The sequence below is a fragment of the Rhizobium sp. L1K21 genome, assembly GCF_024055895.1.
In the GTDB taxonomy this organism is placed as follows: domain Bacteria; phylum Pseudomonadota; class Alphaproteobacteria; order Rhizobiales; family Rhizobiaceae; genus Ensifer_A.
This window is the reverse complement of record NZ_JAMXLE010000001.1, coordinates 57,672-288,357: the sequence shown is the minus strand read 5'-3', so window position 1 is coordinate 288,357 and position 230,686 is coordinate 57,672. Positions and strand designations below refer to the sequence as shown.

Annotated in this window: 202 protein-coding genes, 2 tRNA genes and 1 pseudogene (2 of these 205 only partly in view); 108 read left to right on the top strand and 97 right to left on the bottom strand. The window is 57.0% G+C overall.

Annotated elements, in window-relative coordinates:
* The 8 genes and pseudogenes from NHF56_RS01285 to NHF56_RS01250 form a co-directional block, all read right to left on the bottom strand.
* A protein-coding gene (locus NHF56_RS01285) for a bifunctional diguanylate cyclase/phosphodiesterase (RefSeq protein ID WP_252800857.1) crosses the window boundary here: on the bottom strand, nucleotides 1–445 show its start. Its footprint begins 1,619 nt before the window's first position; 445 of the gene's 2,064 nt are visible here — the first part of the coding sequence; its start codon is at nucleotides 443–445; its stop codon lies off the left edge, out of view.
* A gap of 149 nt (nucleotides 446–594) precedes the next feature.
* On the bottom strand, nucleotides 595–1,944 hold the full coding sequence (locus NHF56_RS01280; protein ID WP_252800855.1) for a pyridoxal phosphate-dependent aminotransferase family protein: 1,350 nt from the start codon (nucleotides 1,942–1,944) through the stop codon (nucleotides 595–597).
* 192 nt (nucleotides 1,945–2,136) lie between these two features.
* Nucleotides 2,137–2,283 (bottom strand): annotated as a pseudogene (locus tag NHF56_RS01275) (site-specific integrase); the annotation flags it as partial.
* A gap of 75 nt (nucleotides 2,284–2,358) precedes the next feature.
* Nucleotides 2,359–2,802 (bottom strand): hypothetical protein, encoded by a 444-nt coding sequence (locus NHF56_RS01270; RefSeq protein WP_252800853.1) that lies wholly within the window; start codon nucleotides 2,800–2,802, stop codon nucleotides 2,359–2,361.
* Between the two features lie 5 nt (nucleotides 2,803–2,807).
* Nucleotides 2,808–3,503 (bottom strand): TetR/AcrR family transcriptional regulator, encoded by a 696-nt coding sequence (locus tag NHF56_RS01265; RefSeq protein ID WP_252800851.1) that lies wholly within the window; start codon nucleotides 3,501–3,503, stop codon nucleotides 2,808–2,810.
* Nucleotides 3,487–3,891: an ATP-binding cassette domain-containing protein gene (locus NHF56_RS01260; RefSeq protein WP_252800849.1), complete on the bottom strand. Its 405-nt coding sequence runs from the start codon at nucleotides 3,889–3,891 to the stop codon at nucleotides 3,487–3,489. Before NHF56_RS01260 ends, NHF56_RS01265 begins: the two co-directional genes overlap by 17 nt.
* Nucleotides 3,839–5,326, bottom strand: coding sequence for an ABC transporter ATP-binding protein (locus NHF56_RS01255; protein ID WP_252800847.1), 1,488 nt, complete (start codon nucleotides 5,324–5,326; stop codon nucleotides 3,839–3,841). Before NHF56_RS01255 ends, NHF56_RS01260 begins: the two co-directional genes overlap by 53 nt.
* A gap of 2 nt (nucleotides 5,327–5,328) precedes the next feature.
* Complete coding sequence (locus tag NHF56_RS01250) at nucleotides 5,329–7,167, bottom strand: ABC transporter ATP-binding protein (protein ID WP_252800845.1); 1,839 nt, start codon at nucleotides 7,165–7,167, stop codon at nucleotides 5,329–5,331.
* Nucleotides 7,168–7,494: 327 nt separating this feature from the next.
* Here NHF56_RS01250 and NHF56_RS01245 point away from each other — a divergent pair, with 327 nt between their 5' ends.
* The 4 genes from NHF56_RS01245 (at nucleotide 7,495) to NHF56_RS01230 (ending at nucleotide 14,178) form a co-directional block, all read left to right on the top strand.
* Nucleotides 7,495–9,063, top strand: a complete 1,569-nt coding sequence (locus NHF56_RS01245; RefSeq protein ID WP_252800843.1) for a class I SAM-dependent DNA methyltransferase — start codon at nucleotides 7,495–7,497, stop codon at nucleotides 9,061–9,063.
* Nucleotides 9,060–10,259: a restriction endonuclease subunit S gene (locus tag NHF56_RS20985; RefSeq protein ID WP_252800842.1), complete on the top strand. Its 1,200-nt coding sequence runs from the start codon at nucleotides 9,060–9,062 to the stop codon at nucleotides 10,257–10,259. Before NHF56_RS01245 ends, NHF56_RS20985 begins: the two co-directional genes overlap by 4 nt.
* Nucleotides 10,260–10,268: 9 nt before the next feature.
* Nucleotides 10,269–13,688: a DEAD/DEAH box helicase family protein gene (locus NHF56_RS01235; protein ID WP_252800839.1), complete on the top strand. Its 3,420-nt coding sequence runs from the start codon at nucleotides 10,269–10,271 to the stop codon at nucleotides 13,686–13,688.
* Between the two features lie 148 nt (nucleotides 13,689–13,836).
* A complete protein-coding gene (locus NHF56_RS01230) occupies nucleotides 13,837–14,178 on the top strand; it encodes a hypothetical protein (RefSeq protein WP_252800838.1) in 342 nt (113 codons plus the stop codon).
* Nucleotides 14,179–14,526: 348 nt separating this feature from the next.
* Here NHF56_RS01230 and NHF56_RS01225 read toward each other — a convergent pair.
* Nucleotides 14,527–14,616: transfer RNA gene (locus tag NHF56_RS01225), tRNA-Ser, on the bottom strand.
* 388 nt (nucleotides 14,617–15,004) lie between these two features.
* Between NHF56_RS01225 and rplU the strand changes: the two genes are divergently transcribed.
* The 4 genes from rplU to NHF56_RS01205 all read left to right on the top strand — a co-directional run bounded on the left by rplU (nucleotide 15,005) and on the right by NHF56_RS01205 (nucleotide 16,990).
* On the top strand, nucleotides 15,005–15,310 hold the full coding sequence (gene rplU, locus NHF56_RS01220) for a 50S ribosomal protein L21 (RefSeq protein ID WP_252800836.1): 306 nt from the start codon (nucleotides 15,005–15,007) through the stop codon (nucleotides 15,308–15,310).
* A 31-nt stretch (nucleotides 15,311–15,341) separates the two neighbouring features.
* Nucleotides 15,342–15,614, top strand: a complete 273-nt coding sequence (gene rpmA / locus NHF56_RS01215; protein ID WP_252800834.1) for a 50S ribosomal protein L27 — start codon at nucleotides 15,342–15,344, stop codon at nucleotides 15,612–15,614.
* Between the two features lie 132 nt (nucleotides 15,615–15,746).
* Nucleotides 15,747–16,382, top strand: coding sequence for a GNAT family N-acetyltransferase (locus NHF56_RS01210; protein WP_252800832.1), 636 nt, complete (start codon nucleotides 15,747–15,749; stop codon nucleotides 16,380–16,382).
* Nucleotides 16,379–16,990 carry a GNAT family N-acetyltransferase gene (locus NHF56_RS01205; RefSeq protein WP_252800831.1) on the top strand — a complete coding sequence of 204 codons (612 nt, stop codon included), beginning with the start codon at nucleotides 16,379–16,381 and terminating at the stop codon, nucleotides 16,988–16,990. The genes NHF56_RS01210 and NHF56_RS01205 overlap by 4 nt, the downstream gene beginning before the upstream one ends.
* Before the next feature lie 45 nt (nucleotides 16,991–17,035).
* On the opposite strand, the gene NHF56_RS01200 is transcribed toward NHF56_RS01205, so the two are convergent.
* Nucleotides 17,036–17,791, bottom strand: a complete 756-nt coding sequence (locus NHF56_RS01200) for a YafY family protein (protein ID WP_252800829.1) — start codon at nucleotides 17,789–17,791, stop codon at nucleotides 17,036–17,038.
* Nucleotides 17,792–17,864: 73 nt separating this feature from the next.
* Here NHF56_RS01200 and NHF56_RS01195 point away from each other — a divergent pair, with 73 nt between their 5' ends.
* The 4 genes from NHF56_RS01195 (at nucleotide 17,865) to NHF56_RS01180 (ending at nucleotide 21,294) form a co-directional block, all read left to right on the top strand.
* Complete coding sequence (locus tag NHF56_RS01195) at nucleotides 17,865–18,185, top strand: antibiotic biosynthesis monooxygenase (RefSeq protein ID WP_252800827.1); 321 nt, start codon at nucleotides 17,865–17,867, stop codon at nucleotides 18,183–18,185.
* A 48-nt stretch (nucleotides 18,186–18,233) separates the two neighbouring features.
* Entirely contained in the window at nucleotides 18,234–18,452 is a 219-nt protein-coding gene (locus tag NHF56_RS01190; protein WP_252800825.1) for a DUF6500 family protein, read from the top strand.
* Between the two features lie 7 nt (nucleotides 18,453–18,459).
* Nucleotides 18,460–19,596 carry a DNA alkylation repair protein gene (locus tag NHF56_RS01185; RefSeq protein WP_252800823.1) on the top strand — a complete coding sequence of 379 codons (1,137 nt, stop codon included), beginning with the start codon at nucleotides 18,460–18,462 and terminating at the stop codon, nucleotides 19,594–19,596.
* Nucleotides 19,597–19,728: 132 nt separating this feature from the next.
* Nucleotides 19,729–21,294, top strand: a complete 1,566-nt coding sequence (locus NHF56_RS01180; protein ID WP_252800821.1) for an alkaline phosphatase — start codon at nucleotides 19,729–19,731, stop codon at nucleotides 21,292–21,294.
* Between the two features lie 92 nt (nucleotides 21,295–21,386).
* Here the strand turns inward: NHF56_RS01180 and NHF56_RS01175 are convergent, their stop codons facing one another.
* Nucleotides 21,387–21,698, bottom strand: a complete 312-nt coding sequence (locus NHF56_RS01175) for a hypothetical protein (RefSeq protein ID WP_252800818.1) — start codon at nucleotides 21,696–21,698, stop codon at nucleotides 21,387–21,389.
* An 81-nt stretch (nucleotides 21,699–21,779) separates the two neighbouring features.
* Entirely contained in the window at nucleotides 21,780–22,211 is a 432-nt protein-coding gene (locus tag NHF56_RS01170; protein WP_252800816.1) for a metallopeptidase family protein, read from the bottom strand.
* A gap of 175 nt (nucleotides 22,212–22,386) precedes the next feature.
* Between NHF56_RS01170 and NHF56_RS01165 the strand changes: the two genes are divergently transcribed.
* The 9 genes from NHF56_RS01165 to bfr all read left to right on the top strand — a co-directional run bounded on the left by NHF56_RS01165 (nucleotide 22,387) and on the right by bfr (nucleotide 32,831).
* On the top strand, nucleotides 22,387–23,199 hold the full coding sequence (locus NHF56_RS01165; RefSeq protein WP_252800814.1) for a HipA family kinase: 813 nt from the start codon (nucleotides 22,387–22,389) through the stop codon (nucleotides 23,197–23,199).
* Nucleotides 23,199–24,023: a DUF3037 domain-containing protein gene (locus tag NHF56_RS01160; RefSeq protein ID WP_252800812.1), complete on the top strand. Its 825-nt coding sequence runs from the start codon at nucleotides 23,199–23,201 to the stop codon at nucleotides 24,021–24,023. Before NHF56_RS01165 ends, NHF56_RS01160 begins: the two co-directional genes overlap by 1 nt.
* Nucleotides 24,024–24,132: 109 nt before the next feature.
* Entirely contained in the window at nucleotides 24,133–25,026 is an 894-nt protein-coding gene (locus NHF56_RS01155) for an ImuA family protein (RefSeq protein WP_252800810.1), read from the top strand.
* Nucleotides 24,962–26,467 carry a DNA polymerase Y family protein gene (locus NHF56_RS01150; RefSeq protein WP_256995398.1) on the top strand — a complete coding sequence of 502 codons (1,506 nt, stop codon included), beginning with the start codon at nucleotides 24,962–24,964 and terminating at the stop codon, nucleotides 26,465–26,467. Before NHF56_RS01155 ends, NHF56_RS01150 begins: the two co-directional genes overlap by 65 nt.
* Nucleotides 26,467–29,724 (top strand): error-prone DNA polymerase, encoded by a 3,258-nt coding sequence (locus NHF56_RS01145; protein ID WP_252800808.1) that lies wholly within the window; start codon nucleotides 26,467–26,469, stop codon nucleotides 29,722–29,724. Before NHF56_RS01150 ends, NHF56_RS01145 begins: the two co-directional genes overlap by 1 nt.
* Before the next feature lie 76 nt (nucleotides 29,725–29,800).
* Entirely contained in the window at nucleotides 29,801–30,403 is a 603-nt protein-coding gene (pncA, locus tag NHF56_RS01140; protein WP_252800805.1) for a bifunctional nicotinamidase/pyrazinamidase, read from the top strand.
* A 78-nt stretch (nucleotides 30,404–30,481) separates the two neighbouring features.
* A complete protein-coding gene (pncB, locus tag NHF56_RS01135) occupies nucleotides 30,482–31,786 on the top strand; it encodes a nicotinate phosphoribosyltransferase (RefSeq protein WP_252800803.1) in 1,305 nt (434 codons plus the stop codon).
* Between the two features lie 124 nt (nucleotides 31,787–31,910).
* Nucleotides 31,911–32,231, top strand: coding sequence for a (2Fe-2S)-binding protein (locus tag NHF56_RS01130; RefSeq protein ID WP_252800801.1), 321 nt, complete (start codon nucleotides 31,911–31,913; stop codon nucleotides 32,229–32,231).
* Nucleotides 32,232–32,345: 114 nt separating this feature from the next.
* Nucleotides 32,346–32,831 (top strand): bacterioferritin, encoded by a 486-nt coding sequence (gene bfr, locus NHF56_RS01125; protein ID WP_252800799.1) that lies wholly within the window; start codon nucleotides 32,346–32,348, stop codon nucleotides 32,829–32,831.
* 196 nt (nucleotides 32,832–33,027) lie between these two features.
* Here the strand turns inward: bfr and NHF56_RS01120 are convergent, their stop codons facing one another.
* From NHF56_RS01120 to obgE, 10 genes are all read right to left on the bottom strand, one after another.
* On the bottom strand, nucleotides 33,028–33,570 hold the full coding sequence (locus NHF56_RS01120) for an RNA pyrophosphohydrolase (protein WP_252800797.1): 543 nt from the start codon (nucleotides 33,568–33,570) through the stop codon (nucleotides 33,028–33,030).
* A 1-nt stretch (nucleotide 33,571) separates the two neighbouring features.
* The gene (locus NHF56_RS01115; protein WP_252800795.1) at nucleotides 33,572–34,750 is read right to left on the bottom strand and encodes a divergent polysaccharide deacetylase family protein; all 1,179 of its coding nucleotides are present in this window, start codon (nucleotides 34,748–34,750) and stop codon (nucleotides 33,572–33,574) included.
* Nucleotides 34,751–34,851: 101 nt separating this feature from the next.
* The gene (locus tag NHF56_RS01110; RefSeq protein WP_252800793.1) at nucleotides 34,852–36,174 is read right to left on the bottom strand and encodes a S41 family peptidase; all 1,323 of its coding nucleotides are present in this window, start codon (nucleotides 36,172–36,174) and stop codon (nucleotides 34,852–34,854) included.
* Nucleotides 36,164–37,513 carry a murein hydrolase activator EnvC gene (locus NHF56_RS01105; protein WP_252800791.1) on the bottom strand — a complete coding sequence of 450 codons (1,350 nt, stop codon included), beginning with the start codon at nucleotides 37,511–37,513 and terminating at the stop codon, nucleotides 36,164–36,166. Before NHF56_RS01105 ends, NHF56_RS01110 begins: the two co-directional genes overlap by 11 nt.
* Before the next feature lie 63 nt (nucleotides 37,514–37,576).
* On the bottom strand, nucleotides 37,577–38,059 hold the full coding sequence (gene rlmH / locus NHF56_RS01100; protein WP_252800788.1) for a 23S rRNA (pseudouridine(1915)-N(3))-methyltransferase RlmH: 483 nt from the start codon (nucleotides 38,057–38,059) through the stop codon (nucleotides 37,577–37,579).
* 203 nt (nucleotides 38,060–38,262) lie between these two features.
* Complete coding sequence (rsfS, locus tag NHF56_RS01095; protein ID WP_252800785.1) at nucleotides 38,263–38,691, bottom strand: ribosome silencing factor; 429 nt, start codon at nucleotides 38,689–38,691, stop codon at nucleotides 38,263–38,265.
* Nucleotides 38,692–38,802: 111 nt separating this feature from the next.
* Nucleotides 38,803–39,393: a nicotinate-nucleotide adenylyltransferase gene (locus tag NHF56_RS01090; RefSeq protein ID WP_254007622.1), complete on the bottom strand. Its 591-nt coding sequence runs from the start codon at nucleotides 39,391–39,393 to the stop codon at nucleotides 38,803–38,805.
* A 44-nt stretch (nucleotides 39,394–39,437) separates the two neighbouring features.
* Nucleotides 39,438–40,724, bottom strand: a complete 1,287-nt coding sequence (locus NHF56_RS01085) for a glutamate-5-semialdehyde dehydrogenase (protein WP_252800783.1) — start codon at nucleotides 40,722–40,724, stop codon at nucleotides 39,438–39,440.
* A complete protein-coding gene (gene proB, locus NHF56_RS01080) occupies nucleotides 40,717–41,877 on the bottom strand; it encodes a glutamate 5-kinase (RefSeq protein WP_252800781.1) in 1,161 nt (386 codons plus the stop codon). Before proB ends, NHF56_RS01085 begins: the two co-directional genes overlap by 8 nt.
* Complete coding sequence (gene obgE, locus NHF56_RS01075) at nucleotides 41,874–42,974, bottom strand: GTPase ObgE (protein WP_252800780.1); 1,101 nt, start codon at nucleotides 42,972–42,974, stop codon at nucleotides 41,874–41,876. Before obgE ends, proB begins: the two co-directional genes overlap by 4 nt.
* A gap of 280 nt (nucleotides 42,975–43,254) precedes the next feature.
* Here obgE and NHF56_RS01070 point away from each other — a divergent pair, with 280 nt between their 5' ends.
* Together NHF56_RS01070 and NHF56_RS01065 are read left to right on the top strand one after the other, a co-directional pair.
* Complete coding sequence (locus NHF56_RS01070) at nucleotides 43,255–43,653, top strand: TIGR02300 family protein (protein ID WP_252800778.1); 399 nt, start codon at nucleotides 43,255–43,257, stop codon at nucleotides 43,651–43,653.
* Nucleotides 43,654–43,783: 130 nt separating this feature from the next.
* Nucleotides 43,784–43,859 (top strand) — tRNA-Ala (locus NHF56_RS01065).
* Nucleotides 43,860–44,001: 142 nt separating this feature from the next.
* Here the strand turns inward: NHF56_RS01065 and NHF56_RS01060 are convergent.
* Nucleotides 44,002–45,726: a restriction endonuclease gene (locus tag NHF56_RS01060; RefSeq protein ID WP_252800776.1), complete on the bottom strand. Its 1,725-nt coding sequence runs from the start codon at nucleotides 45,724–45,726 to the stop codon at nucleotides 44,002–44,004.
* 396 nt (nucleotides 45,727–46,122) lie between these two features.
* On the opposite strand from NHF56_RS01060, the gene NHF56_RS01055 reads away from it, so the two are divergent.
* The 3 genes from NHF56_RS01055 to NHF56_RS01045 are packed head-to-tail and all read left to right on the top strand — an operon-like array spanning nucleotide 46,123 to nucleotide 49,429.
* Nucleotides 46,123–47,703, top strand: a complete 1,581-nt coding sequence (locus NHF56_RS01055; RefSeq protein WP_252800774.1) for an amino acid adenylation domain-containing protein — start codon at nucleotides 46,123–46,125, stop codon at nucleotides 47,701–47,703.
* A complete protein-coding gene (locus tag NHF56_RS01050) occupies nucleotides 47,700–49,196 on the top strand; it encodes a hypothetical protein (RefSeq protein ID WP_252800772.1) in 1,497 nt (498 codons plus the stop codon). The genes NHF56_RS01055 and NHF56_RS01050 overlap by 4 nt, the downstream gene beginning before the upstream one ends.
* On the top strand, nucleotides 49,193–49,429 hold the full coding sequence (locus NHF56_RS01045; protein WP_252800770.1) for a phosphopantetheine-binding protein: 237 nt from the start codon (nucleotides 49,193–49,195) through the stop codon (nucleotides 49,427–49,429). The genes NHF56_RS01050 and NHF56_RS01045 overlap by 4 nt, the downstream gene beginning before the upstream one ends.
* Nucleotides 49,430–49,600: 171 nt before the next feature.
* On the opposite strand, the gene NHF56_RS01040 is transcribed toward NHF56_RS01045, so the two are convergent.
* The 3 genes from NHF56_RS01040 to irrA all read right to left on the bottom strand — a co-directional run bounded on the left by NHF56_RS01040 (nucleotide 49,601) and on the right by irrA (nucleotide 51,846).
* Nucleotides 49,601–50,668: an acyltransferase gene (locus NHF56_RS01040; protein WP_252800768.1), complete on the bottom strand. Its 1,068-nt coding sequence runs from the start codon at nucleotides 50,666–50,668 to the stop codon at nucleotides 49,601–49,603.
* A 210-nt stretch (nucleotides 50,669–50,878) separates the two neighbouring features.
* Nucleotides 50,879–51,379 carry a hypothetical protein gene (locus NHF56_RS01035; protein WP_252800766.1) on the bottom strand — a complete coding sequence of 167 codons (501 nt, stop codon included), beginning with the start codon at nucleotides 51,377–51,379 and terminating at the stop codon, nucleotides 50,879–50,881.
* Between the two features lie 47 nt (nucleotides 51,380–51,426).
* Nucleotides 51,427–51,846, bottom strand: a complete 420-nt coding sequence (gene irrA, locus NHF56_RS01030) for an iron response transcriptional regulator IrrA (protein ID WP_252800764.1) — start codon at nucleotides 51,844–51,846, stop codon at nucleotides 51,427–51,429.
* Nucleotides 51,847–52,161: 315 nt separating this feature from the next.
* Between irrA and fabA the strand changes: the two genes are divergently transcribed.
* Together fabA and fabB are read left to right on the top strand one after the other, a co-directional pair.
* A complete protein-coding gene (gene fabA / locus NHF56_RS01025; protein ID WP_252800762.1) occupies nucleotides 52,162–52,677 on the top strand; it encodes a 3-hydroxyacyl-[acyl-carrier-protein] dehydratase FabA in 516 nt (171 codons plus the stop codon).
* 65 nt (nucleotides 52,678–52,742) lie between these two features.
* Complete coding sequence (fabB, locus tag NHF56_RS01020) at nucleotides 52,743–53,966, top strand: beta-ketoacyl-ACP synthase I (protein WP_252804784.1); 1,224 nt, start codon at nucleotides 52,743–52,745, stop codon at nucleotides 53,964–53,966.
* Between the two features lie 137 nt (nucleotides 53,967–54,103).
* On the opposite strand, the gene NHF56_RS01015 is transcribed toward fabB, so the two are convergent.
* The 6 genes from NHF56_RS01015 to arsK all read right to left on the bottom strand — a co-directional run bounded on the left by NHF56_RS01015 (nucleotide 54,104) and on the right by arsK (nucleotide 60,941).
* The gene (locus tag NHF56_RS01015) at nucleotides 54,104–54,349 is read right to left on the bottom strand and encodes a LuxR C-terminal-related transcriptional regulator (RefSeq protein WP_252800761.1); all 246 of its coding nucleotides are present in this window, start codon (nucleotides 54,347–54,349) and stop codon (nucleotides 54,104–54,106) included.
* Between the two features lie 278 nt (nucleotides 54,350–54,627).
* Complete coding sequence (locus NHF56_RS01010) at nucleotides 54,628–55,635, bottom strand: AraC family transcriptional regulator (RefSeq protein ID WP_252800759.1); 1,008 nt, start codon at nucleotides 55,633–55,635, stop codon at nucleotides 54,628–54,630.
* Nucleotides 55,636–55,734: 99 nt separating this feature from the next.
* A complete protein-coding gene (locus NHF56_RS01005; RefSeq protein WP_252800758.1) occupies nucleotides 55,735–56,760 on the bottom strand; it encodes a class I SAM-dependent methyltransferase in 1,026 nt (341 codons plus the stop codon).
* Between the two features lie 91 nt (nucleotides 56,761–56,851).
* The gene (pnp, locus tag NHF56_RS01000; protein ID WP_252800757.1) at nucleotides 56,852–58,996 is read right to left on the bottom strand and encodes a polyribonucleotide nucleotidyltransferase; all 2,145 of its coding nucleotides are present in this window, start codon (nucleotides 58,994–58,996) and stop codon (nucleotides 56,852–56,854) included.
* A gap of 268 nt (nucleotides 58,997–59,264) precedes the next feature.
* Nucleotides 59,265–59,534, bottom strand: coding sequence for a 30S ribosomal protein S15 (gene rpsO, locus NHF56_RS00995; RefSeq protein WP_252800756.1), 270 nt, complete (start codon nucleotides 59,532–59,534; stop codon nucleotides 59,265–59,267).
* A gap of 159 nt (nucleotides 59,535–59,693) precedes the next feature.
* Nucleotides 59,694–60,941 carry an arsenite efflux MFS transporter ArsK gene (arsK, locus tag NHF56_RS00990; protein ID WP_252800755.1) on the bottom strand — a complete coding sequence of 416 codons (1,248 nt, stop codon included), beginning with the start codon at nucleotides 60,939–60,941 and terminating at the stop codon, nucleotides 59,694–59,696.
* A 137-nt stretch (nucleotides 60,942–61,078) separates the two neighbouring features.
* On the opposite strand from arsK, the gene NHF56_RS00985 reads away from it, so the two are divergent.
* On the top strand, nucleotides 61,079–61,513 hold the full coding sequence (locus NHF56_RS00985) for a cytochrome c (protein WP_252800753.1): 435 nt from the start codon (nucleotides 61,079–61,081) through the stop codon (nucleotides 61,511–61,513).
* A gap of 10 nt (nucleotides 61,514–61,523) precedes the next feature.
* Here NHF56_RS00985 and NHF56_RS00980 read toward each other — a convergent pair whose 3' ends face one another.
* Complete coding sequence (locus NHF56_RS00980; RefSeq protein ID WP_252800751.1) at nucleotides 61,524–62,009, bottom strand: GNAT family N-acetyltransferase; 486 nt, start codon at nucleotides 62,007–62,009, stop codon at nucleotides 61,524–61,526.
* Nucleotides 62,010–62,079: 70 nt separating this feature from the next.
* Here NHF56_RS00980 and recR point away from each other — a divergent pair, with 70 nt between their 5' ends.
* The 3 genes from recR (at nucleotide 62,080) to NHF56_RS00965 (ending at nucleotide 65,186) form a co-directional block, all read left to right on the top strand.
* Nucleotides 62,080–62,685 carry a recombination mediator RecR gene (gene recR / locus NHF56_RS00975; protein WP_252800749.1) on the top strand — a complete coding sequence of 202 codons (606 nt, stop codon included), beginning with the start codon at nucleotides 62,080–62,082 and terminating at the stop codon, nucleotides 62,683–62,685.
* Nucleotides 62,686–62,702: 17 nt separating this feature from the next.
* A complete protein-coding gene (locus NHF56_RS00970; RefSeq protein ID WP_252800748.1) occupies nucleotides 62,703–63,944 on the top strand; it encodes a lytic murein transglycosylase in 1,242 nt (413 codons plus the stop codon).
* 162 nt (nucleotides 63,945–64,106) lie between these two features.
* Entirely contained in the window at nucleotides 64,107–65,186 is a 1,080-nt protein-coding gene (locus tag NHF56_RS00965; protein ID WP_252800747.1) for a PAS domain-containing protein, read from the top strand.
* A 20-nt stretch (nucleotides 65,187–65,206) separates the two neighbouring features.
* Here the strand turns inward: NHF56_RS00965 and NHF56_RS00960 are convergent, their stop codons facing one another.
* Nucleotides 65,207–66,850 carry an MFS transporter gene (locus NHF56_RS00960; RefSeq protein ID WP_252800745.1) on the bottom strand — a complete coding sequence of 548 codons (1,644 nt, stop codon included), beginning with the start codon at nucleotides 66,848–66,850 and terminating at the stop codon, nucleotides 65,207–65,209.
* A gap of 187 nt (nucleotides 66,851–67,037) precedes the next feature.
* Between NHF56_RS00960 and rimP the strand changes: the two genes are divergently transcribed.
* From rimP to truB, 9 genes are all read left to right on the top strand, one after another.
* Nucleotides 67,038–67,658: a ribosome maturation factor RimP gene (gene rimP, locus NHF56_RS00955; RefSeq protein ID WP_252800743.1), complete on the top strand. Its 621-nt coding sequence runs from the start codon at nucleotides 67,038–67,040 to the stop codon at nucleotides 67,656–67,658.
* 35 nt (nucleotides 67,659–67,693) lie between these two features.
* Nucleotides 67,694–69,307: a transcription termination factor NusA gene (nusA, locus tag NHF56_RS00950; RefSeq protein ID WP_252800741.1), complete on the top strand. Its 1,614-nt coding sequence runs from the start codon at nucleotides 67,694–67,696 to the stop codon at nucleotides 69,305–69,307.
* A 216-nt stretch (nucleotides 69,308–69,523) separates the two neighbouring features.
* Nucleotides 69,524–70,135 carry an RNA-binding protein gene (locus NHF56_RS00945; protein ID WP_252800739.1) on the top strand — a complete coding sequence of 204 codons (612 nt, stop codon included), beginning with the start codon at nucleotides 69,524–69,526 and terminating at the stop codon, nucleotides 70,133–70,135.
* 142 nt (nucleotides 70,136–70,277) lie between these two features.
* Nucleotides 70,278–72,890 carry a translation initiation factor IF-2 gene (gene infB, locus NHF56_RS00940; RefSeq protein ID WP_252800737.1) on the top strand — a complete coding sequence of 871 codons (2,613 nt, stop codon included), beginning with the start codon at nucleotides 70,278–70,280 and terminating at the stop codon, nucleotides 72,888–72,890.
* Between the two features lie 101 nt (nucleotides 72,891–72,991).
* Nucleotides 72,992–73,378 (top strand): hypothetical protein, encoded by a 387-nt coding sequence (locus NHF56_RS00935; protein WP_252800736.1) that lies wholly within the window; start codon nucleotides 72,992–72,994, stop codon nucleotides 73,376–73,378.
* Complete coding sequence (locus NHF56_RS00930; RefSeq protein WP_252800735.1) at nucleotides 73,378–74,007, top strand: YcxB family protein; 630 nt, start codon at nucleotides 73,378–73,380, stop codon at nucleotides 74,005–74,007. The genes NHF56_RS00935 and NHF56_RS00930 overlap by 1 nt, the downstream gene beginning before the upstream one ends.
* Before the next feature lie 29 nt (nucleotides 74,008–74,036).
* Nucleotides 74,037–74,621, top strand: a complete 585-nt coding sequence (locus NHF56_RS00925) for a YcxB family protein (RefSeq protein WP_252800734.1) — start codon at nucleotides 74,037–74,039, stop codon at nucleotides 74,619–74,621.
* A gap of 118 nt (nucleotides 74,622–74,739) precedes the next feature.
* Entirely contained in the window at nucleotides 74,740–75,144 is a 405-nt protein-coding gene (rbfA, locus tag NHF56_RS00920) for a 30S ribosome-binding factor RbfA (protein WP_252800733.1), read from the top strand.
* 13 nt (nucleotides 75,145–75,157) lie between these two features.
* Entirely contained in the window at nucleotides 75,158–76,087 is a 930-nt protein-coding gene (gene truB / locus NHF56_RS00915) for a tRNA pseudouridine(55) synthase TruB (RefSeq protein ID WP_252800732.1), read from the top strand.
* A gap of 1,839 nt (nucleotides 76,088–77,926) precedes the next feature.
* Here truB and NHF56_RS00910 read toward each other — a convergent pair.
* Nucleotides 77,927–79,099: an AGE family epimerase/isomerase gene (locus NHF56_RS00910; protein WP_252804782.1), complete on the bottom strand. Its 1,173-nt coding sequence runs from the start codon at nucleotides 79,097–79,099 to the stop codon at nucleotides 77,927–77,929.
* A 147-nt stretch (nucleotides 79,100–79,246) separates the two neighbouring features.
* Nucleotides 79,247–80,341, bottom strand: a complete 1,095-nt coding sequence (locus NHF56_RS00905) for a citrate synthase/methylcitrate synthase (protein WP_252800731.1) — start codon at nucleotides 80,339–80,341, stop codon at nucleotides 79,247–79,249.
* Between the two features lie 82 nt (nucleotides 80,342–80,423).
* On the opposite strand from NHF56_RS00905, the gene NHF56_RS00900 reads away from it, so the two are divergent.
* Nucleotides 80,424–81,641 carry a citrate synthase family protein gene (locus NHF56_RS00900; protein ID WP_252800729.1) on the top strand — a complete coding sequence of 406 codons (1,218 nt, stop codon included), beginning with the start codon at nucleotides 80,424–80,426 and terminating at the stop codon, nucleotides 81,639–81,641.
* A gap of 8 nt (nucleotides 81,642–81,649) precedes the next feature.
* Here NHF56_RS00900 and polA read toward each other — a convergent pair whose 3' ends face one another.
* On the bottom strand, nucleotides 81,650–84,622 hold the full coding sequence (gene polA, locus NHF56_RS00895) for a DNA polymerase I (RefSeq protein WP_252800727.1): 2,973 nt from the start codon (nucleotides 84,620–84,622) through the stop codon (nucleotides 81,650–81,652).
* 755 nt (nucleotides 84,623–85,377) lie between these two features.
* On the opposite strand from polA, the gene NHF56_RS00890 reads away from it, so the two are divergent.
* Nucleotides 85,378–85,851, top strand: coding sequence for a MarR family winged helix-turn-helix transcriptional regulator (locus NHF56_RS00890; protein ID WP_252804779.1), 474 nt, complete (start codon nucleotides 85,378–85,380; stop codon nucleotides 85,849–85,851).
* Nucleotides 85,852–85,931: 80 nt separating this feature from the next.
* Nucleotides 85,932–87,320 carry a M20/M25/M40 family metallo-hydrolase gene (locus NHF56_RS00885; RefSeq protein ID WP_252800726.1) on the top strand — a complete coding sequence of 463 codons (1,389 nt, stop codon included), beginning with the start codon at nucleotides 85,932–85,934 and terminating at the stop codon, nucleotides 87,318–87,320.
* Between the two features lie 53 nt (nucleotides 87,321–87,373).
* Here NHF56_RS00885 and NHF56_RS00880 read toward each other — a convergent pair whose 3' ends face one another.
* Complete coding sequence (locus NHF56_RS00880; protein ID WP_252800724.1) at nucleotides 87,374–89,899, bottom strand: methyl-accepting chemotaxis protein; 2,526 nt, start codon at nucleotides 89,897–89,899, stop codon at nucleotides 87,374–87,376.
* A gap of 215 nt (nucleotides 89,900–90,114) precedes the next feature.
* Between NHF56_RS00880 and NHF56_RS00875 the strand changes: the two genes are divergently transcribed.
* The 7 genes from NHF56_RS00875 to NHF56_RS00845 all read left to right on the top strand — a co-directional run bounded on the left by NHF56_RS00875 (nucleotide 90,115) and on the right by NHF56_RS00845 (nucleotide 100,865).
* Nucleotides 90,115–92,316 carry a transglycosylase domain-containing protein gene (locus NHF56_RS00875; RefSeq protein ID WP_252800722.1) on the top strand — a complete coding sequence of 734 codons (2,202 nt, stop codon included), beginning with the start codon at nucleotides 90,115–90,117 and terminating at the stop codon, nucleotides 92,314–92,316.
* 268 nt (nucleotides 92,317–92,584) lie between these two features.
* Nucleotides 92,585–94,507, top strand: a complete 1,923-nt coding sequence (dnaK, locus tag NHF56_RS00870) for a molecular chaperone DnaK (RefSeq protein ID WP_252800720.1) — start codon at nucleotides 92,585–92,587, stop codon at nucleotides 94,505–94,507.
* A 69-nt stretch (nucleotides 94,508–94,576) separates the two neighbouring features.
* A complete protein-coding gene (gene dnaJ / locus NHF56_RS00865; RefSeq protein ID WP_252800718.1) occupies nucleotides 94,577–95,728 on the top strand; it encodes a molecular chaperone DnaJ in 1,152 nt (383 codons plus the stop codon).
* Nucleotides 95,729–95,995: 267 nt separating this feature from the next.
* The gene (locus tag NHF56_RS00860) at nucleotides 95,996–97,654 is read left to right on the top strand and encodes a glucan biosynthesis protein (RefSeq protein WP_252800716.1); all 1,659 of its coding nucleotides are present in this window, start codon (nucleotides 95,996–95,998) and stop codon (nucleotides 97,652–97,654) included.
* Nucleotides 97,655–97,700: 46 nt separating this feature from the next.
* Nucleotides 97,701–97,865, top strand: coding sequence for a hypothetical protein (locus tag NHF56_RS00855; RefSeq protein WP_252800714.1), 165 nt, complete (start codon nucleotides 97,701–97,703; stop codon nucleotides 97,863–97,865).
* Between the two features lie 5 nt (nucleotides 97,866–97,870).
* Nucleotides 97,871–99,634 (top strand): glucans biosynthesis glucosyltransferase MdoH, encoded by a 1,764-nt coding sequence (gene mdoH, locus NHF56_RS00850; protein WP_252800712.1) that lies wholly within the window; start codon nucleotides 97,871–97,873, stop codon nucleotides 99,632–99,634.
* Nucleotides 99,627–100,865 (top strand): OpgC family protein, encoded by a 1,239-nt coding sequence (locus NHF56_RS00845; protein WP_252800710.1) that lies wholly within the window; start codon nucleotides 99,627–99,629, stop codon nucleotides 100,863–100,865. The genes mdoH and NHF56_RS00845 overlap by 8 nt, the downstream gene beginning before the upstream one ends.
* 17 nt (nucleotides 100,866–100,882) lie before the next feature.
* On the opposite strand, the gene NHF56_RS00840 is transcribed toward NHF56_RS00845, so the two are convergent.
* The 7 genes from NHF56_RS00840 to NHF56_RS00810 form a co-directional block, all read right to left on the bottom strand.
* A complete protein-coding gene (locus NHF56_RS00840; protein ID WP_252800708.1) occupies nucleotides 100,883–102,295 on the bottom strand; it encodes a hypothetical protein in 1,413 nt (470 codons plus the stop codon).
* A 71-nt stretch (nucleotides 102,296–102,366) separates the two neighbouring features.
* The gene (locus NHF56_RS00835; protein WP_252800706.1) at nucleotides 102,367–103,011 is read right to left on the bottom strand and encodes an ATP-binding cassette domain-containing protein; all 645 of its coding nucleotides are present in this window, start codon (nucleotides 103,009–103,011) and stop codon (nucleotides 102,367–102,369) included.
* On the bottom strand, nucleotides 103,008–104,696 hold the full coding sequence (locus NHF56_RS00830; RefSeq protein ID WP_252800703.1) for an ABC transporter permease subunit: 1,689 nt from the start codon (nucleotides 104,694–104,696) through the stop codon (nucleotides 103,008–103,010). The genes NHF56_RS00835 and NHF56_RS00830 overlap by 4 nt, the downstream gene beginning before the upstream one ends.
* Before the next feature lie 17 nt (nucleotides 104,697–104,713).
* Nucleotides 104,714–105,925 (bottom strand): ABC transporter substrate-binding protein, encoded by a 1,212-nt coding sequence (locus NHF56_RS00825; RefSeq protein ID WP_252800701.1) that lies wholly within the window; start codon nucleotides 105,923–105,925, stop codon nucleotides 104,714–104,716.
* Nucleotides 105,922–106,578 (bottom strand): CDP-alcohol phosphatidyltransferase family protein, encoded by a 657-nt coding sequence (locus NHF56_RS00820; RefSeq protein WP_252800699.1) that lies wholly within the window; start codon nucleotides 106,576–106,578, stop codon nucleotides 105,922–105,924. The genes NHF56_RS00825 and NHF56_RS00820 overlap by 4 nt, the downstream gene beginning before the upstream one ends.
* Nucleotides 106,578–108,734 (bottom strand): FAD-dependent oxidoreductase, encoded by a 2,157-nt coding sequence (locus NHF56_RS00815; protein WP_252800694.1) that lies wholly within the window; start codon nucleotides 108,732–108,734, stop codon nucleotides 106,578–106,580. The genes NHF56_RS00820 and NHF56_RS00815 overlap by 1 nt, the downstream gene beginning before the upstream one ends.
* Before the next feature lie 140 nt (nucleotides 108,735–108,874).
* Nucleotides 108,875–109,984 (bottom strand): FAD-dependent oxidoreductase, encoded by a 1,110-nt coding sequence (locus NHF56_RS00810; protein WP_252800692.1) that lies wholly within the window; start codon nucleotides 109,982–109,984, stop codon nucleotides 108,875–108,877.
* Between the two features lie 382 nt (nucleotides 109,985–110,366).
* Here NHF56_RS00810 and NHF56_RS00805 point away from each other — a divergent pair, with 382 nt between their 5' ends.
* A complete protein-coding gene (locus NHF56_RS00805) occupies nucleotides 110,367–110,768 on the top strand; it encodes a DUF2794 domain-containing protein (RefSeq protein WP_252800690.1) in 402 nt (133 codons plus the stop codon).
* 20 nt (nucleotides 110,769–110,788) lie between these two features.
* Here NHF56_RS00805 and NHF56_RS00800 read toward each other — a convergent pair whose 3' ends face one another.
* A complete protein-coding gene (locus tag NHF56_RS00800; protein ID WP_252800688.1) occupies nucleotides 110,789–111,340 on the bottom strand; it encodes a GNAT family N-acetyltransferase in 552 nt (183 codons plus the stop codon).
* 368 nt (nucleotides 111,341–111,708) lie between these two features.
* Here NHF56_RS00800 and NHF56_RS00795 point away from each other — a divergent pair, with 368 nt between their 5' ends.
* Nucleotides 111,709–113,994, top strand: coding sequence for a methyl-accepting chemotaxis protein (locus NHF56_RS00795; protein WP_252800686.1), 2,286 nt, complete (start codon nucleotides 111,709–111,711; stop codon nucleotides 113,992–113,994).
* A gap of 81 nt (nucleotides 113,995–114,075) precedes the next feature.
* Here the strand turns inward: NHF56_RS00795 and NHF56_RS00790 are convergent, their stop codons facing one another.
* The 3 genes from NHF56_RS00790 to NHF56_RS00780 form a co-directional block, all read right to left on the bottom strand.
* A complete protein-coding gene (locus NHF56_RS00790) occupies nucleotides 114,076–114,822 on the bottom strand; it encodes a Bax inhibitor-1/YccA family protein (protein WP_252800684.1) in 747 nt (248 codons plus the stop codon).
* Nucleotides 114,823–114,973: 151 nt separating this feature from the next.
* Nucleotides 114,974–117,517, bottom strand: a complete 2,544-nt coding sequence (locus NHF56_RS00785) for an ABC transporter permease (RefSeq protein WP_252800682.1) — start codon at nucleotides 117,515–117,517, stop codon at nucleotides 114,974–114,976.
* Nucleotide 117,518: 1 nt separating this feature from the next.
* The gene (locus tag NHF56_RS00780; protein ID WP_252800681.1) at nucleotides 117,519–118,220 is read right to left on the bottom strand and encodes an ATP-binding cassette domain-containing protein; all 702 of its coding nucleotides are present in this window, start codon (nucleotides 118,218–118,220) and stop codon (nucleotides 117,519–117,521) included.
* 82 nt (nucleotides 118,221–118,302) lie between these two features.
* Here NHF56_RS00780 and NHF56_RS00775 point away from each other — a divergent pair, with 82 nt between their 5' ends.
* Together NHF56_RS00775 and thpR are read left to right on the top strand one after the other, a co-directional pair.
* Nucleotides 118,303–118,941, top strand: a complete 639-nt coding sequence (locus NHF56_RS00775) for an arylesterase (protein ID WP_252800679.1) — start codon at nucleotides 118,303–118,305, stop codon at nucleotides 118,939–118,941.
* Between the two features lie 95 nt (nucleotides 118,942–119,036).
* A complete protein-coding gene (gene thpR / locus NHF56_RS00770; RefSeq protein ID WP_252800677.1) occupies nucleotides 119,037–119,630 on the top strand; it encodes an RNA 2',3'-cyclic phosphodiesterase in 594 nt (197 codons plus the stop codon).
* On the opposite strand, the gene NHF56_RS00765 is transcribed toward thpR, so the two are convergent.
* Complete coding sequence (locus tag NHF56_RS00765; protein ID WP_252800676.1) at nucleotides 119,582–120,037, bottom strand: low molecular weight protein-tyrosine-phosphatase; 456 nt, start codon at nucleotides 120,035–120,037, stop codon at nucleotides 119,582–119,584. The genes thpR and NHF56_RS00765 overlap by 49 nt on opposite strands.
* 59 nt (nucleotides 120,038–120,096) lie before the next feature.
* Between NHF56_RS00765 and NHF56_RS00760 the strand changes: the two genes are divergently transcribed.
* Together NHF56_RS00760 and NHF56_RS00755 are read left to right on the top strand one after the other, a co-directional pair.
* Nucleotides 120,097–120,396, top strand: coding sequence for a 4a-hydroxytetrahydrobiopterin dehydratase (locus NHF56_RS00760; RefSeq protein WP_252800674.1), 300 nt, complete (start codon nucleotides 120,097–120,099; stop codon nucleotides 120,394–120,396).
* Nucleotides 120,397–120,450: 54 nt separating this feature from the next.
* Nucleotides 120,451–120,822, top strand: coding sequence for a YkvA family protein (locus NHF56_RS00755; RefSeq protein WP_252800672.1), 372 nt, complete (start codon nucleotides 120,451–120,453; stop codon nucleotides 120,820–120,822).
* 178 nt (nucleotides 120,823–121,000) lie between these two features.
* On the opposite strand, the gene NHF56_RS00750 is transcribed toward NHF56_RS00755, so the two are convergent.
* The 10 genes from NHF56_RS00750 to NHF56_RS00705 all read right to left on the bottom strand — a co-directional run bounded on the left by NHF56_RS00750 (nucleotide 121,001) and on the right by NHF56_RS00705 (nucleotide 132,440).
* The gene (locus NHF56_RS00750) at nucleotides 121,001–122,620 is read right to left on the bottom strand and encodes a TRAP transporter large permease (protein WP_252800670.1); all 1,620 of its coding nucleotides are present in this window, start codon (nucleotides 122,618–122,620) and stop codon (nucleotides 121,001–121,003) included.
* 5 nt (nucleotides 122,621–122,625) lie between these two features.
* Nucleotides 122,626–123,312 carry a TRAP transporter small permease gene (locus tag NHF56_RS00745; RefSeq protein ID WP_252800668.1) on the bottom strand — a complete coding sequence of 229 codons (687 nt, stop codon included), beginning with the start codon at nucleotides 123,310–123,312 and terminating at the stop codon, nucleotides 122,626–122,628.
* A 72-nt stretch (nucleotides 123,313–123,384) separates the two neighbouring features.
* Nucleotides 123,385–124,386 (bottom strand): DctP family TRAP transporter solute-binding subunit, encoded by a 1,002-nt coding sequence (locus NHF56_RS00740; protein WP_254007582.1) that lies wholly within the window; start codon nucleotides 124,384–124,386, stop codon nucleotides 123,385–123,387.
* A gap of 316 nt (nucleotides 124,387–124,702) precedes the next feature.
* Entirely contained in the window at nucleotides 124,703–126,091 is a 1,389-nt protein-coding gene (locus NHF56_RS00735) for a sigma-54 dependent transcriptional regulator (protein ID WP_252800666.1), read from the bottom strand.
* A 10-nt stretch (nucleotides 126,092–126,101) separates the two neighbouring features.
* Nucleotides 126,102–127,841: an ATP-binding protein gene (locus tag NHF56_RS00730; RefSeq protein ID WP_252800664.1), complete on the bottom strand. Its 1,740-nt coding sequence runs from the start codon at nucleotides 127,839–127,841 to the stop codon at nucleotides 126,102–126,104.
* Nucleotides 127,842–127,907: 66 nt separating this feature from the next.
* Nucleotides 127,908–128,852 (bottom strand): Gfo/Idh/MocA family oxidoreductase, encoded by a 945-nt coding sequence (locus tag NHF56_RS00725; protein WP_252800662.1) that lies wholly within the window; start codon nucleotides 128,850–128,852, stop codon nucleotides 127,908–127,910.
* Nucleotides 128,853–128,909: 57 nt separating this feature from the next.
* Nucleotides 128,910–129,764, bottom strand: coding sequence for a class III extradiol dioxygenase subunit beta (locus NHF56_RS00720; RefSeq protein ID WP_252800659.1), 855 nt, complete (start codon nucleotides 129,762–129,764; stop codon nucleotides 128,910–128,912).
* Nucleotides 129,764–130,159: a protocatechuate 4,5-dioxygenase subunit alpha gene (ligA, locus tag NHF56_RS00715; RefSeq protein ID WP_252800657.1), complete on the bottom strand. Its 396-nt coding sequence runs from the start codon at nucleotides 130,157–130,159 to the stop codon at nucleotides 129,764–129,766. The genes NHF56_RS00720 and ligA overlap by 1 nt, the downstream gene beginning before the upstream one ends.
* Before the next feature lie 26 nt (nucleotides 130,160–130,185).
* Nucleotides 130,186–131,115, bottom strand: coding sequence for a DUF1932 domain-containing protein (locus tag NHF56_RS00710; protein WP_252800655.1), 930 nt, complete (start codon nucleotides 131,113–131,115; stop codon nucleotides 130,186–130,188).
* Nucleotides 131,116–131,189: 74 nt separating this feature from the next.
* Nucleotides 131,190–132,440, bottom strand: coding sequence for a LysR family transcriptional regulator (locus NHF56_RS00705; protein ID WP_252800653.1), 1,251 nt, complete (start codon nucleotides 132,438–132,440; stop codon nucleotides 131,190–131,192).
* 163 nt (nucleotides 132,441–132,603) lie between these two features.
* Between NHF56_RS00705 and NHF56_RS00700 the strand changes: the two genes are divergently transcribed.
* The 6 genes from NHF56_RS00700 to NHF56_RS00675 all read left to right on the top strand — a co-directional run bounded on the left by NHF56_RS00700 (nucleotide 132,604) and on the right by NHF56_RS00675 (nucleotide 137,477).
* A complete protein-coding gene (locus NHF56_RS00700; RefSeq protein ID WP_252800651.1) occupies nucleotides 132,604–133,335 on the top strand; it encodes a PIG-L deacetylase family protein in 732 nt (243 codons plus the stop codon).
* 45 nt (nucleotides 133,336–133,380) lie between these two features.
* Nucleotides 133,381–134,052 (top strand): 4-carboxy-4-hydroxy-2-oxoadipate aldolase/oxaloacetate decarboxylase, encoded by a 672-nt coding sequence (gene ligK, locus NHF56_RS00695; RefSeq protein WP_252800649.1) that lies wholly within the window; start codon nucleotides 133,381–133,383, stop codon nucleotides 134,050–134,052.
* Nucleotides 134,045–135,115 (top strand): 4-oxalomesaconate tautomerase, encoded by a 1,071-nt coding sequence (locus tag NHF56_RS00690; RefSeq protein ID WP_252800647.1) that lies wholly within the window; start codon nucleotides 134,045–134,047, stop codon nucleotides 135,113–135,115. Before ligK ends, NHF56_RS00690 begins: the two co-directional genes overlap by 8 nt.
* A 4-nt stretch (nucleotides 135,116–135,119) precedes the next feature.
* Nucleotides 135,120–135,989 carry an amidohydrolase family protein gene (locus NHF56_RS00685; protein ID WP_252800645.1) on the top strand — a complete coding sequence of 290 codons (870 nt, stop codon included), beginning with the start codon at nucleotides 135,120–135,122 and terminating at the stop codon, nucleotides 135,987–135,989.
* A 268-nt stretch (nucleotides 135,990–136,257) separates the two neighbouring features.
* Nucleotides 136,258–136,614 carry a protocatechuate 4,5-dioxygenase subunit alpha gene (locus NHF56_RS00680; RefSeq protein WP_252800643.1) on the top strand — a complete coding sequence of 119 codons (357 nt, stop codon included), beginning with the start codon at nucleotides 136,258–136,260 and terminating at the stop codon, nucleotides 136,612–136,614.
* A 14-nt stretch (nucleotides 136,615–136,628) separates the two neighbouring features.
* Nucleotides 136,629–137,477 (top strand): class III extradiol dioxygenase family protein, encoded by an 849-nt coding sequence (locus NHF56_RS00675; RefSeq protein WP_252800641.1) that lies wholly within the window; start codon nucleotides 136,629–136,631, stop codon nucleotides 137,475–137,477.
* A 115-nt stretch (nucleotides 137,478–137,592) separates the two neighbouring features.
* On the opposite strand, the gene NHF56_RS00670 is transcribed toward NHF56_RS00675, so the two are convergent.
* On the bottom strand, nucleotides 137,593–139,653 hold the full coding sequence (locus NHF56_RS00670; RefSeq protein WP_252800639.1) for a M3 family metallopeptidase: 2,061 nt from the start codon (nucleotides 139,651–139,653) through the stop codon (nucleotides 137,593–137,595).
* 152 nt (nucleotides 139,654–139,805) lie between these two features.
* Between NHF56_RS00670 and NHF56_RS00665 the strand changes: the two genes are divergently transcribed.
* The 3 genes from NHF56_RS00665 to NHF56_RS00655 are packed head-to-tail and all read left to right on the top strand — an operon-like array spanning nucleotide 139,806 to nucleotide 142,525.
* Complete coding sequence (locus NHF56_RS00665; protein WP_252800637.1) at nucleotides 139,806–140,273, top strand: MarR family winged helix-turn-helix transcriptional regulator; 468 nt, start codon at nucleotides 139,806–139,808, stop codon at nucleotides 140,271–140,273.
* Nucleotides 140,274–140,276: 3 nt separating this feature from the next.
* Entirely contained in the window at nucleotides 140,277–141,494 is a 1,218-nt protein-coding gene (locus tag NHF56_RS00660) for a multidrug effflux MFS transporter (RefSeq protein WP_252800635.1), read from the top strand.
* Between the two features lie 53 nt (nucleotides 141,495–141,547).
* Nucleotides 141,548–142,525 carry a zinc-binding dehydrogenase gene (locus NHF56_RS00655; RefSeq protein ID WP_252800633.1) on the top strand — a complete coding sequence of 326 codons (978 nt, stop codon included), beginning with the start codon at nucleotides 141,548–141,550 and terminating at the stop codon, nucleotides 142,523–142,525.
* A gap of 58 nt (nucleotides 142,526–142,583) precedes the next feature.
* Here NHF56_RS00655 and NHF56_RS00650 read toward each other — a convergent pair whose 3' ends face one another.
* Entirely contained in the window at nucleotides 142,584–143,804 is a 1,221-nt protein-coding gene (locus NHF56_RS00650; RefSeq protein ID WP_252800631.1) for an argininosuccinate synthase, read from the bottom strand.
* Nucleotides 143,805–143,997: 193 nt separating this feature from the next.
* Here NHF56_RS00650 and NHF56_RS00645 point away from each other — a divergent pair, with 193 nt between their 5' ends.
* From NHF56_RS00645 to NHF56_RS00630, 4 genes are all read left to right on the top strand, one after another.
* Nucleotides 143,998–144,645 carry a LysE family translocator gene (locus tag NHF56_RS00645; protein WP_252804775.1) on the top strand — a complete coding sequence of 216 codons (648 nt, stop codon included), beginning with the start codon at nucleotides 143,998–144,000 and terminating at the stop codon, nucleotides 144,643–144,645.
* A gap of 186 nt (nucleotides 144,646–144,831) precedes the next feature.
* Nucleotides 144,832–145,032, top strand: a complete 201-nt coding sequence (locus tag NHF56_RS00640; protein ID WP_252800629.1) for a DUF2892 domain-containing protein — start codon at nucleotides 144,832–144,834, stop codon at nucleotides 145,030–145,032.
* Between the two features lie 23 nt (nucleotides 145,033–145,055).
* Nucleotides 145,056–146,042, top strand: a complete 987-nt coding sequence (locus NHF56_RS00635; RefSeq protein WP_252800627.1) for an efflux RND transporter periplasmic adaptor subunit — start codon at nucleotides 145,056–145,058, stop codon at nucleotides 146,040–146,042.
* Nucleotides 146,039–149,233 (top strand): efflux RND transporter permease subunit, encoded by a 3,195-nt coding sequence (locus NHF56_RS00630; RefSeq protein WP_252800625.1) that lies wholly within the window; start codon nucleotides 146,039–146,041, stop codon nucleotides 149,231–149,233. Before NHF56_RS00635 ends, NHF56_RS00630 begins: the two co-directional genes overlap by 4 nt.
* A 13-nt stretch (nucleotides 149,234–149,246) precedes the next feature.
* On the opposite strand, the gene NHF56_RS00625 is transcribed toward NHF56_RS00630, so the two are convergent.
* The 8 genes from NHF56_RS00625 to cysD all read right to left on the bottom strand — a co-directional run bounded on the left by NHF56_RS00625 (nucleotide 149,247) and on the right by cysD (nucleotide 157,132).
* A complete protein-coding gene (locus tag NHF56_RS00625) occupies nucleotides 149,247–150,524 on the bottom strand; it encodes an RNA polymerase sigma factor (RefSeq protein WP_252800624.1) in 1,278 nt (425 codons plus the stop codon).
* A complete protein-coding gene (locus tag NHF56_RS00620; protein ID WP_252800623.1) occupies nucleotides 150,521–150,877 on the bottom strand; it encodes a YciI family protein in 357 nt (118 codons plus the stop codon). The genes NHF56_RS00625 and NHF56_RS00620 overlap by 4 nt, the downstream gene beginning before the upstream one ends.
* Before the next feature lie 104 nt (nucleotides 150,878–150,981).
* Entirely contained in the window at nucleotides 150,982–151,371 is a 390-nt protein-coding gene (locus NHF56_RS00615) for an MAPEG family protein (protein WP_252800622.1), read from the bottom strand.
* A 103-nt stretch (nucleotides 151,372–151,474) separates the two neighbouring features.
* A complete protein-coding gene (gene rlmN / locus NHF56_RS00610) occupies nucleotides 151,475–152,686 on the bottom strand; it encodes a 23S rRNA (adenine(2503)-C(2))-methyltransferase RlmN (protein WP_252800621.1) in 1,212 nt (403 codons plus the stop codon).
* Nucleotides 152,687–152,782: 96 nt separating this feature from the next.
* Nucleotides 152,783–153,286: an invasion associated locus B family protein gene (locus NHF56_RS00605; protein ID WP_252800620.1), complete on the bottom strand. Its 504-nt coding sequence runs from the start codon at nucleotides 153,284–153,286 to the stop codon at nucleotides 152,783–152,785.
* A gap of 267 nt (nucleotides 153,287–153,553) precedes the next feature.
* The gene (cysQ, locus tag NHF56_RS00600) at nucleotides 153,554–154,327 is read right to left on the bottom strand and encodes a 3'(2'),5'-bisphosphate nucleotidase CysQ (RefSeq protein WP_252804773.1); all 774 of its coding nucleotides are present in this window, start codon (nucleotides 154,325–154,327) and stop codon (nucleotides 153,554–153,556) included.
* A 13-nt stretch (nucleotides 154,328–154,340) separates the two neighbouring features.
* Nucleotides 154,341–156,233: a sulfate adenylyltransferase subunit CysN gene (gene cysN / locus NHF56_RS00595; RefSeq protein WP_252800619.1), complete on the bottom strand. Its 1,893-nt coding sequence runs from the start codon at nucleotides 156,231–156,233 to the stop codon at nucleotides 154,341–154,343.
* Entirely contained in the window at nucleotides 156,233–157,132 is a 900-nt protein-coding gene (gene cysD, locus NHF56_RS00590; protein ID WP_252800618.1) for a sulfate adenylyltransferase subunit CysD, read from the bottom strand. The genes cysN and cysD overlap by 1 nt, the downstream gene beginning before the upstream one ends.
* Nucleotides 157,133–157,957: 825 nt before the next feature.
* On the opposite strand from cysD, the gene NHF56_RS00585 reads away from it, so the two are divergent.
* The gene (locus NHF56_RS00585; RefSeq protein ID WP_252800617.1) at nucleotides 157,958–158,905 is read left to right on the top strand and encodes a porin; all 948 of its coding nucleotides are present in this window, start codon (nucleotides 157,958–157,960) and stop codon (nucleotides 158,903–158,905) included.
* Between the two features lie 173 nt (nucleotides 158,906–159,078).
* On the opposite strand, the gene NHF56_RS00580 is transcribed toward NHF56_RS00585, so the two are convergent.
* A complete protein-coding gene (locus NHF56_RS00580; protein ID WP_252800615.1) occupies nucleotides 159,079–159,720 on the bottom strand; it encodes a nucleoside/nucleotide kinase family protein in 642 nt (213 codons plus the stop codon).
* Nucleotides 159,721–159,807: 87 nt separating this feature from the next.
* Nucleotides 159,808–161,286, bottom strand: coding sequence for an NAD-dependent succinate-semialdehyde dehydrogenase (locus NHF56_RS00575; protein ID WP_252800613.1), 1,479 nt, complete (start codon nucleotides 161,284–161,286; stop codon nucleotides 159,808–159,810).
* A gap of 316 nt (nucleotides 161,287–161,602) precedes the next feature.
* Here NHF56_RS00575 and NHF56_RS00570 point away from each other — a divergent pair, with 316 nt between their 5' ends.
* Together NHF56_RS00570 and NHF56_RS00565 are read left to right on the top strand one after the other, a co-directional pair.
* A complete protein-coding gene (locus NHF56_RS00570) occupies nucleotides 161,603–163,177 on the top strand; it encodes a Re/Si-specific NAD(P)(+) transhydrogenase subunit alpha (RefSeq protein ID WP_252800611.1) in 1,575 nt (524 codons plus the stop codon).
* Nucleotides 163,178–163,193: 16 nt separating this feature from the next.
* Nucleotides 163,194–164,627, top strand: a complete 1,434-nt coding sequence (locus NHF56_RS00565) for an NAD(P)(+) transhydrogenase (Re/Si-specific) subunit beta (RefSeq protein WP_252800609.1) — start codon at nucleotides 163,194–163,196, stop codon at nucleotides 164,625–164,627.
* Between the two features lie 58 nt (nucleotides 164,628–164,685).
* Here NHF56_RS00565 and NHF56_RS00560 read toward each other — a convergent pair whose 3' ends face one another.
* Both NHF56_RS00560 and NHF56_RS00555 read right to left on the bottom strand, forming a co-directional pair.
* On the bottom strand, nucleotides 164,686–165,372 hold the full coding sequence (locus NHF56_RS00560) for a type 1 glutamine amidotransferase (protein ID WP_252800607.1): 687 nt from the start codon (nucleotides 165,370–165,372) through the stop codon (nucleotides 164,686–164,688).
* Nucleotides 165,373–165,440: 68 nt separating this feature from the next.
* On the bottom strand, nucleotides 165,441–166,469 hold the full coding sequence (locus tag NHF56_RS00555) for a GlxA family transcriptional regulator (protein ID WP_252800605.1): 1,029 nt from the start codon (nucleotides 166,467–166,469) through the stop codon (nucleotides 165,441–165,443).
* 108 nt (nucleotides 166,470–166,577) lie between these two features.
* Here NHF56_RS00555 and NHF56_RS00550 point away from each other — a divergent pair, with 108 nt between their 5' ends.
* From NHF56_RS00550 to NHF56_RS00525, 6 genes are all read left to right on the top strand, one after another.
* Nucleotides 166,578–167,492, top strand: a complete 915-nt coding sequence (locus tag NHF56_RS00550) for a 3-keto-5-aminohexanoate cleavage protein (RefSeq protein ID WP_252800603.1) — start codon at nucleotides 166,578–166,580, stop codon at nucleotides 167,490–167,492.
* Nucleotides 167,492–168,997 carry a carnitine 3-dehydrogenase gene (locus tag NHF56_RS00545; protein ID WP_252800602.1) on the top strand — a complete coding sequence of 502 codons (1,506 nt, stop codon included), beginning with the start codon at nucleotides 167,492–167,494 and terminating at the stop codon, nucleotides 168,995–168,997. The genes NHF56_RS00550 and NHF56_RS00545 overlap by 1 nt, the downstream gene beginning before the upstream one ends.
* A gap of 353 nt (nucleotides 168,998–169,350) precedes the next feature.
* On the top strand, nucleotides 169,351–170,940 hold the full coding sequence (locus tag NHF56_RS00540) for an ABC transporter substrate-binding protein (protein ID WP_252800601.1): 1,590 nt from the start codon (nucleotides 169,351–169,353) through the stop codon (nucleotides 170,938–170,940).
* 92 nt (nucleotides 170,941–171,032) lie between these two features.
* Nucleotides 171,033–172,040 carry an ABC transporter permease gene (locus NHF56_RS00535; protein WP_252800600.1) on the top strand — a complete coding sequence of 336 codons (1,008 nt, stop codon included), beginning with the start codon at nucleotides 171,033–171,035 and terminating at the stop codon, nucleotides 172,038–172,040.
* A complete protein-coding gene (locus tag NHF56_RS00530; protein WP_252800599.1) occupies nucleotides 172,037–172,864 on the top strand; it encodes an ABC transporter permease in 828 nt (275 codons plus the stop codon). Before NHF56_RS00535 ends, NHF56_RS00530 begins: the two co-directional genes overlap by 4 nt.
* Nucleotides 172,857–174,497 carry an ABC transporter ATP-binding protein gene (locus NHF56_RS00525; protein WP_252800598.1) on the top strand — a complete coding sequence of 547 codons (1,641 nt, stop codon included), beginning with the start codon at nucleotides 172,857–172,859 and terminating at the stop codon, nucleotides 174,495–174,497. Before NHF56_RS00530 ends, NHF56_RS00525 begins: the two co-directional genes overlap by 8 nt.
* Nucleotides 174,498–174,538: 41 nt before the next feature.
* On the opposite strand, the gene NHF56_RS00520 is transcribed toward NHF56_RS00525, so the two are convergent.
* Nucleotides 174,539–175,324 carry a helix-turn-helix transcriptional regulator gene (locus tag NHF56_RS00520; RefSeq protein ID WP_252800596.1) on the bottom strand — a complete coding sequence of 262 codons (786 nt, stop codon included), beginning with the start codon at nucleotides 175,322–175,324 and terminating at the stop codon, nucleotides 174,539–174,541.
* 137 nt (nucleotides 175,325–175,461) lie between these two features.
* On the opposite strand from NHF56_RS00520, the gene NHF56_RS00515 reads away from it, so the two are divergent.
* A complete protein-coding gene (locus NHF56_RS00515) occupies nucleotides 175,462–177,045 on the top strand; it encodes an ABC transporter substrate-binding protein (RefSeq protein WP_252800594.1) in 1,584 nt (527 codons plus the stop codon).
* 26 nt (nucleotides 177,046–177,071) lie between these two features.
* Nucleotides 177,072–179,075: a CocE/NonD family hydrolase gene (locus tag NHF56_RS00510; RefSeq protein ID WP_252800592.1), complete on the top strand. Its 2,004-nt coding sequence runs from the start codon at nucleotides 177,072–177,074 to the stop codon at nucleotides 179,073–179,075.
* 45 nt (nucleotides 179,076–179,120) lie between these two features.
* On the opposite strand, the gene NHF56_RS00505 is transcribed toward NHF56_RS00510, so the two are convergent.
* Nucleotides 179,121–180,017 carry an alpha/beta hydrolase gene (locus tag NHF56_RS00505; protein ID WP_252800591.1) on the bottom strand — a complete coding sequence of 299 codons (897 nt, stop codon included), beginning with the start codon at nucleotides 180,015–180,017 and terminating at the stop codon, nucleotides 179,121–179,123.
* Between the two features lie 672 nt (nucleotides 180,018–180,689).
* Between NHF56_RS00505 and NHF56_RS00500 the strand changes: the two genes are divergently transcribed.
* The 5 genes from NHF56_RS00500 (at nucleotide 180,690) to NHF56_RS00480 (ending at nucleotide 186,014) form a co-directional block, all read left to right on the top strand.
* Nucleotides 180,690–181,607, top strand: coding sequence for an ABC transporter substrate-binding protein (locus NHF56_RS00500; protein ID WP_252800589.1), 918 nt, complete (start codon nucleotides 180,690–180,692; stop codon nucleotides 181,605–181,607).
* A 106-nt stretch (nucleotides 181,608–181,713) separates the two neighbouring features.
* On the top strand, nucleotides 181,714–183,231 hold the full coding sequence (locus tag NHF56_RS00495; protein ID WP_252800587.1) for a sugar ABC transporter ATP-binding protein: 1,518 nt from the start codon (nucleotides 181,714–181,716) through the stop codon (nucleotides 183,229–183,231).
* Nucleotides 183,221–184,255 carry an ABC transporter permease gene (locus NHF56_RS00490; RefSeq protein WP_252800585.1) on the top strand — a complete coding sequence of 345 codons (1,035 nt, stop codon included), beginning with the start codon at nucleotides 183,221–183,223 and terminating at the stop codon, nucleotides 184,253–184,255. The genes NHF56_RS00495 and NHF56_RS00490 overlap by 11 nt, the downstream gene beginning before the upstream one ends.
* A complete protein-coding gene (yjfF, locus tag NHF56_RS00485; protein WP_252800583.1) occupies nucleotides 184,252–185,211 on the top strand; it encodes a galactofuranose ABC transporter, permease protein YjfF in 960 nt (319 codons plus the stop codon). Before NHF56_RS00490 ends, yjfF begins: the two co-directional genes overlap by 4 nt.
* A gap of 74 nt (nucleotides 185,212–185,285) precedes the next feature.
* Entirely contained in the window at nucleotides 185,286–186,014 is a 729-nt protein-coding gene (locus NHF56_RS00480; RefSeq protein WP_252800581.1) for a FadR/GntR family transcriptional regulator, read from the top strand.
* A gap of 44 nt (nucleotides 186,015–186,058) precedes the next feature.
* On the opposite strand, the gene NHF56_RS00475 is transcribed toward NHF56_RS00480, so the two are convergent.
* The gene (locus NHF56_RS00475; protein ID WP_252800579.1) at nucleotides 186,059–188,596 is read right to left on the bottom strand and encodes a membrane-bound PQQ-dependent dehydrogenase, glucose/quinate/shikimate family; all 2,538 of its coding nucleotides are present in this window, start codon (nucleotides 188,594–188,596) and stop codon (nucleotides 186,059–186,061) included.
* Nucleotides 188,597–188,839: 243 nt separating this feature from the next.
* On the opposite strand from NHF56_RS00475, the gene NHF56_RS00470 reads away from it, so the two are divergent.
* A complete protein-coding gene (locus tag NHF56_RS00470) occupies nucleotides 188,840–191,095 on the top strand; it encodes a cation:proton antiporter (RefSeq protein WP_252800577.1) in 2,256 nt (751 codons plus the stop codon).
* 27 nt (nucleotides 191,096–191,122) lie between these two features.
* Here NHF56_RS00470 and NHF56_RS00465 read toward each other — a convergent pair whose 3' ends face one another.
* The 3 genes from NHF56_RS00465 to NHF56_RS00455 all read right to left on the bottom strand — a co-directional run bounded on the left by NHF56_RS00465 (nucleotide 191,123) and on the right by NHF56_RS00455 (nucleotide 193,436).
* Nucleotides 191,123–191,566, bottom strand: a complete 444-nt coding sequence (locus tag NHF56_RS00465; protein WP_252804771.1) for a response regulator — start codon at nucleotides 191,564–191,566, stop codon at nucleotides 191,123–191,125.
* An 11-nt stretch (nucleotides 191,567–191,577) separates the two neighbouring features.
* Entirely contained in the window at nucleotides 191,578–193,062 is a 1,485-nt protein-coding gene (locus NHF56_RS00460; protein WP_252800575.1) for a CHASE3 domain-containing protein, read from the bottom strand.
* A 176-nt stretch (nucleotides 193,063–193,238) separates the two neighbouring features.
* The gene (locus NHF56_RS00455; protein ID WP_252800573.1) at nucleotides 193,239–193,436 is read right to left on the bottom strand and encodes a CsbD family protein; all 198 of its coding nucleotides are present in this window, start codon (nucleotides 193,434–193,436) and stop codon (nucleotides 193,239–193,241) included.
* Nucleotides 193,437–193,674: 238 nt separating this feature from the next.
* Between NHF56_RS00455 and NHF56_RS00450 the strand changes: the two genes are divergently transcribed.
* From NHF56_RS00450 to NHF56_RS00405, 10 genes are all read left to right on the top strand, one after another.
* Nucleotides 193,675–194,010, top strand: coding sequence for a YqjD family protein (locus NHF56_RS00450; protein WP_252800571.1), 336 nt, complete (start codon nucleotides 193,675–193,677; stop codon nucleotides 194,008–194,010).
* 13 nt (nucleotides 194,011–194,023) lie between these two features.
* Nucleotides 194,024–194,464: a hypothetical protein gene (locus NHF56_RS00445; RefSeq protein ID WP_252800569.1), complete on the top strand. Its 441-nt coding sequence runs from the start codon at nucleotides 194,024–194,026 to the stop codon at nucleotides 194,462–194,464.
* Nucleotides 194,465–194,511: 47 nt separating this feature from the next.
* Nucleotides 194,512–195,024, top strand: a complete 513-nt coding sequence (locus NHF56_RS00440; protein ID WP_252800567.1) for a Dps family protein — start codon at nucleotides 194,512–194,514, stop codon at nucleotides 195,022–195,024.
* A 62-nt stretch (nucleotides 195,025–195,086) separates the two neighbouring features.
* The gene (locus tag NHF56_RS00435; protein ID WP_252800565.1) at nucleotides 195,087–195,341 is read left to right on the top strand and encodes a hypothetical protein; all 255 of its coding nucleotides are present in this window, start codon (nucleotides 195,087–195,089) and stop codon (nucleotides 195,339–195,341) included.
* 330 nt (nucleotides 195,342–195,671) lie between these two features.
* Nucleotides 195,672–196,466, top strand: coding sequence for a response regulator (locus NHF56_RS00430; RefSeq protein WP_252800563.1), 795 nt, complete (start codon nucleotides 195,672–195,674; stop codon nucleotides 196,464–196,466).
* A 35-nt stretch (nucleotides 196,467–196,501) separates the two neighbouring features.
* On the top strand, nucleotides 196,502–197,491 hold the full coding sequence (locus tag NHF56_RS20795; protein ID WP_252800561.1) for a sensor histidine kinase: 990 nt from the start codon (nucleotides 196,502–196,504) through the stop codon (nucleotides 197,489–197,491).
* Between the two features lie 65 nt (nucleotides 197,492–197,556).
* Entirely contained in the window at nucleotides 197,557–198,639 is a 1,083-nt protein-coding gene (locus NHF56_RS00420; protein ID WP_252800559.1) for an AI-2E family transporter, read from the top strand.
* Nucleotides 198,640–198,643: 4 nt separating this feature from the next.
* Nucleotides 198,644–199,657, top strand: a complete 1,014-nt coding sequence (locus tag NHF56_RS00415) for a putative zinc-binding metallopeptidase (RefSeq protein WP_252800557.1) — start codon at nucleotides 198,644–198,646, stop codon at nucleotides 199,655–199,657.
* Nucleotides 199,658–199,696: 39 nt separating this feature from the next.
* A complete protein-coding gene (locus NHF56_RS00410) occupies nucleotides 199,697–199,996 on the top strand; it encodes a hypothetical protein (RefSeq protein WP_252800553.1) in 300 nt (99 codons plus the stop codon).
* A 33-nt stretch (nucleotides 199,997–200,029) separates the two neighbouring features.
* Nucleotides 200,030–200,203, top strand: coding sequence for a hypothetical protein (locus NHF56_RS00405; RefSeq protein WP_252800551.1), 174 nt, complete (start codon nucleotides 200,030–200,032; stop codon nucleotides 200,201–200,203).
* Nucleotides 200,204–200,352: 149 nt separating this feature from the next.
* Here NHF56_RS00405 and NHF56_RS00400 read toward each other — a convergent pair whose 3' ends face one another.
* Nucleotides 200,353–200,523, bottom strand: a complete 171-nt coding sequence (locus NHF56_RS00400; protein ID WP_252800549.1) for a DUF1328 domain-containing protein — start codon at nucleotides 200,521–200,523, stop codon at nucleotides 200,353–200,355.
* 183 nt (nucleotides 200,524–200,706) lie between these two features.
* Here NHF56_RS00400 and NHF56_RS20980 point away from each other — a divergent pair, with 183 nt between their 5' ends.
* The gene (locus NHF56_RS20980) at nucleotides 200,707–200,919 is read left to right on the top strand and encodes a NepR family anti-sigma factor (RefSeq protein WP_373456278.1); all 213 of its coding nucleotides are present in this window, start codon (nucleotides 200,707–200,709) and stop codon (nucleotides 200,917–200,919) included.
* Between the two features lies 1 nt (nucleotide 200,920).
* Entirely contained in the window at nucleotides 200,921–201,484 is a 564-nt protein-coding gene (locus NHF56_RS00395) for a sigma-70 family RNA polymerase sigma factor (protein WP_252800547.1), read from the top strand.
* 15 nt (nucleotides 201,485–201,499) lie between these two features.
* On the opposite strand, the gene NHF56_RS00390 is transcribed toward NHF56_RS00395, so the two are convergent.
* Nucleotides 201,500–201,862 (bottom strand): hypothetical protein, encoded by a 363-nt coding sequence (locus NHF56_RS00390; protein WP_252800545.1) that lies wholly within the window; start codon nucleotides 201,860–201,862, stop codon nucleotides 201,500–201,502.
* Nucleotides 201,863–202,056: 194 nt separating this feature from the next.
* On the opposite strand from NHF56_RS00390, the gene NHF56_RS00385 reads away from it, so the two are divergent.
* Nucleotides 202,057–202,812 (top strand): Crp/Fnr family transcriptional regulator, encoded by a 756-nt coding sequence (locus NHF56_RS00385; protein WP_252800543.1) that lies wholly within the window; start codon nucleotides 202,057–202,059, stop codon nucleotides 202,810–202,812.
* Nucleotides 202,813–202,821: 9 nt separating this feature from the next.
* Here the strand turns inward: NHF56_RS00385 and NHF56_RS00380 are convergent, their stop codons facing one another.
* The 7 genes from NHF56_RS00380 to hmgA all read right to left on the bottom strand — a co-directional run bounded on the left by NHF56_RS00380 (nucleotide 202,822) and on the right by hmgA (nucleotide 210,447).
* The gene (locus NHF56_RS00380; protein WP_252800541.1) at nucleotides 202,822–203,910 is read right to left on the bottom strand and encodes a histidine kinase dimerization/phosphoacceptor domain -containing protein; all 1,089 of its coding nucleotides are present in this window, start codon (nucleotides 203,908–203,910) and stop codon (nucleotides 202,822–202,824) included.
* 110 nt (nucleotides 203,911–204,020) lie between these two features.
* Nucleotides 204,021–204,935 carry a diacylglycerol kinase family protein gene (locus tag NHF56_RS00375; protein ID WP_256995373.1) on the bottom strand — a complete coding sequence of 305 codons (915 nt, stop codon included), beginning with the start codon at nucleotides 204,933–204,935 and terminating at the stop codon, nucleotides 204,021–204,023.
* A gap of 275 nt (nucleotides 204,936–205,210) precedes the next feature.
* The gene (locus tag NHF56_RS00370) at nucleotides 205,211–205,411 is read right to left on the bottom strand and encodes a DUF2783 domain-containing protein (RefSeq protein WP_252800537.1); all 201 of its coding nucleotides are present in this window, start codon (nucleotides 205,409–205,411) and stop codon (nucleotides 205,211–205,213) included.
* A 3-nt stretch (nucleotides 205,412–205,414) separates the two neighbouring features.
* Nucleotides 205,415–207,022: an FAD-dependent oxidoreductase gene (locus NHF56_RS00365; RefSeq protein ID WP_252800533.1), complete on the bottom strand. Its 1,608-nt coding sequence runs from the start codon at nucleotides 207,020–207,022 to the stop codon at nucleotides 205,415–205,417.
* A 20-nt stretch (nucleotides 207,023–207,042) separates the two neighbouring features.
* On the bottom strand, nucleotides 207,043–207,993 hold the full coding sequence (locus NHF56_RS00360) for an MBL fold metallo-hydrolase (protein ID WP_252800532.1): 951 nt from the start codon (nucleotides 207,991–207,993) through the stop codon (nucleotides 207,043–207,045).
* 64 nt (nucleotides 207,994–208,057) lie between these two features.
* Entirely contained in the window at nucleotides 208,058–209,077 is a 1,020-nt protein-coding gene (locus tag NHF56_RS00355) for a fumarylacetoacetate hydrolase family protein (protein WP_252800530.1), read from the bottom strand.
* Nucleotides 209,078–209,112: 35 nt separating this feature from the next.
* Nucleotides 209,113–210,447 carry a homogentisate 1,2-dioxygenase gene (gene hmgA / locus NHF56_RS00350; protein WP_252804770.1) on the bottom strand — a complete coding sequence of 445 codons (1,335 nt, stop codon included), beginning with the start codon at nucleotides 210,445–210,447 and terminating at the stop codon, nucleotides 209,113–209,115.
* Nucleotides 210,448–210,625: 178 nt separating this feature from the next.
* Between hmgA and NHF56_RS00345 the strand changes: the two genes are divergently transcribed.
* Nucleotides 210,626–211,078 carry a MarR family winged helix-turn-helix transcriptional regulator gene (locus NHF56_RS00345; protein ID WP_252800529.1) on the top strand — a complete coding sequence of 151 codons (453 nt, stop codon included), beginning with the start codon at nucleotides 210,626–210,628 and terminating at the stop codon, nucleotides 211,076–211,078.
* Nucleotides 211,075–211,689: a maleylacetoacetate isomerase gene (maiA, locus tag NHF56_RS00340; RefSeq protein ID WP_252800526.1), complete on the top strand. Its 615-nt coding sequence runs from the start codon at nucleotides 211,075–211,077 to the stop codon at nucleotides 211,687–211,689. The genes NHF56_RS00345 and maiA overlap by 4 nt, the downstream gene beginning before the upstream one ends.
* A 12-nt stretch (nucleotides 211,690–211,701) precedes the next feature.
* Here maiA and NHF56_RS00335 read toward each other — a convergent pair whose 3' ends face one another.
* Nucleotides 211,702–212,943: a caspase family protein gene (locus NHF56_RS00335; protein WP_252800525.1), complete on the bottom strand. Its 1,242-nt coding sequence runs from the start codon at nucleotides 212,941–212,943 to the stop codon at nucleotides 211,702–211,704.
* Between the two features lie 179 nt (nucleotides 212,944–213,122).
* Between NHF56_RS00335 and NHF56_RS00330 the strand changes: the two genes are divergently transcribed.
* Entirely contained in the window at nucleotides 213,123–213,797 is a 675-nt protein-coding gene (locus NHF56_RS00330; RefSeq protein WP_252800524.1) for an OmpA family protein, read from the top strand.
* A 15-nt stretch (nucleotides 213,798–213,812) separates the two neighbouring features.
* On the opposite strand, the gene NHF56_RS00325 is transcribed toward NHF56_RS00330, so the two are convergent.
* The 4 genes from NHF56_RS00325 to NHF56_RS00310 all read right to left on the bottom strand — a co-directional run bounded on the left by NHF56_RS00325 (nucleotide 213,813) and on the right by NHF56_RS00310 (nucleotide 223,998).
* Complete coding sequence (locus NHF56_RS00325) at nucleotides 213,813–215,261, bottom strand: SH3 domain-containing protein (protein ID WP_252800523.1); 1,449 nt, start codon at nucleotides 215,259–215,261, stop codon at nucleotides 213,813–213,815.
* 58 nt (nucleotides 215,262–215,319) lie between these two features.
* Entirely contained in the window at nucleotides 215,320–219,345 is a 4,026-nt protein-coding gene (locus NHF56_RS00320; protein ID WP_252800522.1) for a CHAT domain-containing protein, read from the bottom strand.
* Between the two features lie 158 nt (nucleotides 219,346–219,503).
* Nucleotides 219,504–222,701, bottom strand: coding sequence for a c-type cytochrome (locus NHF56_RS20975; RefSeq protein ID WP_252800521.1), 3,198 nt, complete (start codon nucleotides 222,699–222,701; stop codon nucleotides 219,504–219,506).
* Between the two features lie 37 nt (nucleotides 222,702–222,738).
* Nucleotides 222,739–223,998 (bottom strand): ferric reductase-like transmembrane domain-containing protein, encoded by a 1,260-nt coding sequence (locus NHF56_RS00310; protein ID WP_252800520.1) that lies wholly within the window; start codon nucleotides 223,996–223,998, stop codon nucleotides 222,739–222,741.
* A gap of 151 nt (nucleotides 223,999–224,149) precedes the next feature.
* Here NHF56_RS00310 and NHF56_RS00305 point away from each other — a divergent pair, with 151 nt between their 5' ends.
* Complete coding sequence (locus tag NHF56_RS00305) at nucleotides 224,150–224,866, top strand: OmpA family protein (RefSeq protein WP_252800518.1); 717 nt, start codon at nucleotides 224,150–224,152, stop codon at nucleotides 224,864–224,866.
* Here NHF56_RS00305 and NHF56_RS00300 read toward each other — a convergent pair.
* The 3 genes from NHF56_RS00300 to phnF form a co-directional block, all read right to left on the bottom strand.
* Entirely contained in the window at nucleotides 224,863–225,552 is a 690-nt protein-coding gene (locus NHF56_RS00300) for a M15 family metallopeptidase (protein ID WP_252800516.1), read from the bottom strand. The two genes, NHF56_RS00305 and NHF56_RS00300, sit on opposite strands and share 4 nt — an antisense overlap.
* Nucleotides 225,552–226,994, bottom strand: coding sequence for a caspase family protein (locus NHF56_RS00295; protein ID WP_252800514.1), 1,443 nt, complete (start codon nucleotides 226,992–226,994; stop codon nucleotides 225,552–225,554). Before NHF56_RS00295 ends, NHF56_RS00300 begins: the two co-directional genes overlap by 1 nt.
* Nucleotides 226,995–227,106: 112 nt before the next feature.
* Nucleotides 227,107–227,862: a phosphonate metabolism transcriptional regulator PhnF gene (phnF, locus tag NHF56_RS00290; protein WP_252800512.1), complete on the bottom strand. Its 756-nt coding sequence runs from the start codon at nucleotides 227,860–227,862 to the stop codon at nucleotides 227,107–227,109.
* 92 nt (nucleotides 227,863–227,954) lie between these two features.
* Between phnF and phnG the strand changes: the two genes are divergently transcribed.
* The 4 genes in view from phnG to NHF56_RS00270 are tightly spaced (at most 3 nt apart) and all read left to right on the top strand, a layout consistent with a single transcriptional unit that may run on beyond the window.
* The gene (gene phnG, locus NHF56_RS00285) at nucleotides 227,955–228,422 is read left to right on the top strand and encodes a phosphonate C-P lyase system protein PhnG (RefSeq protein WP_252800510.1); all 468 of its coding nucleotides are present in this window, start codon (nucleotides 227,955–227,957) and stop codon (nucleotides 228,420–228,422) included.
* On the top strand, nucleotides 228,422–229,030 hold the full coding sequence (gene phnH / locus NHF56_RS00280) for a phosphonate C-P lyase system protein PhnH (RefSeq protein WP_252800508.1): 609 nt from the start codon (nucleotides 228,422–228,424) through the stop codon (nucleotides 229,028–229,030). Before phnG ends, phnH begins: the two co-directional genes overlap by 1 nt.
* Nucleotides 229,031–229,033: 3 nt before the next feature.
* On the top strand, nucleotides 229,034–230,146 hold the full coding sequence (locus tag NHF56_RS00275; RefSeq protein ID WP_252800507.1) for a carbon-phosphorus lyase complex subunit PhnI: 1,113 nt from the start codon (nucleotides 229,034–229,036) through the stop codon (nucleotides 230,144–230,146).
* A protein-coding gene (locus NHF56_RS00270; RefSeq protein WP_252800506.1) for an alpha-D-ribose 1-methylphosphonate 5-phosphate C-P-lyase PhnJ crosses the window boundary here: on the top strand, nucleotides 230,143–230,686 show its 5' portion. Its footprint extends 347 nt past the window's final position; the window shows 544 of its 891 coding nt (coding positions 1–544); its start codon is at nucleotides 230,143–230,145; its stop codon lies off the right edge, out of view. The genes NHF56_RS00275 and NHF56_RS00270 overlap by 4 nt, the downstream gene beginning before the upstream one ends.

Sequence of the window (230,686 nt, the reverse complement as noted above, 5' to 3'; positions counted from 1 at the left end):
GCAGCTGCGCCTTCGGGCCACCGCCCAAATAGAAAAATGCCAGAAGCGGAATCAGAATGTACCAGAGCAGGAAGGGTGAGCTCACGGCTCCGTAATTATAGGCGCCCCAAAGAACCACAAAGTTCAGGTTGAGGATCGAGACGATACACAGTGTCACATAGCGCTTCGGCCAGCGACGCAGAAGAAACGGAAACAGCCAGAACGCCAGGATCGACGCTGCCAGCATGTGAACGTGCGGAAACGGATTTGGGTCCGCATACATCAGCAAAAAGGGGATGGGCAGGCTCAAGACCGGACCAAAGATGTGGCTGAGAACAAAAATGCGGACGCGCTTTCGCTCGTCAAGCTCGGTCCATTGCGCCGGCGCGGCAAAAAAGTCGATGAATCGGTCGACCATCTTCAGCGCCATGACAATGTAACCCGTTCTTCGCATGTCTTGCTTCATCCCACATCCTTCTGCGGCTTGACCCAAGCGCTTCTAGAGCATTTCCTGCCGAGGCGCGCATGCTTCGGCGTTGGACAATGCGGCAAACACAAATAGATAGAGCGATTTCGGTGATTCTGCTTTCACCGGAAGCGCTTCTTGCGCCGCTTTTAGGCGGCGCTTGAGCGGCGGTTTTCCACTTTCATACGGGATGCTGCTTGCTTCAGGTCCCCGGGCGTGTAGGTCATATCCATGCAGGTGCGGAAGGCGGTGACAATCGTCTCGATATCGCGATCGGTATGTTGCGCCATGACCTGCAGGCGGAAGCGGGTCTGGCCGAGCGGTACAGCCGGATATTCAACCAGATTGGCGATCGCGCCGATGGCTGACATCTCTTTCGAAATAATACGGCCTCTCGCTTCGTCGCCCACATGAACGGGCACGATGGGGGATGCAACACCGAGCACTTCATAACCGGCACGCGACAGGTCGGTGCGCAGCTTGAGAATGTTCGACAAGAGCGCACGGCGCAGGGTCTTGCCCTCTTGCGAGCGAATGATCTCCACAGCTGTCAATACAGCGGCTGCTTGTGCCGGCGACATCGCGTTGGAGAAGGTTGTGGTGGCGCTGTAGTAGCGCAGATATTCCGCTGCTGCTCGGGTTTTGACCGACACGAAACCGCCGTTCGAGGCAAAGGATTTCGAGAAACTGCCGATAATGATGTCAGCACCGTCAAGCATGTCCTGCGTTTCAAGTTGGCCCAGTCCGTTTTCACCCATGCAGCCGAGATCGTGGGCGCAATCGACCAGAAGCATGGCTGAATAGCGGTCGCACAACTCTCTCAGGCCCTTCAGGTCAGGCGTGTTCGAATGCATGGAAAACAGCGATTCCGTCACGACAAGGATGGCGTTCTTGCTGTCCTGCTGCCGGATGCGCTGGAGCTTGCTCTTGACCGATCGCAGATCAAGGTGCCGGTTGAATTGAATATTGCCCGTTGCGGCCTTTGCCCCTTCCTGCAAGCAGGAATGCGACAGGATATCCATGACGATGTGATCCTTCGGCCTGACCAGACCCTGGATTGCACCATAGCCTGCAGCCCAGCCGGTGGGATAAAGAACAATTTCGCGGCCGCCCACAAATTCGCTGAGGCTCTGCTCAAGTTCACGCGACAGCGCTGTGTTGCCAAGAAGTGCAGCAGAACCTGCGCTGTGGACGCCAAACTTGCCGATTGCATCCACGGCAGCCTGCTTGACCTTGGGGTGTGATGCAAGCGACATATAGTCTTGAGAACCGAAATTGACGCCCGACAGTCGCTCGTTTGCATCCGAGAGCGCTTCGCAATTCGCCGCCGGCGGGCTGGAAATCGTGCGCGCATAGGGCCAGACCGTTTGCTGGCGACGCTCCTGCTGCCAGTCATAGAAAGCATCGGTCCGGGCGATGAGGTCAATACCGTTTGGCACCCTGTAGTCTTTCAGGCTGCCAGTAAGTGCTTCTTTGCTGATAAATGTGTTTTTACGCATAAAAAAATCTCCTTACAACTCAAACACGCTGCAAGAGATCTCTAAACATAACCGTAATACGGGTGGTTTAATTATCCATATCAAAGATGGTTAAAACTTAATTAACAAGGTTTGAAGGGTCAAATTTATCATTAACAAAAAATTACAATTTTCACATGTTTGGAAAGTTACTGTAGAAATGTAGTGATCTGCGAGGCGACGGCTGCGCTCGTTTCTGATGACGGGACAACGCATGAGTTTCACCACCTTGCGCGTCAACGGGGATCCCCAATCACGGATCGCGACTTCGATCACATGACTGAGGATCGCAAGCTCACGGACGATAGTAGCAGGCGCGACCTGCGTTCCATGTTGGCCTATCAGGACGCCTTTGTTTGAATACTACCAAGAAGGCACCATTGCGAGATTGTCGCGTCAATTTCCCTTCATGAGGCTGAGGACATCCGCATGAATCATATCCCACTTGGCGACTGAGAATTCCTCAGGCATTACCGAGCTGATCCAAGCGATTGCTCCTTCGACGGTGTCGAAGCACTTCGCCGGCACCCCAAACAGTTTTTCCGCATCCATTCGGCTCACCTTGTCAAGTTGATCGGCCGGGACGACCGTCGCCATACCCTTTACGAGTGTCTTTATCCGCGCGCTGTTGGACTGGAGCCAGGCTTTTGCTTCCCGACCTCCACCATCGGGGCGCCGCAGAGATTCGGAATCGGTGAAAACGCGGAGTGTCACGAACGGGTCGCCACGGTCTAACCATGCTGCCCAGTCGGCGAGGAAGGCGGCATTTTCCTCGCTCGTCATGGCCCCCTTCGCGACATTCACAACAAGAGGCCAATGGTTCAGATCAGTCTTCATCATTTGCTTCATTTCTCCTTTTGGCTGGTATTCGAGCCGGAAGAGCGAGTCTCGAGCAGCGTCGCCGCACCTCCGATCAACAGCAGAAGTTTCTTTCGCCACCAGTCCTTTGGGTTACCCTCGATCACGGCACCCATTACGCGGACATGCGCCGCGGTTTGATCATCTGCACCGCTCTGCCACGAGGCCTTAAGGCGTTCGGCAATTGTGCCATCGGCATCCTCACGACGCAGACGCTCCCACATCGACGCACTGTCGCTGGTCATGTCCATGACGCTGTCCATGATCAGTGCGGCGTCTTCAGTATCAAACCCCTCGGCCTCGAGATAACGACAGGCTCGCGAGAAGGCGCGAATACCTGCCGGCGGCGTTTTGTCCATGTTGCGCATGGCCGCGGCCAGGCCGGGATTGCAGTTGTAAAGCTCCCATACCGCCTCCGCGGCGGCATGAATGTAATCACGCCAATCGTCCGTTTCTCGCTCCCAGTCGAGCGTCGCGATTGCGCGGTCTGCCGCTGCGAAGACGATATCATCTCGGCCTTTGACGTGACGGTAGAGTGAGGAATGATCGACGCCGAGGCGCCCGGCGATGGTCTTCACCGTCGCCGCGTGCAATCCAATTTCCAGCGCAGCATCAGCGATATCCTCGCGCGAAATTCGAGCTGGCCGCCCAACCGACCGGGATCGTTCACGCCCCATCGTCATCGCATTCGTTCTTTTTCGGTTTTTGCCCGATCCGCCAGTTTTCGGCTGCGGTCCAATGCCGCCACAATCCAGCATACAGGCCGTCCGTGTTGACCAGATCGTCGTGAACACCCCGCTCAACAACCTTGCCGCCATCGAGCACCAGAATTTCATCGGCGGCTCGAACCGTTGAGAGCTTGTGGGCGACGACGATCAGGGTCTTTTCTGCGACAAGGGCGGCAAGCGCTGCCTGCAAAGCTCTCTCATTGGTCGGATCGATAGCAGCCGTTGCCTCGTCCAAGAGGACGATGGGCGCGTCCTTCAGGATGGCCCGCGCGATGGAAATGCGCTGGCGTTCACCCCCCGATAGCGATGCCCCCCCCTTCGCCGACACGGGTCTGATACGCATGCGGCAAGTCCATGATGAAGTCATGGGCCTGGGCCGCACGCGTCGCCGCTTCGACCGCATCGGCGGAAGCCCCAGGACGACCAAACGCGATATTATCGAAGATCGTGCCCGAGAAGAGATAGACGTCCTGGAAAACGACGGTGATGAGACTTGCCAGTCGCTCTGCCGACATCTGCCTGATATCGACACCGCCGATCGTGATTGCACCGCCGGCAATATCCCAGAAACGTGGGATGAGGTTCAATGCCGTGCTCTTGCCGGCCCCCGATGGCCCGACAATCGCCGTCATCGTGCGCTCGGGTGCAGTGAATGACAGCGATTCGATGACGATCTCATCGCCATATCCGAAGCGAACATCGTTGAACGCGATATCGAAGCCCTGCGGCTCTTTGGGCGTCGAAGGTTCGGGCAGTGGCTGTGCCGTCAAAATCCGGTCCATACGCGTCAGTGATGCGTCGGCCATGCGGGTGTTTTCCATCACCGCGATCAGGCCGAGGAGCGGGCTGTAAGTGGCGTAGATCAGCATGCAGGCGGTGATCGCGGTCGCCGTGTCGATCTCGCCGCCCAGCCACCGCCAGCCGGCGGCAAAAAGGATCAACGGGACGCCAAGCATCAGAAACAGACCAAAACCTACGAGAGGGAAGGTCAACTGCAGCACCATCCGGATCGACAGGTCGCGGAATGTTTCAAGCGCGCTCCTGAAATCCTCCGCCCCCTTGGCCATCCGGTTGAAGGCGCGGATAACAGCGATCCCCTGAACGAATTCGATCATGCGGGCTGCGGCGGCCGCCTGCATGTCCTGACGCCGAATGCCAAGCTTGGCCAGATGCCGGCTGGCCTTGAGATAAACGGGGATCGCAACGATGATCGAGGCGAGAGCAGCCAATGCGATCACCCAATCCTGAAGGGCGAGGAAGATCAGGATCGCGGCAGGCAGCCCCGCCGCTTCGGCGATGCGCGGCAAACCATCCGACATGAAGCTCTCGACCACCTGCATATCGGAGGTCAGCATCGTGACGGTATCGCCGCGATTGCGAGACAAGTGAAATCCCAGTGGCAATTGCCGCAACCGGTCGAGCATGGACAGCCGCAACTGGCCGCCTAGATCGAAGGCGGAAAACCATGTGGATTTCGAGGCCAGATAGCTGAACAGAACTTGCCCGGCGAGAGAGAGTGCGGCCAGCGCCGTGATTTCAAGCGCCCAGCCCATGTCCGGGATGAAGTCGTCGCGCAAACAATCGGTGACGAGCTTGATCGCCGTGCCGAACCCAAGGCCGAGGCAGAAGGATTGGACAAATCGATAAGCAACACCTCTGACGATGTTGCTGCGAACGGGGCCGGCGAGAACCCACAGCCGTTTCAGACTTTGCAGATCGGACCGGATCTCGTTCCCATCCGCCGTTATACCGGTCATTGTGCTTTCAATGTCAGTCATGCTCACCCCTCCGCCTGCGTGACTGGACCACTGCGAAGATCAGATTGGCGTGCTGCAATGAAATCACTCCAAAGCCGGGCATACAGACCGTTGGCGGCCACCAAATCACTGTGCCGCCCCGTCTCCAGAACCCTGCCACCGTCCACGGTTACGATCAGATCAGCATCGCGGATTGTATGGAGGCGGTGCGCCACCACAATCAGCGTTCGGCCTGCTGCAAGCGACTCGATGGCGTCCTGAATGGCCGCCTCGTTGTCCGGGTCGGCGAAGGCCGTCGCTTCGTCGAGCACGATCACAGGTGCGTTTTTCAGGATCGCTCGGGCAATGGCGATACGCTGGCGCTCGCCGCCGGATAGGTTGCGGCCAAGGTCACCAAGCCGCGTGCGATATCCCTCCGGCAACTCGGTGATGAACTCATGGGCGCGCGCCGCCTTTGCCGCGGCTTCGATTTCCGCATCCGTCGCATCGGGCTTTCCAAAGCGGATATTGTTGGCGATCGTATCGGTGAAGAGAACCGTGTCCTGGAAAACGAAAGCAACGGTGTCCATGAGTTGGTCGAGACCCATATTGCACACGTCGACGCCACCGATGGAAATCCTGCCCGAACGAACATCGAAAAAACGGGGGACGAGGCTGGCGATGGTGCTCTTGCCAGCACCAGACGGCCCCACGAGGGCCGTCACCGCACCTTCACGCGCGGTAAAGGAGATATTGTGCAGCACATCGCGCGCGTCATAACCGAAATAAACCGCATCGAACGTCACTGCATGCCCGTCGAGGGCAACGACCTTGCCGCTGTCGTTTTGCGGCGGCATCGCCAGCACGTCAGCAACCAGCATCGACCCCATGCTGATATGAGCCAGTTCATGGAACAGGTTGAAGAGTTTCATCAGCGGGCGGCTGTAGTTGGCACCGAGAATGATGAAGAAAACCACCGTCGCGATCTCGACCTTGCCAAACGCGATAAGGAAAGCACCGACCGGGACAATGAAAAGGATATTGGCGAGTACAAGACTGAACACTGTGCCACCAAGTGGCAGATAGGCGCGCGCCCACTGCTTTTCGACTGCTGCATAGGCGCGCACAGCATCGCTGGCTTCGCGAAAACTTTCACCGGAACGATTGAAGATTTTCACCACCGGCATGCCGGCGATGTACTCAACGATCACCGCATTCATACGTTGACCGGCCGTTTGATAGGCACCTGCAAAGCGCCCGCCGGACTTCATCGCGAACACGAGCAGGAAAAAGGATATCGGGGCGACAAACACAGCCGCGACCGCCATGCGCCAATCGACGGCGAACAGCCAAATGGACACAGAGATCCAGGTGGCCGTCGCGCTGATGCCCTCCGGTATCCCGTGCGCGATGACCAATTCCAGCTTCTCGGGATCGTCGATTATCAGCTTCTTCGCGTCGCCGCTCTTTCGATTTGCGAAATAGCCGAGTGGCAGCCTTGCAAGATGGCGGGAGAGGGCAAGCCTCAGGCGATAGATCGCATCAAAGGCAACCAAATGCGACACCATCGTAGCAGCGCCCATTAACAGATAGCCGAGCACGACCGCTCCAAGAGCAGTCACTACGTAAGTCAGAATTCCCGCCGAAGTCAGATCCCCAGCGATCAATCCACCGATGGAGATTGCAATGACGTATACCGGAACAAGTTCGAGGGCGACGGCGAGAGTGGCGAGCAAAACCGCCAGGAACAACCTAAACCGTTGCACGGTCAGATAAGGCCAAATTAGCTTCAGACTCGCCAGGTAGTCAGGTGCCGCCGACCCACTGTCGTCGGGAGTGGCGGTCTCGGGTTCGGTCTCAATCGCAAAATCCGCTGTGGTCATGATGCAACCTCCAGTCCCTTGCTGCCATGGCGCCTTTTGTTGAGTCTTTTAGTCTACTTATAGGAGTTGCCGGCCATTTGCAACATTATGTTTCTAATTCTTTGTGCGTGACGGGCCAACGGGCTGGCTGGTCCTGTCATGCCAATTTATTGCAATCCGTTGACGGCGAGAAAAACCTCACCCTCCGAGCCGCGATCCAGCTTGATACGGCGCATCGTCAACAAGCCAAACACGCTATCGCAGCTATTCAACTTGACGATGCATCTTCTGTCGCGCGGCCTAATGCCATAGTGTCAAACGCGATTCGAATGCTGACAAGGACGACACATGCTCACAGGTGAAATTCGCGCGAAGGTCGATCAGGTGTGGAATGCCTTTTGGGCGGGCGGGATTGCCAATCCGCTGGAGGTGATCGAGCAGATCACCTATCTGCTTTTCATGCGCGGGCTGGATGAGGCGCAGACGCTGGCGGAAGAAAAGGCAAATATGCTGAACCGCCCCCTGGAGCGGGTGATTTTCCCGGAAGGCGTTTACCGCATCATCCGTGATGAAGAGACCGGCGAAGTCAAAGAAGAAATCACCTATGACATGCTGCGCTGGTCGCGGCTGAAGAATGATGATCCGGCCCGCATGTATTTCATCGTTTCGGAAAATGTCTTCCCCTTCATTCGCGATATGGCCGAAAAAGGCACCGCGCATTCGGAGCATATGAAGGGCGCGCGCTTTACGATCCCAACGCCTGGCCTGCTGGCCCGCGTGGTGGATATGCTGGCGGCCATCCCGCTGCAGGATCGCGACACCAAGGGCGATCTTTATGAATATATGCTCTCCAAGATCGCCTCTGCCGGGCAAAACGGCCAGTTCCGCACGCCGCGCCACATCATCAAGCTGATGGTGGAACTGATGGCACCGCAGCCAAAGGATGTGATCTGCGATCCGGCCAGCGGCACCTGCGGCTTTCTGGTGGCGGCGAGCGAATATGTGCGCCATCATCATCCAGGCATTTTCCGCGATGATGAGAGCCGCAAACATTTCCACGAAACCATGTTCCACGGCTATGATTTCGACAGCACCATGCTGCGCATCGGCTCCATGAACATGCAGCTTCATGGCGTGGAAGGGGCCGATATCCGCTACCGGGATTCGCTTGCCACCGGCCATGCAGACGATGCGGACAAATATTCGCTGATCCTTGCCAACCCGCCCTTTGCCGGCTCGCTGGATTACGAAACGACAGCCGCCGACCTGCAGGCGATCGTGAAGACGAAGAAGACCGAGCTTCTGTTCATGGCGCTGTTTCTGAAGCTCTTGAAGCCTGGCGGGCGCGCCGCCGTCATCGTGCCGGATGGCGTGCTGTTCGGCTCCTCCAAGGCGCACAAGACCATCCGCAAGATGCTGGTGGACGATCACAAGCTGGATGCCATCATCAAACTGCCGTCCGGCGTGTTCAAGCCCTATGCCGGTGTGTCCACCGCTATCGTCATCTTCACCAAAACCAATTCCGGCGGCACCGATCACGTGTGGTTTTACGATGTTGCCGCCGATGGCCTGAGCCTGGATGACAAACGCCAAAACCTGCTGGCAGACGAAAAGCTCGGCCCCACGCCAGAGATGGCTTTGAGCGATGAGGACCACGCCAAAAACAACCTGCCCGACATCGTTGCCCGCTGGCGCATGCGCACCGGCAGCGAACGCGAAAACCCGCGCACCGCCCAAAGCTTCACCGTGCCCCGCGCCGATATCGCAGCGGCCGACTACGACCTCTCGCTCAACCGCTACAAGGAAGTGGTGCACGAAGCCACCGACCACCGCCCGCCCAAGGAGATTATCGCCGAACTGCTGGCGCTGGAGGATGAGATTGCGGCGGGGCTTAGGGAGTTGGAGGGGATGTTGTGAGTGTGCGCCTAGGCGATGTAGCCGAATTCATCAGAGGCGTCACATATAAACCAGCTGATATTCTGGCCGAAAATGCCGTAAATAGTATCGCTTGCCTGCGAACAAAGAACATTCAAGAAACTTTAGAGGATGACGACCTAGTTTTCATTCCTCAGGAGTCTATCAAGGATTCTAAGCTTTTGTGCGAAGGTGACATATTGGTATCTAGTGCGAACAGTTGGAACCTAGTGGGCAAATGCTGTTGGATACCAAATTTGGGCTATCAGGCTACCTTTGGCGGTTTCACCTCAGTTCTAAGAGGTGACAAATCAAGGATCGAAAAACGCTACCTCTATCATTGGTTTTCGTCCCCAAGGATACAGCAGTTGGCAAGGAGCTTTGGGAATCAGACGACCAATATTTCAAACCTAAATCAGAATCGTTGTTTGGAACTTGAAATCCCCCTACCACCGCTCGATGAGCAGAAGCGGATTGCGGCTATACTGGACAAGGCCGATCAGCTTCGCCAAAAGCGCCGCCAAGCCATCGCGCTCCTCGACAGCCTCACCCAGTCGGTCTTTCTGGAGATGTTTGGGGATCCGGTGAGTAATCCGAAGGGATGGAAGGAAGGCGAGTTACTTTCTGATGTAGCTGAAATCCGCTCAGGCATTACAAAAGGACGCGCTACTCGCGGAGAAGACTTACGAACTGTCCCATACTTGGCAGTGGCCAATGTCCAGGACAAATCCCTCAATCTAGATACAGTAAAAGAAATAGATGCCACTGAAGATGAAATCAAAAGATACAAACTCGAAAAGGACGACCTTTTGGTCACCGAGGGTGGCGATCCTGATAAGCTAGGACGTGGAACACTGTGGAACAATGAATTGCCTGAAGCTATTCATCAAAACCATATATTCAAAATACGTTTCAAGGATAAGCGTATACTCCCTCTATTCGCCAATTGGCTCATCGGCAGCAAAAGAGGAAAGTCGTATTTTCTGCGATCCGCGAAGCAGACCACCGGAATAGCCTCAATAAACAAGACCCAGTTATCAGACTTCCCTATGTTAATTCCTCCCATATCAATACAACTTGAGTTTGCGGAGAAAGCCGCTAACGTAAATTCTATGTTAGACAAGTTGAATTCGCTGCGCATCGAACAAGACAACCTATTCGCCTCCCTCCAGCATCGCGCTTTCAGCGGTCAGCTCTGAGATTGCCGCATGTCCAACTTCGCCTTCCTCTCCGCTGAATTCCCTGAGATTTTTGACAGCGCGAAGCGGGCGGAAGGCTATGTGGCGAGTGACCCGCGCTCTGCGGCCTTTAATGCCCGGTTCACGGTGGAGCAGGCGGTAAAATGGATCTACAAGCACGATAGCGGGCTGAAATTTCCCTATGACCGGAATATCTCCGCGCTGATCCACGAACCGACTTTTATGCAGCGTGCGGGGCAAGCGATTTTTGCCAAGGCCAAGCTGATTATCCGCATCGGCAATCTTGCCGCGCACGAAACCAAAACGACTACGGAGAAGGATGCGGCCAATGCCGCGCGCGAACTTTTTCACCTCACATTCTGGCTTGCCCGCACCTATGCCAAGGTGCCGCCGCCCGACAGTTTGACCTTTGATCCCGCACAACTGACCCGCAGCAATGCATTGGTGAAACGCGCCTATTCCGAACTCACGCGTTTGAATGCTGAAAAGGAAGCATCAGACAAGGCCTTTGAGGAGCTGGCGCGCAAAAACGCGGAGTTGGACGCGGAGCTGAAAGCCGCCCGTGCCGAGCGCGACAAAATCCGCCGTGAAAACGAAAGCCGGCCCGACCACCACGATTATGGTGAGGCTCAAACCCGTGAAATCTGGATCGACACCTATTTGAAAGAGGCCGGCTGGCCGCTCGATCAGACCCGCGACCGGGAATATCCCGTCACCGGCATGCCCAACAAGGAGGGCAATGGCTTTGTCGATTACGTTCTGTGGGGTGATGACGGCAAGCCGCTGGCGCTGATTGAGGCCAAGCGCACCAAGCGCGACCCCCGTGCTGGCCAGCAGCAGGCCAAGCTTTATGCCGATTGCCTGGAAGCGCAATTTGGCCAGCGCCCGGTGATCTTCTATTCCAATGGCTACAGCCACTGGATTTGGGACGATGCGGCCTATGCCCCGCGCGAGGTGTCCGGTTTTTACACAAAAGACGAGCTGCAGCTTCTGATCCAGCGGCGAAGCTCTGCCAAGCCGATGGGCACGGTTGCGCTCAACCGCAAAATCGCCGACCGCTACTATCAGGAGCGCGCCATTGCCAAGGTGAAGGAGTCTTTCGAGACCAAACGCCAGCGCAAGGCGCTCCTGGTGATGGCCACAGGCTCCGGCAAGACCCGCACGGTGATCGCACTGGTGGATGTGCTGATGCGCGCAGGCTGGGTGAAGCGCGTTCTCTTCCTCGCCGACCGTGTGGCGCTGGTCAATCAGGCAGTGCGCGCCTTCAAGGCGCATCTGCCGGAATCCTCACCCGTTAATCTGGTGACAGAGAAGAATGGGGAAGGCCGCGTTTACCTCTCCACCTATCCCACCATGATGAACCTGATTGACGAGCGCAAGGGTGGTGCGGCCCGCTTTGGCCCCGGCCATTTCGACCTTGTGATTATCGATGAGGCGCACCGCTCGGTCTATCAGCGCTATGGCGCGATCTTCAAATATTTCGACAGTCTTCTGGTCGGTCTCACCGCCACACCAAAGGATGAGATCGACCACAATACCTACGGCCTGTTTGACCTGGAAGACGGCGTGCCGACGGACGCCTATTCGCTCGACAAGGCGGTGGAGGATGAATATCTCGTGCCGCCGGTCTCGGTCTCCGTGCCGCTCAAATTCATCCGGCAAGGCATTTCCTATGATGAGCTTTCCGATGCGGAAAAAGAACAATGGGACATGCTGGAATGGGATGAGGAAGACGGCGACCCGCCCGACCGCGTGGATGCCGAGGCCGTCAACAAATGGCTTTTCAACGCCGACACGGTGGACAAGGTTCTGGCCCATGTGATGACCGAAGGCCTGAAGGTGGCAGGCGGCGACCGGATCGGCAAAACGATCATATTCGCCAAAAACCAGGATCATGCCGAGTTCATCGAAAAGCGCTTCAACGCTGCCTATCCGCACTTGCGAGCCGGCCACTTCGCCCGCGTCATCACCTTCAAGACAGACTATGCCCAAAGCCTGATCGATGATTTTTCAAAGAAGGACAGCGCACCACATATCGCGATTTCCGTGGATATGCTCGACACCGGCATTGATGTGCCGGAGGTCGTCAATCTCGTGCTCTTCAAGCTGATCCGCTCGAAAACCAAATTCTGGCAGATCATCGGGCGCGGCACCCGCCTCTGTCCCGACCTTTTCGGTCCTGGCGAAGACAAGGAGTTTTTCCGCGTTTTCGACTATTGCCAGAACCTCGAATTCTTCAGCCAGAACCCCAAGCTGGATGACGGCAAGAATGCAAAATCACTGAGCGAGCGCCTTTTCGCAGCCCGCTTCGACCTCGTGCGGGCGCTTGACGAGAAAAATGAGCCGTTGCGTCGTGATGCCTTGCAGGAAGTCGGCGAGGGCTACGATGCAGGACCGGAAGCCGCCCCAAGCGAAGAGCAGGTGCGCAACACCGCCCTCGCCTTTCTCAAGGACTATGTGCGCTCGATGAACCTCGACAACTTCATCGTTCGTGGCGAGCGCAAGCTGGTGGAGAAATACCAGAAGCCGGAAATCTGGCAGCGCCTGACCGACGACATGCGTGACGAGCTTCTCGATCACGTCGCGCCGCTGCCGAACGAAATGAAGAGCGAGCAAGAAGAGGCCAAACGTTTTGACCTCCTCATGTTCAATCTCGAGATCGCGCTCCTGAAGGGCTCCAAACGTTTCGAGACACTGAAAAAGCAGCTCATCGACATTGCTTCGGCTTTGGAGGAGGTCAACATCCCGACCGTCACCGCCCAGCAGGGGCTGATACTGGATATCCTCTCCGATCCCTGGTGGGAGGGTATCACCGTGCCGCTGCTGGAGCTTGTCCGCCTGCGCCTGCGCAGCCTCGTGCACCATATTGAAAAGCGCAAGAAAGCCATCGTCTATTCCAATTTCGTGGATGAGCTTGGGGAAGGCACCGAACTCGATCTGCCGGAAGTCGGCGAAGTGGACTTTGCCCGCTTCAAGCGCAAGGCACGCCACTTTCTGCGCGAACACGAAGACCACATAGCCATCGCCAAACTGCGCCATGGCAAGCCGCTGACGCAAACCGACATCGAGAGCCTGCAGAAAATGCTGATTTCGGAAGGCATCGGGGACGCCGGGCATTTCGAAAAAGCAAGCGAACTGGCGCATGGCTTCAGCGCATTCATCCGCTCCCTCGTCGGCCTCGACCGCCACGCGGTTGCGGAAGCCTTTGGCGAGTTTCTGGGCGACAGCGCGGCAACCGCCGAACAGATCGAGTTCATCGAAATGATCATCGAGCACCTGACCGAAAAGGGAACAATGGACCCCGGCCTGCTTTACGAAAGCCCGTTTATCGATGTCGCACCAGAAGGCCCGCAGCAGGTTTTCGATTTCGACCGCACCAGGAAACTGATTGAAGTCATCAACAGGTTGAACGACAGCGCCGCCAGTTGATGGCCTAAGCGCTCTCTTTGACTCAGAGAAGTGTCAGAGAGCGGTAACCGGTGTTCCGCTCACTGCCAAGTCAACGGACATAAGCCGGCCGAATTTGGCAAGCTACTGCCTCGGAATTGACCGGCTGAGTGAGATGCGGGAGGGAACCTTGGAAAGCAAAGTTGTGATCTCTGTTGATCCACGCTTTACCCCGAGAGGGAATGATCAGAATTCCGATTTTTGGGTAGTGGCGTCAGACGCCAACATCCAAACGGCGATGGAGCTACGGAGCACCAATCGAGTAAACTCCATCACGACGTTCAACGATATGGGTAACGACGTGGAAAACGTAGCCTCAATTTTACCGACCATAATCGAGCATCACCCAACAGCGACCACCATCGTTGTGCAAGGGATTGAGGCAAACGCGCACATCGATGTTATTCGCGCGGCTCCCGCGTCGTGGGTGGGCAGATCAAATGATGGCGATGTGACTATAGAGCGGGCCTAACGCACAAGATAACCTTCCGTCAGCCCAGCAAAGCGACCGCTTTATAACGGCAGACGGAATGTCCCGCTCATGTGAAGGTGCCAACGGCACACCGGCACTTATCGCAACGCTTCAGTCATGAACTGCAAATAAACCTGAATAAAACGGTGGAGGGTGAAAAACGAAATTCAAACCCAGAGCCATGCAAGCAGGGTTGGCGTGGCGGCCACGTGCAAACAAAAATGGCGGAGTGTCGGGGAGAAACTTCGAACCTGCAAAGGTTCGCAAGCTCGACTGAGCGTCGGCCACATCTGGCCGCCCTGTCTGGAGGTCAGCCCAAAGGGCGAAACGACCGTGAAGACATAAAAATGGCGGAGAGGAAGGGATTCGAACCCCCGATACGGTTGCCCGTATGCCGCATTTCGAGTGCGGTGCTTTCAACCACTCAGCCACCTCTCCGGCCCTGTCGCATACCCTTTCAAACCGTAAGGTTTGAAAACAGGATGACGCGACACTTATAAAGTGCTACGGCATGCCATCCCATAGCGTGGTTGACGCCTTGTTCGGCGCGGGCCATCACATAGCGATAGTTTAGCGGCGACGCAAGAGCGAAATGCCGGTAAAATAAGGCAGCGCGCTTGACAGGTTGGCTTTCCTGACGTATCTCCCGCCCCAACGATGGCGCGGAATCTGTCCGCGCTTTCATTTTGCTTCACGGCAAAATCTCACCGGCATCACCATCTGCTTCTGCAAGACGCTGATTTTGTTGCTAAAACCGACTGACAAAAAGACGGCCTGCGGCTGAATTTCATTCGCAAGAGCTGGAAACGAACAGAAAGGCAAAGAAATGTTCGCAGTCATCAAGACCGGCGGTAAGCAGTACCGCGTAGCGGCCGACGACGTCGTAACAGTTGAAAAACTGGAAGGCGACGCTGGCGCAAAGATTGAATTCGCCGAAGTTCTCATGGTCGGCACCAAGATCGGCGCTCCTTTCATCGAAGGCGCGAAGGTCACCGCTGAGATCGTTGAGCATGGCCGGGCCAAGAAGGTTATCGCCTTCAAGAAGCGCCGCCGCCAGAACTCCAAGCGCTCGCGCGGCCACCGCCAGCATCAGACGACTGTCCGCATTCTGGACATCGCAGCTGGTCAGTAAGACGAGAACAAAGGTTTAAAGGAGAACACCCATGGCACACAAAAAAGCTGGCGGTTCATCGCGTAACGGTCGCGATTCTGAGTCCAAGCGTCTTGGCGTGAAGAAATTCGGCGGCGAAAGCGTTCGCGCCGGCAATATTCTCGTGCGTCAGCGCGGCACCAAGTGGCATCCGGGCGCCAATGTTGGCCTCGGTAAGGACCACACGATTTTTGCCCTTACGGAAGGCAACGTGAGCTTTGCCACGAAAGCCAACGGCCGCGTCTACGTGTCCGTGATGCCGAAAACGGCAGAAGCAGCGGAATAAGCCGGTAGCGCTCAAAAACAGCCGGCGTCTCATCGACCCGGCTGACGCTTCAAGGTTCAGGCCAAAAGATCAAAAGGGGAGATGGGGCAATACCCAACTCCCCTTTTTGCTTGTCTTTCAAGGAGCTGAACAATGCAGAGCGAAATGTTAAGAGAGGGATCATCCCGGTCCCCGGAAGAACGGCTGCAGAGCCAGAGGGTGTCAACCCAAAGTCCTGTCATGTTATCGGAGCGGCTGGTTTTGAGAGCCCCGCACATTGAAGACATCGACGCCCTTGCCCATCTCGCCAACAACGCCAAAATCGCCACAATGGTTTCGCGCATGCCGCATCCTTATACGGTTGCTGATGCCGCTGCCTTTGTACGACGCGCCAATAATGGCGTGATTGGCAAGGCCGTCTTTGCCATTACCAAAGCAGACACGGGCGAATTCATGGGTTGCTGCGGATTGGAGGTCGATCCGGCGGAACAAAGCCGTGGGGAAATCGGTTATTGGCTCGGCGAACCACACTGGAGACAGGGGTACGCCACAGAAGCCGCTCAGGTTCTCGTCGACATGGCCTTCCGTGATGACATGATTGAGATGCTGGATGCCCGCTGCCGCGTGGTCAACACAGCCTCTCGCCGCGTGATCCAGAAATGCGGGTTCCAATATCAGGGAACCGGCATGGCACCGTCGCTTGCGCTGGGCGGCACGACTGCAGTTGAATGGTACCGGCTCGACCGGGCGACCTGGTTGTCGCTCAGAAGCTGGGGAGGATCGAGATGAGCGCTCTGGCAATAACCCCGAACAGAAACCTGCGGGCAGGACCCCGGCAAAACACGCTGAGTTTTGCCACCCAGCCCACCATCCGCACCAACAGGCTGACCCTGCGCGCGCTCAAGCCGGAGGATCAATATCGCCTGGCAACCGGCATGCAGACCCCGGAGGTTGTCCGCATGCTGCTGCCGGTTCCAGTCCCCTATAACCATGAAGACGGGCTGGATTTCGTTCGCGCCTGGCAGGGTGGCGAGATTGATGGCTGGGCCTATGCCATCACGCTGGATGGCGGCGCGCTGGAGGGCGTGATTTCCATCGAGCATCGCGAAACCGGCAAGCGTCCCGGCTGGCACATCGGCTATTGGCTTCTACCAACCCACTGGGGCAAGGGCTACATGAGTGAGGCTGCAAGCGCGCTGATTGAGCGTTTCTTCTCCATCATGATGGGCGAAACACTCTATGCCGGCGTCATCACCGATAACCCGGCCTCGCTGAAGGTTCAGGAAAAGCTCGGCTTTTCGGTCACCGGCACCACATGGGCCTTCTGCAACCCGCGCGGCACCATGGTGGATGTTGTTGAAACGGAACTGACCTTCGGTTCCTTCATGCCGGCTTGATAGTTCGGCCCCCTCGCCAGTCTGGCTGAGGGGGCCGGTTCATTTTCAAATTGAGAATCCGGTTCCATCTGAAATGATCTCCACACCCTCCAGCGCTGCGGCAAAATCTGTCACCGGTCGCGGCTGAAACGTGGCGTCGAGCATGGTCAACGACTGCATCCGGTCACACCGAAACGTGCGTGGTGCACCGCGCAGATGGTCAAAGGCAAGCGTATACCAGGCCGGATAATTCAGCAGCAGGAAATGCGGCTCAATCACCCGCTCCGTCACCTCGCCTTTTTCACTGAGATAGGAAATCTCGATTGCGCGGTTCAGCAGAAATGCCTCGTGCAACCCGCCCACCACATCGTCCGGCGGCACGGAATAGTTGGAAAGCACGAACGGCGACACCGTCTGCCCGACAATGATGCGCGATTGCAATGCGCGAATGCGGCTCTGGTCGGCACGTGAGAAGGACGCCACCAGCTTGCGCCGCACAGATGAAAGATTGGACATCAGCAAGGGCGACTTCATCTGCCGGATCACCGCCAGGCTCACCAGCAAACCCACCGCCTCGCGATAGTTCAGCGATATCCGGCCCACGCCCCAATTGGCGCTCAGCCGCACCCCGCCGCCGCGCCCACGCTCCGCCTCAATCGGCAATCCGCGTTCGCGCAGGATTTCAATATCGCGGCTGATAGTGCGCAGACTGATGGCAAATTCTGCCGCCAGGTCTTTCAGCACAAGCGGCTCAGCAGATTTCAGCCTGGCCTCCAGCACGTCCAGTCGTTCCAGCCTGTCAGATGTCGTTGCGCGTTTCATGAAAGAAATATGCCATAAAATGGCATATATTTCGATAGCTCTTCTTTCAGACCCTAAACGAAAGGAAAACCCAATGAAAAACAGGATCATAGAAATCGCAACTGTCACCCTGGCTGCGGGCAAAACGGAAGAGGATCTCGTGGCCGCATCCGATCAATTTCAAACATTCCTTTCCACCCAGCCCGGCTTCATCGCCCGCACCCTGGTGCGCAAGGACGATGGGCTGTTTGCCGATGTGGTGGAGTGGGAAGACCAGGCTTCGGCCGATACGATGATGCAGGCCGCTGCCGGTTCGCCCGAATGCGGGGCCTATTTCAGTGTCATGAACCTCGCCGATAACAACCCCGCAACAGGGGTCGCCCACTGCACGGTTCTGGCCCAATATCAGGCATGAGCGCTTGGGACACGCAAACGGAAACAAACCGCCACCAGGACGGATTTCATGCGTGACAGTCTGCGCCAAAAGGCAATCGATGTTTGCAACCGCAAGATTGCGCAAAAGGGAGAGGCTGTCGGCCTCTCCTTCTATGCTTTCTTCGCCAACAGGAATGACGATCCCGAATGCCTGATGGAAGCCGCCGAATGGTGGATCAGAACGCACCAGCTCGATCATTTCGAAAAAGCGGTAAAAATTCGCGATATGATTCGAAAGGGAATGTGAGATTGCCATGGAACCCTTGAAAAACCTGTTCTCCCCGAAGCTCACCCAAAACATGGCGCGTAACATCGCCAGACACGCCCAGGGTTTTGATCAGACCGGCTTCGAAGCTGACGTGATGGAAAAGCTTGAGGCACTGGAACTCAAGCCCCGCGCCCAATGGATTACCGATTGCCTGCATCAATATCTGCCGCCGGACTGGACAACCCGCGAGCGCATTTTGCGCGCAAGCCTGCACCCGCTTTCAAACAGCAGTCCGGAACAGCCAACCGACGGTGATGGCATCCGTGGCTGGGCCATCATGCCGCTCACCATGCTCATTGGTCAGCACCATATCGCCCATTTCGATGAGGCCATGGCGCTTCTTTATGAGATGACCCGCCGCTTCACATCCGAATTTGCCGTGCGCTATTTCCTGCTGGAAGATCAGGCCCGCGCACTCGCAATCATGGAAAGCTGGCTTGATGATGAGGACGAGCATATCCGCCGTCTGATTTCGGAAGGGACGCGCCCGCGCCTGCCCTGGGCCATGCAGCTGCCCGCGCTGATGGCCGATCCCACCCCGGCCATTCCACTTCTGAAACATCTCCGCGACGATCCTTCAGAATATGTCCGCCGCTCGGTGGCCAACCATTTGAACGACATCGCCAAAGACCATCCGGATCTGGTGGCCGACATTGCCGCAGACTGGCTGAAGGAAGCCCCACCGGAGCGGCAGAAACTGCTGCGCCACGCCTGCCGCACGCTGATCAAGCAAGGCCATGGACCAACACTGAAAGCCTTCAACTTCGAACCACCGGCCATCGGCGCGGTAGAGATCAATATCGAAACGCCAACGGTAAATTTTGGCGAAGCGCTGAATTTTACAGCAGCCATCGCCTCAAAATCGAATAGCCCGCAAGCCGTTATCATCGATTACGCCATTCATTTCGTGAAAGCGGATGGCAAGCGAAAACCCAAGGTCTTCAAATGGACCAAAGCCACTTTGGAGCCGGGCAAACCGCTTCATTTGAAGCGCCGCCATCCCATTCGCGAAATTACCACCCGGCAATATTATACAGGCAAACAGGCCGTGTCGCTGCGCATCAACGGTGAGGATTTCGGCAGCGAGGAGTTTGAACTGATCATGCCCGATACCCTGCCATAATTGCCCCGGCAAAATGCTTCGGGACTTGGTCATAAAACCTTCGCGAGCTTGTCACCCAAACATTAAAACAGTGACACGAACCTCTCCCATTTTCCTCGCGGTTTCCCGCCACATTTTGATCAGGAGAGGATCATGTCACATTCCTTCAAACTACCCCGCCGTGCGTTTCTGCAGTCTGCGGGCGCAACCGGCATTGTTGCCGCTGCCGGCCTTGCCATGCCGTCCATTGTTCGCGCTGCATCACGCCCGGTCTTCACCCACGGTGTTCAGTCCGGCGATGTCGATATGTCATCCGGCATGATCTGGACACGCGTTGACCGTCCCTCCCGCGTCATGATGGAATATGCGACCACCGAGAGCTTTTCCAACGCCGTAAAGCTGCCGGCCCTGAACGCACTTCCCGACACGGATATGGCCGTCAAGCGCCTCATTGAAAACCTGCCCTCTGACCAGGATATCTTCTACCGCTTTACCGCCGCCGACCTGCAGGACATCAACAACACGTCCGAAACCATCACCGGCCAGTTCCGCACTGCGCCCGCTTCGCGCCGCAACGTGCGTTTTGCATGGTCTGGCGACACTGCAGGTCAAGGCTGGGGTATCGATGAAACCGGCATGAAAACCTACGCCACCATGGCCAAGCATCAGCCCGATTTCTTCCTCCATTCCGGCGACACCATCTATGCCGATGGCGCCATGACCGATGAAGTTGACCTGAAAGACGGCACCAAATGGGTCAACAAGGTTCTCACCGACGAGAAGCGCAAGGTTGCCGAAACGCTGGACGAATATCGCGGCCAATGGAAATACAACATGATGGACGAGCATGTGCGCGCGCTGAACGCCATCTGTCCGACCTTCTTCCAGTGGGACGACCATGAAGTGGTCAACAACTGGTCGGCTTCCAAGGATTTGTCCGGCGACGACCGCTACACCGAAAAGTCCGTCCAGCTTCTGTCGGCCCGCGCCGGCAAGGCCTTCCACGAAATGACACCGATCCGCTATACACCGGCCGAGCCCGGCCGCGTTTACCGCACGATCAATTACGGCCCAATGCTGGATGTCTTCTTCCTCGACATGCGCTCCTACCGTGGCGCCAACAGCGAAAACATGCAGGACGCACCAAGCGATGCCACGGCCTTCCTCGGCCAGCAGCAGATTGCCTGGCTGAAGCGGGAACTGGCCAATTCCAAGGCCACCTGGAAAATCATTGCAGCCGACATGCCCATCGGCCTCGTCGTGCGCGATGGCGACACCAAGTTCGAAGCCATTGCCAATGCCGATAACGGCCCGGCCAAGGGCCGCGAATTCGAAATCGCCGACCTGCTGCGCTACATCAAGAATGCCGGTATCACCAACACCGTTTGGCTCACCGCCGACGTTCACTACACGGCTGCTCACTACTACGACCCCAACAAGGCGCAGTTCCAGGACTTCGCCCCCTTCTGGGAATTCGTTTCCGGCCCGCTGCATGCCGGCACCTTCGGCCCGAACGATCTCGACATGACCTTCGGTCCGGAAGTGAAATATGTGAAAGCCCCACCGGAAGGCCAGGTCAATCTGCCGCCATCTGCCGGTCTGCAGTTCTTCGGCCTCGTTGATATCGATGGCCAGACCGAGCAGCTCACCGTCCGCCTCATGGATCGTGAAGACCAGGAACTCTGGAAAATCACGCTCGATCCGGCCCGCAGCGCGTAATCGGCAACACGCTCGTGGCCTCCCCTCTCCCCAACCCGCGGGGAGAGGGGAATTCCAACTGAGACCACCTCAAAAATATGAGCTATTCCGCGTTAGAAATCGGTCCATACCCGCAAATAAGAAACGATTGCTTCAGCCGTACGTAGGGATGCCTGATGGGAAGCCGCGTTCACCGGGCCCAACCCCATATTTTCAGATCCGATCTGATCAAGATATTGAGCAACACCTTCAGGTGTTTCACCTCGCATGAGCAAATGAGCTGCGCGAAGAAGATAAGTGTCATACTCATCGGCAGCATTGGTACGCCAATCGATGTCGTTGAGCTGGCGTATTCCAATGGGATCCCAATAGTCCCACCCTATTTGGCGTAGCGCACGGATGTCGACTTCTCTGTCTTCGCTCATAGTCATTTTCCAGAAGCCTGTCGTTTCACGGTGCTTGAATCTGCACGCCTAAAAACTAAGCGAAAAATTGAACGAAAGTCTTTATGAAGCCGCTTCCGCACTATCCTCGATGGCCTGCATGGCATCGTCGGAAAGGCCGAAATGATGGCCGATCTCGTGGATCAGCACATGGGTCACGATATCGCCCAGCGTCTCGTTATTCTCCGCCCAATAGTCAAGAATCGGTCGGCGATAGAGCATGATCCTGTTCGGCATCTCGCCGGTTTCCATGGAAAACCGCTCACCCAGCCCGCGCCCTTCGAAAAGCCCTAAAAGATCAAACGGCGTTTCCAGCGCCATATCCTCAAAGATCTCGTCGTCGGGAAATTCCGCAATCTCGATCACCAGATCCGACGCCAGACGTCGAAATTCCTCCGGCAAGTGGCTGTAAGCCTCAATCGCCAGAGATTCCAGAACACCAATCGAGGGCGAAAACTGATCCCGCCACTCACCCGTTTCGTCAACGCGATCCATAAAAACTCCTTGTGCAGGGTCATATAGTCGGTATGGACAGAGATTGCGAGAGGCGATTGGGATTAGGGTGAATGGCGGGAGTTTGCTGCTAATATGGTGAAGCTTTATCAGCAAGACTCGCATTCCGGTTCAGCTAATAGTATTAGTCTTCTATAGCCATTTTCTAGGAAGACCAATGCTTGCCTGCGGGGCAATCTGCCAACCGTCCAAAGTTCTTCGAGAGATTCAACTTTTCGAGTCTAGCACGAGGCCGGCAAGAGTCGAGACTGATGCAGGCGATGGTTTCATTAAAAGCATTGGCAATCCTCAAGGAAATGCGGCGCTTGTGTCCGAGCTTATCGCTGCTGAACTGGGAACTTGGTTAGGCCTTTCGATTCCACCGTTTGCGGTCATTCGGAAGTGCGATATTGAAATCCCAATGCTGAACCACCACAGCAATATGCTACCACCACTATTCTTTTCGAAGGCGGTGAACGGTATTCCTCGTGATGGCAACGATACCCTGTTAAAGATGCTCACGAATAAATCCGACGTTGCAAAATTGGTGGTTTTTGACACATGGATCCGAAATACGGACAGATACACGAACGAGCATCCTAATTCAGACAATTTATTATACGAGGCTGTCGCCAAAGGGAGAAAATATTCCTTGACACCGATTGATCATTCCCATTGTTTCGTGGATATTGACTTTGATATAGATTTACCATCTGACGACTTGGTTTTCGATCCAAGTGTTTATGGATTCTACCCCGAATTTGAGAAATTCATAACCCCACGTAGTGTTGGGGTAGCTGTTGAGAAGCTGCGCACCCTCGAAAGAGAGTTTGTGCAGGAATGCGTTAACTCAGTTCCTGCAGAATGGGGATTGCATGCAGTGGCAAGAAATCACTTGGTAGATTTTGTTTGTAGACGAGCCACATACGTGGTTGATACAATTTCGATGAAGCTCGTGGCAGCCCCTGAGTTGCCAGGGATGAGACCATAATGGATGAGAAACAAGGATATTTCTCGTTAATTCAGTACTCGGAATACCCCGAGCGTAACGAGTTTCTTAACGTTGGAATAGTATTATTTTCCAATGCGATACCTCATGTCATCGTCAAATTAGGAGAAAGCCGCTCAAGAATACGTAAGGTTTTTGGCGTGTATCCTGGAAAGCATTTTGAAATTTTGATGCACTCTATGAAAGATCGCATCATGTCAGAATTTAATTCAAACTGGGATAGACAGAGTGTCGAAAAATTCATTGGCCTTCGTTCCGGTAACATAAGGTTATCGTCACCGAAGTCCGTGTTAGTGGATGCTGACCCTAACATCGTTGCTAATGAGCTATTCGAACGTTTAGTCGAGCCTTTTGAGATCAGAGAACCGATCCAAAGGGTGCAAAAAAAATTGAAAAAACAACTGGTTATGAGTGGTGTCGAAAGCCTCCTCGAAAAGCCTAAACCTGTCTCACTTCCCCAAGGCGTAGTAGTAAAAGCACAATACGCCTATCAGAATGGCTCGTACAATCTAATTAATGCAATATCTTTGCGCGATGATCCAAACATAGCTTTGGCTGCAGCAGGCAAACAAGCAATTGAAGGGCTTTGGTTGTCAGAATTTGACAAGGGTCAAAAGCGCCTCATCGTAGTTGGCGATGTTGAAAATCAGAATAGTAATTTCGTTAATGCTGTAAAAGATTTGATGAGAATGAACAAAACAGAGTTTTATTCATTGTCCGATATTTCACCTCTTGCGCGAGAAATACGTGAGCATGTTACTGCCAACGATCTCTCTCAAAGCACATCTAGTAGTTTTCTCAATTAAACCTTCCGACACACAGTGTGGGAATAAATTCTCATCCATCCCGCTTGACTCTTCCCCCACCCTCTGGAATCTATAAGAACATAACAGGAACATTTATGAGGGCAACGTCATGGCACAGCCTGCCTTGGCGAAGGGGACGCTTTGCGCTCTTCGCCAGACCATAGCCCGCATCGAAGCGGGTCAGAGCCACACGGAGACTTTGGAAGCGAGGGGTGAAAACCCGCGCCTGCCGCTGGGCGTCGAGGCTTTCGATGAGGCACTGTCCGGCGGCCTGATGCTCTCCGGGCTGAACGAGCTGCGCGCACCCTTTACCACCGATTGTGGTGCCGCATCCGGTTTTGCGCTTGCCCTTTCCACATTGGCACTGGAAAGGCGCGACATGCCCGGTCTGGTCCTCTGGATCGGCGAGGCCATCACCGGCCGCGAAGCGGGTTATCCGCACGCAGCCGGACTATTGAACCTTGGTTTTGAGCCGGCAAACCTGATCTATGCCACCCCGCGCAAGATGGAAGATGCGCTCTGGATTTGCGAAACCGCACTCGAAGTCTCCGCCTTTGCCGCCGTCATTCTGGAAATCCGCGGCAATCCGGCCCGCTTCGGACTGGCCGAAAGCAGGCGGCTGCATTTGCGCGCCCGCGCAAGCCGCATGCCGCTTTTCCTGTTGCGCCAGGCGGGCGAAGAAGAGGCCTCCAGCGCTCACACCCGCCTGCGTATTGAACCAGCCGCCGCTGCCGAACGTCTGCGCCCCGATGGGGTGCCGATGAGCGGCACCATCGGCCGTCCGCGCTTTGCCGTCACCATTGAAAAAAGTCGCAATCCCGCCCCCCTCACCGTCTTACTGGAGTGGAACGCCCATGAACGCCAGTTTTCCCTCGCCCGCACAGCCCGGCCTTCTCGCGCGCTCGAACCAGCGCTTTCTCGCACTCCTCTTTCCGCATCTGCCGAGCGACCGGATCGCGCGCAAACGGTGGGGTCCATCGTGGCGTTTGAGCGGGCGTCCTGACCATCCGCCGGTGGTCTTTTCCGCCCGCGTGCAAAACGCCATGCGGCTTTGCGCCATGGATGAGGCCGCCGAAGCCGCAGGTCTGAAACTCGGACAAGGCGTGACCGAGGCGCGCGCCTGTATCCCCGAAACGGAGGTCATCGAAGCGACCCCCAATGCCGACCGCGCTTTTTTGAACGGCCTTGCCGACTGGTGCGGCCGCTACACGCCGCTGGTTGCGACCCACGGCAATGACAGCCTGTTTCTCGACATCACCGGCTGCACGCATCTTTTCGGCGGCGAGCACGCCATGCTGCGCGATATCCTGAGCCGCCTTTTTCATATGGGGCTCGACACCCGCGCCTCCATTTCATCAAGCCCCGGCCTCTCCTTCGCGCTCGCCCATAGCGGCCAGCAGAAAATCGTTGAAACCGGCCATGAGGCCGAAGCGCTTACACCCCTTCCCCTGTCCGCATTGCGGCTGGAAGAGGAAACGCTCGCCGCCCTCTCCCGCTCCGGCCTCAAAATCGCAGGCCATCTGATCGGCGCGCCACGCGCGCCACTTGCCCGCCGCTTCGGCAGCCATGTCCTCAGGCGTCTCGATCAGGCTTTGGGCATCGAAGAGGAAACTATTTCACCGCGCCTGCCCGTTGCCCGTTTTTCTGCCGAGCGTCAGATCCCCGAGCCCATCACCGGCGAAGACGATATTCTCGCGCTGGCGGGACAGCTGGCCGCCACGCTCGAAAAAAGCTTCGACGCCCATGGCCTCGGCGGGCAGATGTTTGAACTGGCACTCTTTCGTGTCGACGGCCATGTTGCCCGCCTCAATGTCAAAAGTGCCGACCCGCTGAAGGAGCCCGCCCGCATTGCCCGCCTCTTCCGCGAGCGCCTCGCCGGTCTTCACGATGATCTTGAGGCCGGATTCGGCTTTGAAATGATCCGCCTTTCGGCAGGCCTGACAGCCCCCTTCAATGCCCGCCAGCGCGATTTCATGCAGCACGGCAAGCCGGATCTGCCGATTGCCGATTTCGCCGCCCGGGTGGAAGCCCGCCTGGGCGAAGCGCTGATCCATGTTCCCGCCATGCATGAAAGCCATATTCCCGAGCGCGCCTCCCGCCTTGCCCCGTTTTCCGGTGCGACGCCCCCCGCAGCAGCCACCCTGCCCGCCCTCATCCGCCCGGTGCGGCTTTTTCAATATCCCGAACCCGTGGAGGCCATGGCCGAAGTGCCGGAAGGCCCGCCAATCACCTTCCGCTGGCGCCGGGCGCAACATCGTGTGCGCCGCGCCGAAGGGCCGGAGCGTATCGAGGCCGAATGGTGGATCGACGGCACCGACACCCCGCCGCGCGACTATTTCCGCATCGAGGATGAAAAAGGTCATCGCTTCTGGCTCTATCGTGAAGGGCTTTATGGCCGCACGCCGCTGCCGCCGCGCTGGTTCATGCATGGGGTTTTCGCCTGATGTCCGCCTTTGCCGAAATCGGCGCGCGCAGCAATTTCTCTTTCCTGCAGGGTGCCTCCGATCCAGAAGACATGGTTGAGACCGCCAGCAAGCTCGGCCTTGCAGCCATCGGTCTTGCCGACCGCAATACGGTCGCCGGTGTCGTGCGCGCCCATCAGGCCGCCAAGGTGGCAGGCTTGAAATTCCACCCCGGCAGCCGCCTCGTCTTTTCTGACGAGACACCCGACATGCTGGCTTATCCCGTCAACCGCAAGGGCTGGGCGCATCTCTGCCGCCTTTTGAGCCAGGGCAATCTGCGGGCCGAAAAGGGAACCTGCGAACTCTATGAAGCAGATCTCATGGAATGGGCAAACGATATGCTCTTCACCATTCTGCCGCCAGCCGATCAGGACAATCAGGCACTGGAGGCACTTTTATCCCGCCTCAAAGCCCGCGCGCCGGGCCGCGTCTATCTCGGCCTTTCACCGCGCTATGATGGCAATGACCGGCTGAATTTCGGCTGGCTTTCCGTCGTCGGCGCCAATATGGGCATCCCCCTCATCGCCACCAATGAGCCGCTCTATCACGATGTCAGCCGCCGCCCGCTCAGCGACATCGTGGCCGCCATCCGCCATCACGTCACCGTTGCCAATGCAGGCCTCCTGCTTGCCGCCAATGCCGAGCGCCACCTGAAAGGTCGGCAGGATATCGCCCATATTTTCCGCGACCATCCGCAGGCAATCGAGACAGTTTCCACCTTCATCAGCCAACTGAAATTTTCGCTTGATGAACTGCAGTATCAATATCCCGACGAAAGCAAGGATGGCGAAACACCCACCCAGACACTCAAGCGCCTGACCTATGAGGGGGCGGCATGGCGTTATCCGAATGGCGTCCCCGAAAAAGTATCAAACCAGATTGTCCACGAACTCGCGCTCATCGAACGGCTGCATTACGAACCCTATTTCCTCACCGTCCGCCACATCATGGAATTTGCCCGCTCTAAAGGCATTCTCTGCCAGGGCCGTGGTTCGGCAGCCAATTCAACCGTCTGCTTCTGCCTGCGCATTACCGAGGTCGACCCGGCTTTGTCCGAATTGCTTTTCGAACGCTTTGTTTCCCCTGAGCGCGACGAGCCGCCCGACATTGATGTCGATTTCGAGCATGAACGCCGCGAGGAGGTCATTCAATATATCTACGACCATTACGGCCATGCCCGGGCGGGGTTGGCAGCTGCGGTCACCACCTATCGCGCCCGTTCGGCAGGGCGTGAAACCGCCAAGGCCATGGGCCTGTCGGAGGATGTGCAGGCCGCCATGTCCGCCTCCATCTGGGGCTGGTCGTCTTCCGCACTCACTGAAAAGGAGGCCAGGGCCGCCGGGCTCGATACGAGCGATCCGACGACCCGCATGGTGCTCGACAATGCCTCCACCCTCATGGGGTTTCCTCGCCATCTCACCCAGCATTCCGGCGGCTTCGTCATCACCCATGACAGGCTCGATGAAATCGTCCCCATCATGCCCACCGCCATGGAAGGCCGCACCATGGTGGAATGGGACAAGGATGATCTCGACGCGCTGAAAATCCTCAAGATCGACGTTCTGGCACTCGGCATGCTCACCGCAATCGCCAAATCCTTCCAGCTTCTGGCCGATCATTACGATCTGCCGATGACCATCCCAGACGTCCCCAAGGAGCAGAAATATGTCTATGACATGATCACACGCGCCGACACGATCGGCACGTTCCAGGTGGAAAGCCGCGCCCAGATGAGCATGCTGCCGCGCCTGAAACCGAAAGAATTTTATGATCTCGTCATCGAAGTCGCCATTGTCCGTCCCGGCCCCATTCAGGGCGGCATGGTCCACCCTTACCTCAAGCGCCGCCAGGGGCTTGAAAAGGTCGATTATCCGAGCAAGGCGCTGGAATCCGTTCTTTCCCGCACCCTGGGCGTGCCGCTCTTTCAGGAACAGGCCATGCAGATCGCCATTGTCGCTGCCGGCTTTTCGCCCGCCAAGGCCGACAAGCTGCGCCGCGCCATGGCCACCTTCCGCCGCACCGGCACGATCGGCAATTTCCGCACCGATTTCATCGCAGGCATGGTCCGGAACGGCTACACGGAAGACTTCGCCGAGCGCTGTTTCAAACAGATCGAAGGTTTCGGTGATTATGGCTTTCCCGAAAGCCACGCCGCCTCTTTTGCGCTGCTGGTCTATATCTCCGCATGGCTGAAGGCCACCTACCCCGATGTCTTTTGTACAGCCCTTTTGAATTCCCAGCCCATGGGCTTTTATGCCCCGGCCCAGCTTGTGCGCGATGCCCGCGAACATGGTGTCGAGGTGCGTGCACCCGATATCAATCTTTCCTTTTGGGGTTCCACATTGGAGAAAAATGCCTTCAACCCAGCCCGCATGGAGCCGCGTCATCGCGAAATGGCCAAAACCATCGCCACCCGTCATGCCGTGCGTCTCGGCTTTCACCAGATCAAAGGCCTGAAAGAGGACGACATGAACCGCCTCACGGCAGCCCGTAGCGGAGGCTATAAATCCGTGCGCGAACTCTGGCTGCGCTCAGGCCTCACCCGCGCCGTCATCGAGCGCCTTGCCGATGCCGATTGTTTCCGCTCCATCGGCCTCGACCGGCGTCAGGCGCTTTGGGAGGCTCGTGCGCTCGATAAAAAGTCGGCGGCTGAATCCATGCCCCTTTTTGAAGCCACGCAGAAATCGTTGACCGAAATACCCGATTTCCAACCCGAACCCACCATTCAACTGCCCGTCATGCCCGTTGGCGAACATGTTTTGCAGGATTATCGCTATCTCTCACTGTCCTTGAAGGCCCACCCGGTTTCCTTTCTGCGCTCTGATTTTACAGCACGCGGCATTGTCGCCTCGCGGGCGCTGCAAAACCTGCGCAATGGCCAGCGCCTCACGGTTGCCGGCCTCGTGCTGGTGCGCCAGCGGCCGGGCACGGCAAAGGGCGTTATCTTCATGACGCTGGAAGATGAAACCGGCGTCGTCAATGTCATCGTCTGGAAAGACATCTTTGAAAAATACCGAACGGAGGTCATGAGCGCCCGACTGGTGCGCATTCGCGGCAAGCTGCAAAGTGCGCAAGGCGTCACGCATGTTGTGGCCGAACATATTGAAAACATATCCGGCACGCTTGCCCGGCTGGAAGAGAAAGCCAGTGCAATGGCCCCACCCGCCATCGCCGCCGGCAAAAACCGCAATGAAGGCGTTCCCGCAAACCTCATGCCCAAGGGGCGGAATTTTCACTGAGCCAGCCTTGTACTTGGCGAAACTTTGTGATTGACCTTTAAGTAAACCAAACGATTGGAAAATGCGGGAGACCCCCATGGCAGGCGAACGCGCCCTCATCGTTATCGATGTCCAGAATGATTTCTGCCCCGGCGGTGCCCTTGCAGTGTCGGGCGGCGATGAGATTCTACCGGCCGTCAACGCGCTCATGGAAGACTTCGCCCATGTCGTGCTGACACAGGATTGGCATCCCGCCTGCCATTCCAGCTTTGCCTCTTCGCATGCTGGCAAAAGCCCGTTTGACGTGATTGACATGCCCTATGGCGCGCAAACGCTGTGGCCGGATCACTGCATTCAGGGAACCAAGGGGGCAGAATTTCACCCCGCACTGAACCTGACAAAACCGGAGCTCATCATCCGCAAGGGCTTCCGCACCGCCATCGACAGCTATTCCGCCTTCTTCGAAAACGACCACAAGACTCCAACCGGGCTCGGCGGTTATCTGAAGGAACGCAGTATTTCCGATGTGACACTATGCGGCCTTGCAACAGACTATTGCGTTGCCTATTCCGCACTTGATGCCGCCAAACTCGGCCTCGCAGTCACCGTAAAACTTGAAGCCAGCCGTGGTATCGATCTCGGCGGCTCTGTCGCCACCATGATTGCCGGCATGAAAGAGGCCGGCATCACCATCGCCTGAGCAGGGTTCCGAACCTTTGCACGGCACACGCCTTGAAGTGCCAGGAACCATTTTCATGAGCTGTCCCAGGAGGAAAGTGTGGCTCAAACCGATATAGCACGACGCGTTTACAACCACGCCTGGAAGCTCGACCCGATTGTCCGCAGCCTCCTGGACACGGATTTCTACAAGCTTCTGATGCTGCAGATGATCTGGCATCAATATAGCGATGTGCGGGCTGAATTTTCGCTCATCAACCGCACCAAGAGTGTCCGCCTGTCCGATGCGATTGATGAAGGCGAACTGCGCGCGCAGCTTGACCACGCCCGCACCCTGCGGCTGACCAAAAAGGAAATGATCTGGCTCGCAGGCAACACATTTTATGGCCGCCGGCAGATTTTCATGCCGGAATTTCTCGAATGGCTGTCCAATTTTCAGCTTCCCGAATATGAGCTGGAAAAGCGCGACGGCCAATATGAACTGCGGTTTCATGGTTTATGGCGGGAAACCACCATGTGGGAAATTCCAGCCCTTGCAATCATCAACGAGCTGCGTTCGCGATCAGCCATGAAAGGCATGGGCCGGTTTGAGCTTGACGTTCTCTATGCCCGCGCAAAAGCCAAGATGTGGGACAAGGTCGAGGCGCTGAAGCAATATCCGGGCCTTCGGATCTCCGATTTCGGCACCCGCCGCCGCCACTCCTTTCTCTGGCAGCGCTGGTGCGTGGAAGCCTTGAAGGAAGGCATCGGCCCGGCCTTTTCCGGCACATCCAACGTGCTGCTGGCCATGGATACGGACCTCGAAGCGCTCGGCACCAATGCCCATGAACTTCCAATGGTCGCTGCCGCTCTCTCCAACACCGATGAAGAGCTGGCGGCCGCACCCTATCGCGTGCTCCAGGATTGGCATCAGCTCTACGACGGCAATCTGCTGATCGTGCTGCCCGACGCCTATGGCACATCCGCATTCCTGCGCAATGCGCCGGACTGGGTGGCCAACTGGACCGGCTTTCGCCCCGACAGCGCTCCGCCCATTGAAGGCGGCGAGCGCATCATCGCCTGGTGGAAGGAAAAAGGCCGCGATCCGCGCGAAAAACTATTGATCTTCTCCGATGGCCTTGATGTGGAAACCATCATCAAGACCTACCGCCACTTCGAAGGCCGCGTGCGCATGAGCTTCGGCTGGGGCACCAACCTGACCAACGACTTTGACGGCTGTGCACCGCGCGAAATTCCGGGCCTCTTGCCGATTTCCATCGTCTGCAAGGTTTCAACCGTCAACGACAGGCCTGCCGTCAAACTCTCCGACAATCCGCGCAAGGCGACCGGCGAACCCGCGGAAGTGGAACGTTACAAGCGCTTTTTCGGAACGCAGGATTTTGTCGAGCAAATGCTGAAGGTTTAGGCACCCTGGCTGCGTCATCTGAACACATCACTTCTAGCGAAAACCAATGAGACGAACACGAAAACTATCTTGACACTGGAAGTCCGGTTTAGCATAAATCGGATGAGAAATATCAAGTTTTCGGATGCCCGTCATGCTCGTCTGCAGCTGCAACTTCATCACTGACCGCGAAATTCGCGATGTCATCATTGATATGCTCAATGAAGACTGTTGGCAGTTGATCGTTCCAGGCAAGGTTTACCGTGCGATGGAAAAGCGCGGTCGTTGCTGCGGCTGTTTCCCCAACGTTGTCGATATCATCATCCAGACCACCGAAGACTACCACCGCAACGCTTCGCGAGAAGACGAACGCGTTTGCGATTTCATGCAGCGCCTGCGCAATTTCCATGACGAGCAGAAAAACAAGATGGCCGCCATCCGCACTGCTCGGCCAAAAGTTGCTTGAATATCCAATAACCTAGTTGCGACTTGCTGACTCTTCTTTAGAGTGAGAACACGTGAATGTGCGGGCGATTGCCTGCCGCTCTTATATTATAGGGAAATTTGGAAAGGAAACACCGTGAAGGGTAGCGCAAAGGTTATAGAACGTCTGAACGAGGCGCTGTTTCTCGAACTTGGCGCAGTAAACCAGTATTGGCTGCATTACCGGCTGCTGGAAGATTGGGGATATGCCAAGCTGGCCAAGAAAGAGCGTGCCGAATCCATCGAAGAGATGCAGCATGCCGACAAATTGGTCGAGCGCATCATCTTTCTCGAAGGTCATCCCAACCTGCAGACCGTGGCACCGCTGCGCATCGGGCAAAACGTGAAGGAAGTGCTGGAAGCCGATCTTGCCGGCGAATACGACGCCCGCACGTCCTACAAAAAATCGCGCGAAATCTGTTATGAAGAAGGTGATTACGTCACCATGCAGCTCTTTGAAGCCCTGCTGTCGGATGAGGAAGGCCATATCGACTTTCTCGAAACCCAGCTCGAACTTCTCTCCAAGATCGGCGAAGAGCGTTACGGCCTTCTCAATGCCGCCTCTGCCGACGAAGCCGAATAAGGCACGAAACAGATTAAAGCGAAACGGGGCCGAATAGAGCGGTTCAGCTTTTAACTGAAGCGCTCAGGGCCACAAGCGTGGCCCGGCGCTAATGCGCCGCCCCCGTGGAGCATTGCGCAAAGCGCAATTGGCGTGAGCGAAAAAAATGTAGACTGTTTCGGTCAAAAACTGAAACAGTCTAGGCCCCGTTTTTTATTTACCCAAGATGCCGGAAGGCATTGACCACCTGCTCATAGACAGGCCGTTTAAACGGCACGATCAGGTCCGGCAGTTCTTGCATCGGCAGCCAGTCCCACTGGTCAAACTCAGCCGTGTGGCCACCGGGTGGAGGATTGATCTGGATCTCGCTTTCATCGCCCTCAAAACGGAAGGCAAACCAGCGTTGCGTCTGGCCTCGATATTTTCCCTTCAAGCCGATACCGATCAGATGTTGTGGAAGGTCGTAATTGAACCATTCCGGCGCTTCTTCCAGCAGGGAAACGCTCTTCATGCCGGTTTCTTCGTAAAGCTCGCGATAGGCGGCCTCCCGCGGGTCTTCGCCCTTGTCGATACCGCCTTGCGGCATCTGCCACAATTGCGGCGAGCCGTCATATTCCGAATTGCCGATGGCGATGCGCCGGCCCGCCCACACAAGGCCTTGCGCGTTCAGCACCATAACACCAACACAAGGGCGATACGGCAAGTCCTGCGGTCTCGGTGCGATTTTATCTTTCGCGTCCTTCTTGTCCTTCTTTCCCATCTCACCTTCCCGCATTATCCGCCAGCGCGGAGACACCAACAATTTCAATCCCGTGGCCGCCGGCCTCTTGCGCCCATTCGGCGATTGCTGACAGGCTCTCATCAAAGCCCGAAGCAACGCCGATTGCCGTCCCCTTCCGGTAGGCGATCCGTTCCAGTTCATCAAGCTTTTTCAAAATGGCTTCGGTATCCACCTGTTCGTCCAGCACCAGATCGGCAAAGGCGTGCGGCATGTCATAGGCCTTGGCATAATCGCCGCTCAGCGATTGCACGCTCGTTCCATCATCGAAAAACATCAGGCCGCGCTCGCCGATATCCTGCATCACCGGCTGAAGTGCATCGCCGGCAGCGAGAAAACGCCCACCGAGATAGTTCATGATACCCGTGTAGCCCGTCATTCGGCCCATGGCGGCATGCAGATTGGCGATATTGGTGGCAGCCGATTTGCTGCTCACCAGCGTTCCGCGCCCGGGATCGTTCTGCGGATAGTTGAAGGGCTCCATCGGCACCTGCAGCAGAATTTCGTGGCCGTTGCGCCGCGCTTCGGGTGCCCAGCGCGACAGCGAATTTCCATTGGCCGCAAAGGCAAGCGTGATCTGTTCGGGCAATTCTTCAATGGCCCGCATCGTTCCCGTCTGGCTGATACCGAGCCCGGCCACCACGATGGCGATACGGGTTCCCCGCGCACCGGACCAGGGCCGGGCGTAATAGTCGAACGGGCGCAACCCGTCGGGCCCCACAATCGGCAACTTGCCTTCCGGTGTCTCTTCAATCAGGTCGTCATTGGGCAGACCGGCCAGACGCGGGTCCTGCGTGGTTTGGGCTTGAATGATCAGCGGCCCGCTGCTCTCGCGCCCGCGCGGACTGAACTTTGTGACAACGGAACCATCGTCCATCACCTGCCGCTCAACATTTGCCCCATCCTGGCGTCCGCTGGTGGCAATACCTGGCAGTTTCGTTTTTTCAGCTTGCGAAGAAGCATCATCAGATGCGGCAGTCGCATCTGACAACACTGCGGGGGGCAGTTTGTCAGGCTGGATGTAGGGATAGATTGAAAGACCGATCACCAGAGCGGCAAACACACCCGTCACGCCGCCGCTGAAATAGCGACCCGAAGAAGAACCGACCTTTACCTTGCGCTTGCGGTCCTTGCCAAGCGGCGCATTCAAATCCGTAGACACGTTCCGCGGTTTCCCGTCCCCGTCAAGTTCTCTCTTCCGCCCCAGCCCCTGGAAGGCAAACGCCCGCCCTGGTCAAGAGGGCGGGCGTTCAGATCATGCGATCAATTGTCGTGAGCAATCTTGGTCGGATCCGGCGGGAAGCTCGGATCGGTCTTGTTGCCGCGCAGCAGGTCCAGAGCGTAGTTCAGCTGAACGTCGTCCTTCGGATCCGGCGGCACGTAAGCGGCAGAACCGGAACCGGCATCGGTTTCGTCCTGGCCCTTGATGTGGCCGGCAAGCCCGGCTTCACCACCGGTTTCCACCTTGCCCTTCAGCTCATCGGGAACCGGCTCTTCAACGCGGATATCCGGGGTAATGCCCGTACCCTGAATGGAGGTGCCGGACGGCGTGTAATAAAGCGCCGTTGTCAGGCGCAGTGCACCGTTTTCACCAAGCGGAATGATCGTCTGGACCGAGCCCTTGCCGAACGAGCGTGTGCCGAGAACCGTCGCACGCTTCAGGTCCTGCAGAGCGCCTGCAACGATTTCCGAAGCCGAAGCCGAACCGCCATTGACCAGCACGATCACCGGCTTGCCGTTGACCAGGTCACCCGGCGTCGCATCGAAACGGCGCGTATCGCCCTTTTCACGGCCACGGGTCGAAACGATTTCGCCCTGCTGCAGGAATGCGTCGGAGACGTTGATCGCCTGATCAAGAAGTCCGCCGGGGTTCAGGCGCAGGTCAAGCACAAAGCCCTTCAGCTTGTCGTCGGGAACCTCAGCCTGGATCTTTTCAATGCCCTTCTGCAGATCTGCAAAGGTCTTTTCGGTGAACTGGATAATGCGCAGATAACCGACATCGCCTTCAACACGGTACTTAACCGCCTGAACCGCAATAATATCGCGAACGATCTTCAGGTCGATAGGTTTATCGGCACCTTCACGAATGAGTTCCAACTCGATCGGCTCGCCAACCTTGCCGCGCATCATGTCCACGGCTGCACTCAGCGTCATGCCGCGCACATCCTTGCCGTCAATCTTGGCGATGTAATCGCCCGCCAGAACCCCGGCCTTGGCAGCCGGCGTATCTTCAATCGGCGTGATAACCTTCACCAGGTCGTTTTCCATGGTGACTTCGATACCCAGACCGCCGAATTCGCCACGCGTCTGCGTGCGCATTTCTTCAGCTTCCTTGGGGTTCATGTAGCTCGAATGGGGATCAAGCGAGGTCAACATGCCGCTGATCGCGCTTTCAATGAGCTTCGTATCGTCAGGCGGCGTCACATATTGCGCCCGCACCCGCTCGAAAACGTCGCCGAAAACCGAAAGGTCACGATAAGTCGAACCATTGGCCGCGGACGCCGCATCGCTTATCGAATAAAGCCCGCTAACAGCTGCCGCACCCATCACGGCACCTATCGCCATAAGTGAAACCCTACGTATCATTACTTGCCTTTCCAGAATTTTGAGCGGACCACCACGCCCGGGAATCAGTCGGTTTGTTGTTTTGCCAAAGCTCAATGTAAAGGCTTGGCCTGTCAGTTTCCAGCGACAATGAAGCCGCACTTGCAATTCGTGTCTCGCCCATTTCGCCGATTGGCTCGCCGGCCACGACAAATTGCCCCGGCCGCACATTCACATTGCCCATGCCCGTCATCACAAGACGGTATTTTTCGCCAACATCGAGGATAATCGTCTCACCATAGCTTCTGAATGCACCGGCATAGATGATCCAACCATCCGCAGGCGCTGTCACCAGCGCACCGGCATCGGCAATCACCGTCACGCCCTGTGCATCGCCAAGTGGCCCTGGCTCAGCCTCGCCATCAGCAACCAGCTCGCCGCGAACCGGCAGTGCAAGTCGTCCCTTCAAGCTTGAAAACGCAAATGCAGGAGCAATGCGGTTTTTATCGGGCAATGTGCCTTGATCTGTTGCATCATTTTTTGGACCGGCCTCGGCTTCGCGGCTTTGCTGTGCCGCCTCGCGCACCGAACCGATCTCCGCCTCCAGCGACGCCATCAGCTCCTGCATGCTGCTGGCTTTGGCGGCCAGCGCCTCGGCCCGTTTCTGCTCTTCGGCCAGCGTCTTTGCGGAAAGCGCCGATTGCTGACGGTTTTCCTCCAGCAGCAGGCTCATCCGCTTTTCTTCTTCCAGCCGCGCCACCATCAACTGCTTCAGCGATTCGCGCTCGCTGGAAATCGCTGCAAGCGTCTTTGAAAGCTGCTGAAGATCAGCATAAAGCGTTTCCGTCTCTTCACGAATGCCCGGCACCACGGCCCCCAGCAGGATGGCGCTTCTGACCGAGCCGAGCGCATCGGAAGGCTTGACCAGGATGGCCGGCGGCGGGTTGCGGCCCATCCGCTCCAGCGCGCCTAAGACCTCGGCCAGCAGACCGCGCCGCTCATAAAGAGAAGCGCGGATATCGCTTTCCTGTTCGCGCAGCGCAGTGAGCTTTTTCTCGCCCTGACTGATCTTCGTCTCCAGCGCATTGCGTGTCTCGGCAGACGAAACAAGCGCCTGCCGGATATCAGCCGCCCGATTGTTCAGCTCGGCGATTTCGCTTTGCAAATCGCCAATCTTGGAATCGGAAAGACCGATACTTTCGCTAAGCGCCTTCAGCTCCTCTTCGGTGGCTTTACGGCGTGCTTCCAGATCGGCTGCGGGATCGTTTGGCTTTGGCTTTTCGACAACCGTTTCTTCAGCATGCAGGCGCGCAAGACCGGAGGGCGCGAGGGTCGCACCCAACATCATCAGCACAAATGGCAAACGCCTGCCGGTTTTCATTCAAGCCCGCTCTGTCGCATCCAATTGTAGAGTCTAACCTGATTTGCCCCAAAGAGCCAAGTTTCACGCGCGGTGATAGGGATGACCTGACAGAATTGTGACTGCGCGGTAAAGCTGTTCGGCAATCAGAATGCGCACCAACTGGTGCGGCCATGTCATCTTGCCGAAACAGACCGTCGCATCTGCCCGCTCCCGCAGGCTCTGATCAAGCCCGTCTGCACCGCCAATCGCAATCATCAACTCGCGTCGGCCCTGATCGCGGAATTGCCCGAGTAGATTGGCAAAATCCTCCGAGCCCATCGCCTTGCCACGTTCGTCCAGAAGCAGCAGAACTGCACCATCCGGCAGCGCCTTTTCCAGCATCTGCCCTTCTTCGCGCTTGCGTGTATCCGAAGAAGAGGCGCGGCTTTCATTGACTTCGGTAACGCGCGAAAATTCCAGCCCGATGGGTGGCCCGGCCTTGGAAAAGCGATCAAAATAGCGTGCTGCCAGTTCTTTTTCAGGCCCGGACTTTAACCGCCCGACCGCAAAAACCCCTATCCGCATAGCCTTCCCTTTAACCGGTCAAATCCACCCGCCGCGAGAATGTCAGCATTCGCGGAAATCAGTATCTGTCTCTAAACCGGCAGGCTGCCCGACACGGCACAAAAATAGACAGCGTGTTCAATTGGCGCCAATTGAACAATAAGGTTACGCATCAACCACGGAGCTGAAGCCCTGGCTTTGCAGCTCCATGAAGTCCGTGCGTCTTAGTGCAGTCTTCCTTCTTCAAGATCGGGGGCAGCCCACATCTTTTCGATGTTGTAAAACTCCCGAACTTCAGGGCGGAACACATGCACGATAACATCGCCTGCGTCGATCAGCACCCAATCGCCTGCCTCAAGACCTTCCACGCGCGGTGCATCATAGCCCTCCGCCTTCAGGTCGGTGATCAGGTGATCGGCAATCGCGCTGACATGACGGTTCGATCGCCCGGAGACAACAACCATGTAATCTCCCAACGCCGATTTTTTCGCGATGTCGATGGTGACAATATCTTCGCCCTTGGAATCATCAAGACTTCCAAGGATCGTTTGGAGCGCGCGGGCAGCGGCATCAGCGCCACGTTCCTGGCTCTTGGGAATACTGTGAAGCACAGTTCCCTTGGATTGTACTGTTGTCAGAGGTCTACCTTTCATCAAGAGTAACAGCACGTCAAAAAGCGACTCTCGCCGCGCCCTTAAAGATACGCTTCATGGATGACGGTTTCAAGAAGTGAGTTTTTGCGGAAAATAGTCTGGAGGTTCCGCTCAACCTTTTGTCCGCGCAAGCCGGATGGCTGACGAGCTGAGACTGGATCGCGGACCATGGATAAAGGTCCAGGCCGGCGCTTTCATGAAGGGCAACGCCTGCGCCCGGTCTTCATCCACCCGCGCATAGTCGAAGACCTTGGCCATCTTGGACGAGAGATAGGCAAGCGTCGAACCCGGCCTGTCGATCACCGCGATCGGAAAGGTCGTGGCAATCTCGCACCAATGTTGCCAATGATGAAAAGTCGCCAGATTGTCCGCCCCCATGATCCAGACGAAACGGCAGTCATGGTTATGCTGACGAATATAGGAAAGTGTCTGGGCAGTGTAGCTCTGGCCCAGTGTCTTCTCAAACGCCGTCACCTTCACGCGCGGATCGCGCATCATCGCTTCGCTGGCGGCAATGCGCTCAGACAGCGGCGCCAGTTCGCGTCGGCTTTTCAAGGGATTGCCCGGCGTCACCATCCACCAGAGCTGCTGCAGCCCGAGCCGCTTCAGCGCAATTTCGGCCACCAGCGCATGCCCCTCATGCGGCGGATTGAACGAACCGCCAAACAGCCCGATCGCCATGCCGCTCGCCGTGGGCGGCATGGTCAGGTATTTGCGGCCGATGTCCCCCTCGTCCGCCAGCAATGTCAGGTCGGCCGGATTTGACCGGTGCCGCGCACCAGATATTTGAAAGAGGTCAGCTGTTCCACACCCACCGGCCCGCGCGCATGCATCTTGCCGGTCGCGATACCGATTTCTGCACCCATGCCGAACTCGCCGCCATCGGCAAACTGGGTCGAGGCATTGTGCAGAAGGATGGCAGAATCGATCTCGTTGAAGAAGCGCGCAACGACATCCGGGTTCTCGGCAATCACCGCTTCGGTGTGATGTGAGGAATAGTGCTCGATATGTTTGATCGCGCCATCGATACCATCGACGAGACCGACGGTAATGATCGCATCGAGATATTCGGTCGACCAGTCTTCCTCCGTCGCGGGTTTCAGATCGGCGACATATTTCATGACCTCATCGGAGGCGCGGATTTCGCAACCCGCCGTTTTCAAAGCATCCAGTATGGGCTTCAGATGCGTTTCTGCCACCGCACGATCCACCAGCAGCGTTTCTGCCGACCCGCAGATACCGGTCCGGCGCATCTTGGCGTTGACGACAATCGTCTTTGCCATTTCAAGCTCCGCCGATGCATCCACATAAACGTGGCAAATGCCTTCCAGATGCGCAAACACCGGCACCCGCGCTTCCGACTGAACACGGCCCACAAGGCTCTTGCCGCCACGCGGCACAATCACATCAATCGCGCCATTCAGCCCGGTCAGCATGGCGCCCACAGCTGCACGATCCGTGGTCGGCACCATCTGAATGGCATGTTCAGGCAACCCGGCCGCTTTCAAGCCTTCCACCAGGCAGGCATGAATGGCCGACGATGAATTGAGCGAATCCGAACCGCCGCGCAGGATCACCGCATTGCCAGCCTTCAGGCACAGCGCACCGGCATCCGCCGTCACATTCGGGCGGCTTTCATAAATCACGCCGATCACGCCAAGCGGCGTCCGCACCCGGCTGATCTGCAGGCCGTTGGGGCGCTCCCATTCAGCAATCACATCGCCGACGGGATCTTTGAGCGCTGCAATTTCGCGAATCCCTTCAGCCATGGATGCAATGCGGTCTTTGGTCAGCGTCAGGCGGTCGACAAATGAGGCGGCCATGCCAGCCTCGCGCGCATTTTCAAGATCAATGGCATTGGCAGCCAAAATCGTATCCGTTGCGGCCAGAATATTCTCCGCCATGGCGAGAAGTGCCGTATTCTTGCGCTCGGTGGAAGCAATCGCCAATGGACCGGCAGCCGCCCGCGCATTGCGGCCAAGCTGGAGCATCATCGCATCGACGCTGCCCTGATCCTTCGTTCCATCAAGCATTTTCCCGGTCCTTCGTCTCGTCACCCTTGTGACCCGTCATGGCCATATCATCGCGGTGAACCATCGCCGAACGGCCTGCATAGCCCAAAATCTCGGCGATTTCACCTGTCTTCTTGCCGGCAATCAGCCGTGCATCCTCGGCGTCATAGGCAGAAAGCCCCCGCGCGATCTCCCGGCCCGCCAGATCAACGATAGCAACCGTGTCGCCGCGCGCAAAGTCGCCCGACACGTCCTTTACACCTGCAGGCAGAAGGCTTTTGCCGGAATGAAGCGCCTTTTCGGCCCCCGCATCCACCCGAATTCTGCCGACCGGCTGCAACTGACCGGCAATCCATGTCTTGCGCGCCGTCACCGGCACCGTGGCGGCTGCAAACCACGAATGACGACCGCCATTTTCCAGGGCCGAAATCGGCGCGTCCATCTTGCCGGATGCAATGATCATCGCGCAACCGGATGTCGTGGCAATCTTGCCCGCATCGATTTTGGTCTTCATGCCGCCACGCGACAATTCTGACCCCGCTCCGCCAGCCATGGCCTCGATTTCAGGCGTGATCGCGGCAATTTCCTCAATCAGCATGGCGTTGGGATCAAGATGTGGCGGCGCTGTATAAAGACCATCAATATCAGACAGCAGAACGAGAAGATCGGCGCCTGCCATGGTGGCGACGCGCGCGGCCAGCCGGTCATTGTCGCCATAACGGATTTCGCTGGTGGCAACCGTGTCGTTTTCATTGATGATCGGCACAGCACCCATCTTCAGAAGCTGGTTGATGGTGGCCCGGCCATTGAGATATTGGCGGCGCTGCTCGGTATCGCCCAACGTCAAAAGGATCTGCCCGGCAACAATCCCATGCTGCGACAGGCTTTCCGACCAGGCGCGCGCCAGCGCAATCTGGCCCACGGCAGCGGCCCCCTGGCTTTCTTCCAGCTTCAGCCCCGTGGCCGGCAACTTCAGCACCGTGCGACCGAGCGCAATGGCACCTGACGACACGACCATAACCTCCGCACCCTTTGCGCGAAGTGCTGCAATATCGCGGGTCATGGCGTCCAGCCAGGCCTTTTTCAGGCCGGCCTTGCGGTCGACCAGCAAAGCGGAACCGATTTTGATGACAATGCGCCGGCAGTCGCTCGGCAGCTTGCGCGTCCCGCTCATTCCTCGTCGTCCCAGCCGTCTTCGTCATCCCACATCGGCTCATCCTTGGGCTTGCGCCCGGAATGACCGCGCGCCGCCGTTGCCGCCTGAATATCAGGGTCCTGCGCCTTTGCCTCGTCGATCACCTTGCGCAATGCGCGCAGAACCTCGGTCATGCCAATGCCGGCCACCGACGAAATCACCATCGGCTCCACACCCGAAACGTCGCGCAAGGCGTCAAGCTTTTCCTGCTTCGTTTCATCGTCCAGAATATCAGCCTGCGAGAGCGCCAGGATCGTCGGCTTGCCGATCAGCCCGCCGCCATACGCCTCCAGCTCACCCACAATTGTCTTGTAGGCACCGGCGACATCCTCTTCCATGGCAGAGACCAGATGAAGAAGAACGCGCGTGCGCTCCACATGGCCCAGAAACCGGTCGCCAAGCCCCACACCGTCATGCGCGCCTTCAATCAGCCCCGGAATATCGGCAATGATGAACTCACGCCCGTCAACGATGGCAACACCAAGATTGGGGTGCAGCGTGGTGAAGGGATAATTGGCAATTTTTGGCCGCGCACGCGTGACAGAAGCGAGAAATGTCGATTTGCCCGCATTCGGCAGACCCACCAGCCCGGCATCGGCAATCAGCTTCAGCCGGAGCCAGATCGTCTTTTCCTCGCCCTCAAGCCCCGGATTGGCCCAATTGGGCGCCTGGTTGGTGGAGGATTTGAAATAGGCATTGCCAAAACCGCCATTACCGCCAGCCGCCAGACGAAAGCGCTGGCCTTCTTCCACCATATCGACAATCAGCGTCTCGCCGTCTTCCTCAAAAATCTGCGTGCCGACGGGAACCTTCAGCGTCACGTCAGCACCCTTGGAGCCGGTGCGGTTGCGCCCCATGCCGTGCATGCCGGTCTTGGCCTTGAAATGCTGCTGAAAGCGGAAATCGATCAACGTGTTCAAACCGTTGACGGCTTCCACCCACACATCGCCGCCACGTCCGCCGTCACCACCATCCGGCCCGCCGAATTCGATATATTTCTCGCGCCGGAACGAGACTGACCCCGCACCACCATCGCCTGAACGGATATAGACCTTGGCTTCGTCAAGAAACTTCATAAAATTCGCCTGCCATTATTGGGTTGCACATGTGCGCGCCTTTGCGCCCTGCATTATAGGGGCTGAGGCCGCACGTCAAAGGTAATTGCACGCAAGAAGGCCCGGCAGGCTTGGGGAAAAGCCCTTTACAAGCGGCAAATCCCATGGAACACACACTTCATTGCACTTAGCCTTTGACAGGCGGGGGCAAGATGAGTATGGGGACCGAAATCCATAATCCTTGAGACAAACGCCGTAACCGCGGCCCATGCCGAAAAGCGGCGATGAATGAGGTTTGACAGTGGCAAAACCTGAACTTGGAACAAAGCGCATCTGCCCGGAAACGGGTCGTAAATTCTACGACCTCAACCGTGATCCGATCGTTTCGCCCTACACCCAGAAGAGCTACCCGCTCTCCTTCTTCGAGGAAACCTCAGCAGCTGTCGAGGACGAAGAAGAGCAGGACGATATTGTTGAAGTCGATGCAGACGCAGCCGAAATCCCGATGACGGCGATGAACGACAGTGAAGACGATGATTCCGATGACGATACCGGCGGTGAAGACATCCCCGATATCGGCGACGATGATGTCGACCTCGGCGATGACGACGACGATACGTTCCTGGAAGAAGACGACGATGAAGATGGCGACGACATGAGCGACATCATCTCCGTTGCCAGCGACGACGACGAAACCTGATTTTCATCAGCGCTTGCCGGAAGCGAAAAATTCTTTTCCGGCAAGCACGATTAAGGCTTGATCTCTTCCAAAAGCAGAAGTAAGAAGCCGCCACCAAACGGGCCCCAACCCGTTTGAGTTACCTTGGAATGGGGCTATAGCTCAGCTGGGAGAGCGCTTGCATGGCATGCAAGAGGTCAGCGGTTCGATCCCGCTTAGCTCCACCAAGCCCACTACATATTACCCTTGAACTCACGTGAACGTTCGCTTTTGGTTGTCTCCAAGGGATGGTGCGCGCCCAACTAGCTCCCCCAGCTTTGGAACTTATATAGGCGTGGGATGAACGGTGGGATCTCAATTGGTATTTACCTAGCCAAGGTCCCTCAGGTTCAGTTCTTTCCGCGCCTCCCTGAGATCGATCTTTGCGCGATAGCCGTGCTTTTCCAGCAGGTGCAGAAGGTTGGAGCCTGTGAACAGCGTGATGGGTTTTCCTGAAGCAAAGCTGTAGGCATCAGGTCCGTAGTCAGCAGTGGTGATGAGAATTCCCCGAGATGCTCCCTCGTGTTGCATCGTTCCGTATAAGTCCCGAACGGCCGTTACACCTACCGTTCGCGTATAGCGCTTGGCTTGTATTACGATCTTGCCGCCCGTTATCGGGTCGGGATCGAAGGCGACTGCATCCACACCACCGTCACTGCTAGCTTGCGTCACCCGCACTTCGCCCCCGCGCGATGCAAACTCTTTTTCAAACAGCTCACGAACAAGGTGTTCGAAGTCTTCCCAATCCATCGCAGCAAGGTTTGTCTCCGCGGTCAAGCTAGCCGCATTGTCCTTGCTGTCCACAAAACGGCGGTCTTCCTTGTTCAACTCCATCACAGGCGGTATTGCAGCGAGTGCCGAGAGTGTTGAGGCTGACACACCCTTGAGTGCCCTGAAACAGGCCTTGGGGTCCACACGGCTGAGATCGATCTCTTCGAACTTCTCCCGGTCAACGAGAACAGACATGATGCAGGATCGTACATCACGTCCCGTGGACCGATCTACGTATTTTGCAAAGCCGTTGAATAGGACCTTTTGAAGGTTGCGGTGATCGTCAGCTTCAAAGACCTCGTGAATGGTACGCAAGCAAATCTGATAGCAGGTGGCATCGAAGTTGGCCTTCTGCTCCCTTTCTGAGATATAGGTCTCTTTGATTTCCCCTGTAGAGGGTATGAACCTAGCAGACTTGAGAATAGGCATCTGATCAGGTGAGGGAAGTGTGTACTCGATGAGCAGTGTTTTCTCATCCGACACGTAGTCCACCTCGAATGACTTCTCGAACAGATCACCATAGTCCGACTTCTCAAGCACTAGAGTTGCATGTTCAACGACAGACTGCATCTCCCCGAGTGCCACCCCGAGAGCAAGCGCATCGACCTTTCCGTTCTGCTCCGCCTGCCTACTAAGGAACTCTGTTTTTCGGCGCTCAAAGTCGGCTTCAAACTCCAGCTTTTGGGCGTTCCAGGCGGCAAGCTTCCCATTGAACGCTGCCTCCCCGATCTTCTCCTCGGCCCTCCAATCCTGCAAAACCAACTCATAGCTCGCTAGAGCCTCTTTCAACTTACGCTGTTTCCGCCCAAACAGTTTATCCCAAAATGTAATCTGTGGTGGAGTGTGGTTCGGCTGTGGACGGCTGGCACGTAAAGGTTTCGGCACCCGGAAGGTCGGATCATCCCGGTAACCGCTTTTGTCCTTGAGACTTTCCCAATCAACGCGGTCGTCAACCCCCAGCGTATGGGCAAGAATTGTGGACAGCGCGTCAATACGTGCGGCAGCCTCAATCGTCATTTGGTCGGCTTGGTCTTTCCCAGCTACCACGGCGGTCTTGCGTCGATGATCTGCTAGTTTTTTGTCCCACGCGGCCATCAAGGCATCGACCTTGCCCTGAAGCAGATAGATTTCGGGAGCGCTTAGGTCCTTGTGGAGATCAAGCTCGTTGTGCCAGAAGTCAACATAGTATCGGAGTATCCTTGTACCATCAGCACTGAACTTCGCCTGAAGTTGACCGACAGTTATTGACCGAAGGTTTTCCGAACGAACCACTACTTCTTCCATGTTAGCCCCCTCTAGCAAGCCTATATCTTGCATTGCTGCCGTGGGTTGTTCAACTTGAAATACTCATCAAGGTCGCATGGAATAAGATAATAAATCCACTTTGAACCGCGCCTCGGATGCAGCCTTTCGCATTGTGGGGTTACGTCGATGCAGTCGGAAATTCCGTTTCAGACGCTCCGAACGCCTTCACCAGCAATTTTAGCCGATTAACTCAACTCCACCAAATTTTAACCAATCCCAAAATTCAACGTTTTGAAGTTGTACTTTTTGCGCCTGCATTAACGCAATTCTTGCAACCCTTGTGACAGTCTATCGGTGACGGCTGGGGTGGGTGCGGCGTGGGAAGCTGCGAAAAATTTGCAACGCACCGCTCCGGCCAAGGTTTGGAGTGTGATCTTGACGTTTAATATTGCCAGCGGATTTGCGCGCAGCAGCGAACTTTATCCTCAAAACATCGCCGTTGCTGTGGCGGGGCAAAACTATACCTATGGCCGCCTTGCCGCAGAGGTGCGCCTGCTTGCCGGCAGGCTGGCAAAACAACGTCGCAGCGGCCGCATCGGCATTCTGGCCTCGCGCAGCCACACGGCCTGCCTTGGCATTCTGGCGGCGGCCTGGAGCGGCGCCACCTATATTCCGCTGAATTTGAAGATGCCCGAAGACCGCCTTGCGGCCCTGCTCACACGTCTCGACCTCGACGCGCTGATTGTGGATGAACGCGGCGCTGCCCTGATGGGTGAGACGGCCATGGCGGCGGCACCGCAGCTGATTGTCTCTGCAGACACCGCAAAAATTCCCGCGCCGACCGCGAAGACAATTCTGCGACTGGGCGATCTCGACGGAGAACGCATGGAACAGCCCGCCGAGGTCGGCCCCGATCACGTCGCCTATATCATTTTCACATCCGGCACCACCGGCGTGCCGAAAGGCGTCATGGTGCCGGCCAGCGCGGTCAAAGCCTTCACCACCGTTTCACAGGATCTGTTTGCGATAACCCCTGAGGATCGCATCGCCGAAACGACTGAAACGGCATTCGATGTTTCCGTGCAAAACATGTTTCTGGCGTGGAACGCGGGTGCCGGGCTTTATGTGCTCACCGGGCTGCAGATGGTATCACCTGCCCGTTTCATCCGCGACCATGCGATCACGATTTGGGCCTCCGTCCCTTCCATCGTCAATCTTATGCGCAGATCGAATACGCTGAGCGCGGGTTCGCTGCCAAGCCTGAGACTGTCCTTCTTCGGTGGTGAAGGCCTGCCGCCCGGCGTCGTGCGGGCGTGGGCGCAAGCCGCACCCAATAGCCGTATCGACAATCAATACGGTCCGTCGGAGGCAACGGTCACCACGCTGCACCAGCGCTTGAATGACGCGGCAGTCGTCACTCCGACCCGGGAGATCATGGCCATCGGCAAACCCTATCCGGGCGTCAAGGTCGCGATCATGGATGAGAACCTCAACACCTTGCCAGATGGCACGCCCGGCGAAATTGCGCTGGCCGGCGCACAATTGGCGACCGGCTATTTCGAACAGGATGACCTGACGGAACAGCGTTTCCGCATCGTTAACGGTGAGCGCTGGTATCTGACCGGCGACCTCGGCGTGAAGGACGAAAACGGCATCTTTCATCATCTTGGCCGCATCGACAATCAGGTCAAGGTCATGGGCAACCGCGTCGAGCTGGAAGAGGTTGAAACCTATCTGCGGGAGGCCTCGGGTTCAGACGCGGTCGCCGCTGTCGCCTGGCCTGTTGCCAATGGAGCCGCCGAGGGCATTGTCGCCTTTGTCGCTGATCCGGCGTGTTCCGTGGAAGAGCTTCAGCAACGTCTCAAGGCAAGCCTTGCGCAATACATGCTGCCTCGCCAGATCCATATCCTGAATGACCTTCCACTCAACACAAACGGCAAGGTGGACCGCAAGGCACTGGCAACAATGCTTGATGAAGGCCGCCTGCAACCACAACCGGAAAGCGTCGCGGTATGACCGATATTGGCATCGAAACAAGGCCCGCGGGCGGTTCACCGGTCAGCCATATACTGGCCTGGCGGCGTGCTTGGCTGCACATGGACAGCAATGACGCGGTCGTGCGTTTTGCCACTTCGCTGCCCGGCAAGGCGCTGCTTTATGTCACCTTCGTCGCATTCCTCTTTGCCTATCAGTTGCAAATGGGCGGCCTGCTGGTCATTGCAGGATCGCTCGCACTCCTGACCGTATTTCCAACGCGGCGTCTGGAAGTGCTGCTGCTCGGCGCTCTGGCCTATCTTTACCTCAGCCCCTTTGGCACAACCGCCCTGCGCGCGCTGCCGCAAGCCCTCACCGAACGCTATGGGCCAATCGGCATAGACTTGAAACTGTTCGGCCTTTTCACCGGGCTTGTTTTCTTTGTTTTCGCGGCCCTTGTGCTGGCCGCGCAGGCCCGCTTCGCAGACAAGGCTGTCGTCAAACGGCCGCTCATGTGCCTCATGGCCCTGTTCTGGTTTCTCGTCGCAGTCGCCATGACAGACCTGCTTCCCGCCAGGGGACAGATCATCCTGTGGAGTTTCATCGGGGTGTTTGCGACCTATTTCTGGTATCTCGCCTATGCGATGGCCGACCAGAAGGTCAAAAACCCGACGCCAAACTGGAAACGTCTCGGCCTCTTCCGGCCCATGTGGGGTGCACCATGGACCCCCTTTGGCAAGGGCGCTGCCTATCTGGCAAAGTTCGAAGCGGCGGATGAAACCGACCTGGCCAAGGTACGCCTGCGCGCGATCAAGCTGATCTGCTGGGGTGCAATCCTCTATTGGCTTGAGCACGCCCTCACTTATATCGGCTATTCCGTGGTCCATATCTCAACGCTGGACGAAGCTGTAATCGCACAGGCCCAATCCGGGCTGGCAGCGTTCGCGGGCGATTGGGCGGCGGTGATCTACAGTTATTTCCTGCACATTCTCACCATGTGCGCCTTCGGCCATTTCGTCGTCTCGGTCATCCGCATGACCGGATACGGTATTCCGCGCAACTCCGTTCGCCCTCTCGCTGCGCGCAGCCTGGCAGACTTCTGGAACCGCTATTATTTCTACTTCAAGGAACTGCTGGTCGACTTCTTTTTCTACCCGGCCTTCCTCCGCTATTTCAAACGGAACACCAAGATGCGGCTGGCCTTCGCCACCTTCTGCGCCGCCGGTGCCGGCAACTTCCTGTTCCATGCCATGCAGAACATCGATCTCGCCTTCACAGGCGGCGCTGTTGCCTTTCTTCAGCAGTTTGAAGGATACCTGATCTACTGCCTTGCCTTGTCTGCCGGCCTGATTGCATCGCAGCTGTATGGTCGCAAACCGCAGCCCACAGACGGCTTTCTGCGCTACGAGGTGCTTCCGAGGTTGAATGTCGGACTGTTCTTCTGCCTGATCGCCGTCTTCGGCGATCCCACATCCACCTTGCCGGTGTCCGAGCGCATTGGCTTCGTCCTGAACCTTTTTGGAGTAACGCTATGAGCAATTCCGCTGAACGCATCACGGCAGCCGTCACCGAAATGCTGGCCGCAAAAAACGATCATGCTCCGATCAATCCGCAGGAATCGCTTTTCGAAACGGGCCGCCTCGATTCCCTTGCGGCGACCGAATTGATCGTGCTTCTGGAATCGGAATTTGGCGTCGACGTCTCAAGCCCGGATTTCGACATTTCCCAGCTCGACAATCTCTCGAGCCTGCAAAGGTTGGTCGCATAAAGCGTTGCAACGCAGTGGCTGATCAAATTTGGCTTATCCGCAGGACGGTAAAATGACTGCAATCTGCAACGTCAATGGTTTCAACCGGGCCACAAGGCCCGCTTTTCAACCATTTCCTCGCATATTTTTGTCATTTTACCGCCAAAACAGCCTCATTTATGGGTCCGCGACCTAACGCGCGGCTGCCAGTTGGGAGCGCGCTTTGCCTGTTGTTGAACGGACTTTGCGCGACAGGGCGATGCAGGGTTTTTCAACGCTGTTGTAGAAAATCTCTGCGACAGCAAAGCACATGGGCACCCCAAAGACGACCGGAACATAGGCCGGGACTGCATCCTTCAGCAGAACCCCGAACAGTGTCAGCAAAAGCAGATGGGTCAGGTAGAGGCTGTAGGAAACACGGCCCAGCCACTGCAGCACGGGATGCGCAAGAAGGATCTTGAACGGCGCCCAGGTCAGCGCAAGCGCGATCAGCATGATCGACCCGACCATGCTGAGCTGATCGAGAAGCAGGCTCATGGTGATAAAGGCTACACCGGCGGCGACAAAGGGATGGTGCGAAACCGTGACGAAAACCAGCTTTTCGTTTTTCCAATCATAGGCCAGAAGTGCGCCGACTATGAAACTGATGGCGAAATGCGCAGTCGTAATCAGCGCTTCGAGCACTGTTTCGCCCCCATAAGCATATTGCCCGATGCCGGTAACAATCAGCGCAATTTCCTCCGCCACAAAGAGCACCACGGCAAGCGCGATGGCGACCTTGAGGTTGCGCACAATCACAAGACAAATCATGGGCATGAGAAAGGAAAGGCGAAGCTCATAGACCAGAGACCAGCTGGGATTGTTGAGCGCCCGCCCGCTCTCCGTTCCGGTGACCGCAGCATATTGCAAAAGCGCATCCAAGCCCACATGCCCCGAGAGCGCCGCGATAAGAAATCCTGCAATGCCGGCAAAGAGATACGGCGGATAAAGACGCGCAGTACGGCTCAACACGTAAGTGAGATAGGAACTGCGCTGAGGCGCATTCCATAGAGAAGTCGCAAGCACGAAACCGCTAAGCACAAAGAAGAAAATCACAAAGCTGCGGCCATTGGCCAGCATGCGAAACGGCGTGTGGTTCAAAACACCGTCAGCCAGTAGAAGCTGCAGGCTGTGCGTGGCAAGCACGCCAACGGCTGCAACGCCGCGCAGCGCGTCCAACGCATCATACCGCTGAGACTTTCCATCCCGCCGCATACCCATTCCGGAACCCTCGTGGTTAAAACCGCTCTGACGACCACTTTATATAGCAGGCTCCGGGACCCGGGTTATAAACATGTGTTAACGATTAATCTTAAGCTTGTTGGTAAAATCTTTCGTGCAGATCAGGCTCGGCAGACCTCGACCTGAAAACCGCTGGACTGCCAGAGGTGGCGCGAAAAGACCGTTTGCTGACACTCCGCAGCCCAAACGCTATTCTCGTTTCAGCTCCACAAACCGCAATTCGCGCACCCGGTATTCCACCGTACACACCTCGATTGCGGTGCGGTTGCACATGCCGCCCTGCATGGTCATGACAAACACCATGTTGCCGTAGCGCAGGCGCATGCGCCAATCGTAAAGCTGCATTTCCGCCGTCAGGTGGTATGAACCATCCTTCAGCTGTGTGTAAAATCGTGTCATGCAGCCGAGCATGCTGCATTCAGGGTTCACCACCCCGTCGCAGGTCACCGCACCCGGATTTGTCACCACATCCATGCGCTTGTCATTGTTGTAATCGATCAAAGTGAGGTAATCCGGCGCAAAATGCATGGTCTTGCACTGTTTGCCAAAGCGCATCCGTTCAGCACGCCACACACCGTCCACACCCGCTTCGTCTGCAAAAGACTGGCCGGGCGCAGCAAGCGGTGAAAGCGCCAAGACAATCAACGCAAGCAGTTTGAAAACGGAAGATGAAACGCGACTGAACACCATGCCGAAGCATAGTAAGGGCGAAAGTTAAAGAAATTGATGCCGCGCAATCAGCGGCGTTTGGGGCGCAGCCGGATCACCACGTCCACATGCGCGATTTCCATGCCTTCCGGCACTTCCGGAACATTGCCGATGGAAATATTGCTCACGGGAATGTCCAACACCTCGTTCTTGCCTTCAAGGAAGAAGTGGTGATGGTCAGACACATTGGTATCGAAATAGGTCTTGGAGCTTTCCACTGCCAGAACGCGAAGCAGCCCGGCATCGGTGAACTGGTGCAGCGTGTTGTAAACGGTTGCAAGCGAAACCGGCACATCGGCAGCCTGCGCTTCGGCATGCAGTTCTTCCACGGTCAGATGACGGTCACCCTTGGCATAGAGAAGCTCGGCAAGCGCAACACGCTGCCGCGTCGGCCGCAAACCCGCTTCACGTAACCGACACTCAATGTCTGTCAAACTGCTTTCGTGCATTTCCGCCTAACTCGATGTCCTGCCTGGATGCAAAACTGGACCGCCAAACTATTGTTTAACCTATAACGTTCCGCATGGCCCGTTTCAACCGTTTTCCACCGAAAATGCCGCGCGCCTGCCTCGAAAAAGATAAATTTCCCCCTATATACGCTAAATGAACACTGGCCGCTGAATATCCATTCGATTATGAAGCCCCGACAATTCGGCCGGATTCGAGCAAGACTGCCTGTTAAAGTTCTGCAAAGACTTCAATTCATGCGCCGAATGCTCTAAACGAAAACGGAAGAAAATTGCATTTTGGGGAACGGAAACTTCATGGCCACACAGCAATCGAGCTACACGTACGAAGAAATTCTCACCTGCGGCAGCGGTGAAATGTTTGGCCAGGGCAATGCGCAATTGCCTTTGCCGCCCATGCTCATGCTGCATCGGATCACGGAAATTTCCGAAACCGGCGGGCCGCATGGCAAGGGTTTTGCCCGTGCCGAGTTCGATATCACGCCGGACCTGTGGTTCTTCCCCTGCCACTTCAAGGGCGATCCCGTGATGCCGGGCTGCCTGGGCCTTGATGCGCTGTGGCAGCTCACCGGCTTTTATCTCGGCTGGCTGGGCGAACCCGGCAAAGGCCGCGCCATTTCCACCGGTGAGGTAAAGTTCACGGGTCAGATCACCCCGGCAACCAAGCTTGTGGAATTCGGCATCGACTTCAAGCGCGTCATGCGCGGCCGCTTGGTTCTGGGCATTGCCGACGGCTGGGTGAAAGCCGACGGCGAAACGGTTTTTACCGCCGCTGATCTGCGCGTGGGTCTTTTCAAGGAAAAGACCGCCTGACAAGACTGCCGGGCCTGACATAAAAGGCCCGCTGAAACTTTCAAAATTAGACAAAGGTTTTCATGATGAGACGGGTAGTTGTTACGGGCCTAGGCATTGTCTCCTCCATCGGCAACGACGCCAATGAAGTGACCGAATCGCTGCGCAACGCCAAATCCGGCATCACCGCATCCGAGGATTTTGCCGAACACGGTTTCCGCTGCCAGGTTTGGGGTCGCCCCACCCTGGATCCGACTGATCTGGTCGATCGCCGCGCCATGCGCTTTCTCTCCCAGGGCGGCGCTTGGAACCACGTGGCCATGAAACAGGCAATCGCCGATGCGGGCCTGGAAGAAGGCGACTACGCAGAAAAAGAGCGCGTCGGCATTATCATGGGCTCCGGCGGACCCTCCACCAAACAGGTGGTCGAGGCAGCCGACATCACGCGCAACAATGGCAGCCCCAAGCGCATTGGCCCGTTTGCCGTGCCGAAAGCCATGTCCTCGACGGCCTCCGCCACGCTTGCCACCTGGTTCAAGATCCATGGCGTGAACTATTCTATCTCGTCGGCCTGCTCCACGTCGGCGCATTGCATCGGCAATGCTGCTGAAATGATCCAGTGGGGCAAGCAGGACATGATGTTTGCCGGCGGCCACGAGGATCTCGATTGGACCATGTCCAACCTCTTCGACGCCATGGGCGCAATGAGCTCCAAGCACAATGACACGCCCGCCACCGCGTCGCGCGCCTATGACGTATCACGCGATGGTTTCGTCATCGCGGGCGGCGCCGGCGTTCTGGTTCTCGAAGAGCTGGAACATGCCAAGGCGCGCGGTGCCAAGATCTATGCTGAAATCACCGGCTATGGCGCAACGTCCGACGGTTACGACATGGTGGCCCCATCAGGCGAAGGCGCGATCCGCTGCATGCGTCAGGCGCTTTCCACCGTCACCGGCGACGTCGATTATATCAACACACACGGCACTTCCACACCGGTTGGCGATTCGAAGGAAATCGGTGCCATCCGCGAAGTGTTCGGCGACAAGATCCCGCATATCCAGTCCACCAAATCGCTCACCGGCCATTCGCTGGGTGCGGCCGGCGTTCAGGAATCCATCTACGGGCTTCTCATGATGCAAGCCGGCTTCATCGGCGAGAGCGCCCACATCACCGAACTCGATCCCGAATTCGATGGCGTTCCGATCGTGCGCAGCCGCATCGACAACGCCAAGATCGACACGGTTCTGTCGAATTCGTTCGGCTTCGGTGGCACCAACGCTACCCTGGTTTTCCAACGCTATAACGGATAAGCCAGGCATGCCCATAAAAAATCTGGCGCGGCTTGCACCGCGCCAGACCTCGGCCAGTTTAAACAGAAGAATGCTGTCCGCCGCGGGGAACGGAAGGAACCCCCAGCATCCAATCTGTTAAATGCTGACGCCGAAACTCAAAATGAGATGATCCCCTTCGAAAGGGCGATGCTGACTGCCTGCAGGAGGTTATCGGCCTTCAGCTTTTGCTGGGCGCAAAAAAGCAGCACTTCGATCTCTGAGGGGGTGAGCGTCAGTTCCACGCTGATTGCGTCCACACTCGCGCCTTCCGCCACCAGCGCCAGACACTTCGCTTCCGAACGCGTCAGTTCGTCTGGAGCACCGGTCTCGTCCGACCGAAATGCATTATTATTCATATTCATGAATCGACCTGTCGCCGAAAGTCGTGCCAATCGGCCTTTATTGGAAACACCGCGCATCGCTGTCGAAAATTCATTCGCCCACGAGCATTTCGTGGCCTCTTAGCCAAATTCCGCAGCCTTGTCCTTAACGCAGCGCGACATTCTTTTATCATTTGATGCTAAATTAAGCAGACATGTACCGATGCTCATATCAAAGACCGATGATGAGAACCCATATGACCGGAGCGATTTTGTCTTTCGGTTAGAGTATCGATATGATGTCCGGTCGTTCTGAGCCTTCAGCGAGCCTTTTTGCGGAAATCACGTGGCGTCTGGCCATACCAGCGATAAAACGAGCGCGTGAAAGCACTGGGCGCGGAATATCCCAGCCTGTAGCAGATATCGGTGGCGCTCAACGCTGTTTCGGTGAGAAATTTCCCTGCCAGCTCTCGCCGCACATCGTCGCGAATATCATTAAGCGAGGTTCCAAGGCTCGAAAGGCGCCGCTGCAGCGTGCGCTCGGAAACATTGAAGAATTCGGCCACCTCAGCCAGCGTCACATGGTCATCCCGCAGCCGCGTCGTCACGTAGTCGCGGGTCATCTTCAAGAGCTCATCTTCATCCGTCACGCTCGGATGCATCGTTTGGCACTGAATATCCATCAGCTCGAAAAGACGGGCATCGGCACGCGGATTTTCAACCTCCAGCAATGCACGCGGTGCCCGCAACCAGTTCATGTCCTGTCCAAAGTGGATATTGCGGGTGATATACTCTCTGAATGGCCCGAAATCGCGTGGTTTTGGCCGTTCCAGGCCCACCTCGATCGCCGCAACCGCTGAACCTGCCAGACGCCTCAACGCGCCAACGACAAGCGCAACCCCGAGATCCACAAACTGGTCCCGCTGCAAAATGATCGGTGAAAAGCTCCAGTGAAAGACTGCGCCACCTTCATTCGTTTCGAAGCGGCAATAGCTCGTCTCGGAGACATAGGCCATATGGCGTTGCTGAAACCGCAGAAATTCGCGCACATTGGGTGCCACCATCAAGCCATAGCCGTAAGGCCCGGTGGCGCCGAAAGGATAGACATTGGAATATTTCAGGCCGAAAGCATCGTCCCCGGCCTTCGCCGCACACATTTCAAGAAGGCGGCAAAAGCGATCAATGCTGATCCTGCCGACGATGTCATGAAAGACTTTCACGTCCATGCCCAGCGATTGGCACAGCGGTACTATGTCAATGCCGTAGCCTGCGGCATAGTCCTCCAGCGCTGCCCCAATCCCCGCGGCAGCCGTATATCTGTCTGTCATGGTCGCCGGCAATTTTCACCCTCGCCGCCAGAAAACTGACGCTTGATGGTAAACCGCAACGCGAAATATGTCGAGTTGGTATAATTGGCCTGTTCAATTCTACTTATGCGCGCTCAAAATCTTGAAGCGGGCGTTGCGGCAAACCTCGTGGCTGGAACGGAAATGTGCAGCCAGCACATCCTCATAAGGCAGCCCCCGATTGGCCACCATCAGCAGCTCGCCACTGCTGACCAGCGATTCTGAGGCACGTTTGATGAAAGCCTGGCCAAGGCCGGGTTCAGTGGCATGCCCTTCATGAAAAGGCGGGTTCATGATGATCAGGTCATATTTGACCTTCACCTCTTCACCGGCAATATCGTGCCAGTGGAAATGCGCCGTCACATCCGGGCAAAGGGTAGCCATATTCTTCTTTGCAGCCTCCAGAGCACCATAATGCGCCTCGTAAAGGTCGATGATTTTGACCCGCGGTGCCCGCTCGGCAAGCATCACGGAGAGATAACCCCAGCCTGCTCCGAAATCGGCAGCCTTGCCGTTGAAATCCTCCGGCAGCCGCTCGGCCAGAAGCTGCGAACCGGGATCGGCCCGATCATGTGAAAACATACCCGCTGCGGCCTCAAAGCGCCCCTCCGCCAATACAGGCTCGCTTTTCAGCGATCCGACCAGGGCATTGATCTCCTCCGGACGCTGGAACCACAACGCCTGACCATGAAATTTCGGCATATGCTCGCAGTCCAAACCCAGCTTGAACAGCCGCTTGCGCAGAGCCTGGATACCGTCTTCCTTGCCACCTGCCGCAACGATCAGCGCGCCGGGTGTGGTGCGCTCCAGGGCTTGCGCAATCCGGTTCTCGTTTTCACCCTTGTGTTTGCCGACCAGGATCAAAGCCCCATCGAAGCCGGTATCCTCCGCCCCGAAATCCGGACGCGTAACCATGCCGCTCTGCCGTTCGAGCGCGCGAAACAGCGGCCTGAAGGGCTGAATGCCGGTTAGTTCGGCGGCAAATCCCTCCGGCAGCGCATTGCCTGCTTCCGCACCGACAAAGATGAACCGTTGTCCGGCAGCGGGCATTGGCACAACCTCGGCGTCAAACGGATGGAAAAGGGTTTTCAGAGCATTTCTGGCCATGGTCGGTCTCATTTCAAATGGCAAAAAAGGCGCGGAACAGTCCGCGCCTTTGCATTGATTTTATCAGCCCGGAAAAACCGGGGCAGAAGACTTATTCGGCGTCGTCGCCGTCTTTCTTCTTCTCTTCGCGCGGAATTTCTTCGCCGGTTTCCTGGTTCACGACCTTCATGGAAAGGCGAACCTTGCCGCGCTCGTCAAAGCCCATCAGCTTGACGTAAACCTTGTCGCCTTCCTTGACGACGTCGGTTGTCTTGGCAACGCGTTCCTGCGCCAGCTGCGAAATGTGCACGAGACCATCACGCGGACCGAAGAAGTTGACGAACGCGCCGAAGTCAGCGGTCTTCACAACCGTACCTTCGTAGATCATGCCCACTTCCGGCTCGTCGACAATCGAGTGGATCCACTTCTTGGCCGCTTCGATTTCCTTGGCCGAAGATGAGGCGATCTTGATCGTACCATCGTCTTCGATATTGACCTTCGCGCCGGTCTTTTCCACGATTTCGCGGATAACCTTGCCGCCCGAACCGATGACTTCGCGGATCTTGTCGACCGGAATGTTCATCACTTCGATGCGCGGTGCAAATTCACCAAGCTGCCCGCGGCTCTCGGTAATGGCCTTGGCCATTTCGCCGAGAATGTGCTGGCGGCCGCCCTGTGCCTGGCCGAGCGCAACCTTCATGATCTCTTCGGTAATACCGGCGATCTTGATGTCCATCTGCAGCGAGGTGATACCGTCATTGGTGCCGGCAACCTTGAAGTCCATATCGCCGAGGTGATCTTCGTCACCCAGGATATCGGAAAGAACCGCAAAGCGGTCACCTTCAAGGATCAGGCCCATGGCAATACCGGCAACGGGCTTGGCCAGCGGAACGCCTGCATCCATGAGAGCCAGCGACGTGCCGCAGACGGTCGCCATGGAGGACGAACCGTTGGACTCGGTGATTTCCGATACAACGCGCAGCGTGTAGGGGAACTGCTCAGCCGAAGGCAGCATCGGGTGGATAGCGCGCCATGCGAGCTTGCCGTGACCGATTTCGCGGCGTCCCGGAGAACCCATGCGACCCGTTTCACCGACCGAATAGGGCGGGAAGTTGTAGTGCAGCATGAAGTTTTCTTTGTACATGCCCGTCAGGCTGTCCACATACTGCTCATCTTCGCCAGTGCCGAGCGTGGCAACAACGATGGCCTGCGTTTCACCGCGGGTAAACAGTGCAGAACCGTGCGTGCGCGGCAGAAGGCCAACTTCAGCAACAATCGGGCGGACCGTTTCGAGGTCACGACCGTCAATGCGGCTCTTGGTGTCGAGAATGTTCCAGCGAACAATCTTCGCCTGCAGGTGCTTGAACACGGCACCGATTTCTTCAGCCGTGTATTCACCTTCGCCGTCCTCGGGAAGGAAATGGGCCTTGACCTTGTCCTTCACCGCGTCAACAGCAGCGTAACGGGCAGCTTTTTCGGTGATCTTGTAAGCCTCGCGAAGCTCAGCTTCTGCAAGCTTCAGCATCGCTTCTTCAAGCGCGGAATGATCTTCCGGTTCGAATTCGCGCGGCTCCTTGGCAGCCACTTCCGCCAGCTTGATGATCGCGTCGATCACCGGCTGGAAGCCCTTGTGACCGAACATCACAGCGCCGAGCATTACGTCTTCGTTCAGTTCCTTGGCTTCGGATTCCACCATCAGAACCGCGTCGCCTGTACCGGCAACAACGAGGTCGAGAGAGCTCTCGTCCATTTCGTCGATATGCGGGTTCAGAACATATTCGCCATTGATATAGCCAACGCGCGCGCCGCCGACCGGGCCCATGAAAGGAACGCCGGAAAGCGTCAGCGCCGCAGACGTGGCAACCATCGACAGGATGTCCGGGTTGTTTTCCAGGTCATGCTGGATAACAGTCACGACAACCTGGGTGTCGTTCTTGTAGCCTTCCGGGAAGAGCGGACGGATCGGGCGGTCGATGAGACGGGAAACGAGCGTTTCGTTTTCGCTCGGACGGCCTTCGCGCTTGAAATAGCCACCGGGGATCTTGCCGGCTGCGTAGGTCTTTTCCTGGTAGTTGACGGTCAGCGGGAAGAAGTCCTGACCCGGCTTCGGCGACTTTGCCGAAACAACGGTGGCAAGAACCATGGTCTCGCCGTAGGTGGCCATAACCGCACCGTCAGCCTGACGGGCAACCTTGCCGGTTTCGAGAATAAGCGGACGACCTGCCCACTCGATTTCGACCTTATGAGTATCGAACATTTCTTGTCCTTGATCTGGCAGACACTCGACCGCATGCCATCGCACGCGGCTCAAACATCTGGCATCTGGCTTATCATGGGCAAGACAACGGGAGGCTTTTGAGTATCGCGGCATTGTCCACGAAAAGCGTCCGGCAATCCTGCCCCATGACGGGCCTGGGTTACATTTGACAGGTCCAGCCCTTCCGGGCCTGTCAGCTTCAAATATTTCCCGAACTGGCGGGAAACGAAAACCGGCGGCTCCTTTGACGAAGCCGCCGGAAAAATGATTAGCGGCGAATGCCCAGCGAACCGATCAACTTGGTGTAGCGCGCTTCGTCGATCTTCTTGAGGTAATCAAGAAGCGAGCGGCGGCTGGAAACCAGCTTCAAGAGGCCACGGCGGGAATGGTTATCCTTCTTGTGATCCTTGAAGTGCTCGGTCAGGTTCGTGATCCGCTCGGTCAGAATGGCAACCTGAACTTCCGGAGAACCGGTGTCGCCTTCCTTCGTTGCGTATTCCTTGATGAGGGCAGCCTTGCGTTCTGCAGTAATCGACATCGAACTTCCTTTCTTGTTTTTAAGGATTATTCGGTCGCCAAAAGCCGGGATGTCGTCCAGCTCAGGCCATGAATGCGACGGGCATTGCCCATTGCTGGCGCGGCTATATACGAAATCGTCAGGAAAGGAAAGAGGCAGGGGACGGCAAGGCAAGGCGGCCTAACCGGCGCGAGCGCCGCCACTTGCAACAAATAGAAAGCAGAGGATACCCAACGCCCCAAGCGCCGCATTCACCATCAGCGCATTCTGAATGCCGATAGTCTCCATCAGAAAGGAAAAGACGAAGGGTGCCGCCGAGCCGAATGCCAATCTGGCTGCTGTGATGCGCCCCGTCACCGCGCCATAGCCTTGCGAACCGAAGAGATGCAGCGGAACGGAACCTTGCGCAATGCTGCCGATACCGGACCCGAGCCCAAGGCTGAGCACGAATATCACCGACCCGACCAGCGCCCCACCGGATAGCCCAAGCATAAAGCCGCCCGCTGCTGTGAGCGTGGCCGAAAGCATCGCCAGCGCAAGCGGCGGAAAGTCGGATCCGAAGATCATGTTGATCAGCCGGCTTGCAACCTGTGACGGGCCGAAGAGTGCGGCAATGGTCACCGCCATGACCCCGAGCCCCAGCCCTTCGAGCATCGGCACCATATGCGTGAGAAGCGAGGAAAGCGCAAAACCCTGCAGCCCGAAGGCAAGCGACACGATCAGAATGCCGCGCTTGCGCAGTTCATCCGTCAGCACGCCTTCCACCGGCTGGCGATGAACATTGGCGGATAGAACACGATGACTGTTCCCCCTGCTGGCAAGCCAGACATGCAGCGGCAGGCAGATGACGAAGTTCAGCGCCGCAAAGATAAAATAGACCGTCTGCCAGTCGAACCTGTTGGCAAGTGCGGTCGTGATCGGCCAGAAGAGTGTGGAGGCAAAACCCGCAATCAGCGTCAGATAGGTGATGCTGCGCGGTGCCGTCAAAGGCTCGCTTTCCACCAACGCCGCAAAAGCGGCCTGATATTGCACCATTCCGGACGCGATCTGCGCCAGCACAATGCCCACGGCAAAAACAATCATCGATGGCGACAATGCACAAAGACACAAAGTGAGCGCTGCAAACAGCGAACCGAACACCATGACCTTTGCCGCACCGAGCCGGTCCATCCACCGGCCTATGGACGGCGCCGTCAATCCGCCGACCAGGAGAGCGGCTGAAAAGAAGCCGAATATCTGCTCATTCGACAGCGAAAAATCGCGCGCCATGCCCGGCGCAAGAATGCTGAAACTGTAATATAGCGTCCCGTAGCCGATGATCTGGCTGAGGCCAAGCGCAAGGATAATCACGGCAGCAACAGGTTGGGCGGGGCGGGACACGCAAAAGCTCACGAAACGAAAAAGGAAGCATGCTGCTGGCTGAGACATGCTTTCTCCACGCCTGCGATTCCACTCGTAGCCTGCGGCAACCTTTTCGGCAACTGGAAAACACCGCTTGACCTTACAGCGGCTGGAACCCTTACGAAAGGACGATTCGTGACAGAAACATGCGGGAATTGACTGCTATGAAATATCGAAGAGAACTTCTGGCCGTGTTGGTCATCGCGGTCGCCGGTGCAGCCTATATGCTATACGCAACGTCTCAGCCGACAAAAGAAGAAGCTCAAATGGGCAGCGCAGAACCGCTCGTTTCCATTACAGTTCCAACGTCCTATTCCGACAGCGCCATTGTCGGCAAACGCGTCTTCGATGCGAAATGTGCCACCTGTCACGGCGAAAATGCGGTGGGCCAGAATGGTGTGGCACCGCCCCTCATTCACATCATTTATGAACCGAACCATCATGGCGACGAAGCATTTCAGCGCGCCGCGGCAATGGGTGTACGCGCGCACCACTGGCCTTTCGGCGACATGCCGCAGGTCGAGGGCGTTTCACGGGCCGACATCGCCAATGTGGTCGCCTATATCCGCGAAATCCAGCGCGCCAACGGCATTGAGTAAGACAAAACGCTCAGACCGCTCTTTGCATTTCAATCGAGGTCGGCCGGTCAAAACCTGCATGCGCGTTTTCGGCGGTTTTCACAAAACCCCATTTTCCGAAGCGCTCATGATTACCGGTCAGTTCAACGCGCGTTTCCAGCCGAAGCTGCGGCAGGCCGCGCGCCCTTGCTTCATTAATGGCAAGCGCCAGAAAACGGCTTCCGATGCCACGGCCCTGCGCTTTCTCTGAGACAGCAAGCTTGCCGATATAGAGGTAATCCGGCGGCTCTGGCCGAAAGAAGGCGCAGCCAACCAACACCCCATCCAAAAGCGCCATATAACCGATTTCCACCTCAGCCTTCTCTTTCAACGATTCCACCGTCAGCCTGACTGCCGAAGAGGGCGGATCGATAACGCCGTCCATATAGGCAAAGGCGCCAAGGATAAGATTAAGCAAGCCCTGCCAATCCTGAAAGGTGGAGGCGTCAATGCGCAGAAATTCGGGTTCATGAGACATGGATGAAATATCCGGTGAAGCAGCGTGAGATGTGTTTCAATTCTGATTCCCATGTTCTACAAAACCGCTCATGGCAAAGCGAGTCACCGGTCCCGAAATTGAAAAACTCATCCAGCTTCTGGCGAAAGTGCCGGGGCTTGGTCCCCGCTCGGCGCGCCGTGCGGCGCTTCATCTGGTGAAGAAGAAGGATCAGCTTCTGGGTCCATTGGCCGATGCAATGGCCATTGCCCACGAAAAGGTCGGCACCTGCTCGATCTGCGGCAATGTCGATACATCCGATCCCTGTTCTGTCTGCACCGATGTCACCCGCGATCAGGGAGTCATCATCGTGGTCGAGGACGTCTCCGACCTCTGGGCGCTGGAGCGCGCCGGCGCGATGAACGCCGCCTATCATGTGCTCGGCGGAACTCTGTCGCCGCTTGATGGCATCGGCCCGGATGATCTGAATATCCGCGGCCTGGTTGATCGCGTATCCGCCGGTGGCGTGCGTGAGGTCATCATTGCGGTCAACGCCACTGTCGAAGGCCAGACCACCGCGCATTACATCACCGACCAACTGGCGGGCCTCGAGATCAAGATCAGCCGCCTTGCCCACGGCGTGCCGGTAGGCGGTGAACTGGACTACCTCGACGAAGGCACATTGAGCGCCGCATTGCGGGCCAGAACCGCCATTTGAACCACCAGGAGGCACCCATGCGCTGGAAAGAGAAACTCGTGATCTCGCTGCTGGCGCTTCTCGTCAGCGTCCCCGCCTTCGCCGTCGACAGGGCAGCGGTTGAAAAACAGTTCCATGCATGGCTCGAAAACACCATCTGGCCGCAGGTGGAAAAACAGCAGGTTCCGCGCGCCGTCTTCGACGCGGCATTCAAAGGCGTGACACTGAACTGGAAACTGCCCGATCTCGTGCCGCCCGGCAGCGCGCCGCCAAAGGAACGCAAACAGAGCCAGGCCGAATTTTCGTCCCCTGGCCCATATTTCAATGAGAAACGTCTCAACGACCTCGCGGCCATCGGCCGCAGGCATTACAATGCCAACAAGGCGCTCCTCGACCGCATCGAAAGCGCTTACGGCGTTCCCGGCCGCATCATCATCGCCATCTGGGGCCGCGAAACCGGTTATGGCACGGCAGCCATTCCCTATGACGCAATGGAAGTGCTGGCAACCAAGGCCTTCATGTCCACCCGCAAGGACATGTTTGAAGGCGAGCTGATCGCCGGTCTCCATATCCTGGCAGGCGGCGACACCACGCCAGGCAATATGAAAAGCTCATGGGCCGGCGCGCTCGGCCAGCCGCAATTCATGCCATCCAGCTTTCTCAGATACGCCGTCGATTTCGACGGCGACCGCAAGCGGGACATCTGGAATTCGAAGGCTGACACCTTCGCTTCCATCGCCAACTACCTTGCCCAGAAAGGCTGGCAACGCGGCCGCGATTGGGGCTATGAGGTCACGATCCCCAACAATGTCTCTTGCGCACAGGAAGGCCCCGATCTGGCCGAGCCGATCAAGAACTGGGCCGCACAGGGGATTAACCGCATCTCCGGCAAGCCGTTTCCATCCCACGAACTTTCCGCCTCCGGCATGATGCTGGTACCGGCTGGACGCTTCGGCCCGGAATTCATCGTCACGCCGAATTTCTATGTGATCAAGGAATACAACAATTCCGATCTCTATGCCCTCTTCATCGGCAATCTGGCAGACCGCATCGCCTATGGTTCCGGCGCCTTTCAGGCAAGCTGGGGCAATGTCGGCCACATGCTGAGGTCAGACGTTTTGAAGATGCAGCAGGTTCTGGTTGCTCAGGGCCACGATGTCGGCAAGGTCGACGGCTTGCCCGGCTACAAGACCCGCCGTTCCATCGGCCGCTGGCAGGCCAAAAACGGCATCCAACCTACCTGCTTTCCCACGGAGAAGCTCTTGCAGCAAATCCGGTAACGGGAAGTCAGTCCGCCCGCAGTGCGTGTCGTGTTCAGAACACCAACGGAAATTGAAGAAATGCAAGTAAGATCAAAAGCTCATCTGCTCTGACAGCTTGCGGAATATTTTCACGGTGACTAATATCCTCTTTGCGACATTGCACCATGGAGGACACATGCTGTGAACGACCAGAAACCGGCAACCCCGGGCGAAGCTGTTGGCCGCACGCCGCTTTCGATCGTCATGACCGATCCTCGCATCAACGACAACCCGCTGACCTATGTGAACGATGCCTTTCAGCAACTCACCTTGTACAGCCGCGATTACGCAATCGGCCGCAATTGCCGTTTTCTGCAGGGCGAGCAGACCGAGCCCGATATTGCGCTGAAAATCAGGGAAGGCCTGCAATCCGGCGCGGAATTCGAGGTGACGATCACCAATTACAAAGCCGACGGCACGCCTTTTCTGAACCAGCTCCTGATTGCGCCCGTGATGGGTGAAGACGGCGAACTGAGCGCCTATTTCGGTGTTCAGCGCGAAGTTCAGAAAAAGCGTGACGGCGAATGCGACGATGAATCGCTCGACCTCCTGCGCGAATTGCAGCACCGGGTCAAAAATCACCTGTCCATGGTGGTCAGCATGATCAGGCTCCAGGCGGCTCGCCCGGTAACGCCTGAATCATTGAAAGCCGTCAGCCGCCGGGTTGAGGCCTTGGCCCTGCTTTATGAGGAAATGTTCGACGCGACGATGAACAACGGCGAAGCAAGCCGCATCCACACCGGGGCCTATCTCAGCCGGATCGCCAATGTGGTGTCACGCATCGATGGTCGCACGGCAATTCGTATCAACGTGGAAAGCGAAGAGATTGAGCTTCCGGTCGATCATGCCGCGCGCCTTGGCCTGCTACTGTCCGAACTTCTCACCAATGCTCTCGAACACGCCTTCAAGGGCCGCGAAACCGGCCTCATCGACATCCGTTTCCGCGGGCTGAGCAATGGCGGTGTTCGGCTGACCGTGGAGGATGATGGCATCGGTCTGCCCGAGGATAGCAATTGGCCCTATGAAGCCAAAAGCGTGCGCACGCAAAAGAGCCTTGCCGAGCAGCAGCAGGGCGACCTCGATACCACCGGCCACAATGGCCATTCCGGTGTTGGCGGCACAATTATCATCGCTCTGACCCAGAAGCTTGGCGCAACCCTCAACGTCAACAGCGCGCTAGAAGGGACAACCGTCACCATCGATTTCGAAAAAGAACTGTAGACGCGCCACGCAGCGCTCACTCAATGCGGCCCAGGCCCAATATGATGGTGGTGGTGCTGATGGAAGATATCGTCTTCCAGCCGGATCGTCTGGCGCTCGATCATCCGGCAGACCTTCGGCGGGCCTTCGCCCCGGTGCAGCGCCCATAGCTGGTCGATATTGTCAGCATCCGCCTGCGTGCGCCGCTGAACATGCCGCACATAATCCACCCAGGTCGGAACATGATAGGTTTCCGTCCACAGTTCAGGAACCTCCAAATCACGCATCAAGGCCCAGTTGCGCGCACCATCGCGAATGCGAATCCGCCGCCGCTCGGTCATCAATGCGAGAAAGGTCTCAAGGTCGTCATCGTGGATATTGTAGGCCACCTGCACCACCAAAGGCCCGCTGCGCGGCAGAATATTCAATTTCAGGTTCGGCTGCCTGAACCGATTGAGCGGATCGAGATCCAGAGAGGCAAAGGCCGGCATGGGCAGGAAAAGGCCAACCACCACACCGGCTGCCATCACGGTGGCCGCGATGAAAAAGGCGAGCGACACATTGCTGCTTTCGGCAATCGCGCCCCATAGCCAGCTTCCCGCCGCCATCCCGCCAAAGGCCGCTGTCTGATAGAAGGACAAAGCGCGCCCGACAACCCAGCGCGGTGTGGAAAGCTGGACGATCGTGTTGAAGAGCGAAAGCGCAATCACCCAGAAAGCGCCCGCCAGCATAAGCGCCAGACCATCGAGAAGACCGCTCGTGCTGGCACCGATGATTGCTTCGCTCACTGCAAATCCGGCAAAGGCGCAGCGCACGATATCCTCGCTTGAGAGCCGCTCGCGCAGCCATGCGCTGATATAGGCACCGCCGATCGCGCCAACCCCGAAAGCGCCCAGCATGAGGCCAAAGGTCAGCGGGCCGCCCTGGATGATGTCACGGGCGACCACGGGAAGAAGCGCGAGAATGGCAACCGAGGAGAGGCCAAACAGAAAACTGCGCGCGAAAACCTTCAACAGGTTCGGCGACATGGCCGCATAGCGAAAGCCGGCCGCAACCGCGCTGCCGATCTGCTCGCGCGGCATCGCGTTATCCGCCGCCTCGCGCTTCCAGCCAAGAAGCGCGGCAATAATGGCAAGATAGCTGAGCGCGTTGGTCGCAAAGGCCGCGGCACCGCCACCGACCGCCACGATGAGACCGCCAAGCGCAGGCCCCACACTGCGGGTAATGTTAAAGCCCATGGAATTGAGCGACACCGCACCGGCCAAGTCGTCACGCGGCACCATATCGCCGACAGACGCCTGCCAGGAGGGATTGTTCAGCGCCGTCCCGCAACCGATCAGAAAAGTGAATGTCAACAAGGCCCATGGCGTCATCCAGCCGAGATACGCAAAAGCGGCAAGCAGCGCCGAAACCGAAAACATGAAGAGCTGCGCCGTCATCATCACCCGGCGCCGGTCGAAATTATCCGCGATTGCACCCGAAATCAGCGAGAAAAGCATGATCGGCAGCGTCGTCGAAGCCTGCACCAGCGCCACCATATTCTCCGACGTGGAAATCGACGTCATCATCCAGGCAGCACCCACCCCCTGAATCAGCCCGCCCAGATTGGACGCAAGACTGGCAAACCAGATATTGCGGTAAGTCTGGTGGGCAAGCGGTGCGAAAAACGGCTTTCTGTCTGGCAAGATTAACGTCCTGAAAAACTGCACATTCGTCAGTTCCTACTCCAAAACTGTGTATGGAAAAAGCCGATCTTGATTTTCTTGGCGCTTCGGCGTATACCGCCCTCAAATTCTTGATCGGTAGATGAAGAGTGGGGCCTGCCGGACCCGCTCTTTTTTGTTACCTTGTTCAAGGCCGAAATAACCATTCATGCACCGTGGAGGGCATGCATTGTCCGAGAGCCAAGAGATCGAACCGCGCCTGATTGTGGAAACCGGCCTCGATCTGCGCATCGCAGAAATTATCGAACCGACATTGAACGACATGGGCTATCTGCTCGTGCGCGTGCGCCTATCGGGCCAGAACGGCCTGACACTGCAAATCATGGCCGAGCGCTTCGACGGCACGATGACGGTCGAAGATTGCGAAGAAATATCCATGGCCATTTCTCCGGTTCTCGATGTTGAGGACCCGATCGACAAGGCGTATCATCTCGAAGTCTCATCGCCGGGCATTGATCGGCCAATGGTGCGCAAGTCCGATTTCGAAAAGTGGCAGGGCCACCTTTTGAAATGCGAGACGTCGGTTGTTGTGGGTGGCCGCAAGCGTTTTCGCGGCAAGATTGTCAAAGCGGGCGAAGAAGGCTTCACAATCGAACGGGATCAACCCGGCGACGGCGAAGAACTGGAGATTGAAATCCCCTATTCCGCGCTTGCCGAAGCACGCCTGATTTTGACCGATGACCTGATCCGCGATGCGTTGCGCGCCGACAAGGCTGCCAAGGCAGCTCAGAAAAAAGCGGCAAACGAAAACAATTCCAGTGAGGAGTGAGGCCAAACCAGGCCTCAAAATACGGAGACGATAAAATGGCAGTCAGTGCTAACAGGCTCGAACTTCTTCAGATCGCCGACGCTGTCGCGCGCGAAAAGGTTATCGACCGCGAAATCGTTCTGGGCGCAATGGCCGACGCCATTCAGAAAGCGGCCCGCTCGCGTTACGGTTCGGAATCCAATATCCAGGCCGACATCAACCCCAAGACCGGCGAGATCAAGCTGCAGCGCTTGCTCGAAGTTGTCGACCAGGTGGAAGATTACTCCACCCAGATCGCACTTCTCTCAGCCCGTGACCGCAAGCCCGACGCCGAGATTGGCGACACGATCGCCGATCCGCTGCCGCCGATGGATTTCGGCCGCATTGCCGCACAGTCCGCCAAGCAGGTCATCGTGCAGAAGGTGCGCGAAGCTGAGCGTGATCGCCAGTTCGACGAATTCAAGGATCGCATCGGCGAGATCGTCAACGGCACGGTCAAGCGCGTCGAATACGGCAACGTCATCGTCGACCTCGGCCGTGGTGAAGGCATCATCCGCCGCGACGAGATGATCCCGCGCGAAAACGTGCGCTACGGCGACCGCATCCGCGCTTATGTCTACGATGTACGCCGCGAACAGCGCGGACCGCAGATTTTCCTCTCGCGCACCCATCCGCAGTTCATGGTCAAGCTCTTCACCATGGAAGTGCCGGAAATCTACGACGGTATCATCCAGATCAAGTCGGTGGCCCGTGATCCGGGTTCGCGCGCCAAGATCGCCGTGATCTCAAACGATTCCTCCATCGACCCGGTCGGTGCCTGTGTGGGTATGCGTGGCTCCCGCGTTCAGGCCGTCGTCGGCGAATTGCAGGGTGAAAAGATCGACATCATTCCGTGGTCGCCCGATCCGGCCTCCTTCATCGTCAATGCCCTGCAGCCGGCGGAAGTCGCCAAGGTCGTTCTCGACGAAGATGCAGAGCGTATCGAAGTGGTGGTTCCCGACGAACACCTGTCGCTGGCCATCGGCCGCCGCGGTCAGAACGTGCGTCTGGCGTCACAGCTCACCGGCTGGGATATCGATATCCTGACCGAACAGGAAGAGAGCGAACGCCGCCAGAAGGAATTCACCGAGCGCTCCAACCTCTTCATGGACGCCCTCGATGTGGACGAAATGGTCGGTCAGGTTCTGGCCTCCGAAGGCTTCGCCCAGATCGAAGAACTGGCCTATGTGGATGTTGAGGAAATTGCATCCATCGACGGTTTCGACGAAGAAACCGCTGAGGAAATCCAGACCCGCGCCCGCGAATTCCTGGATCGTCAGGAAGCCGAACTCGACGCCAAGCGCAAGGAGCTGGGCGTTGCAGACGAGCTCCTCTCCATCGACGGCATGAACCGCAAGATGCTCGTCGCCCTTGGCGAAGAAGGCATCAAGACGATGGAAGACTTTGCCGGTTGCGCCGCTGACGATCTGGTTGGCTGGACCGAGCGCAAGGACGGCGAAACCAAGCGTTTCCCCGGTACCTTCTCCGATATGGAAGTCTCCCGCGCCGAGGCCGAAGCCATGGTTGTCCAGGCCCGCCTCGCCGTTGGCTGGATCACCGAGGAAGACCTGGCCAAGCCTGAGGAAGAAGCCGAAGGCGAAGAAACCGCCGAAGGAACCGAAGAAGCCTGATTGGCTTTTTCGTTTCCAGCCGCCTTCGCGATTGGAAGAAATGTGCTGCGTGCAACGGCTTTCTCCCCTTGGGGAGAAATGTCGCGCGCAGCCTGACAATGAGGGGTTCTCAAGAACCTTGAGCGATATGAAAACCCCTCATCCAACCCTTCGGGCCGCCTTCTCTTCAGGGGAGAAGAGGGAATATCGCAGGCGAAGGAATAGGCCGCAGATCGCATGAAAGAAGATATGAACGACCGCACATGCATCGTAACGCGCGAAAGCGGGTCGGCTGAGGAGCTGATCCGCTTTGTCGCTGGCCCCGATGGCGCGGTTGTGCCGGACCTGAAGCGAAAGCTTCCAGGCCGCGGCTGCTGGGTCAAGGCGGAAAAGTCAGTCCTTGAAATTGCGATCAGGAAGAACCATTTCTCCCGTGCCCTCAAGGAAAAGGTCACCGTTGACCCCGCATTGGCCGAGCAGGTTGAAAGCCTCATGGTCAGTGACCTTGCCGGCATGATGAACCTGGCCCGCAAGGCCGGCCAATTCGTTTCAGGCGCGATGAAGGTTGACAACGCCGTACGCTCCGGCGAGGCGATGGCTGTTTTTCACGCGCAAGACGCCGCAGCAGACGGTATCCGCAAGGTCGATCAGGCCCGCAAGGCGTTCCACCTCACGATGGAAACCGAAGCAGAAATACCCTCCTTTCAACCGTTTGAACCGGCTGAAATGGAAAAACTGATGGGTGAGAATGCATTTAAACATGCCTGCGCGCTTGCAGGACAGGCCGGAGAGGGTGTAGTGAAGCGCGCAAAAGTTCTTAAACGGTATCGCGATGGCCGCGAAACCTAACAAGGAGAAGGGCACGATGGCCCTGTCGAAACTGTGATTGCCCTGCCCGGTATGGTCCGGACATGGAGCTGTGAATTGATAAGACTGAACGACTGGGTCAGGTGAGCGTTCTCCGGCCCGGTTCATATGGAACAGGAACGGAATGACCGACAATAAAGACGACAAGACACTGAGTGTATCGGGCAAGAAGACCCTGACGCTGAAACCTTCGGGTGTCAGCCAGGGAACCGTACGCCAGGATATGGGCCGCGGGCGCACCAAATCGGTCGTCGTGGAGACCCGCAAGCGCCGCTTTGGCAAGCCTGAAGACGAAAAGGTGACCAAGCCCGCACCGGCAGCCCCTGCCGCACCGGCCCCGAAGGTAGCCGTCCAGCCGACCCGCAACAGGGTTGAGCCGGTCCAGCGGGAAACCCCGACGCCGGTCGCGCCCGCTGGCGACCTGTCTGCCGGCGAGATGGAAGCACGCCGCCGCGCTCTTGCAGAAGCGCAGGTTCGCGAGGCTGAAGAAGCCGAACGTCGCGAGGCCGAAGAAGCACGCCGCAAGGCCGAGGAAGCAGATAGAAAGCAGCGCGAAGCCGAAAAGGCCGCACGCGAAGCCGCTGAAGCCGAGGCCGCACGCAAGTCAGAGGCTGAGGCAGCCCCTGCTCCCGCCGAGGAAGAAGCCCCCGCTGCACAGGCGCCCGCCCCTGCACGCACCGTCGAGGAGGTACGCCCGTCGCGCCCCGCACCTGTGGCCGCGCGCGGCCGCCGCGAGACGGAAGAGGAAGAAGACGAGCGCCGCCGTGGCGCTGCCCGTGGCAAACCGGGCGCTGGCGCGCCTGTTCCTGCCAAGGCACCGTCCCGCCCGAAGGGCGACGATGGCCGCCGCCGTGGCAAGCTGTCGCTGAATGCATCTTTGGATGAAGACGGCAACCAGCGCGGCCGTTCGCTTTCGGCCATGCGTCGCCGTCAGGAGAAATTCCGCCGCAGCCAGATGCAGGTTGAACGCGAGAAGATTTCCCGCGAAGTCATCCTGCCGGAAACCATCACCATTCAGGAACTGTCACAGCGCATGTCCGAACGTGCGGTCGATGTCATCAAGTACCTCATGAAAGAGGGCCAGATGATGAAGCCGGGCGACATCATCGACGCCGATCTGGCCGAACTGATCGCATCCGAATTCGGCCATACGGTCAAGCGCGTGTCTGAATCGGACGTTGAAACCGGTATCTTCGATATCGACGACGATGATGCCGATCTCGTATCGCGCCCGCCGGTCGTCACCATCATGGGTCACGTTGACCACGGCAAGACCTCGCTGCTCGATGCCATCCGAAATGCCAACGTGGTGTCCGGCGAAGCCGGTGGCATCACCCAGCATATCGGTGCCTATCAGGTTGAGCAGAACGGCCAGAAGATCACCTTCATCGACACCCCCGGCCACGCCGCCTTTACAGCGATGCGTGCGCGTGGTGCGCAATCAACGGATATCGCGATCCTCGTGGTCGCCGCTGACGACAGCGTGATGCCGCAGACGATTGAATCGATCAACCACGCCAAGGCTGCCGGTGTTCCCATCATCGTTGCGATCAACAAGATGGACAAGCCCGCTGCTGACGCACAGAAGGTTCGCACCGAGCTTCTGCAGCACGAAGTCTTCGTGGAATCGATGGGCGGTGAAGTGCTCGATGTGGAAGTGTCCGCCAAAAACGGCACCAATCTCGACAAGCTTCTCGAAGCCATCCTGCTTCAGGCCGAAATCCTCGACCTCAAGGCCAATCCGAACCGCACGGCGGAAGGTTCCGTCGTCGAAGCAGAGCTCGACCGTGGCCGTGGTTCCGTGGCCACCGTTCTCATTCAAAAGGGGACGCTCAGGCCTGGCCAGATCATCGTTGCCGGTGATCAGTGGGGTCGCGTGCGTGCGCTGGTCAATGACAAGGGCGAGCATGTGAAGGAAGCAGGTCCTGCCATGCCGGTTGAGGTTCTGGGCCTCCAGGGCACCCCGCAGGCCGGTGACAAGTTCGCGGTCGTGGAAAACGAAGCCCGCGCCCGCGAAATCGCTGAATACCGTCAGCGTCTGGCCCGTGAAAAGGCTGTCGCACGCGCTGCAGGTTCGCGCGGTTCGCTCGAACAAATGATGACCCAGCTGCAGACGACAGGCGCGAAGGAATTCCCGCTGCTCATCAAGGGCGACGTGCAGGGCTCCATCGAAGCCATTGCCGGCGCGCTCGACAAGCTGGGGACCGACGAAGTGCGCGCGCGCATCGTTCACTCCGCAGCCGGTGCCATCACCGAGTCCGATATCTCGCTTGCCGAAGCATCGGGTGCCGCCATCATGGCGTTCAACGTTCGTGCCAATCCGCAGGCCCGCGAAGCGGCATCCCGCTCAGGCATCGAAATCCGCTACTACAACATCATCTACGATCTGGTGGACGATGTGAAAGCGGCCATGTCCGGCATGCTCTCGCCAGAGCGTCGCGAAACCTTCCTCGGCTACGCTGAAATTCTGGAAGTGTTCAACATTTCCAAGATCGGCAAGGTCGCAGGCTGCCAGGTCACCGAAGGCAAGGTGGAGCGTGGCTCCGGCGTGCGTCTTCTGCGCGACAACGTGGTTATCCACGAAGGCAAGCTCAAGACGCTCAAGCGCTTCAAGGATGAAGTCTCCGAAGTCAATGTCGGCCAGGAATGCGGCATGGCATTTGAAAACTACGAAGACATCCGCAAGGGCGACCAGATCGAGTGCTTCCGCGTGGAACATGTGACGCGTACGCTCTAAGTCGTGTATATGAGAAAATTCTGATGGCCGCCGGGGTTTCCCGGCGGCCATTTCATTTGTAACGTCGCCATCAATCGCATGCGGAAAATTCGAGGCTCTTCATGCTTGCAGCATTTTTCACCATCGTCATTGCCAACACCTATATGTGGTTTGGCGGTCAGGGCTATTGCACCTTCGATTTCGCCCTTCATGAAAGTGGAGACGAAATTTCTCAGGTCGAGATCGTCCTGCGACCCCGCTTTGATGCCAACGACACGGCAACCGGCCTGACCGACCTGCCCGACGAAACCATCGCCGTTCCTCAGATCGGCGGGCCGCACGCCAACTGGTCGCTCAGCGAGCGCATCGAGACCGACTGCGGCGTCAAAGGCTTCGATATCGTCAGCGCACGCGGCTTCATCAATGGCAAATCGACCGACCTGATTGCCGCCGGCATGATCGAAATCACCACCTATGAGCCCTTGCCGATCGGCGTCGGGGGAAGGTGATGCCAACCCGCCCGTCAGAACGCACCGGCACGGAAACGCCCTGGCTTGTTTCTGTTTCCTATCAGCGCGACGCGCTGGAGGAATTCGATGTGCAGCAGGATGCTCAAAAGCGTTTTGCCAAACCGCTTGGCGAGACCTTCACCTATCAGTCTGTCCTTTTCGGCTTCATCGTGCTGGCCCTCATTATCGGTACTGTCGAGGTCAGCCGCCATCTCACGCCCATCTTCCCCGATGCGCCGGGTGCACTTGCCTATCACGGCGATTACTGGGCCGCCTTCATGCCCATTGTCATACTTCTTGGTGTCGCCGCCATCGGCTTTGCCCGCATGTTCCGCCACCGGCAGGAGGCCCTGCGCATCGCCCGCATCCGCGCGAGGGGCTGGGCTGATGTCGAAATCTCGGCCACCGGTCTCATATATGTCACCGATGGTCGCAACCAGCGGCTCGACTGGCGCGCCGTACGCAGCGTTTCCCATGCGAAGGACAAGATCCTTCTCGATCTCGACCAGTCCACCATCTATATCCCCGAACGCGCCTTTGCAAACCGTGCCGAATTTCTGTCCCAATACAAGGTCATCCGTCAGGCATGGCTTGACCGGCTGATGGCAGAGGTTGCGGAAAAGAACTGATCGCGCTTCAGCGCAAAAAGGAAAACCCATTGAAGAACGAACCCGTCAAAGGCACATTTGAACTTCTGCCTTCAGAAAAGGTTGAAATGATGCTGCTCGCGGGCAAGACCTTCACAGCCCCGCCCGGCAGAAGCACAAAATGGGTGTTTTATCTGGCCTGTGCAGCAATCGGCGTTCTCATCGGCCTCGGCCTTCCCCTTTACGAGACCTACATCGCCAGACCGCTTTTCGGCATCGAAAGCCTGCCGTCAGGCCGCCCTCTCGTTGCCCTCCTCATGCCGCTGATTCTCATCTTTGCCACGGTCATTCTCCTGGCGCTCCGCTGGCAAAGAAAACGCGGTCTCGCAGCGCTCGAAAGCCGGCTGGACCGCAATGTCATGGTGGATTTCGAGCTCAATGAAAACGGCATACGCCTGGACACCGCACACGCCTCAGCCACATGTCAGTGGCCCGCCATCCGCAGCGTCGCCACCTCGAAGACCCACCTGCTGCTTTATACGGATTCCACGCTTCTCTATATCCCGCTGCGCGCCTTTCCCGATCAGGAGTCCTTTGTGCATGCAGCCGAACTGGCCACCTCCTGCTGGCTTTCATCGCAACAACCAACCGCGTGATCTTTCATCGCGCCCTTGACCCGCAGCATAAAAACAGGCATTCAGCGCCCACTTCAGGCGAACGCGGGTTCGATCCCCGTTTGATCGTCTCACACACAAGAAGAAACGACTGACAAAGATGAAAAGACCAACCACATCTGCTCCCTCGCAGCGCATGTTGCGCGTCGGTGAGCAAGTCCGCGCAGCCATCACCCAGGTGCTGCAGCGCGGCGAGGTGCGCGACCCGCTTCTGGAAACCACCGTGATTTCCATTTCCGAAGTGCGCATGTCGCCCGATCTCAAGATCGCCACCGCCTTCGTGACCCCGCTTGGGCAACAAGACCATGACGCCATCGTCGATGCGCTTAACAGAAACGCGAAATATATCCGTGGCCGTCTTGGCCCCGCCCTTCGTCAGATGAAATACATGCCCGAAGTGCGCTTCCGTGACGATACGAGCTTCGACAATTACCAGAAGATCGACGAACTGTTGCGCTCACCGGAAGTGACCCGCGACCTCGATCACGACGACGACCAAGAATAAGAAGAAGAATATCATGGCAAGACAGCGCAAGCCCAAGGGCCGCCCGATTTCGGGCTGGCTCATCCTCGACAAGCCGTTTGACTACGGCTCCACCGAAGCCGTCGGCAAGATCAAGTGGCTTTTCAAGGCCCAGAAGGCAGGCCATGCCGGCACGCTGGACCCGCTCGCTTCCGGCATGCTGCCGATCGCGCTCGGTGATGCCACCAAGACCGTGCCTTACGTCATGGATGGCCGCAAGATTTACGAGTTCACCGTCAGCTGGGGTGAAGAGCGTGCCACCGACGATCTCGAAGGCGATGTGACCCAGTCAAGCGACAAGCGCCCGACGGAAGAAGACATTCGCGCCCTGCTGCCGAAATATACCGGTGTGATCGAACAGATCCCGCCGCAATTTTCGGCGATCAAGATCGCCGGCGAGCGCGCTTACGATATGGCCCGCGAGGGTGAAACCGTCGAAATCCCGGCTCGCGAAGTCGAAGTCCACCGCCTCACCCTCCTGAAGGCGGAAGCCGACAAGGCGCATTTCGAGGTCGAATGCGGCAAAGGCACCTATGTGCGTTCGCTTGCCCGCGACATGGGCCGCGATCTTGGCTGCTACGGCCATATTTCCGAGCTGCGCCGCACCCTCGTCGCCCCCTTCGGCGAAGACCGCTTGGTGCCATTGGAAAAGCTCACGGCTCTCGAAGACATCGAGGATCAGGACGAACGCCTCGCCACCCTCGACGCCTTCCTCATCCCTGCCGCCGAAGCACTTGCCGAACTGCCCCATCTGCCCGTCTCCGAAGACCAGGCCCGGCGCCTGCGCTCCGGCAATCCGATCCTGCTGCGCGGCCGCGACGCCCCCTTACCCACCCCCGAAGCCTACGCCACCCTAAAAGGCGACCTCATCTCCATCGGCGCCATCGAAGAAGGCGAGTTCAGGCCAAAGCGGGTATTTGGTTAAAGCTGGGATCGGGCCAAGCCCGGCGCCTATTTCACAACGCCTTAGCAAGAACGCTCCTCAGCCACCATATGAGGAGCCCACAAGCGCGGAACTGGCTTTCTCCCCTTGGGGAGAAATGTCATGCGCAGCATGACAATGAGGGGTTCCCACTGAACGGGCCTGAGAACCCCTCATCCGACCATCTTTCCCTGCGCTTGCCAAAAGCAAACCTTTCCGCTTGTCCGATTTAAGACATCCGGCATGACCGCGCTACACACCCCGGCCTCTCCCCTTGTGGGAGAGGATAGTAAGTCCGCGTGAAGCAATCGCTGAACGCTGGACGCACTTGGGTAGAGGGGTAGACTTTATGGGGCAAAATCAAATACCCCTCACCAAGCGCGCCGACCAATCGCCTATGGCTCTTGGGGCTCGGCTCACCTCTCCCACAAGGGGAGAGGAAAGGACCGCGGCACCAACTCTCCTCCGTCATCCCGGACTTGATCCGGGATCCAGCAGCGCGAAGTCCTTCGCGCAGGAGACTCTTTTCCTTAGCGACAAAGAAGGTCCTTTCACCGCGCAGACGCGCGGTGGCTGGATGCCAGATCAGGTCTGGCATGACGGGTGGATGCGCAAAGCCCGCTCCAGCCTCATCCTGAGGTGCCGGAGCAAAGCGGAGGCCTCGAAGGACGAGGCTGGCCCCCCTATCGTACAAATAACCCGCCCTCGCCCTTCGAGACGCCGCCAAGGCGGCTCCTTGAGGCATGAGGGCTCACCATTGAGGCTGCCGCAAGCACGACCCGGCTTTCCCCCCTTGGGGAGAAATGTCATGCGCAGCGTGACAATGAGGGGTTCCCTCAATCACTGTTGAGAACCTCTCCATCCGACCCACGTTTTCTTGCGCTTGCTGGAGGCATGACGCGGGTGGCCACCCTCTCCACAAGGAGAGAAGACCGAGGGACGGCACCAATTTCCCCCAGCCTCATCCTGAGGTGGGAGCGTAGCGACCCTCGAAGGATCAGGCTGGCCCCATGCCAACCTAACCCGCCCTCGCCCTTCGAGACGGCCTTCGGCCTCCTCAGGGTGAGGGCTGGTCATCATGCGCCCCCGCCAAAACGGGGATAAACGCAGCCCTCAGACAAGCAAAATCAATCGCATAACTATTTTTTCATCCCCGCCCTCTCAAACCCCATCCATAATACCCCCGTCCCGCACGGATACACCACAGGGCGCTGTGGCGAGCGGGGTCGGTTCCGGGTTCGGGGGCAGACGCAGGCCTCGGATATGGGCTCTTGCCGAAGAGGCCATTGGACATTCAAACGGGAATGTTCGCACCGGGGTTTTGCAAGAAGCGGTGACCCGGCGGAGACAAGGGCAAGGCAGGCCCCCTTCGACGTGCATGCATGGCATGCGTAAGCTTAGACACGGTTCGCTGCCCCAGTCTTGAAGCCCTCACAAGGAGTGGATGGAGAACCGGGCGTTGATCACCAAGTTTGCAATTCAAAAACAACTGAAGGCGGGGCGCTTTGTGCGCATCATAACTAAACTACAATGTGGCGCACAAAACGCCCCATCCGATCCTGAGTGAGGATCGAAGCCAGAGAATACCGCGTAACCCGGAAGCGATCAGCTTGCCGGGGTTGAGGTGCAGGAAAGAGGGAAGAACGTTGTTTGACACGCGCCAACCACCTCCCCCGTCATCCTCGGCCTTGAGCCGAGGATCCAAACAAAAGCTTGCGGACGAATGGTCGGGGCAAGCCCGACCATGACGAGGGAGAAGAGCGATGGCCCGAAGGGACGGATGAGGGACCACACGCAACCGGATGATCAAACGAACATGCTATTGATGCAAACCCGGCGAACTCAGCCCCCAGCATTCTCCTCCAAAATCATCGCCGTCAAACTGCCCTCGGCGGGATAAAGCGGAATGAGGCAGGCTTGAAAGGCGTGGTAAATGTCCGGCTTGCCGGTGAAAAGCCGCGACGTGGGGCGCAGGTCTTCCGAAAGCTCGGGATGCCAGCCGCCAAATTCCCTGTCCAGCAGGTGGGCGGCTGCAAAATCCCACAATTTTCGATACCAGCGCTCGTGGAATTCGGATGGCACATGAGCATTGAGAAAAGCCGCCGCACCAATCCCTTCGCAAACGGGCCACCAGAGCTTTTCACGTGTGCGCGGATTGTTCTTCCAATCGAGCGTGTAGAAAAATCCGCCGTGAACCTCATCCCAGCCCAAAGCAATGGACTGGTGGAAAAGGGCGGCGGCGGCATCTTTCAGCCACACCTCGCCCTTCCCGTCGAGCACATAAAGCTGCAGGCAAAGCCTTGCCCATTCCAGCCAGTGGCCCGGTGTGGAACCCGACGGCCGGAACATTTCATCGCCGGAATAGTCGTTGTCCAGCTCCCATTTCGCATTGAAATGCTCGGCTACGCGATAATCCAGCGAGGCGGCATGAGTGCCAATGATGAGGCGCGCGATGCGCTTGGCCTTTTCGATATAGGTCTTGTCGCCCGTCGCCTCGAAAGCCGCCATCAGCGCTTCGGTCAGGTGCATGTTGGAGTTCTGCCCGCGATAATCCGAAATCGGCGACCAGTCGCGCCGATATTCCTCCGAGACGGCCCCGTAAGCCTCCTCCCAGAAACGGGTTTCCAAAACCTCGGTGACATCCGTCAGGATCGTGTCGGCCAACGGGTGACCGGCCAATTTGGCACTGGAAGCCGCCAGAAGCACGAAGGCGTGGCCATAAGCCTGCTTGGTGTCGTCAGCCGGTGCGCCATCCTTCAACGACCAGAGATAGCCGCCATGCGCGGAATCCCTGTGACCCTCTTTCAGGAAGCGCATGCCGTGGTCGATCATCTCCGCCGAGCCGGGCAGCCCGAGAAGATGGCCAACGACGTGACAATGCACCATGCGCGTCGTCACATGCAGCTGGCGCGGCGTGTCGATCGGCTGGCCATCGCGCCCGAGATCGAAGAACCCGCCCTTCGGGTCGATCGTCACAGGCCCGAAAAAGTCCAGCAACGCTTCAGCCTGGCCCATGAGCCAATTGCGGTGAAATGGGCGGTTTTGCCAATTTTGAAGTCCGGTCAAGCTTGCCTCCTTGCAATGGGCAAATCATTGCAGCAAACGCAGGCAAGCTCAACCGGCCTTGGCGGAACGCAACCGCTTTACACAATTCGACGCCTCTCAGCGCTTGGCCGGCATCGGTCCCACATAGAGCGATGCAGGCCGCAGAAGCCGCCCCTTGTACTGCTGTTCCAGCGCATGCGCCGTCCAGCCCACCACCCGCGCTGCGGCAAAGATTGGCGTGAAGGCCTGCCGGGGGATCTTCAGCGCGTCCAGCAGAATGGCGGTGTAGAATTCAACATTGGTATCAAGCTTGCGGTCCGGCTTGTGCGCTTCCAGCGCCTTGCGCGCATAGGCCTCCACCTGCGCGGCCAGGTTCATGTCCCGAACGGCACCTTCCAGCCGCTCAAAAGCCGTCTTCAACACGTCGGCGCGCGGATCACGCACGCGGTATATCCTGTGACCGAACCCCATCAGCCGCTCGCCGCGCGAAAGGGCGGCATCGATCCACGGTGCGATATTGTCTGCCGAACCGATGGCATCGAGCATATTCAAAACCGGCTCCGGCGCGCCACCATGCAGCGGCCCGCTGAGCGCACAATAGGCCGCTGTGATGGCCATGAAGGGACTGGCCCCGGTGGAGGCAACCACGCGACCTGCAAATGTGGAGGCATTCATGCCGTGGTCGGAAACCGTCACCAGATAGGCATTCAAGCCTGCCACTTCGCTTTCATGCGCCTGCATGCCGCGCAGCATCCGCAAAATGTCCGCGGCATGACCGAGTTCGGGATCAGGCGCAATCAGTCGCTCGCCATTGCGGCTGCGAACAAGGGCGGCGGCAACCACGCCCATCGCCCCTGTCAGCAAGATTTCATCGGGGAGATCGTCGTCGGGCGCCATCGCGGCCAGAGCAGCCCGAAAGGCGTCAACCATCGGCAGTCCATCCGTTGCCGGCAAGACGGCGGAGAGCCTTTCAAAGGCCCGCACCCGTGCCATGCCGATCAGCCGGCGCGCGTCGCCAGCATCGCGCTGCGATCCATCGGCCAGCACCCAAAGGCGCGCGGCGAGTGCCTCGAAGTCCTCGGCAAAGGCAATATCGCCCACAGAGGCTCCGCCGATAATCAATTCGCCCTTCTCGCCATCAACATGGGACAGCGCCGTTTCAGCGGCAATCACACCGTCAAGTCCGGTAACCGGGTTCACCTGAAGCGTCATGGAACATGCTCCTTCCTGCAAATGTCATGGGGCAAGCATGCACCGCTTTTCATATTGATCAATCTTGATTAATGTAATCAATATGAATAAAGAAGCCGACACTCTCTATCTCACCGCCCGCGAAGCCGCTGCCGAGCTCTCCATCTCCACGGCAACGCTCTATGCCTATGTCAGCCGCGGGGTCATCCGCTCCGAACCCACCTCGGATTCGCGCATCAAGCGTTACCGCGCAGAGGATGTGCGGGCCCTCAAAGACAAAAGAGCGCCTGGCTCTGAAAACAAAGGCAATGGTAGCGACGGCTCCGTTCTCGATTCGGCGATTTCAACTATCACCGCAGAAGGCCCGCTTTACCGCGGAGCCCTCGCAACCCGGTTGGCAGAGCACGCGACGCTTGAAGAAACAGCGACATTGCTTTGGGGCTTTTCAGGCTCCAACCCCTTTACCGCCCGCAACCTTCCGCCATCGAACCCAGCCATTTGCGCGGTCCGAAACGCCCTGAAGGACGCCGCTCCTTTAAGCCGCGCCATAGCCCTCGCCGCCCTCGGCGGCGAAGCCGACATGCGCGCCTTCAACCGCTCGGAAGAAGGCCGTGCTGAAGCCGGTGCCCGCGTCATGCGGCTTGTCGCCGCCGCCTGCCTCGGGACCGAGCCATCCGGCGACCCGATCCACCTGCAGATTGCCCGAACCTGGGACATCACCGAGAAAACGCATCAGGACCTGATCCGCCGCGCACTTGTTCTGCTCGCCGAACACGAACTGAATGCCTCCGCCTACACGGTGCGCTGCGCCACCTCCACTGGCATCAATCTTTATGATGCAACAGCTGCGGGGCTCGCAGCCGTCAAAGGCCCGCGCCATGGCGGCCAAGGCCCGCTTGCGGCCCGGCTGCTTCATCAGATGGCAGAAGTCGACATAGAATCCGGCATTCGCGAGCGGGTGTCGTTGGGCGAGGGCTTCCCCGGTTTTGGCCATACCGTTTATGAAAATGGCGATCCCCGTGGCGAAAACCTGCTTTCAGCGCTCACCAAAGCAGGCGCAGAAAAACGCCTAAGCGTTGAACTGCCGCGGCTTGTGCGCGAGAGCACCGGCCTCTTCCCCACCATCGACTATGCCCTGGCGGTGATGACCCATCTGTTCGGACTGCCACCGGGGCAGGAAACGGTCGTCTTTGCCATCGCCCGTACCGCAGGCTGGATTGCCCATGCCTTTGAGCAACAGGACGCAAACCGGCTGATCCGGCCACGCGCCCGCTATGTCGGCCCTCCGCCCAGCCGACGCGACAAGGCCGAGGCGCTATGAGCCGAAGATCAGTGGGCCTCGTCCCAATTATGTGCGGCCCGCGCATCCACCTTCAGCGGCACCTTCATGTTGATCGCCGGAAAGGCCGCATTTTCCATGGCCTCGACGACAATGGGGATGGTCTTTTCGACCTCTGCATCTTCAACCTCGAAAATCAGTTCGTCGTGCACCTGCAGAAGCATCTGCGCGCCAAGCTTGGCCGTCGCCAGAACCTCATCCATGCGCACCATGGCGCGGCGAATGATATCGGCCGCCGAACCCTGGATCGGCGCGTTGATCGCCGCACGCTCGTTGAAGGCTCTGAGCGAAGGCTGCGAGGATTTGATCTCCGGATAGTGCGCGCGCCGCCCGAAGATCGTTTCCACATAGCCATGCTCGCGGGCAAAGGCCTTCGTCGATTCCATATAGTCGCGAATGCCGGGAAAACGCTCGAAATATTTCTTGATGTAGTCGCCCGCCTCACCGCGCGCGATGCCCAGCTGGTTCGCCAGACCGAAGGCGGATATGCCGTAGATGATGCCGAAATTGATCGCCTTGGCGCGGCGGCGCACTTCGCCCGGCATGCCCTCGACCGGCACGCCGAACATTTCCGACGCCGTCATCGCGTGAATGTCCACACCATCGGCAAAAGCCTGCCGCAGCTGCGGAATATCGGCAACATGGGCGAGCACCCGCAACTCGATCTGGCTATAGTCGGCAGAAATCAGCTTGTGGCCGGGCGACGCAATAAAGGCCGTCCTGATCTTGCGGCCTTCGGCCGTACGAACGGGAATATTTTGCAGGTTGGGCTCGGAAGACGAAAGACGCCCTGTCGTGGTGGACGCCAGCGAATAAGAGGTGTGAACCCGCTTGGTCTCGGCGTGAATATAGCCCGGCAGCGCATCCGTATAAGTGGATTTGAGCTTGGTGATCTGCCGCCAGTCAACGATCTTGCGCGGCAATTCATGGCCTTCAGCGGCGAGATCCTCCAGCACCTGTGCAGAGGTCGACCACTGGCCGGTCTTCGTCTTATTGCCACCGGGGAGTCCCATCTTGCCGAACAGAATATCGCCAAGCTGTTTCGGCGAACCGGGATTGAAGCTCTCACCGGCCAAGCCCTGAATTTCATCCTCCAGAGCCGCGGCACTTTGCGCCAGCTCACCGGAAAGCCGGGAGAGAATTTGCCGGTCGACCGAAATGCCGCGCTCTTCCATCAGTGCCAGAACGCTGACCAGCGGACGCTCCAGGCGCTCGTAAACGCGGGTCAAACCTTCCGCCGCCAGTCGCGGCTTCAACACCATCCAGAGCCGCAACGTCACATCCACATCTTCAGCCGCGTAAGCCGTCGCCCGCTGGATATCGACGAAATCAAACGTGACGGCGGATTTGCCCGAACCGGCGACATCCTTGAAGGGGATCGGCTTATGGCCGAGCCACTTTTCAGACAGCGCATCCATGCCCTGCCCGCCCTTGCCGGCATCGAGCACATAAGAGATCAGCATCGTGTCGTCGAAACCGGCAATCGAAATGCCGTGCCGCTTCATCACCAGCCAGTCATATTTCATGTTGTGCGCGATCTTGAGAACGGACGTATCCTCAAGCAGCGGCTTCAACACATCGAGCGCCTTGCCGAGCGGGATTTGCCCCTCCACGAGCCCGCCACCCAGCAGATCGCCCTGCCCGGCTTTATGACCGACAGGAACGTAAGCTGCACGGATTTTCGTCCCCTCCGGATTCTCTCCATTGTCGGCAACGGCCAGCGAAAAGCCCGCAAGCTCGGCCTGCATGGGATCAAGCGACGTGGTTTCCGTGTCAAAACAGACAATGCCCGTTTCCTGCGCCAGCGCGATAAACGCCTCCAGCGCCGTCACATCCACAATTGTCTCGTAAGCCGAGTGGTCGATGGGCAACGCTGCAAAGCGTTCCGCACGCGCCGCCGCAAGGTCGGCAGGCTTGAAACCTTCGGTATCGCCTGCACTGATCGCAGCAGCCTTCGCCGCGACAACCGAAGGCGGCGGCGTGTCCGGCGCATCGCCCTTGTCGAGGTCCGGTCCATGTGCATCCGCGCCCCATTCCACGTCAACATGGGCGGCTTCAATAGCCGAAGCATCCGTTTCCGTTGCTTCCGCCACGCGCCGCGTCAGCGTGTTGAACTCCATGGCTTTCAGAAAGGCGATCAGCTTCGCCCCGTCCTGCGGGTGAAGTTCAAAATCGCTGATCGGCACCTCGACAGGCGTATCGGTGCGCAACGTGACGAGTTGGCGCGAGATTTTCGCAAGTTCCCGGTTTGCAATGATATTTTCGCGGCGCTTGTTCTGCTTGATTTCCTCGGCCCGCTCCAGAAGGGTATCGAGATCGCCAAACTCCTCCAGAAGCTGCGCCGCCGTCTTGGGACCAATGCCGGGAATGCCGGGAACATTATCGGTCGAATCGCCGGTCATGGCCTGCAGGTCGATCATCTTTTCCGGCGGCACGCCCCATTTCTCGATGACCTCGGGGATCGAAATCTGCCGATCCTTCATCGCATCATACATATGCACGTTCTTGGTCACAAGCTGCATGAGGTCCTTGTCGGACGAGATGATGGTGACATCCGCACCCGCCGCCTCGGCTTGGCGGGCATAGGTGGCAATCAGGTCATCGGCCTCAAAGCCGGCCATCTCGATACACGGAAGGTTGAAGGCCGCCGTGGCCTTTCTAATCAGCCCGAACTGGGGAATGAGGTCTTCAGGCGGTGCCGTGCGATTGGCCTTGTATTCCGGATAAAGCTCGTTGCGAAATGTCTTGGACGAGTGGTCGAAAATGACGGCGAAATGGGTTGGAGTCACCCCAACGGATGTGTCACGCGCATCGACGAGAAGCTTCCACAACATGTTGCAGAAACCCGAAACCGCATTGACCGGCAGCCCGTCCGATTTGCGGCTGAGCGAAGGAATTGCGTGAAAGGCACGGAAGATGAAACCGGACCCGTCGACAAGAAAGAGATGATCGCCTTTTTTCATGGGATGAATGGATAGCGTGCGCCACGGGAAAGGTCCACAAAAACTAAGACACATCCCCAGGCAGGCAAAATACCGGCCCGAACTTCAAATTTGCCCGGAAAATAGGCTGAAATCACAAATTTCAGTCAAAATCTGTCCATTCTCTTGCCACAATTTGATGATCATATCGAATCATCCGGAATTAAACCGGTTTTCCCGTTAAGAGCCACGTCCCCGGCTCGGGAAAAAAGCGTCGCCCCCGATTGACGCTGATTAAAAAAGATTGACCGTCATGGAACCGCCTATCCATGACGGTTTTTCTTTGCCTGAAATTTGAAAAAACAACGTCACAAACCAGCGTCAACAGCCTCAAGTTTAACGGCAAGGCAAACGCAAAACCCTGACTTTTCAAATTGTTGAAACGCAGGCACTGCAAGCCTTTCGATTGATTACAAATTTGTAATCCGGGCTTCCCTTGAATTGCCACATTCCCGGAGCCATCTCACAGTCATCGGCAATTGATCACGCCGACCAGTGTCTGACAACCGGCCTGTCCCCCGCCCGTTGCAGACTTAGGACAAAGGCCTCTAGTCCCCCTCTCCGGGCCTTTGTCCCTCCTTTGTCAGGCCGCCATGGGTTACCTCCAACCATGGCGGCCTTTGACGTTCTAGAGCATCGGGCGATGCCCTTGGAAATATCATTCTATAGCCTGCGTTCTTTTTTGATTGGACGCGAATCGTCGAGAAAGCTATGGATAGGGCATGGCGCAAGACCTGATGGAATCCGCAGTCTATCTTTCTGGCTTGTTGGCGAAGGGATTTTCCCGGTCGTTGCAACACAAGATCGCCGCGCTTGGCATTTCGCCCGGACAATATCCCATCCTTGTCACCTTGTGGAACGAGGACGGCATCACCCAGCGCGAACTTGTGGAGCGGCTGGAGATTGAACAGGCCACCATCGCCAACACCCTCTCGCGCATGGTCCGCGACGATCTCGTAGAGCGCAGGGCACACCCCAAGGACAAACGTGCGCAGCTTCTTTACCTCACCGATCGGGCGAAATCGCTGAAGGACGCAGCATTGAAAGCTGCTGAAGAGGCTGACGAAGCGCTCTTTTCCGGCTTCCGCCGTTTCGAACGCGAATTGCTGATGGAGTATATGCGCTGGGCGGTTGAAAACGCACGCAAGCTGGAAGATGGCGTTGACCCGGCAGAGGCGCAAATTCATGACCTTCGGCCAATTCCCGTTTGACGTCGGCGCTTTGCGGGTCCAAGTTCTGCCCCGTTCAGATTTCATTTCAGTCTGAGATATCCAACTGATTAGGAATACCCATGGCCGATATTGCTAAAGTGCTTCAGCGCGCAGATGACAACCTCAATTCCAGCCTTGAAAAGCTGTTTGAGCTTGTGCGCATCAAATCCATTTCCACCGATCCCGCTTTCAAGGCCGAATGCCGCAGGGCCGGCGAATACCTGGTCAAAGCGCTGACGGATATCGGCTTCGATGCATCGCTGCGCGACACGCCCGGCCATCCCATGGTGGTTGCCCATCACGAGGGCGCAAGCGCCGATGCACCGCATGTGCTGTTTTACGGACATTACGATGTGCAGCCGGTCGATCCGCTGGAGCTTTGGGAAAAGGACCCCTTCGATCCCGCCGTCATCAAGGAAGAGAGTGGACGCGAGATCATCAATGGACGCGGCACCTCTGACGACAAGGGCCAGCTCTTGACCTTCGTGGAAGCCTGCCGCGCATACAAGGAGGCCAATGGCAGCCTGCCGGTGCGCGTCAGCATCCTGTTTGAAGGTGAAGAGGAATCCGGCTCCCCCTCGCTCAAGCCGTTTCTCGAGGCCAATGCGGAAGAATTGAAGGCCGACTTCGCTCTCGTCTGCGACACCGGCATGTGGGATGAAAATACACCCGCCATTTCCTCAAGCCTGCGCGGCCTCGTGGGCGAGGAAATCGTGGTCAAGGCGGCCAGCCGCGACCTGCATTCGGGCCACTACGGTGGGGCTGCGGCAAACCCCATCCACATTCTGGCCGATATTCTTGCCAGCATGCACGACAAGACCGGGACCGTCACAATTCCAGGCTTTTATGACGGTGTTGAAGAAACACCCCACAATATCAAGGAAAGCTGGGACAAGCTGCAAAGCACGAATGACACCTTCCTGTCTGATATCGGCCTTTCCATTCCCGCTGGCGAAAAGGGCCGCTCGGTTCTGGAACTGACCTGGGCGCGGCCGACCGCGGAGGTCAATGGCATCAAGGGCGGCTATACGGGCGAAGGCTTCAAGACGGTGATTGCCGCACAGGCCTCGGCAAAGGTCTCGTTCCGTCTTGTCGGAAAACAGGACCCGGCGAAAATTCGCGAGAATTTCCGTGCATTCGTAAAATCCAGAATTCCGGAGGACTGCTCTGTGGAATTCCACCCGCACGGCGGCTCGCCGGCGATCCAGCTGCCTTATGATTCCGATGTGCTGACAAAAGCGAAAACGGCGCTTTCCGACGAATGGCCGAAACCCGCAGTCACAATCGGCATGGGTGGCTCGATCCCGATTGTCGGCGATTTCCAGAAAATGCTGGGCATGGATTCACTTCTGGTGGGTTACGCGCTCGAGGACGACCGCATCCACTCACCGAATGAAAAATACAACCTGAAATCCTATCACAAGGGCATCCGCTCCTGGATCAGGATCATGGCGGCCCTGGCAAAGTAATCCGCTTCAAGAGCAACGGAAAACCCCGCTTTTGTGCGGGGTTTCCAAACATATCATGCCGCGCGCTGTGCCTTCGCTTGCCCGTCGCCGATCCGGAACCGCGCCACAAGTTCGCTCAGCTCCATCGCTTCTGAAACCAGGACGTGGCTTGCGGCATTGGTCTCCTCCACCATCGCGGCATTCTGCTGGGTCATCTGGTCCATCGAATTGACGGCGGCATTGACCTCCTGCAGCCCGGTCGATTGTTCCTGGCTGGCGCGCGCCACATCGGCAATGTTCTGCGCAATTTCCTGCATACGCTGGTTGATGCGCGCGATCACCTCGCCGGTCTGACCGACAAGCTCGACCCCCTGCTTGACTTCATCGCCGGAGCGGCCAATCAGGGTCTTGATTTCCTTTGCTGCGTTTGCGGAGCGTTGCGCAAGCTCGCGCACCTCCTGGGCAACAACGGCAAAGCCTTTGCCCGCTTCGCCCGCACGCGCTGCCTCGACGCCGGCATTGAGTGCCAGAAGGTTGGTCTGGAAGGCAATCTCGTCAATCGTGCCGATGATCTGACTGATCTGTCCCGACGCCGCTTCGATGCGGTCCATGGCGCTCACGGCCTCGGAAACAACCGTGGCCGACTGAGCGGCATCGCTGAGAATTTCCGCACTGACCGTATTGGTGTCACGGGCACGCTGCGAAGACACACGAACCGTGCTGGTGATTTCCTCCACGGCTGCCGCCGTCTGTTCCAGCGCCGCCGCCTGCTGCTCGGTGCGCCGCGCAAGGTCGTTGGCACTGTCGTTCAGCACGCTGCTCTTTTCGCGGATGGAAATCGAATTGTCCCGGATCTGGCCGAGCGCATCGCGCATCTGCTCAAGTGATTCGTTGAAATTGACGCGAAGCTCATCAAGCTCGCCGGCAAAGCTTGTACGGATGGTGCAGGTCAGATCACCATGGGCAAGGCTGCGCAGCCCGTTTGCCAGGGCGGAAACAGCGTCGCGCATCTCAAGCGATATCCGTTCCCGCTCGCTGTCGGCGGCAGCGCGTTCCATTTCAGCACGCTTGCGGGCTTCCTCGGCCTCCGCCTCAAATCTCAATTTGTCCTCGGCATTGGTTTTGAAAACGCCAAGTGCACGCGCCATATCGCCGATTTCATCGGTCCGCTCGGTGCCGACCACGTCTGCATCCAGCTTGCCGGAGGCGACATCCTTCATCGTTTGCGTGAGCCGGCGAATGGGGCCTTTCAACGCGCCGACAAGCGCAAGCGTCGCCACAATGGAAAAGAGAACGGCGGCACCGGCAGCCGTCAGAGAAATCGTCAACGCCTCGCTGGTGGCCGTTTTGGCACGAACACGTTGCAACTCGGCCAGTTTCACGATGTGAAGCCAGGCCTGATTGATCTGATCCGATGCGGCGGTGAAGGCTTCAACACGCGCCGTTTCCGCAGTCACCAGTTTCTCGGAATTCGCCGAAAGGCCATCGGCAGCGTCCGAGGCGGCGGTCACCGCATCAAGAAGCGTATCGAGGTTTGAAACCATCGGAATGGCCGGCAGGCTACCCAGCAGATTGGTGATATCGGCCTTGAACGGTTCGAGATTGTCTGCCGTCGGCGCAGCAAGAAGGCGCGTTCCCGATAGCAGCGCCTCATTCGTCAAGGCCCGCATGCGCATGGCATAATCGACGACCTTCGATGCCTCTTCCATGGGGCGATCAAGCTCGCTGAACTTGCTGCTGGAATCGCGACCGGCCTGAGTGGCAAGCGCTCGCAGCTTGAACACCATGGGCCGCAACAGGCCTGCCGCACGCGTGACCTTGGAAACCTCGACAGGCGATTCGGTATTGGCCTCATAGACCTCCAGAATGAACTCAAGATTATCCTTGATCGTGTTTTTCGCCTGCACTTCGGTAGACGGCAGATAGCGTTCCGTTGCGTGGATGAGTTCGTTCATCTCCGAGCGTAGCGGTTTAATCGTGTTCAGCAGGTCGGACGGTTCGGAAATCTCCTGCAGTTTGGAAACGATATCCTGCAGGCTTTCGGAGCTGTTGCTGAGTGTTTCAGATCGGCGGATCAGCTCTTTTGCTTCCAGATCCTTGGCACGGAGTGTGGCTTCCGTTTCGTCAGACACCTTCTGAATCGCATCGCGGGCTAAAGCCAGCGCATCGAGATGCTGTTTCATGTCAGCTTTGAGCACAAGTTCGCTCTCGTGCATGTCCCACAATCCGCCAGCAGAAGCGCCCAGCGCATCCACAATCTGCTTGGCCTCGTTCAGGCCGTTCAGCATATCGGGCTCTGCACTCTCTTGAATACGCGCGTTCAAATCCGCAGATGTGCTGTCGAGGCTCTCCGCCAACACCTCGCGGCGCGCCTCTGTCGTATCAGACAGAAAGACATTCATATCGGTATAGACCTGCTTGAAGGCGCTCAACGAGCCGATGCTGCGGCTGGAGCCATCAAGCTGCCGGCCAATGATATTTCCGGTTAACAGGCTAACGGCCGCAATCGCCACAATAAAAAGGCAGAGCGGCGCAATGAAGGCGAGGATCTTAGCCTGAATGGAAAGGCGGGCAAGGAGAGCGCTGAAGGGTCGCATCATGGGTCTGTTTCCGGCAAATAGGTGTTGGAATGTGCAAATCGATAAATTGAAATCGGCGCATGATAAGAGCGAGACCCGTTAAAATTGGTTTAAATCAAGGCAGTTTGGGCGTTCGCAAAAGACTTTCGTGAAGCCGGAAATTCTTCCTTAACCGCCCCTTAATTCGCCGCATTTAGAGTTCAGGGCGAAATCAGATTCAAACCAAATACGGGCAAATGGCAAAACGATCCCGGTCAACAAACCGCATAGAACCTTTCTTCGAATCCAACGGCAACAGCGCAAACGGCGGCGGTAGCCGCGTCACGGGCAATGCGCGCGGCAAGAAGGCGAAGAAGAAGCGCGCACGTTCGTCCGGCGGCGTGACCGGCTTCTTGCGTTCGGCTGTTTACTGGTCACTGGTGCTCGGCCTCTGGGGCGCCATGGGCGTGGGTGGTATCGTCGTTTATTACGGTGCCAAGATGCCAAGCGCCACCTCGTGGTCCATTCCGGATCGGCCACCGAACATCAAGATATTGGCCGTCGATGGTTCCACGATTGCAAACCGCGGCGCAACCGGTGGCGAAGCCGTGACCCTCGACAATATGTCGCCCTATATTCCCGAAGCCGTGATTTCGATTGAAGATCGCCGCTTTTATTATCACTTCGGCTTCGACCCCATCGGCTTTGCCCGTGCGATGGTGACGAACATATTGAGCGGCCACATGGTTCAGGGCGGATCGACGCTCACCCAGCAGCTTGCCAAAAATCTTTTCCTCTCGCCTGAACGTACCCTGGAGCGCAAGGTGCAGGAAGTGCTGCTGGCCATCTGGCTTGAGCACAAGTTCACCAAAGACCAGATTTTGGCGATGTATCTGAACCGGGTCTATTTTGGTTCCAATGCCTACGGCGTGGAAGCTGCCTCCCGGCGCTACTTCAACAAACCTGCGCGTGATGTGAACCTCGGCGAAGCAGCTCTTCTGGCAGGCCTGTTGAAAGCCCCCTCGCGCCTGTCACCTGCCCGCGATCCCAAAGCGGCGGAAGAGCGCGCACAGGTGGTACTGGCTGCCATGCATGATGCGGGTTATGTGACGGACAAGGAAGTCACCACGGCCATGTCGCAAAAGCCGGTGAAAACAAAGAGCTACTGGTCCGGTGCCGGCCAATATGTGGCCGATATTGTGATGGATCGCATCCCTTCCATGGTGGGCGATGTGAAGGAAGACCTCGTTATCGACACGACGATCGATCTTTCCCTTGAAGAAAAGGCCGAGGAGGCCATCCAGAACGCGCTGGACAGCGACGGCGAGAAATACAAGGTGAGCCAGGCCGCACTTGTTTCGCTGGATGGCACCGGCGCTGTGCGCGCGCTGGTGGGTGGCCGCGACTATTCCAAAAGCCAGTTCGACCGGGCAACGGACGCCAAGCGCCAGCCGGGTTCCGCGTTCAAGCCCTTCGTCTATGCGGCAGCCCTCGAGGAAGGCGTGACGCCGGATTCCCTGCGCAACGACGCGCCAGTGAAAATCGGCAAATGGACGCCTGAAAACTACGAAAACAAATATATCGGTCCGGTGACCGTGCAATATGCGCTGACCCATTCGCTGAACACGATTGCCGCGCAATTGGTGATGGAAGCAGGCCCCCAGCAGGTGGTGAAGCTGGCGCACCGTCTCGGTATCGAATCCAAGCTGCAGGAAAATGCCTCCATCGCGCTTGGCACATCGGAAGTATCGCTGGAAGAACTGACAGGTGCTTATGCTGCCTTCATGAACGGCGGCTACAAGGCAACACCACACATTATCCGGCGCATTTCCACTGCATCCGGCAAGGTTCTTTACGAAAACCGGTATGACGATCCGCCGCGGGTTCTCTCGCCGCAAATTGCTGCAACGATGAATTCGATGTTGTCGCATGTGGTCAGCGAAGGCACCGGCCGCGCCGCCCAGATCAAGGGCTGGCAGGTGGCCGGCAAAACCGGCACCACACAGTCTTATCGCGACGCGCTTTTTGTTGGCTACACATCCAACCTGGCAACGGGTGTTTGGTTCGGCAACGATGATGGCACACCTATGAAACGCGCCACCGGCGGCAGTATTCCAGCCCGCACCTGGCAGGAGTTTATGGCAGCAGCACACGAGGGTCTTTCACCGTCTCCGCTCTTTGGTACGGGCGGAGGCTACTCGGACGGCACACCAATGGCCTCTGTTCCAACGACACAGGATGGCACGGGCGTTTCGAGCCCGCCCAGCAAGCCGCGAACCCTCACCGACGTTCTCTCCGACCTTCTGGGAACGAACAAACAGGCAAGCGCAGAACTGCCACCCAGCTCCAATGCACCGCCAGCACCGCTTCCCCCGGCAAGTGTGGGCACAACACCTCAGGCACAGCAGAACGGCTCCGGCAAGAAATCCACGCTTCTTGATGTCTTGATGGGTGGTTGAGCCGGCAGGGTTGATCATTCAGCCTCTATTCGACCGATAGCCCTTCAAACCGGGGCTGGGGCGCGACCTCTTTCGCCCGCATAAATGTGAAATTGTTGCCACTTTTTGCATCAATAGGCCCGCCAAACGCCTTGCGGACATAAAAACCGCTACTTATATACGCCGCATCAAGGCAGTTATGCCTGCCAACCAAATGGAAATATCCCCGTTAGGGGCTGTCGAATGAACGCCTGAAGGGTTCCGGCAGCTTGCTTCAAGGAGAGCGTAAATGGCTAAAGTAATTGGTATTGACCTCGGGACCACCAACTCCTGCGTTTCGGTCATGGACGGCAAAGACGCCCGTGTGATCGAAAATGCGGAAGGTGCCCGCACCACCCCCTCAATGGTCGCATTTTCCGATGATGGCGAACGCCTCGTCGGCCAGCCGGCAAAGCGCCAGGCTGTCACCAACCCTGAAAACACCCTGTTCGCTGTCAAGCGCCTGATCGGTCGTCGCTACGAAGACAAGACGGTTGAGAAGGACAAGGATCTCGTTCCTTACAAGATCGTGCGCGCCGACAACGGCGACGCCTGGGTTGAGGCGAACGGCAAGGGCTACTCGCCCTCGCAGATTTCCGCCATGGTTCTCCAGAAGATGAAGGAAACGGCAGAAGCCTATCTCGGCGAAACCGTCGACAAGGCCGTGATCACCGTTCCGGCTTACTTCAACGACGCACAGCGCCAGGCCACCAAGGATGCAGGCAAGATCGCCGGCCTTGAAGTTCTGCGCATCATCAACGAGCCGACGGCAGCTGCTCTGGCTTATGGCCTCGACAAGAAGGACGGCAAAACCATTGCCGTATACGACCTTGGCGGCGGCACATTCGATATCTCCGTTCTCGAAATCGGCGACGGTGTCTTCGAAGTGAAGTCCACCAACGGCGACACCTTCCTCGGCGGTGAAGACTTCGACATGCGTCTCGTCGAATATCTCGCGGACGAGTTCAAGAAGGACAATGGCATCGACCTGAAGAAGGACAAGCTGGCTCTGCAGCGTCTGAAAGAAGCTGCCGAAAAAGCCAAGATCGAGCTTTCGTCTTCGCAGCAGACCGAAATCAACCTGCCCTTCATCACGGCTGACGCTTCCGGTCCCAAGCACCTGACGCTGAAGCTGACGCGCGCCAAGTTCGAAGCCCTTGTTGACGATCTCGTTCAGCGTACGGTCGCACCTTGCAAGGCTGCCATGAAGGATGCCGGTGTTTCGGCCTCTGAAATCGACGAAGTGGTTCTGGTCGGCGGCATGAGCCGTATGCCCAAGGTCCAGGAAGTCGTTAAGCAGCTCTTCGGCAAGGAACCGCACAAGGGCGTGAACCCGGACGAAGTGGTTGCCATGGGTGCTGCCATCCAGGCAGGCGTTCTGCAGGGCGACGTCAAGGACGTTCTGTTGCTCGACGTGACCCCGCTGTCTCTCGGCATCGAAACACTGGGTGGTGTCTTCACCCGTCTGATCGACCGTAACACGACGATCCCGACGAAGAAGAGCCAGACCTTCTCGACGGCCGAAGACAACCAGAATGCCGTGACCATCCGCGTATCGCAGGGCGAGCGCGAAATGGCTGCAGACAACAAGCTGCTCGGCCAGTTCGACCTCGTTGGCATTCCGCCCGCACCGCGCGGCGTTCCGCAGATCGAAGTCACCTTCGACATCGACGCCAACGGTATTGTTCAGGTTTCGGCCAAGGACAAGGGCACCGGCAAGGAACACCAGATCCGCATTCAGGCATCGGGTGGTCTGTCCGACGACGAAATCGAAAAGATGGTCAAGGACGCCGAAGCCAATGCGGAAGGCGACAAGAAGCGCCGCGAAACCGTGGAAGCCAGGAACCAGGCCGAAAGCCTCGTTCATTCCTCTGAGAAGTCTCTCAAGGACTATGGCGACAAGGTTTCCGAAGAAGATCGCAACGCGATCTCCGAGGCGATTGCCAGCCTGAAGGAAGCTATCGAGAAGGATGAGCCGGAACTGGCTGATATCCAGGCCAAGACCCAGACCCTCATGGAAGTGTCCATGAAGCTTGGCCAGGCCATGTATGAAGCCCAGCAGGCTGAAGAAAGCGCCGATGGTTCCTCTTCATCCAAGGCTTCCGGCGATGACAATGTTGTCGATGCCGACTATGAAGAAGTCGACGGCGACGACGAAAAGAAGTCGGCCTGATAACCAGAACCGGTGGGGTCAGGTCAAACCTCACCCCACCGGCATACGGTCAAGCGGAGCTGACGAACAATGGCAAAAGCAGACTTTTACGAGACCCTCGGCGTCTCAAAGGGTGCTGACGAAAAAGAGCTGAAAAGCGCATTTCGCAAGCTGGCGATGAAATATCATCCCGACAAAAACCCCAACGACACCGAAGCGGAAAAGAAATTCAAGGAAATCAACGAAGCCTACGAAACGCTCAAGGACCCGCAGAAGCGCGCGGCCTATGACCGTTTTGGCCATGCAGCCTTTGAAAACGGTGGCATGGGGGGCGGCGGCGGTCCCTTCGGCGGTGGTGCCGGAATGGGTGCCGGTGGTTTCTCCGATATTTTCGAAGACATATTTGGCGAGATGATGGGCGGCGGCGGCCGCGCACGACGCTCTTCGGGCGGCCGCGAACGCGGGGCCGACCTTCGCTACAATATGGAGATCAGCCTCGAGGAAGCCTTCAAGGGCAAGACCGCGCAAATTCGCGTGCCAACCTCGATTTCGTGCGATGTATGTCACGGCTCCGGGGCAAAACCCGGAACCAAGCCGACCACCTGCCCGACCTGTCAGGGTGCGGGACGTGTCCGTGCGGCACAGGGCTTCTTCTCCATCGAACGCACCTGCCCCACCTGTCAGGGCCGTGGTCAAACGATCACCGACCCTTGCACGAAGTGTCATGGACAGGGACGCGTTCACGAAGAACGTTCGCTGTCGGTCAACATCCCGGCTGGCATTGAAGACGGCACACGCATTCGCCTGACGGGTGAAGGTGAAGCCGGCATGCGCGGAGGCCCCTCGGGCGACCTCTACATCTTCATGTCGGTCAAACCGCATCCCTTCTTCCAGAGAGACGGGGCCGACCTCTATTGCTCGGTGCCGATTTCGATGACCACCGCAGCCCTTGGTGGCAAGTTCGAAGTCTCGACACTGGACGGAACCAAGTCGCGTGTGACCGTGCCGGAAGGCACACAGGCCGGCAAGCAGTTTCGCCTGAAGGGTAAGGGCATGCCGATCATGCGGTCTTCGCAGATGGGCGACCTCTACATACAGATCATGATCGAAACGCCGCAAAAGCTTTCCAAGCGCCAACGCGAGCTGCTGCAGGAGTTCGAACAGCTCTCTTCCAAGGAAAACAATCCGGAATCCTCCGGGTTTTTCTCCCGGATGAAAGACTTTTTCGATCTGAGTGACTGATAAAGAATAGTATTGTTAATGCTGTCAGAACAAAAAACGCCGGGTAATCGTTAGCCCGGCGTTTTTCCATCTGGACCAGACATGAATTCAAGCGTATTTTGCGGCAGCGCAACAATGAATGAGTGCACGGCACAAATCAGGCCACAATCTTTCCAAAGTTTAATGTGAGAACGCCACTCGCCGGAGGAGGACCTGCGGCGCATGCCAACATGTGAGCCCGACGCCATTTCAACCGGCCGCGTCGCTCTTCACCAAGTTATTGAAAATATGAAGCGAAACGAACCTCTGCCGAATTTTGAAATTCTCCCGGCCTTTAATCGCCGTACCTTCCTCACCGCCCTTTCAGCGACTGCATTGATAGCGCTGGAGCGCAGTGCATATGCACAGGAAGCCCCAGCAGCCCCAGCCGAGAATGGCGCACCGGCACCGGCCAGCGCGGAGGCGCAAGCACCAGCCGACCAGGAATTCAGCTTCGATATACTTTCCGCTCAGATGAAGGATGCATCCACGAAGCCTTACGAGGCTGCCGCCGAAGTGGGTGGCTATCTGAAGGATCTGACCTACGACACCTATCGCCTGATCCGATTTAACCCGGACCACGCCCGCTTCGCGGATATCGACAATGGCGGTTTCCGGCTTCAGGCCTTCCACATGGGCTGGCTCTTCAAGCGTCCGGTTAGCCTTTTTGAGGTGTCCGACGGCAAAGCCCGTTCGATGAACATCAACACCGATGACTTCATCTACGAGCGTGAGGCACGCGAAATAGTGCCCGAACATGAGACGCTGCCAGGCATCGCCGGATTTCGCCTGCACTATCCGCTCAACCGCCCCGATATTTTCGACGAGCTCGTCGCTTTTCAGGGCGCTTCCTATTTCCGTGCGCTTGGCCGCGGTTCAAATTATGGTCTCTCCGCGCGCGGGCTTGCGATCAATACTGGCAGCTCGGACCCGGAAGAATTTCCCGATTTCACGCGTTTTTACATTGAACGTCCCCAGCCGGGCGCGACCTCGATCACCATCTATGCGGCGCTGGAAAGCGCGTCACTCACGGGTGCCTACAAATTTGTCGTGGTACCGGGTGAAAATACGGTGATTGAAACAACGGCGCGGCTTTATCTGCGTTCGGATATCCCGCAACTCGGCATTGCACCGCTCACATCCATGTTCCTCTTCGCCGAGCGCAACCGTCATCAGTTCGACGACTATCGCCCGAACGTTCACGACAGCGACGGCCTGGCCATTGAAACCCAAAGCGGCGGGCAGATCTGGCGTCCGCTCGCCAATCCGCCGCATTTGGCATCGAGCTATTTCTCGGAAGTTTCGCCGAAAAGCTTCGGCCTTTTCCAGCGTGACCGCGATTTCGCCAGCTTCCAGGATGCTTCAGCCAATTACGAAAAACGCCCATCCGTGCGCGTTGAACCAATCGGTGAATGGGGCAAAGGCGTCATCCGTCTCGTTGAAATTCCCTCCGATCTCGAAGCCAACGACAATATCGTTGCCTTCTGGATGCCGGATGGCGGCGGCAAGGCCGGACAGGATATGGAGTTCAACTATCGCCTCATCTGGGGCGACCTGCCGCCCGATCCTGATGCTGATCGCGCCTATGTTCTGGAAACGCGCGCCGGTGTTGGCGGTGTGTCCGGTGTCCAGAATTCCGATGGCACCCGCAAGTTCGTTGTCGACTTCAAGGGTGGCCTCATCGCCAACCTGCCGTCGTCTGCTTCGGACACAATCAAGCCCGTTTGTACCGTTAACGGTGGCCAGATTGTGACCCAGACATTGTCTCTGATCCCTCAGGAAGGTGTTTGGCGGCTGGTTCTGGATATTTCCGCGGATGAAGGAAGCACGGTGGAACTTTCTGCGCGCCTGGAGGGTTATGGAAGAGTTCTATCTGAGGTTTGGGCCTATCAGTGGATCAACAAATAAGCCTTGGTGAGCAATTTCTTGAAGATGCATTCAAATGGTGATGGTTATGAAGTTTGACGATTTGATTGCCGGTCCTTGCGCTCTTCCGGAAGCGCCTCTCGCGATGCCAAAGCAGAAGCTCGAAGAGCCTGATGCTGTTGGGCTGATTTATTTTATGAAGCGCCTCTTTGCGCCGCGCGTTCTGGCGCAGATTTCAGCAAAGGCTGATTGAAAATCATGGCTGGAAAGGGGTTGGCCGCGCTGAGAATTGTGGCGCTGCTTTCAGCGATGGCGATTGGTGCCAGCGCATTTTTCATCTTTTTGCAGATCGGCAGCGTCGACGGCATCGATGGGCTCGACGTATTCAAGGCTGCGCTGATCTTGATTTCCACCCTTTGGCTGGCCTGGGGTGCAATTCAGGGATTGATGGGCCTGATCACGACCGCCAAACCGCCGAAATATGACCCAGAGGCCCCGATCAAGGGCAAAACAATCATATTGATGCCGGTTTATAACGAAGATCCCATGGTCTCGCTTTCCCGCCTTGCAGCCATGGATATGTCGCTGGAGCGCGCAGGCGATCCTGCCGAAATTCACTTCGCCGTCCTCTCCGATACCCGCAATGAAAATGTCGCCGCCGAAGAACAGACCACCTTCGCCCGTCTGGTTCAAGATCGCCAGGGGATCGGTCGGTTTTTCTATCGCCGGCGCACCGATAATACCGGCAAGAAGGCCGGCAATATCGAGGATTTCATCGTCCGCTCCGGTGGCGCATACGACTACGCGGTCATTCTTGACGCCGACAGTCTGATGGAAGGCGAAACGATCCTGCAGATGATCCGCCGCATGGAAGCCGAACCGAGGCTGGGCCTGTTGCAGACCCTGCCGAAGATCGTGCGGGCCGAATCGCGCTTTGGCCGCGCCATGCAGTTTTCCGCATCATTTTTCTCCCCGATCTTCTGTCGCGGCCTTGCCATGATGCAGGGCGAAACCGGCCCGTTCTGGGGCCATAACGCCATTGTCAGGGTCAACGCCTTCGCCGAATCGTGCGGCCTGCCGGTTTTGCGCGGTGCGCCGCCCTTCGGCGGTCACGTCATGAGCCACGACTATGTCGAGGCCGCCCTTCTGGCGCGCTCCGGCTGGATTGTGCGCGTGGACGACGATCTGCAGGGTTCCTATGAAGAGGGTCCGGAGAACATTATCGACCATGCCAAGCGCGACCGTCGCTGGTGCCAGGGCAACCTTCAGCATTCCCGCATTCTCGGCGCACCGGGCCTGCGCCCGTGGTCGCGCTTTGTGTTCATTCAGGGCATTATGGCCTATATCGCGCCGCTGTTCTGGCTGGCCTTTCTGGCCGCGATGATGGGCTCTGCGCCCTTTGCGACCCAGCCGGATTATTTCCCAGAACCGAACTGGCCGTTCCCCTATTTCCCGCCGTCCAAGACGGCTGAGGCTGTGGGTCTTTTCGTCGGCGTCTTCGGCCTTTTGCTGGTGCCGAAGCTGCTGGTTGCCGTGCGCGCCTCAATTACCGGACGCGCCCGTGGATTTGGTGGCGTTTTTCAGTCTTTCGCATCCACCATCTGGGAATTGATCTTCTCTTCCCTGATCGCGCCGATCCTTTTGATGTTTGCCACCCGCTCTGTCTATCAGGTGCTGCTCGGCAAGGACGGCGGATGGCCAACCAACAATCGCGGCGATGGCCGGCTGACCTACAAGGAAAGCATTGTTGCCTCCAGCTGGATCGTCCTGACCGGGATTGCCGGCTTGCTCTATGGCTATTTCTTCGCGCCAGAGCTCTTCGTCTGGCTGCTGCCGGTCGGCATCCCGATGATCTGTGCGCCGCTGATCTTGCATTGGAGCTCCATGCCGAGCACGGGCGGGCTCTTCAACGTGCCGATGGAATATGCCCCGCCGCCGGTGCTGATCCTGCATGACTATGTCCTGGATGCATGGTCCAGAGATGAAAGCCAGTCTGCCAGCGTGGAGAACGCCAATGGCTGAAGCAGCCCACCTGACCGGCAAAGTGCCGTCGCGCGCCCGCGATCCACGACTGGACTTCTTTCGTGGTCTGGCGCTGATGATGATCTTTATCGATCATGTTCCCGGACAGTTTTATGAAAACCTGACCACGCGCAATTTCGGTTTCTCCGATGCTGCGGAAGGCTTTGTCTTCATGTCCGGCACGGCAACGGCCATCGCCTATGGACCCCGGCTGAAAGACGGCCTGAATTTTCAGGCGCTGCGCAAGATTTGGGGCCGTGCCTGGCAGCTCTATATCGTGCACCTTTTCATCACCGCCTGCGCATTGGCGATTTTTGCCGCTGGAATTCTCTATTTCGGCGGTAACCAGCTCCTCCTGAAAAATGGGATGGGAACACTTTTGAAGACGCCGCTGGAATTTCTGATCGGCACGGTGACGCTGACCAATCAGCTGAGCTATGTGAACATTCTGCCGCTCTACTCGGTTCTGCTTCTCACCGCCCCGTTCACCATCATTCTGGCGCTGAGAAAGCCGAAACTCGCCATCGCGATATCGGCGGTGATATGGATGCTTGCGGGATATTTCCAGATCAATTTTCCGACCTATCCGTCCAAGGCCGGCTGGTTCCTCAACCCGTTTTCGTGGCAGCTGATCTTCGTACTCGGCATTTTCACGGGCCTGAACATGCGAGCAGGCGAGCGCTTTGTGCCGGTCAAGCGGTCCTTGATCATCATAAGTGGCCTCTATCTGGCCTTTGCAGCGTTCGACCTCCAATCACAGACGTCGATGGAAATTCTCGGCAGCACGATTGTAAAGCTGAAGGAGGCGGGCATTCCGGCATTCGCGATTGACTTCATGAAGCCCTATGCCACCGGCCCGCGCCTTCTGCACATCATGGCGCTCGTCTATATCCTGTCGCTCCCGTGGATTGTTCCCAAAGTCGCTGCCTCTCGCTATGCAGACCCGATCCGCATTGCCGGAAAACATAGCTTGCCCATCTTCGCTCTGGGCACGATCCTCGCCTTTGTCGGTCAGGCCATCAAAACCGCGCATGAGACGAATTTCTTCGAGGACACGCTGATCATCTTCGGCGGTATCGCGATCATGATCGGCTTTGCCTATTCACGCGAATGGCTGGCGCAAAACGAGAAGGCATCGACCGGGCCCGCAGGTGGCGGCAAGGCACAGGAGGTGGCAGAACCACCGGTCGCGGCCAACCTTATTCCCTTCAAACAGAAGCTGGCGTCCTGATCCGGCGGGACGTCCAATCAGCCCACTTTCGGGCTGCTCAAGAGCCAAAGCCCGAAGGCTGTATAGGCCACCATCAGCCCGGCCAGAAAAATCTGGCTGCGGACAGCTTTGCGGTTGTCACGAAATATGTCCAGCGCAATCAGATGCGCCATCGTGATGCCGATAAGATGGCCCAATACGATGGCCGCGGTCTGGGCGTTCCAGATCGCAAGTACGCTGCCATAGCCGTAGAAGAACGAGGTGGTGACCTGCCAATCCGTCGTTCCGAAAAGGTCCCATCCTCGACCGAACGGGTCGGAAGCAAGCTTCAGCGCATACTGCCCCTGAACCAGAAGATAGGTCAGGTAATGTGCGAATTGAAAGACGATGGAAATTGGCAGGATGCTGTAGACCAGCCGCCCCGCCAGAGGGATCAGAGCCTCCTCGGCGCCAGCAAGCATCTTGCCGCCATATACACAGAGATAAAACAAACCTGCCAGTAGTGCAAAGGCGACGATAAGACCGACCGACATCGGCATGGTAACCGCACTGCGCCCTTCAAATTCCAGCGGGTTGAGACCAAGTGAACTGACCCAGAGGAACGTGTTGGAAAACCCGTCGAAAGAAACGGTAGACAGGGTAAGCAAAACGAAGAGAGAACCACCAAGCGGAAGCGCCTCGCGCTTGATAAGGCTCTTGCCCGGCCACACGAGAGAAATGCCTGTCCGTCCGCTTTCCGCCTCTCTTTTTCGCTCAAACGGTGAGAGCGCCCCGACCAGCCCGAAAAAGACGCTGAACGGTTCTGCCTCAGCCAGCCAGCGCCGCTCGCCGAAAATCAGAATACCGGCGAAGTTGAAGCACCAGAAGAGTACTGTTGCCGTGGCCAGCGTTTCCGGATCGTAGGCGGAGGTGCTGACAAGCTCCAGCCAGGCGAAGGCAAGAAACTGCACGATAGCGATCCAATAGCCCCGGCCTGCCGGAAGCATCAGGATGGCTTTACCTTGGTCCCGTCCAAAACGCACAATCCAGGCAACACCGCTCCACGGATTGAAGGTGCTCCACAATTCACCCGTCACCACCTGGACAAGCGTGAAGACAATCCACCAGACAATCCAAATGAAAAGCGTGATCGGGTTTTCAAAGGGATCGCCGGGGCCCGTAAAACCGTAAACCACGAAAGACAACAGCAACAGGAAAGAGACAAGACTGAAGAGTGGAAAAGGCAAGGTCGGCAGCCTGACGAGTGGCTTTGGCTCTGTCAGCATCCGTTTCGCCGCCCGCTGGGGGAGAAAGGCCAGCAGGAGGAATGACGCAGCCACGGCGAGTGCCGCCCCCAGCATATAAAACCGCGAGGGGAGAAGGAGCACAAAGCCGCTGGTGCCCACATGCGCAAATGCCAGACCGCCAGACAGGAAAAGCAAAAGACCGGCAATGAAAAAGCGCTTTATCATGTCTGTTCGACCGCCCTGATTAGCTCGTATACAAACAATTTTTCCCTTTTCGTGCAGAGAATCAAGCGCCTTCAACCCTGCAGTCGAACAATCGGTCCGCTTGCCGCTCTGGCGTCGGCTTCATCATGCGTCACCAGGAGAACCGGCAGATCTTGTTCTCGCGCATGTTCAAAGACAAAGCGGCGCATGTCATCACGCATTTCCTGATCGAGTTTGGAAAACGGTTCGTCCAGCAAAAGCGCCTTCGGCTCGGCAAGAAGCGTCCGCATCAACGCTGCCCGCGCCCGCTGGCCACCCGACAGCGTGGCGGGATCGCGATCATAGAAACCGGAGAGACCTGCGATAGACAGGGCTGCCTCCACCCGCTCGCGTCTGAGCCGTCTGCCCCTGACGGATGCAGCGAGCCCGAAAGCGAGATTGGAACCAACAGAAAGGTGCGGAAAAAGCATATCGTCCTGAAAAAGAAAGCCGATCTGCCGCGCCTCTGCAGGAAGAGCATTCAAAACCCTGTCACCGATTGAGACTTGCCCCTGCGCAACAAAAGCAGGATCGAGATGCCCTCCGATGAAATTCAAGAGGGTGGATTTTCCCGACCCGCTGGCCCCCATGATCGTGGTAACCTCACCGGGCGCGACAGAAAGGCTCAGGTCGTGAATAAGCGCCTGGTGGCTCGCCCTCAGCATGATTGTCACCTGGTTCAGCACGAGCGCCTTCATGCCTGATCTCCCAACAGCCCTCTACGGCGCGCATAGAGGATGGCCGGCAGCAAAAGCGCAAGGACATAAACAAGCATCGGCAGGAGCGCCTGCAGACTTGCGAAGACGGCGATGATACGCCGATCCGCGCCAGACGAACGCGCAACAGCCTCAGTTGTCAACGTCACGATGCGCCCCTCGCCGATCGTGAGCGTTGCAAGATATTGCGCCACACTCACCGCAAATCCCACGGCAGCAGCAGCCATCAACGGACCCAGCAGAAGCGGCAATTTGATGCGCAAGAGAATATCCCCCTTCGAATGGCCGAGCGAGGCCGCCGCCCGCGCATAACGCCGGTCAAGCGCCCGCCACGGATCGGCCAGAGCCAGCATGACATAGGGAAAAACGAAGAACATGTGCACCCAGATAACAGAAACAAGGCCACCGCCAAATCCAGTGCGGAGAAATGCGATGTGAAGGCTGAACAAAAAGGCCGTCTGCGGCAGAATGAGCGGCCAATAAATGACAAAAGCCGCAAGTCCCCGCCTTGGCCTGTTTGCACGGTCTTCCGCCTCCAGCCAGGCAATGGCCAGGCAAAGCGAAAGCAGCGTCGAAACGGCACCAATCAGCGCGGTGGTGGTGAGTGCAGGCAGCCATTCACCGGCAACCGCGCCCCAGATCTTGAGACTCCAGGCCTCCGGCAATGCATCAGGAAAGCGCCACCGCCACGTCAGCGACCAGATCACGAGGCCGACTAGGCCCGCAATTCCAAGCCCCACGAGGATGACCGTAAAACGACCGATGAGGCGTGCGGTAGGCTCGAGCCACGCGGAGCGAACACCACCGTCAATCCTTAGCCTTCCCACCAGCACGATAAGGCGCTCTGCAACCCACCAAAGGGCAATAGCGCCAAGAATCACAAGAAGCTGCAGCACAGCCGAGGCCGCCGCCGGCAGGATCATTGCCGAATTCGGGTCGGAAAACCAGCGCAGCGTCTGCACCGCAAGCGGTGGCGGATTGTTGGGACCGAGAATGAGGGCTGCATCAATCACCGACAACGAAAAGGCGAGAACGGCATAAACCGCCAGCCGGATTTGCGGATAGACCTGCGGAAAGATGATGCGAAACCATGTGCTGGCGCGACCATAGCCGAGCGAGCGGCCCATTTTCAGATGATCAGCCACCCGAACCTGCTTGAGGGCTGCCGCCATCATGAAAAGCAGAAATGGCGTTTCCTTCACCACCAGCCCAAGGATGAGAGAAAGCCCCAGCGGATCATGAACGATGATGATATTCGGCGGATAGGTTTGACCTGTGGCCCAGGGGCTCAGCAAGCGGAATATCCACCCCGAAGGCGCGATGAGAAAGGCCATAGCGATGGCAACGGCGGCATGTGGTGAAGCCAGCAGGGGCGTCATGAACTTTCGCAGGAGACCCTGCCGCGCACGCCCACCAAATACGGCGAAGAAACAGGCTGCAAGCGCAAGCGACAGGAACGTCGCAACAAGGCCGCTGGTGATCGACAGCCGCAGGCTTGTACCAAAGCCCGGAAGTGCAAAGAGCTTTCGCCAGGGCTCGAGGCTGAACCGCTCGCCCCCCACCGCATCCAGAATGCCGAAGGCCGGCAAAAACGTCTGCGCGAGCCCAACGAATATGGGCAGCACCAGACCGCCGCCGACAATGACCGCAACGAGTGCGGTCAGCACATGGCTTCCTCTCAGCCTCATTTGGTATAGCGTTTTGCCCATTCCTCGCTCAACCGCGTCATCCAAGAGGGGTGCGGCTCAAGAAGCGTTTTGCCCAGATCCTTGATTTCGGGCAATGACGGTGACTTTGGCAAGCCCTCAAATGCCTGTCGGCTTTCAGCATCGAGCTTCGCCCAGTCGAGCACCGAGAAGGAGCCGAGAACACGGATATCCTGCATATGCGCCTGCGTGGCAGGGTCGATAAGGAAATTGGCGACCACTTGGGCGCCTTCCTTGTTGGCTGCGTTGAATGGGATGGCAACAAAGCTGAAATTGCCGATGGTTCCGCCATCAAGCGCATAGGTGCGCACGCTTTCCGGCAAACTGCCCTGCTCCACCGCAGCAGCCGCACTGGCCGGATCGAAAGACAGGGCGATATCGACTTCACCATCGTTGAGAAGCTGCCTGAGCGCTGCTTCATTTTCGGGGAAATCATTGCCGCCGTGCCAGAGATTGGGTTTCAGTGCATCATACCAGGTCCAGAGCGGCGCAACGGTCTTTTCAAAATCGGCATCGCTGACGGGCGACTGCAAAACAGATGGGTCCGGCGCGAGTTCGATCAACGCCTGTTTGAGGAATGTAGCCCCCATGAAGTCGGACACACTCGGATGGGTGAAACGCCCCGGATGTGCTCTTGCCCAATCGAGAAGCGCCGGCATGGACTTCGGCGGCTCCTCCACCCGCGCACTGTCATAGTTGAAAACAAACTTTGCCAGCCGCCAAGCCGATTCATAGCCCTCCACCGGCACAGTAAAATCGACCGAGTTGGCCGAGGCCGGCGTCAGATCCAGAAATTTGGCGTTGGGAAGCGATTGGGCGAAGGGACCAAAGAGCAAACCCTTTTCCTTCATGGAAAGAAAATTGGGACCGTTGATCCAGATGAGATCAACCGAGCCACCCTCTGTCTTGCCCGCTTCCTTTTCGGCAATCACCCGATTGACCGCGTCAGATGTTGACGAGAGCTTCACCTGACTGACCTTCACGCCATAAAGCGCTTCCGTTTGCTCGCCCACCCAACTGATAAAGGCATTGGTGCGCTCGTCGCCACCCCAGGCATTCCAGTAGACCGTCTGACCTTTGGCCTTTTCGAGCACAGCATTCCAATCTTCCGCAGCGGCAAGCGAGGAACTGGCCGCAAGAAAAGCGGCGGAGAGCGTGAGGCAGTATTTCATCGGCATCCTGACTTTCATGGTTTTTCATTGGCAGTGTGATCGGCCATCGCAGACGGATCATCACTGGTCTTGAAGGTCTGCCATCCCTGAACCCAACGGGTCACGGTGGTGAGCAGGCATAGGGCTGCGAACACATACGCAAGTTCGGCAAAGCGGCCGGGCAGCAGGCACATGACGGCAAAGAAGGCAATGGTTTCCGCACCTTCCGTGAGGCCGCCGAGGTAGTAAATTCCCTTTTGCGGATAGTCTTGCGCTGCAAGACCGCGCTTGCCCGCCATGACGGAAAAGGCGAGAAAACTCGAACCGGTTCCCACAAAAGCAGTGATCAGGGTGGCCGCGGCTAACGCATTGGCCTGCGGATCAGCAATGGCAAAGCCGAGCGGTACGGTGGCATAAAAGAAGAAATCGAGCGCAATATCCATGAACGCACCGCGATCCGTCGGCGACGTGGAACGCGCCACCGCCCCGTCCAACCCATCATGAAAACGGTTGACCAGGATCACCACCAGCGCCAGCACATATTGCTGAAGCGCCAGAAGCGGCAGTGCTGTCATGCCGATAACAAAGCCGGTGATCGTGATCATGTTGGCCGAAACGCCGTGTTCGACCAGCCGGTTGGCCAAAGGCTGCAATAAGCGCTTCTGGATCGGCAGAATATAGCGATCAATCATCACGCAGCTCCACGCCAAAAGCGATGATAGCGTTCCAGAAACGCCGTGATCCTTGGCGAGACATGCGCGCGCCGCCAGGCACCTGCAGCATATTTATTGGCCTCCGCCATGGTGGGATAGGTGTGGATGGTGGAGAGAATCTTGTTCAGGCCAAGACCGTGTTTCATGGCCAGAACAAACTCGGCCAGAAGATCGCCCGCATGTTCGCCCACAATGGTGACACCAAGAATGCGGTCCTTGCCCGGCAGGGTGAGAACCTTCACGAAGCCGCGTGCATTCCCGTCCGCGATTGCCCGATCCAGATCGTCCAGCCCGTAGCGTGTGACCTCGACCTCCAGCCCTTGTTCGCGCGCCTCCTGCTCGTTGAGACCGACACGCGCGACTTCCGGATCGACAAAGGTCGTCCAGGGGATCACGCGATAATCAGCCTTGAAGCGCTTGAGATCACCAAACAGTGCATTGACCGAAGCATACCAGGCCTGATGCGAGGCCGTGTGCGTGAATTGATAAGGTCCGGCCACATCGCCGGCGGCCAGGATATTGGGAAACAGCGTTTCCAGATATTCATTCGTCTCGATGGTGCGCCCGGTCTTCACGCCGATCGCTTCAAGGCCGAAGCCTTTCAGCCGCGGCACGCGCCCCACTGCACAGATCAGCTCATCGAAGGCAATCTCCTCCTGAACTCCATCGCATTCGACAATGATATACTTTTCGCCGTCCACGACCTTGCAAGCGGTTGCCTTGTGTCCCGTGAGAATGCGCACGCCATCGGTCGCAAGCGTCTGCCGCACGAATTCGGACACATCCTCATCCTCACGGCTGATCAGGCGCGGCCCTTTCTCAACCTGTGTCACGCTTGAACCGAGCCGGGCAAAGCTCTGCGCCAATTCACAGCCGACAGGCCCGCCACCCAATAAGACAAGCCGCGCTGGCGGACGATCCCGGTCTGCGAGCTTTTCCCAGAGCGTATCGGAGGTGAGATAACCGGTTTCTTCAATGCCCGGCAATGGCGGAACGAAAGGTGAGGCACCAGTCGCAACCACGATAGCCCGCGTTGTCAACGTGCGAACGCCGCCACCGTTCAGCGAAACCTCGACCGTCCACGGGTCCTTGATGCGCGCATAGCCTTTCAGCACCTCAGCGCCCAGCTGCTCGTAGCGCTCCACACTGTCATGCGGCGCAATTTCCGCAATCACCGCATGGATCCGCGCCATGACCGAACGGAAGGAAAAGGCCGGTTCGCTCGGCACGAGACCATAGTGGTCAGCATGACGTATCTGATGGGCAAGCCTGGCGCTTTTCAAAAGGGCTTTTGACGGCACGCAACCGTAATTCAGGCAGTCGCCACCCATCTCACCCGCTTCGACAAGCGTGACCTTCGCCTTCACCGCGGTGGCGAGATAGGTGCTGACAAGGCCTGCTGATCCCGCACCAATCACGACAAGGTTCCGATCGAAGCGTCTCGGTTTCGTCCATCCCCGATAGACCTTGCGCCTCCTCAAAAGCGCAATCACCAGCTTTGCAATCCAGGGCAGAAGGCCAATCAGCGCGAAGGTGAACAGAATACCGGGCGAGAGAATACCGCTGAGGCTGTCGATATTCGCAAGCTGCGTGCCGGCAAGCGCAAACACCGCCGTGCCGGGCAACATGCCGACGAGACTGACCCAGAAAAACGTCCAGGCGCGCACTGGCGTCAAACCCATGACGAGATTGACGACAAAAAACGGAAAGGCGGGAATGAGCCGCAATGTGAAGAGATAAAACGCACCATTTCGCTTCAACCCTGCATTGATCGGGGCAAGCTGCCGCGCGAAATTCTGCTGGACCGTTTCTCGAAGCAGCGTTCGCGCCACCAGGAACGAGACCAATGCGCCAACAGCGGCAGCCAACAGAGCCATGATGAGCCCGGGCAAAAAGCCGAAAAGTGCACCGCCTGCCAAAGTGAGCAAAGCTGCAATGGGAAGAGAAAATGCCACTGCAACTACATATAAGATCAAATAGACCGATGCAGCGACAAGCGGGCTCTCATTGATCCATCTGCTGAGGCTTTCGGCATTTTTCTTCAGATCGACGAGACCCGGCATGCGGTCGGCATAGAGCAGATAAGCCGTGGCAACGAGCGCTATCAACACAAAAAACAGAACTGCGCGCTTCACTGCTTGCCTCCGCGGAAGCCGACGATGATGTCACTTTTCCTGACACACCGGCGCCTCACTCTTCTTTCAGCCTACACTGGCACAATTGATCCCAAAAGCCTCATCAAGCAACTTCAAAAAAGCGTGAAACCCATCGCCTCTCAGTCGCCGACATTCTGAAACCGGCGCATGAAACGCCGATCGATAAAATCCTTCCACCACCAGATCAGCCGTCCCTCGGCGGACCAGATGCCCCAGGAGGCAATCGCTCTCTCCTTGCCACTGGCCATGATGTAGAGCGAACTTTTTCGCGGCTTATATCGCTTCAATGAACCCGCACGGCAGACCGCCGCCAGATTGCCCGCCAAAACCGGACCGGCCTTGACAGCGTGAACGCCCGAACGCGGCAAACTGACATCAGTGCGCGACGATATATCACCAGCTGCAAACACATTGGCGTGCGATATGCTGCGAAGATGCGCATCCGTCATGACGAAGCCGTTTTCATCCAGCGCCAGACCGGACTGTGCGAGCCAGGCGGGCGCGGTCGCACCCGTGGCGGCAATGATCCTGTCCGGCGAAAGTCGCGCGCCGGACGCGAGGCAAAGCTGACCGCCGTCTGCATGCGCACGCCCTTCGATAAGCCTGATACACATATTTTCGAGCGCCCGTCTGGCGCGTCTTCGAACCGCCGGCGCATGCTCATGAAGAAGACCGTTTTGCCCCATGACGAGGCTCATCCCGGTTTCAACACCCGCAGTATCAAGAGCCGTCTTGCAAACGAGGGAAAGTTCGACACCGGCAGCCCCGCCGCCAACCGTCACAAGGTTGAGAGCGCCTGTCTGCCTTGCGCTTTCAAGCATTGCCTCCCAGGCGACCTGAAATTGATCGAGTGGCTTTGCCGGGGTAAGCCTGTCTTCAAGGCCCTGCGCCCAGGGCGTGTGCGCCTCTGCACCGATGTCGAGGGAGAGAAAGTCATAGTCCAGCGTGCTGCCATCGGCCAAGGTGATCTGACTTGCATCCGCAGCGATGGCAATGAGGCGTTGTTCGACAAATTGAACGCCTGCGCGCGCGGCAAGCGGAAGAAGATCGATCCGACAGTCTTCTTTCAGGTAATGTCCTGCAATCCAGCCGGGCAGCATGCCCGAATAATACTGCCATCGCGACGGTGACACGAGAACAACCTCAACCGCTCCGAGAGCTTCACGGGCAAGGTGTTCGAGCACGATGAGATGCGCATGACCGCCGCCGGCCAGAATGATCCTCTTCATGGCCGCGCAATCTATGCGGCCTCAACGATCCCGTAAACACATAAGGCAATAACAATATGTTGTTCAACTCTACCAGAAGCGTGAGGAGGGATAAGGAAGGAGAGCCGGTCCGGCACTCGCAAGGGGCTGGGGTTAGGGGCGGCGAGACCGGACCGGGCGATGTCTGAGAAACCCCCGCTTTAAGCAATCGACTCGGCAACGCCGTGTCTGGTCTCCCCGATACGCCATCGAAAATTGCCAGCCGATTGAGGCAAGGTTTTGTTTGAAATAGGGCGATACACGGGTTGGATGAAGGCGGTAAAAACCGGGATGCATGGCTTGCATTTCTATATCAATCAGGCACACTGTCATCCAAATGACATAACCGCAGAAGGAGCACTGCGTGGTTGATCAAACCGATTTGCACCACTCGAGGTCCGGCAGGTCCGGCCGGGAAAACGCAGATGTCATTGACCTCAGAGAATACAAGAAGTCGAAAGACCCGCTTCCGGTGACCTTTCACCGCCGCGAGCTTGATGCAATTCTCTGGATCTATGGCCGCATGGTGGGTGACGGCGAATGGCGTGACTATGCCATTGACCACAACAAGGACGTCGCCGTCTTTTCCGTCTTCAAGAGATCCGGCGAAATGCCGCTTTTCCAGATCATCAAGAACCCGAAGCTTGCCAACAAGCAGGGCGCTTTCAGCGTGGTCAACACGCACGGAACAACGCTCAAACGTGGGGGCGACCTCAAGCAGGTGCTCAAGGTATTCGACAAGGCCTTGAAACTAGTAGACACCTGAGCCCCTGACGAGACCGGATATTATTGATAAAGCTTGCCCGGATAGACATTCGGATCGGGCAATGTCTTGTCCCCCTCCCCCATGGCAATCTGCATAAAGACGGTATCCAACCACTTTCCATGCTTGAAGCCCGAGGCTTTCAAGCGACCGCAATGTTCGAAACCGAGCGAGGCATGAACGGCGATTGAACCGGCGCTTGCACCGCCGATCACCGCCGTCATCTGTCGGAAGCCCAGCGCGCTGCACCGCTCCAGAAGCGTCTTCAACAGCACTTTGCCAAGGCCCTTGCCGCGCGCAGCCGGCGCAAGATAAATGGAATCCTCAACCAGCCAGTTATAAGCTGGACGACCGCGGAATGCCGAAGCATAGGCATATCCAAGCACCACACCCTGTTCATCCTCGGCAACCAGATAAGGATAGCCGTTAGCCTTGATCGTCTCGAAGCGCTTGGTCATCTCTCCCAAATCCGGAGCATCAATCTCATAGGTCGCAGTATCGTTGAGAACACATTCTGCATAAATCGAGGTAATGGCAGGAAGATCAGCGGCAAGCGCTTCACGGATTTTGAACATTTTACACCGGAATGAAAAGGCAGGATTCGCTCCCCTATTTTAATCCCCGGCGGTTGGACAGTCCAGACGCGATAAGTCTGATTTCCACACCCATTTGGTGCTATTGCAAAATACAACCACCGAAGATATACATCATATAACAACAATTTGGAATAAAAACTGTCTCATAATTGCGTCAAAAATCGTATAAAACTAGATAAATTGATTTTTGTCAGTCAAAGCCAATAGAATTAAATAGGCTATATTTCCATTTTAATTTATAATTAAGAATATTAAAGCCTCATCTTGCCATCTTTAAACGTGGTGGTGGGAAAATGCAGTTTAAATCTATCAATGTCAAAATTGCTTTGTTGTCTGGACTCTGCGTCGTGTCCGCAACGAGCGCGCTTGTTGGCTTCGGTTTGTTTTCATCAAAAAACAGCCAATCCTATGTCTCCGAGAACCTGAATGAGCTCACCGTCGACATGACCAAGGACAGTCTCAGACGACTGGCCGGCGTGCAGGCAGGAACCATTCGCTCGACGCTGGATGGTGCGTTCGATGCGGCGCGCAATATGGCGCGCAGCTTTGAGGTCGCCGTCTCGACGGCTGCTTCCGAGAATACACCGCCGGAACACCGGCGCGTTCAGTTGAACGCCATTCTTCTCAATGTTCTGAAAGACAATCCCGGTTTCAACGGCACCTATAGCGCCTGGGAGCCCAATGCACTGGATGGCGCGGACAGCGCGTATCGCAATAATAAAGGCATGGGTTCGGACGCGACAGGCCGCTTCCTGCCCTATTGGACGCGCGATGCAGGCGGGAAGATCGCCCTGCAGCCGCTTGTTGAATATGACAGCAGCGATTTGCACGCCAATGGGATCATGAAGGGCGGCTGGTATATCGGCCCGTCCAAGACCGGCAAGGAGAGCATATTGGCACCGCTCCCCTACATCGTACAAGGCAAGAACGTGTTTCTGGCCACAATGTCTGTTCCGGTCATGGTGGACGGAAAGTTCATGGGTGTTGCGGGCGCGGATTTCGAACTCGGCTTCGTCCAGGCGCTGGCGGAACGCGTGAAAGGCTCTGTCTACGACGGCAAGGCCTCCGTCGACATCATCACGTCCGACGGCCTTGTGATTGCATCCAGCGAGCATCCAGAACTGATCGGCAAGAGCTTCAAGGGCGCAACAAGCATGGCAGACCAGGCCATTGAAGCCGCAAAGCGTGCGACTGATGAAGTTCTTTCCGACACGGATAATTTTGCCGCCTTCGCGCCTATTCCACTTGGTCGAACGGACAAGCCATGGTCGGTGATCGTGACCGTGCCAAAGACGGTGGCGCTTGCCCAGGCGAATGCACTGAACTCCGCACTGAGCGACCGCAACAGTGCTGATTTCGTCAAGCAGCTGGTTGTCGGCATCCTCATCGCATTGGGCGGCACGATCGCCATGTGGTTCGTGGCACGCTCCATTGCCACACCGATCGCAAGAATGACCAACGCGATGAAAAGTCTGGCAAACGGAGATCTGGAAACAGACGTCCCTGGCAAGGACCGCATCGACGAGATTGGAGGCATGGCAAGCGCCGTGGAGGTCTTCCGCGCCAACGCGATTGCCAACCGCAGCCTGGAGGCGCAAACCGAGACGCAGCGGCAGGAGGCGGAAGCGAGCCGCGAACGCGCTGCCGAGACCGATCGCCAGACAGCAGCCCGCACCCTGCAGGCAACAAATGCCCTGGCAGAAGGCCTGAAACACCTTGCCGACGGTAATCTGGGCTATCGCATTGACGCACCGCTGGCGAGTGAGTTCGAAACCTTGCGGTCAGACTTCAACCGCGCTGTCGGCCAGCTTGCCGGAACGCTCTCAACAGTAGCACAGGCGGCGCTGACGATCGACAGCGGCTCGCGCGAAATCAGCATCGGTGCCGACGATCTGTCCAAGCGCACCGAGCAACAGGCCGCATCATTGGAAGAAACCGCAGCTGCGCTCGATGAAATTACGTCGAATGTCACAAGCTCGACACAACGGGCCGAAGAAGCCCGCAGCGTGGCTGTCAAGGCAAACCAGAACGCCACACAGTCGTCAGAGGTGGTCGCCAACGCGGTCAACGCGATGCATCGCATCGAGACCGCATCCGGCCAGATCGCCAATATCATTAGCGTGATTGACGAAATCGCCTTCCAGACCAACCTGCTGGCCTTGAATGCCGGCGTCGAGGCTGCCCGCGCTGGTGAGGCCGGCAAGGGTTTTGCAGTCGTCGCCCAGGAGGTCCGCGAACTGGCACAACGTTCCGCCAAGGCCGCCAAGGAGATCAAGGACCTGATCGAGCATTCAACCCATGAGGTGGAAAATGGCGTGAAGCTGGTGACCGATACCGGCAATGCCCTGAAGACGATTGTGGATCATGTCGCCGACATCAATCAGCACATGGAAGCAATCGCAACGTCTGCACGTGAGCAGTCCGTGGGTCTCTCCGAAGTCAACACGGCCGTCAACCAGATGGACCAGGTGACGCAGCAGAACGCTGCCATGGTGGAAGAAACCAACGCAGCCAGCGCGGCGTTGGCCAAGGAATCCACCATGTTGCGCCAGCTGATCAGCCAATTTCAGCTGGAGCAGGCGAACAGAATGGCAAGGACCACGGCACCGGAAAACGCCCGCCTGAGCGCTTGATCAAGCCAGGTCTAAAAGCAACAAAAAAGGCGGCCTCCGGGGCCGCCTTTCGCATTCTTGAAAACCTTGGGTCTTCCGCAATTAGTTGCGCGAGTTGCCCATGAAGCGCAGAAGGAAAACGAACAGGTTGACGAAATCGAGGTAGAGCGTCAGCGCACCCATGATAGCCTTGCGGCCAGCAACCTCGGCACCGTCACCTTCGTAGTACATTTCCTTGATCTTCTGCGTATCCCAAGCGGTCAGGCCGGCGAAGATGACCACGCCGAGAACCGAGATCGCCCACTGCAGGCCGGAAGACTGCAGGAAGATGTTGACGAGCGACGCAATGATCAGTCCGAACAGACCCATGACCATGAAAGAGCCCATGGCGGAAAGGTCACGCTTGGTCGTGTAACCGTAAAGCGACAGGGCACCAAAAGAAGCCGCCGTCACGAAGAAGGTTTGCACGATGCTTTCGCCCGTATAGATGAGCATCAGCGACGACAGGGATGCACCCATCAGCGCGGCATAGACCCAGAATGTGGTCTGCGCGGCCGACACGGACATCTTGTGAACGCGGAAGCTCAGGTAAAAGACCAGCGCCAAGGGTGCGAAGATCACGACCCAGCGCAGCGGACTTGTGTAGAGCGTCGCACCAAGGCTGGTCAGCCCAAGATTGCCCGACGCATCGGTGACTGTTGCCATGGAAAAGAGTCCATAAGCAGCAACACCGGTGATCGCGATACCAATTGCCATGAGATTGTAGACCTTCAGCATATAAGCGCGAAGGCCTTCGTCAATCATAGCACCGGTTTGCGACCGGGTTTCAAAATTGCGAAGTTCAGCCATTTTATCCTCTCGTTTAACTCCGTTTATGCCTGAAGGCCGCTTAAACCGGCATTCAGCCAAAGGGAGCTTACGTATTCAGGTAGAATATGAGGGCATAGCAGCCCCGTTGCAAGGGCCGCACATCTAAATTTATCGTAACAAAACAGTGAGGCTAAAGCTCCCGCAGCACCGGTGCGGCCTTCTGTCCCAGAATACGCCATGTGCCCAGCAAACCGGTGCCGACCGTTAAGATAAGAGCAACCAGACTGGTGGTGACGGCCACGGTCGGCAGGAAGGCCGACGGAAGCTGCATGATCAGCGCCGTCACCGCATAGGCGGCAAGCCCGCCGGCAACGAGCGCAAATAGCGCCACTGATAGACCAAGCAACATGTATTCCAGTATGAAAGCCTTCATCAGCGTACGACGCGTCGCGCCCAGCGTCTTCAGCACAACAGCGTCATGCACCCGCGCCCTGTTGCCGGCCGCAAGCGCCCCGGCGAGCACGAGAATGGATGTGACGAGTGCAATGGAGCCGGCAGCCCGGATGGCGATTGCCAATTGCCCGACCAGCTGACCGACTGTTTGCAGCGCATCCTTCACTTCGATCGTTGTGATGCCCGGATAGGCGTTCGTTACATCGCGCACGATATTGGCGCCCGGTGCAAGCCCCTGTTCGCCCACATCAAGCGTAGCCAGCCAGGCATGCGGCGCGCCCCTGAATGTGTTGGGAGAGAAAACCATCACGAAATTGATGGACAGGCTTTGCCACTCGACAGTGCGCAGATTGGCAATCCGAGCGGTGATATTGCGTCCCAGTACGTTGACGGTAACCGTGTCACCGATGTTCAGCCCAAGCTCGCGGGCTTCTTCCTCGGAAAAGGAAACGAGCGGCTCGCCATCATACTTGGCCGGCCACCATTCGCCCGCTTGCAGCGTGGAATTTTCCGGAATGTTGGCGTCATAGGTGATGCCGCGGTCACCCCGCAGAACCCAGCGTCCGCCCGGCGGCACGTTATCGGGATTGGGCCGCTCTCCATTCAGCTCCAGAATGCGCCCGCGCAGCATGGGCACCTCAACCAGATCGCCGCCCGGCGCATCCTTCTTGATGATTTCACGGAAACCATCAATGTCACCCGACTGGATATCGACGAAGAAATAGTCCGGCGCGCGCTGCGGCAGACTTGCCGTCAAGGCCTGCCGTAAGTTGCCATCGACAAGAGACAGTGTCACCAGCAATGTGAGGCCAAGGCCGAGCGAAAGGATGACGGGCGTCGTCAGCGCCCCCGGCCTATGAATATTATCGACCGCCAAGCGCAGTGTTGGCGAAGACGAGCGCGGAGCCTTTCGCGCGATCCAGGCGATACCAACAGCAACAAGGCGCAGGACCACGAAAATGGCCGCGATGGCGCCCAGGAAGTAAGCCGCAATCATGCGATCCTCCGCCGCCGCGATGGCAAGCGCACCAATCGCCAGAAAAAGGACTGCGGCGGCAACTAGATAGGCAAACTCTGGCCATCCACTCTTGTCGAAGCTTTGCTCGCGGAAGAGCGCCGTGGCCGGCACTTTGCGCGCCTGGCCGAGCGGCAAAATGGCAAAGGCGAGCGCGGTCAGGACGCCAAAAAGTGCGGCCAGTCCGAGCGCGCCCGGATAGAGCCTGAAACCCGTTTGCACAGGCAGGAAGGCTGCGAGATAGCTATTGGCAATCAGCGGCGCGACCGCACCCAGTATCAGCCCAATGATGATGCCGACAAGCGCAATAAGCGCGATCTGGATCAGATAGATTTCCGTGATCGTGGAGGCCGGCGCGCCGAGGCATTTGAAGGTGGCAATCACCGAACGTTTGGAATCGAGATAGGCACGCACCGCATTGGCAACCCCGACACCGCCCGCAATCAACGCGGTAAGCCCGACAAGGGTCAGAAACTGCGAAAACCGCTCGATATTTTCCGACAGTGCAGGCGCTGCATTGGCGCTGGAGCGAATGGACCAGCCGGCGTCCGGAAACTTCGCCTTCGCCTCGCTCTCAATGGCTTTCAGGCTGGGTTTTGCCCCTGTGAAGCGGACCTTGTAATCGTAGCGGATGAGCGAGCCGGTCTGCACGAGACCCGAGGCGTTCAGCGCATCACCGCTGATCATCAGGCGCGGCGCAAAACCGATGGTTTCTGAAAGCGCATCCGGCTCGTTGTCGATAACGGCGCGAATGTCGAATGTCAGATTGCCTAGACGCAACGGATCGCCCACGTTCAGCTTCAATCTCTCAAGAAGCGCGGGAGCAGCGATAGCGCCGAAGCGACCGTCCTTTTCGCCAAGCAGATCCGGCAAATCAGCCGCTGGCGTCGTCTCCAGCGTTCCATAGAGCGGATACTGCGCTGGATCGACGGCCTTGATTTCGCTCAGGCTTTGCTCTGAACCATCAACACTGCGCGACATGGAGCGGAGATTGCTGGAAACGGCCAGATCGCCAAGACTGTCGACATAAGCAAGCTCCTCATCCTTGGCCGGACGATTGTTGAGCGCGAAACGAATATCGCCCCCCAGAACCGATTGCCCACGCTCTGATATCGAGGACGTTACCGACTGCGAAACGGAATTCACCGCGGCAATGGCTGCGGTGCCGAGTGCGATGCAGGCGAGAAAAATGTAAAAACCCCGCAAACCGCCACGCATTTCGCGAAGGGCAAGGCGAAAGGAAAGAGCAAGGCGGGACTGCTTCATATCAGGCTGCCCCGTCGTCAATTCTGCCCGATCGCATCTTGATCTGACGGGTACAACGTGAAGCGAGCGCAGGATCGTGCGTGACAAGCAACAGGGTCATGCCGCGCTCGGCCTGTTTTGAAAACAGAAGATCGGCAATCTGCCGCCCGGTCTCGCCGTCAAGATTGCCGGTCGGTTCATCAGCAATGAGGAGAGACGGCGATGGCGCAAGCGCGCGGGCAATCGCCACCCGCTGCTGTTCACCGCCGGAAAGCTGGCCTGGATAATGGCTCAGCCGTTCGCCAAGCCCGACAGCCTGCAACTCCCGACGCGCGATGCCAAATGCATCTTTCACATTGGCAAGCTCCAGCGGCACGGCAACATTTTCAAGCGCGGTCATATTGGGGATCAGATGGAACGACTGAAAGACAATGCCGATATTGCGTCCCCTGAAATCCGCGGCCTGGTCCTCACTCATCGCGTGAAGGGGCTGACCGGCAATATGGATTTCGCCACTATCGAGCCGCTCCAGCCCGGCCATCACCATCAGGAGGGTTGATTTTCCCGAGCCGGAAGGACCGACGATACCCGCCGATTCACCCGCAGCAATGTCCAGATCGATCGATTTGAGAACATGCACGGAGGCGGCGTCTATGCCGAGGGTCAAATCTGCCTGTTTTAACCGGATGATGGATTCTTTCGCGGTGGTGGGGGTTTCCGTCACAAAATTTGACCCTATTTTTAAATGAAACGACGTCGCCAAAGGCATTTAGCATGTAAGTACATGCCAATTTAGGAATCGGATCATGCGATTTAAAGCATTTCACCCAATATTGATGGCACTCCTGCTTCTGGTTGGCCTTGACTCTGTGGCACAAGCCCGTCCGCTGAATATCGTCGCCTTTGGAGACAGCCTCATGGCCGGCTACGAACTCGCTCCCGAAGACGCTTTTCCTGCACAGCTGGAAAAACTGGTGAACGAAAATGGCTACGACGTGAAGATCACCAACGCATCCGTCTCAGGCGACACCACGGCAAACGGCCTATCCAGGCTCGACTGGTCCATTCCTGACGGCACCGACGGCGTCATTCTCGAACTCGGCGCCAATGACGCGCTGCGTGGCCTCTCACCGGATGAAACCCGCAAGAACCTGACAGCCATCATCGAGCGGCTGAAAGAACGCGGCATACCGGTTCTGCTCGCTGGAATGCGTGCGCCGCCCAACCTGGGCGATGCCTATGCAGCCGAATTCGACGCCATCTTTCCAGACCTCGAAGAAAAGTACGATCTCGCTTTCTACCCGCTGATGATCGAGGCTTACGTGCTCGATCCGAAACTCAAGATTTCCGATGGCCTGCACCCGAATGCGCAAGGCGTTGCTGCAATGGCGAAATCATTCCTGCCCGTTATGGAAAAGTTTTTATCCAATATATCAGGCAGTTAGAAAAAGTGAGAGTGGATGACACGGCATTTCGCTTGCGCATCTCGCAATTGCGTGATTCCGTGTAGTCAGTAACATTGAGATTCGGGGAGCTCGCCATGCCGAGACTTTTTACCGCCCTCGAGATCCCGCGAAATGCGGCGATGAGCTTATCTCTGTTACGCGGCGGCTTGCCGGGAGCCCGCTGGATAGACGTCGAAAACTACCACATCACATTACGCTTTATAGGCGATGTCGATAACCGCACGGCAGACGAAATCGTCGACCGGCTGGACCGGATAGACCGAAGCCAGTTTGAGCTTTCGCTGACGGGAACCGGCTCTTTCGGCTCCAAGAAACCGCACTCGGTGTGGGCGGGCGTCACCCAGCCGCCGGAGCTTTACGAACTTCAAGGCGAGATCGAACGCATCTGCCAACGCATCGGACTTCCCGCCGACCAGCGCAAGTTCATGCCGCATGTGACCTTGGCGCGTCTGCGCTCTTCCCGTCTGGACGATGTTGTTCATTACCTGTCGGGCCGCGGCAATTTCCACACGCAGCCCTTCACCGTCGGCCGTTTCGTTCTCTTGTCGTCGCGCGATTCCGTGGGCGGCGGCCCCTATCGGACCGAAGAGATCTTTCCACTCTCCGACTATTCGGAAGACTACAATTTTCCGAGCGCCGACATACATCCTGCCGAAAGCGTGTGGTAGACATTTTCGAACCCGTCCGGCCCGCCATAATAGGGATCGGGAACATCGGTCTCGGTTCCGTCAGCAAATTTTAGGAAGAGATGAACCTTTGCGCGCGCACCAACCGGCGAACGCTGCAGAATGGTCTGAACATTGCTGCGGTCCATGCCGAGGATAAGATCGTAGTCCTCAAAGTCACGTGTCAGAAGCTGCCGTGCGCGTTGCCCGGTGATGTCGATGCCATAGCGACGTGCAATCTCTATGGAGCGCGGGTCTGGCGGATCACCTGCGTGCCACCCACCGGTTCCCGCTGAATCGATATGGAACTCTTCCGTCCTTCGGGCCTTTTCCACATGATGGCGAAATAGACCCTCGGCCAAGGGCGAGCGGCAAATATTGCCGAGACAGACAAAGAGGACGGATGGCAAGTCTGTGTTATCCTGTTTAAGACGAAGACAAACGCATGAAAAGGGACGGAGCAATCACCATGGAACAGCAACCTCTCGAAACATCCGAAGTAGAAGAAATGCTTGAAAAGCTCAATGGCTGGCAGGTCGAAGACGGCGGAAAGGCAATTTCACGGGACTTCAAATTTGCAAATTTCCGGGAAGCTTTTGCCTTCATGACAGAAAGTGCATTGATGGCCGAGAAGATGGATCATCATCCGGAATGGTCCAATGTTTATTCCAGCGTGAGCGTGCGCCTGACCACCCATTCCGCTAACGGGCTGACCAAACTGGACTTCAAGCTCGCCAAAGCCATGGACAAGGCGGCAAGAGCCATCTGAATTGAAAAGAGATGAGAGAATTCCCACATAAATTCCAGATTTGGAGGGAAGCGGATGGATGACGTCAAATATGGTGACATTCTGGAACCCGGCACAGAGGATACCCAGCGTGAACGCGCAGAGACCGTAAAGAAAGGTTTCTGGACAACATTCAAGAAAGCCGTGCGGCGTCTGCCCTTTGGCGAGGACGTCGTGGCAGCCTATTTCTGTGCCTTCGATCCCCAAACACCGATCAGGACCAAAGGCATTTTGCTCGCTGCACTCGCCTATTTCGTCATGCCGTTTGATGCCGTACCGGATTTTATCGCGCTGGTTGGCTTTTCGGATGACCTTGCCGTTCTGGCTGCGGCGATCAGCGCCGTGAGGTCGCAGATGCGCCCTGAACATTATGATCTGGCCAGACAGGCGCTCGAAGAGCGTCAGTAGAGATTTGCTTCAATAGAGCGTTTCAGATGAAAAACGGATCACCTGAAACGCTCTATCTCTTTGTTTTTGCCGCATTGTCCGACGCCAAAGCGAATATGCTTCGGCTGGAAATGCTCAAGAAAAAGTGCGGCACCGTTCGAAAGTGCCGCGCTTCGTTTTTTCATTACACCGACGCCCTTCACCTGATGACCGTTTCAGGCCCCATGAGCAGGGTTGGCAACCATGTCGACATGGCCGGTATGTAGGTGACCAACACCAGGAAGAGCAGCAGCACGCCCACAAACGGCAAGGCCGCCTTTACCACCTGCACAAGGCTCATGCCCGTGATCCCTGAGGTCACGAAGAGGTTAAGGCCGATCGGCGGCGTGATCATGCCGATTTCCATGTTGACGACCATGATGATGCCGAGATGGATCGGATCCACACCCAACTGAACCGCAATCGGGAACACGACCGGCGCAACGATCAGCAACAGACCCGACGGCTCCATGAACTGACCGCCCAACAACAGGAGCAAGTTTACGGCAATCAGGAAGGTGAACCAGTTGAAGCCGTAGCCGAGCATCAGTTCCGTGATCGTGTCGGGTATACGTTCAGCCGTCAGCACATGCGCGAAGAGCATGGCATTCACGATGATGAACATCAGCATGATCGTGGTGCGCGCGGCATCGACAAGAACCTTGCGCGTTTCCTCATTGACCGCTGCCGGGAAAAACGAACGACCAATGGCCCCAAGATTTCTGCCCCAGATCGGCAGGCTTCTGCCAAGATGGGCACCGATGGCAGCCGGATTGTGGTTTGGGTCACGCCAGGTTGCGTAGGCAATCAGAATGGCCGCCGCAAAAACCAGCCCCACAACAAGACGCCCGGTTCCGGTTACACTCTCCCAGTCGGCCATCGCGAAATAGCTCAACACCATCCACACGAAGAGGAAGGAAAGGGCATAGACAAGTGCCTTGAAACCCAAAAGCGCACTTTGAGAGTCCGTTGCACGAACCCACGGCACGTCTTTTAACGGTCCCATATCACGATAGATGAACACTGCGACGAAATAGGAGTAAATGGCAGCCACGGCTGCCGCTTCCGTTGGCGTGAAAACTCCACCGTAAATGCCGCCGATAATGATGACGATGAGAAACAGGCCGAAACCGGCTTCCTTGCCGCCTTCGACGATCTCATGAAATCCCTTCCAGTCTTCGGCCGGAAGGTTCTTGATCCGGGCGATGATGTAAATCGCGCCCATCAGCATCAGGCCGGCGACGATGCCCGGTATAACGCCACCGAGAAACATGCGTCCGACCGAGACGTTGGTTGCAGCCGCATAGACCACCATCACGATAGACGGGGGAATGAGAATACCGAGCGTGCCGGCATTAGCGATAACGCCCGCTGCGAAAGGCTTGGAATAGCCAACCTGCCGCATGCCCGCAATCGCAATCGTGCCGATCGCAACCACGGTTGCCGGCGAAGACCCCGAAAGGGCTGCAAACATCATGCAAGCCAAGACGGAAGCCATGGCAAGTCCGCCGCGGAAATGTCCGACACTTGCAATTGCAAAGCGGATAAGCCGCTTGGCGACACCCCCGGTCGACATGAAGGCCGAGGCCAGAATGAAGAAGGGAATGGCAAGCAGCGTATAGTTTTGCGACGCATCCATCATCTGCACGGCAACCGACGACATGGAATCCGTCGAGAAGAAGGCGGTGATGAGAAGAGCAGACAGGCCGAGCGAAATGGCCACCGGCACGCCCAGAAACAGGAACGAAAGAACGAGGATAAAGAGAATAAGCGATTCCATCGGCCTCAGTCCTTCAGCGCATCTTTGTGCTCGGCAACGAGGTCTTCAGCCTCGTGTCCGGCAATGATCAAGTCACGTTCACCTTTGGCGATCTGCACCAGCGCTTGAGCCGAGCGCAGGATGAAAAGCGCAAGACCAGCGGGCAAGATAAGGTAGGCAAGCCACCGTGGCAGGCGTTCCTTCAGACCGAGCGCGTTGACCATGAATTCCGGCCACTTCATTTCATCGAGCCCGGCATTGATCTTGTAGATTTTCGACCAGTAGAAGACAGAGCCGCCCTTTGTGTCGGCACCGAAAATCTGTAGCCAGTCGGCAGCCAGGAAAATGGCCGCATAGACGATGCAGGCGAGCGCCCCGAAAATTGCGACCATCTTCATCGCCGACGGCGGCAGCATGCGCACAAACGCATCCACGCCCAGATGCGTGCTGGTGCGCACGCCATAGCTCATGCCGAAGAGAATGAGCCAGGCGAAGAGAATGCGCTGAAATTCGAGCGCGCCGCTCCAGCCCGAATTAAAGCCGTAACGCGCAATCACCTGCGTGAATGCAACGAGCGTGATCACGGCCAGCAGAATGGCCAGCGTGTTTTCCTCAAAGCGGGCGAGCGCTTCAGGTTTCAGCTTGTCGATGATGTAATAAACGAGAACCAGAAGCGCGAGCAGCAGCCACGGTCCATAGGGCAGGAATGACATGGTTCCCCTCCGACCTGCATTGAAAGAGCCCGGCCCCCGGAAGGGCCGGACCAGATTGGTCAAAACGCAGTGTTATTCGTTGTTGGAAGCGACAGCGGCGTCGATCATGTCCTTGCCGACATCGGCTTCGAACTTGGCCCAAACCGGCTTCATGACCTCAACCCATTCCTGGCGCTGTTCCGGCGTCAGCTCACGAACCGGGGAACCCGCGTCAATGATCTGCTGACGGCAGGCGGCTTCCTCGCCGGCAATGGAATCGTTGAAGGCATTGGTCGTGTCATCCACGAGCTGCAGGAACTGCGTGCGGACATCCTCATCAAGGCTGTCGAGCCACTCCTTGGAGGTGATCACCAGATAGCCGAGCAGGCTGTGGTTGGTTTCCGTGATACCGTCCTGCACTTCGTAGAACTTCTGGGTGTAGATATTGCACCAGGAGTTTTCCTGACCATCCACAACGCCCGTCTGCAGCGCGCCATAGACTTCCTTGAACGCAAGCTTCTGACCGGATGCACCCATGGCTTCGACCATGGCAAGCGCAACGTCAGAAGGCTGAATACGGAATTTCAGGCCGTTTGCATCGGCAGGCACCAGAAGCGGCTTCTTGGCGGAAAACTGCTTGATGCCCGACGCCCAGAAATCCAGGCCTTCAAAGCCGACATCTTCCAGCGTCGTGAGAAGCGATTTTGCTGCATCCGTCTTGTAGAAGCGGTTCACAGCAGCCAAATCGTTAAACAGGAACGGCAGGTCAAAAAGGCGGTACTTCTTGGTATAGGCTTCGAACTTGGAGAGCGAAGGTGCAGCCAGCTGAACATCGCCCAGCAACATGGCTTCCTTGACCTTGTCATCATCGAAAAGCGTGGAGTTCGGGAACACCTGCATGCAGGCCTTGCCGTTCATCTGCTCATTGACGCGCTTCTCCAGATCAAGCGCTGCAACGCCCTTCGGGTGCGTTTCCGCAACGTCATGCGCAAACTTGATAACGATTTCGCCCGGATCGCACTCGTTAGCAAGCGCTGCACCGGCTCCGAAGCTCAACGTCAGCATGGACGCAGCTGCGAGTAGAATCTTTTTCATAATGTCCTCCTGTCGGGCACAACGCCCGTTCATTGAAAAGTCACGTCGTCTCCTGCGGAGATCGAACCGCCGCGCTTTCAGGAGGCTTCATGTCAGGAATAATGGCCCGAACTGAGCGCTCGTGCCTCCCCCTCCCGCAAACCTCCCTCAATTCGCGGCAAGCGAAGATCAGCAAGCCCCGTGCCACTTTGTGGACAAGTTTCGGAGATTCAAACTTTACAAGGAGAATCAAAAAGATACGGATAAAGGAAAAAAACCGGCATATCCGAAAATCGGCGTCATGTGTAAAAAACTACCCATCGCGAAAATCGAGATGTTAAGCTGACGTAACATCGCCTTCAGTTTTTTCCAGCACATCGGCACCATCGATGCCCAGCCGCTTCATTTTGTCATAAAGACCCTTGCGCGAGATTTGCAGAGCTTCGTACACGGGCTTGAGAACACCATTGTGACGGGCAAGCTCAGCCTCGATAATGGCGCGCTCATAGACCGCCAACCGATCGGAGAGACTGCCGGAAAGATCGGATTCCGCGATTTCAGCACCGGCAGGCTTGGAAAAGCCCTTCCACATCCCAAGCACGAAGCGGTCGGCATAATTGCGCAATTCGCGCACGTTGCCGGGCCAGTCATATTGCATAAGCTGCGCCTCGAGCCATGCTGGCATATCAGGTATTTCACGACGGTAGCGTGCCCGCGCCTCCCGGGCGAGATGGAAGAAGAGCAGCGGCACATCCTCCAGCCTGTCCCGCAAGGGTGGTAATTCCAGCGTGATGACATTGAGCCGGTAATAGAGGTCGGGCCGGAATGTCCCGCGCTTGCCGTCGTCGGCAAGGTCGCTTTTGGTCGCTGCAATGAAGCGCACATCCAGCGCCACCGTCTTGTTGGACCCCAACCGCTCAATGGAGCGGGTTTCGATGGCACGCAGAAGCTTGGCCTGCAGATCAAGCGGCATGGACTCGATTTCATCGAGAAAGATCGTGCCGCCATTGGCATGTTCGAGCTTGCCGATCCGCTGCTTCTGCGCGCCGGTAAAGGCCCCAGGTTCATGCCCGAAGAGTTCAGCCTCAATCATATCGGCTGGCAAGGCCGCGCAATTGATGGCTACAAAATTGCCGCGCGCATGCTCGCCAAAATCATGCAGCGCACGCGCCACCACTTCCTTGCCGGTTCCGGTTTCGCCAAGAATAAGCACATCGGCATTGGTATCGGCGAGCATGGAAATCTGCTCGCGAAGGTTCACGATCTGCGGTGTGCGTCCAACAAGACGGCGGGCAAGCGCGTCGTCGCCTTCCAGTTCGGTGCGCAGCGTGCGCACTTCCAGAACCAGCCGTCGCTTTTCCAGCGCGCGCTCAATAACCGTGTAGAGCCGCGAAACCTGAAACGGTTTTTCGATGAAGTCGTAAGCCCCGTTGCGCATGGCATCGACTGCCATTTGGACATCGCCATGCCCGGTAATGAGGATGACGGGAAAGGTGGGATCAACAGTCAGCGCCGCTCTGAGAAGCTCAAAACCGTCCATGCCCGGCATGCGGATATCGCTGACAATGACGGCATATTCTTCGCGCGAAATACGCGACATCAGCGCCTCTGCGCTTTCATGAACAACCACCGGCAAGCCTTCAAGCGCAAGACCCTGTGCCAAAGCATCGCGCAAGTCGTCGTCGTCATCCGCCAGATGGACAACCGGTTTTAACGCATCTCTCATGACCGGCCTTTCAATTTGCAGCAGCCACCGCTGCCTGCTCGGCAGCCTGAAGCCGAATTTCAAATGTGCAGCCCGGCCCCTCGCGATCCACCAATCTTATACTGCCGCCGAAATCCTGCACAATATTATAGACGATAGAAAGGCCGACCCCCACCCCTTCGCCATGCGGCTTGGTGGTGAAAAACGGCTCGAAAATCCGCTCATGCAATTCATTCGGTATTCCGGGGCCATTGTCTGAAATGGTCAGCACGATCTGGTCCTCTTCACGGTGGGCACCGATGACGACCTCCGGATTGCTGGTGTCACGCAGTGCATCCACTGCATTGTTGACCAGATTGACGACGATTTGCGAAAGCCGAACCCGACCGCCAAGCAAGGCAAGATTGCCGACGCCTTCGGCAACCTTGAGAGAAACGCCCGCTTTTTTGGCCCGCGGCCGCACGAGGATCAATGCCTCCTCCAGCACGGAACCGAGAGAAACGGGCCGCTTCTCCGTTCCGGGCCGGCGGGAGAAGGACAAAAGCGCACCTGAAAGCTCCGCCATCCGGTCAACCATCGCCGAAATCCGGCCAAGCGCTGCGCGCGCGTCCCCAACACGCGAAAGGTCCAGAAAGCGGGTGGCATTGTCGGCATAGGTCCGCATGGCGGCCAATGGCTGGTTCATCTCATGGCTCAACGTTGCCGCCATTTGTCCAAGAACAGCAAGCTTTGCGGTCTGGATCAGTTCGGCCTGCGCTTGCGTCAGTTTTTCTTCCGCCTGTTTGCGCTCCTCCACTTCGTGAGACAGCTCATCGTTTGTCAGACTGAGTGCCCGGGTGCGATCGCGCACAATACGTTCCAAACGCAGCGCCTGCGCCTTGTCGCGGCGTGTCTGCCGCTCAAGCCGCTCGCGCCGGCTGAGATAGAGCAACACCGCTGCACCAGCCAGAACGCTCAAGAGGGCGGCAACGCCACCAGCGGTTATGCCGGTCCGCCGCGCCGGCGCCTGATCGGCAAGAACATGCAACTGCCAACCGAGCAGGGGCAGGTTGCGTTCGAGATTGACATATTTCTTCTGCACCAGCGCATTGGTCAAAACCTCGGTCATACTGCGATGACGCCATTGCTGCTGGTTGGTGAGAATAATGACATTGTCTTCGTCGGTGATGAAAACCGGCGCAGTTGTAAGCGACCATGTCGCCTCAATACCTTCAAACCCGATATAGGCGATGACCACGCCGACAAACTTCCCATTGCGACGGACATCCGATGCAAACGCGTAAGCGCGATCGGGACTATCCAGTGAGACAGCCTGACGGCCCAGAATGCCATGGCTGGCCGCCTCCGTGAGAGGCTCCGCGCCGGGTGCGCGCCCATTATAGATGTTACGCGCAGCCGCAAGCAGGGTCATATCCGGCAATAGAAAAATGACTTCTTTCGCCCCGGAAAGGCCGGCAATTTCCTCTGCCTTTTCCCTGGCGCGCCTCGGAGAAATGGGGTTCTCCCCTGGGTCCGGGAAAAGCGCGATGATATCGCTTTGCCGTGAAAGCAGCGGGGGAACCATGCGATATTTGTCGAGAACGCCGCTGAGAATTTCGGTTTGCACCGCAAGTGTTTCGGCAGCCTCCTGCCAAACCTGTTCAGCCGCCTGCCGCCGCCAATAGATGGAGGTTCCGAAGATGAATGCCGCCGCCAGACACAGCAACACGACGAGCGCGATCAGCCGCACCTGACGATAATGTGCTCTGGAACCCTTGGTTGGTACGACCATTCTAACAAAAAATCTCCCGCTCCGGTTTTGGAGCGGGAGACGAACGGAGTCAATGGAATGCGAGGCTCAGCCGAAAGACTTCTCGATCTTGTCGAGCGTCTCCATCGCTGGCAAGACTTGCGCGACGGCACCGTTCGGCTCACGGCCTTCACGGATTGCCGAGAAGAACTCGCGGTCGATCAGCTCGATGCCATTGTTGGAAACCGCAACACCGGAAAGGTCGATCGGGTTTTCCTTACCATCGAACAGATCGTCATAACGGGCGATATAGGTGCCGTTGTCGCAGATATACCGGAAGAACGTACCAAGCGGGCCATCATTGTTGAAGGACAGAGACAGCGTGCAGATTGAACCGCTCGGCGTCTTCAAGCCGATGGACATGTCCATCGCAATCCCGAGATCGGGATGCATTGGTCCCTGGAGACCGTAGGCTTCGGAAACAGTCTCACCGGTCTGATATTGGAAAAGGTCAACCGTGTGGCAGGCATGATGCCAAAGCAGATGGTCGGTCCACGAACGCGCCTCGCCCTTGGCATTGGTATTGGTGCGGCGGAAGAAATAGGTCTGAACGTCCATCTGCTGAACCTTCAGTTCGCCCGCCTTGATCTTGTTATGGATCCACTGATGAGACGGATTGAACCGGCGCACCTGTCCGGCCATCGCAACCAAACCCGTTTCCTTCTGCTTGGCAACCACGGCCTGGCTGTCGGCCAGACTGTCTGCCATCGGGATTTCAACGAGAACATGCTTGCCCGCATCCATGCAGGCAATCGCCTGCTTTGCATGCAGTTGGGTCGGCGTTGAAAGGATCACCGCATCCACGTCGTCGCGTGCAATGCACTCTTCCAAAGTGGTTCCAGCATGGCCGATGCCACGCTCTGCCGCCAGTTTCTCGATCTTTTCCTTGGTCGGCCCCATAACCGAGGTCACCTGAACATCGTCGATATTGGCGATGGCATCCAGATGCTTGATACCGAAGGCGCCATAGGCACCGGCTACGCAAACTCGCATGAGAATTTCCTCTTTGTTTCATTGCCCCCGGATAGGAGTGTCCGGAGGCAAAGGCTGTTAAGCAGCCTTGTTTTCAAGAATGATGTGACCGACAGCGGTGTTGGACGCCGGAACGTGATAGTGGCGATGGACTTCAACCACCTCTTCATCCAGCGCACCGCGCATGACATGCCACATGACCATTTCCACGCCTTCCGAACCGGCTTCGCGAAGATATTCCACATGCGGGATCTTGCTGGCGAAAACCGGATCTTCGGTCAGAAGATCAAGGAAACGCTTATCCCATTCCGCATTGATCAGACCCGCACGCTTGTACTGCAGCTGGTGACTCATGCCGCCGGTGCCGAAGATCACGACGTTCAAATCCTCGTCGAAAGATTCAACCGCTTTGCGGATTGCCTTGCCAAGATTGAAGCAACGGTTGCCGGTCGGTGCGGGATACTGCACCACGTTGACGGCAAGCGGAATGACCAGCGCGGGCCACTCGTCCTCAGGCGTCATGTCACCATACATGACAGAAAGCGGCACTGTGAGACCGTGATCGACTTCCATCTCGTTCATGATGGTAATGTCGAACTCATCAAGGATCAGCGACTGGGCGATATGGCTTGCCAGCTTCTGATGGTTCTTCACGACCGGAACGGGACGCGGACCCCAACCTTCGTCGGCGGGCTGAAACTCTGCTGCGCAGCCGAGCGCGAACGTCGGAATGCAGGACGCATCGAAGGCCGTGCAATGGTCGTTGTAGACGAGGAAAATAACGTCCGGCTTCTTTTCCTTCATCCATTCACGGGATTTTTCAAAGCCCTTGAAAACCGGCTGCCAATAGGGCTGATCGGTGATTTTGGTGTCCATGGCAACGCCAATGGCTGGAACGTGCGATACGCCTACACCTGCTGTAATACGCGCCATTACTCTTCTCCCCATTCTTTCTTGAAGCGGTTGCCATCGACTTTGCGTCCGCCGTTCAGCATCATGTCGCGATAGGCATCCACGCCCATGCCGGTCATCAGCCCTGCGAGATTCTGAAAGTTGATGCCGTCATTGGCCGCCAGTTTCGACGTGTAATAAATGTTTCCACCCAGCTCGAGCAGACGGTTCCAATCACGTTTCAAAACCGCATCGCGCTGCTCGGGCTTCATCGGATACTTGTCCAGATAAGCCTCTTCGTTCGCGTTGAACGCATCCCGGTTCTTCTGCAGCCTGAGCGAAATGCAGAACTGGTTGAGATGATAACCCTCCCGGCTACGGTCGGCATCGAACACGAACGTGCCCGGAATGTCCTCATAGTCCTTCTTCATAGACATCTGTTCTCTCCAGATTGTTTCTTCTCTCATTGCTTCGAAAGCGCCGCCAGCACGGCATCCGCAATCTCTGCGTAGTCTTCATCACCACTAAACCGACCCTTGAGCCCCAGGTTCCCGGCAAGCTCCTCCCAGTCAGCCGTGGCTGTGGCCATACCGCCCGAAAAGCCGAGTTCCTGAACAGTCAGCGCAACCTCACGCATTTCCGCCGCACGGCGAGGTCCATGAGTGAGTGCACGCTCCATCATATAGGCCGCTCGCTTCTTCCAGCCAAAACCGGGATAGCTGGCTTCCAGAGAATCCAGCACCTCGTCGGCCACGCCGGCGCGCGTGCCTGAAAGAACGCATTCCAAAACCAGGGCTTCCAATCCCTTGACCATGACCGAGCGGATCATCTTCATCGACGATGCGCGGCCCGTATCGCCGTCGACCGCTTTCACGCTCATGTCGATCTCCGACAGGAATTCGACGGCATCTTCCGAATGCGGGCCTGAGGTCAGAAGCGGGGTCTTGTGCAATTTCGGATGGACCGGCGACATGACCGCGATATCCACATAGCGCCCGCCGGCGGCTTCGATAATGTCTGCCGAACGTCGCTTGGTGCCGGGCGCACAGGAATTGCAATCGAAATACAGCGCATCCTTGCGGATCGATTTCGCGGCGCTTTTTGCTGCTTCATGCGCCTGATCTGCCGTCACCAGCGAAAAGATCGCCATGGCCCGCTCAAGCCCGTCAGCAAGGTCTTCGACACCGCGCACCGCAGCCTTCTCATAGTCGGCAAATTTTGCCGCGCGAACAGCCGCATCTTCAACATCGGTCTTGATATCGTAGGCAACGATTTCAATATCGCTGAATACCTGACGCCAACCGGCAGCAAAGGCCTGAGCAGCCTCGCCGAAGCCGACAAAGGCAATCGGATAGGGCAGATTAGCCTGCTTTTGATGCGGGATCTTGGTCACGTCTCCTCCGGTCTTCTTTTTGGGCGCTTTATAACACCGGCGAGCGACGCTTGCTCATTCAAAAGCCGCGCAGGCTATTGATTTTTCGAATAGTCGCCGCGTGCCATATCGTATAAATGCCCGTTTTCACTGGATTTCTTTATGAAATCTATGAATTTCGCCTGTGCGGGCGTCGCCCGCCAGCCACGCCGCACTGTCAAACCGATGGCACGCTCGGAATGTTCCAGCACCACGGGCAAAGGCACCAGCAGGTCGTAGTCCCGCTCATGGCGGATCTGGTGCAGGGAAATGATGGTAATATAATCGCCCGCCGTCAGCAATTCGCGCACCAGCACCAGCGAACTCGTGACCACGCGAACCGGTGTCTCTTCGCGCTCGCCGATTTTCAGAACATCGAAAAGGTAGGAGCCGGCGGGCGTCGGTTTTGGTGGCGCAACCCAGGGATAGGCAAGCGTTTCTTCCAGAGTGACTTTCTTCTTGCCGGCCAACGGATGGTTCTTGCCCGCAACAATGGCCAACGGATCGTCAAAAAGCGGAATCTGCTCGACATCATTGATCGGGACCGGATCGCGCAGCGCACCGATGAGAAAATCAATTTCGCCATTGCGCAAGCGCCCGAGCAGCTCTCCATAGGGGCCATCGATGACCTGGATTTGCACAGCCTGCGTCGACTTCACCATATCGTCGATGGCTTTCGGCAGAATATATGTCCGCGGCAGCGGCGTGGAGCCAACCAGAATGCGCGAGGAGTCACGTCCGAGATGAGCCTGGATTTCGTCGAAACCCTGCTTCAGCTCCGCAAAGGCGAGATTGGCATGCTGCGCCAGGGCAAGCGCCGATTGGGTGAGCATGATGCCTTCCGGCGCGCTGACGAACAGCGTCATGCCGCAAAGCTTTTCCAGATTGCGCGCCGCCCGGTGGATCGAGGGCTGGGATATGCCGATATTGCGTGCCGCGATGGTGAAGTTATTGGCTTGCGACATGGCAGTGAGTGCCCGCAACTGAGCAACCGTCAACATGCGATGAAAGCCTTGAAAACCGCGCCCCTTTTGCCGAAGGCCAAAACGCAGTGCTTCGTCCGCTCCGCTCTTTAAAAACTGCAGCGCCTTTTCCGCACGCCCCAGATAGACCGCGCCGATTGCAGTGACATGCATGCCGTCGCTGCGCCGTTCAAACAGGGAGACGCCAAAATCCTCTTCCAGTCCCGCAATCGCCTGCGTGACGGCGGGTTGTGACAGATGCTCGCGCTCCGCCGCAAGACTGACTGATCCGCAGTGGGCAACTTCACGGAATACGCGCAGATGACGAATATTGGGTATGTGCAACAGGCAGTTCTCCTTGGGACTTTCATTTATACTATAGCAAAAGCTTATGATGTGCGATGCATTTCAAATGGCAACGGCAGGCAATTTGCCGCATAGTTGGCCCAAGGCCGTATGCAATCGGCCAATATCTCAGGAAACACGTGAATCATCTGGAGTGGTATCAATGGCCAATAAAACTGCACTCGTTATCAGCGCCCACGCAGCCGACTTTGTCTGGCGCGCCGGCGGCGCAATCGCACTTCACGCCAAGCTTGGCTATGATGTCACTGTCGTCTGCCTCTCCTATGGCGAGCGCGGCGAAAGCGCAAAGCTCTGGAAGCAGCCCGGCATGACCCTGGATGTTGTGAAAGAAGCCCGCCACAAGGAAGCTGAAAACGCGGCCAAGGCGCTTGGCGTGCACGACCTCGTCTCCTTCGATCTCGGCGACTATCCGCTTGATCTCGGCGCAGAAGCCCGCGACCGGATGGTGGATGTTATCCGCAAGGTTCAGCCGTCCTTCATGATGAGCCATTCCATGTGGGACCCCTATAACACCGACCACATGAACACGACGAAATTCGTGCTGGAAACCCGCATGATCGCGCAAGCCTGGGGTCACAATCCAGGCGAAAAGGTTCTCGGCGCACCGCAGCTTTACCTCTTCGAACCCCACCAGACCGAACAGATGGGCTGGAAGCCGGATACCTTCCTCGATATCACCGAAGTCTGGGACAAGAAGCGTGCGGCCATTGAATGCATGGAAGGCCAGGAGCACCTTTGGGACTTCTACACCCGCGTCGCCCAGAACCGCGCCAACCACTTCAAGCGCAATTCCGGAGGCCAGTCCGGCGGTCGTGATTGCAAATATGCCGAAGGCTTCCAGTCGATCTTCCCGCGCACGGTGGACGAGCTGTAATCCAGCCGTCAGACACTGGGCCAACTCAAGAAGGGAGAAGATCAAATGGCAGTTGTTGTTCAAAATATCGAACGGGCCGACCCCGAGGTGATCGCCAAGCTGGGCGCCTGTGGTGTCGCCACCGTTCATGAAGCGCAGGGCCGCAAGGGCCTGCTCGCATCCTACATGCGCCCCATCTATTCCGGCGCGCGGCTGGCGGCATCCGCCGTCACCATCTCGGCACCACCCGGCGACAACTGGATGGTGCATGTGGCCATCGAACAGGTGAAGAAGGGCGACATTCTGGTGCTCGCCCCGACGTCGCCTTGCGAGGACGGCTATTTCGGCGATCTGCTGGCCACCTCCATGCAGGCCCGCGGCGGCGTGGGCCTGATCATTGATGGTGGTGTTCGCGACGTGCGCGACCTGACACAAATGAAATTCCCGGTCTGGTCCAAGGCAATCTTCGCACAGGGAACGGTGAAGGAAACGCTCGGTTCGGTCAACATCCCCGTCGTCTGCGCTGGAGCCTATATCGAGCCCGGCGATATCATCGTGGCCGACGACGACGGCGTTTGCGTGGTCAAGCGTGCGGAAGCCGAAGAGGTTCTGAAAAAGGCCGAGGCGCGTGAGGCCGCTGAAGAAGATAAGCGCAAGCGCCTGGCTGCCGGCGAACTGGGCCTCGACATTTACAAGATGCGTGAGCGTCTGGCCGAAAAGGGCCTGAAATATGTCTAAACAAACCTCCGCGCCCTGCATGTGGATGCGCGGGGGCACCTCCAAGGGCGGCTATTTCCTTGCCGAAGATTTGCCCAAGGATGTGGCCGAGCGCGATCAGTTCCTGCTGGAAATCATGGGTTCGCCCGACACCCGCCAGATCGACGGCATGGGCGGCGCGCATCCTTTGACCTCCAAAGTCGGCGTGATTTCGAAATCGGAACGTGATGGCGCGGACGTCGATTATCTGTTTCTACAGGTTTTCGTCGACAAAGCTGTTGTCACCGATGCGCAGAACTGCGGCAATATCCTCGCTGGCGTCGGACCATTCGCCATCGAGCGCGGCCTGGTAAAGGCACAGGATGGCGTCACCCCTGTCAAGATCTACATGGAAAACACCGGGCAGTTTGCCGAAGCGCGCATTCAAACGCCCGGCGGCAAGGTGACCTACAAGGGTGATGCCCGCATCGACGGTTCGCCCGGTTCAGCCGCACCGGTTCCAATCGAGTTCAAGGACACCGCTGGCTCATCCTGCGGCGCGCTTCTGCCCACCGGCAATGCAGTCGATATTGTGGAAGGCGTGGAAGTGACCATGATCGACAACGGCATGCCCTGCGTTGTCATGCGCGCCTCCGACATGGGCATTACCGGCGACGAAGACCCGAAGACGCTGGAAGGCAATCAGGCACTGCGTGAAAAGCTCGAAGCCATCCGCGCCAAATGTGGACCGCTGATGAACCTGGGCGATGTTTCCCAGAAATCGGTGCCGAAAATGACGATGGTCTCGGCACCCAAGAATGGCGGTGCTATTTCGACCCGCACCTTTATCCCGCATTCCTGCCATGACGCCATTGGCGTGCTCGGTGCTGTCAGTGTTGCCACAGCCTGCCTGCTGGATGGCTCTCCTGCTGCAGAACTGGCAGAAGTTGGCAGCGGGCCGGAACGCAATCTTTCAATTGAACACCCGACCGGCGAAATGACCGTCGTCGCCAATCTCGACGGCGATGGCAATGTGGCGAGTGCAGCCATCCTGCGCACCGCCCGCAAGCTTTTCGACGGCACGGTCTTTGCACAAGAGGAATAGACACATGGATCCCGATTGGCTGGTTTTCCATCCCAACCCCTCCAAACCCACGTTCAAGCTGCCGAACGGTGCAGTGGACGCGCACTGCCACGTCTTCGGTCCGGCAGCAGAATTTCCCTTTGCGCCTGAGCGCAAATACACGCCCTGTGACGCTTCCAAGAAGCAGCTTTTCGAACTGCGCGACTTCCTCGGCTTTTCCCGCAACGTGATTGTCCAGGCCACCTGTCACGGCAAGGACAACCGCGCCATGGTGGACGCCTGCCGCGCCTCCAATGGCATGGCCAAGGGCATTGCAACTGTCGGCAAGGACATTACCGAAGCCGAGATTGCCGACATGAACGACGCCGGTGTGAAGGGCGTGCGTTTCAACTTCGTCAAACGGCTTGTGGATTCCACACCGAAAGAGGACTTTCTGGCCATCGCCGAAAAGATAAAGCCCTTCGGCTGGCACATCGTGGTCTATATGGAAGCGCCAGAGCTGGAGGAAAACATTCCCTTCCTCAAGCAATTGCCGGTCACCGTGGTCTTCGACCATATGGCCCGCCCGGATGTGACGCTTGGCGTCGACCATCCGCAGTTCAAGCTTTTCGTCGATCTGATGAAGGATGAGAAGTTCTGGTCGAAGGTTACCTGCCCGGAGCGCCTTTCCGTGACCGGCCCCGACACCTATGACGATGTCGTTCCCTTCGCAAAGACGATTGTTGATCTTTACCCCGACCGTGTTCTCTGGGGCACCGATTGGCCGCATCCGAACCTGAAATCCCATATGCCCGACGATGGCAAACTCGTGGATTTCATTCCCCGCATCGCAACCACGCCTGAGCTGCAAAAGAAGCTTCTGGTCGACAACCCGATGCGGCTCTACTGGGGTTGATCGCGTTTCAAAATGGAAAAACGAGAGGCGCTCACCGGAATCCGGTGAGCGCCTTTTTTTTGCGCCCCTGAACAAGCATTTTCAAACACAATAGAGATAACTTATATGGCCGGCTTTGTTTGAATGGGCCCAAGCCCCTTTTCAGCAGTGCACGCACACGCTGCTTGATCTGAATCAAATAAATCCGCCTCAACCCGTCTAGCCTCTTCTTCTCAGGAAAGGGCTGAAAAAGAACCCTTTCGAAGTTCCAATTCCGGGAGGAAAGACAATGGACCAACCAGGGTTCGACCACCACATCCATATTCCAGGCACGACGATTTTTGATGGCACGCAGGCCATGAAGGGCTATGCGCTGAACAAGATGTGCTACTCGTTCAATTCCAAGGACAATCGCGACGCCTTCAAGGCCGACGAAGAAGGCTACATGGCCAAATTCGGCCTGAATGAAGAGCAGAAGAATGCCGTGCGCAGCCGCAACGTTCTGGCCATGATCGATGCCGGCGGCAACATCTATTACCTCGCAAAGCTGGCCGGCATTTTTGGCCTCAGCGTTCAGGATGTCGGCGGTCTTCAGACAGGCAAGACCACCGAAGAATTCAAAGAATATCTTGCAAGCCAGGCCTGAGGGAGGACTTTACAATGGCAAAGATACTTGGCGGGATCACCACATCCCACATCCCTGCAGTCGGTAATGCAATCCAGAAGGAACTCTATGACGATCCTTACTGGAAGCCGTTTTTCGACGGTTATCCGAAGGTTCACGCCTGGATCAAGGAAAACAAGCCGGACTATGTGATCAATATCTATAACGATCACGGCCTCGGTTTCTTCCTCGACAAGATGCCAACATTCGCAATCGGTGCCGCCCATGAATACAAGAATGAAGATGAGGGCTGGGGCCTCCCCTCGCTTGATCCGTTCCCCGGCGCGCCGGAGCTTTCCTGGCATATTATCGAAAGCCTCGTCGCCGACGAGTTCGATATCACCTCATGCCAGGAACTGGCCGTGGACCATGGTTTCGTGGTCCCGATGCAGCTCTTCTGGCCGGGCGCGCCGAACAATCCGGACATGCCGCGCGCCGTGCCGATTTCGGCAAACACCGTGCAGCATCCAATCCCGACGCTCAACCGCGCCCTGAACTTCGGTAAGGCGCTCGGCAAGGCGCTCCGGTCTTTCCCCGAAGATGCCAAGGTGGTGATCCTCGGCACAGGTGGTCTCTCGCACCAGCTTGATGGCCAGCGCGCAGGCTTCATCAACAAGGATTTCGACCGTTATTGCCTCGAAAACATCGTGCATAACCCGGAAGAACTGACCAAGATTTCCCGCATGGAACTGGTCGAAAAGGCCGGTGCACAAGGCACGGAATTCCTCATGTGGATGATGATGCGCGGCGCACTTGGCGACGATGTGACCGAGATTACCCGCAACTATCACATTCCGATTTCCAATACCGCAGCTGGCACACTGCTTCTGGAATGCGCGGCTTGACGGCCCCACTTCTCCCCGCAAACGGGGAGAAGTGGTCAACAGTCTTCTGCTTGAGCAAAGGATAACGCTTGAAATTCACCGCCTTCGGTGCCGCGACAACCAGCGGCACCTGCCATTACGCAGCAAGTCCGCGCCCGCGCAACAGCGCTTCCGGGCTTGGCAGTTTGCCGCGGAAGGCCCTATAGGCATCCTCCGGGTCCACAGAGCCGCCGCTGGAATAGATTTGGCTCTTCAGCTTCTCGGCAACACCCGCATCGAAAACGTCGCCGGTTTCCTCAAACGCTTCGAATGCATCCGCATCAAGCACCTCAGACCACATGTAGGAATAATAGCCCGCCGAGTAACCGTCGCCGGCAAAGACATGTTGGAAATGTGGTGTCCGATGGCGCATCACGATGGAAGACGGCATGCCGATATCCTTCAGCACCTTGGCTTCCACCGCCATCGGATCGGAAACCGGTTCCTTTGCCGTGTGAAACGCCATGTCAACAAGCGCCGACGAGGTGAACTCCACGGTCGCAAAACCGGAATTGAACGTATCGGCTGCCAGAACCTTGTCCAGCAATTCCTGCGGCATTGCCTCGCCGGTCTGATAGTGCACGGCATAGGTTTTCAAAATTTCCGGAACCGTCAGCCAATGTTCGTAAAGCTGCGAGGGCAATTCCACGAAGTCGCGCGAAACACCCGTTCCCGAAACGGACGGATAGGTGACATCCGATAACATGCCATGCAACGCGTGACCGAATTCATGGAACAGCGTGCGGGCATCATCAAGCGACAGAAGTGCGGGCTTGCCAGCTGCCGGCTTGGCAAAGTTGCAGACATTGTAGATCAGCGGGATTTCGCCGTCCGCACCGTTCTTGAGTTTCAGCTTGTGCTGGCCCTGAAACGAACTCATCCAGGCGCCTGATCGCTTGGAGGGGCGAGCAAAATAATCGCCGAGGAACATGGCCTTGAGCGAACCATCGCTGTCACGAATTTCGAAGACGCGGACATCGGGATGATACCCCTTGACGTCCTTCAACTCTGTCGCCGAGATCCCGAAAAGACGACCTGCCACATCAAAACAAGCCGCAATGATCTTCTCAAGCTGCAGGTAGGGCTTCAACTCGCTTTCGGAGAAGCTGAACTTTTCCGCCCGCAGCTTTTCGGCATAATGACGCCAGTCCCAGGGCGCGACGTCGTGGTTCTTGCCATCTGCCGCAATCAGCTTGGCAAGATCAGCCTCCTCTTCGAGCGCGCGAACACGAGCTTTCTCCCAGACTTCCATCAACAACCCGTTCACCGCTTCCGGTGTCTTGGCCATCGTGTTGTCGAGCTTCAGCGCGGCAAAATGTTCGTAGCCCAAAAGCTTCGCCTTTTCATCGCGCAGCGCAAGTGTTTCGCGGATGATCTCGCGATTGTCCGTTCCACCACCATTTTCACCGCGCGCAATCCATGCCTTGAAAGCCGTCTCGCGCAAATCGCGACGCTCGGAGAAGGTGAGGAACGGCTCAATGATCGAGCGCGAGAGCGTGACAGCGAATTTGCCTGCCTCGCCGCGGCTCTCGGCCTGCGCGGCCATGGCATCCCTCAGGAACTCCGGAATACCCTCAAGGTCGCTTTCCTCCAGGAAGAGCGCCCAGCCGGATTCGTCGGCCAACACGTTCTGTCCGAAATTCGCGCCAAGCGAGGCCAGCCGTTCGTTGATCGCTGCAAGACGCTCCTGCTCTGCTTTGGGAAGCTTGGCACCGGACTTCACAAAACCTTTCCAATGCCGTTCCAACACCCGCGTCTGCTCCAGCGAAAGGCCGAGCGTATCTTTCTTTTCCCAAAGCGCATCGATCCGCTGGAACAGCTTTTCATTCATGCCGATCTTGGAATAGTGCCGGGACATTTTGGGCGAAATGTCCCGCTCCAGGCCCTGAATGGTGGGGTTGGTGTCAGCACCGGCCCGGTTCCAGAAGAGTGCGGAAACGCGTGACAGCGCATCGCCTGCAATCTCCAGTGCCACAATCGTGTTTTCAAAGGTGGGCGCTTCCGGGTTTCCAGCGATTTCATCGATTTCAGCATCGTGCTCCCTCATCGCCGCATCGAAGGCCGGTGCAAAATCCTCGTCTTTCACGGCAACGAAGTCCGGAAGGCCGTTCTTGCCGTTCCAATGGGTCAAAGCGGGATTGAGTGGGGCGAGTGTCATAACGTTCCTCTGCGGCAAATCAAATCAGTCTTGGCTATATGTTTATGTTGAAAGGCAGGAGTGCAAGCACTCGTGACAAAATTGATGCCGCCCCCTTGAGAAAAGCAGCATTTCAATTTAGTAAGTAATGCTTATTATATGTGAGACTTATCATGACGTCACGAACAGACCCGCAGTCGCTTGGCTTCCTGCTGACAGACATATCGCGCCTTCTGCGCGCTGATTTTGAGCGTCGCATCAACCGTGCCGGTCTGGGAATGACGGCAGGTGAAGCGCGCACACTTCTGCGTATCGATGCCTTGTCCGGTTGCCGACAGAACACACTGGCGGAAAACATGTCCATCGAACCGATGACAGTTTGCCGTTATGTTGATCGGCTGGAGGCTCAGGAACTGGCAATGCGCGAACCTGACCCGGTGGATCGCCGCGCGAAGATCGTGACCCTGACAGATGCGGGACGCGTCATGGTGGACCGTATCAGGGAACACACCGCTGAGATGCTCGAGGACTTACAAACCGGCCTCGACCCCGACCAGCGCAAGGCGCTCAAGCTTGGTCTCCTGACCTTGCGGGAAAATCTAACCGCATTCAACGACCTGCCTGCTTTGGCGAACGGATAAAAAATGCAGCATATTCAAGTTTCCACGATGAGCGAGCGACGCACGAGCATGATTGCCGCGCTGATGATCGCGCTCGGTCCGTTGAGCCTCGCGATGTACACGCCCGCCATGCCGCAATTGGCCATCGCCTTCGGCTCACCTGAATCGGCAATCAAAATAACCCTTTCCGTCTATTTCGGCGGCTTTGCACTTGCCCAGCTTGCGACCGGACCAATTGCCGATGCGTTTGGACGGCGCAAGGCGACACTGGTATTTTTGACCCTTTATATGGTTGGCAGCCTGCTTGCGGCGTTTTCCACGTCGGTCGCACTCTTGATCGCCGGGCGTCTGGTGCAGGGCATCGGCGCTGCCGTGGGCCAAACGGTTGCCCGTGCCATTATCCGCGATCAGTTCAGCGGCCATCAGGCGGCCCGCATTATGAATATGACCGGCATCATACTTGCCATTGCCCCTGCCATGTCGCCGACAATCGGTGGCGTCCTTCTGGCAAATTTCGGATGGCGCTCGATCTTTTTCACAATGCTGCTGATGTCGATCATCACCCTGGCAATCGTCATGACAACGATGACCGAGACAATCTTGCCCGACAGGCAACGAATAAAGCCGGCTCCCCTTCTCAAAGCTTACGGCACCATTCTGATCAATCCGATTTTCATGACCGGCACCGTTGTTCTGTCAGCGTCAGTGGGAACGCTTTACACGCTGGCCAACATCCTACCCTTCGTCCTCATTGACGAAGTAGGACTGACCCCGACACAGTTCGGCATAGGAATGCTCTTGCAATCAGGCATGTTCCTCCTCGGTTCACTCGCTTTTCGCCTGTGCATGCGGTGGGCCAATGCCGAACAGCTCATCAAACCGGGCCTCTTCTTCATTGCCGCGGGCAGTATCACCACAATAATATGCGGCCTGATGCTGGAACCGAGTTATCTTTCGGTCATGGGACCAGTCGCACTCTACGCCTTCGGCATTGCTTTTATCATTCCGCATTTGATGGTGGCCGCACTCCAGCCTTTTCCCCACATTGCGGGATCGGCCTCGTCCATGATGGGCTTCCTGCAAATGGGAACAGGCCTTCTTGGCGGCTTTCTTTCAGGCCTGTTTATCGATCAGCACCTGGCAATGATCGTGATCGTCCCGGCGATGGGGGCAATCAGCATCGCGACATATTTCCTGCACTCTTCCTTGTCGAAAAGTGCATCGCAAAAAATTGAAATCTAAAAGTGCCAACACCACTATAAGAAACCAAAACGCAAAAACAGGAAACTCCAAGAATGCGCGTTATCGAGTATAAATCCTTCGGCAATCCAGGCGAAGTTCTGCAGTTGGGCGAACGCCCCGTACCCAATCCGGGCCCCGGCCAAATCCGCGTCAAACTGACGATGTCGCCCATCCACAATCATGATCTCTGGACCATCCGTGGTGAATATGGCGTCAAGCCTGAACTGCCTGCCGTTGGCGGCACCGAAGCTGCCGGCATTGTCGATGCCGTGGGCGAAGGTGTGGAAAATGTGAAGGTTGGTCAGCGGGTGATGGCCGCCTCACTAACTGAAGCATGGGCCGAATATTTCCTGATGCCCGCTGCCCGTGCAGTTCCTCTGCCTGACAGCGTGAGCGACGAAGTGGGTTGCCAGCTGATCGCCATGCCGATCAGTGCAATGATGGCGCTCGAAGACCTCGGCGCAAAGGAAGGCGAGTGGATCATCCAGAACGCGGCAACCGGTGCTGTCGGCAAAACCATCTCCATGATCTGCAAATCGCGCGGCATTAACGTGGTCAACGTCGTGCGCCGCGAATCTGCTGTCGAAGAACTGGCAGCGCTCGGAATCACCAACGCTGTGAGCACCAGCGATGCAGACTGGATGAAGAAGGCCAAGGCGCTGACCGGCGGCGCTCCCATTCTCTACGCCATCGATTCCGTTGGTGGCAAGGAAACGGGCAAGCTCATGAGCCTTCTCGGTGAAGGTGGAACGCTCATGATCTTCGGAACAATGGGTGGTGGCAACATGGAGATTTCGTCTGGCGACCTGATTTTCAAGCAGGCGAAGGTTGTCGGTTTCTGGGGCGCCAAGCGCGGCGGCAAGACCAATGCAAAGGATTACGTGCGCATGATTACCGAGCTTGTCACGCTCGCTGCGCAGGGCAAGCTGAACCTGCCGGTGGAAGAAGTCTTCGGACTGACCGAAGCCGGCCTGGCCGCAGACGCCAGCGCCAAGCCGGGCCGCAAAGGCAAGATCGTCTTCAAGGCATAAAACAAAAAGGGCTCCGGTGGATAATCCGGAGCCCTTCTTCGTTGGTCTGTGACAATAATCAGCGCTGATTGCGCTTGGCCAGCGTTCTCAGGCGCAGCGCGTTGAGCTTGATAAAGCCCGCTGCGTCCTTCTGGTCGTAAGCGCCGTGATCGTCTTCGAATGTCACCAGCGCATCGGAATAGAGCGACTTGTCGCTCTCGCGGCCGACAACCATCACATTGCCCTTGTAGAGCTTCAGCGTCACTTCGCCCTCGACATTTTCCTGGCTCTTGTCGATCGCCGCCTGCAGCATTTCCCGCTCCGGCGAGAACCAGAAGCCGTAATAGATCAGCTCGGCATAACGCGGCATCAGCTCATCCTTGAGGTGCGCGGCACCACGGTCGAGCGTGATGGACTCGATGGCCCGGTGAGCAGCGAGCAGGATCGTCCCGCCTGGCGTTTCGTATACGCCGCGCGACTTCATGCCGACAAAACGGTTTTCAACGAGATCGAGACGGCCAATGCCGTTGTCGCGGCCATAATTGTTCAGCTCCGCCAGAAGTGTGGCGGGCGACATCTCAACACCGTTGATCGAGCAGGCATCACCCTTGCGGAAACCGACCTTGATGATCGTTGCCTTGTCGGGCGCCTGTTCCGGCGAAATCGTGCGCATGTGCACATATTCAGGCGCTTCCTGGGCCGGATCTTCCAGAACCTTGCCCTCAGAAGACGAGTGAAGAAGGTTGGCGTCAACGGAGAACGGTGCCTCACCACGCTTGTCCTTCGTCACCTGGATCTGGTGCTTTTCGGCAAAATCGAGAAGGTCCGTACGGCTCTTGAATGACCAGTCGCGCCATGGTGCGATGATCTTGATATCGGGGTTCAAAGCGTATGCGGAGAGTTCAAAACGAACCTGGTCGTTACCCTTGCCCGTCGCACCATGTGCAATTGCGTCCGCACCGGTTTCGCGGGCAATGTCGATGAGGTGCTTGGAAATCAGCGGGCGTGCAATGGATGTACCCAGCAGATAGACGCCTTCATAAACGGCATTCGCGCGGAACATCGGGAAGACGAAGTCACGCACGAATTCTTCGCGCACATCGGTGATATAGATTTCCTTGACGCCGTTCATCTCCGCCTTCTTGCGGGCGGGCTCAAGCTCTTCACCCTGACCGAGGTCGGCGGTGAAGGTTACGACTTCCGCGCCAAGTTCGGTCTGAAGCCATTTGAGGATGATCGATGTGTCGAGACCGCCGGAATAGGCGAGCACGACTTTCTTTACGTCTTTGGGAAGCGCCATTTTGTCTTGTCCACTCATTGCACCGGGCAAAACCCGGAATTGAAAGCTGTTGCGGCTCTTTTAGCGCGCCCGTGGCGAAGTTCAAGGGGGTGACGCACCTTTGACGGTTAGGTCACCACTCAACTTATTTTCTGGCATTGACGCCATAAAATCGATAATGATCACCGTATTCCGGCTTCCGACGAGTTTGACCATGGACTTCCTGCCCAATCTGGCAACGCTGACCGCCTTCACTTTGGCGTCGCTTCTTCTGACACTGACCCCCGGCCCCGACATGACGCTTCAGATGAGCCGTTCCATGCGCGATGGCAGGTCAGTCGCCTTCTGGGTTTTGCTGGGAACGAATTTCGGGATTTGCGTCCACACGCTGCTGGTGGCTTTCGGCGTCTCGGCCTTGATCATTGCCTCTCCTGTCGCCTTCATGATCTTAAAAACCGGGGGTGCCGCCTATCTCTTCTGGCTGGCAATACAGGCCATTTTCAAAGGCTCGACGTTCCGGCTCGGCCCGCAGGCAAAAAAGCCCACGAAAGTCGGCGCGCTATCAGCCATGTTCAACGGCCTGTGGGTGAACATTCTCAATCCGAAGGTCATCATCTTTTTCATGACCTTCCTGCCGCAATTTGTCAGCGCAGGCGATCCGCACGTGACCGGCAAACTCATCTTTCTGGGCTTCTATTTCATTGTCGTCGCACTGCCCTTCGGCATTGCCTTCATCGTTGCGGCAGACAAGCTTTCGAACTGGCTGATGGCGAACAAGCGCGTTTTGCGCACGATCGATTATACGTTCGGCGGTGTTTTCTCGCTTTTCGCCGTGAAGATACTCTTCACCCAGGCACGTTAAACAAAATCACAAAAAGACAATAGCTTGAACGTTTTCACCGGCGGCGTTTTTCGTCTCTGGCGAAGACGTCTGTGTTGTATTTTTGTGACCTTTGCCCATCGCTTCAGAAAAACGTCACCCGGGTATTGGAATAAATAACAAAAACCATATATAGGAATTGCGCTATGTAAAACCCTGGAGGTTCCAATGCCCATTGACAAGATCGTTCTCGCCTTTGCCGGTAGTGTTGTGCTCATCTCGCTCGCACTCGCCCTTTATGTTCACCCCGGATTCTACTGGTTGACGGCCTTTGTTGGCGCTAATCTGCTACAATCCGCTTTCACCGGTTTCTGCCCGCTGGCAATGATCCTGAAAAAACTCGGTGTGAAATCCGGAAGTGCATTCTGACTGCACACTCTATGGGGGAAATGATGCGTCGTTCCAATTCGATCAAGCCGCTCGTACTCGGCACATTTTTAACGACAATGGCATTGCCAGCCTTTGCCGATACGCTCAAACTTGAACCGAGCACAGTGCCCGAGTGGAAGGCCGTATATGGTCGCGTGGAAAGCCGGGACAGCGTTCCGGCACGCGCCCGCATCGGCGGCACCATTATCGAATTGACGGTAACGGAAGGCGACAGCGTCAAGGCCGGGCAAAAAATTGCCGTCGTCAAGGACGATAAGATCGACTTTCAGATCGCCGCAACGAATGCCCAGATTAAAGGCCTTCAGGTTTCCCTCGAAAATGCGCGGACCGAACTGGTCCGCGCCGAAGAGCTGATCAAGCGCGGCGTTTCCACAGTACAGCGCCTCGATCAGCTCCGCACCCAGGTTGACGTGCTGACCAATCAGATTGCGGCCGCTGAAGCCCAGCGTGCGGTGATTGAAGAACAGGAAAAGGAAGGCGCCGTTCTCTCCCCCATTGATGGCAAGGTCTTGACCGTTCCCGTCACAAAGGACGCCGTCATCATGGGCGGTGAACCTGTCGCCACAATCGGCGGCGGCGGCTTTTTCATTCGTCTTGCCATTCCCGAAAGATTGGACGCCATGCTTGAGCAGGGGGCGGAAATCGAAATCGCCGGCGATACCAATAAGGCGACGACCGGTCGTCTCGCCAAGATCTATCCCGAGATCGACAATGGCCGGATCATCGCCGATGTAGAGGTCGAAAATCTGGATACGGATTTCGTGAACGCCCGCGTGTTGGTGCGCATACCGGTTGGCGAACGGCAAGCATTGCTTGTTCCCAAGTCAGCCGTCACCACTCGCTTTGGCATCGACTACGTTGAGGTCGAAACAAACGGTACATCTATCGAACGTTCGGTTGTTACCGGTGATGCAACGCATCTGGACGATGGCGACAAGATAGAAATTCTGACCGGACTGACAGCCGGCGATGAGGTTGTGCTGCCATGAATGAACCGAATATCGGCATTGCAGGTGGCCTCACCCGCGCCTTCATCACGTCACCGCTGACACCACTATTTCTGCTCGCTGCCTTCATGCTGGGCCTCGTTGCCCTCATCACCTTGCCGCGCGAAGAAGAGCCGCAGATTTCCGTGCCGATGGTCGATATCATCGTGCGCGCACCGGGTTTGAAGGCACCGGATGCCGAAAAGCTGGTGACGGAACCGCTGGAAACCATTGTCAAAAGCATCAATGGCGTCGAACACGTCTATTCGCAAACCGGCGATGAGCAGGTCATGGTCACGGCGCGCTTTTACGTGGGAACGTCTGGCGATGCAGCGGTCTTGCGTATTCATGACAAGATCAACGCCAACCTCTCGAGCATACCCGTCGGCATTCCCGAACCGATGATCGTGGGGCGCACCATCGACGACGTTGCCATCGTCACGCTCACCCTCACCCCCTCGCTCGACAAGGGCGCAGACGTCGATGCAACCGACCTCACGCGGGTTGCAAGCCAGCTCCGCTCCGAACTGTCGCAAATCGACGATGTTGGGCTGAGCTACATCGTGGGTGAAACGAACGGCGTTATCCGCGTCTCGCCGGACCCGGAACGACTGGCACTCTACGGCGTCACCCTTCAGTCTCTTGTCGGCAAGGTCACCATGGCCAACCGCTCTTTCTCGACCGGATTGGTGCGCGACAAGGGTCATGAGATCGACGTTGTCGCCGGTGAAACGCTCAATACGCCCGAAGAGATCGGCAACCTGGTTTTGACCACGCGTGATGGCCGGCCGGTCTATGTGCGCGATGTGGCAGACATTGCATTTGCAACCGACACGAATGACGCGCTTGTCTCGACCGTAAGCCGCGACGAAGCCGGCGGCACGCGTCGTGTACCCGCTGTCACCGTGGCAGTTGCCAAGCGCGCCGGTGCCAACGCCGTGCTGGTCGCAGAGCGCATCATCGAACATATGGAAAGCCTCGAAGGCAAACTCATTCCCGACAGCATGAGCGTGGAAGTCACCCGCGACTACGGCGAAACCGCCAACGAGAAGGCCAATGAGCTTCTCTTCCATCTGGGTCTTGCCACAGTTTCCATTATCCTGCTCGTTTGGCTCGCCATCGGTCGCAAGGAAGCACTGGTTGTGGCCCTGGTCATCCCCGTCACAATCCTGCTCACGCTCTTTGCCGCCAATGTCATGGGCTATACGCTCAACCGCGTCTCGCTGTTTGCATTGATCTTCTCGATCGGCATCCTGGTTGACGACGCCATTGTCGTGATCGAGAACATTTCCCGCCACTGGGGTATCAGCAGCCGTGACCGGAGAGAGGCCGCTATTCTGGCCGTCGCCGAAGTTGGGAACCCAACGATTGTCGCAACGCTGACCGTTGTGATCGCATTGCTGCCGATGCTCTTCGTGTCGGGCATGATGGGTCCCTATATGAGCCCCATTCCGGCGAACGCCTCGGCCGCGATGATTTTCTCCTTCTTCGTTGCCGTCATCGTAACGCCGTGGCTGATGCTGAAGATTGCCGGCAATGCACCGGCCAATCACCATGACGACCACAGTTCGGGCGGCATGCTGGGCAAAGCCTATGCGGCAATGGCAAAACCCATCCTCGCCTCCAAGAAGGCAAGCTGGGTCTTCCTCATCCTTGTCGGCATTGCTACGCTCGGCTCGCTGGGGCTCTTTTACACCAAGCATGTGACGGTGAAGCTCCTGCCCTTCGACAACAAGGCCGAACTGCAGGTGACCATTGATTTGCCGGAAGGCTCATCAACAGAGGCCACGGATGCCGTGGCGCAGGATGTTGCCCGCGTTGCCCTTTCCCTGCCGGAAGTGGTTTCCCTGCAAACGCAGGCTGGCACCGCCTCGCCGTTCAATTTCAACGGCCTCGTCCGCCACGCCTATCTTCGCAACAACCCCTATATGGGCGATGTGCAGCTCATGCTGACACCGAAGGGCGAACGTGATCGTTCCAGTCACGAGGTCGCGCTGGACCTGCGCGAACGCCTGAAGGAATTGAGCGTACCCGAAGGTACATCCTTGAAGGTCGTCGAGCCGCCGCCGGGCCCGCCTGTGATGGCCACACTTCTTGCCGAAATCTACGGGCCCAACGCCGAAACGCGGCGGGCTGTGGCCGAGAAGGTGAAAGAAGCCTTCAAATCCGTTCCTTTCGTCGTCGATGTGGACGACAGCTATGGGGAACCTGCCCGGCGTTATCGCGCAACGATCTCGACAGACGATCTGGACTTCTACGGTGTTGCCGAAAGTGATGTCTTTGATACGCTCGAGATGCTGAATGGCACGACCACCATCGGCTATTCACACCGTGGCGAAGGCCGCCCGCCGATCCCGATTGAGATCGGCAGACCGAAAGGTGACCGTGTTCTGGACGAGCGCTTCCTGTCTACGCCAATTCCAGCCAATGTCATCCCCGGCTCCCGCGCCGTCGTGGAGCTTGGCGATGTGGTGAAGATTTCGGAAGAACGCGCGTCCTACCCGATCTTCCGCCACAATGGCCGCGCAGCCGAGATGGTAACCGCGGAGCTTGCCGGCGACTACGAGGCACCGCTCTACGGAATGATCGCGGTTCAGGATGCCATCGACAAGATGGACTGGACGGGTCTTGAAAAGCCGGAGATCATTCTGCACGGTCAGCCCGACGACCAGAGCAAGCCCTCGCTTCTTTGGGACGGCGAATGGGAAGTGACCTGGGTCACCTTCCGCGACATGGGTGCGGCTTTCGCTATCGCAATCATGGGCATTTACATTCTTGTCGTGGCGCAGTTTGGATCGTTCAAACTGCCGCTGGTGATCCTCACCCCCGTGCCGCTGACCTTCATTGGTATTCTCGGCGGTCACTGGCTCTTCGGCGCACCGTTTACCGCAACCTCGATGATCGGTTTCATCGCGCTTGCAGGCATTATCGTGCGCAACTCGATCCTGCTCGTCGATTTCATCCGCAACACGCATACGGATGAACGAAGCCTGACGGATGTGCTGATTGAAGCAGGCTCCATCCGCTTCAAGCCGATCCTTTTGACGGCGCTGGCCGCGATGATTGGTGCGGCCGTCATTCTGACGGACCCGATTTTCCAAGGACTGGCAATCTCGCTGCTGTTCGGTCTTGCCTCTTCCACGATGCTGACCGTGCTGGTGATCCCGGCAATCTACCGGGTGCTGAGAACCTAAGACTCTTAAGGGCTTAAGGGTAAGCATCCGCATCCCCATGGCGGCGCAATCCGGCAAGACGCCGTTCCAGGAAACGGCGTTCGGCCGGGTTCGACGACAGTTCGATCGCGCGGTGGTAACATTCCTCCGCGGTATCGAGCCGCTCCAGCCGCCGGAGAAATTCGGCTTTTGCAGCGTGAAACGGCTGATAGTTCCCAAGCTCTGCCTCCAATTGTTCCAACGCTTCAAGCGCGACCTGGGGTCCACGCACTTGCGCAAGAGCCACGAGCCTATTGAGGTGAACGACGTCATTTGAGGTCATCAGGACAAGAAGGTCATAAAGCATCAGGATTTCGCGCCAATCCGTTTGCTCGAACGAGGCCGCCTGTGCATGAAGGCTTACAATGGCGGCTTGAAGCTGATAGGGGCCAGCCTGACCGCGCTGCAAAGCAGTCTTCAACAGGGCCATACCTTCGTCGATCATGGCCCTGTCCCATTGCCCCCGGTCCTGCTCTTCGAGTGACAGCAGATCGCCAGCCGGCCCGAGCCGCGTGGCACTCCGCGCGTGGTGCAGAAGCATCAACGCCAGCAAGCCCTCGGCCTCCGGCTGTTCCGGGCAGAGATGGATCAAAAGCCTGCCGAGACGAATGGCTTCCTCGCAGAGCTCGCCGCGCAGATAGGCGGCGTCGCTGGAAGCATAACCTTCATTGAAAATGAGATAGATCACCGCGAGAACGCTCTCAAGCCGCATTCGCCAATGTTCAGGCTCCGGCACCTCGTACTGAATGCCGGCTTTGTGGATCTTGTGACGTGCGCGCACCAGACGCTGCGCCATCGCCTCGGTCTTGTCCAGAAAGGCCCGCGCGATTTCCTCTGTGGTCAATCCGCAAACCGACCGCAAGGTCAACGCGACGGCGGTCTTTCGATCAAGAGCGGGATGGCAGCAGGTGAAGATCAGCTTCAGCCGGTCATCCTGGATCGTTTCCTGTTCCTGCAGACTGTCTGAGGCATTTTCCAGTTCGATCAGATGCGCAATGTAAGCGCTCTTTGAAGCGAAGTTGGCAACCCGACGCAGCCGGTCAATGGCCTTGCGCTTGGCCGTCTGCATGATCCAGCCGGTCGGTGATGCCGGCAGACCATTGCGCTGCCAATGCACAAGCGCGGATTCAAGAGCATCATACAAACTGTCTTCCGCAAGCTGGAGATCGCGCAGCATGCCCATAAGATTGGAAAGCAGGCGCCCGCCATCTGCCCGCGCGATCTTTTCAACCGCGCGGGTGATTTCGGCCTCGGAAAGGCCCGAGCCTGTCATGGATTGTCGAAGACCATGACAGGGCGAATTTCAACGCAGCCCATCGAAGCATGCGGGATCATCGCAGCATAGCGGATTGCATCATCGAGATTGTCGCAGTTGAGGAGATAGTAACCGCCGAGGAACTCCTTGGTCTCGGCAAAGGGGCCGTCCATTGTCTCCGTCTTGCCGTTGCGCACACGCACCGTGGTGGCCGTGGATGTCGGCTGGAGGGCGTCGCCGGCAATGTAAACGCCATCCTTCTTGTAGGTCTCGTTGGCCTCGTTGTAACCGGCCATCATCTTCCCGAATTCCGCGGTGCCAGGCGGTGTCTGGTAAGCCGGGTCAACATAAATAAGCGCCATATATTGCATTGAACTTTTCCTTCTATCGGTTGTCCTGTCGCCGGCTCTTTCAAGTTGTCCGGCACTATATGGACGATTGAGATCTGCAAAATTCGACATGCACTTGAAAAAAATTACTGCAAGATTGTCCAGCAAAGGTATATGACCAGCGAAAGCATCGCCAGCTGCGTTCCCACACCCCCTGCAATGCGCAGGAAATGCATTTTTCCATCCGCTTTCAAGCCGAAAATATGTGCGATGCGCGAGACCACCAGAAGAATGCCGGCAGCGTGCAGCGGCAAGACTGGCATTGCCGCGCTCTCTGCCAGAAGCATGAGGATAAGAGCAAAGGGGACAGTTTCAACGAAATTCCCGTGCCGCCTGATCGCATAGGCAAGCTGCATATCCTCGCCATGGAGGATGGATAAACCCGTTTTGCCGCGCCGCGCGCTGACAATGTTGGAAAGCACGATCAGCATGAGAGTGAAGATCGAGGCATAAAGAGAGGTGATGGCGAAAGTCATTTGCGTCGCTCCTTTGTTGCATGAATGACAACTTGGAACGAATGGCCATTGACCAATTCGACATCAGGCACAAAAAAACCGTAAAAAACGGAAGAGGCAGCGGCTATTCGCCGCCGTGACCGGCAATCATCAGGGTCTCGAGCGCCAGGCGCTCCTTCTTGCGCATGCGCTCGGATTCCGACTTCAGCTGGCCGCAGGCCGCCAGAATGTCGCGCCCGCGCGGCGTGCGGATCGGCGAGGCATAGCCCGCATCGTTGATGAAATCGGAGAATGTTTCGATGGTCTCCCAGTCGGAGCATTCATAATCCGTGCCTGGCCAGGGATTGAACGGGATCAGGTTGATTTTGGCGGGAATGCCCTTCAAGAGCTTCACCAGATCGCGTGCATCTGTCAGACTGTCATTCACACCCTTCAGCATCACATATTCAAATGTGATACGCCGCGCATTGGAAAGGCCCGGATAATTCCGGCAGGCTTCCATCAGCTCCTTGAGCGGATATTTCTTGTTGATCGGCACCAGAACGTTGCGCAATTCGTCATTGGTCGCATGCAGTGAAATCGCCAGCATGACGCCGGTTTCCTCGCCGATACGGGCAATTTCCGGAACAACACCAGACGTCGAAAGCGTAACGCGGCGCTTGGAGAGCGAAAGACCCTCCCCATCCGTTGCGATCAGGATGGCATTCTTCACCGCATCGTAATTATAGAGCGGTTCGCCCATGCCCATCAGCACGATATTGGTGACCTTGCGCTCGCTGGAGGGCAGGATACCGCCTTGAGGTGTTTCCTTATTCGGGAAATCGCCCAGCCGGTCACGCGCAAGAAGTATCTGCGAGAGAATTTCCTCAGCCGTCAGGTTGCGCACAAGGCGCTGCGTGCCGGTATGGCAGAAGGAACAGTTGAGCGAACAGCCGACCTGGCTGGACACACACAGCGTACCGCGCCCCTCCTCGGGAATATAAACCGTTTCCACTTCAACCGGACGCCCTGCGCCACGCGGCGGAAACCTTAAAAGCCACTTGCGTGTACCGTCGGAAGAAATCTGCTCCTCGGCAATTTCAGGGCGCTGAATCGTGAAATGCTCTTTCAGAAGCGCGCGCAGATCCTTCGACACGTTCAGCATGTCGTCGAAATCGGAAATGCCGCGGATGTAGAGCCAGTGCCAGATTTGCCCGGTACGCATACGGATCTGTTTTTCCGGCACACCTCGTTCCTTCAGCGCAGCACCGAGTTCCTCACGTGTGAGGCCGATAAGCGAAGGCTTTGTCGACAATGCCGATATGGTCGCAGCAGGTGCGTTCATAGTTTTCACCATGTCAGGATAAGATTTTGCGTCCCTTTATCATCAATTTGACATATGAAAAAGGGCCGGTTTTGCAACCGGCCCTTCGATGTTGAATTTTCGGACGCCTTACTTGCAGCTTTCGATCTTTTTGAGCGCTGCGGTAATGCCGGAAAGCGAATAGGTATAGGATGTATTCGTGCCGCGTGCAGAAACAGCACTGATCTTCATTGATTTGCCAGCTTTCATCGCCGCCACAAGAGCAGGCTCCTGGGCTGCATTTTCAAGCCAGGCTGACTTTTCCTTGGTGAAAAAGCTGAAGGTCTTGCCATCAATATCGGCCGTGACCTTCGATCCGCCTTTCAGCGAGTAGCCCGCCATGACCTGAGGCTCATAAGAAATGTTCTGGCCTGGCCGCTGGGTCACGAGGAAAAAATTATCTCCATGGTCCACATTTGCCGGAGACTTGTCCGCCGGGACCGAAAGCACATAGCAGACCTTGCCCTTGCCGGAATCATAGGAATAAGCGCCCCACGCGTTAAACTGTTCAATTCGGCTGGGTGTTTGGGCCAACGCAACGGTTGCAGAAGCCAGGAGGGAAGATAGTACGAGTGCTGTCTTTCGTGCCAACATGTTTTCCTACCGGTTGGTGTTCGTCTTTAGCCGCGAACGGCTTGCGTCAAACCAACGCAATTCTCATTATTTCGTTTAAGATACCTTAATCCGGGTTACCAAACCGTCAACACAACGAAGGTTTTGCGCCATAACCGGACGATGTCTCAGCCCGAAACGGTTATGCCCGGTCAATTCCGGCAAGAATTAGGCATGTCACGCAAAACGGGCGCCTGCGACAATCCGCAAGGCGCCCGTTCTCATCATATATAACTTTTGAAAGCGCGATTAGACCTTGCCCCAGGCTACAAAATGCGGATTGGCAAAATCGGAATCGGTCGCCTGATTGCGCTTTCCATAGGCGAAAGCCGTACCGTCCGTGTTCAGGGTCACCCCGCCTGCCGCCCGCAACACTGCATCCCCTGCAGCCGTGTCCCACTCCATGGTGCGGCCAAAACGCGGATAGACATCCGCCTCACCCTCGGCCACGAGGCAGAATTTGAGAGAAGAGCCGACGGACTTGTATTCCGTGATGCCCTTTTCTTCAAGGAAAGCAACCGTTTCCGGGCTATTGTGCGAACGGCTGGCAACCGCCACCTGATGACCATTCGGCGCGCGCGTGGCTATGGCCGAACGGGAGGCAATCGCGCCGTTCTCAATCACCAGCTTTTCAGCCTTGCCGCTGCCACCACTATAAGCCACACCGCGCGCCGGCGCATAAACCACACCGGCTGTCGGAACACTGTTTTCAATCAGCGCGATATTGACCGTGAAATCTTCCCGCCTGTTGATGAACTCCTTGGTGCCATCAAGCGGATCGACCAGTATGAAGGCTTTGCCGTCAAGAACGGGAAGACGACCAGCCGCTGCCTCTTCTTCTGCCACGACTGGAATGTCGGGGTACAGGCTTTTCAGCTCGGAGAGAATAAGCGCTTCCGCCCGCTGATCAGCCTCCGTAACCGGAGACTGATCCCCTTTGACCATGACATCGATATCGCCACGGTATATTTCCATGATCACTTCGCCGGCGGCAATCGCGATCCGTTCGAACTCTTTCAGCATATCCATGGTCCTATCACCGATTTGTCAGGAAGTCGGCAATTTTCATTGCCAGTTCTTGCGGCTCGTGGCCGACCGTATGCAAATGCAGTTCAGGATTTTCGGGTTGCTCATAAGGCGAGCTGATACCGGTAAAGTTGGCAATTTCACCCGCTTTCGCCTTTGCATAAAGCCCCTTCGGATCGCGTTTGGCGCATTCTTCCAGCGGCGTATCGACAAAGACTTCGATAAACTCGCCGTCATCCATCAGATCGCGCGCCATACGGCGCTCCGACCTGAAGGGCGAAATGAACGAGACCAGAACGATCAGGCCCGCATCGGACATGAGTTTGGCAACTTCAGCAACGCGGCGGATGTTTTCCACGCGGTCTTCATCCTTGAAGCCAAGGTCGCGGTTGAGACCGTGCCGGATGTTGTCGCCGTCGAGCATATAGGTGTGCTTGCCGTTGACGTGGAGATATTTCTCAAGCGCATTGGCAATGGTTGATTTGCCCGAACCGGAGAACCCGGTGAACCAGACGACAGCCGGTTTCTGGTTCTTCATCTCCGCGCGCGATGCCTTGGTGACCTCTGTTGCCTGCCAATGCACGTTTTCAGCACGGCGAAGCGGAAAGTCGATCATGCCCGCGCCCAGCGTGGCATTGGTGAACCGGTCAATAATGACGAAGTTGCCGGTAACACGGTTGGACTTGTAGGCGTCGAAAGCAATCGGCGACTGAAGCGAGATGTTGCAAACCCCAACGCCGTTCATTTCCAGTGACTTGGCCGCTTCATGCGCAAACGTGTTCACATCGATTTCATATTTGAGATCGGTGATCGAGCAGTTCACGCTGTCGGTCTCCGTCCGCAAGATGTAAGAACGACCCGGGATCATCGGATTGGCATCGAACCAGATGATATGCGCCTGCATCTGATCAGCCACGTGTGGGCGATCAGACGGCGCAACCAGCATATTGCCGCGCGAAACCTCGATCTCGTCATTCAACGCAATGGTGACCGCCTGCCCCTCGACGGCTCTTTCTAGATTACCGCCGTGAACGACGATCTCCTTGACCGTCGACGACTGACCGGATTTTGCCACAACGACAGTATCGCCAACGGAAACTGTTCCTGAAGCAATCTGGCCGGAGAACCCACGGAAATTGAGGTTCGGCCGATTGACCAACTGAACGGGAAAGCGGAAAGGCGCCTTTTCGTTTCCGGCATCAATGGGAACGGTTTCCAGATGCTCCAGCAGCGTCGGTCCGTCGAACCATGCGGTCTTCTCAGACTTTGTCGTCACATTGTCGCCGAAGCGCGCCGACATCGGGATCGGCGTAATCGTCTTGAAGCCAAGATCGCTTGCGAAATCCATATAGTCCGCAACGATCTTGTCGAAAACCTCCTTGCTGTAATCCATGAGGTCGATCTTGTTGACGGCGAGAACGATATGGCGAATGCCCAATAGCGAAGCGATAAACGAGTGACGCCGGGTCTGGCGCAGCACACCCTGGCGGCTGTCGATCAGCACAATGGCGAGATCCGCTGTTGAGGCACCGGTCGCCATGTTGCGGGTATATTCTTCATGGCCGGGCGTATCGGCAACGATGAACTTGCGCTTGTCCGTCGCAAAGAAACGATAAGCGACGTCGATGGTGATGCCCTGCTCGCGCTCGGCCTCAAGACCGTCAACGAGAAGTGCGAAATCGATGTTTTCGCCTGCCGTCCCGTGCTTGCGGCTATCGGCTTCCAAGGATGCAAGCTGGTCTTCAAAAATCAGCTTGGTGTCATAGAGCAGGCGTCCGATCAGCGTGGACTTGCCGTCGTCAACAGAGCCGCAGGTGAGAAAGCGCAGCATGGATTTTGCTTCCTGCGCACGCAGATATTCAACAACGTTTTCGGCTGCGATAATGGGTGATTGCTCGTTCATCAGAAATACCCCTCGCGTTTTTTCTTCTCCATGGAGCCGGCTTCATCCTTGTCGATCATGCGGCCCTGGCGTTCGGATGTGCGCGCCGTCAGCATTTCGCTGACGATCTTCTCAAGCGTGTCTGCGTCGGATTCGATTGCACCGGTCAGCGGGTAGCAGCCGAGCGTGCGGAAGCGCACCATTTGTTCCACCACCGTCTCATTCGGTTCAATCTTCATGCGCTCGTCGTCCACCATGATGAGCATACCGTCACGCTCAACGACCGGACGCTTGGCCGCGTAGTAGAGCGGCACGATCGGGATGTTCTCTTTCAATATATACTGCCAGATATCCAGTTCGGTCCAATTGGAGAGCGGGAAAACACGGATCGATTCACCCTTGTTGACGCGCGTATTGTAGGTCTTCCACATTTCAGGCCGCTGGCCTTTGGGGTCCCACGCGTGGTTGGCGTTGCGGAAGGAAAACACACGTTCCTTGGCGCGGGACTTTTCCTCATCGCGGCGCGCGCCGCCGAAAGCGGCATCAAAACCATACTTGTCAAGTGCCTGACGAAGGCCAAGCGTCTTCATGACATGGGTATGATAGTTGGAGCCATGATCGAACGGGCTGATATTCTCGGCAACGCCATCGGGATTGATGTGAACAAGCAATTCAAAACCAAGCTCTTTGGCCATCTGGTCACGAAAAGCGATCATTTCCTTGAATTTCCAGGTGGTATCCACATGGAGAAAGGGAAAAGGAGGCTTGGCCGGATAAAAGGCTTTCATCGCCAGATGAAGCATCACGGAGGAGTCCTTGCCGATGGAATAAAGCATCACCGGATTGGAAAAGCTTGCGGCAACTTCTCTGAAAATGTGAATAGCTTCGGCTTCTAGACGGTCGAGATGGGAAAGTGACATTCTTTGGAAGACCCTGAAGGATTAGACTTAAACTGACAATGACTTTGATGAACCCAAATGCAGATACACCGCTTAGCATTAAGTTTTACGAGTTTCCGCATCGCAAATGCATGGACCGCGAAAAGACGTAACCCAATCTAACCGCAGCAACGCCAAGCGGCAATGCTGCACTGCAAAATCATGCAAATATTGTTAATTCCGAAAAACTGCGCAAGCCTGTCAAGCAAATTCAAGAGAATAGAAATAGCGGCCTACCAGGCATTCGGAACACCCTGACGGATTGTAAGAAAAGCGTGAAAGGAGAATATCGTGAGCCAATACACGGTCGTACCAGTTCCGCTGGCAGGTGGTGCAGGATCACGCATTGGCCGCCCTCCCGCGACGATCTCCCCGAGCAGTTTCGACCCTTGGTCGGCAAGAACGGCAAGGCACCCACTTGAATTGAAGCCAGACGAACGCCGGCGATGCGGCATTTTTCAACACTGTGCCCAAATAATGGCGCGCAATGCATCATGGGTGTGATCAATATAATACACTCAAAAATTTAGAAGGGCTTACAAGGCCTTTTAAGCGGGTAAGAGCTTTGACGCAGCGCGCAAATCCAATATTTTCGCCGCGAAAACTATTTGTTTACCTTAATAGGTGAATATTGCGGCTTAAGAGTTCTAGAGTTGTATTTTGAGCGCTGAACGCCGCGCCCGACCTTGACGAGGCGTATGTTTGGCCTTGAATGCCTTGGATTGAATTTGCTTTGTGGCTGATTCGCTTTGCGGAAGTCCAAAGTGGGGAATGCAGATATTTGGTCTCGAAGGGGAGCCTTCTTCAATGAGTATGACGAAAAAGTTTATTGTTTCCGCCATTGCAGCACTTTCGTTTGCGCCGATGGCAAAAGCCGCCGACGCCATTGTTGCTGCTGAACCGGAGCCGATGGATTACGTAAAGGTTTGTGACGCCTATGGCGACGGCTACTTCTACATTCCGGGTACCGAAACGTGCATGAGCATTAGCGGGTACTTTCAGTATCAGTCCGCCTACGGGTTCAAGAAGCGCGACTATGTCGACAACTTCCGCTCTCAGATTGATCTCGACACAAAGAATGAATCCGAATACGGGACCGTTTACTCGCGCATTCGTGTAAGAGGTGACTCGTCGAACAACAGCAGATTGCAGGGAACCACCATCGGCTATATGGGAATCGGTGGCCTGGAACTCGGCCTTTACACTCGGCAGTGGTCGACCTTCCTCTTTGGCGGCGGCACAACAGTGCAGGATGGCACATATGGTGACGGCGAAAACCAATACGTGAGCTATACGGCCAATTTGGGTGGCGGAACGCGCATTTTGGGTGCCATTGATTGGATCCAGCCAAATAAAGCTGGTTATGTTCTGGCGGCCCGGACACGAGTTTCAAACTGGATGTTTGGCGGTGGTTACGCGTATGATTCAGCAAGCCTTGCGTCCAACGTAAAACTGTTTGCACGTGTAAAGGCGGACGCCGTGACCGCCCAATTGATCGCCTTCTATTCCAGCAAGGCGAACCTCTACAACAACAACCGCTACAAAGGATTTTCTGTTCTCGGTGCTGTTAGATTTGCTGCCACTGAGCAGATTGATCTGAACGCCACCGCACAGTGGATGGAAGGTGCGGGCTACTTCCTTGCGGGTAACATCACATGGAATGTGGCACCTGGCTTCGAAACGCTCGCTGAAGTCGCTTACACGTCGCGCAACAAGACGACCACCGGTCTTCTCCGTGTTCGTCGCTCTTTCTAAGAAAAGCGCGTAATTCATTCGATAAAGGCCCGGACCTCAAGGTATCCGGGCCTTTTTGCATGCCATTTTTCAACTGGTAGACACTTGTCGAACACGACCGAATTTGAGCACCATCACCTTGTTCAAAACGCTCAGCTAAATGTCCGGGAGCACCGCCCAAACAAAACAAACAATCAGATCGACCGATAAACCAGCTCAGCCGGTCGGCTCTTTTGAATTACCACGCGCCCATTGGGCAAATCGTTTCCATCGAGCTTGTGGTCGATCTCGGCTTCGCTGAGGCCATAGCCTTCCCACCGGACGCGCAGCCGCCGGCGGAGTTCCGCTTCAGGAACATCAATCATCACCGTCAAATCGAAACAGTCAGCCAGACGATCCCAGGGTGCCTCGTCAAGAAGGATATAATTTCCCTCGACAATGATGAGCCTGGCTTCATCGGAAATAAGCCGAGCGCTGCCTCGTGATATCTCGAGTTCCCGATCGAAAACGGGAACTGCAACATTTTGCTCTTCACCTGAAGCCAAACGATGAAGAATGGAGCGGAGTCCGCCGACATCAAACGTGTCAGGCGCTCCCTTCCACGGTCGCCGCCCCATCTCATGCAAGAGAGCATCGTCGTAATGAAACCCGTCCATCGGCAATATCGCAACCTTGCCGGGATGCCGGGAAGCAAGTTGCTCGAACAGCGATTCTGCCGTCGTGCTTTTGCCCGACCCCGGTGCGCCCGCCATCGCGAGAAACTTGCGTTCTCCGGATGCAAGCAACATTTCCGCTTCGGCAATCAGCCTATCCATATCGACAACGCGCCCGCTCATAAGCCTGTTCTCTCCCAGAAAAATAGCCCGATTTCGACCGACATTTGTGGAAACCCCGCCGCCTACTGACGAACGGCGGAGAACGGATCAGATGCTGAGGCAGAGATACTTGAGTTCGGTAAAGTCATCGATGCCGTATTTCGAGCCTTCACGGCCTTGGCCCGACTCCTTGATACCGCCAAACGGGGCAACCTCGGTGGAGATGAGACCGGTATTGATGCCGACCATGCCATATTCAAGGGCTTCGGCAACCCGAAACACCTTGCTGATGTCGCGTGAGTAGAAATAGGAAGCAAGGCCGAACTCAGTATTGTTGGCCATCTCGATGACATCTTCTTCCTTCTCGAACTTGAAGAGCGGCGCCACGGGCCCGAATGTCTCTTCGCGAGCGACCTTCATGTCGCTGGTAACACCCGTCAAAACGGTTGGTTGGAAGAACAGGCCGCCCTTTTCGTGGCGCTTGCCACCAGTCGCAACAGAAGCGCCTTTCGAGAGAGCGTCTTCAATATGCTCTTCCACCTTGCCGAGAGCTGCATCGGTGATGAGCGGCCCGGCAACGACACCATCTTCGAACCCATCGCCCACCTTCATCTCGGCAGCTTTCTTTGCAAGCTTTTCCGCGAATGCATCGTAAATGCCCGACTGCACATAGAGCCGGTTTGCACAGACGCATGTCTGACCATTGTTGCGATATTTCGAAATCATTGCGCCTTCGACTGCTGCATCCACGTCCGCGTCGTCAAAAACGATAAATGGCGCATTGCCGCCCAGTTCGAGACCGAGCTTGAGCACCTGGTCAGCCGCCTGCCGCATCAGGATCTTGCCCACATTGGTGGAGCCGGTAAAGGTGATCTTGCGGATCTTGGAATTCGCGCAGAGTTCCTTGCCGATGTCGGAAGAGCTTGTCGATGTCACCACCGAAAGCAGGCCGCCGGGAAGACCGGCGCGCTCGGCGAGCAAAGCCATGGCAAGCGCTGAAAGCGGTGTCTCGCCGGCAGGCTTCGATACCATGGCGCAACCGACTGCAAGCGCTGGCGCTGCCTTGCGCGCCAGCATGGCATTCGGAAAATTCCAAGGCGTGATCGCACCAACAACGCCGATCGGCTGCTTTATGACGATAATGCGCTTGTCGGCCTGATGGCCGGGGATCGTGTCACCATAAACGCGCTTCGCCTCTTCGCCAAACCATTCAACAAAGGACGCCCCGTAAAGGATCTCGCCACGCGCTTCCGCCCAAGGCTTGCCCATTTCCATCGTCAGGATCGTTGCGAGATCGTCGGCATTGGCGACCATTAGATCATAGAGCTTGCGCAAAACGGCGGCACGCTCCTTACCGGTCTTGGCGGCCCAGGCTTTCTGCTCAAGATAGGCCTTGTCAATGGCCGCCCGCGTTTCTGCAACACCCATATCCGGCAGCGTGGCAATCACCTCGCCCGTCGCCGGATTGGTGACTTCGAACGTCTTTCCGCTCTCGGCTTTTGCCATCCATTGGCCAGCAATAAGGGCCTTATCGACCGCAAGCGAAGGGTCTTTCAGCTTTGAAATCAGAGTTTCGGCCACAGACATCGAACGTCTCCTCATAGTTATCATATAGGCGCAGCCAAGGCGTCAGCGCATGCGCCGCCTGCAAAGCAAGCTTTGTTTTTCGCGACGGACGGGAACACATTTCCCCCTCGCCTGCAAGCCACCTTCTGAGAGTTGCCCACGCTGATTGTTCAGACTTGTGCCAAATTATTCGCAATCCCAAAACGCACCATGCTATTTCCGCTGGACTCATGCGCAAGCGAAGCGATAAACCGTGGGGCAAATGCGGCTACCCGTAATTCTACGGGTGACTGCGTACGGGTTGGGTATTCATTTCGACAGGTCAGGGGAGGACAATTTGAAGATAGGCGCACCGAAGGAAATATTTGCAGGCGAAGCGCGCGTGGCCATGACGCCGGAGAGCGCGCTTCAGCTTCAGAAACTTGGGCATGAATGTGTCATAGAGGCAGGCGCAGGCGCCGCAGCGGGTTTTTCCAATGCAGCGTATGAAGCCGCCGGTGTCGAGGTTGTGAAAACGGCCGCGGCGCTCTGGAAAGCCGCCGACATCATCGCCAAGGTGCGTCCGCCGGAACCCACCGAGGTGAAACGTCTCACCAAAGACAAGACGTTGATTTCCTTTTTCTATCCCGGGCAAAACAGCGAGCTGCTGGAGCAGGCCAAAGGCACCGGGGCAAACGTGATCGCCATGGATATGGTGCCGCGTATTTCACGCGCCCAGAAGATGGACGCCCTGTCCTCAATGGCCAATATCGCCGGCTATCGCGCCGTCATTGAAGCCGGCAACAATTTCGGTCGCTTCTTTACTGGCCAGGTGACCGCCGCCGGCAAGGTGCCGCCAGCCAAGGTGCTTGTCATCGGCGCGGGCGTTGCAGGTCTCGCCGCAATTGGTACCTCCACATCGCTTGGCGCGATCACCTATGCATTCGACGTCCGCCCGGAAGTGGCGGAGCAGATCGAGAGCATGGGCGCAGAGTTCGTTTATCTCGATTTCAAGGAAGCACAGCAGGATGGCGCCGCCACCGGCGGTTATGCATCGCCCTCTTCACCGGAGTTCCGCGAAGCGCAGCTGAAGAAATTCCGTGAACTGGCTCCTGATATTGATATCGTGATCACCACAGCGCTGATCCCCGGTCGCGATGCGCCGAAGCTGTGGCTCGAAGACATGGTTGCGATGATGAAGCCGGGTTCGGTGATCGTCGACCTCGCAGCTGAACGTGGTGGTAACTGCGACCTGACGGTTGCGGACGAAAAGATCGTGTCGAAGAACGGTGTGACCGTGATCGGTTACACGGACTTCCCGAGCCGCATGGCCGCACAGGCCTCCACGCTGTATTCCACCAACATCCGCCATATGATGACGGACCTGACGCCGGCCAAGGACGGCAAGGTGGTTCACAATATGGAAGACGATGTCATCCGTGGCGCGACGGTGGCCTTCGAAGGCGAAATAACCTTCCCGCCACCACCCCCCAAGGTGCAGGCCATTGCAGCCCAAAAACCGAAGGAAAAAGCCAAGGAGCTGACGCCAGAGGAAAAACGCGCGGCTGAAACTGCAGCCTTCAAGCAGGCGACCAAGCAGCAGGTGACCTTGTTGACTGTCGGCGGTGCGCTCATTCTGCTGGCCGGTCTTTTTGCACCGGCGAGTTTCATGTCGCATTTCATCGTCTTTGTTCTGTCATGTTTCGTGGGTTTCCAGGTCATCTGGAATGTGTCTCATGCATTGCATACCCCTCTGATGGCAGTCACAAACGCTATCTCCTCAATCATCATCCTGGGCGCTCTGATGCAAATTGGATCGGGAAGCTGGCTGGTTATTGCGCTTGCCGCGCTCTCCGTCTTCATGGCCGGGATAAACATATTTGGTGGCTTCATGGTCACCCGGCGCATGCTTGCCATGTTCCAGAAGTCTTGATGGGGAGTAACGTATAATGGAATTCGGTTTCACCACAGCCGCCTATGTTGTTGCGGCAGTTCTCTTCATCCTGTCTCTTGGTGGGCTTTCCGGGCAGGAAAGCGCCAAGCGCGCCGTCTGGTATGGCATCGCAGGCATGGCGCTGGCGGTTCTGGCGACACTCGCCGGACCGGGTGCGGGCCTTTGGCTCCTCTCCATCGTGCTGGTGATTGCCGGCGGCACGATCGGCTGGATTGTCGCTCAACGCGTCCAGATGACCGAAATGCCGCAGCTGGTCGCAGCCATGCATTCGCTGGTTGGCCTGGCCGCGGTGCTGATCGGTTTCAACACGCATATTGAAATGATCCGCATTTTCGGCATGGACGAAGCCGCCCGCTCCACATTGGAAGGCTTTGCCGCCGTCGTCGCGCACAAGAGCGGTGCGGAAATCAACATTCTTCGCATTGAAACTTTCCTCGGCATTTTCATTGGTGCGGTGACGTTCACCGGCTCGGTGATCGCCTTTGGGAAATTGGCGGGCAAAGTCGACGGAAAAGCCAAGAAGCTGCCCGGCGGCCATATGCTGAATGCCGCCGCCGCGTTGATCTCCCTCATTCTGCTGCTGGTCTATCTGGGAACCGGGTCTACCACCGCAGTCATCATCATGACGATTGCCGCACTCTTCATCGGCTATCACCTGATCATGGGCATTGGTGGCGCCGATATGCCGGTTGTGGTTTCGATGCTCAACTCCTATTCGGGCTGGGCTGCTGCGGCAATCGGCTTTTCGCTGTCGAACGACCTCTTGATCGTCGTTGGCGCTCTGGTTGGTTCGTCCGGCGCAATCCTGTCCTACATCATGTGCAAGGCCATGAACCGCTCCTTCATCTCCGTCATCCTCGGCGGCTTTGGCGGCACCACCGGCCCTGCCATGGAAGTGGAAGGCGAGCAGGTGGCAATTGATGCTGAAGGCGTTGCCGCAGCGCTCAATGATGCCGACAGCGTCATCATCGTTCCGGGTTACGGCATGGCGGTTGCACAAGCCCAGCAGGCCGTATCAGAACTCACCCGCAAGCTGCGCGCAGCCGGCAAGGAAGTTCGCTTTGCGATCCACCCGGTGGCTGGCCGTCTGCCAGGACACATGAACGTGCTTTTGGCCGAAGCCAAGGTGCCTTATGATATCGTTCTGGAAATGGACGAGATCAACGAGGATTTCCCCGATACTGACGTTGTGATCGTGATCGGCTCCAATGACATCGTGAACCCGGCAGCCCAGGAAGACCCGAACTCCCCGATTGCCGGCATGCCGGTTCTGGAAGTCTGGAAAGCCAAGCAGGTCTTCGTCTCCAAGCGCGGCCAGGGCACCGGTTACTCGGGTATCGAAAACCCGCTTTTCTACAAGGACAATACCCGCATGTATTACGGTGATGCGAAGGAATCCATCACCAAGCTCATCGGCCTGATCAGCTGATCAGCACGACAGAGCGGCGAAAAGCAAAAACCCCCGGAGCGATCCGGGGGGTTGTCGTTCACGAAACCGGTTGATGATCCAGCCAGTGATGTTTTATTTCCTTCGCCAGTGCCGCCCGATCGGTTGAGGGTTCACTGGAAGCCACATTCGCCTCCATTTCCGGCGGCAGAAGCCCCTGCCGCGCCTCAGCCAGATCCTTGATAAAGTCCGGCGTAAATTCCGGGTGCGCCTGGTAGGTCAGGACATTCGGACCATAACGAAGGATTGCAAATTCGCAGCCGGGCGAAGAACCGACGACCTCTGCCGCATCCGGCTTCTTCGTCACCTGATCCTGATGCCAGGCCAGAATCTGCTGTTCACCACCAATATCATCGCGCTCAATTTTGCACGGACCGGCAATCCAGCCGCCACCGAATTTCTCGACACGGCCGCCCAAAGCCTGGGCAATGATCTGGTGGCCAAAACAGACACCGATCAAGGGCATGCGCGCCTCGTAGATCTTGCGAATGAGGTCTTCCAGCGGCGGGATCCAGGGATGCGGCTCATAAGCACCATATTTGGAGCCGGTAATGAGCCAGCCATCGGCCTCATCAAGATTTTCGGGAAAAACACCATCCACCACCGGATAGGCTTTGAATGTCAGCTGCGGGTCAGCCAGAAACTGGCTGAAAATATGATCATAGTCGCCATATTTCCCAATCATCTCGTCAGGCACATGCCCCGCGACAAGAATACCGATCCGCATTTCAAGTTTCCCTAACAGCATGTTCACAGTGAATTCCAGTGACTGAGATGGGTCGCGCAAAAACGGTTTCAAGTCAACAATCGAATACGATCCCGCGTTTGCGGGCTGCGCATTGATGCCACATTTTCCCGGATCAGGCGCCTGCGCGTTTCTGACGGGCTTTCGTGGAAATGAGCGCGGTAGCTGCGCGAGAAGGCAGAGGCTGAGTTGAAGCCGGAAGCCACAGCAATTTCCGTAAAGGGCAGCTGCGTTTCGATGACCCGCCGCCGCGCAGCATTGAGCCGCAAAGCCAGATAGTGAATATGTGGGAGGACACCGATATTGCCCTTGAAGAGCGCCTGCAGACGCCGCGCGCTCACACCTGCCTGTGATGCTATTGCCTCCAGCGACAATGGAATTTCAATATTCTCTTCCATTGCGTGAATGGCCGCAGCCACGCGCTTGTCGACAGGTCTGCGGCTGGCCGCAAGCGGCAGCGCCTGACCCCTCTCACGGGCCGCCGCAGGTTCGTAAATAAAGAGCCGCGACACTTCCAAGGCAAGAGAGTAGCCGAAACGGCGGCGTATCAGTTCCAGCATCAGATCAAGTGCCGGCAAAGCGCCGCCCGTCGTGATCCGTTTTCCGTCGATAATGAAACGGCTGCGGACAACCTCGATTTGCGGATAAGCCGCGGCGAACTCGTCGAAATCCTCCCAGTGAACAGTCGCCTTGTACCCATCGAGCAGACTGGCCTCCGCCATCAGCCAAGTACCGGACTCGACACCGATAACATTGGGACGTTTGCGTGCGCTGCGCGAAAGCTGCATGCGCATCTGCGGCGTCGAAAAGCGCCGCCAGTTATAAGCGGAGACCACAAAAAGCGGCGCGGTTTCCCGGCCGGGCGGGAATGCTCCATCAACCGGAAACGGCAGGCCGCTGGTCGTCACCACGGGCGCGCCGTCTGGTGAAAAGAGACGCCAACGGCAAAGCTCGCGACCCGCTATCCGGTTCGCACCGCGCAGAGGTTCGATAATCGACGCCAAAAGAATGAGATTGATATCCGGGAAAACAAGTACATCGATCTCAAGCGGGTCTTGTGCAATCTCGGGCGTAAACATGGCTCCCCCATATTTCCGTTATTGTATAGCTTACTTCTGAAAACGCAAAGCACGGAACCGCTGTTTGCCGCTTAATCTGGCTTAACGCAAAAACAGGGGTCCAACTGCATGCCGCTTGCCATCAATCGTGATGTCTTCATTACCTGTGCCGTAACGGGCTCGGGCGACACGACCGGAAAGTCTCCACACGTCCCGGTCACACCCGAGCAGATTGCCAAATCCGCAATCGAGGCGGCAAAGGCAGGTGCGGCAATCGTCCATTGCCACGTGCGCGATCCAGAGACGGGGGCGGCGAGCCGCAGAAACGATCTCTATCTGGAAGTGACGAAACGCATTCGTGACGCCGAAGTCGATGTGGTCCTGAACCTCACAGCAGGCATGGGCGGCGACCTCGTTTTCGGTGGCACCGAAAACCCCCTGCCCCTGAACCCGCAAGGAACCGATATGGCAGGTGCTGCCGAGCGCGTTTCACATGTTGCCGAATGCCTGCCTGAAATCTGCACACTGGACTGCGGCACCATGAATTTCAGCCTCGGCGATTACGTCATGACCAACACGCCCGGCATGCTGCGGGCCATGGGCCAGATGATGACGGATCTGGGCGTCCGGCCGGAAATCGAAGCCTTTGACACAGGTCATCTCTGGTTTGCCAAACAACTCGCTGAAGAAGGCATCATCGAAGACCCTGTTCTCGTTCAGCTTTGCATGGGCATTCCGTGGGGCGCGCCAGACGATCTGAACACCTTCATGGCGATGGTGAACAATCTGCCGTCTAACTGGAACTTCTCGGCTTTCTCAATCGGTCGCAACGCGCTTGCCTATCCGGCAGCAGCCGTTCTGGCTGGCGGCAATGTGCGCGTTGGCCTCGAAGACAATCTCTACGTCGGCAAAGGCCAACTCGCGACCAATGCACAGCTGGTGGAAAAGGCCGTCAGCGTTGTGGAAGGCATGGGCGCGCGCGTGATTGGCCCCGATGAAGTCCGCAAGAAACTGAACCTGACCAAAAGACAGCCGGTGAAATAATGGCAAAAATCTCCAAAGCAGCATGCGTGGGTGGCGGCGTTATCGGCGGGGGATGGATTGCCCGTTTCGTCCTTGCCGGCGTCGATGTCGCCGTGTTTGACCCGCATCCGGAAGCCGAACGCATTGTTGGCGAAGTGATTGCCAACGCAGAGCGGGCATACGGTCTGCTCACTTCCGCCCCCATGCCTGCACGCGGCAAAGTGCATTTTGCAAAAAGCCTTGAGGAGGCCGTCGCCGGTGCTGAATGGATACAGGAAAGCGTCCCCGAACAGCTTGAACTAAAGCGGAAGGTGCTGACGGCCATTGATGCCGCAGCCGACCCGCACGCCCTGATCGGTTCTTCTACATCAGGCCTGAAGCCCACCGAGCTTCAGGCGCACATGCAGCACCCAGAGCGCTTTTTCGTCTCCCACCCCTACAATCCCGTCTATCTGCTCCCGCTTTCGGAACTTGTTGGCGGTGAAAAGACCGCCGCCGAAACCATAACCCGCGCAGCAGCCGTGCTTGAAACCATCGGCATGAAGGGCGTTTACATTGCCAAGGAAATTGAGGCTTTCGTCGGCGACCGCCTTCTGGAAGCCCTGTGGCGTGAGGCGCTCTGGCTCATCAAGGACGATATCTGCACGGTCGAAACGCTGGACGACGTGATCCGCTATTCCTTCGGCCTTCGCTGGGCACAGATGGGCCTTTTCCAGACCTATCGCATTGCCGGCGGCGAAGCTGGCATGCGTCACTTTCTTGCGCAGTTCGGCCCGTGCCTGCAATGGCCCTGGACCAAGCTCACCGATGTCGTGGACCTCGATGATGCCCTGATCGACAAGATTGGAGCGCAATCGGACGAACAGGCAGACGGGCTCTCCATCCGCGAGCTGGAGCGCATTCGAGACGAAAACCTGGTGGGCATATTGCAGGCGCTCAAAGGTTCGCGCGACGGTGCGGGCTGGGGCGCAGGCAAGCTGCTGAAAGACTTCGAAACGGCACTCTGGAGCGCAACACCCCCACAATCGAGCGCGTCAGACCCCGCGCTTCCCCTGAGGTTGGTTGAAACAATCGTCAATCCCGCCTGGGTCGACTATAATGGCCACATGACAGAACACCGCTATCTGCAGGTTTTTGGAGATACAACAGACGCGCTGCTGCGCCACGTTGGCGTCGATTTGGACTACGTTGCCAGTGGGCATTCCTATTACACGGTGGAAACCCATATTCGCCACCTGGGCGAGGCCAAGCTGGGTGAACGGATCTATTCTACCTGTCAGATTCTGGCATGCGATGACAAAAGATTGCATGTCTTTCACACAATCCACAACGCTGAATCGGGCGCAACTTTAGCGACAGGAGAGCAGATGCTTCTTCATGTCGATACTGCCGCCGGAAAAGCAGTTGCGGCACCGGCACATATTACGGGAAAAATCAACGAAATAGCTGGAAAACAAGCGGCATTGAGCTGGCCTGAGGGTGCCGGACGGCATGTGGGGCAGCGCAGGATGGCAGCTGCAGAATAAACGACAAGGAGACGGAGCAAAAGACAACCCTAGATTGGTAGCCGTAGATATATGAAGATGAGTAGTTTGGCGCAAAACCATTCGCATCCTAACAAATTACGCTTCACAAGGTTGCTGATAAGAGAAGTGATCAAGCAAACGTAGGGTCTGTCATAATGACATTTGGAGTGCGGTCTGAAGGGAAACAGACATCGTAGCTCCAGTCTGGCAGACCGCAGGCGCTGGAAGGAATTGAATTCGCTTGGCGAGCATCGACGTACAGACTGAATGCTTGCAATTTTTGAAAATGCCCGGGTGCTGGAAACAATCAGAAGCCCGGATAAAAAAGAGAAACCAGAGAAGGAACAGGGGAAATGACTGATTTTACCAAACACCTTGCAGGACGTGTAACCGCTGGCGGCATGAACCGTCGCGAGTTCATGGGACGCGCACTGGCTGCAGGCGTTTCACTCAGCGTGGCGAGCCAGCTTTATGCCACCTCGGCGGCCGCTCAGGAGCCCAAAAAGGGCGGACATTTGAAGCTCGGTCTCGAAGGCGGTTCAGCAACGGATTCGCTCGACCCGGCCAAGTCTTTGTCCCAGGTTGTTTTTTGTATGCTCCGAAACTGGGGCGATCTGCTTGTTGAATCTCACCCAACCACGGGCCTTCCCGTGCCGGCGCTTGCTGAATCCTGGGAAGCATCCGATGATGCCGCCGTATGGACATTCAAGATCCGCAGCGGCGTGCAGTTCCACAATGGCGCCGAACTGACCATTGACGACGTGGTCAAAACACTTGAACGTCATACGGACGAAAAATCTGAATCCGGCGCACTCGGCGTCATGAAGTCGATCAAGAGCATCGAGGCCAAGGACGGCAATTTGGTGCTGACCCTGACGGAGGGCAATGCCGACCTGCCCCTGCTTCTTTCCGACTACCATCTGGTGATCCAGCCAGGCGGCGGTTATGACGATCCTGCAGCAGCGATCGGCACCGGACCTTACAAGCTGGAAAACTGGGAGCCCGGTGTTCGCGCGACCTTCAGCAAGAATGAAAACGACTGGCGCAGTGATCGCGGTTTCGTAGACTCAATCGAAATTATCGTGATGAACGACGCGACCGCCCGCGTGGCCGCACTGTCCTCCGGACAGGTTCACTTCATCAACCGCGTTGATCCGAAGACCGTTTCGCTTCTGAAACGCGCCCCGACCGTTGAAATCCTCAACACGTCGGGCCGTGGTCACTACGTCTTCATCATGCATTGCGACACCGCACCCTTCGACAACAACGACCTGCGTCTCGCCCTGAAATACGCGATGGACCGCGAGACCATGGTGGAAAAAATCCTCGGCGGTTACGGCAAGGTTGGCAACGACTTCCCGATCAACGAAACCTATGCCCTCTTCCCGGAGGGCATTGAGCAGCGCAGCTACGATCCCGACAAGGCAGCCTTCCATTTCAAGAAGTCCGGCCACGACGGTTCCGTTCTGCTGCGCACCTCGGATGTTGCCTTCCCCGGCGCTGTTGATGCAGCCGTGCTTTATCAGGAAAGCGCCAAGAAGGCCGGTATCAACATTGAAATCAAGCGCGAGCCGGGCGATGGCTACTGGTCCAACGTCTGGAACGTGCAGCCCTTCTGCACATCCTATTGGGGCGGGCGCCCGACTCAGGACCAGATGTATTCGACCGCCTATCTGTCCACGGCAGACTGGAACGATACGCGCTTCAAGCGCCCGGACTTCGATAAGATGCTGCTTGAGGCACGCTCCGAACTTGATGAAGCCAAGCGCAAGGAACTCTACCGCGAAATGGCGCTCATGGTGCGCGACGAAGGCGGCCTGATCCTGCCGATGTTCAACGATTTCGTGAATGCCTCCACCAAACAGGTACAGGGCTACGTTCACGACATCGGCAACGATATGTCAAACGGCTATGTCGCCACACGCGTCTGGCTCGACAGCTAACACTCTGAGACGGCCCGGAACATGCTTTCCGGGCCGCCGCTTTTCGTCGACGAAATGCGGCAATCGTTTTGTCTTTCAGAGAGGCTTTCGAGATGACCGATTCCGATACGGATAAACTCCCGGCCCTTTTGGGATTTCCCAAGCGCTATCCCTTTCTGACGCTCATCCTTCAGCGTCTGGGCTTGAGCGTGATTCTGCTTTTTGCAGTCTCCGTTCTCATTTTTGCCGGAGTGGAAGCACTGCCCGGCGACTTTGCATCAACCTATCTTGGCCAGTCTGCGACCCCGCAGGCAGTCGCCAATATCCGCCAGGATCTCGGCCTCGACCGGCCGGTAACCACCCGCTATTTCGAATGGTTGGGTGGCGCTCTGCACGGTGATTTCGGCACCTCCTGGGCAAGCAAGCAATCCGTCACCGAGCAGATCGGACGACGACTTGGAAACTCTCTGTTTCTTGCCTTTTTCGCGGCCATCATCTCGGTCCCTCTGGCGGTCGGCCTTGGCATGCTGGCCGTGTTTTACCGCAACAGGTTTCCCGACCGCCTGATCAACGTGATCTCGCTGGCGGCCATTTCCCTGCCTGAATTCTTCATCGGTTATCTTCTGATCCTCTTTTTCTCGGTCAACCTGGGTATCGCAACCTTCCCGGCAACCGTTTACGACACCATGTCATTTGGCGAACGTTTAAGTGCGATTGCCTTGCCAACGGCAACCCTCGTCCTCGTCGTGCTCGCGCATATGATGCGCATGACAAGAGCGGCAATTCTCTCTGTCATGTCGTCAGCCTATATGGAGACTGCGGAACTGAAGGGCCTCTCGGCCTTTAATGCGATCGTCAAGCACGCAGCACCCAACGCGATTGCGCCCATCGTCAACGTGGTGGCGCTCAACCTGGCCTATCTGGTCGTGGGTGTCGTTGTGGTGGAAGTGGTCTTCGTCTACCCCGGCATGGGCCAATATATGGTGGACGCGGTAACGGTGCGCGACATGCCGGTGGTGCAGGCCTGCGGCCTGATCTTTGCCGCCTTCTACATCCTTCTCAACATGCTCGCTGACATTATTGCCATTGCGGCCAACCCGAGATTGAGGCACCCGCGATGAGAATGAAAGATATCCCCCTGAGCGCGTGGATCGGCATTATCGGCATTCTGCTGGCCTTTTTCCTCGCCATATTCGCACCCCTGATTGCACCTTACGGCGAGCGCGAAGTCGTCGGAGAAATCTGGGAACAGATGAGCAGCCAATACCTGCTGGGAACCGACAACCTGGGCCGTGATCTTCTCTCGCGCATGATCTATGGCGCTCGCACCACACTGTTTGTGGCGCTGGCGGCCAGTGTTTTGTCCTTCTCCATCGGCATATTCTTGAGCTTCACGGCAGCCGTGACCCGCGGCATCGTCGATCAGGTCCTCTCGCGCTTCAACGATCTCATGATGTCCGTGCCGACGCTGATCTTTGCGCTGGTGGTGCTTGCGGTGCTGCCGCAAAACATCTGGATCCTGATCACCGTCATGGCGGTTCTCGATTCCACCCGCGTGTTCCGTTTGGGGCGCGCCGTAGCACTCGACGTCGCGGTGATGGAATTCGTGGAAGCCGCACGCCTGCGTGGCGAGGGCAGCATGTGGATTATCTTCCGCGAAATCCTGCCCAACACTTTGTCGCCGCTGCTGGCCGAATTCGGCCTGCGCTTTGCCTTCTCCATCCTCTTTCTCTCCACCCTTTCCTTCCTCGGCCTTGGCATTCAGCCACCGGCGGCAGATTGGGGCGGCATGGTGAAGGACAACAAGGACGGCATTATCTTCGGCATTCCCGCTGCCCTCATTCCAGGTGGCGCGATTGCGGCACTGGCCATCTGCGTCAACCTGGTGGTCGACTGGCTGCTGAGACGAACCTCAAGTCTGAAAGGAGGCCGTGGCGATGCCTGATGATACAAAACTGCTTTCCGTCAAAGACCTGAAGATTGGCGCAACCATCTATCCGCCGGGCGAGGACCCGCAGGATATCGGCATTGTCCACGGCGTTTCTTTCGACCTGGAAAAGGGCAAGGTTCTCGGCCTGATCGGCGAGTCCGGTGCAGGCAAATCCACAATCGGCCTTGCCTCCATGGCCTATGGCCGCGGCGGCATCCGCATCACCGGCGGCGAGGTTCTGCTGAATGGCGAGGACATTCTGAAACTGTCCAAAAGCGGCGTTCGTAAACTTCGCGGTGCAAAGGTCTGCTATGTCGCCCAGTCGGCGGCCGCAGCCTTCAACCCCGCCCACAAGCTGGGGGACCAGGTCATTGAAGCCTCCTTGAAACATGGCCTGATGACCAAGGAAGAGGCACGAAAGCGCGCACTTTACCTGTTTCAGGTGCTGGGCCTGCCCAATCCGGAAACCTTTGGCGACCGTTTTCCCCATCAGGTCTCAGGCGGCCAGCTGCAGCGGGCCATGACGGCGATGGCGCTTTGCCCCAACCCGGAACTCATCGTCTTCGACGAACCGACAACGGCGCTCGATGTGACCACGCAGATCGATGTTCTGGCCGCCATCAAACACGCGATTGAGGAAACCGACACCGCAGCCCTCTATATCACCCACGACCTGGCTGTTGTTGCGCAGATTTCCGATGACATTATGGTGCTCAGAAACGGCCACATGGTCGAGTATGGAACGGCGCAGCAGATCATCGAAGCACCGAAAGAGGAGTATACCCGCGCCCTCGTGAATGTGCGCGAGATGAAGAAGGCCGAAGCACAGGATCAATCGGATGTCATTCTCTCCGTCGATCATGTGTCGGCTTCCTACGGCGGACATTTCAAGGTACTGCACGATGTCAGCCTGACGCTGGCACGTGGTCAGACTTTGGCGATTGTGGGCGAATCCGGTTCCGGCAAGTCCACACTCGCCCGCGTCATCACCGGCCTGCTGCCGCTGACAGAAGGAACGGTCAGCTTCAACGGCGAAGTGCTGCCGCCCGCCCTGAAACAGCGAAGCCGCGATCATCTACGTCGCATCCAGCTCATCTACCAGATGGCCGACACTGCCATGAATCCGCGTCAAACGGTCGGCGAAATCATCGGCCGCCCGCTGACCTTCTATGAAGGTTTGCGCGGCAAGGCGAAGCGCGCGCGCATCAACGAACTCCTGGAAGCCATCGAAATGGGCGATGGCTTTTACGACCGTTATCCGGCCGAACTTTCCGGTGGTCAGAAACAACGCGTGGCCATTGCCCGCGCACTCGCCGCCCGTCCGGACCTCATCCTGTGCGATGAGCCAACGTCAGCACTTGACCCGCTCGTAGCGGAAGGCATTCTCAAACTGTTGATGAAGCTTCAGAAGGAGACGCAGGTCTCCTATGTCTTCATCACGCATGACATCGCCATCGTGCGCGCTATCGCCGATTCCATTGCTGTTATGCTCCAGGGCAAAGTCCAGCGTTTCGGACCGAAATCGAAGGTGCTCGCACCACCTTTCGACGACTATACCGACCTGCTGTTGAAATCCGTTCCCGAAATGGAAATCGGCTGGCTGGAGCGCGTTCTGGAAACGCGAAAGATGGAAAGTGCGGGCAACTGAAATCGAGAAGGGGCGGGGCAACACAATGCACCGCCCTTTATTCAATATTCGATTGGCACGCTGAGCACGTCGGCTTCCGGTGCATCGAGAAAACTCTTGACCGTCGGCGGCAATTGCCGCGAGGACAAGGGTACGACGCCGCTACGCGATAGCATCTGGCGCAAGTCAGGCGCAGTGCCAAGATAGCGCCATATCATCCGCGACGCATAAGGCAAACTCTCCTTGCGCCAGGATACCCCCATGGTGGTTCCCCGCAGATAGGTTTTTTGATGCACCTCGAAGGGCAGCAGGATCGTCTGGGAGAGAATGGAACTGGGTCCCCTGGCCCTCTCATAGATAAAAATGCGGTTGCGTAAGAATGCCGCAAGTCCATCATATTTCGTATATTGATGAATCTCGTTTTCAACGTCGCGGACTCTTTCTGCTGATCGCACATGCATCAGCCCTTCGCGCTCGAAAATACGGCTGACGGAACAGACGACCATTCCCGGCCAGGATGGCGACTGATGATAGGTCTGGAAATAGCCGACATGGCGTCTGAGTGAAGCAATATCGCCGGGGAACCCCTTGAACAGTTCCGATCCCTCCGCGCCACCCCGTTTCGGCTGTTGCAACCGCCCCACGAATATCCGGGGTGGCAGAGAGAAATCACCGCTCATCAGACCAAAATGATCCGCAATACGGGCAAGGTTATGGGCCGATGGCATCGTCTCCCCGTTGATATAGCGGTTGAACTGCTGGCGATTGATGCCGATCTCGCGGCATATCTGCGAAATCGAGCGCTTGGTGGCGCAGGCAGTGCGGAGGTTTTCGACAAAGTGTTCCATGCAGAATCCAACGTGTTCGGCGACAAAGGAGCCGGAAACATAGCGTAAATTAGCGTAAAGTCACGTCAGTTAGCGAAATTGCGGAACGATGTATTGATAATACCCTCGGGCCCACAACGAACCAAAAGGGGCCTCCAATGTCAGACACGATGAAGAACAGCACTCTCCTCCAGACGACTGCAATCGACCGGCGCACCTTTCTCGGCGGCGCGGCCATGGTTGGCGCATTTGGCGCCTTTGGTGGCCTTCTGCCATCGCGCGCCCAGGCTGAGGAACCAAAACGTGGCGGTACGCTGAAGCTCGGCCTCAAGGGCGGAGCCAGCACCGACATACTCGACCCGGCCACCTACAGCGCGTCCGTTCTCTTCGTCGCTGGCCGTCTGTGGGGTGACACGCTCGTCGAAAGCGATCCGAAAACCGGTGCCGCCTTGCCTTCGCTTGCCTCCTCCTGGGTGCCGTCGGCAGATGCCTCCGTCTGGACCTTCAAAATCCGCGACGACGTCAGCTTCCATGATGGTTCCAAGATGACGGTGAGTGACGTGGTTGCGACCCTGAAGCGCCATGCCGATGAAAAATCCCAGTCCGGCGCACTCGGACTCCTTGGCTCAATCGTCTCTGTCGAAGAAAAGGCGGGCGATCTGGTTGTGACCTTGACCGAAGGCAATGCCGACCTGCCGCTGATGCTGAGTGATTATCACTTGATCATTCAGCCGAAAGGCGGCGTCGACGCCCCCAACGCTGCTATCGGCACGGGCCCCTACATCATGAAGGCCTTCGAACCGGGCATCCGTGGCGTATTCGAGAAAAACCCCAATGACTGGCGCTCGGATCGCGGTTTTGTCGATGCCGTCGAAATCACCGTCATGAACGACGCGACGGCACGTGTCGCAGCGCTTTCGTCGGGACAGGTTCACTTCATCAACAACGTTGTCCCCAAAACCGTACCGCTGCTGAAGCGTGCGCCGACTGTTGAGATCCTCCGCAGCGCGGGCAAGGGATTCTATTCTTTCCTCATGCATTGTGACACGGCGCCCTTCGACAACAACGACCTGCGCCTTGCCCTGAAATATGCGATCAATCGCGAAGAACTCCTGGAAAAGGTGCTTGGCGGCTACGGCACGCTTGGCAACGACTATCCCGTCAACAGCAACTATGCACTGGCACCGGAAGGCATTGAACAGCGTGTCTACGATCCGGACAAGGCCGCCTTCCATTTCAAGAAATCAGGACTGGATCGACCGGTCCTTTTGCGCACATCTGAAGCCGCCTTCCCGGGTGCCGTCGATGCAGCTATTCTCTTCCAGGAAAGCGCAAAGAAGGCCGGGATTGAAATAGACGTGAAGCGCGAGCCGGAAGACGGCTATTGGTCCAACGTCTGGAATGTTCAGCCTTTCTGCGCCTCTTATTGGGGCGGCCGCCCGACCCAGGATTCACGCTATTCTACCTCCTATCTCTCCACCGCGCAGTGGAACGATACGCGCTTCAAGCGCGAGGATTTCGACAAGATGCTGATTCAGGCGCGCGCGGAACTGGACGAAACCAAGCGCAAGGAGCTCTATAAGGTGATGGCGCTGATGGTCCGCGATGAAGGTGGTCTGATCCTTCCCGTCTTCAACGACTACATCATGGCCTCAACAAAACAGATCAAGGGCTTTGTAGATGACATCGGAAATGACCTTTCGAACGGTTATGTCGGTAGCCGCGTCTGGTTCGACGCATAATACAAAGCGGATAGGAATAATCTCAAGTGTCTGAAAAACGCAGCTTTACCACCATTGAAAACCAGTGGATCACACTGAAAGACGGAACACGCCTGGCAGCCCGTATATGGATGCCAGATGGCGCTGAAGCTGATCCCGTGCCTGCGGTGTTCGAGTTCCTGCCTTATCGCAAGAGAGACGGAACGAGCCCGCGCGATGAATCAACCTATCCGGTCTTTGCTGAAGCACGCATTGCCGGTGTCCGCGTTGACATTCGCGGCTCAGGCGAATCCGATGGCGTGATTGATGGCGAATATACCGAACTGGAACTCGCCAATGCCTGTGAATTGATTGCCTGGATTGCAGAGCAGCCCTGGAGCAACGGATCCGTCGGCATGATGGGCATTTCCTGGGGCGGCTTCAACTGCCTGCAGGTGGCGGCGCTCCGCCCACCGGCACTCAAGGCGGTTATCTCGATTGCCTCGACCGTTGACCGGTACAACGACGACATTCACTACAAGAACGGCTGCCATCTCGCCGCCCAGCTGGGCTGGGCCTCCACAATGCTCGCCTATCAGTCGCGTTCACCGGACCCCGCCATTGTGGGTGATGCATGGCGAGCCATGTGGTTGGAACGGTTGGAAAAGGAGCCATATTTTCTTGAAGAATGGCTGTCACACCAGCGCCGTGATGCCTTCTGGAAACACGGTTCCATCTGCGAGGACTTCTCTGCCGTTGAAATTCCGGCTCTGGTGATTGCAGGCTGGGCTGACGGATATCGCAACACCCCCTTGCGGGCAGTCGAGGGCCTTGGCGAAAAGGCCAAGGCGCTGATCGGCCCCTGGGTGCACAAATATCCCCACTTTGCCTGGCCCAAGCCTAGAGCCGATTTTCTGGGCGAAGCGATCCGCTGGTGGAATCGCTGGCTGAGGGATGAGGATAATGGCGCTGAAAGCCTTCCGCAGGTGCGCGCCTATATAACCGAAGCGATCCGCCCGGCCCCGCGCCGCGATTTCGACCCCGGCCAATGGATCGCCAAGGAGACCTGGAAAACCCCCGAGACACTTGAACTTTCCGTTGCGTCTGACGGCTCGCTGGTCAAGGGCGCACCGGCCAAGGACGGCGACGCGCGCGATGTCTATCACCGCTCACCGCTCGACACCGGTACCATGTCCGGCGAATATTTTACGCTGAAGCCGGATGCAGAAATGGCCGTGGACCAGCGGGTTGATGACGCAGGCTCTCTTGTGTTCGAAACGGACGTCCTCAAAACCGGCGTCGATATTCTGGGCCGCGCATCACTGACCGTCGAGGTCGCCTGCGATGCAGACTGGGCTAACCTTTGCGCACGTCTTGTGGATGTGCATCCCGACGGCACCGCTTATCGCGTCGCCTTCGGTGTGCTCAACCTCGCCCATCGCCAGTCTTATGAGTTTCCCGAGGCCATGCCGAGAGGTGAGAAGGTTGAGATTACCTTGCTTCTCGACACCTGCGGCTATTCCTTCAAGCCGGGCCACAAGATCAGGCTTTCACTCTCCACATCCTACTGGCCGATGATCCTGCCGGCACCATTCGACCCGGGCCTCACCTTCGATACGGCAAGCCTGAGCTTCAAGCTGCCGCTCCTCGGCGAACATGAAAAGACGAATGTCGAAGAGCCCGAAAACCCGGATCCACTGCCGAAATATATCGAGCAGGCTCCTGGCGCGAGCCGGCGCCATGTCATGCGCGACCTGCAAGCCGGGGTCACGCATTACCACATCTATGACGACTCAGGCCTGTCTGAACATCCGCAAACCGGCCTTGCGACACGGCAAATCCGCGACGAAACATGGTCGATCACCACAAATGACCACCTTTCGTCAGTGGGAGAGGCGGTGTGGACCTGCGATATGTCCCGCCCCGGCTGGTTCATCCGAACCGTATGCCGCACCAAGCTCGCCTGCACTGACACCGAATGGCTGCTGACGGCGAGTGTGGCCGCATTCGAAGATGAAGAACAAATCTTCGAGCGCGTCTTCGAAAAACGCATCCCCCGGGATTTTATGTAACGTCAAACAAAGCTGTGTGAGGCGGGGATAGAGTTCCCCGTCAACTCAGCGCAAGAGACGTTTCGTGCCCTCTGTCAAAGCCCGGAAGCCCTCCTTTGCTCCCGGGCTTATATGCCGGGCGCGCAGCCAGGCATGAACCATCTGCGGCTCTTCGCGATAGGTCACATCCACACCGGCTTGCGCAAGCCGGGCAGCATAGTTGCGACCGTCATCCCGCAGCGGATCAAAATGCGCAGCAGTGATGTAGGCTGGCGGCAGCCCGGCAAGGCTTTCAGCTTTCAGAGGATGGGCGATCGGATTGTCGGAAGGCGCACCCAGAATATCGGCATAAAAGCGAACATCTGCCGTGGTGAGCCCTGGCGCCTCGGCCATTTCGATGTAGGAGCCTTTTCCAAGGTCGCCACCAAGCACCGGATAAATCAGCACCTGTCCGACAATGTACTCGAGCCTGCCATCGCCTGCCGCCCGCAGTACAAGCCCCGCGGCAAGGTTGCCGCCGGCACTGTCGCCCATGACAATGACCGGTCTTTCTTCCGAAAGCAGTGCTTTCAATACAGTGTAACAATCATCGGTTTGCGCAGGCCAGATGTGTTCAGGTGCCAGGCGGTAGTCCACCGCGACCATTTCCGCACCAACAGCCTCGGCAATCTCGGCGCAGCCTGAATGGTGGCTTTCCAGCGATCCGACAACAAAGCCACCGCCATGCAGATATAAAAGCAGCGTCTCGCTTGTTACCGATGAAGGACGGTAACGTCGGGTTTTGACCCCTGCAACACGGGAGTCCTCATAGGTCAAACCGGATGGTAGAGCTGGAGAAAAGGCCGCACAAAGCGCATCGTACCATTCGCGCTGCTGGGCAACCGATGCATCAACAGCGTCAGGAGGATAGAAGGCGTCGCAGCGGGCCTGAAAGGCAAGAATTTCTTTTTCAGACGGTTTCATGACCTCTCCATCTCATCAGGTGTCGAACGCGATGCTTACCTCCCCCTTCATTAGAGCGTCGGGCGATAATATTGATCCATTCTGTTGACCCAAACCGGTTCGTTCCACGAGGAGAAGGGTGCAGGCTATAGCCATAGCTACAGTCAAACCCTTCGACGCTGTGGCGGGCCGGTTTCGGCCAACCCTTCGGGCGGAACGAATTTCCGCCATCATCGTCGGCCTTCACCTCGACTGTACCTACGGGTACAGCCTTCGGTAAAGTCCTCGATCCTGACGGAAATTCCTTGCCGCAGAATGGCTCAATATTATCGCCCGACGCTCTAATCGCTGACCACTGTCAACACATGAAGGACTAGGCTACCTATTGGACGTTTAGCAAAGGAACTATCCACCATAAACGGCTGAACGCAGGAAGACATCGAGAGTTGTATTGCAATTTTCATATCTATTATGTCGCGACTATATTGCTCAAATATTGACCATCTTATTTTTTGTACAAATTCCGCGCATGACCAGACAAGCATATGATTTTAAATTATTTTTCGAAAAGAATACGATCTAAAAAGGTGCTGGGCCGACACTTGCTCATTTATATGATATTATTATATGGTTTTATTGCTGAGACGCCATGGAGGTGGCTGTCTCCATACATTTCAAAGGGAGGAAATCGAAATGTCATTGAAGACTATTTTGGCGGGTAGCGTATTTGCCATGGCCTCGTTTGCAGCGAGCATGGCAGGCGCGACAACGATCGGCTTTTCGCAGGTTGGATCGGAAGGGGACTGGCGTCCGGCATTTTCCAAGAACATGCAGGACACCGCCAAGGATTATGATGTTGACCTGAAATTTGCTGACGCACAGGGCAAGCAGGAAGAGCAGCTTCGTGCCGTTCGCGCCTTTATCGCTCAGGGCGTGGACGCCATCATCATTGCCCCCGTTGTCGTCACTGGCTGGGATGATGTTCTGCAGGAAGCCAAGGACGCAGATATCCCGGTTTTCCTCGTTGACCGCGATGTGGAAGTAAAAGACAAGTCGCTCTATGTGACCCGCATTTCCGCCGACTTCAACCTCGAAGGCCGTCTTGCCGGTGCATGGCTGGCTGCAGCCTCCAAGGGAACCTGCAAGATCGTAGAACTGCAGGGCACCACCGGTTCAGCGCCTGCCATCGAGCGCAAGAAGGGCTTCGAAGCCATTATCAGCCAGTTCCCGGCTATGGAAATTGTTGCCACCCAGTCCGGTGACTTCACCACCGAAGGCGGCAAGAAGGTCATGGAAGCCTTCATCAAGTCCACCAACAATCTGGACGGCATCTGCGCATCCTTCGCACACAACGACAACATGCAGCTTGGCGCAATCCAGGCCATGAAGGAAGCGGGTCTGAAGCCCGGCCAGGACGTCCTCATGGTATCGGTAGACTATGTTCCTGCCATCAAGGACGCGCTTGCCAAGGGTGAGGCCAACGCCTCTGTTGAACTGCGTTCGGCTGTCGGTGGCTTCATCTATCCGGTGGTTCTCGACTACCTGAAGAACCCCCACGAGCTGGACAAGTGGATCGTTATTCCGTCTGACCTGCACACGGCGAAAGACTAAGCCTCAAGACGTAAAGCTTTGAAAGCCGACACCCGGTCGTGATGGACCGGGTGTCGGATATCGGAGGCTGTGCTCAACTTGAACGCAGCGAGGCAGGAGCTGATCCATGAATATGAATGCCAGCACCCCGCGAGTGGAAATGCGGGGTATTTGCAAGGCTTTTCCGGGTGTCCTGGCACTCGACAATGTCAACCTGACGCTTATGCCGGGTGAAGTGCATGCTCTGCTCGGCGAAAACGGCGCCGGCAAGTCCACGCTGATCAAGATCCTCACCGGCGCATCCACCAAGGACAGCGGTGAAATCCTGCTGGAGGGAAAGCCGCTCAGTTTCCAGACAACCGGCGAGGCGCAGGCGCTCGGCATTTCAACGGTCTACCAGGAAGTGAACCTGATCCCGGCAATGTCCGTGACCAAAAACCTGACCCTTGAAAAGACCGTTGGTCGTTTCGGCATGATCTCGTGGCGCAAGGCGCGCGAGATGGCACGTGAAAAGCTCCGCCGCCTGAAGCTCGATATTGATATTGAACAGGCGGTGGGCTCCTATTCGGTGGCCGTTCAGCAACTCGTTGCCATTGCCCGCGCGCTTGATGATGATACGCGCGTTCTCGTTCTCGACGAACCGACCGCCAGCCTGGACGCGCAGGAAACGGCTGCACTGTTCGACATCATCCGCGATCTGAAGTCGCGCGGCATTGCCGTTGTCTTCATTACCCACTTTCTCGATCAGGTCTATGAAATCTCAGATCGCATCTCTGTTTTGCGCAATGGAAATCTGGTGGGCACGGGTCTGGCAAAGGATATTACCCGCAACGAGCTGATCTCCATGATGATTGGCCGTGAACTGGGTGAGGTTGAGGCGACTTTTGCCGCCAAGAGCAACGCCACGAAAGGCGAGCCAGTGCTGGTTGCCGAGGGCCTGGGGCGCAAGCGCACGCTCAAACCCTTCAACCTGACCCTTCGCGCCGGTGAAGCCGTTGGTCTTTCAGGTCTTTTGGGTTCTGGGCGCACGGAACTGACCAAAATTCTCTTCGGCGCCATCCGCCACGACAGCGGAACGCTTTCGGTTGGCGGAAAAAGCGTGGGGCGCAGCTCGCCCCGTTACTCGATCAATTCCGGTATCGCCTTCTGCCCGGAAGACCGCAAGGCAGAGGGCCTGGTGGGCGAACTTTCCATTCGTGAAAATATCGTCATGTCGATGCAGGCAAAACGCGGCTGGCTATCGCGTGTGCCGCGTCGCGACCAGGAACGGCTCGCCGAGGAAATGATCAAGGCGCTGGCCATTGCCACACCCAATGCTGATAAACCCGTTGGCCAGCTTTCCGGTGGCAATCAGCAGAAGGTTGTGCTGGCGCGTGCGCTGGCCTCTCAGCCATCCATTCTCCTTCTGGATGAGCCGACACGCGGCATCGATGTCGGCGCGCATGCCGAGATCATCACCCTCATTCGAGAGCTTTGCCAAAAGGGTCTGGCGTTGCTTGTCGCCTCCTCAGAGCTTGATGAGATCATAGCATCCTCCGACCGGGTGGCCGTTCTCCGAGACCGCGAAAAAATCGGCGAAATCGAAGGCGCAGACATCAATCGCGAAAAAATAATCCAAATGATTGCGGGGGACGATGGTCACTGAACGCAAAAATATTGATGAGACGTGGCTGAACCGACTGAAAGGCAGCCGAGCCATCTGGCCATTGCTAGCACTGGCCGTGATCCTGATCGTGGACGGGTTCATCTCGCCGAACTTTTACGACATCCGCATCGTCGAAGGCCGTCTGTTCGGCAACCTGATCGATATTCTCTACCGTGCCACACCGACCGCAATCGTGGCACTCGGCATGGCCGTGGTGATTGGAACCAAGGGCATCGACCTGTCGGTCGGCTCCACCATTGCCATTGCGGGCGCAATCATCGCCTGGCGCATTCATGCCGGCGATTCCCATTTTGCCATCTTGTTGATGGCGCTGGGTGCGGGTATCGCCTGCGGCGTGTGGAACGGTTTTCTCGTGGCCGGCCTCGGAATACAGCCCATTATCGCAACACTGATCCTGATGGTTTCCGGGCGCGGCATCGGCATGCTCATCAATCTCTTCTACGGAGGCACGGACCCGAGCTTTGAAAGTGCACTCCTGCAGGGCCTTTCCACCGGCCATATCTGGTTGATCCCCACACGCATCATCGTCGGCCTCGCAATCTTTGCCGCGCTCTGGCTGGTGCTGCGCAAAACCGCTTTGGGCCTCTTCATCGAAGCCGTGGGGGGCAATGCAGCGGCCTCCAGCCTGGCGGGCGTCAACGCGCGGATCATCATCTTTGTGGCCTATATTGTCTGCGGATTGCTGGCAGCATGTGCCGGCGTCATTCTCACCGCAGACACGCACACATCCGACCCGGTCTCCGTCGCACTCTACATCGAGCTGGACGCCATCCTGGCGGTTGTGATCGGGGGCGGTTCGCTGGCCGGCGGACGGATATATCTCGGCATGACCGTCATCGGGGCGCTGGTTATCCAGGCGCTGACCACATCGATCCTGATCTCCGGTCTGCCGCCTGAATACAATTTGATCATCAAGGCGTTGGTTGTTGTTTTCGTTCTGCTTCTGCAGTCGAAGAACGTGCGCGCCTTGTTCAGCAAAAAGGCAGCGAGGCCGTCTCCATGAACAGCAAATACCTACCGCTGGCAGCAACCATTGCCGTTTTTCTCGCCCTTTTCCTCATCGGCGGCTCGCTGTATCGCAACTTCCTGTCGACACTCGTGCTCGGCAATATTCTGGCGGATAACTCCTTCATCATCATTGCCGCCATTGGCGCGACCTTCGTGATTCTCTCCGGCGGCATTGATCTCTCCATCGGTTCCATGATCGGTTTTGTCGGCGTCTGCATGGCCGTTCTCGACAGTCTCGGCTGGCACCCGATGGCCACCGCCGCCCTCATGATTGTGTTTGGTATCCTCTTCGGCGCCCTGCAGGGCCTGATTATCGACTTCTGCGAAATTCAGCCCTTTATCGTGACACTGGCCGGCCTCTTCCTGTTGCGCGGCGCGTGCTTCATGGTGACGCTCGATTCGGTTCCGATCCACCATGAATTTGTCGATGTCTATAACTCCATGAAAATACACCTGCCCGGACGCGGCTGGTTGCGCAGTTCAGCCATCGTGATGCTGATAAGCCTCTTCCTGGGGATCATCATCGCGCATTTCACCCGTTTCGGCACCAATGTCTACGCAATCGGCGGCGACAAGGAATCGGCTCGACTGATGGGTGTGAACATTCGCAAGACCACGGTGATGATCTATGCGCTGGGCGGCTTCTATTCCGCGCTCGCAGGCGTTGTTTACGCGCTTTACACATCGTCGGGCTACCCGTTGGCTGGCTCCACGCTCGAGCTTTCCGCCATTGCAGCGGTCGTGCTCGGCGGCACGCTTCTGACCGGCGGTGTCGGCATGGTGGCCGGAACACTCTTCGGCGGCATGATCCTCGGCCTCATTTCCACGCTCATTATCTTCAATGGCTCGTTGAACAGTGCCTGGATCATGATCTCCAGCGGGATACTCTTGTTTGCATTTATTGTGCTACACCGCTTTCTGGTCAGCTCTTTTAATGTAAAGGGGACATGATAAGGAGTAGGAAAGGTAAAGCGCTCGTGACACTCAAGCGTAAATTCAAATTGCATAAGCATACAGGGAATCCGATGTTTACTCGCTCCGCGCTCGCTGCCATGGGCAACAGCTCTGCCAATTCCAGTGTCGTGAACATGATCGGCCAGGCCATTGTCGGCGGCGTTTACGAACCGGGCAGCCTGTTGCCGGGTGAAGTGGAAATGCGCGAACGCTATTCCGTCTCCCGCACGGCGCTACGCGAGGCCTATAGCAAACTGACCGCCAAGGGTCTGTTGACAGCCCGCCCCAAGGTAGGAACGAGCGTGCGTTCACGCATGCAGTGGAACATGCTCGACCCGGAAGTGCTGAGCTGGCACCTGCAAACCCTGCCGGCGCGCGACATTGCCGTTGACCTCTACGCGCTGCGGCGCATGATCGAACCGGGCGCAGCGGAACTGGCTGCAAAGCTGCACACCTCTGAAGATATGCAGCGCATAGACGATGCGCATAAGGACATGAGCCTGAACGCGTCCAATGAGCATGACCTCGTTGAGGCCGATTTCAGGTTCCACATGGCCATTCTCAGCGCCACGAAAAACCCCTTTATTAACGCCTTCAGCGCGCTCATTCACGCGGCGATGATCAGTTCATTCGAAATCAGCTGGCGCGGCGCTGAAGTGATCAAGGAACAGCGTCTGAACCAGCATGGTGCTGTCGCCGACGCAATCAGATCACGCGACAGTGCACTTGCCAAACAACGTATGCAGGAACTGCTGGACGATTCCATCAACGACGTGCATGAGGCGCTTGCCAAAGCCTGAAGTGGGAGCCGCAAAGGCTTCTGCGACTCCCTGAAATGCTTCAGCTATCCATTGTCGAGCGCGTAGGCGATTATGGAATCGCCCGCTTTGGTTCCTGTGGAACCATGGCCACCAGCCACGACAACCAGATATTGGCGTCCATCCGAACCGAGATAGGTGGAAGGAGTGGCCTGACCGCCCGCTGGAAGACGTCGCCGCCAGATTTCTTCGCCCGTCTTCAAATCATATCCACGCACATAATAGTCGAGGGTTGCTGACAGGAAGGCCACGCCGCCCTTGGTGATGATGGGGCCGCCGATGCCGGGGACACCCATTTCGAAAGGCAGCGGAACCGGGGCCAGATCACGCACCGTGCCGTTGACATGTTTGTAGATGACCTTGCCGGTGGTCAGGTCAGCCGCAGCGATATAGCCCCACGGCGGTGCCTGGCATGGAAGACCGACAGGCGAGAGGAAGGCACCCATCTTGGCAGCGTAGGGCGCGCCGAAATTCTCGTTCAGCGGCGGCTGGCCGTCTTTCGTCACCACTCTGCTGTCGCCATTCGGACGCTCGATCAGCTTGGAGGTAAAGGCCAGATAAACCGGCATGCCGAACATCACCTGCCTTTCGGGATCGACGGCCACCGCACCCCAATTGAAGGCTCCGAAATTACCAGGATAGACAATTGTGCCTTTCAAGCTTGGAGGTGTATAGCGGCCCTCGTAACGCAACTCGCGAAATTCGATCCGGCACGCCAGCTGGTCGAGAAAGGTTGCGCCCCACATGTCCTTTTCTCTCAAAGGCTCAGGCTTGAAGGAAAGCGCAGAAACCGGCTGTGTCGGCGCGGCCGTGTCGCCCTCTGCGGCACCCTGGGGCGCAGGTTCCTCGGTCACCGGCAAGATCGGCTCGCCTGTCCTGCGGTCGAGCACGAACACCTCGCCCTGCTTGGTGGGCTGAACAAGCGCGGGGACCGGGCCATCGGGCATATTCAGCGTCACCAGGCTCGGTTGTGCTGGAACATCCATATCCCAAAGATCGTGGTGAACCGTCTGATAAACCCAGCGTTCTTCGCCCGTATCTGCATCCAGCGCCAAGACCGAAGAGGATATCCTTTCCACTTCGGGGCTGCGATTGCCGCCAAACTGGTCAGGCGACTGGTTGCCCATCGGCACGTAAATGAGATTGAGCTCCGGATCATAGGACGAGACGCTCCAGGTATTCGGTGCATTTTCGGAATAGGTCTCTCCAGATCCAACCGGCTCCGTGCTGTCTGGTTTCTTGGAGTCGAAATTCCAAACGAGCTCGCCAGTGTTGACATCAAAAGCCCGGATCACGCCTGACGGAGATGTGGTTGAAACATTGTCATTCACCGTTCCGCCCACAATGACCAAACTCGGCGTCACGACAGGCGGCGAGGTGGAATAATAGGAGCCCGGCGTGACATTCGGCATATTGGCCCAAAGATCAATTGTTCCGTCTTCGCCGCCAAAACCGGGGCAAATTTCGCCCGTCTCTGCACTGATGGTAATCAGACGCCCGTCGGAGGTGGGAACGAAGAGCCGCCTGATGCACTCTGGTGTCGGCACCGCAGTCGGATCACCGATATCATTCGAAACTTGGGGATTGGGGTCGCCCGGCTTGGCGGTTCCCGCAACAATATTCTGCGTCACCCCGGCTGCCTCCGTGGTCACGTCGCTCTGGCTTTCGGAGAGTTTTGCCTGTTCGTTTTCCCCGCTTGTTGCGGAGCTCGAAAGGCCGCCACTTTGCGGATATTTGCTGGCATCATAATAGCTGACGCCGCGGCAGGTCATATGCTGCGTTGTTTCATAGGGCGGCTTTTTGATCTCGGGATCGAAACGCCATTTTTCCTTTCCCGTCACCGGATCAAGCGCAATCACCACGGAAAAGGGTGTGCAGACATACATCGTGTCATTCACGACGAGCGGTGTGACTTCATAGGTGGTTTCGACCGGATCATCATCGCTGCGCTCCTGACCGGTTTCATAGGTCCAGGCGACTTTGAGATTTTCGATATTGTCAGGCGTAATCTGATTGAGCGGCGAATAGCGCCTGCCATAGGGCGTGCGGCCATAGGACTGCCATTCCCCATCTGGAACACCAGCCGTTTCGAAACCGCCGGCATTCGCATCCATGCGCGCCTCATCAATTGCGCCTCTCTTATCATGCGGCGTGAGACCCATCGAATAAAGACCGACGGCTATGGAGGCAATCACCACGATACCGCAGGCGGACGCGACGGGCAAATAACGCGCCGGCGAACTGCTGGAACCATTCAGGCTTTTCACCACTGGTGGCAACAGAAGCAAAACCCCGATTGCGATGAGAACGGCACCCCTTGCAGCCAGCGGCCACCAGTCGAAGCCGACTTCCCAGAGCGACCAGATCAGCGTCAACGCCAGCGTAAGCCCATAAATATGAAGCGCCCAGCGAGAACGCATCCATAGAAAAGCCGCGGTCAAAACGAGTCCCGCGGCAAGTACAACATAAAAGAGCGAACCACCGATGGCGGCAAGCCAAACGCCGCCGGCACCGGTTACGACGCCCAGCAGCAATAAAATGACCGACATGATCATTCTGAACATGTTTGTCTCCCATTAAGATTGATTTTAAGCAGCTGAAATGTTCGCCACCCACACCTTGCGAACGAACGGGCTCTGAGATTGTTCCTTAATTTAAGATGAAACCAGCCGTTCCGCTGAGGAGCAGACACAGCCGGGGGTAGTATGCGGCGCTATAAAATAGCATCATCCCCATCGCGGCCACACGGAACAAATTATCGGCGGACGCATTCATCAGCTGCGCCAGAGCAGCACACGGGGTAAGAGATGAACACGAACAATTGGCGCGGCTTGAAATGGCCGCAAGGCGTCTTCGCGCTCGCGTTTCTGGCCATTCCCGCGCTCGCCTATGCCGCAGGCGCTACTGGCGAAGGCCCTTCAGAGAGCCTCTTCATTCTGCAAATCGTCATCCTCGTCGTCGTCGGTCGACTGCTGGGAGAGTTGATGGTGCGCATCGGCCAACCTTCAATTCTCGGGCAGATTATCGGCGGTGTCTTGCTCGGTCCGTCAGTCTTCGGCGCGCTCTTCCCCGACCTTCAGGCCCAGCTCTTTCCCGGCAACGAAGCACAGTCCGCCATGACCAATGCGGTGGGCCAGATCGGCATTTTAATGCTGCTTCTGCTCGCCGGCATGGAAACCGATCTTGGACTGGCAATCCGGCTGCGCAAGGCCGCAGCCGCCGTTTCGCTTATGGGTATTGTGATTCCCTTTGCCTGTGGGTTTGCCCTTGGCGAACTCATGCCGATTGACCTGGTGCCAGACCCCGACAAGCGGATCGTCACTTCGCTTTTTCTGGGAACGGCCCTTTCCATATCCTCGGTGAAGATCGTGGCATCGGTGGTGCGCGAAATGAACTTCATGCGGCGTAATGTCGGGCAGTTGATTGTCGGCTCGGCGATTATCGACGACACGATCGGCTGGGTCATCATTGCCGTAACCTTCAGTCTGGCCAGATCGGGAAGCATCGACATCCCAACCGTCGTCAAGAGTGTTGCCGGCACGCTGATCTTCATGGCGGTGAGTTTTACGATAGGCCGCCGCCTCGTTTTCAGGGCGATCCGCTTTACCAACGACCATTTCAAGAGCGATCTGCCCGTCTTGAGCGCCATCATCGCCATCATGGGACTAATGGCAATCATCACCGACATGATCGGTGTCCACACGGTGCTCGGCGCTTTCGTTGCGGGTATCCTGGTAGGGGAATCGCCGATTTTGACGCGGCAGATCGATACCCAGCTGCGCGCCCTCACCAATTCGCTTTTCATGCCGGTCTTTTTTGGCCTGACCGGGCTGCATACGGATTTGAGCGTGCTGGGCGACCCGGAAACACTCATTCTTGCAATCGGCCTCATCGTCATCGCCAGTATCGGCAAGTTCGGCGGGGCTTTCGCCGGTGCGCGCATCAGCGGTTATTCCCGCGCCGAAGCAATCGCTCTCGGCTCGGGCATGAATGCGCGCGGCTCGACAGAAGTGATCGTTGCCTCCATCGGACTGAGCGTCGGCGTGCTCGACGAACGTCTGTTTTCCGTCATCGTCGCCATGGCGATCGTAACCACCATGGCGATGCCGCCCTCTCTGCGCTGGGCGCTCGCCCGCCTCCCCATGCGCGAGGAAGAGCAACACCGCCTGCAGCACGAAGGCTTCGAAGAAAACAGCTTTATCGCACAGTTCGAACGCATCTTGTTGACCGTCGACAAAAGTGCCAGTGGCCGCCTGGCCGCGCGTCTGGCGGGTTATTTCGTGGCATCAAGAGGCATGCCGGTCAGCGTCCTCAGCGCCCGTGAGGATGAGGAGACCGGAAAGAATGAGGCCGAGGTGAAAGATGGCGCCATTGATATCGTCGCCACGAAGGCAAAGGATTCCATCGAGTCCGACAACGACACCGGCGATCAGACAACCTCCGACATTCACGTGAGCGCCCTGGCCGGCGAGGGCGAGCTACTGGAAAGCCTGCGCGGCGGCGCTGAAAAGGGGCATGACCTGCTTTTTGCGGGCATGGAGCCCATGATGGATGAAAAAGGTGGATTCAGTGCGAGAACGACTGAGCTTTCCGGTGCATTCAGCGGAACCACGGCCCTGATTTCGTCGCGCGGAACGCTCAACCAGCAGGCCGACGCGGACCTGCGCATTCTCGTGCCTTTCAGCGGCACACGGCAATCCACCAACGCGGTAGAATTTGCTCTTGTCATCGCCAAGGCCTCAGGTTGTTCGGTCGGCGTGCTGTCGATAACCGAACCCCGCGCCGACACATTCCCGCGCTTGAGCGACGTGCCAAGCCAGGAAAAATCAGTATTCTCGGAAGTCGATGCGCTGGCTAAATATTATGACGTGTCCGTTCACAAGATCACCCAGCAGGGTGGCTCGCCGGAGGTGACAATTCTCCGCCATGCCCGGCGCGGGCGCTATAACCTCATCATCATGGGTGTGACCCACCGCTCTGGCGAAAAGCTCTCCTATGGCCGCATCGCGGACACCGTGTCTGAAACGGCAGACCGCTCAATCGTGCTCATCGAAGCGAAATGATTTCGGCTGCCGAAGATCCCCGGCAGATCAGGCAGGCGCTATCTGCATGACGGAAAAGAACATTCCAAGCTGGCGGATAGCATTGGCAAAGCCATCGTAGTCGACGGGCTTGGTAATATAGACATTGGCACCGAGATCGTAGCACTTCTTGATCTCGGTCTCATCGTCTGTCGTCGTCAGGATGACGATCGGCGTGCGTCTCGTATGCTGGTTGGATTTCAGTTTTTCGAGGATCTCCGTGCCGGACATATCCGGCAAGTTGAGATCAAGGAGAACAAGCAGATAGCGTTCTGCAGAGACCTCGCCGCTGCGATCTTCTCCAAGAAGATAGTCGAGCGCAGTCTTGCCATCCATAAACGGTATGATTTCGTTGTTCACGCCCGCGCGTCGGACGTTCTTCTCGATCAATCGAGCGTGACCCTCGTCATCTTCGATCATGACGATCGTCACTTCTTTGCCGTTTGCCGTCATACTCATTACTCTCACACTCTCTTCAAAAATTCTGCAAGATCCGCCGGTATTCGCACGACAAAGGTGGAGCCTTCTCCGACCTTCGAGCGAACCGTCACATCTCCACCCAGGTTGCGGGCCAATGAGCGCACATGCGCCAGGCCAATTCCGTCGCCTTTCTGATTCTGCTGTCCGGCGCGCCGGAAAAGCTCGAATACACGTTCCTGATCCTCGGGCGCTATACCGCGCCCATTATCATTGAACTCTATCTGCACGAATCGACCGGTACGTGCCCCATCAACAACAATCCGCAACGGCACGTCCAGGTTCCGGTATTTAATTGCATTGTCGATGATGTTGGTAAATATTTGATCAAGAGAAAGACGATCGGAGTTAACCTGCATGGCAGGCACAACGATATCGATCTCACCGTCACCCTCTGCAATGCGGTGCTGCAGGCTGTTGGCGCTGATTTCCGCGACATCGCGGACGTCAAAGCGTTCGGGTTTGAGCTGACGCCGACCATCGCGCGATATTTTCAGGATCGCGTTGATCAGGCCGTCCATTTTCGAGGTGGATGAACGAATGAATTCCAGCGCTTCCGGCACATCGGTTGCGGCGGCTTCACGCGCATCGGTAATATCCTGCTCGGAGAGAGGCTTGCCATCAGCCAGAACATAGGTTTTCAGCCGCTCGAGCGACATTTCGAGCTCTGAGGTAAACCCCATGATATTCACAAGCGGCGCCCGAAGATCATGCGTGACAATATAGGCAAACCGCTGGATTTCCTGGTTGGCGCGCAGCAGATCTTCCGTTCTTTCGGCAACCCGCTCTTCCAGGTCCGCGTTCAGTTCTATCACCTGACGCCGCGCAGCCGAAAGGGACATGACGTGGCGCTGAATGACGAAGATCGCTCCCCCCAGCACAATGACGATGGCAACGCCTGCCCCGACAATCACCCATTTCAAATGGGCGGAACTTTCCACCTGACGTGCAATGTTCCTGTTCACATTATTGTCGGCGATATCGATGATTGCCTGCATCCGCTGGCGAATGTTGCTCATCAGGTTTTGGCCAAATCCCCGCTGAATGATGTCATTGGCCTCCGCGATCTGACCCTTTCCAGCAAGTTCAACCGTCTGGGCCATCTCCTGCAGTTTGGAGTCAATCATCTCATAGATCGGGCGCATATCGCTTTCATAGGCCGGATGATTGTTGAGAAGCTGTTGGAGCTTGTCTTCGGCGACCGGAATTCGCGAGACGGCATCGTGATATGGCTTCAAAAAGTCAGGGTTGAGTGTGAGGATGTATCCGCGCTGTCCGGTCTCGGCGTCCTGCATCATGCTGAAAAGATCAGATGCAGCGTTGCGGATGGCCAGCTCATCGACCAGGGAATCAAACGATCTATTGGAACGATCGGCCATGAAAAGTGCCGAGCCGATAATGAAAAGCAGGAGCGCAAGCCCAAACACCACCATGCCAAACGACAGTTGGACGAATCTCCTGTTAAACGTCATGTATGGGAGCCTTCCTCAATGATCAAATTATGAATAGCGCTTTTATAGACAAAACGGCCAGAAGCCAAACGAACGAAAAACCGCGCCTTCGGGGACAAAAGGCGCGGTTTCTATGAGGCCACTACGATGCGGAGTGGGGGCGGAGGGTGCAGTGGCCTTGGGGGGCTTCGTTGGGATCAGTTCCGACCAAGCCAGCTGTCGATTTCCTTGTCGGCTTCGTCCTGCGACTTGCCGTAAGCTTCCTGCAGCTTGCCTGAAAGTTGTTCGCGGTTGCCGTCGATCACATCAAGATCATCGTCGGTAAGTTTGCCCCACTGGGCTTGAACCTTACCCTTCACCTGTTTCCAGTTACCTTCGACCTGATTCCAATTCATGTCTCTCTCCCTGTTTCTTGGAGGTTTCGATGTCTGGAAAACGCAGCAAGCAGAATTTGGTTCCACACCGCTCCATCTTTTTTGATCCGAGCTTGCAGCCCCGGCGCGCACCCGCACAAGACCCTAATAGAAAAGCCGAGCAGCAAGAATTCTAACAAAGCTCGGAACAAATCGGCCGGGCCCAGCATTTAGAGGATGAATAATGTCCACCGAAACGAAACACGAAAAGGAGATTGTCATGGCTACGACCTCTGCAACGAAGAACAACGGCTCGAATAATCATGCGCAGATGGCTGATATCGAAGAGCAGCTCGCGAAACTGAGCGAGGAAATGAAGGCGCTGACAAGTGTGGTTTCCGATTTCGGCTCGGGCAAGGTGAGCAACGCGCGCGCTCAGGCGTCCGATATTGCCGACGAGTTGAAAACCAGATCGGTCAGCACGATCAACCGGGCGTCCAAAACCCTCAGTGCTGCAGAAACCGATTTTGAGGATCAGATTCGCACGAACCCACTGGCAGCCGTTGGAATAGCGGCAGGTGTAGGCTTCCTGTTGGCCATGGTAACGAAGCGCTGAGAAGGTGCGGACAATGAGTAACAGCCTCGTGGACTTTCTGGCTGGAACCGTATTGCCGCGGAAGGAAAAGGTCGTCGGTGGCGTTGCTGTCGCGGCCTGCATTGCTGTGCTTCTGAGCACAGCTTATATCACCCTGATATTTGCTGCCTGGTACGCCCTCGTGCCCCTTTACGGTCCTGTCGGCGCTTGCCTCCTGATTGCGTGCGCATCCATCGCGCTCGTACCGTTGGTTCTGGCGCTGAACTGGTCCTATCAATCAATACGCAAACGCCAGCGCCTGAGAGAAGCACAGCGACAGGCTCTGACGGCCGAAGCGAAGATCGCCCAGACTGAAGCGCAGATCGCCCAATTGGCCGTGACGGCACTTCCTTTGCTTGTTCGCAAAAACCCGATTGCTGCTGTGAGCGTGGTGACCGGTCTGAGCTATCTCTTGACGAGAGCCCAAAGACGGTAAGGCGCCCGGAAAAACCCACTTGATTTAAAAACAAACAGGAGAAGAAGATGGCCAACACAGTCAAAGCTCTCAAAGCGCACTCCCATGAGGAAGATATCGATATCGGACTTTCCGGTACCTATCGGGCAGAAATTTCCAAGTCGTTGACCGAAATCCTGGCCGGCACCTATCGGCTGACCATCAAAAGTCACATTTACCACTGGAATGTGGTCGGTCCGCTTTTCAAACCGCTCCACGAATTGACTGAAGAGCATTACGAGGCTCTGTTTGCCTCGGCTGACATCATCGCCGAGCGAATTCGTGCCCTTGGTCATCTTGCGCCCGTCAGCATGGGCGACACCAGCAACCTGACACCGAAAAAGGGCGAAACGGACCATGATACGGCAAACGAGATGATTGCCGATCTGATCGCCGATCACGAAGCGGCTGTCAAATTGATGCGCAAGACGGGCGGCAAGGCAGGCGACGCCGGCGACCTTGTGACGGAAGATATGCTGACCGCACGTTTGACCTTCCACGAGAAGGCGCTGTGGATGTTGCGCGCCATTCTCTCTCAATAATGCAAAGCCGCCGATGGCCAATTGGGCCGTCGGCGATTTTTGCAAGGGAAAGGAGAAAGATAATGAAGCCCGAAAGCAGATTGACAGCTCAAATCAATGAACTCATGCAGGATGAGGACAAGAGCCGCGCGGAGAAGATAAAGGCGATCGAGGAAATTTACGAATATGCCCGCGCTGAACAGCGCACCGCCAGCGAAAGCATGATGGTCGATGATGACGGCTTGAATGAGGCTCTCAGACATGCCGAGAAGGCGCTTCAGGAACTCAACGCCGAATCGCCCGCCAAGAAGGATTCGCATTCTGCCGCGACACTTTAAGAAACTGTCTGAAATCAGCACTGGCCGCTCGCATATCGAGCGGCCTTTTTGTCTTTGAAATAAATCCGTACCGATAGGGAACTTTTCCTGTCGTCGCGCATTTAACGTTCGCACGTGTCAGGGGTCATAAAGGGTTGGAGAAAATGTCATTTAAATAATAAAACAAACAGATCAGCTTAACGTCTTTCCATTTGCTGGTTGCCCCACCATATGAGCGGATATGAGTGAAACCAACGAAGAGCCATCTAAACGGTCAACGTTTCATGTACAAAGCGAAGGCGCCGGAAAAGGCGCATCTTCCCTAAAAAATCAGAGCGGAGAAATCAAAACATGTCAGTGACAGCGCGCATCGCAGCACACCTTCCCTATTTGAGGCGATTTGCTCGTTCCATCACCGGATCTCAGATATCAGGTGATGCCTATGTAGAAACAATGCTTGAGGCTTTGATCGAAGACCTTTCGCTCTTTCCGAAAGCAAGCTCTGACCGTGTCGCGGTTTACAAGCTCTTTGTATCCATCTTCGACAAACTGGACATCGATATTGGTGAAATCAATTCACCATTCGCATGGGAGCGCCGCGCCGCTGAGCGCCTGAGTGAGCTTCCCAAGAAGGAGCGCGTGGCCTTCCTGCTCGTCGCCGTTGAATCCTTTTCCGCTGAAGAGGCCGCTGAAATCCTGGATACGTCTGCGCAAAACTTCTCAAAACTGATCGAAGAGGCTGCACGCCAGATTTCCGGACAGGTCACGACGGATATCATGATCATCGAGGATGAGCCGCTGATCGCGCTCGACATCGAGCAAATGGTCGAGGACCTGGGTCACAAGGTGACGGGCGTCGCCCGGACCCATTCTGAAGCAGTCAAGCTTTTCAACGAAACGGCGCCGAAGATGATCCTGGCCGACATTCAGCTGGCAGATGGCAGTTCGGGTATTGACGCCGTCAACGAAATTCTGACGACGGATGACGTTCCGGTGATCTTCATTACCGCATTTCCCGAACGTCTGCTCACCGGCGAACGTCCTGAGCCAGCGTTCCTGGTGACCAAACCCTTCAATCCCGACATGGTGAAAGCTCTGATCAGCCAGGCGCTTTTCTTCAATGAGCGGCGCGTAGAGGCAGCCTGACCGATTTTCGGTAGGGCGCCAGGAGAGAGAATCCAGTGCACCGGCTTTCATGGGTAGATCCTGAAAGAATTGATTCCCTCGCACGGGATTTCTTTATCCATGCGCTTATCGACATGGGCGCATCCTACATTCTCTACGACGACAAAGAGCGCGCCATATGCATAACAGGTCTGCCGGAAAGGTGGCGCGGCAATATAGGCCAAAGCCCTTCGGATGAAGTGATTTTCGGAAACGATCTGGCCCAGCAGCTGAAAAGCATGCGTCAAGGGCTGCAGAAAGCCGGAGACCAAGGCCTTATCGAGTATGAATTCGACGACGGGTGCATTTTCCAGTTCAAATGCCGGCGGTTGTACATTCCCGACCAGGGCCTGTATTTCATACTCTCTGTCGCCGACAAGACGGAAGAGCGCCAGCGCGAAATCTTGCTTCAGACCCTTTTGCTCGAAGTCAGCCATCGCTCCAAGAACATGCTGGCAATCGTTCAAGGGCTTGCATCGCAAACCGCACGCTACTGCGTCTCTCTTGACGAGTTCCTCATTAAGTTTCGTGGCCGTATCCAGGCACTGTCGAAATCGCAGGACCTGATCACCGACACCGATTGGCGGGGTGTGCATTTTTATGATCTGGTGGCAACACAGACCGAGCGATTTACCAGAACGCATTCCTTGACCTTCGAGACGACTGGCACGAACGCGCTTCTTCCGCCGAATACGGCGATCAATATCGGGCTGGCCTTCCACGAACTTGCCGCCAACGCCGTGGCCCACCACGACCTCTCCAAAGGCCCGGGCAAGGTGATTGTCAATTGCAGCCAGGTCGAAGAGAACGGAATCATGAAGTGGGAAATCATCTGGCAAGAGGACTTCGCCAAGGCTGCCCTGCCGGATGAAAATTCCGGCGAAAGCCGGTTTGGCGCCATCATCCTTGAAAAGGTCGTGCCCACCTCCATTGCAGGTACAGCAAAGCTGGATTTGGACCAGAACGCGCGCTACGTCCTGACATTTCCGGTGGGCATCACCGACTGACCGACGTGTCTTCAGCGGAACAAACCGCTCTTCTGCGCATTCTAGGTTGAACAGGAGTGCGGGGCATGGATGGCAGGAGCCATTTCTACAGACGTATCGAACTTGAAAGCATGCTGCGCATGTGCTCGCGCGTCGCGGCCATTTGCATTGCATTGCTGTTGTGGATAGCAGCGCTCGACCAGGCACAAGTGGTGCTGGCGCCACTTTCGCTCGGGATCATCATGGGCCTGATGGTTCTACCCGCCGCACAGTTCCTGGAACGTAGCGGAATATCACCGTGGCTTTCCGCCGGCGTTGCCGTCATTCTCTTTCTGCTGCTGATTATGGCAACACTGACGGCCTTTGCGCTCCCCATTTCGACCTGGGTCGATCAGGCCCCTCAAATCTGGCAAGCGCTGCAGCTGCGCCTGAACGATTGGCGGGCAACAATTGAATCTGTCAACGAAGTGGTTGCCCAGGTCAGTAAGGGCGTTGGAACTGCCGATGGCATGCGTGTCACCGTTGACGAAAACAGCGGCGTCGAAACCGTCATCACGCTGGCCCCGCAATATGCCGCGCAGATCCTGCTTTTCCTGGTTAGTTTGTATTTTTTTCTGGCGACACGCGAGAGTTTTCGCGCAACTGTCCTCACCCTTTGCGTCACAAGGCCGCTGCGTTGGCGCACCGCACGGATATTTCGCGATGTTGAGCAGCTGATGTCCCGCTATCTGTTCGTTATCTCCATTATCAATCTTGGCCTTGGCCTTTGCGTCGCACTTGTCATGTGGTTGATAAACATGCCCACCCCCCTTCTGTGGGGGATGTTGGCAGCTTTTCTCAACTACGCCGTCTATGTCGGACCGGCTCTCATGACATTGATCCTGACGCTAATCAGTCTGGCGACACATCAGAACCTTTTCGACACGCTTCTCCCGCCGGCGCTCTATCTCGGCCTCAACTTTATCGAATCGCAATTGGTGACGCCCAGACTTTTAGGGTCAACCGCCACAATCAACCCGTTCCTGATCTTTCTCTCGCTGACCTTTTGGCTCTGGTTGTGGGGGCCGATCGGCGGTTTCATCGCGGTCCCCTCCCTTTTGATCCTGTCTGCCATTTTGCGTAACATCATCCCCCATCTCGCCTTGTCCATGAGAGAGGACCTCAGTTAATCCCATGAAAATATTTCAATGCACTGAGTGCGGCCAGCCCGTCCACTACGACAACACGGTCTGCACCGCGTGCGGTGCGTCATTGTCTTATGATCCGGCGAGCTTCGAGATGGTATCCTATCGCGAAACACCGCCAGCAAACCACAAGCTCTGTGCCAACCGCGAAATCGCGATATGCAACTGGCTCGTGCCGGAGACCGACGAAGATGAGTTTTGCCAGGCATGCCGGCTGAATCTCAAGATTCCGAACCTTGCCGACCCGGACAAGGTGGATAAATGGCAAAAGCTTGAAGCTGCGAAGCGCTACTTTCTTTACGGTCTGATGCGGCTCGGCCTGCCGATTATCACGCGAACCGAAGATCCCGAACACGGCCTTGCCTTTCAGTTGCTCTCCAATGATGGTCCCGAAGGCGACATCATGACCGGCCATGACAACGGCCTGATCACCATCAACATAGATGAAGCTGACGACCCCGAACGGGAGGCAAGGCGCGAAGCGCTGGGCGAAAATTTCCGCACCCTGATCGGCCATTTCCGCCATGAGTCCGGCCACTACTACTGGAACCTTTTCATCTTGGGGGCCGACGGTGACAATGCGGCTCGCAAGACATTCGGCGACGCGCGTGAGGACTACGCTGAAGCGCTGCAACGATATTATGACAGTGGTCCGCCACCGGATTGGAGCGCGCAATATATCAGCGCCTATGCATCCAGCCATGCCTGGGAAGACTTCGCTGAAACCTGGGCGCATTACCTTCACATTGTCGATGGATTGGAAACGGCTCTTTGTTACGGCCTCTGGCCGACGAATGGGCCAGACCCGTTCAACGCCTACGAATCCGGCGATACACAAATGATGGTCGAGGCATGGACGGAGCTTTCGCTGGCCGTCAACGCCATCAACCGCAGCGTAGGGCAGCCGGACCTTTATCCCTTCATCTTCTCGCCGCCGGTCATCGACAAGCTCGACTTCATGCATGACCTGGTCGCAACCAACAGCAAGAGGAACAAAACATAACCGTGGCCGTTAATCTTTCATTAACAGCCGGAGGCGGTCATGAGCAATATTGCAGCCATTCTTGTTCTCGTCGTTTGCCCCGCAAACACCGACCATTGCATGAGTGAGCCACTTCGCGTGGTGTCGTATCAAAGCATGGCACAGTGCGAGAGTGAACGTCCCCAGGAAATCCGCTATGCAACAGACATGGGGCTGGATGTTTATGGAAACTGCAATCCATTCGACGCAAAGCTGCTCAAGGACCGCAAACCGATCAACATGGCTGCAGGCTTCGATTTGAACGCTGGTACACCCGTCAGCGCAATCAATAACGCTACACGCCTCGGATTCTCGAAGTAAGCAGTGCAATCCCCTGAAAAAGAGGAGGTTGAGATGAACATGCGCAAAAAAGATATGCAAATCAGGCAGTTTGAGCAAAAGACACAAACGGATGAAGACCTGGAATCCATGGTCCCGCCGCTATGGTCGAGATTCACCATTCAGCTGATGGTGGGCGTGCTTGTCGTCCTCGCCTTGATTGCCGCCGGTGTGATGGTCTGGGGCTGATTTTTGCCGCATAAAGATAAAAAACAGGCGTGGTCTGAGGCCACGCCTGTTCTTGTTGTGAATTGAAAAACGCAAGGGGATCGTGGCCATGAATGCAAAAAACCCGGCCACAAGGACCGGGTTTGAACGATGAATCTCTTCTGCCGAACTTAAAGGCGACGACGGTTGATGCCCCCGAACACCAGGGAAATGATAAACAGCACCAGGAACACAAAGAAAAGGATCTTTGCGATGCCAACGGACGCGCCAGCGATTCCGCCAAAGCCAAGCGCACCGGCAATCAGTGCCACGACCAGAAAAACGAGAGCATAATAGAGCATTGGAATTCTCCTCTTGATGATGCCCATTTAACGCTTGTCATTCGTGATGGTTCCCAAGGTGGTCCAAAAACAAATAAGCCCCGTTGAACCCACTGTGTTTTCCGCTAAAATTTCGACGGCCCACCCGGAACTTTGCATCCCTTGGCACGTTACAGATCTAATTCAACAAAATCCGTGGTTATAATGGTAGATAGACAGAAGCGAGACACCCCCCCTTTGGCAGGCAGCTCGGAACCAACAACAGATTTCGCAACCGACGGAATTGCAACGAGGCTTCGCGACCTCTTCAGCGAAATCGAAAACGAGGGCATTCCTGATAAGCTCGTTCACCTGCTCGATAAGCTCGATAAAGCCGAAAAAGCGCAGAATTCAAACGAGAATCAGCGGGAAGACTAAGATGGCTGACGCTAGTCACGACAGTTTTGATTTCAAAAAACAGCTTTTGAGCGCCCTTCCCAGTCTCCGCGCTTTTGCCGTTTCGCTTTGCGGCCAGCACGATCGGGCAGACGATCTTGTCCAGGAAACCGTGATGAAGGCATGGTCGAAGCAGGAGAGCTTTGAACTTGGCACCAACATCAAGGCTTGGCTGTTCACCATTTTGCGAAACGAGTTCTACTCCCAGCTGCGCAAGCGCGGCCGGGAAGTGGCAGATACAGATGAGGTCTATTCCTCCAAACTCTCCGTCCATCCCAACCAGCTGGGTCAAATGGACATGCAGGATTTTCTGGCTGCATTGGCTCAAATCCCGGACGACCAGCGCGAAGCGATCGTCCTCGTCTGCGCCTCCGGTTTTTCCTACGAAGAAGCCGCAGAGATTTGCGATTGCAAGATCGGTACGATCAAAAGCCGCATCAATCGCGCGCGCAACCGCCTTCAGGAACTGCTGGATGTTGATAACGTGCTGGAATTCGGTCCCGATTCGACAAGCGCGGCCGTCATCAAACAGAGCTTCGCAAGTTAACTGCGAAACTTTGTTTTACGGCCTCACGATCCAGGCATTGAGACGGTTTCGAATTTCCCATTCGTCGAACGGCTTTTCGATGATACCGCGCGGCGAAAGCAGCGATAGTGCCGAAACAAGCTTTGGGTATGACGAAAGGAATACTACGCCCGCCCCTGTCTTGTTGATCTGGGCAAACTGATGGGAATATCCCGACTCCAACGGTGCCGCATCCACAAAAACCAGGTCGAACCGACCGCTCTGCAGCGCACTTCCCAAAGCGCTGCCATGACAGATCGAGATCGTGCATGGCATTGTCTCGTTCAAAATCCGCTCAAGCTCCATCGCAATCAGAGGCTGATCATCAGCAATGAGGATGCTCAATATATCTTTATCCATAATTCCTTCGCCAATCTGGCGGCCTGTGCAAACGCACCAAGCGCCGGTTGCACGTGTTCAACTCCGACGCCCGAAGCATTAACCAAACGCGTTTTCAGAAGGACCGTCATTTAAAAAAGACATACTCAACGTCGTTTTCGGGAACAAAATACCGCGCCCGCAATTTTGCTTTTGTGAAATAAGGTCGGAAATATATGGAAGAAACGGTCAAATTACCCAAGACAGGCTGCGAAAGCTGTTCACTGCGAGAACTAAAGGGCTACAGGACGTTCTCTTCCCCTGCAGAGGCCAAATTCATAGCAAAGTTCAAATCAGGTGAGCTGAACTGCGAGCCTGGAACGACGATTGCGGCCGAAGGCTCCTTCAGCCCGCACCTCTTTACAGTGCTGGACGGCTGGGGCTTCCGATACAAGACGATGGAGGACGGTCGCCGTCAGGTCATCAACTTCATCGTACCCGGCGATCTGGTCGGTCTGCAGGGCGCAATCCTGGACCAGATGGATCACAGCGTGGAAGCGCTCACCAAGATGCGGCTTTGCATTTTCGAACGCGACCGCGTCTTTTCTCTCTTCGAGAAACACGCTCAATTGGCTTTTGACATAACCTGGCTTGCTGCCCGCGAGGAATTCATGCTGGACGAGCACCTGCTGAGCGTGGGTCGCCGCACAGCCTTGGAGCGGGCAGCTTACCTGTTGGCATTCCTGTATGAACGCGGCACTGCCTCCGGTTTGATCTCACCCAAAAAGACGCACCTGCCTGTGACCCAGGACCTCATTGCAGACATGCTCGGCCTGTCCCTGGTTCACACCAACAAGACACTGCGCAAACTCGCTGACCAGAAACTGATTTCCTGGCAGGACAAGGGCTGCAACGTGCTTGACCAGGAAGGTCTTTGTACCGTTGCAGAATGGACCCCGCCTGAGGAAGGCGAACCGCGTCCATTTCTGTAGAGCGGTTTTCTAAGCGTGATTGGGGGTGCTGGATGGCGCGGTCAGATCAATATCGACTGCAATCGAGGTGCCCCGCTCCCGGTCCCCTTGAGTAATACCGCGCCCCAGGGAGGCCGCCATGGTTTTCACGATTTTGCTTCCAAGGCCGGTTGAGGCCGAATTGGGCCGCGCATGGTTCAAACCCACGCCATCATCTTCAACAAGCAATGTCGCCCGGCTTTCGTCGTGCTTGGTGAGTTTCACCCGTATCTCCCCGGCTTCACCGTCGGGATAGGCATATTTATAGGCATTCGTGACAAGTTCCGAGACAATCATGCCGACGGACACGGATTTATCGGCTGGCAGATCAAGCTCGTCGATTTCCGTTTTCAGCGTCGGGCCGCCATTGGGCTTGCCCACTGTCATTGCCAGATCGCGCGTGATCTCCCCGAGATAGGGCTTGATATGCACTTCGCTGACATTGTCGGAGGCATAGAGACTGCGGTGCATGGCCGCGATGGCGGTAATGCGCGCCTGCGTTTCATTCAGCGCATGGCGGGTGTTTTCATCATCGGTATTATTGATCTGCAGCCGCAGGAGGCCTGCCACCAGCGCCAGGCTGTTTGCCACCCGATGGTTCATTTCAGACAGCAGTGATTCGGCGCGGTCCTTGGCGATGCGGATTTCTTCATCGGCCTTTTCTTTTTCAGCACGAAGACGCGCATTGGCAACTGTCTGCTTGATGGCATCGGCCAAAAGCGGAAAAAAATCATCGGCAACGCTCTTGATGACATAATCCGACGCGCCATTCTTCATCGCATCGATTGCCACACTCGCCTCGCTGGAACCGGTGATGTAAACCACCGGCACACGCAGCGCCATTTCCTTGAAGCGCCCCAGCACCTGATGCCCGGTCATATTGCCTAGATAATGGTCGAGCACAACGACATCGAAAACTGAAGCTGAAAGAATTTCAATCGCTTCATCCGCATCCTGCGTATGAACCACGTCCGCGCCCGAGCGCGTCAATTTGCGCTTGGCCAATTCCGCAAGGGTTATATCATCATCAATGTAGAGAACGCGGATATTTGCGTCTTCGGACTTTTCAGGCGAGTTCACAGAACACAAACCTTTGATTTCGTTGTAGCATCACTCAGTCTTACCTTCTACCATCCCCAAATAACAGGCAAATATCCATAATATGTGGCAATTGGGCAGTGTAAACCGGATCATCGCGGTGCGACCTCCTTTGGCACACGGACTGTGAATGCCTTTTCATGCACGCGAAATGAAACCTCTTCGCCAACAAGCTGCAATTCTCCGTCAATCGAAGCGCGAACGCGACGGGTTACGCTCAAAAACTGCAAGCGTACATCCTTCGCCGCCTTGAACTGCACAGCAGGATGCTGGCTCCATTGCCCCGTCAATATCGAGAATGAAACACTCAGGAGACCGGCGAACGGCAAGGGGGGAACGATATAGACGCCCAGTTTGCCCTCGTTCGGGTGATCGGAATAAGGGAGATGCCCGGGTCCAAAGACGTTGTTTGATACCGCGATCAGCCCGTATTCGCCTGATCCGACTTCTTCATCATCGCAGAAAACACGAGCCTCGACATTGCGCCGGGAACGGAACGCATAAAAGGTGGCGCGGGTGCTTGCAAGTATCTTCCCGATGCGCGTGCGATAAGGCATGGAGGCCCGCAGACGGATCATCTTGGGCTGCAGGCCCACCGAAAACTGATGAATGAAGGGATAGTCGTTGGCTGTAACGAGATCGCACGCCATGTCCCGACCGTCTGCGAGCTGTTCTACTGCAGTGAAAATGTCCGGTTCAATCCCCAGACCCCGCGTAAACAGGTTCATTGTGCCGGCGGGAATTGGCAGGAGCAGTTTGCCGCTTTTCCAGGCATGCGACGCCGCCAACGAAATTGTCCCGTCACCGCCTGCGGCGATGACGCCATCATACTGAGAATCGGAGAAGACGTCCTCAAGCTTCCCCGGAAGATCCGGCCCCTTGACCTTGATAACATCGACGCGATCACCAGCCTGCGTGAAAACCTCCCGCAAATGCCGGCTGAACATATCAAAATCTGCTGTCCGTAACGACCCGCCCTTAGCGTTTACAATAGCCGCAAGTCGCATTGTCTTCCCGAAGCCGCTTCAATTTCCCTGACCGTTTGCACTATCCACGCCGAAGCCTCTTAAACGCTCAAGAGCGCATTTGGTTCCGCAGAAAATGCACACGGCCAATATCAATTGATAAGAAAGCTTCCGCAAGATCAAGAGCGCGCAATGCCGGTGGACTTACACCTTCCCTGATATCGCAAAAAGCAGAGCCGGAAATGCCAAAAAGGAAAGCCGTTGGCTCACGCTTCGTAGAACGTGCTGGCCAATGACAAAACTCGGACTGGTGTTCGTCATGAGGAATGGCGAATGGATGCCGCTTTGAGAGCCTCGGAAAGAACCGCGCGATCCCCTATATGATTGGCAAGCAGCAGGATCAGACGCGCATTCAGAGCGTCACTCTGTGCCTTCGTCAGACCCTCATGTGCAGCAATCAGCTCGGAATAGAACTCATCCGGTCCGGCAATGTTTGCGTTGGTTTTGAGCAAGCCCATCTTCTACCTCCCGATCGCTTTCAAAAGCGCCTTCCGGACATCGTTTTCTGCAAAATGCTCCCAGCGTGCGACAACATGCTGGTCGGGCCGGATGAGATAGACAGCTGAGGAAGCGTCACCGAGATAACGCTGCTGCAGATAGTCTTCCGCTTCATCCGCCGTATTGAGGGCAATTCGCTTGACTGAAACACCCTCGACATCCAGGGCAGCGGGCGCTTCCGCATCAATGGTCAGCAGATAAAATTCGCTCCCAAGCAGGTTCAGCAGAAAGCGGTTGCCGACGGGCAGATCGACGACGGGAGAGCCCGGACGCGTGCGCGCCGGCATCTTGTCGCAATCCGCGCCATTCAACGGAGAGCCGTCATAGGTGCAGGGCACCGAAAGTCGCCCCGAGTTCACCATGGGCCGCATGCCCTCGTAGTGTTCGGCAAGCTCAAGCACCGCATCGCGGAAAACCCGGCTCATGTCCGATTTCGGCGTGATGAAGTCGGTCGAGCGCGATGAGTTGAGGATATTCTCGTCCGCACCATAAATCCGCTCGCTGTCATAGGTCTCAAGCAGGCTTGCGGGGGCTTTGCCGTCAATGATCAGCTTCAACTTCCAGGCGAGATTATCCGCATCCTGAATGCCGGAATTGGCACCACGCGCGCCGAAAGGCGACACCTGATGGGCGGCGTCGCCCGCAAAGATCACCCGGCCTTCGTGGAATTTCTCCATGCGGCGACACTGGAATGTATAAATAGAACTCCACTCCAGCTGGTAGCTGATATCGGCACCCAACATCGCCCGAAGCCGCTTGTCGATATTTTCAGGCTTCAGCTCTTCCTCGCGGTCGATATCCCAGCCGAGCTGAAAATCGATACGCCAGACATTGTCCGGCTGCTTGTGCAGAAGCGCAGATTGCCCGCGGTTGAACGGCGGGTCGAACCAGAACCAGCGCTCGGTCGGAAATTCAGCCTCCATCACCACATCGGCAATCAGGAAATTGTCTTCAAAGATGCGACCGACGAAATCAAGGCCCAGCATCTTGCGAACCGGCGAACCGGCTCCATCACAAGCAATCAGCCAGTCGGCCTCAATGGTGTAAGGGCCTTCCGGGGTGTCCACTTGAATGGTCGCTTTGTCGGCATCCTGCTCAACTGAAAGAACCTTGCTGCAACCGCGCAGATCGATCGGCTTGCCCTCGGCCTGCAGTTCCCGCAACCGGCTCACCAGGTCCGTCTCGAAATAATATTGCTGCAGATTGATAAAGGCGGGATGACGGTGTCCCTTCTCGGCCAGCAGATTGAATTCATAGATCTGCCGATCATCGAAAAAGACTTTGCCGAGGTTCCATTTGACCCCCCTCTCGACCATCGGCAGGGCGCAACCCAGCCTGTCGAGTATTTCCAAGGGACGTTTTGCAAAACAGATCGCTCGCGAGCCCCAGCTCACCTTGTCGTTCTCATCCAGAACCACAACCTCGACACCCTGCAACGCAAGATCGACGGCAACAGCAAGGCCAACGGGCCCGGCACCCACCACCACGACCGCGTGGCGCACTGGCGCATGCGCGTCCTGATCGCTCGACCGCCGATAGGGGTAGAGCGGCGTTTCAAAAAGCTTTCCCATGTCTCCTCCCGTCTGCAGGCTCAGCCCTGCAGATCAGCCCACATTTGCTGGTCACGTTCCGCCGTCCAGATGCGCGGCGTATCGATGCCTCTTGCCTCGTCATAAGCGCGCGCAACGTTGAAGGGCAGGCAATGCTCGTAGATGGCGTAGTCGGCGAACTTTGGATCGCATTCGGCGCGAACCGCATCCCAGGCTTCCTTCAGCGTGCCGCCACGGGCAACAACCTTGGCCACCGGCTTGTAGGTACTCTCAACGAAATCAGCCGTATTGGCGATTGCTTTTGCGACCATCTCTTCGCCCACCAGCGCGTCACCACGGCCCGGCGCAATACTCTTCGGCTCGAATGCCGCAATGTTGGCGAGCGTGTCGGACCAGTCGTTGAAATGACCATCGCCGCAATAGCAGGCAGAATGATATTCCACGATGTCGCCGGTAAACATCACCTCCTGATCGGGAACCCAGATCACCGCATCGCCAGCCGTATGCGCCCGCCCGAGCTTCATGATATCGACGCGGCGCTTGCCGAGATAAACGGTCATCTGCTCGGAGAACGTGGTTGTCGGGCGCGTCAGCCCCGGAATCTCTTCATGCCCCTGGAAGAGGCGCGGAAAACGGCCGAATTCGGAATCCCAGTCTTCCTGGCCGCGCTCTTCGACCATCGAAGCTGCAACGTCGGACATGATGATTTCCCGCGCGCCGTAGGCGGAAGCGCCCAGCACCCGAACGGCATGATAATGGGTCAGCACCAGATGCGAGATCGGCTTGTCGGTCACTGAACGCACGCATTCCATCACCTTGCGGGCAAGGCGCGGGGTTGCCTGCGCCTCCACGATCATCACGCTCTCGTCGCCGATGATCACGCCAGTGTTGGGATCGCCCTCGGCGGTAAAGGCATAAAGCCCTTCACCCACTTCCGTGAAGCTGATCTTTTTCTCTGCCATGTCGCCTTGCGAAGCAAATGCCTTTGCCATGGGTATTCTCTCCTTTTTGGTCTTTTAAGGGGAGCAGACGGTTTCGCCTGCTCACCCCCAAAGCTTAATTTTTTTCGTATTTCCTGACGGTCTGCTCGATGGCGCCGAAGATGGAATGACCGCTCTTGTCCTTCATCTCGATACGCACCGTATCGCCGAATTTCATGAATGGCGTCTTTGGCTTGCCATCGTTGATGGTCTCGATCGTGCGGATTTCCGCAATGCAGGAATAGCCCGCACCGCCTTCCGAAACAGGCTTTCCGGGACCACCATCAAGCTTGTTGGACACTGTACCCGAGCCAACAATCGTTCCGGCACAGAGCGGACGGGTTTTGGCTGCATGCGCAACGAGTTGGCCGAAATCGAAGGTCATATCGACCCCGGCATTGGCGCGACCGAACGGCTTGCCGTTGTAATCGACGCAAAGCGGCAGATGCACCTTGCCATCCTTCCACGCATCACCGAGTTCATCAGGCGTGACCGCCACCGGCGAGAAAGCCGAAGAGGGTTTTGATTGGAAGAAGCCGAACCCCTTGCCAAGTTCGGCAGGTATGAGACCGCGCAATGAAACATCGTTGACAAGCATGACGAGACGGATGGCGTCGCGTGCTTCTTCTGCTGAAGCCCCCATCGGCACGTCATCGACTATCACGGCAACTTCGCCCTCCATGTCAATGCCGAAGGCCTGATCGTCAGCCATTACAATGTCGCCGCGCGGGTCCAGGAAACTGTCGGAGCCGCCCTGATACATCAAGGGATCGGTCCAGAAGCTTTCAGGCATTTCGGCGTTGCGCGCCTTACGGACCAGTTCCACATGGTTCACATAGGCCGAACCATCGGCCCATTGATAAGCGCGCGGCAAGGGCGAGGCGGCATCATGCTCGTGAAACCGCATGGAAGGCTGAGAGCCTGTTTCCAGCCCTTCGGCCACACGTGCCAGACGTGGCCCGGCATGTTCCCAATCGTCCAGCGCTGCCTGCAGCGTTCGCGCAATATGACCGACTTCGGAACAGCGGGTCAGGTCCTTGGACACGACCACGAGTTTCCCATCACGCGTCGAATCCCTCAATGTTGCGAGTTTCATTGTCTCTCCCTGTATTTTTGTCGGTTTTGAACCCGTTATTTCAAGCCCGGCGTACCGTCGAACTTCTTGTCCAGTGTATCCCAGCAATCGATATAGTCATCCTGCAATGGTGCTTCCTTTGCAGCAAATTCTGTCAGATGTTGCGGGAACCGCGTTTCGAACATGAACTGCATCGTGTTGTCCTGGAAATGCGGCTTGAGAACCTCGTTGGAGGCGCCTTCAAACGCGTTGCGATCCGGACCATGGGGCAACATGCAATTGTGCAGGCTCATGCCGCCTGGAACGAAGCCCTGCGGCTTGGCGTCGTAGACCCCATAAATATTGCCCATCAATTCCGACATGATGTTCTTGTGATACCAGGGCGGGCGGAAGGAATGCTCGGCCACCATCCAACGCTCACGGAAGAGAACGAAATCGATATTGGCCGTTCCTTCCTGACCTGAAGGCGCAGTCAGCACCGTGAAAATCGACGGATCTGGGTGGTCGAACAGGATCGCACCCACAGGCGAGTAGGTGCGCAAATCGTATTTGTAGGCGCAGTAATTGCCATGCCATGCGACCACATCCAGCGGCGAATGATCGATCCACGTTTCATGGAATTGCCCGCACCACTTGATCACCACGCGGCTCTTTGCATCACGGTCTTCGAAAGCGGCCACCGGGCATTTGAAATCGCGCGGATTGGCAAGGCAGTTTGCCCCAATCGGACCACGCCCCGGCAGATCGAATTTCTGGCCGTAGTTCTCGCAAACGAAACCACGCGCGGGGCCTTCCAGAACCTCGACGCGGTAGACAAGACCGCGCGGCAGAATGGCAATTTCCTTCGGCTCGATATCGATCACCCCAAGCTCGGTACAGAAGCGCAGTTTGCCTTCCTGCGGCACGACCAGAAGCTCACTGTCGGCAGAGAAGAAATATTCGTCCTTCATCGATTGCGTGACGAGATAGACATGGCTTGCCATGCCAACTTGCGTGTTCACATCGCCTGCCGTGGTCATGGTGCGCATGCCGGTGATCCACGTCAGCGGTTCATCACCAATTGCGACCGGGTCCCAACGGTATTGACCCAGCGAAATGACGTCAGGGTCCACATTCGGTGCCGTCTTCCAATAAGGGACGTCAATCTTCTGGAAGCGTCCTGTATGTTTCACAGAGGGGCGAATGCGGTAGCACCATGTGCGCTCGTTCTGCCCGCGTGGTGCGGTAAAGGCCGTCCCGGAAAGCTGCTCTGCGTAAAGGCCGTATTCGCACTTTTGCGGGCTGTTCTGCCCCTGCGGCAAAGCACCGGGCAAAGCCTCGGTTTCAAAATCATTTCCGAAGCCCGGCATGTAGCCTTCATGCGTACCAGTTACATTGGCAGCGCGGATCATGCCCTTGGGAAGCTCGAGATTCGTCATCCTGTTTTCCTCCACATAAGCCACGCTCTCCCGCGCGGCCTGTTTCACTCAATATTCGTTGCATTTGCAATGAAGTCAAGAATATTGTTGCATCCGCAACGGCATTTACGCTTATTGAAACACGATTGTGCGGGAAGTTGGGGGCGACAATATGAGCGAAAAGGGACGAGGAACGGCACCCGAATTCGACCTGATGCATTTCACGCCTTACCGGCTGACCGTGGCGGCACAAAAGCTCAGCGACGGCTTGGCGCGGCAATATCGAACACGATTTGGCATTTCCGTTCCGGAATGGCGGGTTCTGGTTCACCTCACCCATTCCGGAAATGTCTCGGTGCGCGATATCGAGATGCGCGTGGCCATGGAAAAATCCAAAGTCAGCCGCGCCGCCTCGCGCCTTGAGGATGCCGGCTATATCGCAAAACGCATCAACGACAAGGACCGCCGACTGGTTCAGCTTGCACTGACACCGAAGGGCGAAGAGCTGATGTCAAAGCTCCTGCCCTTGGCAATCGCCTTTCAGGCCGAGATCGAGGAGAAACTCGGCGATACCTTCAAAGGCCTGGATGATGCGATCGAAAAGCTTCTGGGAGAGGAACAATGATAACACTTCACGATTACTGGCGCTCGTCGGCAAGCTACCGCGTGCGCATTGCGCTGAACCTTGCAGGTCTCGATTACAAGAGCCTGCCGGTCGATTTGACCAAGGGCGAGCAGACATCGCCGGAACACCGAGCACTCAACCCGCAGGGCCTTGTTCCGGTGCTTGAAATCGGACGCCAAAAACTGACCCAGTCGCTCGCCATCATCGAATATCTGGAGGAAGTTCATGGCGTCGGCCTGCTACCCGATAGCGCCATTGAGCGCGCACATGTCCGCGCACTTGCCTATGCGGTGGCGATGGAAATTCATCCGGTGTGCAATTTGCGCGTGGCGAAATTCGTCACGCAGGAAACCGGCGGAAAAATTTCAATGGAACATTGGATGCAGTCCTTCATCGCACCCGGCCTGGCTGCGCTGGAGCAGATGGTGGGCGACGGCAATTACTGCCACGAAGACCGGGTCTCTCTGGCCGACATCTGCCTCGTGCCCCAGCTATACAACGCCCGTCGCTGGAATGTCGATCTCGCTGCGATGCCCAAGCTCTTGCGGATCGGCGCGCATCTGGAAACGCTCCCCGCCTTCAAGCTGGCCCATCCCGACCGTTTTCAGTGATAGCCACGGCCCCTATTTGATGATCACGTCCGCAAAGCTGTAGGGCACGGGCGAAGCGCCAGCCAGCAAAAGGCTGCCTTCCAGCTCCCCCTTTTCCAGGCCTTCGCTCAAAGAACGCAAGAGTTCAACGCGCGCCGACCTATCATCCGGCAGGCCCTGGTTCAGACACATGAGGCCGAGGAAGTTACGTCCACGCTCGTCCTGCTCCTGAACGATAAGGCCATAACGCGAGCCGGGTGAAATTTCATAGCGAACACGCTGCCCGCCCGCCTGTTCGGTTTTGAAAAACTGTGCCGGAATAGGGGTCACCTTGCGCGTGGGCGAAATCGCCAGAAAAATCGGAGAGCAGGCCTCAGGCAGGTCGGCAAAGAGGGAAATCTCTTCTCCCGTGCCGACTTCCGACGGATAGGCGGAAAGCAGAACCGGCTGCGCTGCCGCGGCGACGGTCGGTGCGGGTGCAGGCGCGCTGACAGACTGTGCGCCATCACCGGGCTTGAAATAAAACTCCGCCTGCATCTGCGACAACTGCTGCGGCCGCTGACTGCGGCCCGTCTCGGCGATCACATCGCGCGTCACCCGCTTCATCAGCACCGAGACCTCGACGCCGGGCGTCGGCAGGTTCTTCGCCAGCGCCCGCGCAAAGGGCGAATTGCCATGCGCGCCATCCGAGGCCACCGTGTTCGGCAAGGTGGCGAAAGTTATCAGCATATCACCTTTCGCCCGGACAACGGCCAGACCGCGCGTAACTTGCACGTCGCGTCCACTTGCGCTTTCCTGCTCCAGAAGCGTTTCGGCAAACGGATTATTCCGGCACGCATCCAGAAAGACCAGGCCGATAGGCGCTTTTTCGATAATATCGAGAAAAGACTGAAGCCGGATGGTTTCGCGTTCGATCGCCGTTGCCGTCTGAAGCTCGGCATCCACGGGAATGAGATAGTTTTCACCATCCTTCTGAATACCATGACCGGCATAATAGAAGGCCACAACGTCGATCGAACTGATCCGCGCGGCCAGATCATCGAGTGCAGCACCCAGCGCATCTTCATTGGCGTCGAAAATGGTGTGCACCTCGAAGTCGAGCTTTTGAAGCGTGTCGGCAATCAGCCGCGCATCGTTGCCCGCATTCGGCAGTCTCCCCACTTTGGCGTAGGCGCTGTTGCCGATGACAAGCGCATAGCGATTTTCCGCGTGAACTCCGCTTGCGCCGATGAAAAACAGCAAAAGCGGCAAAAGCAAACGCAAGGAACTCATCATCTGGCACCACTCCATTACAAATGCATCAAGACCGGCGTTCGAAAGCGCGCTTTCAATTCAACTGGACGTGATCCATTCAATTTTTTAACATACATTTTGAAATCTAGAACGTTAAAGGACAACCGTTTTATTCTCCAATGGATAGGATAATCGGCAAGTTCCAGTTGGATGGTTACATCATGAACAAGTTCAGAAACATCGTTTTGGCCGCCGTCTTCGGTTTTTCAGCCTCTGTCTCGCACCAGGCTTTCGCCCAATCCATAATCTCGCTCGACCAGTTGGGCGATGACATATCGGATAAGCCGAAGGCTGCGGCGGCTGCACCCGCCGCCTCCAGCCTGGAAAACTGCCTTTTGGGCGGCAATGGCTGCTCTGATGGAGCCTCCAAGTCCTCAAGCGCCATCAGCCTGGACGATGTGGTCAACATCGGAATCATCGACCACGAAGAAGCCGCCGCAATCAAGGCGAAAAAAGCAGAGAGCGGTCAGACAGCCAGCGCCGAACCCCTGCCCTCCATCGATATGGAGATATTGTTCGACTATAACTCGGCAAATATCAGACCCGACCAATATCCAAAGCTTCTGGAGCTCGCCCGCGTTCTCAACGGCGACAAATTCGCCGATTTCCGCTTCATGTTCCTCGGCCACACAGATGCCAAGGGCAGCCAGGACTACAACATGGCGCTCTCGGCCAGGCGCGCCCAGGCCGTTGCCGATTTCATTCGCGGCGAAGAAAACTTTTCCGAACGGCGCGTGCTGGTCAGCGGTGCCGGCTCCAGCCGCCTGAAAGACGTCTCCGACCCGTTCGGCGAACAGAACCGGCGGGTTCAGTTGGTTCTGATACCCGCGAGCTGATCTTGGAAACTGGCGCTAACCGCCATCTTCCCACGCAAATTTCATCCTGACGAAGCGCGCGCTGACCCAGCCTTCCTGCCCGTCTGTCTTTCCCTTCAGCCAGACGGCCTGATTGTCATCGGTGACGGCGCAGTCGAGCAAATCCAGTTCTGCGCCAGCGCCCAGCGCACCAATCGTATTGCTCTTCAAGCTCGGTGCATCGCGCATATTCACGCCGTCCAGAACAACGGCTTTCGGGGTTTCAGCATAACCCTGCCCATCCAGAATATACTGGCTGCCGGTAAATCGTCCCATCTGGCACGAATTGACGTCGGCAAGAAGTGCCGTCGTTGCAAAGCTGGAGACCTCGGCATCCGTTGCGCACCATTCCCAGGTAGTCTCCGCCTGCTTGTCAATGCACGAGATCGGCTCGCGCGTCACATTCATCAGCAAATTCCCAGCTGGCGTCAAGCCGATCAGGCACGTCTCACCCGAGCCGAAAGATGCCATGAGTGGGCCGCCACCCTTCTCCTCAAAAAGAGCCTTCGCCATTTTTTTCGCAGGGGGCAAAACGCCATAATCCTCGGTGACAATAGTCAACGGTTCCTGGGATATTTCCAGAAGATGTGTGCACATGGCCTCAACTTCGCTCATCGGCAAAGCCGTTGCGCTCAGCGCGTCAGAAAGGCCACCATAAGCCACGGGAATGAAACCCAGATTATAGGCCCGATCACTGGCCTCGGCATAAAAGAAGCTTTCCGAGGTGCGGTGTTTCAGTGCTTCCTGCAAAAGCTCCGGCGGGCTTGTTTCATCGATAATGATCGACAGATATGCCGCAACGATATCGTAGGTGAGATCCATGATAGCATTCACCTGCGCCTGCTGCGTACCCATATTCTCAGGCACCGCACCCATGTGGAAGCCCACGCGCCCGCCAACTTCGATAAAGCGTGCGCTGTCGGAATCATTGAGCATGCGACGGTGCGAGGAAAGCGCGAAGATAAGCGAGCATGCCGAAAGGCAACTATCGCCCTTCAGAACATAAGATCCCATAAAAGACGGATCCTGACTGGCGAGGTTTTCACCAAGCCACTTTCCAATCGCGATGCCTTCCAGAAAATTGCCGCCGGGACTGTCAAGCACCAGAAGCCACGGATAGGCTTGAACCTCCTCATAGGTTTTCTCCACAAAGGCGTCCAATTTTGCAGCATCGCCCTTTTCGATGACGCCGGAGAGGGTGATGATCCTGTATCCGGGATCATCTCCACCGGGCTCATGGTCATTTGGCCTTTCGAGGCCGGCTCTGTTCGCGGGAAGATCAAACCGGGGATCATCAGCGTAGTACGCAGGCCGATAAATCGCGCGAAGGCCGTTGATGTGACCCGCCAAATCCTGCCGAAGCTCGAACTCTGCAGCTGTCACACCAACCGGCACCCACAGAAGACCGGTCAGCAAGCCCAAAACCAGACGCACATATTTCTTCATCTTTGTCTCCCGGCCACCCATAACTCGGTGCCTTACGCTAAAAAATACGACAACACGATCAGCCGGGCTGACCGACAAGGACGAACGGAGCCCAGTAAGACGGCTCCGACCACTGCGGATGTTCGCTGTCCTCCATCATCGCAAGCATCGCCTCGCGTAGTGCCTCTGTCGGCCTTTTGGCTTGGTCTTCTGCCGCACGTTTGAAGGTCTCAGTCATCAGCTCAACCGTCGCATCGCTGGCAACTGACCAATGCGACACAAGCATCGACCGTGCCCCGGCATAAAAGAAGGAGCGCGCTAGACCTGAAAGCGCATCAGCACCCGTATTGTCGCCCGCCGCAGTGTTGCAGGCCGAAAGCACCACCCACTTTGCATTGAGCTTCAACCGTGCAATTTCAGACGAGGTCAAAAGTCCGTCGTCATCTGGTGTCGGCTCCTTCGGCAGAGACAGAACCAGTGCCGGTTCCGCGCCATCCTTCACCACCTGGGCTGCCTCACCGGCAACCAGTCCATGGGTGGCAAAATAGACGACCTCATAGTCATCGAGCTTGTCGTTTTTGACAGCCGTTTCCGAAGCCGCCGACCCAAGCACAAGATCGGCTTCATCGGCGTTCAGGCTGGCGGCAACCATTCGCAACTCGTCTGCCGTTTCCGGCAAGGCGGCCAGCGCATTGGACAACAGTCCAACATCGGCCAGTCCACGCTTGAAATAGGCCGCATAGCCACGATCTGCGGAAACTGCGGTCGCGTCGGCAGTCTCAAGGCTGAACACCGGATCACCGTAACCGCGCATGGGCTTGGCGGCGCTTGAAGCAGTGTAAGCGCTTTCGCGCAGCAGCTTCAGGCTGGAAGCAGACGGCAGAACGGAAATGGCATGGTCCCGGATCAGCCAACGCACATCGCCATTTTCCATACCCTCCGGGTTTTCACTGATGAGAACCTGCGGTGGCAGCGAAGAAATGGCGCCATTGAGTACGAACAGAATGTGCTTGCGCTCCTTCAGGAGATCGCCAGCAGGCCCAAGCAGGGTCTTGTAAAGCGCGAAGGCGGCCTGTTTGTCGAAACTGGTCTCGCTGTTGGTCTCAAAGGCAAGCCCGGCCCTCAGCATTTCGACAGCTTTGGCAACATCACCATGCTCCGTCTCCAGCGCATAACCGGAGATCCGGTCTTTCGTGACAGCATAGACATAGTCATCGCCATCAAACGGGCCTTTGGCGATATCAATCATCACCAGCGCCTCATCGGCTTGAAGCAGCGACTGCAATGTCTCGACCGTTATCGCATTTCCGCCCTCGAGTTCTGAAAATTCCGGAAACTGCGTGCTGATTTTTTGCTGAATGACGGCAATCTTGTCCTGGGTCTCGCGATAGCGGCCACGCAGAAAATCCGCCTTCTCGAGGCTGAAACTCTCCGCAGGCTGCGCGCGTTCCGCACCAATGTCTTCGTCAAGCTTGGCCAGATCGGCTTCCAGGTCCTGTTTCTGACGGATCAAATCAGCCAAAGCGCCAGTGCCAGCGGCAGCACGGGCAGCGAGGCTGTCGACTGCCCCGGCGACCGAACTTGTCGTTTTTCGCTGCAGGAAAACGAAGCCTTCCTTGAGTGTGTCTTCCGACTGGTTCGGCCCTCCGACAACGAGCGGCATAAAGCTCTGACGACGCGCCCTGTTGGCCTCCGCAGCTGGCCGCAAAACGGCAAGCGCACCTTCATAATCTCCCGATTTGCGCATGGTGTCGGACAAACCGTTGCGCGTCAGGCTCTTCTCGTTCGCGCCGTAGGCCGCCTTTTCGATTTCAAGAACATCTTCGTAATGCGCCTTGCTCTCATCCAACTTGCCTTGGAAATATTCAAGGCGGGCGAGCCCCTGAAGCGCCGTCGAATAGTAAGGGTGGCGTTTACCGAAATGTTCGGCCATCGCCGCAACAGCCGCAGTCTGCAACGTTTGGGCCTCATCATAGTGGCCGCGGCTCATGAGGTGCGAGGCAAAATTATGGCTGACCCGCGCTGTGCTGAGGTTGTTGTCACCATAAACGGTTTTCATCGTTTGCAACGCGTCGCGAAACAGCGTCTCGGCCTCTTCATCCTTGGTTCGATCGCTCAGGACATTGGCCAAAGCCGCTTTGGTCGCCGCAACTTCGGGTGCACCTTCAGCATAGACCGTGGACTCTGTTTCCAGCACCCGGCGATAAAGCGCTTCAGCCTCCTCCAGCTTTCCGCCTTGCTGTGCACTGATCGCCAAATCCTTCAGTGCAGACGAAACAAGCTCCTCGCGCTTTTCTGTTGCATGATCGGCGATCTCGGCCACTTCGCGTAAAATCTCGGCCTGTTGCTCAGGTCGGCCCAGCCGCGCGGCAGCCTGCCCGATGGTGCGCAGGCAGGGAATGCGATTGGACGACATCTTGCCTTCCAGCCGTTCAAACATGTCACAGGCCCTGGATGCCAGCTTTTCAGCCTCTTCATATTTCGTCAGGCTGGCATAAACATGCGCCGCCTGCGTCAAACTCGCGGCGAAGCCGACCGTGTCCCCGCCCTGCAGCTTTTCCTGGATCACCAGCGCGTGATCAATCGCCGCTTCAGCCGCCCGATAGTCCGACATTTCAATCAGGCCGCGGCTTTGCACCATCAGACCAAGCGCATATTGAGCGCTTTCTTCTCCATAAACCGTCTTGCGAATAGCCAGAGCACGGTCTTCAAGTGTCCGCGCCTTGTCAAATTCCAATTGCTCGATAGCCACGAGGCTGAGGCTCTCAAGTGCGTATTGAACCTTGGGATGATCCGGTCCGACCGCCTTTTCATAAATGGCAAGTGTTCTCTCAAGCGTCGACTTCGCCGCTTCGAAATCGGATTGCTGCAACTGCGCCTCCGACAGGTTCAACAGCGCATCGCCCACCATGAGATTGTCCGCACCAAAGGCTGCCGAGCGCAGCTCTGCGGTCTGGGTGAAAAGCGCAACCTGCTCTTCCGGCTTCATTTTCTGCTTTTGCAGCGCCAGACCAACGCCATACAGTGCGTTGGCGATACGTGGGTCCTTGTCGCCATAAAGCGTGGTCTGCATGTCAAGAGCATCGCGGACAACCGGCAAAGCCGCTTCCGGTTTCTCGTTTTCAAGGAGAACATTGCCATAATCCAGCGTCACCGCCGCCACCAATTCCTTTGGCGCTTCGGCGGTCTTGGCAAAAACGGCAACAGCCTTCTCGAGCAAAGGCTCAGCTGCCGCAAAATCCTGCATCTGAATATTGATCTGCGCAAGGCGGTAGATGCTCTGCGCAGTTGCCGGGTGCTCTATCCCATGCGCCTTTTCGTTAATGCTGACAGCCTTTGCAAAAGACGTCTTGGCGCCCGCCAGATCCTTTTGCCCCGCATGGATCGCGCCGATCAGATTGGCCGCATCGGCAAGCGCCTCGTGATCAGGACCGAGCGCCGGCTCAAGCAGCCCGGGGATCTGTTCAGCCGCCGCAAGCGCCTCATCAAATTTACCCTGCTGATAGGCCGCAATGGCTTCCTTGCGCAGCCCATTTGCCTTCTCGAGATCAGCCTTGGGGCCTCCGGCCGGAGCGGCGGCTGGTGCCTTGCTGAGGGCCTCGTAGCAGGCAATTGCCCCATTTGTTGCTGCCCGGGTTCCCTTCAGCGTCAAGGTCAACAGCGTCTTGCCGCCGGACCTGATCGCAAGGTTGGATGAATGGGCAATCTGCTCGCGGAATTCGCCCCCGCCATAGGTACCCAAAATGCCCTGCCGGCCACTAAAGGCCACACCCATGAAGGTGTTCGTCCATTCGGTCTTGCCATCGAAGAGCAGCTTGACCTCATGCGGTTGGCCTGGCGCAAAAGATGACAGGGCCGGGCTCAACACCAGCATGGAAAGCCTTTTGTCCTCGTGCGAAATTCCAAGCACGAAAGACGTATTCCCGGCTTGCGCCTGCTCGGCAACGCACCCGCCAAACTGTTGATTCCAGTAAATCTGCCAATCGCCCGCATCCTCCCATTCACGATCGGGCTGCATCGTCGTTTCTGCGGCGGAAAGCAGCGGTGAAAACATCAGGACAGATGCAAACAACGTTACGCCTAGAAACGTGGATTGAAATTTCATAGCTGGTAGCCCCCCTGGAATCGTTCTTGTGTGATCGCCTTGTTTCCGAAAACCCACCATCGGTGGGAGGCGCGTTGCAGGCGCCCTGGAGCGCTCTGCAACCGCCCGGTTCGAAGGCGTCCCCTTCCCTCGAACCTGCAACCGGTCTGGCAATACCGTTACTCGTGCTCTCTCACATTGAAAGAAAGCATATTGATCGCAGCCAGACTTGGCTCCTTGGCCGATTGGAGAACAGCCTTGGCGTTGTTCTCAAACATCTTCACTGCGAGCCCCCGTTTTGGTGGCTGGAATGAACTGGCGATGATTGCCCTTGCCTCTTCAGCGCTCATGCGACTGGACCCAAGGCCGCCAACCTTACAATTCAACACAAGCGTTTCGTCCTCAGCCGGCGTGTCGAAAACAAGTTCGCCGACCGATGCGTCCGGGATCGTGCGCGGCACGCCGGGCTGCAGGAAGGGGTCGCCTATCATCGCCTGCGGGATCAGTTCCACATTGCCGTCGGCTTCAACATAGAGGATCTGCAACTCGCAAGCCTGATTGGCAACAACATCGAAGGTCAGCCGTTCGCCCACAAGCACGTTGGTCTTGTCGACCATGATGCTCAGCTTGAGTGCAGCAGCAGTGCCCGGCGTCGCATCATAACCGTCATCTCGGTAGGATGCGGTCTTGTAGAGCGGCAATTGTGCGCTTGCCAACAATTCCGGCTCCGCCCCCTGAAGGCGCAGGGGCTCCAGGTTCATCACCGCCTTGACGAGGTTGGGAAACTGATCCTCAACCTCGGAGCGGGAAACCTTGATCCCGGCCTCAAGCTGATTGATCCAGTCGATGGCAACGGCGCGCGACATGGGATCACGAACCCGCTGGATGGCCTCCTTGAATTCGTCCAATGTCATGTCGAACTCAGCCGCCAGCATGTTTTCGTCCATGTCCGCTTCATAGAAGTCGGCAAACCAGGTGATGATTTCCTCTCCACCTGCACCGCTGATGCTCTTGAGGCTGCCGTCAGGTGCCTTTTCAGTGGCGTTGATTTTCGAAAGCGCCGAGATGAACAGGTCCCGGTCCTCGGCATAGGCTTTGTCAAGCTCGATCTGGTCCACATACATGCGCAGCAGCGTTTCGCGTTGATCGAGATTGAAGAGCGTCGAGCTTTCGATGTGTGTGCGCAACTGATCCCGCTTGGCAATCGTGCCATCTGCGTGGCAAGTCATGCAGGAGCGCCCATTGATGATCTCGACACCCTTGCCGATCGGCCGCTGGCGGAAAGACACCACGGTGGTCGGCCCACGATCAATGCGCTTGCCGACGCCGTCAGTGAGATAATAACCCTGCAAACCGTTGGGCAACGTGAAGAGCATTTCCCCGCCATCATGCGTGAAAGGCTCCAGCCCATCCGGCAATTGGCCGATGTCACGCGGTCCGTGCGGATGCAGTTTCAGGCTGTGAATGCCGCTGCTGCCAATAAAGTCGTAGGACTTCCAGTAATAGCCGGAAAGACTGTCATGACGTTCAAGCAGGCGGTTATGGTCGGAAACACCGGAGAAGCCCTCCGTGAAGGCTCCACGGATCACCTTCAGGTCATGAATGTTGCGGGCCGCATCCACACCGATCCTGCGCTCCAGCGCTTCCACATTATCAGGCAGGTCGAGAAGAACGGCATAAATTTCCGGTCGCGAGGCATTGGCCATAAACCAGTCAGCCCGAATGATGGGCAGTCGCGTTGTCGTTTCCCGTGCCAGCGTCGTGAGCGATGGATCATTCTCCGGAGCATAACCATAGGGGTAATCGGCAACGAGCTGGTCCCATTGGCTTTCACTCCATTTGAAGTCGCGAATGTCGACGCGCAAAACGCGATCGCCAGTCCCCTCGACGGGTTGCGGATTAACGACCCGCTCCCCAAGAGAAACGGAATTCACCAACTTGCGGAAACCGGCCTGGAAAAGGTCCAGCCTGCGGGCGAAATCCGCTTCGCTTTCGCACGGGAATACGCCGTTATAAAGCTGTTGGAAGCTGAAATAGCGGATGAAGGGACGGTCACGTTCGTCAATATCGGTAAGATCACGAAGCGCATTTTCCACGTGGCTCCGCCATCCGATAATGGGACGATTGCGCGGGGGTGGCGCGACTTTCGCGGAAACCTGCGCCCGATCCAGCCCGTCGATCCACGCGCCCAAAGCTTCGATCTCATCTGCCGACGGTTTCGTGCCATAAGGCATGCGACCGCTTGAAACGCTGGTGAACAGCAGCGAAGAGGCCCGGTTGCCCGGTGTGACGAAGGCGGGATTGCGGGCAATGGAATTCAAGTCGCCTGCCGGAAACGAACCTTCATTGCTCTCGCCAAGACCATGGCAATTGCGGCAATAGCGCCCGACAAAATCATCCGCCTTGGCGGCAACATCGGAATCAAGGGTCAACGGCTGCGCCGACGCCTGGCTGCAGCTTGCCTGGGCAATATCCGGCGTCTTCTGAGGGCGACCCGAAAGGTAGGCCAGAATGGCGCGCCGGTCATCCTGGGTCAGTGTCTTGTAGCCTTCCAGCATCGCGCGCTTGAGCGGCGACGTGACCGGGCTGCCGGAGAGCTTCTGCTCCTTGTCGATGAAGTTCGTCACGAAGACGCTCGCATCACCGAGCCCAGCCATCTTGCTGACCGAGATGTCGGGTGCCACCTCTCCATCGACACCCTTGTTGCCCGAAAGCGCGTTTTCTTCGTCAAGGCCATAGGTCAGTGTTCTGGGCGTATGGCATTCGCCGCATGCGCCAACATTTTCGACGAGATAGCGCCCCCGGCTCATCTGCGAACCATCGCCCGGCTGGAAGGCCGGCGTATCAAAATTCGCCATCTTCCAGGCGCTGATGGAACTGTCGAGATTGTAGGGGAAGGAAACCTCGTGCCGTTTGGAAGGGCTATCCGAAGGCTTGAGGGTTTCGATGTATGCCTTGATGTCCAGCACATCCTCGGGCTTCATCCCCGCATAGGCGTTGTAGGGAAAGACCGGATAGTAATTGCGTCCATCCGGTGCGGTGCCATTGATGACCGCGTTCAGATATTGCGCATTCGACCACCCGCCCGTACCGCTGGAGCTTGCCGTGATATTGGGCACGAAGAACTTGCCGACATAAGTCTCGATTTCACGGCCGCCCGAAAGCAGCGTCAGATCCTCGCCGGAGGCATGACAGGCCAGACAGCCGGCGGCCTTGGCCATATATTCGCCATTGGCAACATTCGGCTCATAGGTTGAAAATGCATCATCTGAAAAGGCATCGCGCGCCTGAGCCGATCCTGAAACGGCAAGAAGCAGCACCAGGGCAGCCGTGGCGAAACCCCCTATCTCGGCAAAGCGAATGCTTTTTTTCTTCACGATCATCACCCCTGAATCTGCCGTCCCCCGGCAATTTCTATCTGAATTCAAATTGCTCAAATTCGACCCGCGCCGGGCCGTGCTTCATCGATATCAAACCCTTGACGAGCGACTGGCGCATAATATTCGGTCCGCAGAAAAAGAAATGACAATCCTTGGGCGCAACCGCACTCGCCTCGACCAGTTTTTTCGCATCAAGCCGGCCATCCTCTTTCGAGCTATGCAGCGAAAAGTGAAAATTCTTCAGCTCTTTTGCCAGGGCAAAAAGACGCTCGTCCTCGATCGCTTCGTCCTTCTCACGCACACAGTGGAACAGATGAACATCGATATCGGGCCGGCTGCGAAGCGCGTCCGCCATTGCGATGAATGGCGTAATGCCGATGCCGCCGGCAAGCCAAACCTGACGCGGGCCACCCTTTTCAAAATTAAAACGCCCATGCCCGCCTTCGATCAACAGTTCGTCTCCGACCTCGATCCTTTCACGCAGCTTTCGGGTGAAGTCGCCAAGCGGCTTGATGGCAAAGCTTATCTCGCCCTTGCCCCCACCATGCTTTGCAATGGTGAAAGGATGCGGTTCGCCAAGCCCGCTTTTCCTTGCCGCCAGAAAGGCAAATTGTCCGGGTTTGGCCGCAATGGAGCCTTTGATGGGCTCTGCCGAGACAACGGTTGCCGATGGCGTGCGGACAACGGATGTGACCCGATAGCGTTTCTTCCGCAAAAACGGCCTGATCTGCACATAAACGTAACCGACAATACCGAGCGCTGCGAAAATATTGAGATAGATCGCCAGAAACGCATTGCCGTCAAAGGGCCGCTTGATGAAATTGAAGTGAAAGACGATCAGGATGAAGAACAATCCGATGAACCGGTGTGTAAACCGCCAGAGATGATAGGGAAACTCGAATTTGGTCTTTGGGATGCGCTTGATGATGCTGAATGCGATGAGAGCGACCAATCCGTAAAAGCCGATTTCGCCCACGGTGCCGGCAACCTCGTTCAGACCTGAAGTCAATATGAGACCGCTGAAGTTCGGCGTGACGAAATAATGCACGAGAATGAGAACAAACGCCAGGATACCGAGACGTTTGTGGGTCTGGTACATGCGGTCCAGACCGCCGAAGGCGCTTTCCAGAAAGCGTGGCCGAACAGCCAGAAACTGATTGAGCCCCATTGCGACAAAAGCGGTCGATGCCGCGGCGATGGAAAGCCAGGTTGCAAGCCCGGTGTGGCTGGCTGCGGGAATAGATAAGATCACCGCCATCAGACAGAGCAGCGTTACCAAGATATTACCAGACATATGCCCCCTAGCGCTCTTGTCCTCTTAACCCGCCGCCCCAGCGGTTTATACCACATTTAATAGACGATTATTAAGTTATGCCCATGCGAAGAATAAAGGCAACCCGGTTTCAGCTTTGTGACAGGCGATGTGTTCGGGAGCGCCGACAGACTTGCTTATTTGGCAAAATCCGCTTTATCTTGGCACCATCTGTGGCTTGGAGCGGATGGGGTTTGACGTGGCAGGATATGTGAAAAATTGGAAGCGCGATGTTGCTTGCGCTGTGCTGATCTCAACTTTTGCTTGTCTGCAGTTGCACACGGCATCCAACGCGCAATCCCTTGAGAAAAACGATGTCATCAACAAGCTCGCTCCCGAGGCAAAGAAGCCCCCGACCCGCGGACTGACACTCGGAAAAGCTGTGCCGGCAGAAGGCAGTACCAGCCTGTCGAAGAGCGACGCAGAATATCTGGGAACGCTGCCCAAGCGCGGCCTTTCGGTGCGGATGAAACAGCAGGTCGCCGAGATCATGGACCATTCAAACCTTCCATCGATCAATATCGAAATCGGCTTCAACTACGATTCGGCGGAGATTACGCCCCAATCGATCCCCGATCTCAACACGCTGGGCGAGGCGCTGATCAATCCGCGGCTCGCCGATGCCCGACTGCTGTTGAACGGACACACCGACGCGGTGGGTAGCGACGAATACAATATGGACCTGTCGGAGCGCCGGGCAGACGCCGTGCGCCACTATCTGATTTCCCATTTCGGCATCAGCGAACACCGTCTCATCGCGATCGGTTTTGGCGAAGAGCGACTGAAAAACCGCAGCCATCCCGACGCAGCAGAAAACCGCCGCGTCGAAGTCGTCAACGTTAGCGGTTAGCGAAGGGGCTGCGCCCGCGTCACCGGAAAATCGAAATACTGGCCCTTGAATGAGGGCCGGCGATAGCTGAAGTGCCACCATTCCTGGGCGTAATTGCCAAATCCGTGACGCGCCATGACATCGACCAATATGGCGCGATTTTTCCGCGCCTCGGCGCTGATTTTGGATGAATGCGTCCAGCTCAGCGGGCTGAAAAAGTCGAAGCGGGTTCCCATCTCGATTGGCTGTCTGCTGTTCAAGTTTATCAGGGTCAGGTCCACGGCATCGCCACTGGAATGGCCGGATCGCGCGGCGATGTAGCCTTTTTCGAACAGCTTGCTTGCCGCAATATCGGGATGATAACCTGGGTTCGTATCATGATTGCCTTTCGCCCATTTCATGAAATAGGAAACCGCTTTTTTGGGCCGGTAGCAGTCATAGACAAGCAATCCGAACCCTTGCGCCCGAAGCTCAGTCTGGACCGCCCCGAGTGCACGCGCCGCAGGGCTGGCCAGGATGCACTCCCCGGCCAAATAACCAGGCACCTTTCCGCCGGTGAAATTCTCTTCTCCCGCGTAGCGAATATCCTGCGCAATCGAGGGGTCGATGTTTTTCAGATAGGAGAATCCGCGCGGCAAGTCATCGGCCTGGGCGTTCTGGCCAATGACAAAAAACACGATGAGCAGCAGCAGATGCAGCGGCGACATCACTCAAACCGCAATTCGCTGATGGCCGTGTCTTTGTATTTGGACCCGCGATAGACGGAGCCGATTTCCAGCATGATCCAGCTCACATCGTTCAATGGCGGCAGATCGAGCCGCTGCCAGTCTGAATTGTCATGCAGCGTAATTGTCTGACTGTAGCCGGATGACGTCGCAACCAGCAATTCGCGAACGCGCCCGTTCTTGGCAAAGATGTCGCCATTTTTGGCATAACCGTTAACCAGGCGTATGCCGTTGATTGTCTTCGGGCTGTCGAAACTGATCAGCACCGACTGACCTATACCATCGCCCGCAACGCCTTCCACCCAGGCAGTGCGCAACTGGTTGTCGCCGAGATTGACACCGCCATAACGGTTTCCATATTGCGGGTCCAGCACGGAGGTTGCGCAAAGCTCTCCACTTAATGTGCCAAGCGTTGCGTAGGCGCAACTGGCAAACGGTCGGTCGGGTTTCGTAGCGGCCTTGGAAAGCGCGGCGAGTTTAAGTTTAAAAAGAGCGTCATTTGCCCGCGACAGGTAAGATACATCGGCATCCGGGAAGCGGCTTAAGAAGGCACTCCATGCTGCCTGCGAGCCCTCCCGTCGCGCCGCCTCGAAAGCCTGTGAAACCGGAGATTCCGAAACCTGCGGCGCAGCGGGTACGACCTGCTGACGACCTTGGTCTGAAGCGTCTTGCCTGAAATAGAAGTCGCCGGTGATAGAGCTTGTCTCCCAGGGCACCTGCTCCTCCTCCGTCAGCTGCAGCACGCGCTGCCGGGCGCGCTTGAAAACCGTTTCGATTGGCTCTCCTGCGCCTTCGTTGATCGCCTGGGTGAGCGAGAGCGTATAGGGGCTGTTGCCGCCGCTGCCATCGCTGGCCACATCGCCCGGTGCCGTTGCATAGGCAATCCAGGTTCCTTTGGGAGCCTGAACCGGTGCCAGGCCGCGAGAGACCGCCCGAAAGGAGCGCGCAAACGGATTGTTCCGGCAGGCATCCAGTATGACGATATTGATCCGGCTCTGCGACGAATTCATCACCTGCAGAAAGCTGTTGACGTTGATCGTCTCCAGATCAACCTCGTCTTCGCTGGTAATCGTGGCATCCACAGGAACAAGGTAGTTCTCGCCTTTGATCTGCACGCCATGGCCGGCATAGTAGAAAAGACTGGCCTCTGTTTCCTCGTCCCGCATCTGGCGGCCGAAATCAAGGAGCGCTTTTTTCATTGTGCGATAATCGGCATCAATGAGCTTTGTGACAGCAAAACCCGATTGCTCCAAAGTGCCCGCCATCAGAGCTGCATCATTCTTCGGATTGGTAAGCTGCGATGTATTCTTGTAATCGGAATTGCCGACGACGAGCGCAATGCGTGCCGCCGCAAAGCTCTCAACGGTCCCGGAACATGTCAGCAATGCTGCAAGCATCGTCAGCCAGAGAACAGTTCTGCTCATAATTGCGCCCCAAAAAACCAACCCCGTCTGCTAGATAAAACGGGCAAGGAAGAGTTTCGTCAATGGCTGCAGCAAGCTGCGGGACCGATTCAGCCGATCGCTTTGCGTCCAGTCATCCTTCGAACCCCACGCGCAAGCTCACCCGGTCTGAGGCAAACCGGGTCTTGGAAAACTGGATCGCATTGCCCTGAAGGTCGTTGTTGACGGCCAGCGTCTCGAGAACGATGGCACCCGGCGCAAGTTTGAGCCAACGGCGCTCATCCTCATCGGCATGGCGGGCCGTGATTTCCGTGGAGGCGCGCACATAATCCTCCACCCCACAGGCCCGGAACGCCTTTGTAATCGACCGCTCCCGCCTGAAATGAAGATCGATTTCGCCAAAACGCGGTGTGGGAAAATGGTGCCGTCCGACCGACACCGGAATGCCATCGACGAGACTTACCGTTTCCAGCACCAGGCAGGTTGATCCGTTCTCAAGATTCAACGCCTCGCAGACGTCGGTGGCAGCCGGCGCAAGCGTGCTCGACACGAAACTCATTTCAAGCCGCGTTGCCTGATCGGAAAGCCCTGACGAAAAACGCGTGCGCCGCGAGATGGGAACCTTGAGCCGCATGTTGCGGATGATGCGGGTCCCCCGCCCCGGACTGGCCTCTACAACACCTTCGCTGGCAAGGGCGGCTATTGCGGCACGAACCGTGTGACGGTTAACGCCAAACCGTTCTGCTAGCGCCATTTCGCCCGGCAGCTTGCCCTCCCCGCCAAATTCGCCGCCGTTAATCGCGGCGCGCAATTCGTCGGCAATCTGCCGCCAGACGGCAACCCCGCTCTTCCGGTCTATCACCCGGCCGGCCTTCGGCAATGCACTCATTTTCTCGGTCCTGTCACCGTTCTGTCACCTGCTGATGCTATCCATACATCAAGGGTTTAAATGTCTATATAAATAGACAAAGGAATGTACAAATGCAAACGCAAAATGCGCTTCCGGAAACGCCGGATCAAACGCGAAAGCGGACAATTGAAGTCCTCGCCCATGCCAGCCTCGGCAGGCTGAAGCAATTTTTTGCAGACTTGGACGAGCAACCGGAATTCCAGATGATGCGCGGTCCGGAAACGGGTCTGGTGATGATCCGCGGACGCATGGGCGGAACGGGCTCCGTGTTCAATCTGGGCGAGGCGACCGCCACCCGCGCAACCGTGCGGCTGACCACCGGCGAGATTGGCCATGGCTACCGGCTCGGCGGCGACCGTGATGCGGTGCGGCTTTCGGCAGTGATTGACGCGCTTGGCACGAGAGACGCGTTCAAGCCGAAGGTTTCCCGTTTCGTGGAAGAAACCGAAGCGACCATCAAAAGCCGGGAAGACAAACAGCGCGCTGAGACCGCCGCGACCCGCGTGAACTTCTTCACCATGGTCAGAGGAGACGATTGATGGCCCTTGCCAATGCTTCACTCGACGGCGGCTTTCAGGATGCCGTATTCGAAAGCCAGGCCGTATTTCGCGGCCTGATGGACGCCATGTCCCGTCCCGGCACGATCCAGACGCTTGAAACTCCGGCAAAGGCGCCGGGCGCACTTTCGGCTGCCCAATCTGCGATACTGCTTTGCCTGGCAGACCCCGATACGTCCGTTTGGCTTTCGCCTTCCCTGTATGCGCAGGACGCTTTGGGCTGGATCAGCTTTCACAGCGGTGCGCCGGTTACCCACTCGATGTCAAATGCAAATTTTGCCTTTCTGGGGCTTGGCGAAGCACTGCCCGATTTTCTCGGATTTGCCAACGGCACGCAGGAATATCCGGATCGCTCGACCACGATCATCATTGAACTGCCCGCACTGACAGGCGGGCAGGCGCTGGTTGCAGCCGGTCCAGGTATTGAGAACGAAATCGACATGAGCCCTTCCGGCCTGCCGGACAATTTCGTCCGCCGATGGTCCGCCAATCACGGCCTCTTCCCGCGCGGCGTCGATTTGATCTTCACCTGCGGCAGCACCGTCATGTGCCTGCCACGCTCAACCCAGCTGAAACAAAGGGAGGTCTAAGACATGTATGTTGCTGTCAAGGGTGGCGAAGCCGCCATCTCCAACGCCCACCGTCTGCTGGCCGACCGCCGCCGGGGCGACAGAAATCTCCCCGCCATTAGCGTTGAACAGATCGTCGCCCAGCTTGCCCTGTCTGTAGACCGGATCATGGCCGAGGCCTCGCTTTACGACAAAACACTGGCCGCATTGGCCATGCGCCAGGCGCGCGGCGACATGATCGAGGCGATCTTCATTCTGCGCGCCTACCGCACGACACTGCCGCGCTTCGGCTATTCGAACCCGATCAACACCGGGGAAATGCTGGTGGAGCGTCGCATTTCGGCAACGTACAAGGATTTGCCCGGCGGTCAGCTGTTGGGCCCGACCTTTGACTACACCCATCGCCTGCTCGACCCGGATCTGCTGAACGATAGCCCGGTCGAAGAGCCAATAACAGCCGAAACGGGCCATGAGCCCATCATGCGGGTTGCCGATATTCTGGCTGGCGAAAGCTTGATCGAAATGGAAGAGCCGGGCGAAGAAGAGACGACACCTGGAGACATCACCCGCGAGCCACTGGAGTTTCCGCTTGGCCGCGACGAACGCCTGCAGGCCCTGGCCCGCGGCGATGAAGGTTTCCTGCTGGCGCTCGGTTATTCCACCCAGCGCGGCTATGCCCGCTCCCACCCGTTTGCCGGTGAAATCCGCATCGGCCTCGTGGATGTCGAGGTTGATATTCCCGAACTCGGCTTCGCGGTTTCCATCGGTAAGGTGCAGATCACTGAATGCCAGATGGTGAACCAGTTCAAGGGCTCGGCAAAGCAGCCGCCACAGTTTACCCGCGGCTACGGTCTCGTCTTCGGTCAGTCCGAGCGCAAGGCCATGGCCATGTCGCTGGTCGATCGGGCACTGCGAGCAAGCGAATTCGGCGAGGACATCACCGCGCCCGCCCAGGACGAGGAATTCGTGATTTCGCATTCCGACAACGTGCAGGCCACCGGCTTCGTCGAGCACCTGAAGCTGCCGCACTATGTCGACTTCCAGGCAGAACTCGATCTCGTTCGCCGCATGCGGGCCGAATATGAGGCAACCCAAACCGGCACCGCTACAACCGAACACAAGGAGGCTGCGGAATGACCAGCGCCGGCAATCTCGCAACCTATAACTTCGCCTATCTGGACGAGCAGACCAAGCGGATGATCCGCCGCGCAATCCTGAAGGCCATCGCGATCCCCGGATATCAGGTTCCCTTCGCCTCCCGCGAAATGCCCATGCCCTATGGCTGGGGTACGGGCGGCGTGCAGGTCACCGCCTCCATTCTCGGCCCGGACGACACTCTGAAAGTGATAGACCAGGGTGCCGACGATACCACCAATGCCGTTTCCATCCGTGCGTTCTTTCAGAAGGTCGCGAATGTGAAGGTCACGACCAAGACCGGTGAGGCCACCGTGATCCAGACCCGTCACCGCATACCCGAGGAGCCGCTGACCGAGGGTCAGGTTCTCGTCTATCAGGTGCCGATTCCCGAACCCTTGCGCTTTCTCGAGCCGCGCGAAACCGAGACGCGCAAGATGCATGCGCTGGAAGAATATGGCCTCATGCATGTCAAACTTTACGAGGACATTGCCCGCAACGGCCATATCGCCACCACCTATGCCTATCCGGTCAAGGTTGGCG

Coding starts and splice junctions, on each gene's coding strand:
- NHF56_RS01280 (WP_252800855.1), bottom strand. CDS start 1,944: ATGCGTAAAAACACATTTATCAGCAAAGAAGCACTTACTGGCAGCCTG.
- NHF56_RS01270 (WP_252800853.1), bottom strand. CDS start 2,802: ATGATGAAGACTGATCTGAACCATTGGCCTCTTGTTGTGAATGTCGCG.
- NHF56_RS01265 (WP_252800851.1), bottom strand. CDS start 3,503: ATGACGATGGGGCGTGAACGATCCCGGTCGGTTGGGCGGCCAGCTCGA.
- NHF56_RS01260 (WP_252800849.1), bottom strand. CDS start 3,891: ATGCGTATCAGACCCGTGTCGGCGAAGGGGGGGGCATCGCTATCGGGG.
- NHF56_RS01255 (WP_252800847.1), bottom strand. CDS start 5,326: ATGACTGACATTGAAAGCACAATGACCGGTATAACGGCGGATGGGAAC.
- NHF56_RS01250 (WP_252800845.1), bottom strand. CDS start 7,167: ATGACCACAGCGGATTTTGCGATTGAGACCGAACCCGAGACCGCCACT.
- NHF56_RS01245 (WP_252800843.1), top strand. CDS start 7,495: ATGCTCACAGGTGAAATTCGCGCGAAGGTCGATCAGGTGTGGAATGCC.
- NHF56_RS01235 (WP_252800839.1), top strand. CDS start 10,269: ATGTCCAACTTCGCCTTCCTCTCCGCTGAATTCCCTGAGATTTTTGAC.
- rplU (WP_252800836.1), top strand. CDS start 15,005: ATGTTCGCAGTCATCAAGACCGGCGGTAAGCAGTACCGCGTAGCGGCC.
- rpmA (WP_252800834.1), top strand. CDS start 15,342: ATGGCACACAAAAAAGCTGGCGGTTCATCGCGTAACGGTCGCGATTCT.
- NHF56_RS01210 (WP_252800832.1), top strand. CDS start 15,747: ATGCAGAGCGAAATGTTAAGAGAGGGATCATCCCGGTCCCCGGAAGAA.
- NHF56_RS01205 (WP_252800831.1), top strand. CDS start 16,379: ATGAGCGCTCTGGCAATAACCCCGAACAGAAACCTGCGGGCAGGACCC.
- NHF56_RS01200 (WP_252800829.1), bottom strand. CDS start 17,791: ATGAAACGCGCAACGACATCTGACAGGCTGGAACGACTGGACGTGCTG.
- NHF56_RS01195 (WP_252800827.1), top strand. CDS start 17,865: ATGAAAAACAGGATCATAGAAATCGCAACTGTCACCCTGGCTGCGGGC.
- NHF56_RS01190 (WP_252800825.1), top strand. CDS start 18,234: ATGCGTGACAGTCTGCGCCAAAAGGCAATCGATGTTTGCAACCGCAAG.
- NHF56_RS01185 (WP_252800823.1), top strand. CDS start 18,460: ATGGAACCCTTGAAAAACCTGTTCTCCCCGAAGCTCACCCAAAACATG.
- NHF56_RS01180 (WP_252800821.1), top strand. CDS start 19,729: ATGTCACATTCCTTCAAACTACCCCGCCGTGCGTTTCTGCAGTCTGCG.
- NHF56_RS01175 (WP_252800818.1), bottom strand. CDS start 21,698: ATGAGCGAAGACAGAGAAGTCGACATCCGTGCGCTACGCCAAATAGGG.
- NHF56_RS01170 (WP_252800816.1), bottom strand. CDS start 22,211: ATGGATCGCGTTGACGAAACGGGTGAGTGGCGGGATCAGTTTTCGCCC.
- NHF56_RS01165 (WP_252800814.1), top strand. CDS start 22,387: ATGCTTGCCTGCGGGGCAATCTGCCAACCGTCCAAAGTTCTTCGAGAG.
- NHF56_RS01160 (WP_252800812.1), top strand. CDS start 23,199: ATGGATGAGAAACAAGGATATTTCTCGTTAATTCAGTACTCGGAATAC.
- NHF56_RS01155 (WP_252800810.1), top strand. CDS start 24,133: ATGGCACAGCCTGCCTTGGCGAAGGGGACGCTTTGCGCTCTTCGCCAG.
- NHF56_RS01145 (WP_252800808.1), top strand. CDS start 26,467: ATGTCCGCCTTTGCCGAAATCGGCGCGCGCAGCAATTTCTCTTTCCTG.
- pncA (WP_252800805.1), top strand. CDS start 29,801: ATGGCAGGCGAACGCGCCCTCATCGTTATCGATGTCCAGAATGATTTC.
- NHF56_RS01130 (WP_252800801.1), top strand. CDS start 31,911: ATGCCCGTCATGCTCGTCTGCAGCTGCAACTTCATCACTGACCGCGAA.
- NHF56_RS01120 (WP_252800797.1), bottom strand. CDS start 33,570: ATGGGAAAGAAGGACAAGAAGGACGCGAAAGATAAAATCGCACCGAGA.
- NHF56_RS01110 (WP_252800793.1), bottom strand. CDS start 36,174: ATGATACGTAGGGTTTCACTTATGGCGATAGGTGCCGTGATGGGTGCG.
- NHF56_RS01105 (WP_252800791.1), bottom strand. CDS start 37,513: ATGAAAACCGGCAGGCGTTTGCCATTTGTGCTGATGATGTTGGGTGCG.
- rlmH (WP_252800788.1), bottom strand. CDS start 38,059: ATGCGGATAGGGGTTTTTGCGGTCGGGCGGTTAAAGTCCGGGCCTGAA.
- rsfS (WP_252800785.1), bottom strand. CDS start 38,691: ATGAAAGGTAGACCTCTGACAACAGTACAATCCAAGGGAACTGTGCTT.
- NHF56_RS01090 (WP_254007622.1), bottom strand. CDS start 39,393: ATGCCGCCCACGGCGAGCGGCATGGCGATCGGGCTGTTTGGCGGTTCG.
- NHF56_RS01085 (WP_252800783.1), bottom strand. CDS start 40,724: ATGCTTGATGGAACGAAGGATCAGGGCAGCGTCGATGCGATGATGCTC.
- proB (WP_252800781.1), bottom strand. CDS start 41,877: ATGAGCGGGACGCGCAAGCTGCCGAGCGACTGCCGGCGCATTGTCATC.
- obgE (WP_252800780.1), bottom strand. CDS start 42,974: ATGAAGTTTCTTGACGAAGCCAAGGTCTATATCCGTTCAGGCGATGGT.
- NHF56_RS01060 (WP_252800776.1), bottom strand. CDS start 45,726: ATGGAAGAAGTAGTGGTTCGTTCGGAAAACCTTCGGTCAATAACTGTC.
- NHF56_RS01050 (WP_252800772.1), top strand. CDS start 47,700: ATGACCGATATTGGCATCGAAACAAGGCCCGCGGGCGGTTCACCGGTC.
- NHF56_RS01045 (WP_252800770.1), top strand. CDS start 49,193: ATGAGCAATTCCGCTGAACGCATCACGGCAGCCGTCACCGAAATGCTG.
- NHF56_RS01040 (WP_252800768.1), bottom strand. CDS start 50,668: ATGGGTATGCGGCGGGATGGAAAGTCTCAGCGGTATGATGCGTTGGAC.
- NHF56_RS01035 (WP_252800766.1), bottom strand. CDS start 51,379: ATGGTGTTCAGTCGCGTTTCATCTTCCGTTTTCAAACTGCTTGCGTTG.
- irrA (WP_252800764.1), bottom strand. CDS start 51,846: ATGCACGAAAGCAGTTTGACAGACATTGAGTGTCGGTTACGTGAAGCG.
- fabA (WP_252800762.1), top strand. CDS start 52,162: ATGGCCACACAGCAATCGAGCTACACGTACGAAGAAATTCTCACCTGC.
- fabB (WP_252804784.1), top strand. CDS start 52,743: ATGAGACGGGTAGTTGTTACGGGCCTAGGCATTGTCTCCTCCATCGGC.
- NHF56_RS01015 (WP_252800761.1), bottom strand. CDS start 54,349: ATGAATATGAATAATAATGCATTTCGGTCGGACGAGACCGGTGCTCCA.
- NHF56_RS01010 (WP_252800759.1), bottom strand. CDS start 55,635: ATGACAGACAGATATACGGCTGCCGCGGGGATTGGGGCAGCGCTGGAG.
- NHF56_RS01005 (WP_252800758.1), bottom strand. CDS start 56,760: ATGGCCAGAAATGCTCTGAAAACCCTTTTCCATCCGTTTGACGCCGAG.
- pnp (WP_252800757.1), bottom strand. CDS start 58,996: ATGTTCGATACTCATAAGGTCGAAATCGAGTGGGCAGGTCGTCCGCTT.
- rpsO (WP_252800756.1), bottom strand. CDS start 59,534: ATGTCGATTACTGCAGAACGCAAGGCTGCCCTCATCAAGGAATACGCA.
- arsK (WP_252800755.1), bottom strand. CDS start 60,941: ATGTCTCAGCCAGCAGCATGCTTCCTTTTTCGTTTCGTGAGCTTTTGC.
- NHF56_RS00985 (WP_252800753.1), top strand. CDS start 61,079: ATGAAATATCGAAGAGAACTTCTGGCCGTGTTGGTCATCGCGGTCGCC.
- NHF56_RS00980 (WP_252800751.1), bottom strand. CDS start 62,009: ATGTCTCATGAACCCGAATTTCTGCGCATTGACGCCTCCACCTTTCAG.
- recR (WP_252800749.1), top strand. CDS start 62,080: ATGGCAAAGCGAGTCACCGGTCCCGAAATTGAAAAACTCATCCAGCTT.
- NHF56_RS00970 (WP_252800748.1), top strand. CDS start 62,703: ATGCGCTGGAAAGAGAAACTCGTGATCTCGCTGCTGGCGCTTCTCGTC.
- rimP (WP_252800743.1), top strand. CDS start 67,038: ATGCACCGTGGAGGGCATGCATTGTCCGAGAGCCAAGAGATCGAACCG.
- nusA (WP_252800741.1), top strand. CDS start 67,694: ATGGCAGTCAGTGCTAACAGGCTCGAACTTCTTCAGATCGCCGACGCT.
- NHF56_RS00945 (WP_252800739.1), top strand. CDS start 69,524: ATGAAAGAAGATATGAACGACCGCACATGCATCGTAACGCGCGAAAGC.
- infB (WP_252800737.1), top strand. CDS start 70,278: ATGACCGACAATAAAGACGACAAGACACTGAGTGTATCGGGCAAGAAG.
- NHF56_RS00935 (WP_252800736.1), top strand. CDS start 72,992: ATGCTTGCAGCATTTTTCACCATCGTCATTGCCAACACCTATATGTGG.
- NHF56_RS00930 (WP_252800735.1), top strand. CDS start 73,378: ATGCCAACCCGCCCGTCAGAACGCACCGGCACGGAAACGCCCTGGCTT.
- rbfA (WP_252800733.1), top strand. CDS start 74,740: ATGAAAAGACCAACCACATCTGCTCCCTCGCAGCGCATGTTGCGCGTC.
- truB (WP_252800732.1), top strand. CDS start 75,158: ATGGCAAGACAGCGCAAGCCCAAGGGCCGCCCGATTTCGGGCTGGCTC.
- NHF56_RS00910 (WP_252804782.1), bottom strand. CDS start 79,099: ATGGGCCAGGCTGAAGCGTTGCTGGACTTTTTCGGGCCTGTGACGATC.
- NHF56_RS00905 (WP_252800731.1), bottom strand. CDS start 80,341: ATGACGCTTCAGGTGAACCCGGTTACCGGACTTGACGGTGTGATTGCC.
- NHF56_RS00900 (WP_252800729.1), top strand. CDS start 80,424: ATGAATAAAGAAGCCGACACTCTCTATCTCACCGCCCGCGAAGCCGCT.
- polA (WP_252800727.1), bottom strand. CDS start 84,622: ATGAAAAAAGGCGATCATCTCTTTCTTGTCGACGGGTCCGGTTTCATC.
- NHF56_RS00890 (WP_252804779.1), top strand. CDS start 85,378: ATGGAATCCGCAGTCTATCTTTCTGGCTTGTTGGCGAAGGGATTTTCC.
- NHF56_RS00885 (WP_252800726.1), top strand. CDS start 85,932: ATGGCCGATATTGCTAAAGTGCTTCAGCGCGCAGATGACAACCTCAAT.
- NHF56_RS00880 (WP_252800724.1), bottom strand. CDS start 89,899: ATGATGCGACCCTTCAGCGCTCTCCTTGCCCGCCTTTCCATTCAGGCT.
- NHF56_RS00875 (WP_252800722.1), top strand. CDS start 90,115: ATGGCAAAACGATCCCGGTCAACAAACCGCATAGAACCTTTCTTCGAA.
- dnaK (WP_252800720.1), top strand. CDS start 92,585: ATGGCTAAAGTAATTGGTATTGACCTCGGGACCACCAACTCCTGCGTT.
- dnaJ (WP_252800718.1), top strand. CDS start 94,577: ATGGCAAAAGCAGACTTTTACGAGACCCTCGGCGTCTCAAAGGGTGCT.
- NHF56_RS00860 (WP_252800716.1), top strand. CDS start 95,996: ATGAAGCGAAACGAACCTCTGCCGAATTTTGAAATTCTCCCGGCCTTT.
- NHF56_RS00855 (WP_252800714.1), top strand. CDS start 97,701: ATGAAGTTTGACGATTTGATTGCCGGTCCTTGCGCTCTTCCGGAAGCG.
- mdoH (WP_252800712.1), top strand. CDS start 97,871: ATGGCTGGAAAGGGGTTGGCCGCGCTGAGAATTGTGGCGCTGCTTTCA.
- NHF56_RS00845 (WP_252800710.1), top strand. CDS start 99,627: ATGGCTGAAGCAGCCCACCTGACCGGCAAAGTGCCGTCGCGCGCCCGC.
- NHF56_RS00840 (WP_252800708.1), bottom strand. CDS start 102,295: ATGATAAAGCGCTTTTTCATTGCCGGTCTTTTGCTTTTCCTGTCTGGC.
- NHF56_RS00835 (WP_252800706.1), bottom strand. CDS start 103,011: ATGAAGGCGCTCGTGCTGAACCAGGTGACAATCATGCTGAGGGCGAGC.
- NHF56_RS00825 (WP_252800701.1), bottom strand. CDS start 105,925: ATGAAAGTCAGGATGCCGATGAAATACTGCCTCACGCTCTCCGCCGCT.
- NHF56_RS00820 (WP_252800699.1), bottom strand. CDS start 106,578: ATGATTGATCGCTATATTCTGCCGATCCAGAAGCGCTTATTGCAGCCT.
- NHF56_RS00810 (WP_252800692.1), bottom strand. CDS start 109,984: ATGAAGAGGATCATTCTGGCCGGCGGCGGTCATGCGCATCTCATCGTG.
- NHF56_RS00800 (WP_252800688.1), bottom strand. CDS start 111,340: ATGTTCAAAATCCGTGAAGCGCTTGCCGCTGATCTTCCTGCCATTACC.
- NHF56_RS00790 (WP_252800684.1), bottom strand. CDS start 114,822: ATGGCTGAACTTCGCAATTTTGAAACCCGGTCGCAAACCGGTGCTATG.
- NHF56_RS00785 (WP_252800682.1), bottom strand. CDS start 117,517: ATGAAGCAGTCCCGCCTTGCTCTTTCCTTTCGCCTTGCCCTTCGCGAA.
- NHF56_RS00775 (WP_252800679.1), top strand. CDS start 118,303: ATGCGATTTAAAGCATTTCACCCAATATTGATGGCACTCCTGCTTCTG.
- thpR (WP_252800677.1), top strand. CDS start 119,037: ATGCCGAGACTTTTTACCGCCCTCGAGATCCCGCGAAATGCGGCGATG.
- NHF56_RS00760 (WP_252800674.1), top strand. CDS start 120,097: ATGGAACAGCAACCTCTCGAAACATCCGAAGTAGAAGAAATGCTTGAA.
- NHF56_RS00755 (WP_252800672.1), top strand. CDS start 120,451: ATGGATGACGTCAAATATGGTGACATTCTGGAACCCGGCACAGAGGAT.
- NHF56_RS00750 (WP_252800670.1), bottom strand. CDS start 122,620: ATGGAATCGCTTATTCTCTTTATCCTCGTTCTTTCGTTCCTGTTTCTG.
- NHF56_RS00745 (WP_252800668.1), bottom strand. CDS start 123,312: ATGTCATTCCTGCCCTATGGACCGTGGCTGCTGCTCGCGCTTCTGGTT.
- NHF56_RS00740 (WP_254007582.1), bottom strand. CDS start 124,386: ATGAAAAAGATTCTACTCGCAGCTGCGTCCATGCTGACGTTGAGCTTC.
- NHF56_RS00735 (WP_252800666.1), bottom strand. CDS start 126,091: ATGAGAGATGCGTTAAAACCGGTTGTCCATCTGGCGGATGACGACGAC.
- NHF56_RS00730 (WP_252800664.1), bottom strand. CDS start 127,841: ATGGTCGTACCAACCAAGGGTTCCAGAGCACATTATCGTCAGGTGCGG.
- NHF56_RS00725 (WP_252800662.1), bottom strand. CDS start 128,852: ATGCGAGTTTGCGTAGCCGGTGCCTATGGCGCCTTCGGTATCAAGCAT.
- NHF56_RS00720 (WP_252800659.1), bottom strand. CDS start 129,764: ATGGCGCGTATTACAGCAGGTGTAGGCGTATCGCACGTTCCAGCCATT.
- ligA (WP_252800657.1), bottom strand. CDS start 130,159: ATGTCTATGAAGAAGGACTATGAGGACATTCCGGGCACGTTCGTGTTC.
- NHF56_RS00700 (WP_252800651.1), top strand. CDS start 132,604: ATGGCCAATAAAACTGCACTCGTTATCAGCGCCCACGCAGCCGACTTT.
- ligK (WP_252800649.1), top strand. CDS start 133,381: ATGGCAGTTGTTGTTCAAAATATCGAACGGGCCGACCCCGAGGTGATC.
- NHF56_RS00690 (WP_252800647.1), top strand. CDS start 134,045: ATGTCTAAACAAACCTCCGCGCCCTGCATGTGGATGCGCGGGGGCACC.
- NHF56_RS00685 (WP_252800645.1), top strand. CDS start 135,120: ATGGATCCCGATTGGCTGGTTTTCCATCCCAACCCCTCCAAACCCACG.
- NHF56_RS00680 (WP_252800643.1), top strand. CDS start 136,258: ATGGACCAACCAGGGTTCGACCACCACATCCATATTCCAGGCACGACG.
- NHF56_RS00675 (WP_252800641.1), top strand. CDS start 136,629: ATGGCAAAGATACTTGGCGGGATCACCACATCCCACATCCCTGCAGTC.
- NHF56_RS00670 (WP_252800639.1), bottom strand. CDS start 139,653: ATGACACTCGCCCCACTCAATCCCGCTTTGACCCATTGGAACGGCAAG.
- NHF56_RS00665 (WP_252800637.1), top strand. CDS start 139,806: ATGACGTCACGAACAGACCCGCAGTCGCTTGGCTTCCTGCTGACAGAC.
- NHF56_RS00660 (WP_252800635.1), top strand. CDS start 140,277: ATGCAGCATATTCAAGTTTCCACGATGAGCGAGCGACGCACGAGCATG.
- NHF56_RS00655 (WP_252800633.1), top strand. CDS start 141,548: ATGCGCGTTATCGAGTATAAATCCTTCGGCAATCCAGGCGAAGTTCTG.
- NHF56_RS00650 (WP_252800631.1), bottom strand. CDS start 143,804: ATGGCGCTTCCCAAAGACGTAAAGAAAGTCGTGCTCGCCTATTCCGGC.
- NHF56_RS00645 (WP_252804775.1), top strand. CDS start 143,998: ATGGACTTCCTGCCCAATCTGGCAACGCTGACCGCCTTCACTTTGGCG.
- NHF56_RS00640 (WP_252800629.1), top strand. CDS start 144,832: ATGCCCATTGACAAGATCGTTCTCGCCTTTGCCGGTAGTGTTGTGCTC.
- NHF56_RS00635 (WP_252800627.1), top strand. CDS start 145,056: ATGCGTCGTTCCAATTCGATCAAGCCGCTCGTACTCGGCACATTTTTA.
- NHF56_RS00630 (WP_252800625.1), top strand. CDS start 146,039: ATGAATGAACCGAATATCGGCATTGCAGGTGGCCTCACCCGCGCCTTC.
- NHF56_RS00625 (WP_252800624.1), bottom strand. CDS start 150,524: ATGACAGGCTCGGGCCTTTCCGAGGCCGAAATCACCCGCGCGGTTGAA.
- NHF56_RS00620 (WP_252800623.1), bottom strand. CDS start 150,877: ATGCAATATATGGCGCTTATTTATGTTGACCCGGCTTACCAGACACCG.
- NHF56_RS00615 (WP_252800622.1), bottom strand. CDS start 151,371: ATGACTTTCGCCATCACCTCTCTTTATGCCTCGATCTTCACTCTCATG.
- rlmN (WP_252800621.1), bottom strand. CDS start 152,686: ATGGTGAAAACTATGAACGCACCTGCTGCGACCATATCGGCATTGTCG.
- NHF56_RS00605 (WP_252800620.1), bottom strand. CDS start 153,286: ATGTTGGCACGAAAGACAGCACTCGTACTATCTTCCCTCCTGGCTTCT.
- cysQ (WP_252804773.1), bottom strand. CDS start 154,327: ATGCTGAAAGAGTTCGAACGGATCGCGATTGCCGCCGGCGAAGTGATC.
- cysN (WP_252800619.1), bottom strand. CDS start 156,233: ATGAACGAGCAATCACCCATTATCGCAGCCGAAAACGTTGTTGAATAT.
- cysD (WP_252800618.1), bottom strand. CDS start 157,132: ATGTCACTTTCCCATCTCGACCGTCTAGAAGCCGAAGCTATTCACATT.
- NHF56_RS00585 (WP_252800617.1), top strand. CDS start 157,958: ATGAGTATGACGAAAAAGTTTATTGTTTCCGCCATTGCAGCACTTTCG.
- NHF56_RS00580 (WP_252800615.1), bottom strand. CDS start 159,720: ATGAGCGGGCGCGTTGTCGATATGGATAGGCTGATTGCCGAAGCGGAA.
- NHF56_RS00575 (WP_252800613.1), bottom strand. CDS start 161,286: ATGTCTGTGGCCGAAACTCTGATTTCAAAGCTGAAAGACCCTTCGCTT.
- NHF56_RS00565 (WP_252800609.1), top strand. CDS start 163,194: ATGGAATTCGGTTTCACCACAGCCGCCTATGTTGTTGCGGCAGTTCTC.
- NHF56_RS00560 (WP_252800607.1), bottom strand. CDS start 165,372: ATGCGGATCGGTATTCTTGTCGCGGGGCATGTGCCTGACGAGATGATT.
- NHF56_RS00555 (WP_252800605.1), bottom strand. CDS start 166,469: ATGTTTACGCCCGAGATTGCACAAGACCCGCTTGAGATCGATGTACTT.
- NHF56_RS00550 (WP_252800603.1), top strand. CDS start 166,578: ATGCCGCTTGCCATCAATCGTGATGTCTTCATTACCTGTGCCGTAACG.
- NHF56_RS00545 (WP_252800602.1), top strand. CDS start 167,492: ATGGCAAAAATCTCCAAAGCAGCATGCGTGGGTGGCGGCGTTATCGGC.
- NHF56_RS00540 (WP_252800601.1), top strand. CDS start 169,351: ATGACTGATTTTACCAAACACCTTGCAGGACGTGTAACCGCTGGCGGC.
- NHF56_RS00535 (WP_252800600.1), top strand. CDS start 171,033: ATGACCGATTCCGATACGGATAAACTCCCGGCCCTTTTGGGATTTCCC.
- NHF56_RS00530 (WP_252800599.1), top strand. CDS start 172,037: ATGAGAATGAAAGATATCCCCCTGAGCGCGTGGATCGGCATTATCGGC.
- NHF56_RS00525 (WP_252800598.1), top strand. CDS start 172,857: ATGCCTGATGATACAAAACTGCTTTCCGTCAAAGACCTGAAGATTGGC.
- NHF56_RS00520 (WP_252800596.1), bottom strand. CDS start 175,324: ATGGAACACTTTGTCGAAAACCTCCGCACTGCCTGCGCCACCAAGCGC.
- NHF56_RS00515 (WP_252800594.1), top strand. CDS start 175,462: ATGTCAGACACGATGAAGAACAGCACTCTCCTCCAGACGACTGCAATC.
- NHF56_RS00505 (WP_252800591.1), bottom strand. CDS start 180,017: ATGAAACCGTCTGAAAAAGAAATTCTTGCCTTTCAGGCCCGCTGCGAC.
- NHF56_RS00500 (WP_252800589.1), top strand. CDS start 180,690: ATGTCATTGAAGACTATTTTGGCGGGTAGCGTATTTGCCATGGCCTCG.
- NHF56_RS00495 (WP_252800587.1), top strand. CDS start 181,714: ATGAATATGAATGCCAGCACCCCGCGAGTGGAAATGCGGGGTATTTGC.
- NHF56_RS00490 (WP_252800585.1), top strand. CDS start 183,221: ATGGTCACTGAACGCAAAAATATTGATGAGACGTGGCTGAACCGACTG.
- yjfF (WP_252800583.1), top strand. CDS start 184,252: ATGAACAGCAAATACCTACCGCTGGCAGCAACCATTGCCGTTTTTCTC.
- NHF56_RS00480 (WP_252800581.1), top strand. CDS start 185,286: ATGTTTACTCGCTCCGCGCTCGCTGCCATGGGCAACAGCTCTGCCAAT.
- NHF56_RS00475 (WP_252800579.1), bottom strand. CDS start 188,596: ATGTTCAGAATGATCATGTCGGTCATTTTATTGCTGCTGGGCGTCGTA.
- NHF56_RS00470 (WP_252800577.1), top strand. CDS start 188,840: ATGAACACGAACAATTGGCGCGGCTTGAAATGGCCGCAAGGCGTCTTC.
- NHF56_RS00465 (WP_252804771.1), bottom strand. CDS start 191,566: ATGACGGCAAACGGCAAAGAAGTGACGATCGTCATGATCGAAGATGAC.
- NHF56_RS00460 (WP_252800575.1), bottom strand. CDS start 193,062: ATGACGTTTAACAGGAGATTCGTCCAACTGTCGTTTGGCATGGTGGTG.
- NHF56_RS00455 (WP_252800573.1), bottom strand. CDS start 193,436: ATGAATTGGAATCAGGTCGAAGGTAACTGGAAACAGGTGAAGGGTAAG.
- NHF56_RS00450 (WP_252800571.1), top strand. CDS start 193,675: ATGGCTACGACCTCTGCAACGAAGAACAACGGCTCGAATAATCATGCG.
- NHF56_RS00445 (WP_252800569.1), top strand. CDS start 194,024: ATGAGTAACAGCCTCGTGGACTTTCTGGCTGGAACCGTATTGCCGCGG.
- NHF56_RS00440 (WP_252800567.1), top strand. CDS start 194,512: ATGGCCAACACAGTCAAAGCTCTCAAAGCGCACTCCCATGAGGAAGAT.
- NHF56_RS00435 (WP_252800565.1), top strand. CDS start 195,087: ATGAAGCCCGAAAGCAGATTGACAGCTCAAATCAATGAACTCATGCAG.
- NHF56_RS00430 (WP_252800563.1), top strand. CDS start 195,672: ATGTCAGTGACAGCGCGCATCGCAGCACACCTTCCCTATTTGAGGCGA.
- NHF56_RS00420 (WP_252800559.1), top strand. CDS start 197,557: ATGGATGGCAGGAGCCATTTCTACAGACGTATCGAACTTGAAAGCATG.
- NHF56_RS00415 (WP_252800557.1), top strand. CDS start 198,644: ATGAAAATATTTCAATGCACTGAGTGCGGCCAGCCCGTCCACTACGAC.
- NHF56_RS00410 (WP_252800553.1), top strand. CDS start 199,697: ATGAGCAATATTGCAGCCATTCTTGTTCTCGTCGTTTGCCCCGCAAAC.
- NHF56_RS00405 (WP_252800551.1), top strand. CDS start 200,030: ATGAACATGCGCAAAAAAGATATGCAAATCAGGCAGTTTGAGCAAAAG.
- NHF56_RS00400 (WP_252800549.1), bottom strand. CDS start 200,523: ATGCTCTATTATGCTCTCGTTTTTCTGGTCGTGGCACTGATTGCCGGT.
- NHF56_RS20980 (WP_373456278.1), top strand. CDS start 200,707: ATGGTAGATAGACAGAAGCGAGACACCCCCCCTTTGGCAGGCAGCTCG.
- NHF56_RS00395 (WP_252800547.1), top strand. CDS start 200,921: ATGGCTGACGCTAGTCACGACAGTTTTGATTTCAAAAAACAGCTTTTG.
- NHF56_RS00390 (WP_252800545.1), bottom strand. CDS start 201,862: ATGGATAAAGATATATTGAGCATCCTCATTGCTGATGATCAGCCTCTG.
- NHF56_RS00385 (WP_252800543.1), top strand. CDS start 202,057: ATGGAAGAAACGGTCAAATTACCCAAGACAGGCTGCGAAAGCTGTTCA.
- NHF56_RS00375 (WP_256995373.1), bottom strand. CDS start 204,935: ATGCGACTTGCGGCTATTGTAAACGCTAAGGGCGGGTCGTTACGGACA.
- NHF56_RS00370 (WP_252800537.1), bottom strand. CDS start 205,411: ATGGGCTTGCTCAAAACCAACGCAAACATTGCCGGACCGGATGAGTTC.
- NHF56_RS00365 (WP_252800533.1), bottom strand. CDS start 207,022: ATGGGAAAGCTTTTTGAAACGCCGCTCTACCCCTATCGGCGGTCGAGC.
- NHF56_RS00360 (WP_252800532.1), bottom strand. CDS start 207,993: ATGGCAAAGGCATTTGCTTCGCAAGGCGACATGGCAGAGAAAAAGATC.
- NHF56_RS00355 (WP_252800530.1), bottom strand. CDS start 209,077: ATGAAACTCGCAACATTGAGGGATTCGACGCGTGATGGGAAACTCGTG.
- hmgA (WP_252804770.1), bottom strand. CDS start 210,447: ATGATCCGCGCTGCCAATGTAACTGGTACGCATGAAGGCTACATGCCG.
- NHF56_RS00345 (WP_252800529.1), top strand. CDS start 210,626: ATGAGCGAAAAGGGACGAGGAACGGCACCCGAATTCGACCTGATGCAT.
- maiA (WP_252800526.1), top strand. CDS start 211,075: ATGATAACACTTCACGATTACTGGCGCTCGTCGGCAAGCTACCGCGTG.
- NHF56_RS00335 (WP_252800525.1), bottom strand. CDS start 212,943: ATGATGAGTTCCTTGCGTTTGCTTTTGCCGCTTTTGCTGTTTTTCATC.
- NHF56_RS00330 (WP_252800524.1), top strand. CDS start 213,123: ATGAACAAGTTCAGAAACATCGTTTTGGCCGCCGTCTTCGGTTTTTCA.
- NHF56_RS00325 (WP_252800523.1), bottom strand. CDS start 215,261: ATGAAGAAATATGTGCGTCTGGTTTTGGGCTTGCTGACCGGTCTTCTG.
- NHF56_RS00320 (WP_252800522.1), bottom strand. CDS start 219,345: ATGAAATTTCAATCCACGTTTCTAGGCGTAACGTTGTTTGCATCTGTC.
- NHF56_RS00310 (WP_252800520.1), bottom strand. CDS start 223,998: ATGTCTGGTAATATCTTGGTAACGCTGCTCTGTCTGATGGCGGTGATC.
- NHF56_RS00300 (WP_252800516.1), bottom strand. CDS start 225,552: ATGTCGCCGCTGCATCTGCTGCTGCTCATCGTGTTTTTTGTCATTGGC.
- NHF56_RS00295 (WP_252800514.1), bottom strand. CDS start 226,994: ATGAGCAGAACTGTTCTCTGGCTGACGATGCTTGCAGCATTGCTGACA.
- phnF (WP_252800512.1), bottom strand. CDS start 227,862: ATGAGTGCATTGCCGAAGGCCGGCCGGGTGATAGACCGGAAGAGCGGG.
- phnG (WP_252800510.1), top strand. CDS start 227,955: ATGCAAACGCAAAATGCGCTTCCGGAAACGCCGGATCAAACGCGAAAG.
- phnH (WP_252800508.1), top strand. CDS start 228,422: ATGGCCCTTGCCAATGCTTCACTCGACGGCGGCTTTCAGGATGCCGTA.
- NHF56_RS00275 (WP_252800507.1), top strand. CDS start 229,034: ATGTATGTTGCTGTCAAGGGTGGCGAAGCCGCCATCTCCAACGCCCAC.